The organism is Stenotrophomonas rhizophila, from assembly GCF_001704155.1.
GTDB classification, from domain to species: Bacteria; Pseudomonadota; Gammaproteobacteria; order Xanthomonadales; family Xanthomonadaceae; genus Stenotrophomonas; species Stenotrophomonas rhizophila_A.
The window spans coordinates 1,070,568-1,292,596 of the sequence record NZ_CP016294.1 but is presented as its reverse complement, the minus strand read 5'-3'; the positions used below and the strand labels follow the sequence as shown (position 1 = coordinate 1,292,596).

Here is a 222,029-nt window from a genome sequence, read left to right as displayed (position 1 = left end):
GCACGCGCGGCGCCAACGGTGCGCCGACCGGCAACATCCGCTACACCGACCGCAACAACCTGGATACCTACACCATCGCGCGCAGCCTGCCGACCTTCAAGGACCAGCAGAACACCATCCTCACCGACCAGCTCAACCTGCGCGCGGACGTCAGCACCGGTGCCATCGTGCACAACCTGAGCACCGGCGTGGAGTTCACCCGCGAAGAGCTCAAGAGCTTCGGGCAGGCCGCCACCAACGGCACCACCTGGTCGCCGGCCAACCTGTACAACCCGGACTGGAACGCCACCGGCCTGACCTGGGCACACAACGGCGCCGACAGCCGTGGCAAGACCACCACCTCGTCGGTGTACCTGTTCGATACGCTGAACTTCACCGACAGCTTCCTGGTCACCGCTGGCCTGCGTGCGGACCATTACAAGACCGAGTACCAGAGCGCGGTGGTGTGCGGCGGGCGTGGCCCGGCGTGCGGCAGCAACCCGGTGGGCACGGTGATTCCCAATCCGTCGCTGGAGCATTCCGACACCCTGCTCAACTGGAAGCTGGGCGCCGTGTACAAGGTCGGCGACATCGTCAGCCTGTACGGCAACTACGCGCTGTCCCAGCAGCCCCCGGGCGGCAGCAACTTCCAGCTGAGCAGCTCGGCCAGCAGCGCCGACAACCCCAGCCTGGACCCGCAGAAGGCCAAGACGCTTGAAGTGGGCACCAAGTGGGCCTTCCTCGACGATGCACTGGCCTTCAACGTCGCGCTGTTCAAGACCGAAGTCAGCAACGAGATCAACACCCAGGTGCTCGACGATGCCGGCAACCCGACCCAGACCGGCAAGAAGTCGGTGCAGGGCATCGAGGTGTCCACGGTGGGCCGCATCACCGACAACTGGTCGGTGTCGGCCGGCTACAGCCACCTGGATACCGAAGTCGAGGAAGGCGCCAACGTGGCCGCCGACGGCACCCGTAACCTGACCTACACCCCGGGCGCGACCTTCACCAGCTGGACCAGCTACACCTTCCCGTTCGGCCTGACCGTGGGCGGTGGCGTGCGTTACGCCGGCCGCATGCACCGCGGTACCGATGGCGCGGTGGGCACGCCGGCGTTCACCAAGTCGTACACGGTGTACGACGCAGTGGCTTCGTATGAAATCAACGAGCACCTGGTGCTGCGCTTGAACGCCTACAACCTGTTCGACAAGGACTATGTGGCCGCGATCAACAAGAGCGGCTACCGTTACACCCCGGGCGCCCCGCGCAGCGTGCTGTTCAGCGCGGACTTCCGCTTCTGATCCACCAAGGACCCTGCCATGCTCCTGCACGTTCCCGATGTCCTCACCGCCGACGAACTGGCCCACCTGCAGCGCGCGCTTGCCGCGGCAGACTGGGCCGACGGCCGCGAGACCGTGGGCGTGCAGGGCGCGCAGGTCAAGCGCAACCAGCAGTTGCCTGACGCCTCACCGCTGAAGGCCGAGCTGGGCAGGATCGTGCTGGCGGCGCTGGAACGGCACCCGCTGTTCTTCGCCGCCGCACTGCCGCTGCGCATCCTGCCGCCGCGTTTCAACCGCTACCAGGGCGGTGGCGAATATGGCTTCCATGTGGATGGCGCGGTAATGATCACCGACAGCCAAGGCGTGCGCAGCCACCTGCGCTCGGACGTGTCATGCACGTTGTTCCTCAATGCGCCGGAGGACTACGAAGGGGGCGAACTGGTCATCAGTGATACCTACGGCGAGCATGAGGTGAAACTGCCTGCCGGCGACCTGGTGCTGTACCCGTCCAGCAGCCTGCACAAGGTCAACCCGGTCACGCAGGGAGCACGGCTGGCGTCGTTCTTCTGGGTACAGAGCATGGTCCGCGACGATGGCGCACGGCGGATGCTGCTGGAGATGGATGGCGCGATCGAGACGCTGTGCGTGACCGGCGGCGATCCGGGGGCGGTGCTGCAGTTGACCGGGGTGTATCACAACCTGCTGCGTCGCTGGAGCGAGACCTGACGCTGTAAATCATTCCCATTTGCGTTTGTTACAACCGCTCTCTACAATCCCCGCGGCGCCAGACCTGCTGGCGTGCTCCGACAGGGATATCACCTTGCGCCACCCCCACCGCCATCGCAGCTTTGCCCCCGCCATGCGCGGGCAGCGCCCGGCGTTGGCGACGGTGTTGGCGTGGCTGGCCCTGCTCTCGATGCTGCTGGGCACGCTGCCGCTGCTGGAACAGCGCCTGCCCGGCACCGCCGCGCTGGTGCTGCAGCAGCCCGCCGAAGAACGTCCCGGCGGCGAGAATCGCCTGCAGGAAGAAGCCCCGGCCAAGCCACGCCGGATGGCCAGTGCGCGCCCGGCGGCCACGCCGCCGCGCCTGCCCCAGCCGCCGCTGACCGAGTCGCTGGATGCCCTGATGGCCACCCTGGCCGAGCTGCCGCCGCAGGTCGTCCCCACCATCGATTCCGCCCCGGCAACACCGCTTCCGGCGGCCCCCGGGTTGCGCGTCCAGCGCGGCCAGGCGCCCCCGCAGGGCTGATCCCGCCCGCGTCCGCGTCGCTGCGCCTGCACGACCGCCGCCGAGCGCCGCTGCTGCCTGCACTGCAGGCCCCCTGACGATTTTTCGATTGCGCTGCGGCCGCCGGCCACGGCGTTCCCGCGTTCGCATCCTTTTCGAGGTACTTCCCATGGCCCAGCGCCATCGTCGTCGCACGTCCCTGTCCCGCTGCTCGTTGAGCGTTGCCCTGTTGGGCGCGCTCAGCGCCCCCGCCTTCGCCGCCGGCGATGTCGCGGGCGACCCCAAGACCCTGGACCAGGTGGTGGTTACCGCCTCGGGCTTCGAACAGAAGATCACCGACGCCCCGGCCAGCATCAGCGTGGTCAGCCGCGAGGAACTGGCCAAGCGCCCGTACACCAGCCTGGTGGATGCGCTGCGCGACGTGGAAGGCATCGACGTGGGCATGGAAACCACCGACAAGAACGGCCGCGCCACCATCTCCATGCGCGGCATGCCGTCCGAGTACACGCTGGTGCTGATCGACGGCCGCCGCCAGAGCAATGTGGGCCAGCTGTACCCGAACAACTTCGGCGGCGGCCAGTTCGCCTACCTGCCGCCGCTGGATGCGATCGAGCGCATTGAAGTGGTGCGTGGCCCGATGTCCACGCTGTACGGCTCCGATGCCATGGGCGGCGTCATCAACATCATCACCCGGCGCAACCAGGACAGCTGGCACGGCTCGGTCACCCAGGGCTTCACCGTGCAGCAGGACGACCAGTTCGGCGATGCACGCACCACCGACGTGTACCTGACCGGCCCGCTGGTGAAGGAACGGTTGGACGTAGCCGTGCGCGGGAGTTACTACGATGCCAAGGCCTCCAACCCGGAATGGGAAGCACTGACCCTGCCCGACGGCACGCTGTGGGAACGCAGCATCGGCTTCGGCGGTGGTGGCAAGGCGGTGGCCAACAACAACTGGAACACCGGCGTGCGCCTGAGCTGGTCGATCAACGACGACCACGACCTGTCGCTGGACTACGACGTCTCGCGCCAGAAGTACGACAACAGCGAGGGCCAGACCGGCACCCTGGACAGCTTGGCCAGCCTGTGGCGAGTCGGCAATGCCACCATCCCCAACCCGAACGGCAACGGCACGGTCACCCGCCGCGTGGTGCAACCGCGCGTGGGCTATACCGCCTACCAGCGCTATGAGCGCGACCAGCTGGCACTGACCCACCAGGGCCGCTACGCATTCGGCACCTTGCAGACCACGCTGACCCAGACCAGAAGCAACAACCTGGGGCGTTCGCTGCCGCTGACCCTGGACGAACGCGCCGACCTGCAGACGCTGTGGAACGACGTGTGCCGCCGCACCGGCGCGGCCAACAACTGCGCCGCCGGCGCCCGTAACGGTCTCGCCGCGCTGAACCCCTCCGAGATGGCACGCCTGGAAGCATTCCTGCCACGCCCGCTGCGCACCATGGAGCTGGAAGGCTACGTGCTCGACACCATGCTGGACATGAGTTTCGACGCGCACAAGCTGACCTTGGGCGGCCAGTACACCGACACCGACATGATCGACGGCGTGTTCGGCATGGACGGCGCCGGCTACCGCGACAACGTCAAGCAGAAGCACCGCATGTGGTCGGTGTTCGCCGAGGACAACTGGGCACTCACCGACGCGCTCACCGCCACCTTGGGCGTGCGTTATGACGACCACAACATCTTCGGCAGCCACGTCAGCCCGCGCGCCTACCTGGTGTGGAACGCCAGCGACGCTTGGACCTTCAAGGGTGGCGTGAGCACCGGCTACAAGACCCCGCGCCCGGACCAGCTGTTCCCCGGCGTCACCGGGTTCGGCGGCCAGGGCGTGCTGCCGCTGGTGGGTTCGCCCAACCTGCAGCCCGAAACCAGCACCAACTATGAAATCGCCTCGTACTACGAGGGCGAGCGCTGGGGCTTCAACGTCACCGGTTTCCTCAACAAGTTCGACGACAAGATCGCCAGCGGCGGCACCTTCCCGAACTGCGAAGTGGCACCGGTCGGCGGCGGCTACTGCGTGGACGTGGGCCCGGGCTGGGCGGCGCTGGGCTACAGCACCTTCAGCCAGAGCGTGAACATCGATACGGCTGAAACGCGGGGCATTGAAGCGGCGGCGCACGTGGACCTGCTGCAGAACCTGCAGCTGCGCGGCAACTACACGTATACGAAGTCCGAGCAGACCAGCGGCGCCGCGAACGGCCAACCGATCGCCGGCAATCCCGCCAAGCACATGGCCAATGCCAGCCTGAACTGGCAGGTCAGTGAGGCGGTGAGCCTGTCGCTGATCGGTGAGGGGCGGTATGACCGCTATCGGGACACGCTGGTGAGCAACGTGGGCGGGGTGAGTTCGTCGCAGGTGCGGTACTACGACGATTACACCATCTTCCACCTGGGTGGCAGTTGGAACATCAACGAGTGGCTGACGGTAAACGCGCGGGTGAACAACCTGTTCGACAAGGACTTCGTCTCGCAGTCGTGCGTGCTGATCAGCGACAGTGAGTACAACTGCGTGGATGATTACGCGACGAAGGACCAGCGCCGGAGTTACTGGATTTCGTTGAACGCGAAGTTCTGACCGGTGCGCGCCCGGTCTGAATTCCGGGCGCTTTGGGGGGCATGGCAGCCAATAATTGCGAACCATTCTCATCAATGGTGTAATTCGGTATTCGCCCTCTTCTTTGTGACCGTGGCCGCCTCTTCGCCCCCCTCTGCCGTGCAGCAACAGCAAAGCCGTGGCTTCTGGCTGCGCACCCTGCACCAGTGGCACTGGATCAGCTCGGCGGTGTGCCTGATCGGCATGCTGCTGTTCGCCGCCACGGGAATCACGCTGAACCATGCGGCGAAGATCGAGGCGACGCCGCAGGTGGTGAACCGCCAGCTGGAACTGCCGGCCGAGCTGCTGGGGCAGCTCGGCGACCGCACCGACGGCAACGCCCCGGTGCCGCGCCCGGCCGTGCGCTGGCTGGACCGCGAACTGGGCATTTCCATCGGCCGTCGCCCGGCCGAATGGTCCGCCGAGGAAATCTATCTCTCCATGCCCAGCCCCGGCGGCGACGCCTGGTTGAGCATCGACCGCGAAAGCGGCGCGGTGGAATACGAAGCCACCTCACGCGGCTGGGTGTCCTACTTCAACGACCTGCACAAGGGCCGCAATGCCGGCCCGGCCTGGGGCTGGTTCCTGGATGTGTTCGCCGTGGCCTGCCTGGTGTTCTGCATCACCGGCCTGTTCCTGCTGCACCTGCATGCCCGCCAGCGCCGCATGACCTGGCCGTTGGTCGGCCTGGGCCTGATGGTGCCGCTGCTGATTGCCCTGATCCTGATCCACTGACTTCCTTCGCCCTTCCCCTTCCCGGAGCCGCCCCCATGCGCGTCACCCTCACCATCGCCCTGAGCGGCCTGCTGGCCACCTCGCCGGCCTATGCCACCACCCTGGACATCAACGTCGAGGTGCCCAAGCTCAACGTGGCCGAGTACCACCGCCCGTATGTGGCGGTGTGGCTGGAAGGAGCCGACCAGAAGGTCGCCGCCAACCTGGCGGTCTGGTACCAGCAGACCGGCAACAGCGAAGGCCACGGCACCAAGTGGCTGCCCGACCTGCGCCAGTGGTGGCGCAAGAGCGGCCGCGAGCTGAAGGTGCCGGTGGACGGCGTGACCGGGCCGACCAAGCCGGCCGGCACCCACGCGCTGTCGTTCACCGACAGGCAGCCGGCGCTGAAGGCGCTGGCACCGGGCAACTACACGTTGGTGGTGGAAGCGGTGCGCGAAGTCGGCGGCCGCGAGCTGGTCAAGATTCCCTTCACCTGGCCGGCCACCGCGCCGCAGACCGGCAAAGCCCAGGGCAGCACCGAGCTGGGCCTGGTCACGCTGTCGTCCAAGCCCTGATGTTCCACTGCCCTCCCCGTCGAGGGCACCCTTAACCTGTACATGGAGTTGTTGATGAAGCGCTCGCTCGTCCTAGCCGCCGCCCTGGCCGCCGCCCTTCCGTTCTCCGCCCTGGCCCACAAGGCCTGGCTGCAGCCCTCGCAGACCGTGATCGCCGGTGACCATCCGTGGATCACCGTCGATGCGGCGGTGTCCAACGACCTGTTCTACTTCAACCACGTGCCGCTGCGCCTGGAAAGCCTGGTCATCACCGCACCGGACGGCAGCACCGTGCAGCCGCAGAACGCCTCCACCGGCAAGTTCCGCAGCGTGTTCGATGTCGAGCTGACCCAGCAGGGCACCTACCGCCTGGCCTCGGTCAACAACGGCCTGTCGGCCAGCTGGGAGGAAGACGGCAAGCCCAAGCGCTGGCGCGGCACCGTGGCGACCTTCGCCACTGAAGTGCCGAAGAAGGCCAAGAAGCTGCAGGTAAGCCAGTCGGTCAACCGCATCGAAACCTTCGTCACCAACGGCACCCCGAACAGCACCGCGCTGGCGCCGACCAAGTCGGGCATCGAGCTGGTCGCCGTGGGCCACCCCAACGACCTGGCCGCCGGCGAAGAAGCGAGGTTCCGCGTGCTGGTCGACGGCAAGCCGCGCGCCGGCCTGGCCTTCGAGATCACCCGTGGCGGCACGCGCTACCGCAACGCCCAGGAAGAGATCAAGGTCACCAGCGACAAGAAGGGCGAGTTCTCGGTCACCTGGCCCGAAGCCGGCATGTACTGGCTGGAAACCAGCAGCGAAGACAAGAAGACCACGCTCAAGCAGGCCAAGACCCGCCGCCTGAACTACGTCGCCACGCTGGAAGTGCTGCCGCTGTAATCATGTCCACCCTGCACGACATCGCCAGCCTTGGTGGCCACACCATGGGCACCACCTGGCAGGTCAAACTGACCACCACGCCCGGCCGCGATCTGCACCCGCTGCATGCGGGCATCCAGGCGCAGCTGGATGCGGTGGTCGCGCAGATGAGCACCTGGGAAGCGGCCAGCGACATCGCCGCGTTCAACCGCGCAGCGGCCGGCACGTCGCTGCCGCTGCCCGGCCTGTTCGCCGAGGTGATCGACTGCGCGCTCGATATCGCCCGGCGCAGCGAAGGGGCGTTCGATCCCACCGTCGGCCCGCTGGTCGCGCTGTGGGGGTTCGGTGCGCACGCACACGCCCAACGCGTTCCCGATGCTGCCCGGCTGGCGGCCACGCAGGCACGCTGCGGTTGGCAGCGGCTGCACTGGCAGCATGGCCGCCTGCTGCAGCCGGGTGGACTGGAGCTGGATCTTTCGGCCATCGCCAAGGGCTTTGCAGTGGACCTGGTGAGCCGTTGGCTGCGCGGCGAGGGCATTGCGGCGGCACTGGTGGAAGTGGGCGGCGAGCTGCACGGCTATGGGCGCAAGCCCGATGGGCAGCCGTGGCGGGTCCTGGTCGAAGCAGGTCCCGAAGAAGAAGCAGAACTCGCGCATCCGCCGCGCGTGCTGGCGTTGGACGATCTGGCCGTTGCTACTTCCGGTGATCGCTGGCACCAATTCGTCGAGGATGGCACGCACTACAGCCATACGCTGGATCCACGCGCGGGCGCGCCGGTCAGCCGCACGGCGGCCGCGGTGACCGTGGTCGCCCAGCACGCCATGCACGCCGATGGATGGGCCACCGCGTTGACGGTGATGGGCGCCCAGCAAGGGCTTGCGTTCGCCAATGCCAACGCGCTCGCCGCACGCTTCATCACCCGCACTGCGCAGGGCATCGAAGAACACTTGAGCACGGCGTTCACCGCGCTGCTCACTGAACAGGATGCCGCTGCATGAAAGGCAGCCCGTCGCGCGCGGTAGTGGGCAATGTACTGGTGGTCGCCCTGCTGGCCGTACTGGCGTGGTTGCTGTTGCGCCTGCATCTGCAGGAAGACTGGTGGTTGGCCGCGCCACTGGCCTCGCACTGGCGTTGGGCGGCAGGCACCCTCACAGCCTACGCGGCGCTGTGCGCGCTGCTGTGGTGGCGCGGCCGAGCCCGCGACGATGTTGGCAGCGCCGCCGGCGAAGCACCGACGCTGCTGGTCTGGGCCAGCCAGACCGGGTTCGCCCAGCAGCTATGCGAGCGCAGCGCCGAGGTCCTGCGCGCGGCCGGGGTACCGGTGCGCGTGCGCGGCCTGCACCAGGTGGACGCCGCATTGCTGCAGCAGACCACCCGGGTGCTGCTGATCGCCAGCACCACCGGCGAAGGCGATCCACCCGACCACACCCTGCCCTTCCTGCGCCGCGTGATGCCGCAGGACATGGCACTGCCGCAGTTGCACTACGGTGTGCTGGCACTGGGCGACCGCAGCTACGGGCACTTCTGCGCGTTCGGCCACCAGCTCGATGCGTGGCTGCGCCAGCACGGCGCGCATCCCCTGTTCGACACGGTGGAAGTGGACAACGCCGACCCGGCCGCCCTGCGCCACTGGCAGCAGCTGCTGGGCCAGCTGGGCGGGAACGCCACCGAGCTGCCCGACTGGGCGCCGGCGCAGTACCAGCCCTGGCAGCTGCAGTCGCGCCGCCAGGAAAACCCCGGTAGCCCCGGCGCGGCGACGTGGCGGGTGAGCCTGGTGCCGGCCGCTGGCGTGCTGCCGGCGTGGCAGGCCGGTGATGTGGCGGAGATTGGTCCGCAGCACAGTCCGGTCGAGGTCGATGCCTGGCTGGCCACGCATGCACGCGATGGCGCGGCGATGGTCGAGGGGCAGCCACTGCGCGATTGGCTGGCGCGCTCGCACCTGCCGGTGCTGCCCGATGCGGTGCCGGCCGATGACACGGCACTGGTAGCCACGCTCAAGCCGTTGCCGCACCGCGAATACTCCATTGCCAGCATGCCGGGCGAAGGCCACGTGCTGCTGCTGTTGCGGCGGCTGCTGCGCCCGGATGGCACGCCGGGGCTGGGCAGCGGCTGGCTGTGCGATCACGCGGCGCTGGGTGGGCGCATCAACCTGCGCTTCCGCGGCAACCCGAATTTCCACGCACCCGCGCCGGACACACCGCTGATCCTGATCGGCAACGGCACCGGCATTGCCGGGCTGCGCGCGCACCTGCGTGCACGGGTGGACCTTGGCGCCGGGCGCAACTGGCTGCTGTTCGGCGAGCGTACCGCCGCGCACGATTTCTACTTCAAGGAAGACCTGCAGCGCTGGCAACGTGACGGCATGATCGCGCGGCTGGATACGGTGTTCAGCCGCGACGGCGGCGAGCACCGTTACGTGCAGGACCGCCTGCTCGCGCAGCTGGACACCCTGCGCCAGTGGGTCCGCGACGGCGCCACGATCCTGGTCTGCGGCAGCCTGCAGGGCATGGCCCCGGCAGTGGACGCGGTGATCGAACAGGCGCTGGGCCGCGAAGGCAAGGAAGCCCTGATCGTCGCCGGCCGCTACCGCCGCGACGTTTATTGACCGCGCTGGTCCAGGCGGATGGCGAGCAGCTCACCGCCACCGCACAATGCGTAGCGCCTATGCGGCCCTGCCGCCAGCCACGCGGTGTCGCCCTGCTGCAGCGGCGGCAGTTCCGGCTCGCCCTCGAACTCCGCCTGCCCCGCCAACAGGTGGATCGCCCACGCCGTGCCCGGCTCGGTGAAGAAGAACATGCTGCCCACCAGCGGGCGGTGCAGCAGTTCGGCATCGACCTGGTCACGCCGCCACATCAGGTTGAAATCATGGGTGAGCCCATCCACCAGCTCGCCATGGACCTCCGCTTCGCCGGCAAAGCGCAGGCGATCGTGGGGTGGCAGCAGCGTATGCAGCGCGCCATCGGCAAAGCGCAGGCGCAGCCCTTCGCCGCGCAGCAGGACCAGTTCGCGGTCGATGCCGTGGAACGACGAGAACGCCGCATCCTGTTCGATCTCGGCAATCGACAAACGTACCAGCCACTCTTCGCTATCGGGCACGCGCAGGATTTCACGGGTCCAGCCAAGACCATTCCGCCAGCGTTCGCGGCGGTATTCAAAGCTGGGAATGACGCGCGTGGCAGCGCTCAATGCGGTGGCGGTCGACATGCCGCCATTGTGCCTCAGCCGGGCTTGCCGCCGCAGTCCGCTTCCAGCAGCTGCGAGCGCGCCAGCCACTCCTTGTCCGGGTAGTAGGCGAACACCATCGCCCCACCGCGCAGGCTGTCGATCAGCGGCCGCGCCACGGTCAGGCGTACCGCCGGGCAGCCCAGGCTGCGGCCGAGCCGGCCCTGCAGCCGGGCGATGGTGGGGTTCACGTACGGAGCACCGTGGATGACGATGGCGCGGTCGCGCGCCTTGTCGTTGAAGCCCGGCTCCAGACCTTCCAGGCGCAGCGAATAGCCATTGCCGCCCATGTAGGTTTCCTTGGCGGTGAACGCGCCCAGGCTGGACATGAAACTGCCATCGCGGTTGGAGAAGCGTTCGGTGGCGTTGCCGCCGCTATTGCGGCCATGGGCGACCCACTCCTCGAACAGCAGCTTCTGGTGGGCCAGGTCGAACACCCACATGCGCTGTTCGGTGGACGGGCGCGAGTAATCAATCACGCTCAAGCGGCCCGGATCCACGCCCAGCTCCGGCCGGCGCAGGGCGCAGGTCATCGCGTTGGCGGCCAGCTGCAGCACCTTGCGGTCCGCATTGGGCGCCGCGCGCGCCAGCATGTCGGCCAGCTGGGCCGGCGGCAGCGTGCGGGGCGGGGGCGTGGTCGCCGCACGGGCGCTGCCTGCCGGCGCGGTCAGCGCCAGCCCGCACAGGGCAACGGTGGCAATCAGAACGGGAAAGAAACGCATCGACGCGGTACCGGCGGGGCCTCCCTACAAGGTGGCCCCGCCCGCGTCGGATTCCAAGACCGGCTGCAGGTTCTGTTCATCCGCCACCGGGCGAACGGCCGGCAGGCTGGTCACCAGCAGCGTGGTGCCCGGCACCAGCACCTTGTACAGCTGCGCGGCGAAGGACGGCGGCAACGCCATGGGCAGGCTGGGCGTGGCCAGCAGGTCCGGGCTGGCATTGCCGGCGCTCTGCCCCAGCAGCGGGTAGGCGGTCCACTTGTGCAGCTTCCGGGTTGCATCCAGCGGGCTGGCGGCATCCGAATAGCCGTCCTGCATCACGAACAGGGTGGTGCCCTCGAACGCCGGCAGCGCCTTGGCTTCCAGCCGCGATTCGCCGATCAGCACGCCGTCGCGCAGCACGTACAGGCGCTGGTCGTGCAGGCTGACCAGGATGCCCACCTGGCCCGAGGGTGCGGCGCTGTCATTCCAATACTGGTCCGGCGCACCGGTGGTTTCCAGCAGGTTCTTGCCCACGCTGTTCACCGGGGCCAGCACCGCCGGGTAGGCCAGCGTCATCGGCGCGCTCTTGGCGTCGGCCACCACCACGGTATCGCCACGCTTGGTTTCGCCGAACAGCTTCTGCGCAAAGGCCTGGGGCAGGCGTACGCAGCCGTGCGACGCGGGATGCCCGGGCAGGTTGCCACCGTGCAGCGCGATGCCGTCCCAGGTCAGCCGCTGCATGTAGGGCATGGGCGCGCTGTTGTAGAGGTTGGATTTGTGGTCCTTGTCCTTCTGCAGGATGGTGAACACCCCGGTCGGCGTTTCATGCCCGGCCTTGCCCGAGCTGATCGTGCTCAGGCCGATGGCGATGCCGTTGCGGTACACGTAGGCGCGCTGCTCATCCAGGCTGACCACCAGCACGATCGGCCCCGCCGGCGAGATTTCCGGGTGCCAGAGGAACTGGCCGGGCTTGAGATCGGTGGGGCCCGGCTCCGCCTGGGTTGCTGCGGGTGCAGGTGGAGTGGCGGCCAGCGCAGGAAATACAGCGGTGGCCAGCAGCGAAGCAAGTCCGAAGGTGAGCAGCGTGCGGCGTGGTGCCATGAAAAAGATCCCGGGGATTTGAGGGTGACGCTACACCCCCAGAAAAGAAATTGCCCGGTCACACATCCCTGTGCGGACCGGGCAATCGTCACGTCCTTGTCGGCATCCCGCCTTCCCCCTGTGCGTCCTGCCCAGTGTGGGTGCCGGCCATGCTCCATGCACTCGGCCGTATGTTGTTCCGCCATCCCTCCCCTTCCCGGGTATGGATGCCACCGTCCTGGTGGATCCGCGCCAATCCCTCCGCGCTGCGTCCCTGCGTGCCCCGTCCCTGCGGCTGTCGAGGTGGCCGGCTCCTGCCTGGCTACCGTGACCGGCGTCATGCCGGTCGCGACCCATCCCGTTGTGTCAGCGCCTTGGTACGGGTGCCGGCACTGCCCTCCTGGGCGGTGCCACCGTGGGCGCCGCCATGGCCCCCACCGTCATCCGTCGTCGATTCCGTTCGACCGTTGCTGTCCCTATCCCTTTCACCCGTGCCAGGTCCTCGACCCGGAGGAAAGGTCCGTGTTGTCGCCGGTACGCCACGATCGCCTGGGCCTTTTGGGGCCCCACGTTCGTCAATCCCTGCTGCAGCGTCGACGCATCTGCCGTATTGATGTTGATGCGGTCGGCCGCCGAAGCGGTTCCGGTCAACAGCAGTGCCAGCGCAAGCGCCTTCCACGAAAACCAAGGCCCCACCGTGTAGCTCCCTGTGACGTCGGACCGACCGCTGCCGGCATCCCGTCGGAGCAGTCAGTGTCCCTCGCCACATACACACAGCCTATCGTCCACATCACCTTCACACAGCCAGCTAAATACCTGACGTGGTGTAGGGAAATCCCTACCCCCTGCTCAGGCGTAGAATGGCGGGATCAGCCACATGCATTCGGAGTACCAGATGGACAGCGCCAAGCTCGGCCAATTCGTCAGTGAAAAGTGGGACAGCGAGATCGTTCCGCAATTGGTCGAATACATCCGCATTCCCAACAAATCGCCGATGTTCGACGCCAATTGGGTCGAGAACGGCTACATGGAGCAGGCCGTCACCCTGATGGAAACCTGGGCCAAGGCGCAGAAGCTGCCGGGCCTGAAGGTCGAAGTGGTGCGCCTGGAAGGCCGCACGCCGCTGCTGCTGCTGGAAATTCCCGCCACCGGCGCCGAAACCGGCGACGACACCGTGCTGCTGTACGGCCACCTGGACAAGCAGCCGGAAATGACCGGCTGGGACGACGACCTCGGCCCGTGGGTGCCGGTGCTGCGCGGCGACAAGCTGTACGGCCGCGGCGGCGCCGATGACGGCTACGCCATCTTCGGCTCGCTGGCTGCGGTGCTGGCGCTGCAGGAACAGAACCTGCCGCACGCGCGCTGCGTGGTGCTGATCGAAGCCTGTGAGGAATCGGGCAGCTACGACCTGCCGGCCTACGTGGACCACCTGGCCGACCGCATCGGCAAGCCGTCGCTGGTGGTGTGCCTGGATTCGGGCTGCGCCAACTACGACCAGCTGTGGTGCACCACCTCGCTGCGCGGCCTGACCGGCGGCAACTTCTCGGTGAAGGTGCTCAACGAAGGCGTGCATTCGGGCGATGCCTCCGGCGTGGTGCCGTCCAGCTTCCGCCTGCTGCGCCAGCTGCTGTCGCGCATCGAAGACGAGAAGACCGGCCGCATCCTGCTCGACGGCATGCACGTGGAGATTCCGGAAGAGCGCCAGGCCCAGGCCAAGCGCGCTGCCGAAGTGGTGGATACCGAGATCTTCGAGAAATTCCCGATGGTCGCCGGCCTCAAGCCGATGAACGACGACCTCACCGAACTGGTGCTCAACCGCACCTGGCGCCCGGCGCTGTCGGTGACCGGCGTGGACGGCATGCCGCCGTTGGCCTCGGCCGGCAACGTGCTGCGCCCGCATACCGCGGTGAAGCTGTCGCTGCGCCTGCCGCCGACCGCCGACGGCAAGGCCTGCGGTGAACTGCTGAAGGAAGCCCTGCTGCGCGACCCGCCGAACGGCGCGGAAGTGAAGCTGGACCTGGAAAAGGCTTCCTCGGGCTGGAACGCTCCGGCGATGGCGCCGTGGCTGACCCAGGCGATCGACGAGGCCAGCCAGACCTTCTTCGGCAAGCCGGCGATGTACATGGGCGAAGGCGGCTCGATTCCGTTCATGGGCATGCTGGGCGAGAAGTTCCCCGGCGCGCAGTTCATGATCACCGGCGTGCTCGGCCCGCATTCCAACGCGCACGGCCCGAACGAGTTCCTGCACATCCCGATGGGCAAGCGCGTCACCTCGTGCGTGTCCAAGGTGATCAGCGAGCACTACGCGGCCAGCCTGCGCGGTGAAACCAGCGGTTCGCCGGTGGCCGCCGACAGCGGCACCCGCCACGGCGGCCACGGCTGCTGCTGACAGCGACGATGACGGACGCAGCCTGCCCTTGGTAGGCTGCGTCAATCTTCTGCGGGAAACAGCGCAATGAATGGTCTGTTCGGCAGCACCAGCTGGCTCTACATCATCCTGGTCGGCTTCGTGGTCGGCCTGCTCGGGCGCTTCGTGATGCCCGGCAACAACCGCATGGGCTGCCTGCTGACCATCGTGCTGGGCATCGTCGGCGCACTGGTGGCCGGCTGGTTCGGCCAGTACATGGGCTGGTATGCGCGCGGCGAACCGGCCGGCTTCATCGGCGCGATCCTGGGCGCCATTGCGGTACTGGCCCTGCTCCGCCTGTTCAGCAGCAAGCGCTGAACGCACTCCCCCCTTCTTCCCGAGCGCCGCAGGGCGCCGCTTCGACGTACCTGTCCATGAACGATCCTGCTTCCGACCCGCTGCGCGCCGAGCTTCGCCGGCAGTGGACCTGCGCCGCGCTGGGCGACCCCGACCTGCACCTGGACCGGGCGTCGGTGGACGCCGGCTTCCGCAGCTACTGGCGCGCCACCAGCGTGCACGGCAGCCACGTCGTGATGGATTCGCCGCCCGGGCTGGAGGATGTACGCCCGTGGCTGCGCATGCATGACCTGCTGGAACCCAACGGCGTGCGCGTACCGCGCGTACTGGCCCGCGACGAGGAACAGGGCTTCCTGCTGCTGGAAGACCTCGGCGGCCCGACCCTGGCCCGGCACATCGATGACGCCAATGCCGACGTATGGTTCGATGCCGCCTTCGCGCAGCTGATCCGCCTGCAGCAGATTCCCGTTCCCGAGGGCATGGGGTCGTTCGGCGAGGCCCTGCTGCAGCGCGATGCCGGGCTGTTCGACGAATGGTTCCTGCAGCGCCACCTGGGCCTGCAGCTGGACTGCGGTGAGCTTGAAACGCTGCAACTGGCGCATCGCCGGCTGATGGACAACGCGCTGCAGCAGCCGCAGGTGCTCACCCACCGCGACTTCATGCCGCGCAACCTGATGCCGACCGAACCCGGCCCGGCCGTGCTGGATTTCCAGGACCTGGTACGTGGACCGATTGCCTACGACCCGGTGAGCCTGTTCAAGGATGCGTTTCTGAGCTGGCCGCTGGCGCGCGTGGATGCCTGGCTGGCGCGCTACCACGCGCAGGCGCTGGCGGCAGGCTTGCCAGTGCGGCCGTGGCCGCAGTTCCTGCGCGATGCCGACTGGATGGGCGTGCAGCGCCACCTGAAGATACTGGGCCTGTTCGTACGCCTGCGCGACCGCGACGGCAAGGGCCACTATTTCGCCGACGCGCCGCGTTTCATCCGCTACCTGGATGAAGTGCTGCCGCGCCATCCGGAACTCGCCGGGTTGAACACCCTGCTGCAGGAACGGATCAAGCCGGCGATGGCCGCGCTGGCATTGCCGGTCTCCAGCCGCGCATGAAGGCGATCATCTTCAGCGCCGGCAAGGGCGAGCGCATGCGCCCGCTCACGCTCACCACGCCCAAGCCGTTGCTGGTGGCAGGCGGCAAACCGCTGATCGTGTGGCACCTGGAGCGGTTGGCGGCGGCCGGTTTCAGCGAGGTGGTGATCAACACCTCGTGGCTGGGCGACCAGTTCGAACCCGCGCTGGGCAATGGGGATCGGTGGGGCCTGCGCCTGCATTTCATCGATGAAGGCGCGGTGCCGCTGGAGACCGGTGGCGGCATCCTCAATGCGCTGCCACTGCTGGGCGATGCGCCGTTCCTGGTGATCAACGGCGATGTGTGGACCGATGTGGATGTCGCCACGTTGCCACGGCAACCAAAGGGCGATGCGCACCTGGTGCTGGTCGACAACCCTATGCAACACCCGCGCGGGGATTTCATCCTGCGCGCGGATGGCACGGTCAATGATGAAGGCGATGCACCACGGCTGACGTACGCCGGCGTTGGCGTGTACCGGCCTTCGATTCTCGACGGATGGCGCAAGGTCATCGGCGCGACGGAGGGCTCCTCAGCGAACCCGCCGCAGTTCGGCCTGGCCCCGCTGATGCGCCACGCGATGGCAAACGGCCGGGTAACCGGGCAGCATCATCGCGGAAAATGGACCGACGTAGGCACACCAGAACGCCTGGCAGATCTGGACGCAACCCTGCGGTAGGGTTGGATTCCGATCAACCGCCGATACCGCCCATCGGTGCGACAAACGCATGACCACGGCCGAAGCCGCGCGTCATCACAACCGGTGCGACCCTTCTTCCACCACCTGCCGTAGAAACGGCACGGTAATGCGCCGCTGCGCGGCCAGCGACTCCCGGTCCAGCCAGTCCAACAGGCTCACCAGGCTGCCCAGCTCGCGCCCGGTGCGGGTCAGCAGCCACTCGATGGCCGCCTCATCAATCGACAACCCCCGCCGCGCCGCACGCTCACGCAGCACGGCCGCGCGGCCTTCGTCATCCAGCGGCTGCAGTACCACGCGCACGCACTGCTGCAGGCGCGAGCGCAGGTCCGGCAGCACCAGGCCCAGCTGGTCCGGCGCGTGCTGCGCGGTGTACATCAAGGTGATGCCCGCACTGCGCGCGCGGTTATGGAAATCGAACAGCGCCACTTCGTCGTCGCGGTTGCCGGCCACCGCATCCAGCCCATCCAGCGCCACCAGGTCGCGGCCTTCCAGCGATTCCAGCGCAGCGCGGGTGCGCCCCACCACCGCCTTCAGCGGCAGGTAGGTCGGCTGGCGCCCGGCCTGTTCGGCCAGCGAGCACATCGCAAGCGCCTGGTGGGTCTTGCCGGTGCCCGCCGCCCCTTCCAGGTACACCCAATGCGGGTCGTCGCCCACGGCAATGGCGCGCAGCTGCGCCAGCGCACCATCGGGCGCGCCGATGAAGGTTTCCAGTCGCTCGTCCTGCGGGTAGCGCAGGGCAAGCGGCAGCTGCGGCACTACGCTCACTTCAGGTCCGGGCCCTTCGGCGCATCGACGATCAGGGTCGGCTTGTCGATGTACGAATCAAGCACGATCGCGGTCTTCTCGCCGGCATACAGTTCGCTCTCGCGATAGCGCAGGTGCGCATAGCGCAGCAGCACGTTGCTCACCGCCGCCACCGGCAGCGCCAGCAGCATGCCCAGGAAGCCGAACAGCTGGCCACCGGCCATCACTGCGAAGATCACCGCCACCGGGTGCAGGCCGATCTTGTCGCCCACGATGCGCGGGGTGAGCACGTAGCTTTCCAGCAGCTGGCCCACGGTGAACACCACGCCGACCAGGATCAGCAGCTTCAGGTCGAAGCCCTGCGCCTGGACCAGCGCGGCCAGCACCGCCATGACGATGCCGGTGGTGGCGCCCAGGTACGGAATGAAGCTGATCAGGCCGGCGATCAGGCCGATCAACAGGCCCAGCTTCAGGCCCACCAGCGACAGGCCGATGGCGTAGATCAGACCCAGCGCGACCATCACCAGGAACTGGCCGCGGATGAACGCGCCCAGCACTTCGTTGGATTCACGCGCCAGCTTGCTGATGGTGCCCACATGGTTGCGCGGAATGGTCGAGGCCACCCGCTCGACCAGCTTGTCCCAGTCGCGCAGGAAATAGAACGCCAGGATCGGCAGCAGCAGGATGTTGACCACCCAGGTCACCATCGCAAAGCCGGAGCGCGACACGTAGCCAAAGAAGGTCTTGGCGAAGCCGCCGGCCTGTTCCCAATGGCTGCGCACCCATTCGATCAGCCGGTCCGGTTCCAGCCACGGCATGATTTCCATGCCGGTCTTCTGCTCGAACCACGGAATGCCCTTCTCCATCAGCCACTGCTGGGCCTGCGGAATGGCCGCGATCAGGGTGGAAATCTGGCGTTCGATCATCGGCACCAGGATCAGCAGCGCGGCGGTGATCACCAGCACCATCGCCACGAACACCAGCACCACGCCGGTGTTGCGCGAGCGGCCGTTGGCCTCGATGCGGTCCACCAGCGGGTCGCCCAGCCAGGCCAGCGCCAGGGCAAGCACGAACGGGGTCAGGATCGGGGCCAGCAGCCACACCACCCAACCCACCGCCAGCGCGAACAGGATGTACTTGACGCGGCGCAGGAACTGCGCGATCTCGGCTTCCGGGGTGAGGATCATCGCAGGCGGTACTCGTTGCTGGCGGGCGGCGGCGGGGTGCCCGGGGCCGCGTCTTCATCGATCGGCACGGGCAGCGGGGCCAGCGGCACGATCACGCCGTTCTCGCCCAGCATGCGGTTCAGCCCGGCCAGGCCGGCGGTCATCTCCAGCGACAGCTCCAGGCGGTTGCCCGAGGCGCGCAGCGGGGTGATGTTGCGCACCACCGGGTTCTCGCGCAGGCCGGCAGCCAGGCGCATGTAGTCCTCGGCGCTGTCCACCCCGGTCACGGCGATGGTGTAGGTGCCGGCCGCGCCGGTGGCGGCACCGGCCTTGGCGTAGCGCTTGACCAGCGCGTCAGCCGCGCCGTCGGCGCCGCTGGACATCGCGCGACGGGCGTCGCTGTCCTTGACCGTCCACTTGTTCAGTTCCTTGCCGCCGTCCACGAACACCCAGTCCGCGACCCAACCGCCGGTGCTGTCGCGGTAGAGCTTGCCGACCAGCTGCATCGGCGGGGCGTAGCGCGAGGAGGCACGGGCCACGGCCGCGGTGTCCTGGCGCCAGATCGCGCCGACCACGGCCTGCTCGGCGGCGCTGCCGGTGGGCAGGCCGAGCTTGAAGCCGCGCTCGATGGCCCGGTTCAGCAACGGGCGGGCCGCATTGGCCTGCTGCACCGTGACCAACCGCGGGCCGGAGCCGTCATCGATGGCCAGCCAGATCACCGGCTTGGGCCGCGGCTGCGGCCACAGCGGCAGGCCCAGCGCGGAAATCAGCCCGTCCACGTCGTCCTGGCGGAACCGGGCCACCAGCATGGTGCGGTAGCTGGGGGCGCCGCTGGCCGAGGTGCTCTGGTCCTGGCGGTAGTCATAGCTGGCCACGTAGTTCTTCGCATCGCGCAGGGCCTGCATCACGCCCGGGCGGGAGAGCACGCTGCGGTCGCCCGACAGCTTGGTCAGCACGTTGCCCAGCGCGCGGGCCAGGGCCCCGTTGCGGTCGGACTCGCCTTGGCTGTTGACCGGCACTTCGGCCTCGTAGGCCCCGCTGGCCGTGGCCACGTCGCCTTCGGTACGCAGGCCGCTCTGGGCCATCGTGGCCACCGGCAGGCACAGCGCGAGGAACATCATTACAAAGAGGCTGCGGCGCATCAGGACTTCCATTGAGCGTATCCGGGGGGAATTGTTGCCCGAATAGGGCCTGCGCGCCAACGTGGCCTGTTAAAATCCCGCTTTCACCCCAGCGCAGCGCCGACGCCCGTGACCAATTCCCCGTCCAACCCCTCCCCCCTGACCTACCGCGACGCCGGCGTCGACATCGACGCGGGCAATGAACTGGTCGAGCGCATCAAACCGCTGGTGAAGCGCAGCTTCCGGCCCGAGGTGATGGGTGGCCTGGGCGGGTTCGGGGCGCTGTTCGACCTCTCCAGCAAGTACCGCGAGCCGGTGCTGGTGTCGGGTACGGATGGCGTTGGCACGAAGCTGAAGCTGGCACAACAGCTGGGCCGCCACGACACGATCGGCATCGACCTGGTCGCCATGTGCGTGAACGACGTGCTGGTGCAGGGCGCCGAGCCGCTGTTCTTCCTGGACTACTTCGCCACCGGCAAGCTGGACATCGACACCGCCGCGGCGGTCGTGGGCGGCATCGCCAACGGCTGCACCGAGGCCGGCTGCGCGCTGATCGGCGGCGAAACCGCGGAAATGCCCGACATGTATGCCCCGGGTGAGTACGACCTGGCCGGCTTCACCGTGGCCGGCGTGGAAAAGAGCGAGCTGAAGGACGGCGCCAGCGTCGCTGAGGGCGACGTGCTCATCGGCATCGCCTCGTCCGGCCCGCATTCCAACGGCTACTCGCTGGTGCGCCGCATCTATGACCGTGCCGGCCAGCCGGCCGACCTGGAACTGGAAGGCGGGGTCAAGCTGGTCGATGCGCTGATGGCGCCGACCCGCCTGTACGTGAAGCCGATCCTGGCCCTGCTCAAGACCCATGGCGCGGCCATCCACGGCATGGCCCACATCACCGGTGGCGGGCTGACCGAGAACATCATCCGCGTGGTGCCCGACGGCCTGGGCCTGGACATCGACGCCTCGTCCTGGACCCTGCCGCCGGTGTTCCAGTGGCTGCAGAAGGAAGGCGCGGTGGCCGACAGCGAAATGTGGCGCACCTTCAACTGCGGCATCGGCTTCGTGCTGATCGTCGCCGCGGACCAGGTGGCCAGCGTGACCGCCGCCGTCGAGGCCCAGGGCCTGGCGCAGTGGACCATCGGCAAGGTCACCACGGCCGACGGCGCCGAACGCGTGCGGATCGGCTGACCGGCCAAGGAGACCTGCATGGACGCACCGCTCCCTCCCGCCCCTGCGCTGTCACTGGAAGACGCCTCGCACCTGCGATTGCTGTCGATCTTCCATTACGTCGTGGCCGGCCTGACCGCGCTGTTCTCGCTGTTTCCGCTGATCCATGTGGGCATCGGCATCGCTGCGCTGAGCGGCGCTATGCCCATTGAAAGCAATGGCGGGGCGGCGTCGCCTGATGAGACCCGGCTGTTCGGCTGGCTGTTCATCGTGATCGGCTCGGTGCTGATCCTGTGCGGGCTGACCCTGGCCGGCTTCATGGCGTATGCCGGGCGCTGCCTGGCCCGCCAGCAGCGGCATACGCTGTGCCTGGTCGTGGCCGCCTTGTCGTGCATGTTGATGCCGCTGGGCACGGTGCTGGGCGTGTTCACCCTGATCGTGCTGTTGCGGCCGGCGGTCAAGGCCGCCTTCGACGCTTCCCCCACTGCCCACGCCTGAGGCCTGCCGATGTCTTCCACACCCCCGCCGCTGAACTTCCCGCGCGGCTGGACACCGCATCAGGTCGCCTCGCACCTGCATACCCTGAAGATCCTCTTCTACATCCTGGGCGTGCTGGAACTGCTGCTGGTGCCGATCCTGCTGCTGGGCGCCGCCGGCGGCTACATCAGCGAAAGCAACAGCGCCAACCCCAACGCCCAGCCGGCCCTGCTGGCGGCGATCATGGTCGGCGCCGGCGCGATCTTCGCCGGTCTGGGTACCTTGAACATACTCGGCGCGCGGCGCATGGCCGAACGCCGTTCGCACAAGCTGTGCAAGATCGCCGCCGGCGCGGCCTGCCTGGCCGGCGCGCTCGGCATCGCGCTGGGCGTGTATGCCCTGATCGTACTGATGCGCCCGGAAGTGGTGGCCAGCTTCAGCGCTTCCGACGGTACGGTCGCGGCATGAGCGACCGCAGTGCCCTGCCCGTGTCCGGCGTGACCCGTGCGGACCGCATGGCGCCGGGCAAGAAGGCAGCGTTCGTCGGCGTGCTCGCGGTGTTCGCGCTGACCTGGATCCAGCCGATGTGGCCGGTCGAACAAGGGCTGCACAGCAGCCTCACCGTGATCGGGCTGGTCGCCTTGTGGTGGGTGGACCGGCGCTGGACGCTGGGCAGCGGCGCGTTTGCCGCCATCTGCGGCTTCATCGCCATCCACTGCATCGCCGCGCGCTGGCTGTATTCCAACGTCCCGTACGACGCATGGCTGCAGGCAGTCGTGCACTGGTCGCCGAACACGGCTTTTGGCTGGAAGCGCAACCACTTCGACCGCCTGATCCACCTGCTGTACGGCGTCTGCTTCACCCCGGCGCTGACCCAGCTGGCGCGGCATGCCTGGCCGCAACTGCGTATCGGCCAGGCCTTCGCGCTGGCGGTGATGGCGGTGATGTGTTCGAGCCTGGTCTACGAATGGTTTGAATGGGGCATCGCCCTGTTGTTGTCTCCCGAGGCTGCCGAGTCGTACAACGGCCAGCAGGGCGACCTGTGGGATGCCCATGCGGACATGCTGCTGGCGACGGTGGGCGCGCTGCTCACTTGGCCCCTGCTCAAGCGGAACGTACTGAAATGAGTTCACCCAGCCGCATCGCGGTACTGGCTTCCGGTCGTGGCAGCAACCTGCAGGCCATCATCGACGCCATCGCGGCCGGCACGCTCAACGCCGAAGTCGTTGCGGTGCTGTCGGACAAGCCGGAGGCCTCGGCACTTCAGAAAGTCGCGCCAGAGCGTCGCTGGGCGCGCTCGCCCAAGGACTTCGCCGACCGCGCCGCCTTCGACGCCGCGATGGGCGACGCGCTGGCCGCCTTCGCGCCAGACTGGGTGGTCTGCGCCGGTTACATGCGCATCCTCGGCGAAGCCTTCGTGCAGCGTTTTGCCGGCCGGCTGGTCAACATCCATCCGTCGCTGCTGCCGCTCTACAAGGGCTTGCACACCCACGCCCGCGCGCTGGAGGCCGGCGATGCCGAAGCCGGCGCCAGCGTGCACTTCGTGGTGCCCGAACTGGACGCCGGCACCGTGCTGGCCCAGGCGCGGGTGCCGGTACTGCCCGGCGATACCGCCGAACAGCTGGCCCAGCGCGTGCTGGCGGTGGAGCACCCGTTGCTGATCGCCAGCCTGCAGTGGCTGGTGGCCGGCCGCGTAACTGAACGCGACGGTCAGCTGGAGGTTGACGGCCACCCCCTGTTCAGTCCCCTGCGCCTAGATTGCGCCGGACAGCTGGCCCCCTGACTGCGGCGCACACGCGCCGCTGACCCGGCCGCTGGCATCCTCCCCTATCCCCCGCATCCGCGCGCGCATGAAAACCACTCTGTCCAAACCGCTGGTGCTGCTCGCCTCTCTGCTGTGCACGGTGGCGATCGCGCAGGCGCAGGAACCCACCCCGCCGGAACTGCCGGTGCTGCCGCCACCCAGTACCTGGGAGGCACCGGCGCTGGAGCCGTTTACCGCCACCTACCAGGCCCTGTACAAGGGCAAGGAAGCCGGCGATGCGACCATGCGTGTCACCCACACCGGTGGCGACCAGTGGCGCGTGGACATGCAGGTGGTGGGCCGGCGCGGCTTTGCCAGCGTGCTGGGCCTGAACATTGAACAGAGCACCGTGTTCGAGAAGCACGGCGCCACCTATGTGCCGCTGAGCCAGGCGACCGTGCGCAAGGGCCTGTTCATGGGCAAGAAGGTCACCGGCACCTACGACTGGAAGGCCGGTACCGCACAGTGGGTGGGCGACCTGAAGAAGGAACGCACCCAGCCGGTTCCGCTGCAGCCGGGCGACCAGAGCGCACTGCTGCTGAATCTTGCGATCATGCGCGATGCGCGCCCGGGCGGTCAGATGCATTACCGTTATGCGGATATGGGCCGGGTGCGCCAGCATGACTACCAGGCCGCACCGGACACCGAGAACGTCGAGGTCGGCGAGCTTTCCTACAACGCGCTGCGGGTGTATCGCACCAACGGCGGCAACGATGAAACCATCCTCTGGATCGCCAACGGGGTTCCCACCCCGGTCCGCATCCTGCAACGCGAAGACGGTCAGGATCGGATCGACCTGCGCCTGATCGAATACCAAGGAGTTTGAGCATGAGCATTCCGACCCGCCCGCTGACCTGGATCGCCGCTGGCGCACTGGCCGTCATCAGCCTGCCTGCGTTGGCGATGGAGCCGTTCACCGCGCAGTACCAGGCCAACTACATGGGCGTGCAGGCCCCGGGCACCATGACCCTGGCCAAGGCCGACGGCAACACCTGGACGTACAGCCTGGACGTGCGCAGCCCGATGGCCACGCTCAGCCAGAACACCGTGTTCGAAGAAGCCAACGGCCGCCTGCGCCCGCTCAGCAGCAAGGACAGCTCGGTGCTGCTGGTGAAGAAGCGCAACGTGCAGGCCAATTACGACTGGACGAAGAACCAGGCCACCTGGACCGGCGACATCAAGCCCGACCGTGCCGGCCCGGTGGCGCTGAAGACCGGCGACATGGACGCACTGCTGATCAACCTGGCAATCGCCCGCGACCTGGCCGCCGGCAAGCCGCTGACCTACCGCATGGTCGACGAAGGCCGGGTCAAGCCGATGACCTACAAAGTGGTCGGCAAGGAACAGGTCAACGTGGGCGGCAAAGCCTACGACGCCACCAAGGTTTCGCGCGTGGACGGCAACAAGGAACTGATCGCCTGGGTGGTCAAGGACTTCCCGGTGCCGGCGCGGCTGCTGCAGCGCGAAGGTGGCAAGGACGCGCTGGACCTGACCATCAAATCGTTCAAGTGATTCCACGGGTACCGACCACCGGTCGGTACCTACCGGTGGTACTGGTACCTGCCGGTGGTCGATAAAAAAAAACGCCCGCGACTGCGGGCGTTTTTTTATTTCGCGGGCGTTTCGGCCTGGAACACCGTCTTGCAGTCCACGCGGATCTGCTCGCCGGTCTTGCGCCAGTAGAACGAACGACAATGGCGGTTGCCTTCCACGGTGGTGGTCACCCCGACCGCGTAGAACGCCTGCAGCACCTCGGTGCGGCTGACCGTGCCATCGCCGTTCCAGTCCATGTCCTGCTGTTCCAGGCCCTGGGTGATGGCGATATCGGCATACCAGGCATAGCCCAGCCAGCCCAGCACCACCAGCACGAGGATCAGCAGCGCCTTGCGGCGGCGGGTGAACTGGCCGCGCAGGATCATGCGATGCGCCGGATGGTGGCGCCCAGCGACGACAGCTTCTCTTCGATGTTCTCGTAGCCGCGGTCCAGGTGGTAGATGCGGTCGATGGTGGTGTCACCGTCGGCCATCAGCCCGGCCAGGATCAGCGAGGCCGACGCACGCAGGTCGGTGGCCATCACCGGCGCGCCGCTGAGCTGATCGGCACCGCGCACGATCGCGGTATGGCCTTCAACCTGGATGTCCGCGCCCAGGCGCAGCAGTTCGTTGACGTGCATGAAACGGTTTTCGAAGATCGTTTCGTTGATCACGCCCACGCCATCGGCCACGCAGTTGAGCGCCATGAACTGCGCCTGCATGTCGGTCGGGAACGCCGGGTACGGCGCGGTGGTCAGGTTGACCGCGCGCGGGCGCTTGCCCTGCATGTCCAGGGTGATGCTGTCGTCGGTGGTGTCGATCTTCGCACCGGCTTCGACCAGCTTGGCCAGCACCGCGTCCATCGTGTTCGGGCGGGCACGGTTGACCGTGACCTTGCCGCCGGTCATCGCCGCGGCCACCAGGAAGGTGCCGGTTTCGATGCGGTCGGGCAGCACTTCATGGCGGCCGCCGGACAGGCGCTCGACGCCTTCGATCACCAGCCGGGCGGTGCCCAGGCCTTCGATCTTCGCGCCCAGCGCGATCAGGCAGTGCGCCAGGTCGGTGACTTCCGGCTCCATCGCCGCGTTGTCCAGCACCGTGGTGCCTTCGGCCAGCACGGCGGCCATCAGCACGTTCTCGGTGCCGGTCACGCTGACCATGTCGAAGGTGAAGTGCGCGCCCTTCAGGCGCTTGGCGTGCGCCTTGATGAAGCCGTTCTCGACGACGATCTCCGCACCCAGCGCCTGCAGGCCCTTGATGTGCTGGTCAACCGGGCGCGAGCCGATCGCGCAGCCGCCGGGCAGCGACACTTCGGCCGCGCCGAAGCGGGCCAGCAGCGGGCCCAGCACCAGGATCGAGGCGCGCATGGTGCGCACCAGCTCATACGGGGCCACATGCTGGTTGACCGGGCGCGGGTCGACCACGATCGCGCTGCCGCGCGACAGCGTGCCCTGGTCGATGGTGACCTTGGCCCCCAGCTCGCTGAGCAGCTTCACCGTGGTCACCACGTCATGCAGGTGCGGCACGTTGGTGATTTCCACCGGCGCATCGGCCAGCAGGGTCGCGCACAGGATGGGGAGGACGGCGTTCTTGGCGCCGGAAATGTTCACTTCACCGTGCAGCGGCTTGCCGCCGGTCACTACGATCTTGGCCATGGAGTCTACTTGGGGTGTGGTAGCGCCGACCGTTGGTCGGCTGGATGGTCGAAGGCAACGGGTACTTCGGCGATCAACCGGCCACTTCGGCCGGGGTCACCGTCTTCAGCGCCAGGGCGTGGATCGCCCCGCCCATGAGATCGCCCAGGGTGGCATAGACCATCCGGTGGCGCGCCAGCGGCATTTTGCCGGCAAAGGCGTCGCACACCACGGTGGCCTCGAAATGCACGCCGTCATCGCCCTGCACGTCCGCGCGGGCGCCCGGCAGGCCGTCTTCGATCAATTTGCGGATGGTCTCGGCGTCCAACGGGCTTTCCTAATAAAATGTGCGCTCATTCTACTCTTCCGCGTGGCGCCCGCATGGCTGTATCGCCCCTGCCCCCCTCATCGGCCGACCCGGCCGCGCTGGTTGCCAGCGGCCGCCGCGTGTTCGAGATCGAGCGCGATGCCCTTGCCGCAGTAGCCGAACGCCTGGGCGAGGGGTTCAGCCAGGCCTGCCAGCTGGTGCTGGAAAGTCGCGGCCGGGTGGTCGCCACGGGCATGGGCAAGTCCGGCCACGTGGCCCGCAAGATCGCCGCCACGCTGGCCTCTACCGGCACCCCGGCGTTCTACGTGCACCCCGGTGAGGCCGGCCACGGCGACCTGGGCATGATCACCGAAGCCGATGTGGTGCTGGCCCTGTCCTATTCGGGCGAATCGGACGAAGTGCTGATGCTGCTGCCGGTGCTCAAGCGCCAGGGCAACCGGCTGATCGCCATGACCGGCCGCCCCGGCTCGTCGCTGGCGCTGGCCGCCGACGTGCACCTGGACGTGAGCGTGCCGGCCGAAGCCTGCCCGCTGGCCCTGGCCCCGACCTCCAGCACCACCGCCTCGCTGGCGATGGGCGATGCGCTGGCGGTGGCCCTGCTGGACGCGCGCGGCTTCACCGCCGACGATTTCGCCCGCTCGCACCCGGCCGGCAGCCTGGGCCGGCGCCTGCTGCTGCACATCACCGATGTGATGCACAGCGGCGACGAGCTGCCCCAGGTGGGCGAGAACGCCAGCCTGAGCGAGGCGCTGGTGGAAATGAGCCGCAAGCGGCTCGGCATGACCGCCGTGGTCGATGCCGGCCAGCGCCTGGTGGGCCTGTTCACCGACGGCGACCTGCGCCGCGCCCTGGACAGCGACCTGGATGTGCGCAGCGCGCGCATCGTCGACGTGATGACCCGCACCCCGCGTACCATCGGCGCCGACCAGTTGGCCGTGGAAGCGGCCAGGGTCATGGAAACCCAGCAGATCAACGGCCTGATCGTGGTCGATGGCGAGGGCCGCGCGGTTGGCGCCCTCAATATTCATGACCTGTTGCGGGCCCGGGTGGTTTAAACCACAGTGACACTCCTCCATTCAGCTGACCTGCGCTCCTGATGCCCTACTCCCCGCTGCCCGGTTTCCCGTCCCACCTGCATGCCGTTGCCGGCCGTATCCGGCTGGCCTGTTTCGACGTGGACGGCACACTCACCGACGGTCGGCTCTACTACGACCGTGATGGCAACGAGAGCAAGGCGTATTACGTGCAGGACGGACTTGGCCTGAAACTGCTGCAGCAGCACGGCATCCACCCCGTGTTGATCACCGCGCGCAACAGCCTGTCGGCGCAGAAGCGCGGCGCCGACCTGGGTATCGACACCCAGATCGCGGTCGGCGACAAGCTGGCCAGCGTGCGCACCCTGTGCGACCAGCACGGCATCGGCCTGGACCAGGTGGCCTTCATGGGCGATGACCTGCCCGACCTGGCCCCGCTGTGCGCGGTCGGGCTGGCGGTGGCGCCGGCCAATGCCCATCCCTGGATCGCCGAACGCGTGCACTGGCAGACCCGTCTGGACGGGGGCCGCGGTGCCGCACGCGAGCTGTGCGACGTGCTGCTGGCCGCGCAGGGCCACGTGGATGCGGTCCTGGCGAGGTTCGGCGCATGAACTGGCGTACCGCACTGGGTGGCCTGCTGCTGGTGGCTGCGTTGTTCAGCGGCTGGTCCCTGCTGCGCGATCGCGACAAGGCCGAGATCGTCGCGGGCGACGATGCCAGCAAGGACTATGTGCTGCACGATTTCCAGATCATCGCGCTGGACGAGCAGGGCCGCGAATCGACCACGCTGCGCGCACCGCTGCTGGAACGCACCCGCAGCGACGAGACCATGACCATCCAGACCCCGCTGTTCCTGCTGCCCGACCGCGACGGCAACCACTGGGAACTGCGCAGCGACACCGGCTGGGTCAGCGCCACCGGCGACAAGCTGCGGCTGTCCGGCAACGTCAGCGGCGACAGCCCGCGGGTGCCCAGCATTCCACCGACCACGTTCCGCACCGAGCAGCTGGACGTGTTCCCCAAGGAAAACCGCGCCACCTCCGATGGACTGGTGACCCTGACCCGACCGGGCATGACCCAATCCGGCGTCGGCTTCGCGCTGAACTCCAGCGACAAGACCTACCAGTTCCTGAGCCAGGTCAAGAGCCGTTACACGCCCCGTCAGTGATGCGCCACCACACTTCAACAACGGCCTTGGCCGTTTCCCCGAATCCGGCAGGAAAGCCCCACGTCATGAAAACCCTCCACGCTGTTGCCCTCGCCCTCAGCCTGATGGTGCCCGCCGTCGGCGTGCAGGCCAAGACCTCCGACCGCAACCAGGAAATGACCATCGACGCCGGGGCACAGTCCGGAACGCTGGTCGGCGATGGCGTCACCACCCTGTCGGGCGGCGTCACCATCACCCAGGGCACGCTCGACATCCGCTCCGCCCAGGCCGACATCCACATGAAGGACGGTGAAGCGGTGCGTGCGGTGTTCACCGGCAAGCAGGCCAAGATGAAACAGCAGCTCGATGACGGCACCTGGATGGAAGCCCAGGCCGACAAGATCGACTACGACATCAAGAAGGAAATCATCGTGCTCACCGGCAACTACACGGTCAAGAGCGCGCAGGGCACCAATTCGGGTGGCACGATGACCTACAACACCGCCACTGGCCAGATGAACAGCGGCGGCGACGGACAGCGCGTGCGCACGGTCATCCCGCCCAAGAACAAGGGTGCCGCCCCGGCCGCCAAGCCGGCCGCTGCCCCGGCCAAGACCACCGTCCCCACCGCCGGGAGCAAGAAGTAATGCTCGTCGCCAAAGGTCTGCGCAAGCGCTACAAGCAGCGCGAAGTGGTGAAGGAATTCGGGCTGACCCTGGACGCCGGTGAAGTGGTCGGCCTGCTCGGCCCCAACGGTGCCGGCAAGACCACCTGCTTCTACATGATCGTGGGCCTGGTCGAGGCCGACGCCGGCAGCATCGTGCTGGATGGCAAGGACATCACCGCCGACCCCATGTACACCCGCGCCAAGCAGGGCGTGGGCTATCTGCCCCAGGAACCGTCGGTCTTCCGCAAGCTCACCGTGGCCGACAACCTGCGCCTGGTGCTGGAACTGCGCGAGGACCTGGACAAGGCCGGCCGCGAGAAGGAGCTGAATTCGCTGCTGGACGAGCTGCAGATCAACCACGTGGCCGACCAGCTGGGCGCCAGCCTGTCCGGCGGTGAGCGCCGCCGCTGCGAAATCGCCCGTGCGCTGGCCGCCAAGCCGCGCCTGATCCTGCTCGACGAGCCGTTCGCCGGCGTCGACCCGATCTCGGTCGGCGAGATCCAGCGCATCGTCCTGCACCTCAAACAGCGTGGCATCGGGGTACTGATCACCGACCACAATGTGCGCGAAACCTTGGGAATCTGCGACCGCGCGTATATCCTCAACGAAGGCAGCGTACTGGCGCAGGGGGCACCAGACGCGATCCTGGAAAACGCAGACGTCCGCCGCGTGTACCTTGGAGAGACCTTCAAGCTCTGACCGCCGGCCGCTGCAGCGCCTTCCCTCCGTTCGGCACAGGCATGAAAGCACGGCTGCAGACATCGCTGGGACAACAACTGGTCATGACGCCGCAGCTGCGTCAGGCCATCAAGCTGTTGCAGATGTCCAGCGCCGAACTGGAACTGGAAATCGCCGAGGCGGTGGAAACCAACCCGCTGCTGGACTGGGCCGAAAACGCCGAACCCACCCTGGATGCCGCGCCGGACAGCGATGAGCGACCGCCCGAAGTGGCCGAACGCGACAACGGCGGCGACGGCGATTCGGCCCCCTCCGGCGCCGATGACTGGGCGCCCGGCGAAGGCGACTGGAGCAGCGGCAGCAGCGGCGGCTCGTTCGACGATGACGACAACGGCAGCGCCGCCGAGCGCGTGGCCGAGACCGAAAGCCTGGCCGACCACCTGCTGTGGCAGCTGCACCTGTCGCACCTGTCCCGCCGCGACCGCAGCATCGGCGCCGCGCTGATCGATGCCTTCGAGGACGACGGTTACCTGCGCGAACCGCTGTCGGCCATCGCCGAAACCCTGCTCCCGGCCATTCATGCCGATGAAGCGGAAATCCTCACCGTGCTGCACCAGATCCAGCGCTTCGACCCGATCGGGGTCGGCGCGCGCAGCCTGGGCGAATGCCTGCAGCTGCAGCTGGACGTACTGGACCCGCAGACCCCCGGCCTGGCCCTGGCCCGGCGCATTGCCGACGGCCCGCTGGAGCGCCTCCCGCGCAGCGGCGTGGCCGGCATTGCCCATGAACTGCGCGAGCCGGTGGAGGCGGTGGACACCGCCGTGCAGCTGCTGCGCTCGCTGGACCCGCGCCCGGGCACCCAGATCGGCGAGCTGGCCCACGACAGCTACGTGGTGCCCGACTGCGTGGTCTGGCGCCAGAACGGCAGCTGGCGGGCCGCCCTGGCCGGCCATGCCGGGCCCAAGGTGGTCATCCACCGCGGCTATGAACAGATGATCCGCCGCTGTGGCGAAAGCGACGCCGGCTACCTGCGCAGCCACCTGCAGGAGGCGCGCTGGCTGCTCAAGGGCCTGGAGGCTCGTGGCGAGACCCTGCTGCGGGTGATGCGCTGCCTGCTGCAGCAGCAGGCCGCCTTCCTCGAGTTCGGCGCGCAGGCCCTGCGCCCGCTGACACTGCGCGAGGTGGCCGGGGAGCTGGGCCTGCACGAATCGACCATTTCCCGGGCCATTGCCCGCAAATACGTGCGCACCCCGCGCGGCACCCTGGCGCTGCGCGCCTTCTTCGCCTCGGGGATCGATACCGACAGCGGCGGCGAGGCCTCGAGCACCGCCATCCAGGCCATGATCCGGCGCCTGATCGACGACGAGAACCCGCGCAAGCCGCTTTCTGACGCCAAGCTGGCTGACCTGCTCAAGACCTCGGGAATACCGGTGGCGCGCCGCACCGTGGCGAAGTATCGTGAAGCCATGAACATTTCCGCCTCGCACGAACGAGTACGCATCGCCTGACGCTCACACGCCTGGCGGCAAGGTTCATTGGCTCATCCGAACAAAGGAGAAACCCGATGCGCATCGAAACGTTTGGCAAAGATGTCGAAGTCACCCCGGCCCTGCATTCCTACGTAGAGGAGAAGCTGGCACGGATCGGCAAGCACTTCGATCAGCATTGCGACGCGCGGGTCACACTGAAGCTTCAGAAGCCCGACCACCACGTCGACGCCAGCGTGAACATCCCCGGCCAGACCCTCCACGCCGAAGCCAACGGCCAGACCATGTATGCGGCCATCGATGTGCTCGCCGACAAGCTGGACCGGCTGGTGATCAAGCACAAGGAGAAAAAGCACCAGCACGCCCCGGTTCCGGCTCCCTTGGGCGACAATGACGCCTGACGACCCCGCTCCCCGCTTTCCATGCCTTTGAATGATCTACTGGCGGCCGTGCGCACCCAGGTGCTGCCGGCCGCCGATCGTGACAGTGTGCTCAAGGCAGCCGCCCGGCTGCTGGCCTGCCGCGAAGCCAATGCCGAGCTGCTCTACACGAACCTGCGCGAGCGCGAGACGCTGGGCAGCACCGCCATCGGCCACGGCATCGCCATTCCCCACGGCCGCGCGCCGCTGCTGGAACGCCCCCGCGGGGCGCTGCTGCGGCTGGAGACCCCGGTGGACTTCGGCGGCGATGAACCGGTGGACCTGGTGTTCGCCATCGCCGTGCCCAGCCACTACACCCATCAACACCTGATGCTGCTGTCCGAGCTGGCCGAGCTGTTTTCCGAGCCGGCCATCCGCCAGGCGCTGCGCGAAGCGCGCGATGCGGCGGCACTGCGCCAGGTGATCGAATTTCCCCCGCCGGCGAGCGCCGCATGAATACCAGCATCACCGCGCGTGAACTGTTCGAACAGCAGCGTGACCGCCTGAGCCTGCGCTGGGTGGCCGGGCAGAAGGGCGAGCGGCGCGAGCTGGAGGCCGGCAACACCGTGTCGCGGCGCCCGTCGCTGGCCGGCTACCTCAACGCCATCTACCCCAACAAAGTTCAGATCCTGGGCACCGAAGAGCTGTCCTGGCTGGATTCGCTGGATTCGCGCCAGCGCTGGGAAACCATCGAGCGGATCATGCAATCGCACCCGCTGGCGCTGGTGATCACCCGCAACCAGCCCTGCCCGGAAGACCTGCGTGCGGCGGCCGATGAGTCGCAGACCCCGCTGTGGATCTCGCCCAAGCGCGGCCACGAGCTGCTCAACCACCTCTCCTACCACCTGGCCCGGACCCTGGCGCCGCGGGTGATCCTGCATGGCGTATTCATGGAGATCTACTCCATCGGCGTGCTGATCACCGGCGAAGCCGGTTCGGGCAAGAGCGAACTTGCGCTGGAACTGCTCAGCCGCGGCCACCGCCTGGTGGCCGACGATGCGCCCGAGTTCACCCAGATCGCCCCGGACGTGCTCGACGGCACCTGCCCCGAGCTGCTGCAGGACCTGCTGGAGGTGCGCGGGCTGGGCGTGCTCAACGTGCGCGAGATGTTCGGTGACACGGCGGTAAAGAAGAACAAGTACCTTCGGCTCATCGTGCACCTGACCAAGCCCATGACCGAACCCACCCCCCATGGTTACGAGCGCCTGACCGGCGATTCCGGCACCCGCCACGTGCTGGACCTGGACGTGCCGCTGATCACCCTGCCGGTGATGCCCGGCCGCAACCTGTCGGTGCTGACCGAGGCGGCCACCCGACTGCACATCCTGCGCACCAAGGGCATCGACCCGGCCGCGATGTTCATCGCCCGCCACAGCAACCTGCTGGAACGCCGTACCCCATGAACGCCGCCGTCGAACCCACCGCCGCCACCCTGATCATCGTCAGCGGGCTGTCCGGCTCCGGCAAGACGGTGGCGCTGAAGACCTTCGAAGATCTCGACTACTACTGCTCGGACAACCTGCCGATCAACCTGCTGCCCGACTTCGTGCGCAGCCTGCTGGCCGGCCACGATGCCGACGCCCCGCGCCGCCTGGCCGTGGGCATCGACGTACGCGGCCAGAGCGACCTGAGCCAGCTGTCGCACTGGCGCGAAGACGCCCAGGCGGCCGGGCTGGACGCGCAGCTGCTGTTCTTCGATGCCACCGATGAAGCGCTGCTCAAGCGCTACGCCGACACCCGCCGCCGACACCCGCTGAGCCAGCTGGGCCTGTCGCTGCCCGAAGCGATCGCGCGCGAGCGCGAACTGACCGCCCCGCTGCGCCGCGCCGCCGACGCGGTGATCGACACCACCACCCTCAACGTGCACCAGCTGCGCCGCAAGGTGGTGACCGAGTTCGCGCTCAGCCACGGCAACAAGCTCTCGCTGCTGTTCGAATCGTTCGCCTACAAGCGCGGCGTCCCGGCCGAGGCCGACTTCGTGTTCGACGCCCGGGTACTGCCCAACCCGCACTGGAACCCGGAGCTGCGGCCGATGTCCGGGCGCGAAGCACCGGTGCGCGAGTACCTGGACACCCAGCCGGACGTGCAGAAGTACGTGGACCAGCTGATCGACTTCCTGGATACCTGGCTGCCCCGCCTGGGCAACGACACCCGCAGCTACGTCACCGTGGCCTTCGGCTGCACCGGCGGCAAGCACCGTTCGGTGTACCTGGCCGAACGCCTGGCCCGGCACGCGCGCGACCAGGGCTGGCCAGAAGTGGCTACGTTCCACCGCGAACTGGATTGATCAAAGCCAACGGACCAACGGTCCGTTGCTACCGTGGTGTATCCCCAATTCATGTTGGGATGTTAACGTTCGACAATGACCTGTGGCATTCTCCTTGTAACGCATCCCGGCGTCGGTACGTCCCTGCTGGACGTGGCGACCCGACTCCTGCGGCACCTGCCGCTGAAGACCGAAGCTTTCGAAGTACCGTTCGACGCAGACATGGATGCCCTGCTCCCGCTTGCCTCGGCCGCCCTGCGGCGCGTGGACAGCGGTGAGGGCGTTTTGATCCTGACCGATCTGTATGGCGCCAGCCCGAGCAATCTGGCAGCGCAGCTGGCCCGCCTGGGCACCCCGGCACGCCGGGTCTCGGCGCTGAGCCTGCCGATGTTGTTGCGAGTGATGAATTATCCGGAACAGGGACTGGATCAACTGCCCGCCACTGCGGCGGCGGGCACTCGCAATGGAGCGATTGTCGACGATGCTTGAACGTGAACTCACCGTATCCAACCGCCTGGGCCTGCATGCCCGCGCCACTGCAAAGCTGGTGCAGGTGCTGGCGCCCTTCCGCTGCAACGTGACCATGGCCGCCAAAGGCCGTGAGATCAACGCCAAGAGCATCATGGGCGTGATGCTGCTGGCCGCCGGCCAGGGCACCCCGGTCACCGTGCGCATCGACGGCGAAGACGAAGCGGCTGCCATGGACGAAGTGGTGGCCCTGTTCGAGCGACGCTTCGACGAGGACAGCTGAGCATGCCGGGGCCACCGTCGCGACCGGGTTCCAGCACACCGGCACGGACCGCGTCCGGTGCCCTGCTGCTGGCCGGGCACGGGGCCTCGCGTGGCAATGCCCTCGGCCGCGCCCGGGTGCGCCTGCCGCATGCCCTGGAAGTCGCCGAACAGCGCATCGCCCCGGCCCAAGTGGCAGCCGAACTGCAGCGCCTGCACCTGGCGGTGGACGCAGCCCGCGCCGAAATGCACGACCTGCGCCAGCGCCTGCAGGGTGCGCTGAACCAGGAAGTGGGCGAATTCCTCGACCTGCATGCGCTGCTGCTGGACGACCCCGAACTGCTGTTCGGCCTGGACGAGCTGATCCGCAGCGGCCCGTACAGCGCCGGGTATGCGCTGCGCGTCCAGCGCGACCGCCTGGCCAAGGTCTTCGATGGCATGGACGATGCCTACCTGAAGAGTCGCATGGACGACCTGGACCATGTGATCGGCCGCATCCATGCCTTCCTGCAAAAACGCCCGCCGGACGTGAAGGGGCTGGCCGGTGAAATCCTGGTCTGCGACAACATCGCGCCTTCCGAGCTGGCCCAGCTGCAGGCGCACGGCGTGGTCGGCATCGTCACCGCCGCGGGCAGCGCGCTCTCGCACAGCGCGATCCTGGCCCGCAGCCTGCACCTGCCGCTGATCGTCAACGTCCCCAACCTGCTGCAGAAGATTTCCGATGGCGACGTGCTGGGCATCGACGGCAGCACCGGCCAGATCACCGTCAACCCGCTGCCGCCGGACCTGCGCGATTACCGCGCCCGCCTGCGCGACCAGGCGCGCGAACAGCGCGAGCTGGGCCGCCTGCGCAGCAAGCCCAGCCGCACCCGCGACAAGGTGGAGATCGCGCTGCTGGCCAACGCCGAATCGCGCGAAGACGTCACCGAGGCGCATGCGCTGGGCGCGCACGGGCTCGGCCTGTACCGCACCGAATTCCTGTTCCTGCAGCGCGATGAGCTGCCCGACGAACAGGAGCAGTTCGAAACCTACCGCGATGCGGCGCTCGGCATGAGCGGGCGACCGGTGACCATCCGCACCCTGGACCTGGGCGCGGACAAGGCCGACCGCACCGGCCTGACCCTGAGCAACGAAGAAAACCCCGCACTGGGCCTGCGCGGCGTGCGCCTGTCGCTGGCCCGGCCGAAGGTGGCCGATACCCAGCTGCGTGCGATCCTGCGGGCGTCGGCCTACGGCAAGCTGCGCATCCTGCTGCCGATGGTCAGCACCCGCGAGGAGCTGCTGGCGGTCCGGCGGCGGTTGAACAAGCAGGCCGAGCTGCTGCGCGCCGAGGGCCACGAAGTGGCCGAGCACATCCCGTTCGGGGCGATGATCGAAGTACCGGCTGCGGCGATCGCGCTGGAAAGTTTCATCGACCTGGTCGACTTCCTGTCGATCGGCACCAATGATCTGGTGCAGTACCTGCTCGCCGCCGACCGCAACAATGAAGCGGTGGGCGAGCTGTATTCGCCACTGCACCCGGCGGTGCTGCGCCTGCTGGCGCACATCCTGCGCACCGGCCGCGAACACGAGGTGCCGGTGGCGGTGTGCGGCGAGATTGCCGGCGACCCGCGCATGACCCGTATGCTGCTCGCGCTCGGCCTGACCGAGTTCAGCCTGCACCCCGGCACGCTGCTGGAGGTGCGGCGCGCGGTGCGCGACAGCGATCTGTCCGAACTGCAGGCCGCAGCACCAAAGCTGCTGGCCGCACGCGACCGGCGCAGCATCGAGCGCTGGATCGACACAAACCAATGAACAGCCCGGCAGGTCACGACCGTTGGTCGTGACGCGCTGACCTACCGGTTTGTCATGCATCCAAGCGATAATGACGCGGTGACCACCCCCTCTGCCGCATCCTGTCCGGGATAGCGGCCTTTTTTCTTTTGCCGCGGGAGCTGTGCATGGCCGAAGCCGTACGCCACGACAAGACGGCGCGCCAGTTGCGACTGTTGTCCGATGCACTGGACAGCGGGCGGCTGGGTCCGGTGCGCCGGCTGGTCAATACGCTGGCGCCGGCCGAGATCGGCAACCTGCTGGAATCGCTGCCGCCGGGCAAGCGCGAAGTGGTGTGGGGGCTGGTCGACCCGGAAGACGATGGCGAGGTGCTGGTCCACGTCGGCGAGGAAGTGCGCGAAAGCCTGCTGGCCGACATGGACCCGGACGAAATCATCGCCGCGGTCGAAGACCTGGACATCGATGACCTGGCCGACCTGGTCGAAGACCTGCCCGATACGGTCATCGACGAAGTGCTCAAGTCGATGGACCGCGAGAACCGCGAGCGGCTCGAGCAGGTCCTGTCCTACCCCGAGGACAGCGCCGGCCGCCTGATGAACCCGGACGTGGTGACCGTGCGCGCCGACGTCAACGTGGACGTGGTGCTGCGCTACCTGCGCCTGCGCGGCGAACTGCCCGACCACACCGACCACCTGTTCGTGGTCAGCCGCCGCCACCAGTACCTGGGCCGGCTGTCGCTGGCCTCGCTGGTGACCCACGAGGACAGCACCCCGATCAACCGCTTGATCGACGACGAGCAGCCGGCCATCGACGTCGGCGAAAGCGCGGACGAAGTAGCCCGGCAGTTCTCCGACCATGACTGGGTGTCTGCGCCGGTGGTGGACGACAACAACATCCTGCTCGGCCGCATCACCATCGATGACGTGGTCGACATCATCCGTTCGCAGGCCGAGCACCAGGCCTTGGGCGCGGCCGGCCTGGACGAAGAAGAAGACCTGTTCTCGCCGATCAAGCGCGCCGTGCGCGGCCGCGTGGTGTGGCTGGGCATCAACCTGTGCACCGCCTTCCTGGCGGCCACGGTGATCGGCCAGTTCGAGCTGACCCTGCAGAAGGTGGTTGCGCTGGCGGTGCTGATGCCGATCGTGGCCGGCGTCGGCGGCAACGCGGCGGTGCAGGTGCTGACCCTGATGGTGCGCGGCATCGCGCTGGGCCAGGTGGGCCAGAGCAACGCGCGCATCCTGCTGTGGAAGGAATCGCGGGTGGCGCTGATCAACGGCACCCTGATCGGCACCGTGGTCGGCATCATCGCCTACCTGTGGTTCCACAGCTTCCTGCTGTCGCTGGTGATCACCCTGGCGCTGATCATCAACTTCTGTGCCGCGGCGCTGGCCGGGGTGCTGCTGCCGCTGCTGCTCAAGCGCATGAACGTGGACCCGGCCGTGGCCGGCACCGTGGTCGTCACTGCGGTCACCGACGTCATGGGCTTCTTCAGCTTCCTCGGCCTGGCCACCCTGATCCTGCTGCACTGACCGGTTCACCGACATGGCCCTGACCCTCGACAACTACTTCGCTGCCGGCTGGCGCGACCAGACCCACACCTGCCCCGCCTGCGAATGGCAGGGGACCTCGCGCCAGATGAGCATGGAACTGCACGAGGACGAGGCTGAGTTCGATTGCCCGCAGTGCGAGAACCCCATCCTGCTGGTGGTCCACCCCAGCCTGGCCCAGGTGCAGGCCGCTGCCGCCGAGGGCCACCCCGAGGCGATCGAACAGCTGGAGATCCTGGCTTCGGTGCCGCGCCCGGACTGATGCACTGCAAGATGCCTGCGCCGACGTCCGCGCCTAGACTGAAAACGATTTCAGCCGAGGAAAGACAATGGCACGACAGCGCGCGGCGTGGTGGATGTGGGTGGTGGCGGTGCTCGTCATGAGCGGCTGTGCCACGACCCGCGTTGCGGACAAGGGGCACTTCGTTGAGCGCAGCGTCACCGTGGACGGGCGGGTGTCGCGCTACCAGGTATTCGTGCCGCGCGATGCCAAGGCGCAGCGCAGCGCGTTGCCCGTGGTGTTGTTCCTGCATGGGTCGGGCGAGCGTGGCAGTGACGGCCATCGCCAGACCACCGCCGGGCTGGGCCCGCACCTGCGCGACCACGCGCGCGACTTCCCGGCACTGGTGGTACTGCCACAGGCGCCGGAAGACCAGGAATGGTCGGGCATCAACAACCGCATCGCGCTGGCCGCGCTGGATGCCACCATCGCCGAATTCGGTGCCGATCCTGCGCGGCAGTACCTCACCGGCATGTCGATGGGCGGCTACGGCAGCTGGAACATCGCGCTGGAACACCCCACCCGTTTCGCCGCGATCGTGCCGGTGTGCGGCGCGGTGCTGGCGCCGCGCGCGGTGCGGGCGTCATTGTTCGTGGAGTCCGTGGCGAACGAAGCCGATCCCTATGCCGCCATCGCCGAGCGCCTCAAGGCCACGCCGATCTGGATGTTCCATGGGGCAATGGACGATGTGGTGCTGCCCGCCGACGACAGAAAATTGAAGGCCGCGTTCGATGCGACCGGCGCCGGCGACGTGCGCTACACCGAGTACCCGCAGGGCAACCACAACGCGTGGGATGCAACGTACGCGGACGCGGCGATGTGGGAATGGCTGTTCGCGCAGAAGCGGTAGCGCCGGCCGTTGGCCGGCTGCTTTTCGATCCGGGGTCATGGACGTCTGGTGGGTGGCTTCGGATCGTGTAAACGCCGGATGGATTATCGGTGGCGGTGATGATGCCGCCTTCGGATGCTTGGGCCGCGCTGCGCGCGGTGTCCGGCCAACGGCCGGGGCTACGAATTTTTATGGGCCCATTGGGATTGGGAGCAATCGACCGTGGGCTTCGGATCGTGTAAACGCCGGATGGATTATCGGTGGCGGTGATGATGCCGCCTTCGGATGCTTGGGCCGCGCTGCGCGCGGTGTCCGGCCAACGGCCGGGGCTACGAATTTTTACGGGCCCATTGGGATTGGGGTCAATCAAACGTGGGCTTCGGATCGTTTAAACGCCGGATGGATTATCGGTGGCGGTGATGATGCCGCCTTCGGATGCTTGGGCCGCGCTGCGCGCGGTGTCCGGCCAACGGCCGGGGCTACGAATATTTACGGGCCCATTGGGATTAGGGTCAATCGACCAAAAGCCACAGTCCGGTAGCGCCGGCCGTTGGCCGGCCTTCGTATGGCTACCTACACTCCATGACGGTAACGGCCGATGTGTATGTCGGCATTTCCCTGAATCACCACTACGCCCCATCCGCCGAGGATGGGAGGATGAGCAGCCATCGTCTACGTCTTGGGCGCCGCAGCATTGTCGGGCAGGTTTACGTCATGACGACGCGTTGTGCCGGGCAATCCCGTTGGTTTGATGATCCTGAAGCCGCAGAGATCGTGGTCAATCAGCTTCGACAGATGGACCGGAGCCGATGCACCCACACCCTGGCATGGGTCGTCATGCCCGACCACATTCACTGGATGTTTGAACTGCGCTCGCATTCACTTGCGTACGTCGCGCGGCGCTTCAAATCTTCCAGCGCGCTGTCGCTTAACCGCCTGAAGGGTAGACAGGGCAAGGTGTGGCAACCCGGATTCTTCGATCATGCGGTGCGTGCCGACGAAGCCTTGTTACGCCACGCGCACTACATCGTTGGCAACCCGATACGCGCGGGAATCACCGCGAACATCGGCGACTACAAACATGCATGGTGTCGTTGGCCGCTATAGGCATCGTCCAGCATTGCGTTCCGGCCAACGGCCGGCGCTACCGACAAACGCGTCGATGGCGACGCCACATCCATCCGCAGCCCACGGTTGATTGATCCCAATCCCAATGGGTCCGTAAAAATTCGTAGCCCCGGCCGTTGGCCGGAAACCGCGCGCAGCGCGGCCCAAGCATCCGAAGCCGGAAACACACCGCCCCCGTATTCCGTCCAACGTTCACACGATCCGCAGCCCACGGTTGATTGATCCCAATCCCAATGGGTCCGTAAAAATTCGTAGCCCCGGCCGTTGGCCGGAAACCGCGCGCAGCGCGGCCCAAACATCCGAAGCCGGAAACACACCGCCCCCGTATTCCGTCCAACGTTCACACGATCCGACGCGGCCCCCATCACCCCAACAACGTTTCCAGCACGGCCATGCGCACCGCCACGCCGTTGGCCACCTGGCGCAGCACCCACGACTGCGGGCCGTCGGCCACGTCGTCGGTGACTTCCACGCCACGGTTGATCGGGCCCGGGTGCAGCACGGCCGCGTCCTGGCCGGCGCGCTTCAGGCGCGCGGCGTTCAAACCGTATTCGGCGTGGTACTGCTCGATCGACGGCACCAGGCCTTCTTCCATGCGCTCACGCTGCAGGCGCAGCATCATCAGCGCATCCACGCCTTCCAGCATCTGATCGAAATCCTGGCCGACGATGCAGCCCTTCAGCGTGTCATCGTCCGGCAGCAGCGACTGCGGGCCGCACACGCGGATCTCGCCCACGCCCAGTGTGCGCAGGGCATGCAGGTCGGTGCGGGCCACGCGTGAGTGCTTCACGTCGCCGACGATCACCACCTTCATCTTCGAGAAATCACCGCCCTTGGCCTGGCGCAGGGTCAGCATGTCCAGCAGGCCCTGGGTCGGGTGCGCGCTGCGGCCGTCGCCGGCATTGATCAGCGCGGTGCCCTCGCCCGCCGCGGCGGCCAGCTCGGCCACGGCACCGTCATCCGGGTGACGCACCACGAAGCCACGCACGCCCATCGCTTCCAGGTTCTTCAACGTGTCGCAGGCGGTTTCGCCCTTGCGCGTAGACGAGGTGGAGGCGTCGAAGTTCAGCACGTCCGCGCCCAGCCGCTGCGCCGCCAGCTGGAACGAGCTGCGGGTGCGGGTGGAGGGTTCGAAGAACAGTGTGCACACCGCCGAACCGCCCAGCACGTGGCGCTTGTTGCCGACCCGGCCGACCGCCGCATCGCGGATCTGGCCGGCGCGGTCGAGCAGCTGCAGCAGGGTTTCGCGGGGCAGACCTTCCAGGGTCAGCAGGTGGCGCAGGCGTCCGTCGGAATCGAGTTGCGAGGCGGTCATGGGCAGGGTCTGGGGGTCAGGAAACGGGGGTGGCATCGTCCGGCGAGGACAGCCAGCGTTCGATGATCACCGCGGCGGCCACCGCATCCAGCGTGGCCGCATCGCGGCGCCGCTTGCGGCCTTCGGCGCGCTCGACGGCGAACCGGCGGGCCGCTTCGACCGAGCTGGAACGCTCGTCGATCAGCACCACCGGCAGCTTGAAACGTTCCCGCAGCTGGCGGGCAAAGCCCTGCGCGCGCTTGCGGTTGGGTTGGTCCTGGCCATCCAGGGTGAGCGGGTCGCCCACCACCAGGCCATCGGGCCGCCATTCCTTGATCAGGCGTTCGACCGCGGTCCAGTCCGGGCCGTTGCCGTGCACGTCCACCACGGCGATGGCGCGGGCATGGGTGCCGAAGGAACTGCCGATCGCCACCCCGATCCGGCGCGAGCCGACATCGAAGCCGAGCACGGTGCCGTCGCGGCGGATGGTGGCCGGCTCAGACATTGCCGCTGTAGTCCGTCAGCCGGAACAGGTCCACCCCGATCCGTGCGGCGGCGCCCTGCCAGCGCTGCTCCAGCGGCGTGGCGAACAGCAGTTCGGCATCGGCCGGCACGGTCAGCCAGCTGTTGTCGGCGATCTCGCCTTCCAGCTGGCCCTCGGTCCAGCCGGCACAGCCCAGCGTGACCAGCACATTGCGCGGGCCTTCGCCGCGGGCCATGGCTTCGAGGATGTCGCGCGAGGTGGTCAGGTACACGCCCTCGCCCACCTGCAGGCTCGACTCCCACGCACGAGCATCGTCATGGATGACGAAGCCACGCTCGGGATGCACCGGGCCGCCGTTGAGCACCACCTGGTCGCGCAGGACGAGGTCGTCGGTCTGGATCTCCATCTGCGCCAGCACATCGCCCAGCGTGTACTCGGACGGCTGGTTGACCAGCACGCCCATGGCACCGTTCTCGTCGTGCTGGCAGATCAGGCTTACGGTGCGCGCGAAGGTCGGATCGGTCAGCGACGGCAGCGCAACCAGCAGGTGATCGGCAAGGGAGGTAGGCAACGTGGACATGGGCCCATTCTACCCGCTGCATCCTCACACGGGCGTGAGCCTCGGCTACGATGCGTGCAGTCATGGACGTGTGTACGCAACGGAGAGCACGATGAACCCGCAGCCATCCCTTTCCCCTGCCTCGCGCGCCGCCATCGTGCTGATCGCGCTGTTGCAGGGCCTGATGCTGTACGCGGTGCAGGAAGCGGCCGACCACGGGCCGTTCCAGGCATTCGCCACGCGCCTGTGCTGGTACACCTGGGTGCTGAGCGTCCCCACCGCCGTTGCGCTGACCCTGGTGGACCTGCGCGACCGCCGCCTGTGGCTGCACGCGGCGCTGGCCTCGGCCCTGGTGCTGGCGATGGCCGGATGGATCGGCTGGAACCTGGGCGGAACGCCCGACGACCTGCGCCAGGCACCGCTGCTGCTGCCGTTCTCCGTGTGCGTGGCCGTCGCGGTGTTCGTCGCGCTGCCGTGGTGGCAGTTCCGGCTGCAGCACGGACACTGGCGCGCCACCTACGCAGCCCTGTTCGAGCGCGCCTGGCAGAACGGGCTGACCCTTGCGCTGGCACTGGGCTTCACTGGGCTGACCTGGATGCTGCTGTGGCTGTGGGCGGCGCTGTTCAACCTGGTGGACATCCACTTCTTCCGCGACCTGTTCCGCGAAAAAGCCTTCATCGCGCTGGCCACTGGCATGCTGTTCGGGTTCGGCGTGCTGATCGGGCGCACCCAGGACCGGGCCATCCAGGTCATCCGCCAGGTGCTGTTTGCCGTGGCGCGCGGCCTGCTGCCGCTGCTGGCGTTCATCGCGGTGATCTTCGTGGTCTGCCTGCCCTTCACCGGGCTGGAGCCGCTGTGGCGCACGCGCTCGGCAGCCACGGTACTGCTGACTCTGGTGCTGCTGCTGATCGTCTTCAGCAACGCGGTGTACCAGCATGAAAGCGAGCTGCCGCCCTACCCGGCGTGGCTGCGCCGGCTGGTCGAGGCCAGCCTGCTCACGCTGCCGGTGTATGCGGCGCTGGCGCTGTATGCAATGGGCCTGCGCATCAGCCAGTACGGGGTCACCCTGGAGCGCTTCTGGGCGCTGCTGGCGGCGCTGCTGGTGTGCGGTTACGCGGTGGGTTATGCGCTGGCCGCAGTGCGCAGGCGCGGGCGCTGGCTGCAGCGGATCGAACCGGTCAACCGCTGGATGTGCTGGGTGGTGCTGGGTGCGGCGGTGCTGGCCAATACGCCGGTGCTGGACCCGATCCGGATCAGCCTGGCCAGCCAGATGGCCCGGCTGCAGGCAACCGCGCCGGCAATCAAGGGCGAAGACGCCACCGATCTGCGCTTCGGCTATGGCCGGCGCGGCGCCGAGGTGCTGAAGGAACTGCAGCAGGACCCGCGCTTCCGCGACGATCCGCGTGCAAGCACCCTGATCGCCAATGTCCTGAGCGTGGACGCGCGGCAAGTCCGTTATGGGAACTACAGCGACGCCATCAAAGACCTCAAGGTGCTGCAGCAGCAGCTGAAACTGGCCAAGAGCAGCCCGGCGCCAGACTCGGACTGGTGGCAGGCGTTGCTGGCCGGGACCGTGAACGTCAGCAGCTGCCTGGAAATGGACGAGGTCTGCGTGGCACTGCGCCGCGACCTGGATGGCGATGGCGTGGACGAGATGCTGTTGTGCCACGAGCCCTCGTGGGGTGGCGCGGTATGCCGCCTGCACGCGCGCGATGGCAAGGACTGGACCGATGCCGGCAAGATCGAGTTCCCGATGCCCTCCGAATACCGCGGCGACCCGGCGTACGACCCGCTGCTGCGGGGTAACCTGACGATCCATCCAGCACGCTGGCCGCAACTGTCGCTCGGCGATGGGCCTAGACTGGGCATCGAACAACCTCCCGTTGAAGACGACACCCCATGAGCGGCTACTGCCTCATCGCACCGGGCCATCCGGTGCACGGTCATTACCATGACCACGAATATGGCTTCCCGCAGCGCGACGAACGCGAGCTGTTCGAGCGCCTGCTGCTGGAAATCAACCAGGCCGGGCTGAGCTGGGAAACCATCCTGAAGAAGCGCGAAGGGTTCCGCGCGGCCTACAGCCAGTTCGATGTGGATACCGTGGCCGGCTATGGCGAGCGCGACGTGGAACGCCTGCTCAACGATGCGGGCATCATCCGCAACCGGCTCAAGGTGCACGCGGCGATCCACAACGCCCAGGTGATCCAGCAGCTGCGCGCCAGCCACGGCAGCTTCGCGGCATGGCTGGATGCGCACCACCCGCGCGACAAGGCCGAGTGGGTGAAGCTGTTCAAGAAGACATTCCGCTTCACCGGCGGCGAGATCACCGGCGAATTCCTGATGAGCCTGGGCTACCTGCCCGGCGCGCACAGCCCGGATTGCCCGGTATACAAACGCCTGCAGAAACTCAAGAAAACCGGGTAAACCCTCAGACGCCCATGTAGCGGCCGGGCCGATGGTTGAACATCAGCACCAGGCTCAGCACCACCGCGCCGATCGCCGAATACATCACTTTGTCCGGCGAAAGCACGAAGAACGCCACGCCCATCAGCAGCGTGTCGAACGACATCTGCACCTTGCCCGCGCTCCAGCCACGGGTGCGCTGCAGGTATACCGCCAGGATGCCGATGCCGCCCAGGCTGGCGCGGTGGCGGATGTAGAACAGGATGCCCAGCCCGGCCAGCGCGCCGCCCACCAGCGCCGAATACAGCGAGCTCATGTGGGCGAAATCGGCCCAGCGCGGCAGCAGGTCGGTCAGCACGCCGCAGGCGGTGACCGCCGCGAAGGTCTTCAGGGTGAATTCCCAGCCCATGCGCCGCACCGCCACCCAGTAGAACGGCAGGTTGACCAGCACGAACACCAGGCCGAAATTCCAGCCGAACGCATAGTGGGCCAGGAACGCCAGGCCGGCCATGCCGCCGATCATCAGCCCGCCCTTGGCGAAGATCGCCAGGCCCAGCGAGGCCACCAGGGTGGCCAGGATCATGCCCTGCACGTCCTCGGCCACCGAATGGCGCAGGGCGTTGGCATCGGCCACGGTGCCGGCGCTGTCCGGCGGCGGGGTCAGCGGGCCGGCGGTGACCAGATGGCCGTCAGCATCGTCGCACGGCGCGGGGCCATGGGATTCAAGGGACATGGGGGGTGGGGCCAGACACGTGGGGAGCGGTATTAGACACGATCCGCGTGACAGTTGCAGGTGAAATCGATTCATCCCGCAACGAATGGCCGCTTCACCCGGTCCGGTCCTTCAAATGGTGGGCCACCAAGGCGTTGGCGTGGCCATGGCCCAGGCCATGCTGGCTCTTCAGGAAGGTGACCAGGGCCATGTGCCTGAGCCCGCCCTGGGTGGCCAGCAGGGCAAGCCAGTGTCCCACTGGCTGCCCATAGGTCTTTTCGATGGACGGGAAGTACGACGCGGGACCTTTGACCGGGGCGGTGTCGCTCATGACCTGTTCCTTGCAGAGGGGTTCATCCACTACGACGCTGGCCAAGGCAGGAAATCGACATCCGTCAGCGGGTGACCTGCTTCTGCCGTTCCGCGTTGTAGCGGTCGCCCACGATGGCGATGCCGTCCAGCGCCGCCGCGATCTGCTGCAGGTCGGCCTCGTGCAGGACCAGCTCGGCAGCGGCCAGGTTCTCTTCCAGCCGGTGCAGCTTGGTGGTGCCGGGAATCGGCACGATCCACGGCTTGCGCGCCAGCAGCCAGGCCAGCGCCACCTGCGCCGGGGTGGCCTGGCGGGCGGCGGCGATGGCGCCGATGGCCTCGACCAGCGCCTGGTTGGCGCGGCGTGCCTCCACCGCGAAGCGCGGCAGCGAGCTGCGGAAATCGGTGGGTGCAAACTCGGTATCGGCGGTGATCGCCCCGGTCAGGAAGCCGCGCCCCAGCGGGCTGAACGGCACGAAGCCGATGCCCAGCTCTTCAAGCACCGGCAGCACGCTCTGCTCCGGCTCGCGCCACCACAGGGAGTACTCGCTCTGCAGCGCCGCCACCGGCTGCACCGCATGCGCGCGGCGGATGCTGGTTTCGCCGGCTTCGGACAGCCCGAAGTGCTTCACCTTGCCTTCCGCGATGAGGTCCTTGACCGTGCCGGCGACATCTTCGATGGGCACGTTGGGGTCGACCCGGTGCTGGTAGAACAGGTCGATGCGGTCGGTCCTGAGCCGCTGCAGGCTGGCCTCGCAGACGGCGCGGATGTTCTCCGGGCGGCTGTCCAGCCCCAGATCGGCATTGGCCTCCTTGAAGCCGAACTTGGTCGCAATGACCACCTGGTCGCGGTACGGCGCCAGTGCCTGGCCCAGCAGTTCCTCGTTGCGGAACGGGCCGTAGACCTCGGCGGTGTCGAAGAAGGTCACCCCGCGTTCCACCGCCGCGTGCAGCAGCGCAACGCCATCGCTCACCTGCGGCGCGGTGCCATAGGCATGGCTCAGGCCCATGCAGCCCAGCCCGAGCGCGGAAACGCGCAGGCCGCTGTTGCCAAGGATTCGTGTCTGCATGGGGTGCTCCTTCGAGTGGGGACCCCAACGATACGCCCGCTCACGCCGGCGATTGCACTGCCGGAACCACTGGTGGTCATGAGCGAAGCTCATCAATGGCGCCTGCGGGTGCAGGCGCCATCTACCTGCCTCAGCGTTCGGCCACGGTCCCGATCAGGGCCAGCAGGAGCAGCAGGCCACCGGCGATGATCACCAGGATGTGCCAGACGTTGAGCCGATCCATGCGCTCCATGTCGACCCGTTCATCCTGATGGTAACGGCGCAGCAGGCTGTTGACCGGCAGCAGCGGTACGAATGTGAACAGCGCCAGCAGCCAACCGGCGTTGGGCAGCCGGCTGGCGAAGTTGAGCAGGAAGTAGGTCACCGCCAGCAGTCCTGGCGCGAAGGCCAGTTCGCGACGCCGGCTGCTGGCCGCGTCACTCAGCTCGCGGAAGCAGAAGAACGACCAGATCGGCGAGAACAGCGCGCGCGCCCAGGGCCACTGGTCGCCGCCGGTCTCGCGCTTGATCGCCTGCCAGTTACGCCAGAACCAGTACATCGGGTACAGCCCGAGCGTAGTGGGTGAAAGCAGCACCATTTTCAGCGTGGAAGGCGAGTAGTACTCGGCCGAATCGGAAATCGCCCGTGCCTGGAACTGGGATTCCGGCAGCGTGCCGGGCAAAGCAGGTGGCATCGGAATGGTCGCCGGTGCGCGGTAGGGATCATGCAATTCCATGTGCATTCTCATCATTGGCAGTGTCACCGGCGCGGTGCCGGCCCCTTGAAACACCACTTGCAACAAAGGCGCGCCGGCATTGCACCGTACGCGCCCGGTTTCCGCGCCCGCAGCTTCAGCGGACCTCGGAAATCTCCACGCCGTCCAGGCCCTGCGACAGCGTGCGTGCGTCACCGCCCTGCGAGAGCTTGATGCGCAGGCGCACCTCGTTCTGCGAATCGGCGTAGCGCAGCGCGTCTTCGTAGCTGATCTCGCCGGCCTGGTAGAGCTCGAACAGGCTCTGGTCGAAGGTGCGCATGCCCAGCTGCACCGATTCCTTCATCACTTCCTTGAGCTTGTGGATCTCGCCGTCGCGGATGTAATCCTGCACCAGCGGCGTGCCCAGCATGATTTCCATCGCCACCTTGCGCGACTTGCCATCCGGCGAGGGCACCAGCTGCTGGGCAACCACGCCCTTGAGGTTCAGCGACAGATCCATCAGCAGCTGGCTGCGGCGGTCTTCCGGGAAGAAGTTGATGATGCGGTCCATCGCCTGGTTGGCGTTGTTGGCATGCAGGGTACACAGCACCAGGTGGCCGGTTTCGGCGAACGCGATGGCATGGTCCATGCCTTCGCGGGTACGCACTTCGCCGATCATGATCACGTCCGGCGCCTGGCGCAGGGTGTTCTTCAGCGCCGCTTCCCAGCTGTCGGTATCGATGCCCACTTCGCGCTGGGTGATGATGCAGCCTTCGTGCTTGTGCACGAATTCGATCGGGTCTTCGATGGTGATGATGTGCCCGGTGGAATTCAGGTTGCGGTAACCGATCATCGCCGCCAGCGAGGTGGACTTGCCGGTACCGGTCGCACCCACGAACAGGATGATGCCGCGCTTGGTCATCGCCAGCGTCTTGATGATCGGCGGCAGGCTCAGCTCTTCCACGGTGGGAATTCGGGTTTCAATGCGGCGCAGGACCATGCCGACCTGGTTGCGCTGGTAGAAGCAGCTCACGCGGAACCGGCCCACGCCGGACAGGCCGATGGCGAAGTTGCACTCGTGGGTTTTTTCGAACTCTTCGCGCTGCGCCGGCGTCATCACGTTCAGCACCAGGTCGCGGCTCTGCTGCGGCGTGAGCGGGGTCTGGGTGATGGGCGAGATCTTGCCGTTGACCTTGATCGCAGGCGGCATGCCCGCGGTGATGAAAAGGTCCGACGCCTTCTGGTGCGCCATCAGCTTGAGGAACGAGGTGAAGTCGATGGTGGTGCTGGTGGTATTCATGGCGATGTGCTCCGGAAACCTTGCCGAACGCCGGGCATGGCCCGGCGCTGCCGAATCTGTCGCGCCGGGAAGGCCCGGCGCCACCATCATTCGAAGATGCGCTTGTCCTTGGCGTATTCCTTGGCCTGGTTGCGCGTGATCAGGCTGCGCTTGACCAGGTCCTGCAGGTGCTGGTCGAGCGTCATCATGCCCATCTGCTGGCCGGTCTGGATCGCCGAGTACATCTGCGCCACCTTGTCTTCGCGGATCAGGTTGCGGATGGCCGGGGTGCCGACCATGATTTCCCACGCGGCGGTGCGCCCGCCGCCCACTTTCTTCAGCAGCGCCTGCGAAATCACTGCGCGCAGCGATTCGGACAGCATGGAGCGCACCATCGGCTTTTCGCCGGCGGGGAACACGTCGATGATGCGGTCGATGGTCTTGGCCGCCGAGCTGGTGTGCAGCGTGCCGAACACCAGGTGGCCGGTTTCGGCGGCGGTCAGCGCCAGCCGGATGGTTTCCAGGTCGCGGAGTTCGCCGACCAGGATGATGTCCGGGTCTTCACGCAGTGCCGAACGCAGTGCTTCGTTGAAGCCGTGCGTATCGCGGTGCACTTCGCGCTGGTTGATCAGGCACTTCTGCGAGGTGTGCACGAATTCAATCGGATCCTCGACGGTGAGGATGTGGCCGTATTCGTTCTTGTTGATGTAGTCGATCATCGCCGCCAGCGTGGTCGACTTGCCCGAACCGGTCGGGCCGGTCACCAGGATCAGGCCCTGCGGCTGGTCGATCAGCTCGCGGAAGATCGGCGGCGTGTTCAGGTCTTCCAGGGTCAGCACTTCGGACGGAATGGTACGGAACACCGCACCGGCGCCACGGTTCTGGTTGAACGCGTTGACGCGGAAGCGCGCCAGGCTGGGAATCTCGAACGAGAAGTCGACTTCGAGGAATTCCTCGTAATCGCGGCGCTGCTTGTCCGACATGATGTCGTAAACGAGCGCGTGGACCTGCTTGTGGTCCAAGGCCGGAATGTTGATGCGACGGACATCGCCGTCCACGCGGATCATCGGCGGCAGGCCTGCCGACAGATGAAGGTCCGACGCTTTGTTCTTAACGGAAAACGCCAACAGCTCGGCGATATCCATACGCTGCTACTCCCCATAGACTGCTGCGACTGGAAGGATCTTTCCCCGGTCGGCAGTATAGCCTCCCTGATCCACCGCGAAATCTCTTTGTGTCCTGCCCCGTGAGCGCCCACCCGTGACCGCCCTGCCCCTGCCCACCCTGCTGCTGAACCTGCACAACGCGGCCACGGCCGCCGGGCGGCCATCGCCGCGCCTGCTGGCGGTGTCCAAGACCCAGCCGGCCGAGGCCGTGGCGGCGCTGGCGGCCCAGGGCCAGCGCGCGTTCGGCGAGAACTACGTGCAGGAAGCGGTGGCAAAGATCGATGCGCTGGCGGCCCTGGGGCTGGAGTGGCACCTGATCGGCCACCTGCAGTCCAACAAGGCCGACCTGGCCGCGCAGCGCTTCGACTGGGTGCAGAGCGTGGACCGGGCCAAGCTGGTTACCGCGCTGGCCGCGCACCGCCCGGCCGCGTTGCCGCCGTTGAACGTGCTGGTGCAGGTCAATATCGACGATGAAGGCAGCAAGCACGGCTGCACGCCCGACGCCGTGCCGGCGCTGGCCGCCGCCATCGCCGCCGAACCGCGCCTGTGCCTGCGCGGCCTGATGGCCATCCCGGCGCCGTGGCCGGACCCACACCGCCGCGCCCAGGCCTTTGAACGCATGCACGCGCTGTTTGCCGATCTGGCCACCCGCTACCCGCAGGCCGACACCCTCTCGATGGGCATGAGCGGCGACTACCCCGAAGCGATCGCCCATGGCGCGACCATGGTCCGCGTCGGCACCGCCTTGTTCGGCGCACGGCATTGAGGGGCCCACCCACCCGTAGCGCGGGGCCCTGCCCCGCGGCCCAAATCACATACAAGGATGCCCAATGAGCACTTCGATCACCTTCATCGGCGGCGGCAACATGGCGCGCAGCCTGATCGCCGGCCTGGTCCGCCAGGGCACTGCCCCGGGCAACATCCATGTGGCCGAACCGGTGGCCGGGCTGCGCAGCCAGCTCACCACCGACTTCGGCGTGAAGACCTACGCCAGCGCCAGCGAAGCGGCCGCGCAGGGCGCGGTATGGGTGCTGGCGGTGAAGCCGCAGGTGCTGCGCGATGTCTGTGCGTCGGTGGCGGAGATCGCCCAGGCCCAGGCCCCGCTGGTGGTATCCATCGCCGCCGGCATCACCAGTGCGCAGCTGCTGCGCTGGCTGGGCGGTACCGGCGCGGTGGTACGCGCCATGCCCAATACCCCGGCGCTGCTGGGTGCAGGCGTGACCGGTCTGTTTGCCACCGCCGGGGTCAGCGCCGAACAGCGGGGCCAGGCCGACACCGTGCTGGCCAGCGCCGGGCGCACGGTGTGGATCGAGGATGAAGCACGCATGGATGCGGTCACCGCCGTCTCCGGCAGTGGCCCGGCCTATGTGTTCCTGCTGGCCGAGGCGATGGAAGCGGCCGGCATCGCGCAGGGCCTGCCGGCCGACGCCGCGCGCACGCTGGTGGTGCAGACCCTGCTGGGCGCCAGCCGCATGCTGGACGAATCCGGCGAAGCGCCGGCCGAGCTGCGTCGGCGCGTCACCTCGCCGAACGGCACCACGCAGGCCGCGATCGAGAGCTTCCAGGGCGAGGACTTCGAAGCGATCGTGGCGCGCGCGATCGACGCGGCGACGCGACGGGGACAGGCGTTGTCGGCGGCCAACGACTGATCCGGGTCAGCCCCAGCGCTGCGCGCCATCCCCCTGCTCGCCCAACGCGTCGCCGGGATTGGCCAACCGGCAGCGCTTCAGTGAAAGACACCCACAGCCGATGCAGTCGGTGAGCTGGTCGCGCAGCAACAGCAGTTCCTCGATGCGTTGATCCAGCTCGCCGCGCCACAGCGCCGACATCTTCGCCCACTCGGCGCGGGTCGGCGTCTTGTTTTCCGGCAGCGCCGCAAACGCATTGGCCACCGCTTCCAACGGCATGCCCACCCGCTGTGCGACGCGGATCACCGCCAGCCGGCGCAATACGTCGCGGCTGAAGCGACGCTGGTTGCCGGCCGTGCGCAGGCTGCGGATCAGGCCCTTGCGCTCATAGAAGTGCAGCGCCGATACCGCCACGCCGCTGCGACGTGCCACGTCGCCTACACTCAGCTCCTGCACGATCACTGCTTGACCTCAACCATGGTTAAGGTGTCATCGTGCGGCACCTCGCGGTGTGCCGCAAGCACCGCGCTTCTTCGTTCCTGGAATCCGCATGTCTTCCGATGTCGCTGTACTGCCCGCCGACGCGCCCACGTCGATCCTCTCGCCGCGCTACCGCGCCACCACCATCGGCATGGTCGCGCTGGTGTCGCTGCACGCATTCGAAGCGCTGGCCGTGGCTGCGGCCATGCCCACCGTGGCGCGTGAGCTGGATGGCCTGCGCCTGTATGCGCTGGCGTTCGGCGGCACGCTGGCCACCAGCGTGATCGGCATGACCCTGGCGGGCCGCTGGAGCGACCGGCTCGGCCCGGCCCGGCCGTTGTGGCTGGGCCTGTGCTGCTTCATCGCCGGCCTGCTGGTGGCCGGGCTGGCCCAGCACATGCCGGTGCTGGTGATCGGCCGGCTGCTGCAGGGGCTGGGCGCCGGTGCCATTTCCGTGTCGCTGTACGTGCTGGTCGGGCGCACCTTCCCCGAATCGCTGCGGCCACGCGTCTTTGCCGCGTTCTCGGCAGGTTGGGTGGTGCCCTCGCTGATCGGCCCTGCCATCAGCGGGTTGATCGTGCAGCACGCCGGCTGGCGCTGGGTGTTCCTGGGCGTGCCGCTGCTGGCCATCCCGGCCGCGCTGCTTTTGCGGCCGGCGCTGCGCGCGGTGCCGCCGCTGGCGGCCGCGCCGCGTTCGGAGGGCAGCGTGGTGCGCTGGGCGATCGGTGCATCCGCGGGCGCGCTGCTGCTGTACGTGGGCGGCCAGCAGGTTGGTTGGCCGGCACTGGCCGTGCTGCTGCCGGCGGTGGCGCTGTTGGCGCTGTGCAGCTGGAAGCTGCTGCCGCGCGGCACCTTGCGTCTGCGCCGTGGCCTGCCCAGCGTGATCGCCCTGCGCGGTATTGCGGCGTCGGCGTTCTTTGGCTGCGAAGCGTTCCTGCCGCTGCTGCTGCAGCGTGAGCGTGGCCTGAGCCCGCTGCTGGCCGGGGTGGCGTTGAGCCTGGGCGCGCTGGGCTGGTTCAGCGGGTCGTGGTTCCAGGGCCATGGGGGCCAAGGGCTGTCGCGTCGCCAGCTGCTCACCGCCGGCGCGCTGCTGATGTGCACCGGCATCATCGGCACCGCGCTGGCCATCCAGCCCGGCGTACCGCTGGCCCTGGCGCTGGCCGGGTGGACCTTGACCGGACTCGGCATGGGGCTGATCTACCCGAGCCTGTCGGTGCTGACGTTGTCGTTGTCGCCGCCGGCGCAGCAGGGCGCGAACACCTCTGCGCTGCAGTTGAGCGAGGCGCTGGGCGTGGCCACCACGCTGGCCATTTCCGGCTCGCTGTTCGCGCTGATGCTGTCGGTGGATGTGACCCTGGGTTACCTGCAGACGTTCGCGATCATGTTGCTGCTGGCCGCTGCGAGCGTGGTGGTGGCCCGGCGGGTCTGACCGCTACGGCGCCACCTCTTCCAGGTCTTCGCGCAGGATCCGCCGGATCTCCAGCACCGCCTGCGGGGTTTCCTGCACGCTGTGGCCGGAGATGATCACCTTCTCCGACACCGCGCCGGGCAGGTGCGCGCTCCAGTAGGGCACCAGGCCGTCGTCGGACTGCTCCAGCGGCACCTCGGGTTTGCGCTGGGCGATGATCGAGTGGTACTTCAGGCCCGGCATTATCGGCAGGGCGGCAGCCGCCTTCACGAACGGATCGGTGGCCTTGAGGTTGTCGATGCTGTTGGGAATCTGCAGCTTGGTGGCCTGCGCCGACTGCACTTCGGATTGCTGCAGGGCCTGGAACACATCCTCGAACTTGCCGAGGATGGTGATCGGCAGGCGCACCAGGCGCCCGATGAAGCGTCCGACCCGGTTGCCCGCGATATCGGTGCCCTGGTGGGGTGCGGCGATGAAGATGGCGCGCTCCACGTTCGGTTCGGCATCGAAGTGCAGCAGCGGGCCCAGTTTGGCCTGGACGCGCTTGAGCCGTTCACCCTTCAGGTCGTAGTTGGCCAGCAGCTGGTTCCACAACGTGTCGCCGGAACTGGTGACCAGCAACCGGGCCAGCACGCCCCCCATGCTGTGGCCGATGAACACCATGTCCTTCGACGCACGCGAAGTGCCCTTCGGGTCGAAATGCCGGAGCGTGTTGTCGAACGCCTGGTCGATCTCGAAACGGTTCAGTGCAATCGGCGCGTTGGTCGGGTAGTACACCTGCCACACCTGGAAGTGCCTGCGCAGCTCGGGATCGCCCAGGATCTCGTTGGCCACGTTCACCCAGGCCTCCGGGCTGCTGCCCAGCCCATGCAGCATGAAGATGATGCGGCGGTTCGGATCCCACGGCTGCATCAGGTACATGTGCGGTTCGGCAATGCCTTCGCTCAGGCCGAACAGCGTGCGCAGCGACTGGGTGGCAAAGCCGGACTGGGCCAGCCACATGCCGTAGGCGGCGGTGAAGTTGCCGGCCAGCGGCACCTTCTCGCCATGCAGGTCCACGCTTTCGGTGGATTCAGGCGAATACACGTCGAACAGCACCTGGGTGGTGTCCAGCACCTGCTGCAGCGTATCGCCCTTGAAGCGCAGCAACGCGGTGGCATTGATCGCCGACATCTCGCTGTACTGCGGAATCTCGGCCTTCTCACCGTCCACCGGCGCAATCAGCTTGGGCGGGTCCATCACCACCACCAGCTCGGCCCCAAAGCCGTCGCGGCGATAGGTACTGCGCAGGCCGGCGAAACTCACCGAGGATGCCGACACCATCGTGGTGGGAATGCTGGCCAGGCGCAGCTCGTCGAAGTCCGAGGTCAGCGTCCAGCGCTCGCCCGCCACCGCGGCGTTGTAGTCCTCCCCTTCCAGCGCGCTTTCGCGGCTGCGCTTGAACACCACCGTGGCGGTCTGTTCGGCGGCGTAGTTGTAGTAGTCGCGCACCTGCGTCTGGCGGTCTTCGAACGCGCGGTCCGACGGCGTGCGCCCGCTGAAGAACAGGTAGGCATACGCGTACCGCGCTGCTTCCAGCCACGCATCCAGCGCCGCATCGGACATCGGGGTCCTGTCGCGGTCCTTCGGCTTGGGCGTGAGTGCCAGCGCGTTCTTCACCCACAGCTCGGACAGCGTTGACAGCCGCTGTTCCTCGGGCAGGTCGCGGGTGTCCTTCAGGGTCTTCTCGCAGGCGGCAACATCCTTCTCGCACAGCGCCACGTCCAGACCGATCACGCTCAGCGTTTCCTGCGAGGCCATGCTGAACTTGCCGGAGGTGAGCACATCGCCGCGCTTGTTGGCCAGGTAATCGGTGGGCGAGACCTGCTTCATGGTGACCATGGCGCAGCCGCTGGACAGCAGCAGCGACAGCAGCACCGCCAGCAGGGGCGCGCCACGGCGAAGGAGCCGGCTCATGGCTGCACCTCCGGGTCGATGCCCGGCACGCCGACGCGGATCAGCTGCGAGAAGCGCGGATCATCGCCAGCGGCACGCGCGCGATCGGTGATGCGCCCGCGCGCCTTCAACGTGGCGAAGTCCACGCCGGGCGTGAGCACGCCCAGGTCACGCGCGTATTCGGCGAAATAGCCGGAGGCGAGCAGCCGGTAGTCCAGCGGCAGCCCCGGCGCGATCTGCTTGGCCAGTTCGTACACGATGGTGGTGCAGTTGCTGGTCAGCGTGTTGTAGAACGCCGGTGCGGCATCCAGTCTGCGCGCCTCGCCCAGGTAGGACACGAACAGGCCCTTGAGCTGGTCGCGGGTCATGCCCTTCAGGCGATACAGGTACACATCCTCGCCGCGCACGTTGCTGCGCACCCGCACGATGTCGGTTTCCTCGGCCGCCACCAGGGTCATCTCGAATTTGCGGAAGAACCCGCCCAGCGCCGAGAACGATTCGCCGCGCTCCTTGCGGATCTCCAGCGAGAACACCAGCTGGCGGCCATCGGCGAAGCCGAACGACACCAGCGTGTGCGCGATCATCGGCCCCATCCAGTACGACAGCACCAGGTCGGCCGAACGCAGCTGGTCAAGGTCGTACTCGCGGCGCTCCCAGCGCACGTCGTGGTCGTCATCGGTGCGCCAGGTGAAGTTGCGCACGTTGTCGAGCACCACCCGGGAGCCGTCGAACTCCACCACCTTCAGCCGCTGCGCGACATCATCGGCCCAGACCCGGTCCTGGCGCGGGCTGAGCAGCAGCCACCACACGCCGCAGAGCACCAGCGCGGCCACGAACAGCGGGCCCGGCCAGCGCCCGGCACGGGCGCGCCCAACGGCCACGGCGGTGGAAAGCGCAAAGGCGCCCCACCCCGCCAACAGCACACCCTTCAGCCAACCCGGCCCGGAAAGCTGGTACGCCAGCAGCCCGGCTACCCACAGCGCTGCGACCAGCATCAATACGGCCAGCCCCCATCGTCCTGCTGTCTTCACACATCGTTCCGTCGGTTGGTCGGGGCGCTAGTTAGCCATAACCGCGGTGTGGGGGACATGTTCCCCTGTTCAGGTTCGCTCAGCGACGCGGGGCGCCCACCTTCTGCCACGGCGCCATGCCCTTGCGGGCGCGCGGCAGCGTGCGGCGCAGCGGCAGCCGGCGTGGCATCGGAATACCCACCCCCGGCGCGGCGGTATCGTCACGGCGCAGGTCCTCGGCGCGCTCGCCCACCAACAGGGCCGCCATTTCCTCCAGGCCGTTGCGCATCGCCCGGGCGGCCGTCTGCAGGGTATTCATGGCGTGTCTCCAATGACGAAACGGGGGACGGACTACGTTAAGACCGGCATCGCGTAGGGCTCGTGCAGGGGATGTGGCAGACGGATGAAAACCGCGCCGGATAGGCTTGTATCTGAGATTCATTTGCGTTCGCATCCTCACCTCCCGATAATCCGGGCCCTTGGTACCCGGGATCCCTGTCATGCCTGCCCTGTCGCGCCGTTCACCCTTGCTGATGCTGGTTCCCACCCTGCTGGCGTCGGCCATGGCCCATGCCCAGGACGGCAGCACCGCCCGCACGCTGGACGCGGTCAGCGTGGTCGCCGACCGCGCCAGCACCGCCACCAAGACCGATACCCCGCTCACCCAGACCCCGCAGGCGATCAGCGTGGTGACCCGTGAGCTGTTCACCGACCGCGGCGCCCGCAACCTGCAGGAAACCCTGCGCTACAGCGCCGGCGTGACCGCCGATGCCTACGGCTTGGATACCCGCAGCGACGGCAGCACCGTGCGCGGTCTGGACCCGGTGCAATACCTGGATGGCCTGCGCCGCAGCTACGGCTTCAATCCGCTGGCACGCACCGAGGTGTACGGCCTGGAGCGGGTGGAAGTGCTGCGCGGCCCCTCGTCGGTGCTGTACGGCGCCGGCGCCACCGGCGGCATCATCAATGCCATCACCAAGCGCCCGACCTTCGGCGACCTGGGCGGCGAAGTGGCCCTGCAGCTGGGCAACTTCGACCGCAGACAGTTCCAGGGCGACGTGGCCGGCACCCTGAACGACGCCGGCACCCTGGCCGGTCGCTTCGTCGGCCTGGTGCGCGAATCCGGCATGCAAACCGACACCATCGACGATGACCGCGTGTACCTGGCGCCGTCGATCAGCTGGCAGGGCGAGCGCAGCACCCTCACCGTGCTGGCCAGCTACCAGCACGACAAGACCGCCTCCAGCCAGCAGTTCCTGCCGGTGGTGGCGACCCTGAATGCACCGGCCGGTTCACCGCGCCTGGATCCATCGACGTTCCTGGGCGACCGCGATTTCGACAAACTCGATTCGCGCGTGTACAGCGTGACCGCCCTGTTCGACCACAGCTTCAGCGACAGCATCAGCCTGCGCTCGGCCGTGCGCTACCTGGACGGCAAGACCGAATTCCGCGAACTGTACCCGGATACCTACTCCAATCCGCTGGACCCGTTCATCGATGCCGACAAGCGCGTGCTCAACCGCAACGCCTACGGCGTGCGCCCGGACGTGCGTTCGCTGACCAGCGACAATGCGGTGCAGTTCGACTTCGCCACCGGCGCCTTCCAGCACCTGCTGCTGGCCGGCGTGGACTACAGCGATTACCGCGAGAAGTCCTGGAACCTGGATGCCACCCCGACCCCGATCGACATCTACAACCCGATCTCCACCGGCGTGACCATCAACGGCTGGGACCGCCTGCCCGACCAGCAGACCACCCAGCTGGGGGTATACCTGCAGGACCAGATCCGCTGGGCCGACCGCGTTTCGCTGGTGCTGGGCGCACGCCGCGACCATGCGCGCAGCAAGACCGAAGGCCTGCCCAGCCAGACCGACAACGCCACCACCTACCGCGCCGGCCTGATCGGCGAGATCGGCGCGGGCGTCTCGCCGTACATCAGCTACAGCGAATCGTTCCTGCCGGTGACCGGCCAGGACCTGTACGGCCGTGCATTCAAGCCGATGCAGGGCGACCAGTGGGAAGGCGGCATCAAGTGGCAGCCGGCGTCGAACATGCTGGTCACCCTGGCGGCCTATCGCATCACCGAGACCAACCGCCAGACCAACGATCCGGACAACGTCTTGAACGTGATCCAGACCGGTGAGATCGAATCGAAGGGCGTGGAAGTCGAGGGCCAGTTCCAGTTCGCGCACGACATCACCCTCACCGCGGCGTACTCGCGCAACAAGGCCGAAGTGACCAAGAGCAACTTCGCCATGGAAGTGAACCAGCGCCTCAACGACACCCCGCAGGAGCTGGCCTCGGTATGGCTGGGCAAGGCCTTCCAGCTGGTCGACGACGCGCGCCTGCGACTGGGCGTTGGTGGCCGTTACGTGGGCAACACCCAGTCGCTGGGCTACGGCGGTTTCATCCGCACGCCCAGCTACACGCTGGTGGATGCGCTGGCCGAAGTACAGGTCACCGACTGGACGATGTCGCTGAACATCACCAACCTGGGCGACAAGAAGTACTTCGCCCCGTGCCGCAATTTCGGTGACTGCTTCACCGGCAACCCGCGCACGGTGACCGGAACGATTTCGTACCGGTTCTGACGGTGTGCCGGGCGTGGCCCGGCACTACCGTGTCCGTACCCTCTCCAGCCGCCGCCAGAGAATTCAATGCAACGTTCCACCATCAAAGCCTGGTTCCTGGTCCACAAGTGGACCAGCCTGGTCTGCACCCTGTTCCTGCTGCTGTTGTGCGTGACCGGCCTGCCGCTGGTGTTCGGCGAGGAAATCGCCCACCTCAGCGAGCCGCACGTGGACAACCCGCAGCCGCAGGCCGCGCATCGCAACCTGGATGAACAGGTCCGCACCGCCGTGGCGCAGTACCCGGGCAACGTGCCGCTGTTCGTGGGTTGGGACTGGGAGGGCCACACGGTGTACGTCAACACCGGCACCGAGCCGGCCACGCCGCCGCCGCAGATGAAGACCGCGCTGCTCGATGCCAGCAGCGGTGAGGTGCTGCCCGCGCCGCAGTTCAACGAAGGGGTGATGTACTTCCTGTACCGGCTGCACACCGACCTGTTCCTCGGCCTGCCCGGCATGCTGTTCATGGGCGCGATGGGCCTGCTGTTCGCCGTGGCGATCATCTCCGGCCTGGTCCTGTACGGCCCCTTCATGCGCCGCCAGCGTTTCGGCACCCTGCGCACCGGGCGCAGCCGCCGGCTGGCCTGGCTGGACCTGCACAACGTGATCGGCGTGGTCACCCTGGGTTGGGCGTTGGTGGTGGGCCTCACCGGCGCCATCAACACGATTGCGAAGCCACTGGAAACCGCCTGGCAGAGCCAGCAGCTGGGCGAGTTCGCCGCGCGTTACGCCGGCCAGCCGCGCCCGACCACGCTGGCCTCGCTGCAGGCCGCGGTGGACACCGCACGCGCTGCCGAGCCCGGCATGCGCCCGGCGTTCGTCAGCTTCCCCGGCACCGGCTACAGCGGCGACCACCACTATGGCGTGTTCATGCAGGGCAATACCCCGCTCACCGAACGCCTGTATCGCCCGGTGCTGATCGATGCGGCCAGCGGCGAACTCACCGCCCAGCCGCAGCTGCCCACCTACATGAGCGTGCTGCTGCTCAGCCAGCCGCTGCACTTCGGCGACTACGGCAAGCTGCCGTTGAAGATCCTGTGGGCGCTGCTGGACCTGCTCACCATCGCGGTACTGGTCAGCGGCCTGTACCTGTGGTTCAAGCGCGGCAGCACCGAAGCGCGGGTAACCGAGATCGAGCGCGCTGAAAAAACCGGGGGTGCGGCATGAGCCGGACGCCTGCGCCCAATGGCAGCCCGTTCACGGCGCCAGCGTGGATCGCCGCGGCAAGCCTGCTGGGGCTGGTCAGCGCGCTGGTTGGCGATGGCGTGTTCGACGTCGTGTCGTGGGTCGTCTTCGCCGCATTGATCGGCCTGGTAGTGCGCGCCTGGGTGAAACGCACCCGGTGACGGGGTGATCCGGGCTCGTGGTGCCGACCAACGGTCGGCACTACCGGTCGGCATTGCCCGGTCGGCCCCCGGCCCCGTGGCGGGCGAAGTTGAGTGCCGCCGGCGATGCTTCATCTGCGCGCAGGCACAGCTGCAGCTCGAACGTGGCCTCGCCTCCCGCCAACGGGTGATAGGCGACTTCCGCACTGCGGAACCCGGCCATGCTGGCGGGCACCACCGAGATGCCCGCCTCCACCGCCACCAGTGACAGCACCGCGTGCATGCCGTGCGCTTCCTGCACCACCCGCGGTGTGAATCCTGCGGCCGCGCACAGGCGCACGACCTGCGAATGGAAGCCCCTGCCCTCGCGCGCCGGCCACAGCACGAACGGTTCGTCGGCCAACATCCCGACAGTGAGATGCGCCCGCTCTGCTAGCGGGTGCGCGCGCGGCAGCGCGATGGCCAGGCGGTCGCTGTCGAATGCCTGCAGCCGCATGTCGTCGGCCTCGAACACCGGTGGAATCACCACGCCCACGTCGATCCGCTGTTCGCGCAGCATCTGGATCTGGCGTGCGGAGGTGGCTTCGATCAACTCCAGCCGAACGTCCGGGCTGCTCTGGCGGAAGCTGCGGATCACCCCGGGCAGGCGCCCGTACAGCGCGCTGCCCACATAGCCCAGCCGCACGGTACCGGTGCGCCCTTCAGCTGCATCGCGAGTGGCGACCAGCGCATGGTCGGCCTGCTGCAGCAGCAGGCGTGCCTCGGCCAGCAGCACTGCCCCGGCGGCGGTGAGCCCAAGGGTACGGTTGCCGCGCTGGATCAGCTCGCTGCCGATCTCGTCTTCCAGCTTGCGGATGGCCGCTGTCAGCGGTGGCTGTGACATGTGCAGGCGCGCCGCCGCGCGGTGGAAGTGCAGCTCTTCAGCAACAGCAACGAACTGGCGAAGCAGGCGGAGATCAACCATGGGCATGCATGCGCTGGACGGAAACCCCGCCAGTATGCCGTGCCGTTGACTACCTGCGTGGTTCCACCGTGGGCTGCGCGATGCGCGACCATTGCGCGGCGATGTCTTCGATGCTGTCGGCGGACGTGGCGCGCAGGTCCCGCGGGTAGGCCACGTCGTCGGCCTCCACGCTGCGGGTTGCGTGGAACTGGCCGTTGCTGGCACGCAGGATCCAGCCGCCATCGCGGCAGGCCGTTGATGCCAGGAAGGCAACGCCCGGCGCGACCGCATCCGGGTGCAGCTCATCGGGCTCGCCCTCCACACCCCACATGCGGGTCTTGGCCACCGGCGAGATGGCATTGACCACGATGTTGTGCGGTGCGCCTTCAGCGGCCAGCACGTTGACGATACCCACCGCTGCCATCTTCGCGGCCGCATACGCGGCCAAGCCCTTCTGCACGTACTGCGGATACAGCGCGCGGTCGGAGGTGGTCAGCACGATGCGGCCATGGTGGCGTGCCTGCATCGACGGCCACGCCGCCTCGGCCAGCCACAGCGGCGCCTTGGCCGCAATGGTCATCATGTGGTCGAAGCGGTCTTCCTCCAGCGCATCGATCTGCTGGTACTCCACCCACCCCGCGTTGTGGATGATGAAGTCGATCCGGCCATGGCGGGCGACGATGTCGGCGATCAGCGCGCGGCAGCCGTCGCGCTGGTCGATCGCCGCGTGCGCGGCATGCACTTGCAGCCCGGTACCGCGCAGCAGCGCCACCGTCGCATCGATCCGCGCCGGGTCCTGCCCGCTTCCATCCAGCCCGGCGCCCACGTCATGCATGACAACCCGCGCACCGCGCGAGGCCAGCAGCCTGCTGTAGGCCAGGCCCAGTCCACTGGCTGCACCGGTAACCAGCCCAACCTGCCCTTCAAATGTAACTTCGTCGTGCGTCTGCATCCGCACAGGATCGTGCCGACAGCATGCTCAGCGCCAATACCACCTGCAGCAGTCCACGATACAAACCGCGTATCGCCCTTTAGCGAATCACCGCAACGGCTCCACCACGACGGCAGCGCCATAGCACAGCACCTCGGTCAGCCCGGTCATGATGTCGGTCGCGTCGTAGCGCATGCCGATGATCGCGTTGGCCCCCAGCATCCGTGCATGCTTGGCCATATCGCGATAGGTCTCCTCGCGCGCCTGCTCGCACAGCTCGGTATAGATGGTGATGTTGCCGCCGAACAGCGTCTGGATACCGCCCAGGAAGTTGCCGACGATGGAGCGCGAGCGCACGGTGATGCCGCGTACCACGCCCAGGTTGCGCGTGATCCGGTACCCGGGCAGCTCGAATGCGGTGGTCACCATGGAATCGTCCAGTCGGGTCGCGGTCGACGGGTGTGCGGCGCTGTTGTAAGGATCTGCCATGGTTGCCTCGTTGCCCGGGGATCTGCCCGGATGGTGGGAAGGTCAATGCGCCTGTGGTCGTCGCGGCCTGAGTATCCAGAGTAAGCATGTCTGAACCAATACCGCCAACAAAAGTGCGCAATACACCGCCACTGTAAGAAGCCGCCGCGATCAAGCACCTCGCAACTGTATGGCGCTGTGTGCTCACGCCCGCACCCTGTAACGACCCGTGGTCGCCGGCTTCTCCACCCGCGCGTCGGTGTCGAGTTCCTGGAAACCGGCTGCCAGCAGCCCGGGCATCATTTCCGCCAGCCAGTCGATGAACACCCGCAGGCGGTGGGTCACGTGCCGGTTATGCGGATACACAACGTGGAACGGATACAGCGCCGGCCGCCAGGCCCGCAGCACTTCCACCAGTGCACCGCTGGCCAGTGCAGGCGCGGCGGCATAGCTGAAGGTCTGGACCAGCCCCAAGCCCGCAATCGCCGCGGCCAGGTGGGCGTTGCTTTCATTGATGCCAAGACGGTGCCCGCCCTTGATCTCCACACTTCCCGCATCACCCCGGAAGCGGAACGGCACGGCGCGCCCGGTGGAGCTGAGCACGTAGCTCACCAGCCGGTGCCCGTTGCGAAGTTCTTCGGGGTAGGCGGGCACGCCATGCGCTTTCAGGTAGCCCGGGCTGGCGCAGGTGATCAAGGTGGCATCGCCAACATGGCGCGCAACCAGCGATGAATCGTCCAATGGCCCGCCGCGGATCACGCAGTCGGCGTTCTCACCAATCAGGTTCACCGGCCGGTCGGAGACGCCCAGCTCGATGCGGATATCCGGGTACCGCGCCATGAACGCCGGCAGCGCGGGCACCAGCACGTCGCGTGCGGTCGACCCGCCAACGTCCACGCGCAACAGTCCCCGCGGCGTGCCTCGCGCGGCACTGAACGACGCATCGATATCCTCCAGGTCACGCAGCAGACGACCTGCCTTCTCGTAGTAGTCCTGGCCCTCGGCCGTGACCGATACCCGCCGCGTGGTCCGCTGCAGCAGGCGTACGCCCAGATGCGCTTCCAGCTCGCGCACCAGCTTGCTGAGCGTAGCGGTGGGCATGTCCAGGGACTCGGCGGCGCGGATGAAGCTGCCCGCTTCGACGACCCGGGCAAAGGCACGGATGGCGGAAAGTTGGTTCATGCGCCCATTATGCACTTACATGCATAGTGATTATCATTAATCCATCTTTATCCACCAATCGGCCAAGCCTATCGTTCTCCCAACAGCGGCGGGAATCCTCCCGCTCGTCCAACGGAGAACATCATGAGCACCGCCCTCCTTACCGGTAAGATCGCCCTCGTCACCGGCGGCACCTCGGGCATCGGCCTGGCCAGCGCCCGCCACCTCGCGTCGCTGGGCGCCACTGTCTTCATCACCGGCCGGCGCCAGGCCGAACTGGACGCGGCCGTCGCCGCGATCGGTCCGGCCGCCACCGGGATTCGCGCTGATGCGGCGCTTCCCACCGACCTGGACACGGTCTACGCCCGGATCGCCACGCAGGCTGGCAGACTGGATATCCTGCACGCCAACGCCGGTGGCGGCGACATGCTGCCGCTGGGCGCGATTACCGAAGAGCACTTCGACCGCATCTTCGCCACCAATGTCCGTGGCGTCCTGTTCACCGTGCAGAAGGCGCTGCCACTGCTGGTCGATGGGGCATCGATCATCCTCACCGGCTCTACCGTGTCCATCCAGGGCACGGCCAATTTCAGCGTGTACAGCGCCAGCAAGGCAGCAGTGCGCAACTTCGCCCGTTCCTGGGCGCTGGACCTCAAGGAGCGCGGCATCCGGGTCAACGTTGTCAGCCCGGGGCCGATCCGCACCCCCGGCCTCGGCGATCTGGTGCCCGACGACGCCCGTCAGGGTCTGTTCGACCACCTGGCAGCGCAGGTGCCACTGGGACGACTGGGGGAACCGCAGGAAGTGGCCAACGCCGTGGCATTCCTGGCCTCTGACCAGGCGAGCTTCGTCAACGGCATCGAGCTGTTCGTGGACGGCGGCATGGCGCAGGTCTGATCCTGTGCGGCTGCAAGCTCGGCATCGCGCGCGGTCGGGTCAGCGCTCGCGCAGCGATTCAGTGGTGTGTTGCTGCAACGGGCTGAGCAGGTAATCCCGGCACCCCGGGCACGGATTCGAAACGAAGCGGTTGGCCGCTGCCTATCGCCTCGGCCAGTGCGCGTTGGCCAGCGCCTCGGTGGCTCTACTCCGGTGTCCCACGTTCGACCGCTTCCATTGCATCGGCGAATTTCGCCATCAGCCGCACCAGGTCCGATACCTCCTGCGGCTCCCATGATTCGAAGATGACCCTACCCATCCGCTCGCGCGCGGCGTCCAAGCGGTCAGTCATCTCCTTGCCTTTGGGCGCAATGGTGGCCTCGCGGATCCGGCGGTCCTGCGGATTGCCCTGGCGTGTGATCAGTTCCATGGTTGCCAGCTTGGCCACCTGCCGGCTGATGGTCGTGTAGTCGCGACCCAACCGGTCAGCCAATTCGACCACCCCGATCGGCCCGACCCGCTCGATCACCACCAGCAGCCGGAACAGAGCCTGGTCCAGCTTCACCCCCGCTTCCTGCAGGAGTCGCTCGTCGTTGCGCGGGCGGTTCATCACGCTGACAAGGCTGACCATGGACAGGTGCAGCGACTTCAGCTCGGTCGAAATATGTGTATCTTGCACTCTCTTTTTCGCAGGCATAGCATCCCCTCCAGATACGTGCATATTACACATACCTGGAGAAAACGATGGGTAACACCCCTGATGTTGTGATCTGTGGCGCCGGTGCCGCTGGTTTGACCCTGGCCATCGAGCTGGCCCGGCGTGGCGTGTCCTTCAGGCTGCTGGAGCGGCGCGACCAGCCGTTCCATGGCTCGCGCGGCAAGGGCATCCAGCCCCGCAGCCAGGAGATGTTCGAGGACATGGGCATCCTCAACCGTTTGTTCGCTACCGGCGGGCCGTACCCCCTTTCGCGTACCCACAATACCGATGGCAGCAGCACCGACAGCGCGGTGCTGGAAGCTGCGCTGGCTACCCCGGCCGAGCCTTATCGCCAGCCGCTCATGGTGCCGCAGTTCCTCACCGAAGCCGTCATGCGCGAGCGCTTGGCCGAACTGGGCCATGCCGTGCAATTCAGCCACACGTTGCTCGGCGTCGATCAGGATGGCGAAGGTGTCCACGTCCGCATCGCCACGCCCAGCGGCGAGCAGACGATCAGAACCCGTTACCTGATCGGCGCCGACGGCGGCCGCAGCTTCGTGCGCCAGTCATTGGCGATTCCTTTCCCGGGCCAGACCCTGGGCGTTCGCGCCGTCGTCGCCGATATCGTGCTGCAGGGTCTGTCCCGCGATGCGTGGCACAACTTCAACGAGCACGACATGGCACGCCGCATCTCGCTGTGCCCGCTCATGGGCACGGACCTGTTCCAGTTGCAGGCACCGGTGCCGCTGGAGGGCGAGGTGGACCTGTCCGTTGAGGGCTTGGCCGCAATCGTGTACGCGCGGACAGGGCGCGATGACATCACGGTCGAAGGCGTCTCGTGGGCTTCCGCGTACCAGATGAACGCACGCCTGGCAGATCGGTATCGCGTGGGCCGGGTGTTCCTGGTGGGCGATGCGGCGCATACCCATCCCCCTACCGGCGGCCAGGGACTGAACACCAGCGCGCAGGATGCATACAACCTGGGCTGGAAGCTGGCGTCCGTATTGGAAGGCGCGCCAGAGGTACTGCTCGATACTTACGAAGAAGAACGCAGGCCCGTTGCGGCGGCAATGCTCGGTCTTGCTACCAGGCTTCTCGAGCACGCCCAGCGCGGCGACAACCGGCGTGGTCGTGAGGTGCAGCAGCTCGACCTGGGGTATCGGGCGTCTTCGCTTACGCTGCCGGCCGAATCGCGCGAGGGGCGCATCGAGCCCGGCGACCGCGCGCCTGATGCACCGCTGCAGGGCGCGGGCGGGCAACCCATCCGATTGTTCGAGGTACTCCGCGGTATCCATTGGACGCTGCTGGGCCATGCGGCCGACCGAATCGCTGCGCCGCCGCGCGCCGGCCTGCACGTACACCTCATTGGGCCGAAGGGCGACCTGCGCGACGGCGATGGGCATTTCCAGCGCGCGTACGGACTTGGGCCGGACGAGTGGGTGCTGGTGCGCCCCGACGGCTATGTTGCCGCTGTTGCGGACGGCGGGCGACTTGCCGATCTGGTGTCACATCACGCGGCCTGTTCGCCCTGATTACTTCGCCGCCGGTGCCGTGGAGGCCGCTCTGGGCTTGGAGTACCAGAGCGCATTGACGATGATCCAGCGCTCTCCGAAACGGCCCATGTGGAAGTAGTCCACGAACCAGGGCGTCTCCAGCCGCACCGAGGCCGCGTTGCCGGTAACGTCCAGCACGCGGCAGGTACGGTCCCACTCCGCCTTGGGCGTCTTCAGCGCGCCCTGGCGGGTCAGGCCCACCAGCTCCTCCTTGCTCATGCGGCGCAGGCTAAGCCGCTCGTCCGGGGTTTCGCCCAGCACCATCCGCTTGGCCAGGTCTGGATGCAATGACCGCGCTACCCGCTGGGGATCGGCTTCCAGCTGGCCATCCACATAGTCAAAGCAGGTCGCCTCGATAGCGGCTACGGTGGCGGCATCAGGTGCCGCCGGGGTATTTGCGGTGGCGGCAGCGGCAAACAGCAGGGCAAGTGCGGGCATGAACTACCTCAGGAAGGTATGTAATCGTGCTTCAGCGGATCGCGTTCTCTCCTCCGGAACGCTTCCACCGTGACAAGGGGCAAGAGCCAGCTTGCCCACAGCAGGCACGAGATGAGCGCTCCGCTTGGCGCCAGTCCTGAAGCAATGGCTACCGGCAACATCAAACGAAACAGGACAGGCGCCAAGGTCACCGCGTAGTTGCGGATCATCCACGTCCTGTGCCGCTCCACTCGGCCACGGTGGATCGCGATCATGGCCAGCAGCGCCGTGGTCAACCACGCCAGCGCGGTACCCGCGAAACCAAGCTTGATGGAAAGCGGTGCGGGAGTGGTGGCGATCAATCCAGCCGCCGCCGCGCTGGCCGTGAGGACTCCACCGAAATAGAGGTATCCAACCCGCCGATGCAGTACAGGACGTTCGAACCACCATCGCGCCAACAGCTGGACCGGCCCGGCCACGATGGCCACCACGCCGCCAGCCAGGTGCAGCCACAGCCAGCCATGGCGATCCACGAAGCGGCCGTACGCGGGGCTGTCCAGCAGCCCGTACTTCCCATACGCAGCCAGCAGGAACTCGGCCGACACCAGCACCACAACCAACCAGCCGACGACCCTGGACAGGGTTCTCACCACGTTTTCCCGGCGCGATGGCAGTACACCCACGGCATGGCCTCCTTTCCTGTTGGCGGACTTTACGACGTAATCGCTGCGAAAGTGCGCCATTTCACAATTCATGTGAACATTCCCACCAATGACCAGTCCTGCCCCCCTACCTGCGCTCACCGATCCCGCCCTGCTCCGCGATATCGCCGAGATCGGCCGCATCGCGGCTGTGCCACGCATCCTGGAAACCGTGGCCCACATCACCGGCTGCCGGTTCACGGCCATTGCCCGGGTGACCGATACCACCTGGACGGCGTGCGCCACCCACGACACCCTGGGCTTCGGCCTGGTGGCGGGCGGCCAGCTGGTGCTGGAGACCACCATCTGCGATGAGATCCGGCAGTCGCCCAAGCCGGTGGTGTTCGCCCATGCGAGCCTGCACCCGGTCTACTCCACCCACCATACCCCGCGCATCTATGGGCTGGAGAGCTACGCCTCGGTGCCGATCCACCGTCCGGATGGCAGCTTCTTCGGCACCCTGTGTGCGATCGATTCGGCGCCTGCCACGTTCGATGAGCTGCATATCCAGCGCTCGATGGAACTGCTGGCCGAGCTGGTCGGCAATTACCTCGATACCGAAGAACGCCTTGAACTGGCGTCAGTGGCGCTTTCCGATGCGCAGCAGGTGGCTGAGCTGCGCGACCAGTTCATCGCAGTACTGGGCCACGACCTTCGCAATCCGCTGCAGTCGATCAGCATCGTGACCGAAACACTCGAAGCTGCGCCGCATACGGATTACCAGCAGCGCATGTTCGACCACATCACGGCCAGCGTGAATCGCATGGAGGGGTTGGTAAGCGATGTGCTCGACTTCGCGCGTGGCCGGCTGGGCGGCGGCATTCCCGTGGCATTGCGCAGCGCCGACTGTTTGGCGGCCGATCTGCAGCACGTGGTGGACGAGGTGGCGAACGCTACCGGGCGCTCGGATATCGCGGTGCGGATGGAGATCGATGGCGCGGTGGTGTGTGATCCGAACCGGCTGGGCCAATTGCTGGCCAACCTGCTGACCAATGCCGTGCAGCATGGCGATGCCGCTGCGCCGATCGCGCTGGAGGTACAGGCCGCTTCAAGCGGACTGGTATTGACCGTGTGCAACGGCGGGCATATTCCCGCCGAGCGACTGGCGACAATTTTCAGGCCGTTCTCGCGCGAGCAGGCGGAGCTGCCGCGGCCCGGCCTGGGGCTGGGGCTCTACATCGCCGCGGAGATTGCGCGGTCGCATGGGGGCACGCTGGTGGTGGCCTCGGATGAGGCCACCGGCACAGCATTTACGTTCCGGATGCCGGGTGGCAGCGCCTGATCAGGACTTGATGAAGGCCAGCAGGTCCGGATTGATCACGTCGGCGTGCGTGGTCAGCATGCCGTGCGGGTAGCCCTTGTAGACCTTCAGGGTGCCATTCTTCACCAGCTTCACCGACAGCAGCGCTGCGTCCGCGATCGGCACCACCTGGTCGTCATCGCCGTGCATGACCAGCGTGGGCACGGTGATCGCCTTCAGGTCTTCGGTCTGGTCGGTTTCGGAGAAGGCCTTGATGCCTTCGTAGTGGGCCTTGGCGCTGCCCATCATGCCCTGGCGCCACCAGTTCTGGATCACGCCCTGCGAGATGGTCGCACCGGGGCGGTTGAAGCCATAGAACGGGCCGGTCGGGAAGTCCACGAACAGCTGCGCACGGTTGGCCGCAACACCGGCACGGATGCCGTCGAACACTTCGATCGGCAGGCCACCGGGGTTGGCCGCCGTCTTCAGCATCAGCGGCGGCACGGCGCTGACCAGCACCGCCTTGGCAACGCGCCCCTGCGGCTGGCCATGCCTGGCCACGTAGCGCGCCACTTCGCCCCCCCCGGTGGAATGGCCGATATGCACGGCATTGCGCAGGTCCAGGTGCTCGAACACGGCGGAGGCATCGGCTGCGTAGTGGTCCATGTCATGCCCGTCGCTGACCTGTGCCGAGCGGCCGTGGCCACGGCGGTCATGGGCGATCACGCGGTAGCCCTTCTGCAGGAAGTACAGCATCTGGGTGTCCCAGTCGTCCGACGACAGCGGCCAACCGTGGTGGAAGACGATGGGCTGCGCATCGCGCGGGCCCCAGTCCTTGTAGAAGATGCGGACGCCGTCTTTGGTGGTGACGAAATTCTCGGACATGAAAGTGTTCTCCGGAGCGGGGGAAGGGGTGCGCGCCATCGCAAAACCCGGCAGCGCCATGACGGCCAGCGCCGAGGCACCGGCCTGGAGCGCCTGGCGGCGGGTGAGCATCAGCGTTTCCAACACGTTGGGGGGCATCGGTGAATCCTGCGCAGGGGCGGCGACACACATGGGGCCAGATAACGGCAGGGTGCGGCTTGTACGCCGTTGCTCTTCCAGCCGGTGACGGGACTAGCGGCGCCGGGGTTCCCACGCGAAGGACGCCGGTATCTGCAGGTCGATCTCCGTTCCGCGCCCGGAGCGTCCGCTCAGGATCATCAACGTGCCACCGGCGCGCGCAGCGCGCTCGCGCATGCCTTCCAGGCCCCAGTGCCCTGTCATGGCCTCTGCCCCCTGGGGTAACCCGATCCCGTCGTCGCTGATGCGCAGGTGGAAACCCTGGCGCCCATAGCTGACCAGGATCTGCACCTGCGCGGCGCGGGAATGACGGAATGCATTGAGCAGGGCTTCGCGGCCGATCATGTACGCCTCTTCGGCCGCGCAGGTCTGCATGGCGCGCGGCGTGCCTTCCACCACCAGGCGAACGGCCGGGGTCTCAAGGCCATGCGCCTCCTCCGCCACGCCCATCAGCGCAGCGCCAAGATCGCGCGCACGTTCCACATCGCCACGCAGGCCGCGCACGCGCTCACGGCCATCGGCCGCCACCTGCTCGGCCATGGTCATGGCCGCTTCCAGCTCGGCGCGGACCGGGTCGGTGGGCGGCAGCTTGCGGCTGGACGCATGCAACCGCAGGATCAGTCCCTGCGTGCTCTGCAGCAGGGTGTCGTGCAGCTCGCGTGCGATCCGCTCGCGCTCGCGGTGACGCTCATCCAGGCGTGTACGGATGCGTGCCGCCAGCTGCCGCAGCCGGCCCAGGTACAGCAGCCACAGCAGGGCCGCACCCGCGATCACGCACAGCACGCGGAACCAGGCGGTTTCCCAGTAATGCGGTGCGACGTTGACCACCAGGCGGGCGCCCTGCTCGTTCCAGACCCCATCGTTGTTGCTGGCCGCTACCCGGAACACATACTGCCCCGAGGCAGGCGCGTTGTAGAACGCCGAGCGCGCGGTCGAGGCCTCGAACCATTGCGGATCGAAGCCCTCCAGCTGATAACGGAAACGGACCCGCTCGGGAATTGAAAGACTAAGCGCTGTGAAGCGGATGCGCAGGTTCTTCGTTCCTGCCGGCAGCTCGACGGCGCCTGCATTGATCGGCACGTCGGCCCCATCCACCGCCACCGACAGGATCTCCACTGGCGGTGCCACGGGGTTGCGCACGATCTGCGCCGGATCCATCGACACCAGGCCACTGGTCGTGGAAAACCACAGCCGCCCATCCTGGGTCCGCGCAGCGGTGGGCAGTGGCCGGAACTGGGCGGCGATGCCGGGCAACGCATCCAGCGCATCGAAGCGCTCGTATCGCGGGGTGCCCTGCGCGTTGAACAGCCCGGCAATGTCGCCGGCGCGCACATGCACCACGCCACGTGCACCGTTGAACCACAGGTCGCCTGCAGCATCGGCCACGATGCCGCTGATGCCACGCAGGTCTTCGCGCACCGCCGGCAGCACATTGTGCAACCGGCCTTCGGCCACCCGCGCCAAACCGCGCTCTCCGCCCATCCACATGCCCTGCGCGTCCTCGAACAACGCCGTGATGTTGCCCACGTCCAGCGGTTCGCCCGTCCATGGCGTGGAGAACACCCCGTGGTCGAGCACCGCCACCGCGTTGCGGGCAAAGCCCAGCCACAGCCGCCCGCTGGCATCGGTCTGCATCACCAGCGGCGAACCACCCGTGGGCAATCCAGGCCTGTCCTGGAAGTGTGCCCACTGCCCGTCTTTGAACCGGTACACACCCGGCGTGTTCAAGGACACCCACAGCGCGCCGTCCGGGGTGGTCGCGATGGCCTGCACGCCGGAGCGCGTCGCCACCGGCAGCCCGGAAACCTTCGAGAACCGCTCGCCGTCACGGCGCCACACCCCGTCCGGCCCGGCCAACCACGTGGTGCCGGCGGCATCGCGGTGCATGGCGGTGATTCCCGCCGGCAGCGCCAGCGTCTGGCGTGCGGCCATGTCCACGCGCTGCAACGGGTGGTTGCGGGTGCCCACCAGCAGCGCGTTGCCGTCCGCGGCCATGGCGAACTCCTGCGCACCTTCCGGCATCGGCACCTGCACCATGTTTGCATGGCGGAAGCGATCCAGCCCGCGACTGCCGCCCACCCACACATTGCCCTCGCGATCCTCCAGCAACGGCTGCGCGTAATCGGAGCTGAGCCCGTCCACCCGGCGGAAGCGTTCCACCTCCGCCCGGTTGCGTTGCGGTGAGCGGCGAACCAGCCCGGTCCCCAGCGTGGTCGCCCAGAGCACACCGTCGCGGTCGAACAGCAGCCCGGCCGATTCCACGGCATCGCCCTGGCCGGACAGCGGGCGCACACCGCCGTCCGCTTCGGCCACCCAGATGGCTCCGTCCGGCGCCTGGGCGATCTGGCTTACCCGGCCCACGCGCGCCGGCACCCCTCCGAATGCGCTTGCCCCGCGCCTCAACACCACCATGCCAGCCTCGGTGGCGATCCACAGCGTGCCCTCGCGATCGGTGAACAACGTCCGCGCCTGTCGTCCCGGGTAGCCCATCGCCTGCGTGGGCCGCACCCAGCGCTGGCCCTGCAGGAAGAGCGGGCCGGTAAAGGTGGCGGCCCATAAGCGGCCCTCGCCGTCTTCGGCGAAACGGAACACGGTGCTGGTCGGCAGCCCCGCCGCTGAACCGTAGTGGCGCACGCCCGTGCGCTCGACCCGGCTCACCCCGCCATAGCGGAAGCCCACCCACAACCCGCCATCATGGGCGGCGTACAGGGTCGACACACTGGTCGCGGGAAACGCGTCATCGCCGGGCGGCACGAAGCGCGTGAAGCGCACGCCATCGAAACGGTATAGGCCGATTTCGGTGCCCAGCCAGAGATAGCCATCCACCGTCTGCGCCAGCGCGGTCACCTGCCCCGGTGCGCCCTGGTTGACCGTCCACGCGGTGTGGTGGAACTGCCCCACCGCCCGCGCCGGGTCCAACGCCGCAGCATGGCCGCCCAGCAGCAGCAGGCACGCGCAGGCGATGGCCCGGAATGTGATCGTCATGGTCAGCCCCTGCGCGTCGGGGCCATCATACAAAAACAACTACCGGCAAGGCGCACCGTCGCACGGCTGGCACCCCGACGGGACGGCAGCGCGCACGTAGGCCGTGGGCGTGCAGCCCAGGCTGCGGCGGAACCAGCGCACGAAGTGGCTCTGGTCGTAGAAACCCAGCGCACTGGCAACCTGGCAGACGCGCTGCCCCTCGGTACGCAGCAGGTGCCGGGCGCGCTCGATGCGCCGCATGCGCAGGTATTCCATCGGGCTCAGCCCGGTCTGCTCGCGGAACGTACGGGCAAAGTGGAAACGGCTCATGCACGCCGCCCCGGCAATGGCGCTGAGCTGCAGGGGTTCGGACAGGTTGGCCTCGATGTAGTCGACCGCCCGCCCCACCGCGCGCGAAGGTGCGCCCGGCACGGGTTCCACGGCAGATGCCGGATGGTTGGCATGCATTGGCTCGGACCTCGCGAAATCCACCCGTGCATGCTGTGCCTGCAGCGCGCCCTGCCCAAGCCCCGATTGGCTGGGCGCACGACTACTCTTTCGGGTGAGTGCCCTTGTTGTCGTCGCTGCCGCGCCGCGACGCCGGCCGCTCCAGCACCCGTCGACCGAACAGCACCGCATCCACCGAATACGCGCCCGGACCCAGCAACAGCAACGCCAGCAGCAGTCCGGCCAACGGCCAGCCGTCCAGCGCGGCATCCACCCCGGCCAGGACCAGCGCCACTCCTATCCCCAACGGAAGCAGTCCGCCGAACGCGATCAGGGCGGCGGCGAGCCACGCCCACGCGATCAGGTCGGGCGGGGGCAGCGCCCCGCGCAGGCCCCACGGTCCTACCAGCATCAACGACAGCACCAGGCGAAACAACAGCAGGCCCACGCCGGGCATGCGGTCGGGAAAGGTTGCGTACAACAGCTGCACCGGGGCGCCTCCAGCGTCGATCTGGCTGCCCCCATTGGGGACCCATCGGCGCCGGCGCGCATGCCTCGAAAGAGTAATACGCCCCTCCCCCGCGGGTGGCCCCGGATCACGCTCAGCGCGCGTAGGTCCGCCAGTAGAGAACGCGGTCGCCGTCCCTGTTGGTGGCAATCAATACCGCCTTGTCGTATTCGGTATCGCATTGCAGGAACCGGTAAGAGCGTGCGAGCACGCGATCGCCGGGCCACCACAAGCGGTTGAAGGCTGCGGGCGCCGTCTGCGCATGGGCCACCGGTCGGCAATCCGGCGGGAGATTCAACCCGGTGCCCGGCGGCATGAAGAACGAAAGCTGGCTCGTATTCGAATCGAGGTCGTGCACCTCACGTAGGTTCGTCGCATCGCGGGGAACCCATGCGGGAACCCATCCCTTCCCGATCATCCCGGCCTTATCCGCCTCTTCCAGGGTGTCGTAGGCACTATCGATCACCAGGCTGCAGCCCGCCACCATCAAACAGAGCATCAGCAGCGTGACAAGTCTCACGATATTCCTTCCTTGAATGGATGGCGGGGCGCCGAAGCGGGTTGATCACACCGGCATTTGTTATCTTGCCCGCCGACAACCCTCCTTTCTGGAATCATATGCCCCGCAAGCCATCCGCATCCCTCTCCCCGCAGGCCCTGCTGCGGGCAGCTACCAAGGAGGCGTATGAGCGCGTCACCCTGCTGCTGACCACCAGCTTCGACGATTTCAGCCCGGAACAGCAGCGCCGGCTGCGCGCCCTGCTGGGCAGCGAGGGAGCCGCCAACCCGGCCAAGCGGGCCAAACCCGCCAAGGCAGAACGCAAGGAACTGCCGCCGCGTTACTGGCTGCCGCATACCCAGGAAACCTGGTCCGGTCGCGGGCGCGTGCCGAACACCTTCCTCGCCTGGGAGGGCACCGTGGCCCATACCGAGTGGAAGAAGCACCACCCCGATGAGCGCTTCCCGGCCTATCCGGGCTGAACGCGAAGATGAGCGGCGATCTCAAGATGCGCCGGGCCGTGGGAACGCACGGCACCCTGCATCGCATCGAGGGCCTGCAGAAGCGACACGATACGCAGCAGTCCCTGCCTACCCTGCTTTGCGACAGCGAAGGGTGCGGCGCCCCGGTCAGGTTTGTGGCGGCGGATCCTTCCTATATCGCCCTGGCCAAGGGCGCCGAGCACCAGCCGGGCTGCCGGTACATCGCCCCCGGCCGCTTGCAGGCCATTGTGGCCGCCGGTTCGGATCCTGAGTTCCTGCCTGCGCTGGACGACGAGCGGCACGAGCTGCGCCTGCTGTTGCTGCAGCAGGCGCTCAAGCGCGGCGGCATCGATCAGCGCACCCTCGACGGGTATCTGGGCACCCTTGCCGACCTGCTGGTGCTGCGCGCGATGTGTGAGAGCGATGACCTCGTGGCCTCGCAGATCACCCTGCGCCTGGGCAAGAAACGCGTGGACTGGGAAAATTTCTTCTACGACCAGGAACGCTACGACCAGGCATGGGAGCGTATTGGCGCCGGAACTACCGACCTGCCCATCGCGCTGGTCGGCACGGTCAGGTCGCACCGCTCGCCGCAGCCGGATTCGCTGTTCCTCAACTGCGCGCCGAAGTACCAGCACACCGGCGTGGCCGATCGCCGTGATTTCTACGAAGTCAGCGTCGGGCATGCCGACGCCGCCTGGTTGAAATCCTTCCCGGTGGGCGCGGAGATCGTGATGTTCGGGCTGTGGCGCCAGGGCCGAAGCAGCACGTCGTCCAGGCCACACCCCACCGACCCGCGCCGGACCATCACCAACGTCACCCACAAGCTTGCACTATGGCCAGGCTTCAAGCGGCAACTGGCCCTGGTTGAATGAACTGGAGAACGAACAGCATGCGCCGACCCACCCCGTCATTCCTGCTGTTCACGGCCTTGTCCTGCGCCTCGATCACCGCCTGTGCGGCGCCACCGCCGCCGGCCACCACGCTGTTCACCGACGTCACCGCTACCCACGTTCCTGCGGATGCCGAGCTGCACGCCTTGGATGCGGCGCTGCTGGATGCCGACGGTGACGGCGACCTGGATGTCGCGGTGGCGGTGGAGAACGGCGCCAACCGGCTGTACCTCAACGATGGCACCGGCAAGCTCAGCCATACGCCCGGTGCGTTCGGTTCCATCGCGGGCGACAACGAGCATGTACGCGTGGCCGACTTCAATGGCGACGGCCACCTGGATGTGGTGTTCGTGGCCGAAGATACCGAGCAGCACAACCTGTTCCTGGGCGACGGCAAGGGTGGCTTTACCCGGGCGAGCGAGCGCCTGCCCGCCACCAGCCAGGCCAACGCGGTGGCGGTCGGCGATGTGAACGGCGACGGCCTGCCCGACATCGTGGTGGGCAACACCACCGAAGGAAAGGAGGGCGTGGCGCAGCCCTTCCTGTGGCTCAATGACCGTGCCCGCCCCGGGTGGTTCATCGATGCCAGCACCTCCCACCTGCCCGCCATCGACGTGCAGGCGCAGGGCATCGTGCTGGCCGATCTGGATGGCGATGGCGACCTGGACATGGCCATTGCCAGCCAGGATCCGATCAACCGGCTGCTGTTGAACGATGGCGGCGGACGCTTCACCGATGCCACCGAGCGGCTGGGCGAGCAGATACCTACGGAGACCCGCGAAGTACATGCCCTGGATGCCAACGGCGATGGCCGGCTGGACCTGGTGTTCTTCAACCTCACCAGCAACAACCGGGACTGGGACAAGGACCCGCAGACGCGGTTGCTGATCAACCAGGGCAACGCGCGCTTCAAGGATGAAACCCGTACCCGCCTGCCCACCCACCGCTTCTCAAGCTGGGGCGGCACCGTGGTGGACTTCAACCACGATGGTCATCCCGACCTGGTGGTCAGCGCCATCGACGTGCCCGGTTTCGTGCCGCTCCAAGTACGTGCGTGGCAGAACGATGGGAAGGGCAATTTCAGCGACGTCACCGCGAAGGTGATTCCCGCTGCCACCGTGGGCCGCAGCTGGAGCATGGCGCGTGGAGACCTGGATGGCGATGGCAAGCCGGATCTGTTCATCGGTGGCTGGCAATCGCAGGCGCGGCTGCTGCTCAGCCGCCCATAAGCCCCCCGACGTTCCCACGGCTTTCTTCACAGAACCTGCTCTATATTCCGGACCACGCCGCCGCTCGCTGCGGCTGGAATGGGAGCTTGCTATGAAAGCCGCACATCTGATTGGCATTGCCGCACTTACCGTTGCCGCCTTGGCCGCAGCCCCTGCCTGGGCCGATCCGCCCCACCATGCACGCGGCAACGGCCCGCCCCCGCATGCCGGCGGCCCGGACAAGCGCCACGCACCGCCGCCGGGATGGCAGAAGAAGGCCTGGCACCGCGGCGACCGGCTCAGCTGGTCGGAGGTGGACCGCCGTTACTGGGTTGACGACTACTCGCGTTACGATCTGCGCGAACCTGGCCGCGGCCATCGCTGGGTGCGGCAGTCCGACACCGAGTACCTGCTCGTTGAGATCGCCACCGGCGTGATCATCGACGCCCTGCGCCGCTGACGCGGCGCCCGTCCTACAGGTTGCCGCCCACGCGCGGCACCTTCAGGACATCTTGAAACACGGCATTCGCGGCTGCAGGCGGCAGGCCAACGAATAGCGAAAGAAGCAACGCACCCATTCGACCCAGGAAGGCCGGCATTCCAGTATTCGGTTTCACGCTGCGGCTCACTCCTTGGGTCGATCAATGCGGAATATCAATCAGATCTCTCGGCGGGGACCTACCCAACAGAATCTTGATCTCAATACCGGCCACCGCTTCAAGTTCAGCTTTCGCGGTCAGGTAGCGCTGCTCGTCTGTTCCACTCACCATGACTTCGATCAAGCCAAGTTCCGGACGACCACTCAGGCCGGTCACATCCGGAAAAAACTCCAGAGCCCTGGCGCTTGCCCTGCTCATGATGTCGCTGAATTCCTGCGCCGTGTAGGGGTAGCCTTGCTCGAACTCAACCCTCACATCGGTCCCGCGTACTCTGATGAGCTGGACAGGCTCCGTTGCAGGCCCCTTCAAACCTACCACCAGGTGCTGGTAGGGCGTTGACTCGATCGAAATGAAGGCCATCCTCTCTCGATATCGCTCCCGTAGGTCCTGGACATGTGGCATAAGCTCTGACTCGATCAGCAGCCGCTCCCTGGCAACTTCAAGGGAAACGCCGTTGGCCTCCATGTAAGCGCTTGCCTCAACGTCGGGCACATCGTTACCCAGCACCGGAGCACTGCGCGGCATCCCACCCGGCGCTCTGGAGGGTTCAGCGCTGCTTCGTGCATTGGCCGCTGGGGCCGGATTGCCCTCTTCAACCGGCTGGTCCTGCTTGCCACCACAGGCCGAACCCAGCGCAATCGCCGCGAGAACGAATGCCCGCCGCACGTTCGGTCCGACGCCGTGCCACGCCATCATTCCGCTCCGTCAAGCGCATCCAGTGGGCGCTTATGCGGCTCTTCGATGATCCGCTTGTTGAGAATGCGCACCGTGCCGACCATCAGCAGCCGCATGTCGCGAACGATGTAGTCAGCAAGCGCGTCATCACTGATGTCGTCGCCTTCGATATCCAGCCGGAACTCCTGGCCCTGGATACCACCACCGTTGCTGAACTCGATTTCGAAATCAAAGCAGACACGCTTTTCCATTCAAGCCTTCCGATCCATGCGGCCGAGGTCTGCCGGATTCTCGCACGACACCCCGGCCAGGGCGACCGTCGAATTGCCCACCGCTACGTACTTCTACTGGTCCCCGCCCGCACTCGCACGCAGGTCACTTCGACTTCACCACTGCGCAACGATCCCGGCGGTACGTTTCCTCCGCCTGCACCGCCCCTGGCAGGGCGCAAAACACTTCAGGAATCAACCATGCGTACATGCATCGTTCTGGGTCTGTCGCTGTTGGTCGCTGCGCCTGCATGGGCCGCCGACGTCACCTGTGAATCCAAGGGCCGTGGTCGAACCGAGTGCCCCATGGACACCCAAGGGGATGTGCAGGTCAAGCGGCAGTTGAGCAAATCGCCCTGCACCGAAGGGGTGACCTGGGGCTTGAGCAAGCATGCCGTGTGGGTCGAACAGGGCTGCCGTGCCGTCTTCTCGAATGCATCGGACAGCGCGGCCGCAGCTCCCGCCGCCAGCGGGGGGCTGCCGCTGTTCAACGCTACCTGCCCCGGAGGCTTGGATGTCCATGGCGACCAGGGTGGCCCGGTGTACGTCAACGGCAAGGAGGCCACGCTGAAGAAGTCCAATGACAACTACTACGAAGCCAAGGACGCCGCCACGGGTACGGTCATCTCGCTGAGCAAAAACCCGGACGGATCGCTGTCGGTGTCTTACACCGGCCGCAAGGGTGCCAACGGCATCTGCCAGCTGCGGTGACCCGCGCCCTCATGCTTTGCGGGCGAACAGCACGATGACCCCGAACACCGGCAGTGGCGAGAGCATCATGATGATGCCGAGCCCGATGTTGGCGCCACCGCCGGTATTCATCCATCCATCTGCGTAGTACCAGCTCCATAGCGCAAGCGAAACCATCAGCCCGGCGATGAAGCCTCGGCGCACGCGCGGTGGGCGGCGAACAGCTACCCAGAGAGAGAACAAGGCGAACGGTGCCAGGGCCAGTGCCGTGCGCACCCAGCGTGACTGCAGCTCTGGCCCCATGCCAAACGTACGTGAGCGCAGTGAATCGAGCAGCCACTCAACGCCCCACACAATGGTGAGCGCGTAGATTACGGAAACCAGCAACAGCGCTGCGCCGGAAATCCTTCTGGTATCAGACGGCATGGATGTCTCTCTGGATACATGCGGCAACATGCGATTCCAATGAAAGCACAGGCCGAAGTCGGCTCGCCACCCGCGATGTAACTGGCCCTCGTTCAGCCATCGGTGGAGCGGGTAACGCTCTCCCAGCGCAAGAGGTCATCCAAGGCAGCCATGTGCTTCTCGCGAACCAGGGCCAGGGCATCGCTGCCAAGCAGCAGGTGCGCGGGAGGCGCTTCGCTGTCCATCAGGGCCAACATGGCCTGCGCGGCCTTCCGTGGGTCGCCGAGCTGCTTTCCACTGACCTCCTGCCGACGCTGGCGGATCGGGTCGAACACCGCGTCATAGTCGCTCAGGGCGCGCGGTGAGCGCACCATCGAGCGCCCTGCCCAGTCGGTCCGGAACGAGCCCGGCGCCACCGCCGTCACATGGATCCCCAGGTCACGGACTTCCTTGCCCACCGCTTCGCTGATGCCCTCCAGCGCGAACTTGCTTCCACAGTAATAGGCAATGCCCGGCATGGTGATGATGCCGCCCATCGAGGTAATGTTGAGGATCCGCCCCGCGCGGCGGGCACGCATTCCGGGCAGGACGGCCCGCATCATCGCCACGGCGCCAAACACGTTGACGTCGAACTGCCGGCGCATCTCCGCCAGTGGCGATTCCTCCATTACGCCTTCATGGCCATAGCCGGCATTGTTGACCAGCACATCGATCGGCCCCAGTTCCGCCTCCACCGCGCCGACGACCGCGCCGATGGCCTGCTCGTCGGTAACGTCCAGCAGGCGTGCATGGGCGCGCCCGGGCGCCAGCGCCTCGAACGCCGCGATGCCGTCGGCCTGGCGCAGCGTGCCAACCACCTCGTGGCCAGCGGCCAGGGCTTCGCGGGCGAGCGCAAGGCCGAAGCCGCTGCTCACACCGGTAATCAGAATTCGCTTGGGGTGCGTCATGGGGTGCTCCATCAGGGGATGGGGTGCACAATAGTTTCATCACCCGGTCCCGCTAAGGCGCAATTCGCTCAGCTTATTGCCTGATCCTATGAACACCGCCAACGCCACCGCCCGCTCCCGACCGGCCAGCCCCCTGCCGCTGGCACTGCTCGTGCGCGCGCTGGCACCGGTGGAGGGCTACAACCTGACCGCGCTGCCAAGCGTGCGCGTGCTCCGCTCCGACCGCCCGCTTTCGCGAACCCCGGTGCTGTACGACCCGGGCATCGTGATCGTCTGCCAGGGCTGCAAGCGCGGCTACTTCGGTCAACGCACGTACGTGTACGACGCCAACCAGTACCTGGCCGTCTCCGTGCCGGTGCCGTTCACCATGGAAACGGATGCATCGGCGGAATCCCCGCTGCTGGCGCTGTACCTGCACCTGGATTTTCCGCTCGCCGCCGAGCTGATGCTGGAGATTGACCGCCACGGCATCAGCTCAGACGTGGCACAACCGCAGAGCATGATGTCCAGCCCATTGGATGACGTAATGCAGCTTACCTTGGAGCGTCTGCTCCGCGCGCTTGCCGATCCCGTGGAATCGATCCTGTTCGGCCGCCAGCTGCTCCGTGAGCTGTACTACCGCGTGCTCACCGGCCCGCAAGGGGCCGTGCTGCGCGCGGCACTCTCCCAGCAGGGAAGGTTCGGAAAGATTGCCAAAGCGCTTGAACGCATCCACTCGGACTACGACCAACCGCTGGATATCGCACGGCTGGCCCAGATCGCCGGCATGAGCACGCCCTCGTTCCACAGTCACTTCAAAGCCGTGACCTGTACCTCGCCCATGCAGTACCTGAAATCAACCCGACTGCACCAGGCACGCCTGCTCATGGTGCGCGAGGGCATGACCGCTGCTGCGGCCTGCCATGCGGTGGGTTTCGAAAGCACCTCGCAGTTCAGCCGCGAGTTCAAGCGGCTGTTCGGGCTGACACCTGCGAAGGAAGCACAGCGCATGCGCGAGAGCTTCGCCATTCCGCAGGCATGGCCCGGCGCAAGCTATGTTTCATCCCACTGAGCAGATGCGCTATCGCGCGCCGCCATCCACATACGGCCGCGACTGCAGCATCACGATCTCATCGCCCACCACGGCCCACTCGATATCCTGGTCCACCCCGCCCAATGCCTGCTTGGTGGCCTTGCCCACCTTGGCCAGGCGCGCGATCAGCGCATCGGTAAGCACCTGCCGTGAGCCGGTGATGGGCACTTCGCGCACGCCGCCACCGGCCTTGGCCACCAGCTGGGTATCCTCGGCCGACCGGCTCAGCACCTGCACCGCCTTGGACCAGTCCGAATACATCACCTGTTCGGCCTGGCGCTTGCCCTCCACCACGCGGATGCCCAGTCCGCGCTTGGCTGAAATGTAGGTGGTGTGCTGGTGGGCGCGATCAAACGGATCGCGGGTGATCATCACCCCGGAACTGTCTGAGGGTGCCGCCAGCTGCACCAGCACCGCCATGGCCACCGCATCCTGCTGCAGGCCGGCGGCGGTGCGCGCTTCGTAGGCCTCGAAGTTGTAGACCGAGGCCCACACCGTCTGTACGGCCTTGGCCACGGCATCGGCGCGGGTCACGTTGGGCACCGTGGTGTACAGCCCTGCCCCACTGAAGCCCGGCAGATCCTCCGAGTTGGACGAGCTGCGTACGAATACCCCGCCGGCCTTCAACTGGCCCTGCCACTGTGCATCCAGGGCACGAATGAAGGCAGGGTCCGGCGCGGCATTGGCGATCTCCGCACGGAGCGCGGCCAGCGCCTCCCGGCGGACGTTCGGGTCGGTGTTGAATCCGGGGCGGCGCTGCAGCGCCTGCAGGCGCTCGGGAATGTCCACCCGCTGCATGGTCGCCTGGTAATGCGCGAAGGGAATGCAGAAGCCATCGGGCACGCGCGCCAGCGGTGGCAGCGCCGCTTTCAGCGTGCCCAGGTTGGCCGCCTTCACCCCGCAGTGGCTGCTGTCGCGTGCACGCAGCGCGGCCAACGGCTTAAGCGCGACCACCGCCAGGTCCGGACGCGGCAGGTTGCGCACCGTGGCGCGTGCAGGCGCTGCAGACGGCGTACGCGCCGGGCGTGCCAGCGGCGTGACCCGGTAGTCGGTGTTGCTGACCTCCAGCGCCACCCAGCGGCCGTCGTACTGGCGCAGCGCGTTCTGGGCGTCACGCACGTACACGTTGGGAATGCCCCACCCCTTCGCCAGCAGGTTCACATGCGACAACAGCGTGGACGGCCGCTGCGTGACCAGCCCGGCTACCGGGGCCAGCGCGATCGGCACCTCGTCCAGCACCGGAATATCGCGCGGCGACAGCGTGCGCAGCTGCGCCTCGGTGCGCACGATCCGCAACCTGCCCTCAGCCTTGCCCGTGTTCAGCGGCAGGAAACGCTGCTCACGCAACAAGGCCTCCTGGCTGACAAACGGCAGCTTCATGCCGCTGGCCAGCTGCTCATGCTGGGTGGAGTTGGTCTTGAAGCGGATCGGATCACGGAACGATGCGCGCACCACCTCGTCGGTCTGCCGCAGCAGGGCGGCGGTGAGCTTGTCGCCCTCCCAGAACTCGTACGTGTACCCCGGCAGGTCCTTCTGCCAGCTCACGGTACCGAACAGGAAGCGCCGCTGCGGATCGCGGTACTGCGCATTGAGCGTGGCTTTGTCCAGCGAACGCACCAGCCCCTGGCGGCGCACGAAGTTCTCGTGCAGCTCAAAGCGCGGCGTGTTGATGTAGTACACGCGCGCCGCATTCTGCCGGTCGATTACGAAGATCAGGTGCGGCATCTCCAGCGCAGTGCCCGCGTTGTAGACACGGGCAAGCTGCATGAACTGCTCGCGGCCATCGATCCGCGACAGGTAGTCCGGCCCCACCGCTGGCTGCGCGGCAGCGTCACTGCCCGGGCGGTACTCGTAGGGGGAAGGTTTGCGTGCTGTCTGCGCCAGCACGGGCGCGACAGCACCCAGCACCAGCGCGAGCGTCACTACCCACGCCATCACACGCCTCTGCAACGTCATCAGCGCATTCCGCAGGTCGGCCCCATGCAGCTGCCGGTTTCGATGAAGCGCACCTGCGAATGACCCGGGTCACCCGTGGGTGCTGGCACGCCCGCAGCGACGAAGAACGTGGCCGAATGCGCGCCGTGCAGGCCGGCGGGAATGGCAAAGGCCTTGAGCACGGTGTAGCTGCGGTACGGCACTTCTGTGCCGCGCGAAACGCTGCCACCTTCAATGCGCGGAACATCCGGCGCGCCCTCGCTGCGCTGGCGCGCGGCATTCCAGGCACGCACGTCCGCGGGCGCGGTCGCGCGCAGGGTGCCAGCGCGCATCGCGGCATCGAGCCCGGCCTGGCCTGCGAGCGGCGCATCCTTCAACCGGAACGCCTCGACCGGCGCGGCAGCAGCATCGGTCACCAGCGCTGCACCCGGCGGCAGCTTACCGACCACTGCGTGGCCATCGCGCGCCATGTAGGCCACATCCACCGGGCGGCCGAAGGCTTCGCGCGCCATCGGATTGAGCTTGGCCGCGCCCTCTTCGCTCACGTAGGCATACCCACACGGGCCACGGTTGTCATAGGTACTCACCAGCACCGGCACGCCCGCCGGCAGGCCGGTCAGCTGCTGCCGGTGGTAACCGGTGACCAGCACGGCGGCGATACGGGTGCCACGGGTCCAGCCAACGGTCCACACGGTCGGCTCGTAGGCGCCCAGCAACAACGCCACCGGCGCATCGGGCTCATGCACTGCCACTTGGATGGTGGTCGCCGGGTGGCCGCTCTGGTCGATCTGGAAGTCGCTCTCCTTCCCGGAGTAAGCCCCGGCAGCCAACACCTTGGTGTTGGCCGGCAGCGCAAGGCCTTCGAACCGGCAGGCGGCGGGTGGAGTGTCGGCAGTAGCCGGGGCGTCGAAGGCGAAGGGCTTGGTGGCCTCGTTGCCCGGCTGGGCAACAGCGGCCACCGGGGCGGCTTCTGGCGGCGCCGCCGCCTCGACGTGAGCCTGGGGCGCAGCCGCTTCATCAGGCGCTTTCACGCCCGGCTCGGACAGATTCATGTCGGTGCACCCAGCCAGCAGCACCAGCCCCGCCACCGCGGTGCACACCCTGCCGCGTCCCACGCCCCTGAGCTTCATGCCGTGATCCTTCACCGTTGGAATCCGGATTCTACGGCCAGCCGGGGCGTGGTGCGCGGACGCCTGGTTCAGCCGCTCGGCTTGGTTGCGAACCTCTCTATCACCGACAGACAAGCACGCCTCGCAGTGGGCATTGCCCATGCCACGGCGGCCTGTACGTCAGGCTCGAGCTCGGCCAACGCCGCCTTCGACCAGCGCTGCCGATCATTGCCGATCGGCAGCCCTTCGATCTCGCTGGAGATCATCGAGAAGGTGACAAAGTCGGAATCCCGCTCGTCCACCTCCACTTCCCATCGCAACGACGAGAGCTGATGGCACCCTTCCAGCACGCCGACCGACCCATCCAGAATGCCGGCGCAGGTTCTCACCGCTTCCCCGCGCACCTGGAGCACGTAATCTTCGTGACTCATGTGATCAGTCATCGGTGCATTCCTAGTCTCAGCCCTATCCATTGCTCCGCCACCCGGCAGTCACCATCGCGTTGGCGCCAGCTCCTCCGCAATCATAGCCGCCACCCGTTCTGTGGGCCTCCCACCCCGGTCTTTCAGCCCTCCGCCTCAGCAACCACCCGCCGCACCACCGAATGGCACCCTCGTTCCGTCATGGCCCGTGCCCGAGCGGCTATCTCCCTGCCATTCGGCACCGCCTTGGCCAGCTCTTCTTCCGACCAGTACCTGCGCCCTTCCCAGGCACCCAGGCGGTCGAACTCTTCTGACATGTCAGCGAACACGGCGAAGTCCCTGTCCCATTCGTCAACGCCTGCCGCGCGCCGCAGTAAGGTGAGCCGGTGGCAGCCTTCCACCACATCCACCAACCTGACCAGCATGCCGGCGCAGATGCGCAGTGCCTCCCTTCGCGCCGGCGATACGTACCGTTTCTGACGCTCGTGCTCAGCCATGGGTGTTTCCTCCCGACACGCCACCAAAGACGATGTCTTTCCATTGGCACTGCCGCTGGAACAGCGCTTCGACATCCCGCTCGTCGCGCTGCATGTGCAGCGGCCGCGTCAGCCTCGCCACCGCCTCGGCAGCAACCGGCACAGCGTTGCCAGGCCGCCTTGCCACGGAATCGGCAGGCGCGCCCTGCACCGCCACGTACGCCTGCATCAGTTGCCGCAGCACCGTGGCTGCAGGCAGGAAATTGCGCGCCGCTGCAGCCTGGAAGTTGGCGCGCAAGGTGTCTTCCATCTTCGCCCGCATGAGTACGCGCCTGCTCATGACAACCTCCCTGCGTGGTCCAGCTCCGGCTGCACTTGGCGGGGAACCTTCGGAGCCACCGGCGGCGGCGTTTCGATCACCGTGAGGATGATGGAGCCTTCCTTCACCTCAACCGCCACCCTGGCACCGATCTCGAAGCCGACATCCCGCAACCATCGGCCAGTCAGCTTGAGACAAGGAACGCGTTCGTAGCGCCCCATCCCGCCAGGCAGTTCGTACCAATGCCCACACATCCTATAAGTGCTTGGCGGGCGGGAAAAGGCTTTGCGCTTGGGGCGCAGTTCGTCTTCGTAGGGCGTAGCAGCCCGCGATCTAAACATGTTGGACCTCCGGCACGTGTTGCTCTCGTCGGAGTGACAAGAGCGTCGGGAGGCTAGGAACCGTTAAGCAGAAGAAACGGCGGGCGTATTTCCCCGAGGGTGTTGTATTAGCCACCCTCCCGACAAAGGGACGTCCAACATTCTGCTTGTTTAGAGTTCCTAGGCTCTGCGCAACACCATGCAGGATGATGCGGATGCTGGGAAATCGTTTGTATCTCTTGATCTGGCGATCTTGGTTGACGAAACCTAATTGATGACGCAAGTGACCTTACTTACTCATCAATCAGCGAATTCATTTCACACTTCCGCATGAGAACTGCACATCACCTAACAAGAAGAACATCAAGCACTCTACAGAGAGTGTGTCGGAAACTACCGCTTCGGACGACTCGTCATATCAAGGCCGGCCGCGATCGTGGATGCCTTGCTCCTGGCTGGATCCCTGAGTATTCGGTATGCCGCAGTCTTGGCCGCCGAGAACGTCGGGTAGCAATACCGGGGCTGAGACAAGTACAAACCCGCAGCCACTCTCGCCTTCTTACTGTTCTCCGGATCGTGCAACACCTTGGAGACTGCCATTGCCACCTGACGAGAAGTTATTTCATCTTTCACTTTGCACCTCCTGAGCATGTTTGATCAGTCCAACAGGTGAAGGATCGCGCACCGCAACGAGCACGATCAATACAAGAAGAACTGAAAAAATGGCCGCTCCAACAACGCCGGCTGCCACATTGGCAACAAACTTCGGCCAGAATCTGTTGCTTGACCGGATCTCGGCAACAACGACCCCGTCACGTATCGATGCTCTATAGCTTTCGTCGATGGAGCGCGAAACGTCCTCGGAGTAGCCGTTCAACACGCCTTCCGCAGTGCTACGCGCCCGATTCAACGCCGAAACAGGCTGCTGCTCGTACCAATTGCAGACCTGCTCGCTGGTAGGAAGACATCCCGATCTGGTTTCAACGTGACGCATCCACTCGATCCGCTCCTGCTCAAGGACAGCGAAAGCCAACAGACCTAGCAGCCAGCCCTCGGGAGCGTTATCTACCAGGGCTTTATAGGCATCTTCCGAACCTGAGAGCGTATCCATGCAATTCCTGCTTCGAAGACCGATGCATCACACTGACTCACAACGGCGACGACGGGAAATCGTTTGTTCCTGCTGATACTTGGAAATCCATCAGTTCCATCTACAGACGTGACGCGAACTGCACGCCTTGGCGATCTACTGTTCGGTCAGCTCGCGCGAGGTCGAATGCGTGCGATCAACTGGGCCAGATCGCGGCTGGCTACTTCCAGGTCATAGTTCATCTGCAGGTTCAACCACACCTGAGGGGTCGTGCCGAAATAGCGCGCAAGGCGCAACGCAGTGTCGGCGGTAACCCCACGACGACCGGCGATGATGTCCGAGATGCGGGCTGGAGTGACATCAATTGCCGCAGCCAAAGCCCGCGCAGACATGCCCAAGGGAGAGAGAAATTCCTCGGCCAGGATTTCACCAGGATGGACCGGCGGAAGCACGTGTGCAGTGCTCTTCGCGTTCGTGTTTTTCATCTGTACTGATATCGTTTTGGCTACACGCCCGTATCGTATACCGATACACGATACACACCAAGGAAAACAACTGCGAACGCGGTCACGACCACAACAAAAAAGCCCCCGTTTCCGGAGGCTTTTTTGACTGAATCATGGTGGGCGGTGCAGGGTTCGAACCTGCGACCCTTGCCGTGTGAAGGCAATGCTCTACCGCTGAGCTAACCGCCCGATGCTGCTGAGCCGCTCATTATAGGGCGGCAAAATTTCGCGTCAACGGGTTTGCGTAAATTTCTTCACATCGTGTGCGTGGGCTTGTCCGAGTTCAGGGTGCCGGCCAGCGCGGTCTCGATCTTGTTGCGCACGTTCTCGCCTTCCTGCCCGTCGGCCAGCTGCACGCCAATGCCCGCCGCGCGGTTGCCCTGGGCGCCGGCCGGGGTCACCCAGACCACCTTGCCGGCCACCGGCAGGCGCTCGCTGGAGTCGGGCAGGGTCAGCAGCAGGAACACCTCATCGCCCAGGAAGTAGCGCTTGGGCGTGGGTACGAAGATGCCGCCGTTCTTCACGAACGGCATGTACGCGCTGTACAGCGACGCTTTGTCCTTGACGGCCAGCGACAGGATGCCCTGGCGGGCGTTGGTGGCGCTCATGCTCTATTCCCCTTTGCGTGCCGCTCGTTGACCTTGTTCCAGGCCAACAACAATTCCACCACCGCCAGGTCGGCGCGCACGGTGGTGCGCAACAGATCGCGGGTACGGTTGGCGGCGTCGAACCAGGCGCCCAGCTTGTGCAATCGCTCGGGATCGGTCAAGCCGCCCCCGGTGGCCTGGGCCAACGCCAGATCGGCGGCGTGGCGCAGGCGCAGCGCGGCGTGGTCATCGGCGGTCCAGCGCTGGGCCAGTTCCACCGCGCCGGCGCGCCCGGCCACCAGCGCCTCAAGGTCGCTGGCGACCTGCCGGCGCAGGGCCAGGCCGTCGTTGCGCAACCAGTCGTCGGCCAGGCCGGGGTGGCCCCGCGCGGCATCCAGCGCTTCGCGGGCGCTGGCTTCGCTGTGGCCCTGGGCCTGCAGCCAGGCCAGGCTTTCCTCGCGGGGCGGCAGTCTGAATTCCAGGCGCTGGCAGCGGCTGCGCACGGTGGCCGGCAGGCGCGCCGGGTCGCTGCTGATCAGCCACAGGTAGCGGCCGGGCTGCGGCTCTTCCAGGGTCTTTAGCAGGGCGTTGCAGGCGGCGCGGTTGATGGCGTCGGCCGGGTCCACCACCACCACCTGGGCGATGCCGTACTGCGGGGTGAGCGAGAGCTTCTGGGAGATCTCGCGCACCTGCTCGATCACGATCTCGGTGCGCAGCTTGTCGCCGGATTTGTTCGGAATGAACGACACCAGCTGCAGGTCCGGGTGGGTGCCGGCGGCGATCAGCTGGGCGGCGCGCTGGGCCGCGGCCGGCTCGCCCCGGGTCAGCACGTGGGTGGCCATGCGCAGCGCCACCTCGCGCTTGCCCAGCCCGGCCGGGCCGCAGATCAGCAGGCCATGGCCCAGCCGGCCAGCGTCGAGCGCGGCGATGGTGTGGTCATAGGCGCGCTGCTGCCAGGGGGAAAACTCAGCCATTACCGCCCTCCTTGGTGAGGTATGCGTTGATGGCATCCACGACCTGGGCGGCCACGCCGGCCTGGTCCTGGCTGGCGTCGATCAGGCGGAACCGCGTGGGGTCCTGGGTGGCGCGCTCGCGGAACACCGCGCGCACGCGCTGGAAGAAATCGTCCTGCTCGCTTTCGATGCGGTCCGGCCACAGGTCGCGGCCGTTGGCGCGGGCGCGGCCCACGGCCACGTCCACATCCAGCAGCAGGGTCAGGCCGGGCAGCAGGCCCACCGCGCGGCGTTCGAGCTCGGCGATCCACGCCGGCTCCAGGCCACGGCCACCGCCCTGGTAGGCGTAGCTGGAATCGGTGAAGCGGTCGCTGAGCACGTAGCAGCCCCGGCGCAGGGCCGGTTCGATCACCTGGCGCACGTGCTGGGCACGGGCGGCGAACACCAGCAGCAGCTCGGCTTCGGCGCTGAGCGGCTCGGCGGCGATTTCCGGATCCGGAGTCAGCACCAGTGCGCGGATGCGCTCGGCCAGCGGGGTGCCGCCGGGTTCGCGGGTGAGCACCACCTCACAGCCCTGCGCCTGCAGCGCAGCGCGGATGGCGTTGAGCGCGGTGGTCTTGCCCGCGCCCTCGCCGCCTTCCAGGCTGATGAACCGCGGGTGGCGGCGCAGTGCGGGGCTCATTGCGGTGCCGCCTGCGGCTGGGCGCGCTGCTGGCGCAGCTGCTGCAGGTAACGCGCCACGGCGGCGTTGTGGTCGGTGTAGTTGGCCGAGAACACGTGCGCGCCGCTGCCATCGCCGACAGCCACGAAGTACAGCGCATCGCCCGGGGCCGGGCGTGCGGCGGCCTGCAGGGCGTCGCGGCCCGGCATGGCGATCGGCGTGGGGGTCAGCCCGGCGCGGGTGTAGGTGTTGTACGGCGTATCGGTGGTGAGGTCGCGCTTGCGGATGTTGCCGTCGTAGCTGCTGCCGATGCCGTAGATCACAGTCGGGTCGGTCTGCAGGCGCATGCCCATCTTCAGGCGGCGCACGAACACGCCGGCAATCTGCGGGCGCTCGCTGGGCAGCGCGGTTTCTTTTTCGATGATGGACGCCAGAATCAGCAGCTCATACGGGGAATTCAGCGGCAGGTCGTCGGCGCGGCTTTCCCAGGCGGCGGCCAGTTCCTTTTCCATGGCGGCGTGGGCGCGCTTGAGCACGTCCAGGTCGGTATCGCCGCGCTGGTAGACGTAGGTCTCGGGCAGGAAGCGGCCTTCCGGGTGCTGGCCGGGGAAGCCGAGCGTCTTCATCAGCGCAGCATCGTCCAGTTCGTCGGTTTTGTGGATGAGCGGATCGGCGCGCTTGAGCGCGGCGCGCAGCTGGCGGATGTTCCAGCCTTCCACGATGGTGACGCGGTGCTGCAGGGTGCGGCCCTGGCGCATGCGGGTGAGCAGTTCGCGCGGGGTGAGCTTGGCGTCCAGTGCGTACTCGCCGACCTTGAGCTTGCCGGCCGCGTCCAACTGGCGCGCGAGCAGCTGCCACTGGGTGTCGTTGCCTTCATCCACGCCGGCATCGCGCAGCTTGCGCACGACGGTCTGCAGGCCATCGCCCGGGGCGATGACGACGCTTGGCTGGTCGGGGCTGATGGCGGTGTCGGCGAAGCCGCTCTGGCTGTGCCAGAACCATGCGCCGGCGGCGGCCAAGAGAAGCGCGCCCAGCAGCAATACCGTCAGGACCGTTAGACAACCTCGTTTTACGCCTGCCATGCATTCCTCGGTGGGTGGTGCAGCCACGCAGGGCGTGGCTCTACGGGTTTGTTCGCCCTACAGCATACCTTGGCTCATTCCTGGCGGCCGAGCGCGCGCATCAGGCCGCGGGCCTTGGCGCGGGTTTCGTCCAGCTCCTTTGCCGGATCCGAATCGACCACGATGCCGGCGCCGGTGCGGAAGGCGGCGTGGGTGCCGGCTACTTCGGCAGTGCGGATAAGGATGTTCAGGTCCAGGTCGCCATCGCGGTTCAGCCAGCCGAACGCGCCGGTGTAGGCGCCGCGCGCGGTCTGTTCGAGCTCAGCGATGATCTCCATGCAGCGCACCTTCGGGCAGCCGGTGATGGTGCCGCCGGGGAAGGTGGCGGCAATCACCTGGCCGGGGCTCACGCCCGGTCGCAGGCGGCCGCGCACGTTGCTCACGATGTGGTGCACGTGCGCGTAGCTTTCCACGCTCATCAGCTCATCCACTTCCACGCTGCCAGCGGTGCAGATGCGGCCCAGGTCGTTACGCTCCAGGTCGATCAGCATCACGTGTTCGGCGCGCTCCTTGGGGTGGCCGACCAGTTCGCGGATGCGTTCGGCATCGTCGTCGCCGGCGAAGCGCGGGCGCGTGCCGGCAATCGGGCGGGTCTGCACGTCATCGCCATGCACCGAGACCAGGCGCTCCGGCGAGGAGCTCACCACTGCCCTGCCCTGCGCGATGAACAGGCCGGCGAACGGCGCCGGGTTGGCCACGCGCAGCTGCGCGTACAGCGCCTGCGGTGACAGCGCCTCATCGAAATGCGCGACCCAGCGCCGCGACAGGTTTACCTGGAACACATCACCGGCGCGCAGGTACTCGATGACCCTGCCCACGCCGTCGGTGAAGCGCGTGGGTGCGTCCTCTTCCATCTGCGCCGGTGGCTGCCACTGCGGCAGCGGCGGCAGCGTGGCGGTGGCCGCCAGGTCCTGCAGCAGCGTGTCGAGCTGGGCGGCGTGGTCGGTTTCGCACACGGCGTGGAACTGGCCGAGCACGCGGTCGTGCAGCACGGCGGCCGGACAGCGCAAGGCCAGCGCACTGGGCAGGCCGTCGGCGCGCGCCGGCAGGCTGAGCACGGTTTCGATCTGGCCGGCCAGTTCGTAGTCGAGCATCAGTGCCCAGCCGCCCCGGAACGGGAGGGTGGTTTCTTCGCGCGGCAATCGCAGCGTTTGCCAATGCGCGTCAAGCACGTCCAGGAAATGACCTGCATGCACAGCACCGTCGTGGTCGCGCACCACCCCATCGGCATGCAACGCCAGCGATTCACCGTTGCCCATCAGCAGCAGGTCCCAGCGGCCCTGCGCGGTACCCGAGGCGGTGGATTCCATCAGCAGCGGGTAACGCTCCGGCGCCAGCCGCTGCAGCGCAAGCAGGTCGGTGGTGTCGGGCAGCAGGCGGGTCTGGAACATGGCAGGGCAACCAAAGTAAGTGCGGGGGCCAGATACACCAAGGCCGCCAAGATGGCGGCCCGGTGCGGTGACGTTGGGTGGCGCGCTCAGACGCGCTTGAACACCAGCGTGCCGTTGGTGCCGCCAAAGCCGAAGCCGTTGGACATCACCACATCCACCTTGGCCTCGCGTGCGGTATTGGGCACGTAATCCAGGTCGCAGCCCTCGCCCGCTTCGTGCAGGTTGATGGTGGGCGGAATGATGTTGTCGCGCAGCGCCAGCACCGAGAAGATGGCTTCCACGCCGCCGGCGGCGCCGAGCAGGTGGCCGGTCATCGACTTGGTGGAGCTGACCATCATCTTGTAGGCGTGGTCGCCGAAGGCGGTCTTCATGGCCATGGTTTCGCCCAGGTCGCCCAGCGGCGTGGAGGTGCCGTGCGCGTTGAGGTAGCCCACCTGGTCCGGGGTAACGCCAGCATCCTTGAGGGCCATGGTCATGCAGCGTGCGGCGCCTTCGCCGTTCTCGCTCGGGGCGGTCATGTGGTACGCATCGGAGCTGGCGCCGAAACCGGCCAGCTCGGCATAGATGCGCGCGCCACGCGCCTTGGCGTGTTCGTACTCTTCCAGGATCAGGATGCCGGCGCCGTCGCCGAGCACGAAGCCGTCGCGTTCCTTGTCCCACGGGCGCGATGCTTCGGCCGGGGCGTCGTTGCGGGTGCTCATCGCCTTCATGGCGCAGAAGCCGCCCAGCGCGGTCGGCGAGGAGCCGCGCTCGGCGCCGCCCACCACCATCACGTCCGCATCGCCGTACTGGATCATGCGCATGGCGGTGCCGATGGAATGATTCGAGGTGGCGCAGGCCGACACCGCCGAGAACGACGGGCCCTTCAAACCGGTGATGATGCTCAGCTGCCCGGGCAGCATGTTGATGATGGTCTTGGGCACGTAGAAGGGCGAGATCTTCTTGCCCTCGTGGAACTCGATGGTCTGTTCCTCGATGCCCAGCAGGCCGCCGATGCCCGCACCGACGATGGCGCCGATGCGTTCGGCATTGCCGTCGGTGATCTCCAGGCCCGAATCGTTCAAGGCCATGAAGGCGGCACCGAGGCCGTAATGGATGAACGGGTCCATCTTCTTGGCATCCTTGCCACTGACCCGGAACTTGCCGAACTGTTCGTTGTCGGCGGTGATGTCGAAGTCCCTGACCTCACCTGCAATCTTGGTGGTGAAACGGTCCAGGTAAGCCTGCGAAACGTTGGTCAGCGGGCCGATGCCGGAACGGCCTTCGGTGATGCCCTTCCAACTGGTGGCCAGATCATTGCCCAACGGCGAGACCATGCCCATGCCGGTAACGACGACGCGACGCTTCATTGCAGATTCTCCTGACCCGGGTAGTGCGGGGTTGACGCGGTGTAACGCTCAAAAGCACAGGGCCGCAAGCGCGGCCCCATGGGTTTGCTGCACGCGGTGGCGGTAAGCACCACTACCGCGCGCAAGCCGCCCGACATCACGCCTTGACGTGAGCCTTGACGTAGTCGATCGCAGCCTGGACGGTGCTGATCTTCTCGGCTTCTTCGTCCGGGATCTCGCACTCGAATTCTTCTTCCAGCGCCATCACCAGTTCAACGGTGTCCAGGGAGTCGGCACCCAGGTCATCGACGAACGATGCGGTGGTGACAACTTCTTCTTCCTTGACGCCAAGCTGTTCGACGACGATTTTCTTGACGCGTTCTTCGATGGTGCTCATTGGATATCGCTCCAGATGGAGTAGTGGTTCAAAAAGTGACGCCATCAAATGGCGATGGCCGTGGGATAGTGTAGTGGAAACCGCAGGGGCCTTGCATGGCTGCAAAACTCCATTTGGATCAACCACTTGCGGTGCAGTCCCTGCACCACATGCTTACGGCATGTACATGCCGCCGTTCACATGGAGGGTTTCGCCGGTGATGTAGCTGGCCGAGGGACCGGCCAGGAACGCCACCGCATTGGCGATGTCGGACGGCTCGCCCAGGCGTTCCAGGGCGATCGACTTGACCAGGCCGGTGCGCTGTTCTTCCGGCAACGCCTTGGTCATGTCGGTATCGATGAAGCCTGGGGCCACCACGTTGACCGTGATGCCGCGCGAGCCGATTTCCTTGGCCAGCGACTTGGAGAAGGCGATGATGCCGGCCTTGGCCGCGGCGTAATTGGCCTGGCCGGCATTGCCGGTCACGCCGATCACCGAGGCGATGTTGATGATGCGGCCCTTGCGCGCCTTCATCATGCCGCGGATGACGGCCTTGGAAGTGCGGTAGACGCTGGTCAGGTTGGTGTCGAGGATGGCCTGCCAGTCCTCGTCCTTCATGCGCAGCAGCAGGTTGTCGCGGGTGATGCCGGCGTTGTTGACCAGGATGGTGATGGCACCGAATTCCTTGGCAATGCCGTCCAGCACGGACTCGAGCGCGGCCGGGTCGGTCACGTTCAGCGCGCGGCCGTGGCCGCCTGCGGCAGCCAGGCGCTCGCCGATGGCGGCAGCACCGGATTCGGTGGTGGCGGTACCGATCACGGTCGCGCCCTGCGCGGCCAGTGCATCGGCGATCGCCGCGCCGATGCCACGGCTGGCGCCGGTCACCAGTGCGATTTCACCCTGAAGGGGCTTGCTCATGCTCAGTTTCCTCGAACGGGACCGGTCCGCAGCGCCGGCCCGGGGGCTGGCACGTGGCGAACGCGGTCGAAAGTCATCAGGCGGCCCAGGTCTCGCGGGCCGTCTCGAAGTCGGCGGGCGTGGACAGTGTGCGCGCATCCAGGCCCTTGTCGATGCGCTTGATCAAGCCGCTGAGCACCTTGCCGGGGCCGCATTCGGCCACGCGGGTCACGCCGCGCGCGGCCAGGGCTTCGACGCAGCCGGTCCACTGCACCGGCAGGTACAACTGCTGGACCAGGGCGGTGCGGATGGCATCGATGCCGTCGTGCACGCGGGCATCCACGTTCTGCACCACCGGCAAGGCCGGCACGCGCCAGTCCAGGCCAGCCATGGTTTCCTGCAGGCGGTTGGCGGCTTCGCGCATGAGCGGGGTGTGCGAGGGCACGCTGACGGCCAGCTTCACGGCCTTGCGCACGCCCTTTTCGGCCAGCAGCGCCAAGGCGCGGTCGACGGCAGCGGCATCGCCGCCGATGACGATCTGGCCGGGCGAGTTGTAGTTGGCCGGCACCACCACCTGGCTGCCGGAGGCCTGTTCACAGACTTCCTTGACGAGGGCGTCTTCGGCGCCGAGCACGGCGGCCATGGCGCCCACGCCGGTCGGGGCGGCGTCCTGCATCAGCTGGCCGCGCAGGCGCACCAGGTGCGCGCCGTCACGCAGCGACAGTGCGCCGGCGGCCACCAGGGCGGTGTACTCGCCCAAGCTGTGCCCGGCCAGCACGGCCGGCTGGGCACCGCCGACGGCCTGCCATGCGCGCCACACGCCGATGCTGGCGGCCAGCAGGGCCGGCTGGGTGTACTCGGTGCGGTTGAGCATCTCTTCCGGGCCGCCCTGCGACAGCGCCCACAGGTCCACGCCGGCGCCATCGGAGGCTTCGGTGAACGCTTCACGCACCTGCGGGTGCAGTTCAGCCAGTTCAGCCAGCATGCCCAACGACTGCGAGCCCTGGCCGGGGAACACGAAAGCGAGATTGGAATCGGTCACGCGGAGTTCCGCCTGCAAAAATCGAACGGCGAATGATAAGGGGGAATACCGCGCTTCGTCTGTACTGGCGCGTATTGACCAGCCCCCGGCAGGTGCCGACCGTTGGTCGGCAGGCCCTCAAACAAACAGCTGCAGAATGTCCAGGTCGCCATCGCTGAAGAAATCAAAACAGATTGCCACCAACATCAACATGCCCAGCGTGGTCGCCCCGTGCACGATCACGATGGCGTGCGCCAGCGTGCGCGCCGAGCGCCCCATCTTCATGCTGTAGCGGGCCAGGCGCTGCAGCCGGCCGGAAACCTCGTGCGCATGCGCCAGCACCGGGGCGTCTTCGCCATCCATGGCTGCCGCCATCAGCGCCTGCAGCTGCTCGGGGCGGTGTTCGTAGTACTTGGCCACGCCATAGCCGAACATCAGCCAGTCGCGGGCCTGGGCCTGGGCCAGGTCCATCACTTCCAGCGGATCTTCCTCGAAATCGATGAAGCCGATGGCCCGGCCATCCCAGGTCAGGTTGCGCGGCAGTGGCTGGCCGAAATAGGCGCCCTTGGCATGGGCGGCCACGATGGCCTCCATCGCCGCCGACACCAATGCGTCGCGGCCGGCATCGTCGGCCTGGCGCAGGCAGGTGTTGAAGGAGCTGCCGTTGTCGCCCAGCACCAGCGAGGCATGGCCGCTGCCGATCACGTGCGGCACGTTCACCCCCTGCGCCTGCAGTTCGGCCAGGCGCCGCGCCTCGGTTTCCCGGGCGGCGTCACCGCCGCGGTGCGGCGGTGGGCGCAGCGCGTCCAGCTGGAAGCGGTTGGCCACGAAATTGAGCAGGCCCAGCGCGACCGCGCGGCTGCTTTCACCGTACTGCTTCAGCCAGGCGCGCTGGCCCTCGATGACAATGGGTTCGACCATGACACACCTCCAGAAATGCAAAACGGCCCCATCGGGGCCGTTTCGTGTGAACCGATTAACGTATTAATAACGCAGCAGCGCCGAACCCCAGGTGAAGCCGCCGCCGAAGGCTTCCAGCAGCAGCAGCTGGCCGCGCTGTACCTTGCCCGAGCGCACCGCCACGTCCAGCGCCATCGGCACCGAAGCGGAGGAGGTGTTGCCGTGCCTGTCCACGGTGACCACGACCTGGTCCATCGACATGTCCAGCCGCTTGGCGGTGGCTTCGATGATGCGCAGGTTGGCCTGGTGCGGAATCAGCCAGTCCAGGTCGGCCTTGGTCATGCCATTGGCGTCGAGGGTTTCGTCCACGACCGAGTCCAGCGCCTTGACGGCGTACTTGAACACGTCGTTGCCCTTCATCAGGATCGCGCCGCGGGCCTGCTCGCCTTCGCCGAAGCCGGCCGAGACGCCCACCGGGTTCCACAGCAGCTCTTTCTTGCTGCCATCCGAATGCAGGTGGGTGCTCAGGATGCCGGTGTCTTCGTCGGCCTTGAGCACCACCGCGCCCGCACCATCGCCGAACAGCACGCAGGTGGTGCGGTCGTTCCAGTCGACGATACGGGTCAGGGTTTCCGCACCGATGACCAGCACGTGGCGTGCATCACCGGAACGAATGAATTTGTCGGCCACGCCCAGCGCGAACACGAAGCCCGAACAGGCGGCGTTGACGTCGAAGGCAGGGCAGCCGCTCGCACCGAGCTTGGCCTGGATCAGGCACGCGGTGGACGGGAAGATCAGATCGGGGGTGGTGGTTCCCACCACGATCATGTCCAGCTGGGAAGCGTCGATACCGGCCGCTTCCAGCGCACGTACCGCGGCGTGGTAGCCGAGGTCGCTGGTGGTTTCCGTGTCGGCGGCGATGTGCCGCTCGCGGATACCGGTGCGCGTCTGGATCCACTCATCGCTGGTGTCGACCATTTTCTCCAGATCCTGGTTGGTCAACACTTTTTCGGGCAAGTAACTACCAGTGCCCGCGATCCTCGAGTAGATCCGCTTGCTCATTGCATTTCCTGTAACGGAAGAAAGGGTAAAGGCCGCTGCCCGACCGGGCAGCGGCCCTCACACAGATCAATCTTCTTCGACGGCCGAGTTCGACTTGGTCGTGATCACCTTCTTGCCGCGGTAGAAACCGTCAGCAGTGATGTGGTGACGCAGATGCACTTCGCCGGTGGTCGGGTCGGTGGACAGCTGCTTGGCGCTCAGGGCGTCATGCGAACGGCGCTGGCCGCGGCGGGACGGGGTAACACGGGATTTCTGCACAGCCATGGGATTGCTCCAAACTCGGTTCGTTTTTGCTTCGTCGTATCGTCGCGCAGGACGCCAGCGCCCAGCACAGTCTTCGCTTTCGCCGCAGCCGCCGACGACAATCCGGCTGCTATTGTTTCTTCAGCGCCGCCAATGCCGCGAACGGATTGGCCTTGCTCTGTTCTTCTTCGGTCGGTGCCCAGTCCCGGTCCACCGCTTCACCCTCGGGCGACAGCGGCACCACCGGCACGGCCAGGACCAGTTCGTCCTCGACCAGGTCCAGCGGACGCAGGCTGCCGTCTTCGGGCACCAGCATCGCCTCGTACTCTTCCGGCAGCGACGACTCTTCGTCTTCGCTGCGGATCAGGCCGAGCCGCTGCTTGACCGACACCGGCAGCAGGAAGCGCTGCAGGCTGCGCTGACAGATCAGCGGCAGCGCGGTATCGATGGTCAGGTCCACATAGGATACCCGCAGGATGTCGTCGTGGCCGAATTCAAGCGCAAACGTGCACTTGCCCTCGGTATCGGCAACAAGGCCTTGCAGGCGGGTCATTTCTGCCAGTTCTACCTGACCGTCGAAGCACCTTCGTGCTGCGACCATCCGCCAGGCATCCAGCAATTCGGGCACGTTCGCGGACATAAGCCGCTGAATGTTAAGGATGCCGCCGGCGGTTGTCAATTACCCGCGACACGAGGGCGTGCGGTAGAGTGCCGCCCACCCCTGTCACCCCGGTATTGTCGCATGCTTCCCCTGCTGCTGGCCTCCACCTCCCGTTACCGCCGTGAACTGCTGGAACGGCTGGGCCTGCCGCTGGAGACGGCGCGGCCGGCGGTGGACGAGTCCCCGGCGCCGGGCGAAGCGCCGCGTGCGCTGGCCGTCCGGCTGGCACGGGCCAAGGCCGCCGAGGTGGCCGCCCGCCACCCGGGGCGGTGGGTGATCGGCTCGGACCAGGTCGCGGACCTGAACGGGGCCCCGCTGGGCAAGCCCGGCGATGTGCCCGGGGCGCACGCGCAGCTGGCGGCGATGTCCGGGCAGACGGTGGCCTTCCATACCGCGATCTGCCTGGTCCGCGATGACCAGATGCTGGCGGCCTGCGACCTGACCGAAGTCCGCTTCCGGACACTGGGCGCGGACGAGATAGCCCGCTACGTGGCGGCCGAGCAGCCGCTGGACTGCGCCGGCAGCTTCAAGTGCGAGGGACTGGGCATCACGTTGTTCGAGGCGATCGACAACCGCGACCCGACCGCGTTGATCGGCCTGCCGCTGATCGCCCTCGGCGGGCTGCTGCGGCAGGCTGGCTACACCCTGCCCTGACGCCGACCCAGGCGATCAGCGGGCCGGAACGATGAAAGATTGTTCCTGCCACTGCTCCACGCTGCCATCGTTGCCATACAGCGTCATGCCCAGCCAATGCTTGCCCGGCGCGAGCTGGCGGGTATCAAGCGTGGCATCGAAGGCCACGTGCGGGTGTTGGGGATCGGTGGAGATCTTCCACGCGGCCGTGATGTCACGCGCGCGGCCGTACACCGCATCGCCTACCGGCTGGCCATCGATCGACAGCGCCACGCGCGACAGCCCGACCCCGTCCTTGAACGCCCACCCGCGCACGTCCATGCGCTCGGCCACCTTCTCATCCTGCAGGGGCGCATCCACCCAGGCCATGGCCGGGGTCACGCAGGGGCCATCGATGCGCTGCGCAGGCAGCTTGAACAGCAGGAAGCGCTGGTAGCCATGGTCCTGGCTGACCACGCGCGGCGGCGGCAACGGCCCCACCTGCGCGCAGATGTCGTGGTAGCGCTCCAGCAGGTCGCGGTAACGCTGGTCACTGGGCGACAGCACCAGCAGCATCGGCGCATCGCGCTGGCCATCGTGCAGCAGGCCCCACAGGCCGAGCTGCGCGGTGCGGCCGTGCTTGTCGTTGAGCGGGTGGCGCAGCACTTCGATGCGTGGATCGCGCAGCTGGAAGCCCAGCTCGGCCCCTACCTTGAAGTTGCCGGCCAGTACGCGCGTGCCCGGCGGCATGCCCGCCAGCTCCTTGCGCACCTCATCGGCCAACGGCGCCCAGCCGGCGAAATTGCGCGGGTAATACTTGTCGCCGGCCAGCTGCTCGCGAAGGCCCGGACTGGAGGCCACCAGGTAATAGGAGAACGCCAGTGCCAGCCCTGCGCCGGCCAGCCACCAGCCGGTGCGGCGGAGCCAGCGCGGCCAGCCATTGAGCACCACCGGCACCGCCACCAGCAGCGCCAGGTAGCCAGGCAACGGCCAATGGAAGCTGATGCGCTCCACGTCGGTGAAGAAACCCAGCGCAAAAATTGCCAGCGTGGAAACCGCCCCCACCAGGCCGAAGTAGCGCCACTGCGCGCGCGCGCCACCGCCGGAACGGGTGCCGGCCAGCGCCACCTTCCACATCGCGATGCACAGGATCGGCGTGACCAGCATCGGCTGGATCACCAGGAACCACAGGCCACTCCACTGGAATGCCCACGGGTGGCGTTCGACCACCTGGAACTTCAGGCCGGCATCCTGGTTGTCGGCATTCCACGCCAGCAGCGGCAGCCAGGCCATCACGCCCACCGCCAGCGCGACCCACACGCGCGGATCACGCAGCGTGCGCCGCCCTTGCGGCAACAGCAGCAGGGCAATGAAACCGACCACGATCACGCCGATGAAGCGGTAATGGCTCAGCGCGCCGATCACCAGCCCCAACGACAGCTTCACCGCCGCCGCCGCATCGACGTTGCGCAGCAGGCGCGCGCCGGCATCCAGGCACAGCACCGCCGCCAGCGCCATCGGCACATCGGGCACGGCCAGCATGCCCAGCGTGGCCGACAGGGGCATCAACACGGTCAGGCTGCCTGCCTGCCAGCCCGCCACCGCGCCAAACCAGCGGGTAGCGATGCGTGAGACCAGCCACGGCAGCATCGCGCCGATCGCCAGGAACGGCAGGCGCAGCGCCAGCACGTGGTTGCCGCCCAGCTCCACGCCCAGGCGTGCCAGCCAGGCGGTCAGCCCGGGCAGATCGGAATAGGCGGCGGCCAGGTGCTGGCCTTCCTGCCAATAGAACGCTTCGTCCACGAACAAGGGCAGACGCGCGGCCACCACGAGCTTGACGGCCGTGATGAGCGTCCACAACACCAAAAAAATTGTGCGTGCGCGTTGTTCGCCCTGCATTGCTCTATAGAATCGAAGGAATCATCGACACGAGACGGACATGGATACTTCGCCCCGCGTGCCCGCCATGCTACCCGAAGAACTGCGACAGTCCCTGCGCAACGCGCAGGACCAGGTCAATGGGCTGGTGCTGGGCAAGGCCCATGAAGTCCGCCTGGCATTCGTCGCGCTGCTCTCCGGTGGGCACCTGCTGATCGAGGACCTGCCCGGCCTGGGCAAGACCACGCTGGCCCACGCGCTGGCCTCCAGCCTGGGATTGGGCTTCCAGCGCGTGCAGTTCACCTCGGACCTGCTGCCCGCCGATGTGCTCGGCGTCTCGGTTTACGAGGCCGCCAGTCGCCAGTTCCAGTTCCATCCCGGCCCGGTCTTCACGCATGTGCTGCTGGCCGATGAAATCAACCGCGCGCCGCCACGTACGCAGAGCGCGCTGCTCGAAGCGATGGCCGAGCAGCAGGTGACCCTTGATGGCGTGACCCATCCACTGCCCGATCCCTTCTTCGTGATCGCCACCCAGAACCCGGTAGATCTTTCGGGCACGTTCCCGCTGCCCGATTCGCAGCTGGACCGCTTCCTGCTGCGGCTTGCATTGGGCTATCCCAACCCCGAATCCGAACGCGAGCTGCTGCGCGGCACCGACCGCCGCCACCTGATCGCACAGGCCACCGCCTGCCTGGATGACAACCAGGTGCGTGCCCTGCGCGATGCGGTCAGCCAGGTGCATGCCAGCGAAGCGCTGATCCAATACGTACAGGCACTGCTGGCGCGCAGCCGCCAGCACGCCGGCGTGCGGGTCGGCCTGTCGCCGCGCGCGGGGCTGGCGCTGCTGCGTGCGGCCAAAGCGCATGCCCTGCTGCTGGGCCGCACCCACGTGGTGCCCGAAGACGTGCAGACGCTGTTCATCGCGGTGGCCGGACATCGGCTGGTGCCCGAAGCCGAGGCCAGCACCGGACCGGCGCTGGCCCGCGCCATCCTCCAGACCGTTCCGGTGGACTGAGTGCGCAGCGGCTGGGGAGACCGCTGGCGCAGGCTGGTACTGATGGCCCGGCCACGGCAGCCGGAGAGCCTGCCGCGCCGCATGGACCGCCGCCGCATCTACGTGCTGCCGACCCGCTTCGGCCTGTTCGTGGCCCTGTTGCTGGGGACGATGCTGCTGGGCGCGCTGAACTACAACAACAACCCGGCGTTGCTGCTGGCGCTGCTGCTGGCCACGGTGGCGGTTGCCAGCGCGCTCAGCGCGCACCTGCAGTTGTCGGGCCTGCAGATCGATGCGGTGTCGGCCGAACCGGTGGTGGCCGGCGCCACGCTGCGCCTGCGCATCAACCTGTCGCGTGCCGATACGCGCGTGCGCCGCGGCCTGGTGCTGGCGCTTGGCGACAGCCAGGGTTACGGGCACCTGGTGGATACCGACCAGATCGAAGTGGACCTGTTGCTGCCCACCACGCGTCGCGGCTGGCTGGACGTGGACCGCATCCGCATTTCCACCACCCAGCCGCTGGGGCTGGTGCGGGCATGGTCATGGGTGTGGCCGGACACGCCGTTGCTGGTCTACGCCGCGCCCGAGCAGCAGCCACCGCCGCTGCCCGAGGGCGATGGCGACCCGCTGCACACCCGCGTGCATGCCAGTGGCGATGAACTGCACCAGCTGCGCCCCTACCGGCCGGGCGACCCGCAGCGAAGCATTTCCTGGAAACACTCCGCACGCCGCGACACGCTGCTGGTACGCGAGTACGAGAGGCCGCTGGGCGTGGATGTGCTACTGGACTGGCGGCAGATGGGTCCGCTGCCGCTGGAAATGAAGATCTCGCGGCTGGCGCGCTGGGTCGACCTGGCCGAACGCGAGGGCCGCCGTTACACGCTGCAGCTCCCCGGCCAACCGGCGCTGGGTCCTAGCCAGGGCAGCAGCCACCACCACCTCTGCCAACGCGCACTGGCGCTGATGCCGCATGGCTGACCCTTCCGCCCCGCTGCTGTCCCCCGCCGCCCGCCGCTGGACCCTGGCCAGCGCGGCGCTGGCCCTGGTGCCACTGCTGCTGCAGCTGACGCCGCTGCTGGCCAGCGTGTTCGCCGTAGCGGCGGTGCTCACCGCACTGGCGTCCGGGCAACGCGTGCTGCCCGGTCCGGTCCGCGTGCTGCTGGTGCTGGGCATGCTGGCCGCGATCTACTGGCAGATGGGCGCCCGCCCGGGCCGCGATACCGGCTGTGCGCTGCTGGCGGCGATGCTGGCACTGAAATCCAGCGAGCTGCGCAGCCTGCGCGATGCGCGCAGCCTGCTGGGCTTTGCGCTGTTCGCCCCGTTCGCTGCGTTCCTGCTCGACCAGGGCCCGCTGACAATGGGCCTGGCGGTACTGGCGGCGCTGGCCACGCTGCTCACCCTGCAGCGCCTGGCGCGCGCGGAAGGGCATGCGCCCGGCGCCGCGTTGGCCGAACAGATGCGCGGGGTGGGCAAGCTGGTGGCGCTGGGCCTGCCGCTGGCGCTGGCCGCGTTCTGGCTGTTCCCGCGGCTGAGCGAGCCGCTGTGGGGGCTGCCGGACCGCGCGGTGGGCAAGCCTGGCCTGTCCGACCACATGGAACCTTCCGAGTGGCTGGACCTGATGGCCGATGATGCCACCGCGCTGCGGGTGAGCTTCACCGGCGCCGCGCCCCCGCCTGAGCAGCGCTACTGGCGCGGCCCGGTGATGACCCGCTTCGACGGTCGGCGCTGGGACCGCGATCCCTACAGCGAGCGACGCCCGCCACCGCCGGTGACCCGCGGCGCGGCGCGCTGGGACTACCAGATCGATTACGAGCCCACCGATCGCCGACAGCTGGTGGCGCTGGACCTGCCCCTGCAGGCACCGGCCGGCACCACGCTGGATGGCACCTACAGCCTGCGCAGCGATCGCAACCTGTCGGCACTCACCCGTTGGCGCCTGCAGTCGGCACCGGCGGCGGCGTACACCGAGCCGCTCAGCGCGTTCCAGCGCCAGCTGGCGCTGCAGCTGCCGCCCGACCTCAATCCGCGCACGGCGGCATTGGGCCGGCAGTGGCGGCAGGAGGCGGGCAGCAACGATGCCGCCATCGTGGCGCGGGCGCTGGACTGGATCCGCTCGCGCTTCGCCTACACGCTTTCAACGCCGGCACCGGGCCGGCACAGCGTGGACGAGTTCCTGTTCGACCAGCAGGCCGGCTTCTGCCAGCACTTCAGCTCTTCGTTCGTGGTGCTGATGCGCAGTGCCGGCATCCCCGCACGGGTGGTCACCGGCTTTGCCGGCGGCCAGCGCAATCCCTACGGCAACTACTACGTGGTGCGTCGGATGGACGCGCATGCCTGGGCCGAGGTGTGGCTGCCGCAGCGCGGCTGGGTACGGGTGGATCCGACCGCGGCGGTCGCGCCCGAGCGCATCTATGACACGCTGGAAGACCGCCTGGGCGACGGCGCCGGCACCACCCTGGAAGGCCGCTGGCTGCAGCTGGGCCAGGTGGGCGACTTCCTGCGCCGCGGCTGGAACGACCTGGTGCTGTCCTTCGACGCCAACCGCCAGCAGCAGCTGCTGCGTCCCCTTGGCATCGACAAGCTGGAGCCGGCGCAGCTGGTTGGCATTTTCATCGCCTTCGCAGGCGGCGCGCTAGGCTGGATGGCATGGCTGCTGGCCCGCGGGGAGCGCGAACGCGATCCCCTGCTGCGGGCCTGGCACCGGCTGGGGCGGCGTTACGCGCGGCATGGCCTGGCCCGGGAACCTGCGGAAACCGCCACGGAGTGGGCGCAGCGCGTCCACCGGCAACGTCCCGACCCGGCGTTGATTCCGCTCAGCCAGCGTTTCGTTCACGCGCGCTACGCTGGCGCTGAGCTCGACCCTTCACTCGTGCGTGACCTGCACAGGCATCGCCCGTCCACCGGAGCAACCTCATGAACGTCAAGATCCTGCTTCCCCTTGCCGCGTCGCTGGCGCTGGCCGCCTGTGCCACGGCCCCCAAACCGCTGCAGGGGCAGTTCAGCGTGGTCAGCCCACGCGATTCGGTCGCCACCCAGCAGGTGGGCACGCCGGTCCGCTGGGGCGGCCGCATCATCGAAACCACCCCGGGCCAGGGCCAGACCTGCTTCCAGCTGCTGTCGCGCCCGCTCAATGGCAGCGGCCGCCCGAACACCAGCTCCAATGACGCCAGCGATGGCCGCTTCGTGGCCTGCCGTGCCGGCTTCTACGATCCGGCCGTGTTCGAGGAAGGCCGCGACGTGACCTTCATCGGCAAGATCGCCGGCTACGAGAACACCCGCATCGGCGATTACGAGTACCGCCTGCCCAAGCTGGAGGCCGACGTGATCTACCTGTGGCCGGAACAGCGCCAGGTGGATGTGGTGCCGGTCTACCCGTATGGCCCGTGGGGCCCGGGTTGGGGTCCCGGCTGGGGCTACCGCGGTTGGGGTTGGTGGTAAAAAAAAATCGCCCTTCGGGGCGATTTTTTTTCATGCACTCGGCGTACCGAAGTGCCCCAACGGCGCGCCGGCCAACAGGTGCAGATGGATATGGAACACCGTCTGCCCTGCGTGCTCGCGGCAGTTCATGACGATGCGGTAGCCATCCTGCGCGAAGCCCTCGCGGCGCGCGTACTCTGCCGCCGCCAGCGCCAGCTTGCCGATCAGGTGCGCCTGCGAGGGCTGCACGTCATCCAGCGTGGGAATGGCTTCGTTTTTGGGAATGAACAGCACGTGCACCGGCGCCTGCGGCGCGATGTCCTTGAACGCCAGCACCTCGTCATCTTCGTAGACGATGGTGGCCGGAATTTCGCGGCGGATGATCTTTCCGAACAGGGTGTCTTCAGACATGGGGTCACCTTGAGGGTTGCCGGCAACGCCGGTGGTCAGGTTGCTTCGGTACGGGTGCCGAACGCGTGCGACAGCGTGCCGCGGTCCACGTATTCCAGCTCGCCACCCAGCGGCAGGCCCTGCGCCAGCCGGCTGGGCCGCACCTTGTGGGCGCGCGCCAGCTGCGCCAGGTAATGCGCGGTGGCCTCGCCTTCGACGGTGGCGCTGGTGGCGATGATCAGCTCCTGCACCTCGCCCTGCCCCAGCCGTGCTTCCAGCTGGTCCAGGCCGAGTTCGCGCGGGCCGACGCCGTCCAGCGGCGACAGCCGCCCCTGCAGCACGAAGTACACGCCGCGGAACCCGGTGGCGGTTTCAATGGCCAGCCGGTCGGCCGGCGATTCCACTGCACACAGCTGCTGGCGTTCGCGGCTGCCATTGGCGCACACCGCGCAGATTTCGGTTTCGCTGAAATCGCGGCACTGCGCGCAATGGCCGATGCGTTCGATCGCCTTGGCCAGGACCTCGGCCAGCTTTCTGCCGCCCTCGCGCTCGCGCTCCAGCACGTGGTAGGCCATGCGCTGGGCGGTCTTCTGACCCACCCCGGGCAGTACCCGGAAGGCCTCGATCAGCTGTTCGAGCAGGGGCAGGCTCACGCTTAGAACGGCAGCTTCATGCCGGGCGGCAGCTGCATGCCGGCCGTGGCCGAGCCCATGCGGTTCTTGGATTCGGCATCGATCTTGTTCGAGGCGTCGTTGAAGGCGGCCGCGACCAGGTCTTCGGTCATTTCCGCATCGGACAGGATCGACGGATCGATGCGCACCTTGCGGCACTCCTTGGCGCCGGTCAGGGTCACGCTGACCATGCCGCCGCCGGCAGTGCCGGTGACTTCCAGCTTGGCGAGTTCTTCCTGGGCCTTCTGCAGGTTTTCCTGCATCTTCTGGGCCTGCTGCATCAGTTGGGCGATGTTGCCGCGCATGTCGTGTTACTCATCAAAAGGACGGATGGAATCGGTCACGACCCGGGCGCCATGCTGCTGGATCAGCAGCTGCACCGACGGGTCGGCCATGAAGGCGGTTTCGGCCGCCTGCTGTCGCTCGCCACGCTGGCGGTCGGAACGCTGGTGCAGCGTTTCGGCCTCGGCGTTGCCATGTTCGATCACGATCTTCGGGGTCATCCCGAGCGGGCCCGACAGGGCCTCGGTCAGGGCCGCCAGCGAACGGTCCGAACACAGGTACTCAAATCCGGGCGATACGGCCAGTTTCAAGACGCCGTGCTGGAACCCGATGAAGGCCGCATGCGCGGCCAGCTGCCGCGACGGACCATTCAGCTGGCTCTGGGCAACCAGTTCCAGCCAGGTTTCAGCCGAGGCCAGCGCGACCGGGCCGGCATTGCCGGCCGCAGGCGACGGGCTGATGGCGATGCCCTGCGGGCGCGGCGCGGGTGCCACCGCCTGGACGGGCGCGGGCGCGCGTACCGGCGGGGCTTCCCACGGCGCGGCCATGGCGGCGTCGGGGCTGGCCAGTTCCACCGCCAACGCTTCATCACGCTCGTCGCTGCCGGCCTGGTGCCACGGCGGCAGATCGTCTTCGGCGGCGGGTTCTGCTGCCGGTGCAGGTGTCGGTTTCGGCGCGGCCGGGGCGACCACGGGCGCAGCAGGGGCCACCGGTGCCGAAGCGGCCACAGGCGCGGCCAAGGCGGCGGCGACGGGAGCGGCCACGGCCGCCGGCGCGGCGGCCATGCCACCCTGCCCGGCACCGCGCGAACCACTTCCCACCTCGGTCCCTGTGCCTGGGTCACGCGGCACCGGCGGCACCGCAGCGGCCGGGCGGAACGCCAACATGCGCAGCACGGCCATTTCAAAGCCGGCGCGCGGGCTGGGAGCCAGGTGCAGGTCGCGGCGGCCACTGAGTGCCATCTGGTACCAGAGCTGCACCACTTCCGGGCGCAGGCGCTGGGCGAAGGCGGCGGCATCGATGCCTTCGCCGTCGGCCTGGGCGCCGGGCACCAGCTGCTGCACCTGGATGCGGTGCAGGGCTTCGGCCAGCGCTTCCAGCACGCCGCTCCAGTCGGGCGAGAATTCGGCCAGCGCGGCCACCACCTGCAGCAGGCGCACGCCATCGCCGTCGGCCAGGGCCTCAAGCATGGCCGCCACCTGGGTGCGGTCCACGGTGCCCAGCATGGTGCGCACCACGTCTTCGCGGAGCGCGCCACCGGCATAGGCGATGGCCTGGTCGAGCAGCGACAGGCCATCACGCAGGCTGCCGTCGGCGGCCTTGCCCAGCTGCACGATCGCGGTCGGGTCCGATTCGATTTCTTCGGCGGCCAGGATCCGGGTCATCTGGCCCTGAATCTGGTCCTCGTCAAGCCGCTTGAGGTTGAACTGCAGGCAGCGCGACAGCACCGTGACCGGCAGCTTCTGCGGGTCGGTGGTGGCCAGCAGGAACTTCACGTGTTCCGGCGGTTCTTCCAGAGTCTTCAGCAGCGCATTGAACGCCGCCTTGGACAGCATGTGCACTTCGTCGATCAGGTAGACCTTGTACTTGCCGCGCGAAGGCATGTACTGGGCGTTCTCGATCACCTCGCGGACATCATCCACGCCGGTGTTGGACGCGGCATCGATCTCCAGCAGGTCGATGTAACGCCCGGAATCGATATCCAGGCAGGCCGGGCACTGGCCACAGGGATCGGCGCTGGTGCCCTGCTCGCAATTCAGCGATTTGGCGAAAATGCGCGCGATGGTGGTCTTGCCGACCCCTCGGGTGCCGGTAAACAGGAATGCATGGTGCACCCGGCCGCTGTCCAGCGCATTGCTGAGCGCACGGACCACGTGTTCCTGGCCTACCAGCTCGGCAAAACGCTTCGGACGCCACTTGCGGGCAAGGACGAGATAGGACATCAGGCCACCGTCTTCATCGGGACGTCCATTGTGCCACGCCTGTCCAGCCCCCCAGCCGGGTGATCGTGGTGCTTGTGCCAATCGCATTCCCCGGCTAGAATCTGCGCCCCTGCAGCGTCAATGCAGCAGGTCCGGAGAGGTGTCCGAGTGGTTGAAGGAGCACGCCTGGAAAGTGTGTAAGCGTCTAAACCGCGCTTCGGGGGTTCGAATCCCCCTCTCTCCGCCAGATCAATGAAGAAGCCGCCCACTGGGCGGCTTTTTTATTGGTCTGGCGGAGAGACGGGTTGATCGAAGCCACGTCGCTGCCCTCCGTTCAGCACCGCGAAGACAAGCCGGGGCGTGCCCCTACGATCTTCATGAATGCAGCTCACTTCTGCATTCTCATGCATTGCCATGGCGCCGAGCACGAGATAGCATCTCGTTGCAGTCAGTGCCGCCGGCGGTTGTTGTTATCCGGGGACTGATTGCCCATGCACCTGCCGCCGGCCGTTTTTGTTATCCGGGGAGGTGTGTACAAGCCAAAGCCCCGATCAGGGGCTTTGTTGCTTTTTGGGCCGGATGAAATCTCTCTTCGGAACCACAGAGTAGACCTCAGCTCTCGGCTTTCGCGCCTGCAGCTCCAGGATCGCCCTGTCGCGGACCTTGTTTCCATGGCCATCATCCCGATCGCTCGTGCTCACCACGGCCGTCATGTGCCGGTGCGTCTCAATCACTGACGTGCTGGCGAGCGCAGCCTCCAACTGGCGCACGAGATCGCACGGAAGGTAGCCGTCCTTGCGCACCCGACTGTCGTAATGGTGCCTGCCAAGGTAGACCAGCATTCTGCTTGCAGGTGGCTCGTGCCCCATTTCCCGCTTTTGTCGCACCAGTTCAGCGAACTGACTGACCGTGAGCTCGCCGATTTCAACGATGCCGACCCGCTCACCGTCTGCGATTCTGCGCAGTTGATCCAGAATGAGGGTCGGCGCGTTGTCATAGAGGGGCATCACCCTTCCCTGGGTCATAAACCCATGATCCTGCCCGGAAGCGCCGTGACAGGCCATTTGATTTGTCCAATCGGTTGGGAGGTGTCGAGCGACCTGCGTCTATCGCTCGTCGTGACAAGCAGCACCTCGCTCCCGCAGCCTGGACAACCTTGGTGACGCACTGACCTACGCGATCAGTCTGGCCGTAGTCGGCGCATGGCAAGAGATGCGGGTTCTGGGCTGAACCCGCCGTCTCCTTCCGCCGTCACGCGCTCGACACCTTCATCAGCACCAGCCCGCTCACGATCAGCACCGCCGCAGCAATGCGCATCGCGCTCACCTGCTCGCCCAGGAACCCGATGCCGACGATGAACGCACCGACCGCGCCAATGCCGGTCCAGATCGTGTAGGCGGTGCCCAGCGGCAGCGTGCGCATGGCCAGGGCGAGCAGCCAGAAGCTGGCAGCCATGGCGGCGAAGGTGATGAGCGACGGGGTGAGTCGGGTGAAGCCCTCGGATTGCTTCATCGAGAACGCCCAGACGATTTCCAGAACACCAGCAACAAGCAGATAGATCCAGGCCATGTGGCCCTCCTTATGGGGCCAGGTCGTCCTGGTCATTGTTGCCCGGTATGGGGGAGGCCGTTCCTCCTGGGGTGCGTGCAGCGGGGAAGCGCCCCGCTCTACGGTGAGGGCGATTCTAGGGGATGGGGCACAGGATGGGGGCCGAAGGCGTGTTGGGGGTTACGAGGTGGTCAGGGTGGGTCGAGGACGCGCGCGGCGTGTCGCTAGTCGGGAGGTTCTGCGCCAAGTGCCGAATCCGACTAACAGTCGGATCTACCGCACTTGCGGATCTACCGCACTTGCGGATCTACCGCGCTTGCGGATCTACCGCGCTTGGCTACGCCGCGCTATACTGGGTGACTGGACTTCGGTGCAACGTCTCTATGGCGGCCCCGTCGGCCCCTCGCGACGCTAGGTCGAAAATCCCGCCAGGGCCGGAAGGCAGCAACGGTATCGATCGACGCGGGCGCCGAGGTCAGCCGGCGGGGCCGTCACCCGTTTGGGCGGTCCATTCCACGTCTGGGTGATCAGGCCGTGGGCCTGGGAGCCGTTGGCTCGGCCAACGCCACGCACTCGCCCGGCATCGCGACCCGATGCCCCCGCTGGCGCAGCGCTTCGCCGTCGGCCTCGCTCGCATAGTGGTAAAGCATCATCCGCGCCTGCAGTTCGGCGCTGTACTCGCGTTCGAGATCGTCCACGCCGGTGTGCGATGGGTTGCCGTGAAGGCCGCAGTCGTGCGCGATCAGTTCGTTGTCGCCGGCGTAGCGCGCCAGCATTTCCGGAATCGGGCGGGTATCGCCGCTCCACACCAGCGCGCCCTGCAGGCGCAGGCCGTAGGCGGTTTCGGGCCAGTGGTGGCGGACCGGGAACACTTCCAGGCGCACGCCGTCATGCCAGAACGCCTCGCCCACCACGATCAGCTGGAAGGCATCCCAGAAGTTGGCGCCACCTTCGGCCAGCACGTTGGGGTAATCGGCCACGCGCCGGTGCAGCAGCGGCACCACGGTGGCGGGTACGTACAGCCGGATGCGGCCGCGCCGCTGCGGCGAGAAGTAGGCATCCACGAACAGCCGCTCGAATCCGGCCACGTGGTCCAGGTGCACGTGGGTGACGAACAGTGCCTCGGGCATGCGTCCGTATTGGGCGAGGAAGGCGGTGAGCCCCTCGCCGCCGCAGTCGATGGTCAGCCACGGCTCGCCACCGCGCTCGATCACCGCCATCGGCGAACCCAGCTGCACGGCCGACGCGTTGCCGACCCCCATGAAACGCAGTGCCCAGTCCATCAGTAGCCCCGGTTCCAGGCCAGGTCGTAGGCCCGGCGCAGGCGCGCGAAGTCCTTCTCGACTTCGTCGTGGCTGCGCTCGCCGCGCAGCTTCACCAGCGAACGGTGCAGGCGCTTGAGGTTGCGCTCGCGCCAAGCGGTGGCCGGGATCCGCTGCACGCCACGGTCGAAATCGATCAGCCAGCCGTGGCCGTTGGCATCAAACAGGATGTTGTGGGCGTTGAGATCGGCATGGTCCAGCCCGGCGCGGTGGAAACGCGCGATCAGCCGGCCGGTCTCTTCCCAGGGCGCGCCCCGCCCCGCCACCAGCGCGCGGTCGGCCAGCGAACGCACGCCTTCCAGGCGTTCCATCAGGATCGCCGCGCGGTAGCGCATGCCTTCGCGCATGTAGAACGCGGCGATCGGGCGCGGCACCGGCAACTTCAACGCGCGCAGGGCGCGCATCAGCCGGAACTCGGCGAAGCTGCGGGTGCGGTTGGCGCCCCGCCACAGGTACTGGTCGTGGCTCAGCTTGGCCGCCATGCCGCCGCGCAGGTACTGGCGCAGCACGCAATGGCCGAACGGCGCATCGACGAACCAGGCCCCGCCCCGTCCACCATCGCCGACCGGGCGCGCCCGGTCGCCCCAGTGGCCCGGGGAGAACAGGCTCATCTCGGCTTGCCGCAGCCGTTCGCGGTCGAACAGAATGGCACCCATGCCGCGTCCATCGCGGCAGGGCGTCAGCGCTTCAGTGGCGTCGAATGCGACCATTCCTTCGAGTCTAACAACACCATGGCATCAGCGTCCTCTTCCTTGTGTCTTTTGCGTTTGTCCGCGCTGGGCGATGTCACCCACGTGGTGCCGCTGGTGCGCACCCTGCAGCAGGCACGGCCGGGGACCGAGCTGCACTGGATCATCGACAAGGCCGGGCACAAGCTGCTGGACGGCCTGCCGGGCGTGGTGTTCCATGCCTACGACAAGAAGACCGGCCTGGCCGGCATGCGCGCCCTGCGCGCGTCGCTGCCGCCCGGCCGCTTCGAGGCGCTGCTGCAGATGCAGGTGGCCTTCCGCGCCAATGTGCTGTCGGCGTTTGTCCCGGCGGTGCGCCGGATCGGCTACGACAAGGCGCGTTCCAAGGACCTGCACGGTCTTTTCATCAACGAACGCATCCCCGACCGCCCCGGCATCCACGTGCTGGATGCGATCGGCAGCTTCTGCGAACCGTTGGGGATCCGCCAGACCGAGGTCAGCTGGGACCTGGCGATCCCGCCGGCGGCGGTGGAATGGGCGCAGGCGCAATGGCAGGACGATGGCCGGCCGGTGCTGATGATCTCGCCCTGCTCCAGCCACGTACGCCGCAACTGGTATGCCGACCGCTACGCGGCGGTGGCCAACCACGCGGTTGCACGCGGCTGGCGGGTGGTGCTGTGCGGCGGCCGCAGCGAACTGGAGCGCGGCATGGCCGACGCCATCCAGGCCCAGCTCACCACCCCGGCGCTGGACCTGGTGGGCAAGGACACCCTCAAGCAGCTGCCGGCCCTGCTGGCCCGCGCGGCGCTGGTGATGACCCCGGATTCGGGCCCGATGCACATCGCCAACGCGATGGGCACCAAGGTGCTGGGCCTGCACGCGGCCAGCAACCCGCACCGCAGCGGCCCCTATTCGGACCGCCGCTACTGCGTGGACCGCTATGACGACGCGGCGCGGAAGTTCCTGGGCAAGCCGGCCAGCGAACTCAACTGGGGCACCAAGATCGAGTTCGATGACGTGATGCAGCTGATCACGGTCGACGACGGCATTGCCGCCTTCGAACGCTACGTGGCCGATCAGCCGCGCCCGCTGTAATCCTTGTAGGACTTCTCTTCGACGTAGACCGAGCCCAGCGCCAGGTTGATGTCCTTCTTGATCCGGGCACGGGTGTCGTTCTTCTGGTAGACGCTGCGCGCCAGGGCGACGAACGCCTCATCGAACTCAGCGGCCTGGTCCTTCAGCCGGATGTTGTCCTCGATATCCCAGAGCTGCTCATTGATGTCCTTCAGCTCCATGCGCAGCTTGGCGATATCCGTGCCGCCGGCCGGATGCGCCATCCAGGTCTTCTCCAGTGCACTCAGCTCGGCCCGGATGTTGGCCAGCTTGCCCGGATCACTGATCCGCTCGGACTTGATCTGCAGGATCGAGATCTTGTCCAGCAGCTCGCCAAACGAGACGGGAACCTGGATTTCTGCGCTCATGGGGTCTCACCACTATTCTGTTGACCCCAGTTTAGCCGCAGAGCCACCACCTGCGTGTCTGCCGTCGATCCGGACCGCGCCCAGCCACGCATGGCGTGGCTCTACACAGCGTCCGACGCCTTGGCAGATGTCTTCGTTCCCTCATCCAATCGAAGAGGCAAGCCCCTCTGTTGAGGGGCTGCCCCGACAGGGGCGGGGAGAGGAAGCAAACGCCGCCCCGAGGGCAGCCCATCGACTGATTCCTTTCATGAATCACCTTTGTTCACAGGTTTCGTTGATACCGGTGCGTTCGCAAGCGAGGCACCGGCGCTTGATTTATCTAGACTCTATCTCCTAGATAGAGTCTGCCACACCAATAGAGGTTTCGTCATGATTCGAGCCATCCACGCATTCCGGTTGCCCTGTGTCCGCTTCCTCGCCACGCGCCTTGTTCGCCGCCCGCCTGATCCAGGCGCGGCTGCTGCGTGGTCTGAGTCAGCGCACGCTGGGGGATCGCATGGGCTTGGGTAAGGAAAAGGGCTCCTCGCGGATCAACCGCTACGAGCACCAAGTCACCGCGATCGGCTTCGACAACCTGGGCCTTCTGGCGCAGCTATTGGACGTGCCCGTGGCGTACTTGCTGGCCGACGATGCGTCGATGGCCGATGCCATCCTGGCCCTCTCCCAGGCCGACGACGCGCAGCGGGAAGCAGTGGGCAAGCTGCTCCCCGCACTAGCCCAGGATCCGGCCCTATTGCCCAAGTTGGTGAAGCTGATGGAATTGCCCAAGGCGGAGCGCCCCAAGGCGTTGCGGGCTCTATCCGGAGAAAACTGAGTCGCACCCGGCCCCTGCGCATCTCACATCGCCCGGGCCAGTTGGCCGGGCTTATCCAGCCGCTTGTCGCATTTGAGCGTTGGATGACATGCAGCCGTGCGCCGTCCTCGAAACTACCTCGGGCTCTTCCCACGAGTCTCGGACAGCGGAAGACACTTGAAAACGCCACCGGTCGAGCATTAGGCCACTTCGTCCCACGCCCGCTGCTTGATCTGGGCCCCCGGCCCGAACCATGCCGCATTCCAACAGTGGTCGTCGCTACGAGACCGACGATGATGGTCGACGAATACGGTCACGCTACTGAATAGGCGCCAGGGCCGTACCGCGGCTGGAAGCCCGCAGCGCACCGCGGCCACCATGTTAGGACAGCGACCGCACCTTGGCAAAAGGCCTGCTCATTGACCACCGCTGCCATGCCGTCCGTCCCGGCACAGTTCGATATCTTACTAAGCAGGCCCTCTACCGAATCCGGATCCACCGGCCGTTCCATCAAGGCCTTCATCAGCACCGCGAAGCCATCCCAGGATGACACTGTGATGCCCAGTTCCGCTTGACCAAGTCCTGTTCGAACGGGTTTGAACGAAGACCTATGTACTGTCGGATTCACCCGACAGGATGCAGTTGGCGACCGCCGTGGCAATGGAGGCAATGACAACAAAAATGCAATAAAGACAATCGGATCTTTCGCTCATCAACATACACCCAAATCAGAGTGCCTCATAGCGGAGCACCCACACGCAAAGCCAGAACACACTGACTTCAAATGAGTAGTATGTATTTGAATTTGTTTAACGCACACTTTGGACTACCAGGCCCCTGCCAACATCAACCGAACGCTGTATTGAATCCCAGAATATTCATCTGGTCACGCCGATGCTCCTGTTTGTGAGGGCGTGTTTGGCGACATCGCAACAGGGTGGTAGGTCGAGTCGAACACCATATCGGTCAGCCAGCGTTTAAAGCTGGGGTTGTCGCTGAACTGCTTGAACAGCTCGGTGTGGTCGGATATCAGCTCCAGCACCACGCGATTGAGCGCCTTGTCGTGTTCAAGCTTGGCGTTCTGCTTGTCGGAGTTTGCCTGCGCATTTTGGTAGGCCCTGTCCTGCGCCACGCGTGCAGGAATCTCCTCGGTGATGACCTTGCGAATCTTGTCTCCGTCCTTCCACTCGATGTTGCCGAACATATCGTTGAAGGCCCTGATGATATTCGACAGCTTGTCGATGTCAGGCTCGCCCCTTCCGCCACCTAGTCCTGCTGGGGGCGGCTCGATAGCGGCGTCCGCATCGTCCATCGCCATCTTCAGTGACACCTGCGCTTCCACCCGATAGCTATCCATGTCGATGGCTTCAAGTACGCCCGTGGAGAGGTCTTCCTCCTTCGGCGCGGGGAGCTTTGGGATCAGGAAGTTCAGGAAGATCGCTAGTGTTTCCCAAGCAGGGTGGCCGTAGGTCAGAATCGCAGCGAGAAAACCGTAACTGCGCACGAACGCCTTGGCATTGCCCTTGAACTCGACTTGACCGTCCTCGTCCAGCTTGTCGATGTACTCGGCCACGCAGGCATCGAGGATGGGGTCGAGCTTGTCGCGGTCTGCGCCGGTGACGTAGAGCGCCACCAGGTCCTCAACCTGCTGCCAGCTGTACACCTGCTTCGCATCGAGGTCGCTTTTAAGGTCGTGCAGCTTGTTGGCGTCGGTTTCGCCGGTCTGGATCGTGGCGCGGTAGTAGTCCTGGAAGGCCACTTTCACTGCCTCGGCGTTGTCGGCGAAATCCAGCACGAAGGTATCGCGCTTCTGCGGGTGGGCGCGGTTGAGGCGCGACAGCGTTTGCACCGCCAGTACGCCAGCCAGCGGCTTGTCCACATACATCGTGTGCAGCAGCGGCTCGTCAAAGCCGGTAACGAACTTGTTAGCGACGATCAGGAAGCGATATGGGTCTTGTTTGAGCTTGGACGGAATGTCCTTGCTCGGGAATCCGTTGAGGTCGGATTCGGTTCTCCTGACGCCGCCGATTTCGAAGTCGCCCGAGTACGCCACGATGGCCCTAAACGGGCTCTTTATCGTGGTGAGGTAGTCCGAAACTTCGCGGTAGTAATCGATGGCCCGTGCGATGCCGTTACAAACGATCATTGCGCGCGCCTTGCCGCCGATCTTCTGCTTACCCGCTACCTGCGCCACGAAGTGGTCGACCATGATCTCGGCCTTCTTGCGGATGGCCTTGTCGTGGGATTCGACGTAGTGGCGAATCTTCTTCAGCGCGCGCACTTTGTCGAAGTCCGGGTCGCCCTCCACCGTCTTGGCGACGTGGTAGAAGCTGTCCACCGACGTGTAGTTCGCAATCACGTCGAGGATGAAGCCCTCTTGGATTGCCTGCTTGGTGGTGTAGGTCAGCTCCTCCGGCGACCGATAGCGAACTTCGCCACCTTCCATGTAGCGCTCCCCGAACAACTCCAGCGTCCGGTTTTTCGGCGTGGCCGTGAACGCGAAGTAGCTGGCGTTAGCCAGCATCTTGCGCGACTCGATCAGCCTGTTGACGGCGTCCTGGACCGAGTCGTCGCTATCCTCATCGTCTCCCGCCGCGCCCGACAGGGCCATGTGCATCTTGGCCGTGGTCTTGCCGCCCTGGCTGGAATGCGCTTCGTCGATCAGCAGGGCGAACTTCTTGTCCCCGAGGTCGCCCAGCTCATCGAGGATAAAGGGGAATTTCTGCACCGTCGTCACGATGATCTTCTTGCCCCTTCGCAGGAAGGTACGCAGCTCGGCGGCATCCTCGGAATGGCCAAAGATCGACGCCACGTGGTCGTAGCTCTTGATGGTGCGGGCGATCTGGGTGTCCAGCGCACGGCGGTCGGTGATGACGATGACCGAATCGAACTGGGCCAGCATCGCATCGGCGGATGTCTTGAGCTCGACCAGTTGGTGGGCCAGCCACGCGATGGTGTTGCTCTTGCCGCTGCCCGCCGAGTGCTGGATCAGGTAGCGTTTTCCGACGCCGTCCTCGCGGGAGCGGCGCAGCAAGGCGCGGACGGTACGCAGCTGGTGAAAACGCGGGAATACCTGTTTCCGCCGTTTCTTGCCTTTCTCTTCTTCCTCCTCCACCACCTGCGTGAAGCTTTCGATAATGTTGGCCAGCGAGTCCTTCTGCAGCACCTGCTTCCAAAGGTAGTCGGTCTTCAAGCCTTGCGGGTTGGGCGGGTTGCCAGCGCCGCTGTTCCAGCCTTGGTTGAATGGCAGGAACCACGAGGTCTTACCGGTGAGGTGCGGGCAAAACCGCACCTCGGCATCGTCCAACGCCATATGCGCCACGCAGCGCCCGAGCTGGAAAAGCAACTCGTTCGGGTTCCGGTCGGTCTGGTACTGCGTGATGGCATCAGCCACGGTTTGCTTGGTCAACGAGTTCTTCAACTCGAAAGTCAGCACCGGCAGGCCGTTGATGAAGATCACCATGTCCAGCGAACGCTGCGACTCGTCGTTGCTGTAGCGCAGCTGCCGGGTGACGCTGAAGATATTCTTGCCGAATTTTTCGGCAGCGCTGACATTGCCTGGAGTTGGCAGCAGCTTGTACAGATCGACATTTGCCGGGCCGTGGTTCACCCCCTTACGCAGAACGTCCACCACACCGCGTTTGGCAATCTCGCCCTGGATGCGGTGCAGGAACTGCGTTCGCTTTATGCCTTCGTTTGCCAGTTCCAGCGCGGTGGCGACCGCGGGCTGCGTGGCCTGCAGAAACGCGAGCAACTGCACCACGTCCACCGCCACGTCGCGGTTATAGTCGGTAGCTTGGCCCTGCACGTAGCTACCGGCGGTGCAGAGGTCGCGGACGATCAGGGCTTCCAAACCCTTCTCGGTGGTGTCAGTCGTCGCCATCGTCTTCCTCCCCATCGGTATCGATTTCCTCGTCGCCGCCCAATGCCGCCAGGTCTTCCTCGGCCACCACGTCGTCCGGGCCTGGCACCCAGCAGCGAACGTCAACTTGACCGGTGACGACGTCGGCAATCTGCCGTTCGCGGTACTCGCGGATGAGGGCGATTTCCTTCTCGATCTCACGGCGTACCGATTGTTCTTGGTAGAAAAAATCGGTGACTTCGCGTTGCAGATGCAGCGGCGGAACCGCAATCTTCTCTTTCAACAATGAGCGCGGGTTCAACGGACGATTGCGTCCCGCTGCGCCTCGCGAGTGGTGGTTCAGTAGCAGGTCGCCTGCCTTGCTCAAGAAGAATGTGTAGAGATACTCCGGCGTGACGGCATCAAGCATGCACTTGGCAATTGGATAGCGATGGGATGCGATACACCCATCATCCTCAGCATTGGCAACGGCGACCGCACCTTCCCAAGCGAACTGCCCGCTAAAAACCAGGTCACCTTTTTCGATCTGGAAGAATGTCGAATCACCAAGGTGCCTTCCTTCAGTCAGCGGCTTATGGAAGATGCCGCGACCACGGTTAAACATGCCAATCGGCGTGTATGTCCTCTCCGGCTCTCTGGTGATTGGCTTCGCCAGAAGCGTGACGACACGGTCGAATCGAAGGTACTGCGTTTCTGCCGATGCAATCGCGTGTTCTGCGAGAACCCCCCGCTGCTCTGCCATCAGCGCAATGAGATCGCGTTTGGCCTTGATGAAGCGGGTGATGTGGGCATCCTCCGCCCGCAGGTAGTTGACGATCTGGTCTTGCTCGGCACGCGGCGGTTGCAGCAGCGCAATATCAAGAAACTGGTTCGGATATAGGCGAAGACGGGAGGATCGGATGCCGGTCGAGCGCCCGATGTACTCGGCAACGTAGGCGCGGGTGCGCAGCAGATAGTCGAGATACGCAGGGTTGAAGCTTTCGGCGTGGTGTGGGCGGTAAACGCCGTAGGCCGGACTGACGATACCCTCGTGCCTGCTCGCGCCAAGCGCCGCCATCCACGCCCACAGCGTGTTGACCACGATATCGCCGGGACGGCACAGCTTGGAGCCGACATAGCTCGCAGCCTTGAACATGGTGACGTTCTTCTGGCTGCGCGGCGTTACGCCCGTCAGGTGCGACACCGAAAGCAGCTCCTCCTGTCCGCTCTTAGAGCGCTCGTCCACCTCGCGGAAAAAGGTCTTTGCGCGCTGCTCGTTCCAATGTTCGGGCACGGGTGGCAGCCAGGGCATTTGCGCTGTGCGGTAGCTGGGGTACACGTTCGCCTCTGACATCACGCCGCGCCCACGATCTTGTATAGCAGTCCGTCGGTTTGCGCTTCCAGCTTGAGAATGTCGGCGCGAATCTGTTCCAGTGTGCGCAGCGGGGTCGGCTTGTAGAAGTAGCGCGCAAACGAAATCTCGTAGCCGATCTTGGTGGCGTCCATCGCAATCCAGGCATCCGGCGCGTGAGGCAGCACCTCGCAGGTGAAGAAGGCTTCGATGCCGCCAGGCTCCTTGAGCGGCACCTGCTCGGTATCGCGCAGGTCGGCATCGGCCTCGTACTGGACAATGAAGCGATCCTTGCCGACGGTTTCCAGGTACGCGCCGTCGTAGCCGGGTTCGAAATGGTCTGCTGCCTTGAGCTTGCTGCGCTTGGCGATAACGGGAGGTGCCGTCTCATCGCGCCAGCTGACCGCCTTGTAGATGGCCTTTTTCTCGGGCGCACCCAGCTTTTCGTTGCGGGCCTTCATCAAGGCTTCGAAGCGCGCACGGAACTCGTTGTGGTTGTCGAAAACCCCTTCACCAAGTTCCTGCTGCGCCAGCTTGGCCAGTTCAATCAGGGTCTTGTCGCGCAGCCAGGTCGCAGGGTCGAGCAGCCTCTTGCGCCGCTTTTCCGGGACGGCCTTCTTGGTGGTGTCGGCGTCTTCGTCGTCGGACTCGTCGTCGGTATCCTCGTCGCCATCGTCGCCCTTCAACCACGCTTCTATCTCGGGTTTGAGCTTGGCGAATTCCGTGTACAGCTTGTCGCCGTGCTTGGTGTAGATATCGCTGCGCAGCGCCTCATCGCCTGTGGCAAAGCGCAGGCCTTCGATGGCGCTGCGCTTGAGCTGGCTCTTGAGGCGCAGCGGGCGCTCGACCGTGATCTTCCAGTAGCCGAAGTCGGCGTTGTCGAACCACTTGCATTCGGGCACGGCCTTGGCTGCTTCCGCATTGGCGGGCGGCTGATCGAGGTAATGCTTGAGGATGCGCTCAATGTCCGCGTCGGCCAGTTCGCAGTTCTTCTTGCCAAGGTTGCGCCGCATAGGTAGGAACCACTGCGAGGCGTCGATGAGCTGTACCTTGCCGCGCCGGTGCGCAGGCTTTTTGTTGGCCAGTACCCAGATGTAGGTGGCAATGCCGGTGTTATAGAAGATGTTGAGCGGCAGGGCAATGATGGCTTCGAGCCAGTCGTTTTCCAGCACCCAGCGGCGGACGTTGCTCTCACCCTGGGCAGCGTCGCCGGTAAAAAGCGCGGAGCCGTTATGCACCAGCGCGATGCGGCTGCCCAGCGGCGTGTTGTGCTTCATCTTCTGCAGCTTGTTCACAAGGAACATCAGCTGCCCGTCGCTGGAGCGGGTGATGAGCTTGAACTCGGCTTCGCCGCCGTGATTGACGATGAAGCGCGGGTCGCTGAATTCCTTCTTGCCGCCCATCCGGTCGAGGTCGGTCTTCCAACTCTTGCCGTACGGCGGGTTGGAGATCATGAAGTCGAACTCGCGCGACCGGAACTGATCTGCCGACAGCGTGGACTTGTCCGCGCCGCCCACGATGTTCTCGGCCTCGTCGCCTTCACCCTTGAGCAAGAGGTCGGCCTTGCAGATGGCGTAGGTTTCCGGGTTGATCTCCTGCCCGAACAGGTGGATCGACACTTCCTTGTCATGGCTCGCCGCCAACTCGTGCAGGGCATCTTCGGCCACGGTCAGCATGCCCCCCGTCCCGCAACTGCCGTCGTACAGCAGGTAGGTGCCAGACTGGATTTGGTCGGCCACCGGCAGGAACAGCAACTTGGCCATCAGCTTGACCACGTCACGCGGCGTGAAGTGTTCGCCAGCTTCTTCGTTGTTCTCTTCGTTGAAGCGGCGGATCAGTTCCTCGAACACCGTGCCCATGCCGTGGTTGTCAAGCGCTGGCAGCTTGATCCGGCCTTCCGCATCCTTAACCGGCATCGGGGAGAGGTTGACCTCGGGGTCGAGGAAGTCATTGATCAGGTGACCGAGGATGTCAGCCTCGACCATCGTCTGAATCTGGTCGCGAAACTTGAATTTCGCCAGGATGTCCCGAACGTTCGGCGAAAAGCCGTCAAGGTAATCAACGAAGTTGTCGCGTAGGCGCTGCCCCTGTCCACTGGCGGTGAGCGTGGCGAGGGTGAATTCCGAGGTGTTGTAGAACGCCTGCCCGGATGCCATCCGCAATGCGCCATCCTGCTCGGCCACGTTGTGCGTGTCGAGAAACTTCTTGCGCTCCAGCACCGCCTGCTTGGTCGACTGCAGCACGGCATCGAGCCGCCGCAGCACAGTGAACGGCAGGATGACGTCACGATACTTGCCGCGCACGTAGACGTCGCGCAGGCGGTCGTCGGCAATGTTCCAGATGAAGTCGGCAATCCACTTCAGGTTGCTTTGGTCTTGCTGTTTTACGGGTTTCATCAAGCCTGCCCTTGCATAGCTGTTGTGGTGTCAGGCGCTTTACTGACAGACTCGGTTGACGGCACTTCAAGAGCCCAGTGCTTTTTGAGAACGCCGACGAGGCGGCTCTGCCGATCAATCAGCATCGCCGGTGTCCATATTTCTTCCGAGCGTACTTCCTGCGTCAGGACGAAGGGTGACGCGGTGCCCTTGCCTTTGAAGTACACATTCTTCTTCTTGGCGAAGTCGTAGTTGCTGGCTGACGAATTCTTGTTCCGGTCAAGCGGAACCAAGTTGGCCAGGCGGTGTGTCCATGCTTCCCGCTCGTTCGCATCTGGGAACCACTGGAGCCAGTCCGAGTCAGCCGGCGGTGTTTGCGGTAGCACGTGCTCTAACGACACGGCGTTCTGCAGTTGCACTCCCGGGGCCCGCACCAATGATTCAAGGCGCAAGACCAGCGCCATCCTTGCCTTGGGTAGATCGTCGTAAACGTCGCCATCGAGTGCCGCGACGAACTTGCGCTTTTGCGCGTCAGGCAGTGTCAGCGTGGTGAGCTCGGCCAGCTCGCCCTTGATAGTCTCCTGTTCGATTTCCTTGGTGAGCGCGGCGTAGGTTTCGATGCGCTCGTTGATGCCCACCTTGGTGACCAGCAGGAAATAGGTAAGCCGTTCCAACGAATGGAAAAATTCTGCGAGCAGCTTAGGCCTTTGCCGGAAGCGCTTGAAATACACCAGTGCCGGTGGCACCCAGTCCTTAAAGTCCACGCGGTTGAGCCAGGACAGGTGCTCATTGATCGTCCCGGCGTGCTCAGTGGCCTCGAAGTCGGCGGCGCGCACAAAGTCCCACACTTCGGCGTAGGGCTTGATCACCTTGTCGATCAGGTCGATGGGTTCCTTGTACTCGGTGACGTGCTCCTGGAATTCCTTGACCAGCGTGGCCCGCTGCTTCTGCTTGGCGTAGATGGTGCGGATGTGGCCAAACAGATCGCCGAAAGCGTCGCGGCCCAGCGCGTTCTCGATCCGGCTCCACTCTTTGGCATACGCGCGGCTCTTGACGTCGCCTGCCGTGGTGCGGATCAGGCCCAGCACCTGCGCCTTGATGATGTCGATAGGCGCGAGGTCGAGCCCCCGGTTATTGAGCACGGAGAAGATGCGATACGCGGCTTCAAGATCGGGCGTGGAGATGACAACCAGCGAGCAGTCGTTGGCGAGGAACTGCCACAGCGCGATCAGGTCGGCGGGCGGTAGCGCCTTGGCCTTCCCCAGCAGCAGAGTGGCGTTTTCGCGGTAGCGTAGACGGCTGTCTTCCAGCTTGTCGGTGCTGGCGACCAACTGCGCGATGCCGCCAGGCTCCTGAATGTTGGTGCGGAAGAAGTCGGCATCTTCCTCGCGGGCGGTCAGGCGGTATTCGTTTTTCTCGCCGAGGCTGACCTTGCCCTTTTTGTAGAGGAAATCGGTGATGTCGTCTGCGGCATGCGGCATGGCCTCGCGCAGTACCGCGAAGAGCATCGTCAGCGTGGACAGCCGCTGCTGGCCATCGACCACCGACGATTTCGGCTCCCTGTCGTTCTTGATTAGCACGATGCTGCCGAGGAAGTATTGACTGGTCGCGCCGGAGACACGGGCGTCCTGCATGGCCGAGATCAGATCGTCGAACAACTCACCCGCCTGCTCGGTCGTCCAGGCATAAGGGCGCTGGTAGTCCGGAATCTCAAACTGGTAGCTGCCTTCGAAGATCTCCCGGATCAGCTTGTCGTGGGCTTCAAGTGTCTTGGCCATTGTTACGCTTCCGCTCTCTCTTCATCGATGCCGTCGCACTCCCGCTCAGTGCGGCCGCTGGAGATAGAGTGGTACTCGATGCCGAGCGGACACTCCTGGTGAATCCCCCGGGTCACGCTCGCCATCAAGTTCAGATCCGGATGCGTGAGCCGTGACGGGCTCTCGCTGGCCACCCACGCCTTGAGCCGCATCGGCTCACCATAGCCAAAGCCTTGGGTTAGCCACGACAGCAGCCGATCCGGCGGGAAGTCGAATACAGGCAGGAAGTGCGGCCCCAGGATGTAGGAGATGTTGCCCGGGGCCAACTCTTTGTAACGCGCCAGGTCCCTGGATGCGGCGGCGGACTGTATGCCAAACCGCGTAACCAGGTCCTGACGGCGCATCTCCCCAATGAAGCGCACGCGAAACTCCATGAACGCGAGGCGGTCGCGCTGTGGCTGGGTTAGATCTGTAATTTGTTCGCACGTCATCCGTGTACTACCAGGACAGATCGCTCATCCGGGTCAGCAATTCCTTGTATAGGCTGCAGAAGAAAGCCTGCTATCCATCGGCAGGCTCACTGACAACAACATGATCCCACAAGGGTTGCATTTTGATAACCATCCTGGTTCCAGGCAGCGGCTCAGCCCACAGAGCCATGACAAACAGTCATCAGCTCACTGCAAAGGCCAGATCATCCCGTTAGACGACTGCTCGTGATGATCTTCATCGCAACGGGGAGCCTTGAGGCTGTGGGAATCGATGCGATCGTTCAAGACGCTTTGCGGCGTCGTTCAGTGCAACTTGCACGCCGTCGACGTGAGTATCGAGATGTCCATGCACTGCCCGCCTGTCCCCCATGGCATGCAAACGCCTGACCAGGAACGACGAATGCGTCCCGCCGGCAGGCGCACCTATGTCCAGAGTAGTCCAGCAGCAGCCAGCTCTCTATGGCATACCGGATGGCATGCCAGTCAGGCTGGAAATGAAAAAAGCCCTTGAAATTCAAGGGCTTAATTCAAGTATCTGGCGGAGAGGGGGGGATTCGAACCCCCGAGGCGCTATAAACGCCTGCCTGATTTCGAGTCAGGTACATTCAACCGCTCTGCCACCTCTCCAGATGGTCCCCGGCGAACCGGGGAGCGAATAATACGGTCAGGAGCCGCCGACGGCAAGCCATTCCCGCGCTTCCGATGAATTTCTTCTGTATCGATGCCTTGCCGGATGTCCGCAGGGCCGCGATCATGCCGTTATCCCTCAGCAATGACACTCCTGGCCTGCGCACCTCCATGATCGAATTCGGACACCTGACCCACCCTGGCCTGCGCCGTGATCTCAATGAGGACACCTACTACGGGGACGGGGAGCTGGCACTGTGGCTGGTGGCCGATGGCATGGGCGGGCACGCCTGTGGCGAAGTGGCCAGCGCGCTGGCGCGCGAGACCATCGTGCGCGAGATCCGCCAGGGCGCCACGCTGGCGCACGCGATCCGGGTGGCCGATGAGGAAATCATCCGCACCTCGCGCCGCCGCAACGACAGCCTGCCGATGGGCACCACCGTGGTGGCCGCCCGGGTCCAGGGCAACCGCTATGAAGTGGCCTGGGTCGGCGACAGCCGCGCCTACCTGTGGCGCGACGGCAAGCTGGCACAGCTCAGCCAGGACCACAGCGTGGTGCAGGAAATGGTGGCGCAGGGCAACCTGACGGCCGAAGAGGCGCGCGCGCACCCGCACCGCAACGTGGTGACCCAGGCACTGGGGGTGACCGATCCGGCCCACCTGAACGTGGCCACCACCGCCGGCGAGCTGCGCCCGGGCATGCAGCTGCTGCTGTGCAGCGACGGGCTGACCGAGGAAGTGGAAGACACCGGGATCGCCCGCACCCTGGCCTACGACGATGCGAGTGCGCAGGAGTGCGTGGATACGTTGGTGGCCGCCGCGCTGGATGGGGGCGGGTCGGACAACATCACGGTGATTCTGGTGCGTTGCCATTGATTTAACCGGTTGCCTGCCAACGGCAGGGGCTACCGAATCGACGGCATTACGCCGCCGATTCTTCCACCTTAGGGCCATCCCAGATGGCATGCCCGGCCTTCTTGCGCAGCTTGGCCAGGCGCGCTTCGTGCGCCTCCCGCTCCGAGGCCGTTGCCACCACGCGCGGGCGCGGCAACAGGCGGCTGGTATCGAAGGCCTGCGCGTGTGCCGTACCCGGGCGGACGTCATCGGCCGAACCAAAGCCGATTTCCTCCTGGCCGGAGGTCAGTGCGATGTACACATCGCCCAGGATCTGCGCATCGAGCAGGCCGCCGTGGAGCTGGCGGTGCGCGTTGTCCACGCCCAGCCGCTTGCAAAGCGCATCCAGCGAGTTGCGCTGGCCCGGATAGCGCTCGCGCGCCATCTTCAGCGTATCGATCACCGTGCAGCGGTCGGTGATCTTCCCGTACTGGTCGCCCAGCAACGACAGCTCGTAATCCAGGAAGCCCAGGTCGAACGCGGCGTTGTGGATGATCAGCTCGGCGCCGTCGATGTAGGCCAGGAATTCTTCGGCCACCTGCGCGAACACCGGCTTGTCGGCCAGGAACTCCAGGGTCAGCCCGGTGACTTCCTGCGCGCCCTGTTCGAACTCGCAGTCCGGCTTGAGGTACTGGTGGAAATTGTTGCCGCTCGGGCGGCGTTCCAGCAGTTCCACGCAGCCGATTTCGACGATGCGGTTGCCCTTGCGCCATTCCAGGCCGGTGGTTTCGGTATCGAGGATGATCTGACGCATGGGCTTAGTGTACCGGGCCGGCGGCACGGATCCGGATCGCGGCGTCGCGCGCCAGCGTATCCACCCGCTCGTTGTCCGGGTCACCGGAATGGCCCTTCACCCAGCGCCAGTCGATGCTGTGCTTCTGCGTGGCCGCATGCAGCCGCTCCCACAGGTCGCGGTTCTTGACCGGGTCGCCACCGGCGGTCTTCCAGTTCTTGCGGATCCAGCCCGGCAGCCACTGGGTCAGGCCCTGGCGCACGTACTGCGAATCGGTGAACAGCACGATCTCGCAGGGTTCGGTCAGTGCTTCCAAGCCGGAGATGGCGGCCATCAGCTCCATCCGGTTGTTGGTGGTGTGCGCTTCGCCACCGCTCAGCTCGCGCTCGTGGCCCTTGTAGCGCATCAACGCGGCCCAGCCGCCGGGGCCGGGATTGCCGAGGCAGGAACCGTCGGTGTGGATTTCAATGGTTTTCAATACAACTCCAGATCAGGTCGCCACGGTGCCGTGCCAACGGCGTACCGGCAGTGGCGTAGGTCCTGGCAGGGCCAGGGTGCGTTTTTCGGCAGTGAACAGGCAGGCCGCGCGCAGGGCGGCGATGCTGCCGCGCTCGGGCGCGCGGGTGTGCCACATCGGGCCCAGCCAGGCCAGGTCGTCGCAGGCCAGCCCGGCCCGCTCCAGGGTGTGGCGCAGCCGCTGCGGGGTGCGCACCACCAACCCGTGCCGGCGCCATTGGCTGCGGAATGGGCTGAACGGATTGAGCGTGGACAGCCACAGCCGCCCGCCGGGCATCAGGACCCGCTCGCATTCGGCGATCAGCTGTTCGGCGTCGCGGGCGGTCACGTGCTGCAGCACGATGGCGTTGAGGCTCTCGGTCTGGAACGGCAGCGGCAGCGCGCAGGTAACGTCGCCGGTGTAGCCGCCGGCGCTGCGGTGCAGGCGCACGCCCTGCCCCGGCAGCGCGGCATCTTCCAGCCAGGCCGGGGTCGGCGCGATCCACAACCAGGGGTTCAGCGGGTGCGAGGCCAGCACCGGCTCCAAAGCCTTGCGCTCCAGCTCACGCAGCGCCTGCGCCGGTTCAGTATCAAACCAGGATGCGACGGAAGCTTGACGGGGGCTCGGCGCGGCGGGCATGGTCCAATTCTATGCGACTGACTGCCCTACCCGCATTCGCGGACAACTACATCTGGGCGCTGGTCGCCGACGACGGCCGCGCGATCGTGGTCGACCCCGGCCAGGCGGCCCCCGTGGTGGCCGCCGCAGCGCAGCAGAACTGGCGCCCGCACACGATCCTGCTCACTCACCACCACGACGACCACATCGGCGGCGTGGCGGAGCTGCAGGCCCGGTTTGCGGGGCTGGAGGTGATCGCCCCACACGATCCGCGCATTCCCGGCGCCACCCGCCGGGTAGGGGAAGGTGAACGCATTCAGGCACTGGGGCTCGAGATCGACGTAGTATCCGTGCCCGGACACACCCGGACGCACATCGCATTTCACAGCGCTGAACATCTTTTCAGCGGAGATGCGTTGTTCAGCCTGGGCTGTGGCCGGATGTTCGAAGGTACGCCACCCCAGCTTCTGGCTTCCCTGCACAAGCTGGCGTCCCTGCCGCCGCACCTGTTGTTGTGCTGCGGCCATGAATACACCGTGTCAAATGCCGTCTTCGCGCGGCATGTCGACCCCGCCAACGCCGCGCTCGCGCGACGCCATGAGGAGGCACTGGCCATGCGCCGCGATGAACGCCCTACGCTGCCCGTTACGTTGGCAAGCGAGCTGGAATGCAACCCGTTCCTGCGAACCGATACCCCCGCTGTCCGCGCTGCCGTCAGCCAGCACCTCGGTCGTCCCGTCACCGATGAAGTCGATGTCCTGGCAGGTCTGCGGGGCTGGAAAGACGGATTCCGAACATGAGTCGGCGATGGTTGCCGCTCGCGGCAGGCCTGGCGATCGCCATCGCCGGCACCGCGGGCGCCCAGTCGTTGAGTGCGGGGATGTCGCAAAACGTGGCCGGTTTGTCGCAGTTGCCGCTGGACGGTACTGCCCTGCCCCCCGCTTCGGTCCGCAATGGCCAGGACATCTTCGCCAGTTTCCGCGATGGCCTGGCCGAACCGACCTGCGACGTCGAGGCCACCAGCCCACGCTGGCAGAAGCAGTTCGCCCATGCGCCCTCGCGCCTGGCCAACCAGGATGACGATGCACTGGTGCTGTTCGGCTATGTGGTCGAAGAGCTGCGCGCTGCCAACCTGCCCACTGAGTTCGCGCTGATTCCGTTCGTGGAAAGCGGCTACCGGCCCAACGCGCGCAATGGGGCCGGCCCGGCTGGCCTGTGGCAGTTCATCGCCTCCACCGCCAGGAACCACCGCGTGCAGATGACCAGCGGCTACGACGGCCGGCTCTCGGCGGCCGATTCCACCCAGGCCGCAGTGCGCTACCTCAAGACCCTGCACGGGATGTTCGGCGGCGACTGGCGCCTGGCCACCATGGCCTACAACGCTGGCGAGTACCGCGTGCTGCAGTCGCTGCGCAAGGCCGGCATGAACGCGCAGAACGCGCGCCCTGCCGAGCTGCCGGGGCTGTCGCCGGTGACCTATGCCTACGTGGAGAAGCTGCACGCGCTGGCCTGTGTGCTGGAAAACGCTGAAACCACGCCGGCGGTGATGGCATCGCTTGACCGCACCGTGCCGGTGCTGAAGGGCCACACCCTGCCAGCCGGCACCAGCGTGCAGCAGTGGGCCGTACAGCGCTCGCTGGACCCGGCGCGCATCGCCCGGCTCAATCCGGCCCTGGCCAGCGGCAAGGGCCGCCCCAGCGGCCAGGTGACCGTGCTGGCCCCGGCCACCCACGCGCCGGTGGACCCTTCGGTGATGCTGGCCCAGGCTGAGGCGCCCGTGTCGGACACGGTCAGCCCGCGTACGCAGACCCAGGTCGCCAGCCGCGCCGTTGCCAGCGCGGACCGCCCCAAGGCGCGCCGCCACACTGTACGCAACGGCGAGTCTGCGTGGACGATTGCCAAGCGCTACGGGATGCCACTCAAGGCGCTGCTGTCGCTGAACAACCTCAGCGGCAGCAGCGTGCTCAAGCCCGGTGCGGTGTTGCGCGTCGAGGATTGAGGCGGACAAGGCGCAACAAAAAAAAGGCCCGGCATTGCCGGGCCTTTTTCGTAAGCGGACGCCAGCCAACCCTTACAGGTTGGCTTCTTCGACCTGCACCTTGTAGTGCTTGCGCATGGCCTGGATGAAGGCCTTGGCCGAGGCCATGCCGTCTACCTGGTCCAGCTGGTCCTTGAACTGCTGCTTCTGCTCGGCCGGGACATCAGCCAGGTTCGGCGGGGTCACCTTGTTGACCGCGAACACCACGTAGCGGTCCTGCACGGCGACCTTGCCATAGCTCGGCTTGCCTTCGGCCGGGGCCGGGGCGGCGAACACGGCGCGGTTGATCTCCGGGGTCGGCACCGGCTGGGTGCGCGGCAGGCCCGGCAGCGGGCTGAGCTGCAGCTTCTCTTCGGCGGCCAGCGCCTGCAGGGTCTGCCCGGCGTTGAGCTTGGCCAGCAGCGCATCAGCGGCCTTGGCCGAGACCTGGCGGTTGCGGTCGGCGCGGATCGCGGCGATCACGCCGTCGCGGGCCTTGTCCAGCGGCAATGCCTGTTCCGGGCTGTGGTCGGTCACGCGGATCATCACGCTGTGGTCGGGCGTGATCGCGATCGGGTCGCTCACGGTGCCGTCCTGCACCAGCACATCGGAGAACGCCGCGCGCAGCACTGCCGGGTTGGCGGCAATGCCACTGGCGGTGTCGCGGGTGAACGGGCCGAGGGTCTGCACCTTCAGCTTCAGCGCATCGGCCGCGCCCTGCAGCGAGGTCGGGTTCTTGTAGACCTGGTCGACCAGGCGGCCGCTCAGTTCGGAGAACGCGCCTTCGTTGTCGGCCTTGAGCTGTTCGGCGGCGAGCTGGTCGCGGACCTCCTCGAACGGACGCTGCTGGCCACCACGGACCTCGCGCAGCTGCAGCACGTGGTAGCCGAACTCGGTCTTGACCGGTGCGCTCACCTCGCCTGCCTTCATGCCAAACAGCGCGTCTTCGAACGGCTTGACCATGGAATCGCGTTCCACCCAGCCCAGGTCACCACCGGTGGCCTTGGAGCCGGTGTCGTCCGAGTTGGCCTTGGCCAGCGCGGCGAAATCCGCACCCGGCGCCTTGGCCTGCGTTGCCAGTGCGGCGGCCTTTTGTTCAGCGGCCTTGAGCTTGGCCGGTTCGCTGCCATCGGCGGCGATCAGGATGTGCGATGCAAGACGGGCTTCGGGCGTGGAGAAGCGCGCCTTCTCGTCGGCGTAGCGCTTGCGCAGGGTGGCTTCATCGGCGGCGGCCGCCGGCGGCAGCGCGGCCGCGTTGATTTCCACGAACTCCAGCGACACGGTTTCCGGCTGACGGAAATCCTTCGGGTGGCTGTCGTACCACTGCTTGATCTGTGCGTCGGTCACTTCTGCCGTATCGGCCGGCAGCTCCGGCAGCGCGGCGATTTCCACGTCACGCGTTTCGCCCAGCAGCTTCATCAGCCGCTCGGCCTCCACGCTGGTGACAAAACCCGATTCCTGCAGCGCCTGCGGAATGATCGACTGCTGCAGGCTCTCGCGCACCAGCGTTTCGAACTGCGCCGGGGTGCGCGGTGGGTTGCCGGTGGTCAGCGCCAGGCGGTACTGGTCCTGGTTGAACTTGCCATCGGGGCCGATGAAGCCCGGGATGGAGGCGATGGTTTCGCGCACGGCGGCGTCGCCGATGACGATGCCGGACTGTTCGCCGGCCAGGCGCACGACCTTCTCATCGATCATCTGGTCGAGCACGGCGCGCTTGTTCTCGGCGCTTTCGAATTGGCGCGGGTCGAAGTTCTCGCCCTGCTGCTGGCGGGCCTGCTGGCGCGCCTGCTCGAAACGGGTACGGAATTCTTCCGCACTGATTTCATGGTGCTGCCAGAGGAAGGACATCGGCCACCACGACGGCGCCGAGCGCCACCAGGTCGGCGGCGCTGCCACCTTGGCCACGTTCTGCGCGCCGACACCACCCAGGTAGCTGGAGTCGATCACGAACAGGAACGGAATCATCAGCAGCCCCAGGATCACGGTAACGATCCAGCCCGAGGTCTTGTCGCGAAGTTTCTGCAGCATGGGAGAAATCAAGGCCCGATTGGCGAATCCGGCAGTGTACCCCGCTTCGCGCCACTCCCCAACAGGGGCGCCCGGCACCCGGGCATCGCAGCAAAAAGAAAAGCCCCTGGTTTGCACCAGGGGCCTTCAAGAATTGGCGGAGCGGACGGGACTCGAACCCGCGACCTCCGGCGTGACAGGCCAGCATTCTAACCAGCTGAACTACCGCTCCGCGCTTGAAACTTTGCAGGCGCTCATTATATCCGAAGATATTCAGAAAACCCACCCCGAAGTACTGCTTTTCGAGGATTTTTTGTAACTGGCGGAGCGGACGGGACTCGAACCCGCGACCTCCGGCGTGACAGGCCAGCATTCTAACCAGCTGAACTACCGCTCCGCGTTTATTTTTTCGAAGTCGGCCGACAGTCGACTAACAGTCGACTCTACAAACGACTCTACAACTTCATTACAGAAAACAAGGCCCCCGATTGCTCAGGGGCCTCGTTGAAACTGGCGGAGCGGACGGGACTCGAACCCGCGACCTCCGGCGTGACAGGCCAGCATTCTAACCAGCTGAACTACCGCTCCACATTTCAAACTTTTACTGGCGGTGCATGGTGGGTGCTGAGGGTTTCGAACCCCCGACCCTCTCCGTGTAAAGGAGACGCTCTACCGCTGAGCTAAGCACCCCAGCAAGCCGCTTAGTTTACGGCATCCTTCAGGGCTTTGCCAGCCTTGAACGACGGATTCTTCGACGCAGCGATCTTGATGGTGTCGCCGGTCTTCGGGTTGCGGCCGGTACGGGCGGCGCGGTCGCGCACCTGGAACGTACCGAAGCCCACCAGGGTCACCGCATCACCGCCCTTCAGGGCCTTGGTGACAGCAGCGATGACGGCATCGACAGCGCGTTGCGACTCGGCCTTGGTCAGGTCAGCGGATTCGGCAACGGCGTCGATCAATTCGGTCTTGTTCATTCTGTACAGCTCCTTTGGCGGGGATTCCGCATGTTCGACAGTGAAGCATCCGGCCCGCTACGTGGCCGGACGCCAGTGAAGTTCTCGATTCGCACCCGTCAGCGTCTGCTGACTTGCGAGTGGTGCTTTTATACCAGCGCACCCCTACCCGCGCAAGCTGAAAAGCCAATAACGACGCGGGTTTCGGGCATTTCCCATGCGCGCGTCAGTGCTTGACGCGCGTTGTGGATGCTGTCTTGCTCTTGCCCCGCACTGTGACGCGTTGCCCATCCTTCTTTGGCTTGGGCGCGGTCAGCGGCGTTTCCAGGGCCAGGTCCAGCACCTCTTCAATCCACTTCACCGGAATGATCTTCAGGTCGCGGGTGACGTTGGCCGGAATGTCAGCCAGGTCCTTGCGGTTCTCTTCGGGGATGATCACGGTGGTGATGCCACCGCGCAGCGCCGCCAGCAGTTTTTCCTTCAGGCCACCGATGGCGGTGACGCGACCACGCAGGGTGATCTCGCCGGTCATCGCCACTTCGGCGCGGATCGGCACCTTGGTCAGCATCGACACCAACGAGGTGACCATCGCGATGCCGGCGCTGGGGCCGTCCTTCGGGGTGGCGCCATCGGGCACGTGCACGTGCACGTCATGCTTCTGCAGGAACTCGGCATCGATGCCCAGCCGCTCGGCGCGCGAACGCACCACCGACAGCGCGGCCGAGGCCGATTCCTTCATCACGTTGCCCAACTGGCCGGTCAGGATCAGCGCGCCCTTGCCCGGGACCAGGGTGGATTCGATCTGCAGCAGGTCGCCGCCCACTTCGGTCCAGGCCAGGCCGGTGACCAGGCCGATCTCGTTCTGCTCCTCGGCGCGGCCGAAGTCGAAGCGGCGCACGCCCAGGTACTTCTCCAGGTTCCGGCCGTTGACCACCACCAGTGCCTTCTTCTTCGCCGCGGCCTTCTTGCCGGCCTTGGCCGGCTTGGCCAGCACCGCCGGACCGCCCAGCGCGATTTCCTTCACCACCTTGCGGCAGATCTTGGCGACTTCGCGCTCGAGGTTGCGCACGCCCGATTCGCGGGTGTAGTAACGCACCACGTCCTGGATGGCGTCGGCCTCGATTTCCAGCTCCTCCGGCTTCAGGCCGTTGGCCTTGAGCTGCTTGGGCACCAGGTAGCGCATGGCGATGTTGAGCTTCTCATCCTCGGTGTAGCCGGGGATGCGGATCACTTCCATGCGGTCCAGCAGCGGGCCGGGGATGTTGAGCGAGTTCGAGGTCGCCACGAACATCACTTCGGACAGGTCCAGGTCCACTTCCAGGTAGTGGTCGTTGAAGGCGTTGTTCTGTTCCGGGTCGAGCACTTCCAGCAGCGCCGAAGACGGGTCGCCACGGAAGTCCATCGACATCTTGTCGATCTCGTCCAGCACGAACAGCGCGTTCCTGCTGCCCACCTTGTTGAGGTTCTGCACGATGCGGCCCGGCATGGAGCCGACGTAGGTGCGACGGTGGCCACGGATCTCGGCCTCGTCGCGCACGCCGCCCAGGCTCATGCGCACGAACTTGCGGTTGGTGGCCTTGGCGATGGACTGCCCCAGCGAGGTCTTGCCCACGCCCGGCGGCCCCACCAGGCACAGGATCGGGCCCTTCATCTGCTTCACGCGCGACTGCACCGCCAGGTATTCCAGGATGCGGTCCTTGACCTTGTCCAGGCCGAAGTGGTCGGCATCCAGGGTGTCCTGGGCAACCTTGAGGTCCTTGCGCACCTTGGTGCGCTTCTTCCACGGCACGCCCAGCAGCCAATCCAGGTAATTGCGCACCACGGCCGCTTCGGCCGACATCGGCGACATCTGCTTGAGCTTGTTGAGCTCGGCCTTGGCCTTGGCTTCCACCGGCTTGGGCATGCCCGCTTCGGCGATCTTGCGCGCCAGCTCTTCCAGCTCGCCCGGCGCATCGTCGAGGTCGCCCAGTTCCTTCTGGATGGCCTTCATCTGCTCGTTGAGGTAGTACTCGCGCTGGCTCTTTTCCATCTGCGACTTGACCCGGCCGCGGATGCGCTTCTCCATCTGCTGCACGTCGATCTCGCCGTCGACCAGGCCCACCAGCATTTCCAGGCGGTCACCGACCTGCAGGGTTTCCAGCAGGCGCTGCTTGTCGGCCAGGCGCACGCTGATGTGCGCGGCGATGGTATCGGCCAGGCGCGCCGGTTCATCGATGCCGGCCAGGGTCTGCAGCAGCTCCGGCGGCAGCTTGCGGTTGGTCTTGACGTACTGTTCGAACAGCGACATCAGCGAACGGGCGATGGCCTCGACCTCACGCGGCTCGCGCGCGTCGTCCGATTCGATTTCCTCGGCCACGCCGTGCAGCGAACCGTCGCGCTCGGTGACCTGGGTGACGTTGACGCGCGACAGGCCTTCCACCAGCACCTTGATGGTGCCGTCGGGCAGCTTCAGCAGCTGCAGCACCTGGGCCAGGGTGCCGACCTGGTAGAGATCGGCGGCGGTGGGGTCGTCGGTCTCGGCCGACTTCTGCGCCAGCAGCAGGATGCGCTTGTCCGCCTCCATCGCCTGCTCCAGCGCATGCATGGATTTGTCGCGGCCGACGAACAGCGGAATGACCATGTGCGGGAACACCACCACGTCGCGCAGCGGCAGTACCGGCAGGTCGAGAGTCTCAGTTGGGGAACGGGCCATGTGGGCTCCAGTTGAGCAGTGGGGATGGCCTCCGGGCAGCGTCACCCGGATACAAAAAAGCCGATGGCCCCGTTATGGGGCCATCGGCGTCCAGATGCAAGATGCTCTGAAAAAGGTCCATCAATTCAAATGCTTGATGGATTATTCAGCGCCAGCGGCCTTCTGTTCAGGAGCCGGCGGGGTCTGGTAGATCAGGTACGGCTCGGACTTGTGTTCGATCACCGATTCGTCCACCACCACCTTGCTGACGTTTTCTGCCGAAGGCAGGTCGTACATGGTGTCCAGCAGGACCGATTCGACGATGGTACGCAGGCCACGGGCACCGGTCTTGCGCTTGAGCGCCTTGCGGGCAATGGCCGACAGGGCGTCCGGCCGGAACTCCAGCTCCACGTGCTCCATCTCGAACAGCTTCTTGAACTGCTTGGTGATGGCGTTCTTCGGCTCGGTCAGGATCCTGACCAGGGCCGCTTCGTCCAGCTCTTCCAGGGTCGCCACGACCGGCAGGCGGCCGACGAATTCCGGGATCAGGCCGAACTTGATCAGGTCTTCCGGCTCGACTTCGGCCAGCACCTTGCCCACTTCCTGCTTGCGCTCGGAGCTCTTGACCTTGGCACCGAACCCGATGCCGCCCGAATCGTTGGAGCGGGCCTGGATCACCTTGTCCAGCCCGGCGAACGCGCCGCCGCAGATGAACAGGATGTTCTTGGTGTCCACCTGCAGGAATTCCTGCTGCGGGTGCTTGCGACCGCCCTGCGGCGGAACGCTGGCCACGGTGCCTTCGATCAGCTTCAGCAGCGCCTGCTGCACGCCTTCGCCGGACACGTCACGGGTGATCGACGGGTTCTCGCTCTTGCGCGAGATCTTGTCGATTTCATCGATGTAGACGATGCCCTGCTGCGCCTTTTCGACGTCGTAATCGCACTTCTGCAGCAGCTTCTGGATGATGTTTTCCACGTCCTCGCCCACGTAACCGGCTTCGGTCAGCGTGGTGGCGTCGGCCATGGTGAACGGCACGTTGAGCAGGCGGGCCAGGGTTTCGGCCAGCAGGGTCTTGCCCGAACCGGTCGGACCGACCAGCAGGATGTTGGACTTGGCCAGTTCGACTTCGTCGTTCTTCTGGCGACTCTCGATGCGCTTGTAATGGTTGTACACGGCCACGGCCAGCGTGCGCTTGGCCCGGTTCTGGCCAATCACGTACTGATCCAGGACTTCGAGGATCTCGCGCGGCTTGGGCAGCGAACTGCGCGCCGACTGCGCCTTTTCCTCGAGCTCTTCACGGATGATGTCGTTGCACAGCTCCACGCATTCATCGCAGATGAACACGCTCGGCCCAGCAATCAGCTTGCGCACCTCGTGCTGGCTCTTTCCGCAGAAGGAGCAGTAGAGGATCTTGCCGGTTTCCGTGGAACGACCTTGGCGGTCTTCGCTCATGCTTCGCTTACCCAGTTACCCCACCCGCTGAACGGGGGTTCGATTCGAGAATAGCACAGGGTCGGGAGGACGCCAGTCCAGCCCGACCCTGCGGAAACAGGCCGGTTTCCCGGCCTGGCGGCACATCAGGCCGGGGTGATCGACTCTTCCGGACGGCGCTCGAGCACCTGGTCGACCAGGCCGTAAGCCACCGCATCGGCCGCGCTCTTGAAGTTGTCGCGCTCGGTATCGCGCGCGATGGTCTCCAGCGACTGGCCGGTGTGCTTGGCCAGCACTTCGTTCAGGCGCGAACGCAGGGTCAGGATCTCACGGGCGTGGATGTCGATATCCGTGGCCTGGCCCTGGAAACCGCCCAGCGGCTGGTGGATCATCACGCGCGAATTCGGCAGCGCGTAACGCTTGCCGGCGGCGCCGGAGGCCAGCAGCAGCGCGCCCATCGAGGCGGCCTGGCCGACGCAGATGGTGCTCACGTCCGGCTTGATGTACTGCATGGTGTCGTAGATCGCCATTCCGGCGGTGACCACGCCACCGGGCGAGTTGATGTAGATGCTGATGTCCTTTTCCGGATTGTCCGCTTCCAGGAACAGCAGCTGCGCCACCACCACGTTGGCCATGTGATCGTCGATCGGGCCCACGAGGAAGATCAGGCGCTCCTTCAACAGGCGCGAATAGATGTCATAGGCGCGCTCGCCGCGGCTGGTCTGTTCGACCACCATCGGAACCATGTTCAGGGCTGTGGTTCGGTTGTCCATTGTGAGGCACCTATTTTGGGGGGAACGACCCCGCGCCGGGGCGCGGGGCGTAAAACGCGGGCCGCTTACTGGCGGATCGCGTCCTGGAACGACAACTGCTCTTCCGTGTGCTGGGCGCGCTCGGCGATCCAGTCGATCACCTGCTCTTCCATCACGCGGTTCTGCAGCCCACTCATCAGCTGGGGGTCGTTGCGGTACATCTCAATGACCTGCTCCGGCTCTTCATAGGTCGAGGCGATCAGGCGCATGGTTTCGTTCAGGCGCTTGGGGTCCAGGCGCAGGTCGTTGCGGCGGGCCACTTCACCGACCAGCAGGCCAACCAGCACGCGCTTGGCGGCCGCGTCCTTGAAGCCTTCATGGGCGTCGGCCGGGATTTCGCCCGGGTTGCGGCCGCTGCGGCGGATCTGCTCGACCTGCTGGGCCAGCATGGCGCGGGCTTCGTTGTCGACCAGGCGCGGCGGCATTTCGACCGAGGCGTAGGCGGCAATCAGCTGCTCGCCCACTTCACGGCGCAGGCGGTTCATCAGGGCGCCCTTGAGCTCGCGCTCCAGGTTGGCGCGGATGTCCTTGCGGAACTGCTCCACGTCGCCGCCCTTCACGCCGAAGCTCTTGATGAACTCGGCATCCACCTCCGGCAGCACCGGCGCGGACACGTCCACCGCCTTGACGGTGACCTTGACCTGCTTGCCAGCCAGCGCCGGCACGCGCCAGTCGGCCGGGAACTCGACGTCCAGGGTCTTTTCTTCACCCTTGGCCAGGCCGACCAGGCCCTGTTCGATCTGCTCGAACATCATGCCCTGGCCCACCACCACGCTGCCCTTTTCGGTGCCTTCTGCCGGCAGGCGCTCATCGCCGGCCTGCGACCAGGTTTCCAGCGCCACCAGGTCGCCCTCCTGGGCGCCACGATCCACCGGGCTCCAGCTGCGGCGCTGTTCGCGCAGGTTGGTGATCATCTGGTCGATGTCGGCGTCGTTGATCTCGGCGGTGTGGCGCACGACGGTCAGCTTGCTGACGTCGACGTCGCCGAAGTCCGGCACCAGCTCGACGGTGGCCACGAAGGAGAACTCACCTGCGTCGCCCTTGTCGATGCGCGGCGCGCCGGCAATGCGCAGTTCGTGCTCGCGGATGGCGGCATCGAAGGTCTCACGCAGCAGGCCGTCAACGGCTTCGCTGCGAACCTGCTGGCCGAAGCGCTGCTCGATCACCTTGGCCGGCACCTTGCCCGGGCGGAAGCCCTTGATGCGCGCGGTGCGGGCGATTTCGCCCAGGCGGCCGCTGATGTGGGTCTGCAGGCGGTCTTCCGGCAGCGAGAAGGTCAGGCGGCGTTCCAGATTGCCGGTGGATTCGATCGAAGCTTGCATGTTGACTCCTGCCAACCGGTGGCGACGCCCCCGGCACGATGTGATTGGATGAAACGGGTTGAGAACGCGGGGTCGTGGACGCGCCTGCCCGCCGCAGCCCTGTAGTTTGGCCGATAACGGCCAGCGCCGCCAGCAGGGTGCCGGGAACGTCATTCCGGGGCGTGTTCAGGGGAGTCCCCTGCCCTGTCAGCTGGTGCGAAAGGGGGGACTCGAACCCCCACGCCTTGCGGCACTGGAACCTAAATCCAGGGCGTCTACCAATTCCGCCACTTTCGCGCTGGTGCGCATTGTACGTGAAGACCGGAAGCAGGTCGCCGGTAGGGACACGCCATGCGTGTTCGCGCGATACCGGATCGCGCGCAAGAAAAAAGCCACCCGGCGGACCGGATGGCTTTCGTCTTGGTGGGCTGTCAAGGATTCGAACCTTGGACCTATTGATTAAGAGTCAACTGCTCTACCAACTGAGCTAACAGCCCGAAAATCGGGAGGCGAATTATGACGCAATGCCGCACGGGGGTGCAAGGGGTTTTTGCAGGCAATGTTCAGGCGCGGGCGATGGGGCGGGCGCCGCGTAGCGACACGCCGTGCGTGTCCGCGCCATACCGGATCGCAGGCAAGAAAAAAGCCGCCTGGCAAACCAGGCGGCTTCTGTCTTGGTGGGCTGTCAAGGATTCGAACCTTGGACCTATTGATTAAGAGTCAACTGCTCTACCAACTGAGCTAACAGCCCTGAAATCCCAGGCGCATAGTGTAGCGTTTGCGCCTTTTTTTGCAACCCCGATCCACTTCCGGTGAAACGGGCACTTCAAATCAGTGGGGTGGCTGAGGGGATTCGAACCCCCGACCACCGGAATCACAATCCGGTACTCTAACCAACTGAGCTACAGCCACCACTGAAACCTGTTTATTCGTTTGAAACATCCTGACGCTTGCACCGATGGTGCGCCCGACAGGAATCGAACCTGTAACCGCCGGCTTAGAAGGCCGGTGCTCTATCCAGTTGAGCTACGGGCGCCCGGACCGGATTGTCGCATTCCCATCCCGTTTTGAGCAGCGGGATGTGGTCGGGGTAGAGGGATTCGAACCCCCGACATCCTGCTCCCAAAGCAGGCGCGCTACCAGACTGCGCTATACCCCGGTGGTTTGATCCCTCGAGGTTCCCCCCGAAAGAGTCGGCTATTGTGGGAATCGGCGAGGCATCTGTCAACGGTTTTCACAAGGTTTTTCACATTCGTGATCGGGCGCTATGCTTTCTGCAGCGGCCGGACGGCCCTACCCCTACCCTTCAAGGAGATTGGCAATGCGCAGCGGCAATCCCGCACTTTCGGAGTCGACGTTCCTCGACCTGGCCAGCGGCTCGGTGGTGACCTCGCCCGACCAGGTGATGACCATCAACGGCACGGTCAACAAGACCGGCATCCTGCTGTTGCTGACCGTGCTCACTGCTGCCTTCGCCTGGAGCCAGACCATCGGCGCCGACGGCCAGATCGCCCCGGGCGCGATGATCTATGCCATCGGCGGCGCCATCGGCGGGCTGGTCCTGGCCCTGGTGACGGTGTTCAAGAAGGAATGGTCACCGGTCACCGCGCCGATGTACGCGCTGGTGGAAGGTTTCTTCCTGGGCGCGATCTCGGCGGTGTTCGAAGCGCGCTTCCCGGGCATCGTGTTCCAGGCCGTGCTGCTCACCTTCGGCACCCTGTTCGCCCTGCTGGCGGCCTACCGCAGCGGCCTGATCAAGGTCACTGAGAACTTCAAGCTGGGCGTGGTGGCAGCCACTGGCGGCATCGCGCTGCTGTACCTGGCCTCGTTCGTGCTCAGCTTCTTCAACATCAACGTGCCGGTGATCCATGAAGCCAGCTGGCTCGGCATCGCCTTCAGCCTGTTCGTGGTGGTGGTGGCCGCGCTGAACCTGGTGCTGGACTTCGACTTCATCGAAACCGGCGCCGCCGCGCGCGCACCGAAGTACATGGAGTGGTACGGCGCGTTCGGCCTGATGGTCACCCTGGTGTGGCTGTATGTGGAATTCCTGCGGCTGCTGTCGAAGTTGCAGCAGCGTTGAGGCGTAGCATCAACGCGGGTAGAGCCGACTGTTAGTCGGCTGCTGTTCGACCGCACGTAAACGCAACGAAAAAGGGCACCCGATGGGGTGCCCTTTTTCTGTGGAGCAGCCGACTGACAGTCGGCTCTACAGCGCCCGGTTACAGGCGGCTGGCGATGGCCTGGGCGAAGCCCATGGTGTTGCCGGTGCCGCCGAGGTCGCCGGTCAGCGAGTCCTTGGCTTCCAGGGTGGCCACGATGGCCTTGCGCAGGCGCTCGGCGTTTTCAGTCTGGCCGACATGGTCCAGCATCTGCGCGGCCGCCAGCAGCAGCGCGCACGGATTGGCCTTGCCCTGGCCGGCGATGTCCGGGGCGGTGCCGTGCACGGCTTCGAAGATCGCCGCGTTCTCACCGATGTTGGCACCCGGGGCCAGGCCCAGGCCGCCGACGAGGCCGGCGCACAGGTCGGAGATGATGTCGCCGAACAGGTTGGTGGTGACGATCACGTCGAACTGCTCCGGACGCATCACCAGCTGCATGCAGCAGTTGTCGACGATCATTTCCTGGAACTCGATGTCCGGGTACTTGGCCGCCACTTCGCGCGCCACGGCCAGGAACAGGCCCGAGGTCGACTTGATGATGTTGGCCTTGTGCACGGCGGTGACCTTCTTGCGGCCGGTGCTGCGGGCCAGCTCGAAGGCGTAGCGCACGATGCGCTCGGAGCCCTTGCGGGTGATGCGGGTGCCGGAGAACGCGGTTTCACCGTCGGCCGACACTTCCTGGCCTTCGGCCAGGTAGGCGCCTTCGGTGTTCTCACGCACGGTGACCAGGTCCACGCCGTCGCCGAAGCGCGACTTGGTGTTCGGGAACGACACCGCCGGACGCACGTTGGCGTACAGGTCGAAGTGGCGACGCAGGCTGACGTTGATCGAGGTGAATCCACCACCGACCGGCGTGGTCAGCGGGCTCTTCAGGGCGATCTTGTTGCGTGCGATCGATTCCAGGGTGGAGGCCGGCATCAGGTCGCCGTGCTTTTCCAGGGCGACCAGGCCAGCGTCGGCATCTTCGTATTCAAAGCCGGTGTCCAGCTTGCCGAGCACGAACAGCGTAGCGTCCATGATCTCCGGGCCGATGCCGTCACCGCGGATGACCGTGATTTTCTGCGTCATTTGATCTGTTTCCGAACCGAGGGGGAGCGCCGTGGGTCCGGGGTCCGGAGCGTCGGCGCAAGGGAAGTTTCACCCGCAATTATGCCCCAGCCAGCCCCCGGACCCCAAATAGACCAAGGTAGCGCCGGCCGTTGGCCGGCCTACGGCGCGCCCGGGTAGCGCCCGACCGTTGGTCGGGCGGCGCCATGCATCAATGTTCGTGGACGGCCGGGGCTTCAGCGCCGCCTTCCAGCTGGTCCAGGAAGTCCACGGCCCGGCGCAGATGCGGGATCACGATCGAACCACCCACCACCAAACCGACCGAGAAGGTCTCGAAGAACTCCTCGCGGGTCACCCCGGCGTCCTTGCACTGGGCCACGTGGTAGCTGATGCAGTCGTCGCAGCGCAGCACCATCGAGGCGACCAGGCCCAGCAGCTCCTTGGTCTTCACATCCAGTGCGCCGGCCTGGTAGGTCTGGGTGTCGAGCGCGAAGAAGCGCCGCACCACCTGATTGGGCTCACCCAGGATGCGCTGGTTCATGCGCTGGCGGAACTCGGTGAACTCGGCGATCCGGTCCTTGCCGGCGTCGTCCGCAGCGCTCATGCGCCTTCCCCGTTCAGCAGCGGCTCAAGCTTTCCTTCGCGGTGCAGGGCCATCATGTCGTCGTACCCGCCCACATGGACTTCACCGACGAAGATCTGCGGCACGCTGGTGCGGCGGGTCTTGGCCATCATCTTCTCGCGCTCGACCGGGTCCAGGTCAATGCGGACCTCGGTCCAGCTCTGGCCCTTGCTCTTCAGGAAGTTCTTGGCCGCCACGCAGTACGGACAGACGGCAGTCGAATAGATGGTGATGGGCGGCGTCCCACCCGGGTTGGAAGCGACATCTTGGCTCACGGGAAACTCCACGGCAGAACGAGTGTCTGTATATGGTAGCCCTGCGCTGGATTTTCCATGTCATCACCGCAACACTGCGGATCACCCGCAGCCCCAGGAGTTCCTGTTTGCGCACTTTGCTGCTCTCTGCCGCGTTGACCCTGGCCCTGGCCGCCCCATTGGCGTCGGCCCAGGACAGCAAGCTGCCGGACATCGGCTCGTCGGCCGGTGAACTGCTGACCCCGGCGCGCCAGGCCGAGTACGGCGGGATGATGCTGCGCGAGCTGCGCAACTACGGCTTCCTGCTGGATGACCCGCTGGTGGACGACTGGCTGCAGACCATGGGCGCGCGGCTGGGCTCCAACAGCGCCCAGCCGCGCCAGTCCTATACGTTCTTCATGCTCCGGGACCGGCAGATCAACGCCTTCGCCACCCTTGGCGGCTACGTGGGGGTCAACGCCGGGCTGGTGCTGACCGCAGAACGCGAGGACGAGGTGGCCGCGGTGCTCTCCCACGAAATCGCCCACGTCACCCAGCAGCACGTGCTGCGCGGGGTGGAACGGGCACAGCGCGACCAGATCCCGATCCTGCTGGGCATGCTGGCGGCGGTGGTGGCCGCGCAGCAGGCTGGCGGCAACTCCTCCGGCGATGCCACCATGGCCGCGATCACCTCCGGCATGGGGCTGATGCAGCAACGCCAGATCAACTACACCCGCAGCAACGAATCGGAGGCCGACCGCCTGGGCATCCGCACCCTGGCCCGCAGCGGCTACGACGTGGATGCGATGGCCGGCTTCTTCGAACGCATGTCCGCCTCGATGCGCGGCAATGCCGGCGGCTATTCGGTACCGGATTTCCTGCAGACCCACCCGGTCAACACCACCCGCATCAGCGAAGCCAAGGCCCGCGCCGAGCAGATGAAGAAGGACACCGTGCTGCTCACCACCGAAGTGCCCGGCGGGGTGCGCCAGGAACGGGTGGACCCGGCCGACCCGGCGCTGTCCGACCCGCTGGTCCGGCGCACCAACCCGCTGCTGCCTTCCTCGATGCAGATCTCGGTGAATTCGCTGAGCCGGGGCGGCACTGGCCAGTTCGAGTGGGCGCGCGAGCGCCTGCGCGTGCTCAGCGCCGATACCCCGGGCGAGCTGGCCACCGAGTACCAGAACCTGCAGCGCGCACAGAAGAGCGGCCTCAACGACGCCCAGCGCTATGGGCTGGCCCTGGCACGCCTGCGCAACAGCGGTGCGGCCGAGGCCCGGCGCGACCTCACCGAACTGCTCAAGGACCACCCGGACAACCTGTGGGTGGCGTTGGCGCTGGCCGAGTCCGAGTCGCGCTCGGGCCAGCCGGCCCAGGCCAACGCCCGCTTCGACGCGCTGCTGCGCCAGCACCCCGGCAGCCGCCCGGTGGCGCTGACCTACGCCGAGATCCTGAACGAACAGGGCGGGCGCGAAGCCGGCCAGCGCGCGCAGGCGATGCTGCGCCCGCTGCTGTCGCAAAGCGGCAATGATCCGGTGTTCCAGCAGCGCTATGCCCGCGCCAGCGAGCTCGCCGGCGACACCCTGCGCGCCAGCGAGGCCTACGCCGAGGCCGCGTTCCTGAACGGGCGGCCGGAGCAGGCGTTGATGCAGCTGCAGGCGCTCAAGAAGCAGCCCGCGCTGGATTACGTGGGCCGGGCCCGGGTGGATGCGCGGATCGAGAGCATCACCCCCACCGTGCTGGAGATGCGCCGGCAGGGCATCAACGACCCGGAGCTGGAACGGCGCTGAACCGCGCCCGGATGACCGTGGGATGGCAATGCCCTCATGGCCGTCACAAACATGTCATGAAACCGTAGTCTACTGGGCTCAATCCCGGTCTGATGAGCAATACGGTGGGCACGTGCAGAAACGCATCCTGATCGTCGATGACGAACCCGCGATCCGCGAAATGGTCGCCTTTGCCCTGCGCAAGGGTGATTACGACCCGATCCACGCCGGTGACGCCCGCGAAGCGCAGACGGCCATCGCCGACCGCGTGCCGGACCTGATCCTGCTGGATTGGATGTTGCCGGGCACCAGCGGGCTGGACCTGGCCCGGCGCTGGCGCAAGGAGGCCCTCACCCGCGAGGTGCCGATCATCATGCTCACCGCGCGCGGCGAAGAGAACGACCGCGTCGGCGGGCTCGAAGCCGGGGTGGATGACTACGTGGTCAAACCGTTCTCGGCCCGAGAGCTGCTGGCCCGCATCCGCGCCGTGATGCGGCGGGCGCGCGACGACGACGAGGACGGCAGCGTGGCGGTGGGCAGCATCCGCATCGACGGTGCCGCGCACCGGGTGTTCGCCGGCGACCAGCCGGTGCCGATCGGCCCGACCGAGTACCGCCTGCTGCACTTCTTCATGACCCACCCCGAGCGCGTATACACCCGTGCCCAGTTGCTGGACCATGTGTGGGGCGGCAGCGTATATGTGGAGGAGCGCACCATCGACGTGCACATCCGCCGGCTGCGCAAGACGCTGGAACCGTTCGGCGCTGAAAACATGGTGCAGACCGTGCGCGGTGCAGGCTACCGGTTCTCGACCTCGACCTGATTTTTTCCTGGGACCGCAATGCCGCGCCACATCCGCTCCGCCTGGTTGAAAACCCTTGCCACCCTCGCCGTGCTGCTGCTTGCCGCCGGCCTGGTGGGCCTCGCCACCGGGCATGTGTGGATGTGCATCGCACTGGCCTCCATTGGTGCGCTGGCCTGGCACTACTGGCGGCTGCGCAAGGTGCTGCGCCGGCTCACCGCGCGCCAGCGCTGGGACATGAGCGGCGGCAACGGGGTCTGGAACGAACTGGACCGGCTGCTGTACCGCAACCAGCTGGAAATGCGCACGCGCAAGCGGCGCCTGCTGGACATGCTGCGCAGCTACCGCGCTGCTGCCGCCGCGTTGCCGGATGCGGTGGTGGTGGTGGACCGCAACAGCCAGCGCGTGCAGTGGTTCAACGAATCGGCCACCACGCTGCTCGGCCTGCACCATCCCGGCGACCTGGGCGAGGCCCTGGTCGCGCGCCTGCAGCCGATGCCGCTGGCGCACTGGCTGGCCGGCGGCCGCAATGCCGAACCGATCCTGGACGTGCCCTCCCCGGTCGATCCGGCGATCCGGCTCAACCTGCGCCTGATTCCCTATTCGCCCGACTACTGGCTGCTGATCGCGCGCGATGTGAGCAAGCTGCTGCGGCTGGAGCAGGTGCGCCGCGATTTCGTCGCCAACGTCTCGCATGAGCTGCGCACGCCGCTGACGGTGGTGCACGGCTACCTGGACATGATGGAGCCGGAGGATTTCCCCGGCACCGGGCCGATGCTGGAGGAAATGCGCAGGCAGTCGCAGCGCATGGCCCAGCTCGTCGAAGACCTGCTGACCCTGTCGCGACTGGAATCGCAGGAACACACCGAAGAAGAAACCGTCGCGATGGCGCCGATGCTGGCCACGCTGCGCCGCGAAGCCGAGGCGCACAGCCAGGGCCGCCACCAGATCAGCGTGATCGACAGCGCCGGGGTGGACCTGCAGGGCTCCAACAAGGAACTGCACAGCGCCTTCTCCAACCTGGTCACCAACGCGGTGCGCTACACCCCGGCCGGCGGCCGGGTCGAGGTGGAGCTGGCCCGCGAAGGCCACGGCGTCGTGCTGGCGGTACGCGATACCGGCTATGGTATTCCCGCCACCCACCTGCCGCGCCTGACCGAGCGTTTCTACCGCGTGTCCAGCAGCCGCTCGCGCGAAAGCGGTGGCACCGGGCTGGGCCTGTCGATCGTCAAGCACATCCTGGGCCTGCACCACGCGCGCCTGGAGATCCAGAGCGAGGTCGGCAAGGGCAGCGTGTTCTCGTGCCACTTCGATGCCGACCACGTGCGCGAGCGCACGGACGTGGCCACCCTTTCCTCTGCAGAAGACTCCTCCGCATGAGCACCCTCGTTCCCATCGCCATGCCGGCCGAAACCGATCCACTGCGCGACCCGGCCCTGTACATCAACCGCGAGCTGTCGCAGCTGGATTTCAACTTCCGCGTGCTGGCCCAGGCGATGGACCCGCAGGTGCCGGTACTGGAGCGGCTGCGCTTCATGTGCATCTCCTGCACCAACCTGGACGAGTTCTTCGAGATCCGCGCCGCCGCAGTCCGCCACGCGCAGGAATTCGGCCTGCCGCCGGCACCGGATGGCATGACGCCGCAGGCCATCCTCAACGCCATCCATGACCGCGCCGCGGAGCTGGTGGACCAGCAGTACCGCTGCTGGAACGACACGCTGCGCCCGGCGCTGCACGAGGCCGGCATCGACGTGCTGGGCCGGCACTCCTGGAACCACCGCCAGAAGCGCTGGCTGCGCGCCTACTTCCGCAACGAGATCATGCCGGTGCTGTCGCCGCTGGGCCTGGATCCGTCGCATCCGTTCCCGAAGATCCTCAACAAATCGCTGAACATCGTGGTGGTGCTCAAGGGCACCGATGCGTTCGGCCGCGCCGGCCACCTGGCCATCGTGCGCGCGCCGCGCTCGCTGCCGCGCATCATCCAGCTGCCGCAGACCCTCGGCGGCCCGCAGACCTTCGTGTTCCTGTCCTCGGTGCTGTCCACCTTCGTCGGCGAGCTGTTCCCGGGCATGGAAGTCCAGGGTGCGTACCAGTTCCGGGTGACCCGTAATTCCGAGCTGGTGGTGGACGAGGAAGAAGTGGAGAACCTGGCGCTGGCGCTGCGCGACGAGCTGGTCGATCGCGGCTACCGGCCGGCGGTGCGGCTGGAAATCGCCCAGGACTGTCCGCGCGACATCGTGCGTACGCTGCTGCAGAACTTCGGCCTGACCGAGAACGCGGTGTACCGCATCGACGGCCCGGTCAACCTCAACCGTGTCATCCAGCTGTACGACCTGCTGGCCCGACCGGAACTCAAGTACCCGCCGATGAGCCCGCGCACGCTGCGCGACAGCGACGGCATCTTCGAGGTGGTGGCACGCAAGGACGTGCTGCTGCACCACCCCTTCGACGCCTTCACCGCCGTGCTCGACCTGATCAAGCAGGCCGCGGTGGACCCGAACGTGCTGGCGATCAAGCAGACGCTGTACCGCACCGGCAAGGATTCGCTGATCGTCGATGCGCTGATCCAGGCCGCACGCAACGGCAAGGACGTCACCGTGGTGGTGGAGTTGCGCGCGCGCTTCGACGAGGAAGCCAACCTGGGCCTGGCCGACCGCCTGCAGGAAGCCGGCGTGCAGGTGGTGTACGGCGTGGTGGGCTACAAGACCCACGCCAAGATGCTGCTGATCGTGCGCCGCGAGGGCCGCAAGCTGCGCCGTTACGTGCACCTGGGCACCGGCAACTACCACAGCGGCACCGCGCGGGCGTACACCGACCTGAGCCTGATCACCGCCGATGCCGATATCGGCAACGACGTGCACCTGCTGTTCCAGCAGCTGTCCGGGCTGGCCCCGCGCACCCGCCTGAAGCGCCTGCTGCAGTCGCCGTTCACCCTGCACGACGGGCTGCTGCAGCGGATCGAGCGCGAGATGCACCTGGCCCAGAACGGCCGCCCGGGGCGGATCATCGCCAAGATGAATGCCCTCAACGAACCGCAGGTGGTGCGCGCGCTGTATGCCGCATCGCAGGCCGGGGTACAGATCGACCTGATCGTGCGCGGGGCGTGCACGCTGCGCCCGGGCGTACCGGGGGTCTCGGACAACATCCGGGTGCGTTCCATCGTGGGCCGTTTCCTGGAACACAGCCGCGTCTACTGGTTCGGCAACGACGGCGCGTCCGAGCTGTACTGCGCCAGCGCCGACTGGCTGGAGCGCAACCTGCTGCGCCGGGTGGAGACCTGCTTCCCGATCCTGGACCCGGAGCTGGCCCGCAAGGTCTACCGCGACGTGCTGCAGAACTACCTGGACGACAACCTCAACGCCTGGGAACTGCACGCCGACGGCGAGTACCGCAAATGCAGCCCCGGCCCCGACCAGCCCCCGCACTCGGCGCAGATGGCGTTGATGCAGGGCCTGTAAGGGCCTGCATCAACGCCATCTGTAGATCCCGACCGTTGGTCGGGATTCCTTCTGCCGGCCGGCGGCCGGCACCACGGTGAAGCCCGCATCACCGCCATCGGCTACCATTCGCAAATGCCGCATACCTCCACGACTCCGCCCGCCCTGCAGGATGGCGACCTGCTCGCCGCCGTCGACCTCGGTTCGAACAGTTTCCACATGGTCATCGCGCGCTACACGCTCGGGCAGCTACGCGTGGTCGACCGGTTGCGCGAGACCGTGCGCATGGCCGATGGCCTGGATGGCAAGGGCGGCCTGTCGGCCGATGCGCGCCAGCGCGCGCTGGAGTGCCTGGCCCGGTTCGGCCAGCGCATCCGTGGCATTCCTTCGGTACGCGTGCGCGCGTTGGCCACCAACACCGTGCGCCAGCTGCGCTCGCCGCAGGCGTTCCTGATGCCGGCCGAAACCGCGCTGGGGCATGCCATCGAAGTGGTCAGCGGGCGCGAAGAGGCCCGCCTGATCTACCTGGGCGTGGCCCATGCGCAGCCGCCCAAGCCGGACCAGCGCCGGCTGGTGATCGACATCGGCGGCGGCTCCACGGAATTCATCATCGGCCAGGGCATGCAGACCCTGGAGCGCGAAAGCCTGCAGGCCGGCTGCATCGCCAGCACCCGGCGCTTCTTCCCGGGCGGCAAGCTGAGCAAACGACGCTGGAAGGATGCGCTGACCGAGATCGGCGCCGAGTTCCAGCAGTTCGCCACCAAGTACCGCGCGCTGGGCTGGCACGAAGCGCTGGGCTCGTCGGGCACGCACAAGGCGATCAGCGAAATCTGCGCCACCATGAAGCTGAGCAAGGGCGCGATCACCGCCGAAGCGCTGCCGCAGCTGCGCGATGAGCTGCTCAAGGCCAAGCGCATCGAGGACATCAACCTGCCCGGGCTGTCGCCCGACCGCCGGCCGATCATCGCCGGCGGCATCCTGGTGCTGGAAGCCGCGTTCCAGGCGCTGGGCCTGCAGAAGCTGCTGGTCAGCAAGGCGGCGATGCGCGAAGGCATCCTGTACGACATCCTCGGCCGCGCCAGCGAGAACGACCTGCGCGACGAATCGGTGGACGCGCTGACCCTGCGCTACGGCATCGATACCGTGCAGGCCGATCGCGTGCAGCGCACCGCGCTGGACCTGTTCGCCCAGGTCGAAGGCAGCTGGAACCTGGACCCGGACGACGCGCGCATGCTCGGCTGGGCAGCGCGCCTGCACGAGCTGGGCCTGATGATCGCCCACAGCGGCTACCACGTGCATGGCAGCTACGTGCTGGAGAACTCGGACATCGCCGGCTTCTCGCGCCAGGAACAGCAGCTGTTGGCCGCGCTGGTGCGCAGCCACCGCCGCAACGTCTCCAAATCCGCGTTCGATGCCCTGCCCGAACGCCTGCTGCTGCCGGCCCGGCGCATGACCGCCCTGCTCCGGCTGGCGGTGCTGCTCAACCGTGCCCATGAAGACACCCCGGTGCCGGCGCTGGAGCTCAGCGCGGACGACAGCCGGATGTCGCTGATCCTGCCGCAGGCCTACATCGATGCCCGCCCACTGCTGCGCGCCGACCTGATCGGCGAAACCGACGGCATGGCCGGGCTCGGCGTCCAGTTCCGCCCGTTCGTGGCCTGAGCCGCGTCCGCGGCACCCGACTCGCTGCCGCTACAGACACTGCGCCACCCTACGTGACGGTGTGCGCAGATCCATGTGCTGCGTCGCAGCATCCGGATACATTGCGACATATCCAGATACATCGGACAGATTCAGCAAAACTCCACAATCCATTGATGCATAAGGAAATTTGTCTCTTTGGTTACGAAGAGGTGAATTTTTCTTGGCAAAAAGCTTTACACCGGCTTAACGACTGGGACTAAGATCGAATCACCGGCCCATTTGGGCTGGTTTTCGAGGGACGCGGGGGCACTTGGGACCCCGCCGACCTCTTTTGATTCAGTTCTGAACCAGAGAGAGAGCCAAATGACTTCACGCATCAACGTACTCGGGCAGGCGATCCGCTATGCCCTGGTCGCCGGTACCGCTGGCCTGGTGGCCGCCCCGGCCATGGCACAGGACGCGCCGAACCCCACCAACCTGGATCGCATCGAGATCACCGGTTCGCGCATCCGTACGGTGGACGTGGAAACCGCGCAGCCGGTGTTTGCGATCAGCCGCACCGACATCGAGCGCCAGGGCTTCAGCTCGGTGGCCGACATCCTGCAGAACGTGACCGCCATGGGCAGCCCGACGATCAGCCGCGCCAACGCGCTGACCGCCGGTGAGAACGCCGGCGGCACCTATATCGACATGCGCAACCTGGGCACCCAGCGCACGCTGGTGCTGGTCAATGGCAAGCGGCTTGGCATCAGCACCTCCGGCTACCAGGACGTGTCGACCCTGCCCGTCTCCGCCGTCGAGCGCATCGAAGTGCTGAAGGACGGCGCCTCGGCCATCTATGGTTCCGACGCGATGGCCGGCGTGGTCAACATCATCACCCGCGGCAATGTCACCGGCGTTACCGCCAACGTCTACCACGGGCAGTACAGCGAAGGCGACGGCGCCCGCGACCGCTTCGACGTGGTGGCCGGCTGGAGCAATGACCGCATCTCGCTGACCCTGTCGGCCGAACACGCTGAAGAGAAGGGCGTGTGGGCGCGCGACCGTGGCTTCAGCCAGTACGGCATGACCGATCGCCACCCGCTGGATTCCAGCAACTGGACCACCATCAGCCAGTACGGCCAGATCACCGGCCTGCGCGGCCCGGGCTGCACCGCCACTGCCGGCTGCGGCTACTCGCTCAACCGCGGTTCGGACCCGACTCTGCCGGGCAACTACCACCGCACCGACACGACCCCGTTCACCGGTGATGTGAGCAACGCCAACGACCAGATGCACGTGATGTATCCGCTCAAGCGCGATTCGGTGTACTTCGATGGGCGCTTTGCGATCACCGACAGCATCAACTTCCGAACCGAGCTGGGTTACAACGAGCGTGAGTCGACCCGCCAGATCGCCGGTTACCCGCTGCAGTCCAGCACCGCCGGGGTCGGCTCGATGTCGATCAACAGCTACTTCAATCCGTTCGGCAACCAGCACGGCTATGCCACGCCGACCGCGGTGGCCTGGAACCGTCGTACCTGGGAAATTCCGCGCGTTACCACCAGCAACCTGAAGACCTACCGCGCGGTGGCCTCGTTCGACGGTTCGTTCGACATCGGCGAGCGCTACTTCGACTGGGAAGCGGGCTACCAGTACAACCGCAATGAACTGGAATCGGTGGCCACCGGCAACCTGCACAAGGCGCGCGTCGCCGGCGGCGTCGGCCCGTCGTTCCTCAACGCGCAGGGCCAGGTGCAGTGCGGTACCGCCGCCGCCCCGATCTCGTTCGACGTGTGCAAGCCGTGGAACCCGCTGGTGGCGTACGGCGTGACCGCGCCGAACGGCCTGTATGGCAATGACGAGCTGCAGGCCTGGCTGTTCCCGGAAGAAACCACCAAGGGCCGCACCACCTCGAAGAACTTCTTCGCCAACATCGCCGGTTCCATCTTCACCCTGCCGGCCGGCGACCTGGGCTTCGCCTTCGGCGTTGAAAGCCGCAAGGAAGAAGGCAAGTACACCCCCGATGCGCTGGCCCAGACCGGTGCCACCACCAACCTGGCCGCCGGCCCGACCGGTGGCGACTACACCGTCAACGAAGCCTACCTGGAGCTCAACATCCCGGTGCTGGCCGACCTGCCCGGTGCGAAGGAACTGACCTTCAACGGCGCCACCCGCTTCTCGGACTACGACACCTTCGGCAACACGCTCAACAGCAAGTTCGGTTTCAAGTGGAAGCCGATCGACTCGCTGATGGTGCGCGGTACCTGGGCCGAAGGCTTCCGTTCGCCCACCATCAACGACCTGTTCGGTGGCGGTTCGGAAACCTTCGCGCAGTTCAGCGATCCGTGCGACACCGTGTTCGGCTCCTCGCGCACCAGCGCCGAAGTGCGCGCCCGCTGCTCGCGTGACATCGCCAGCGCCGCCACGTTCCGCCAGCTGCGCCAGGGCGGCACGCCGGTGACCGTGGCCACCGATGCCACCCCGGTGCCGTTCACCTCCGGCTCCAACCCGACGCTGACCCCGGAAACCTCCAAGAGCAAGACGCTGGGCCTGGTGTGGAGCCCCGGCTTCATCCAGAACTTCAACGCCTCGCTGGACTGGTGGAAGATCCGCATCGACAACACCATCATTGCCGACACCCCCACCCAGATCCTGATCGACTGCTATGAGCAGGGCATCGACGCGCGCTGCTCGCGCTTCGAACGCGATCCGGTCACCGGCATCGTGACCAACCTGAAGTTCGGCAACCGCAACGCCGGTTTCCTCGAAACCGAAGGCTACGACCTGGACCTGAACTACCGGATGGACACCGACTTCGGCAAGTTCTCGCTGAACTCGGCCACCACCTACGTGTCGAGCAACATCTACCGTTCGACCAATGACGCCAGCGTCGTGCCGACCCCCACCAACGGCATCGGCAGCGGCTTCCGCGTCCGCTCCAACCTGGTGCTGGGTTGGGACCTGGAAAACTTCGGCATGAGCTGGACCGCCCGCTACTACTCCGGGGTGAAGGAACAGTGCGCCAACATCGCGCTGTACCCGGAAGAGTGCTCGGATCCGAACCAGTACGCACCGTGGTACAAGGGCTCGCGCAACTACAACGAGCGTGGTTCGGTCACCTTCCACGACCTGCAGTTCCGCTACAACCTGCCGTGGGAAGCCACCGTGTCGGTCGGCGCCAACAACGTCTTCGACAAGCTGGGCCCGATCATGTACAGCAAGCCGAACTCGGCCTTCTCGTACTACGGCGGTTACGACATCGGTCGCTTCATCTACATGAAGTACCAGCAGCGTTTCTGATCGCCCCGCGCGGTTGATGCACGATGACCACGGCCCTTCGGGGCCGTGGTTTTTTGTGCCCGGCGCGGCGTCATGTGCCGGTCATGTCGATGTCATGTCGGCTACATCGCCAGCCCCGAGCATGCCTTCAAACCGGAGGCCCGCCATGCGCTATGCCATCGTCACTGAAACGTACCCCCCCGAAGTCAACGGCGTTGCCCTGACCGTGCAGGGGCTGGAACAGGGACTGCGCGCGGCCGGGCATGAGGTGGACCTGGTGCGCCCGCGCCAGGCCGACGACACCGATGCCGGCGGTGCGCTGCTGGTGCAGGGCGCCGGGCTGCCCCGCTACCCCGGCCTGCGCTTCGGACTGCCGGCCCCCAAGCGGCTCGCCCGGCAGTGGCAGCAGCAGCGGCCGGATGCCATCTACATCGCCACCGAGGGCCCGCTGGGCTGGTCGGCACTGCGCACCGCGCGGCGCCTGGGCATTCCGGTCGCTACCGGCTTCCACACCCGCTTCGACGAATACCTGCCCGACTACGGCGTGGCCTGGTTGCAGGCCGCCGCCCTGCGCTGGATGCGGCGCTTCCACAACCAGGCCGATGCCACCCTGGTGCCCACCCAGGAACTGCAGCAGTTCCTCGGCGACCAGGGCTTCGACCGGGTGCGCCTGCTGGCCCGCGCGGTGGACAGCAGCCAGTTCGAGCCGACGCGGCGCGACCCGGCACTGCGCGAGGAATGGGGCATCGACGGCAGCGGCTTCGCGGCGATCTACGTGGGGCGCATCGCTGCGGAAAAGAACCTGGCGCTGGCGGTGAAAGCGTTCCGCCGGCTGCAGCAGGTGCGGCCCAAGGCCCGCTTCGTGTGGGTGGGCGATGGCCCGGCCCGCGAGAAACTGGCCCATGAAAACCCGGACTTCATCTTCTGTGGGGTGCAGCGCGGCGATGCGCTGGCGCGCCATTTCGCCAGCGGCGACCTGTTCCTGTTCCCCAGCCGCAGCGAGACCTTCGGCAATGTCACGCTGGAAGCGATGGCCAGTGGCGTGACTACGGTGGCATTCGACTACGGCGCGGCCCGCGAGCACCTGCGCACCGATGAGAACGGGGTAGCGGTGGACGATGACAACGCCTTCGTCGATGCGGCCGTGCGCCTGGCCGGCAATGACGCCGAGCGCGACCGGTTGGGCCGCAATGCGGCCGCGGCGATGACGCGGCTGCATCCGCAGCAGGTCGTGGCCGAGTTCGAGGCCCTGCTTGCCGAACTGGCCAGTGCCCGGAGGTCGCATGCGGACCACGCCGCTTGATGCCCTGCGCGGGCGCGAAACCCGCTGGTGCCGGCGCGCCAACCACTATTGCCGGCACCGCCGCGTGCGCCGCGCGTTCTCGGTGGTCAGCCGCCTCGGCGACGGGGTGTTCTGGTACGCGCTGATGGGCGCACTGGTGCTGCTGGACGGCTTCGATGGCCTGCGCGCGTCGCTGCACATGGCCGCTACCGGCCTGATGGCGTTGCTGCTGTACAAAAGCCTGAAGCGCTGGACCCGGCGTCCCCGCCCCTATGCGGCCGACCTGCGCATCCGTGCCTGGGTGGCGCCGCTGGACGAATTCAGTTTCCCGTCCGGGCACACCCTGCATGCGGTGTCGTTCACGATCGTGGCGCTGGCCTATTACCCGTGGCTGGCGCCGGTGCTGGTGCCGTTCACGGCGGCGGTGGGGGTGTCGCGGGTGGTGCTGGGGCTGCATTACCCCAGCGACGTACTGGCCGCCACGGCGATTGCCACGGCGTTGGCAGGCGCCAGCCTGCAATGGTTGCCGTTGCCGGTGTGAGGGATGTCAGATTCCGCGCAGCCACCCCGGGCGTGGCTCTACGGACCTGACGATCTACAATACGGGCATGACTACGCTGTTCATCTCCGATCTGCATCTGGACCCGAGCCGTCCAGCCATCACCGACCTGTTCCTGGACTTCCTCCGCCGCGAGGCGATGCAGGCCGATGCCCTGTACATCCTGGGCGACCTGTTCGAGGCCTGGATCGGCGATGACACCCCCTCCCCCGCCGCCGATGCGGTGGCCGACGCCCTCAAGGCGGTCGCAGACGCCGGGGTGCCGGTGTACTTCATCCGCGGCAACCGCGATTTCCTGGTGGGCGAAGACTACGCCCGTCGCGCCGGCTTCCGTATCCTGCCCGACCCGAGCGTGATCGACCTGTACGGCACCCCGGTGCTGCTGCAGCACGGCGACCTGCTGTGCACCGATGACGTGGCCTACCAGCAGTTTCGCGCACAGACCCGCGACCCGGTGTTCCAGGCCCAGTTCCTGGCCCAGCCGCTGGCCGCCCGCATCGCCTTCGCGCAGAAAGCGCGCAATGCCAGCCAGGCGCGCCAGTCGGAAATGAAACAGGGCGACCGCGCCACCTTCGAGACCGTCACCGACGTGGCGCCCGATGAGGTCACCGCCACGTTCGTGCGCCACGGCGTGGACACCATGATCCATGGCCATACCCACCGCCCTGCCATCCACAGCCTGCAGGCCGGCGGCCGCGCGTGCGCGCGCATCGTGCTGGGCGACTGGTACGAACAGGGCTCGGTGCTGCGCGTCACCCCGCAGGGGTGGACGCTGGATTCATTGGCGTAAGAGCGTATCGACCAACGGTCGATACCTACCCGGTAGCACACGCAAGGAAGGGCACAGCCCTTCCCGTCGTGTGCTCCGGAATCCATCAGCGGAACGCAGCCACCGCCGCCTTGGTGTTGACCAGCACGCGCTGGTTGTCGGCACTTGAAGCGATGCCCATCGGAATCCCGTTGTAGCTGATGTTGGGATTGGACCAGAAGTTCAGGCGCGGGCAGCCGGAGGTGCAGTCGTAGGCCATGATCGTGCGCCAGCGCGCGCCGGTGGCCGGCTGGTAGCGATACCCGTGGCCGTACGCATACGGCGAGGTGCTGGAGTCGGTGGCGATATCGTGCCGCGCGCTCTGCAGGTGGCCGATCTCATGCGCGAACGAGTAGTAGCCGGTAGCGCAGTCCCAATACACGGCCGCGAAGGCGCTCGATGCCGTCGAGCCGATCCCGGATGCCAGCCCGCAGTAGCTGCTGTTGTTGATGATCAGCACGGCCACGTCGGCTGCGGTGCTGTTGCGGGTGGTGTGGATCGCATCCATGTAGCCATCGTTGGTCGAGCGGAAGCGTGCCAGGTCGGTGCTGAAGTTCCCCGTCTCGGTGTACGCCACGGCCTGGTACCCGGCCAGCTGCATGGTGATGCCGACGTTGCTGTTGGTGTAACCCTGGTTCGACTCGGCCACCGCCAGCTGCACCAATGACTGCATGTTGCCGCCATAGGCGTTCACCGCCGCGTTGGTGGCCACCACCAGCACCCGGATGGTGGCCGGCGTGCCCGACGAGGCCGCCGCAATGCCGGCGCGATCACTGGCCGGCATCTCGATCTTCGGCAGCGTGTTGTAATCGGCCGGGTGTTCGGCCGGCATGCGCGACTCATCCACCTGCACCAGCACATGGCGGCCATCGCTGAGCGGGCGCAGCCGGTACAGCGTGCCGTCCTTGCGGATTGAACCGGTGACGGTGTCGCCATTGCGCACCAGGATCACCGAGTTGCCCGGATCCTGCGTACCGGCCTGGCGGGTCAGTTTCGACCCCGCGTTCTGCAGGCTGCCGTACCAGATGCTGCCACCATCGGGCAGGTTCTCCACCCGCTGCTGCAGCGCCTGCACGGGCGTGCCGAGCAGCTCGAACTCCAGCTGCCGTTGCGCCGCCACCACCGCGCCGGCCTCAACGCGGACTTCCTGCACGGCGGCGCTGGAGGGCGCCGACAACACCGCCTGCGCGGCCGGCTGGCTGGCCGCAGCGGCCCGGCTCAACACCGTCACCGGCTGGAACAGGGGAGCCGCCGCCGCCGTACCCACGGCGGCCAGGAACAACGTGATCGCACCTGCGGTCTTTCTCATCGAACTGGACATCATGTCGCCTCTCTCGTTGAGTGAACTTCGGAAGTGAACGTGTTCGCGCCACCGCCCCTGTCGGCAGCCACACCATCTGGCGCCAATCGATCACGTGAATTCAATAGAGCGCACCGATGGGATTTCCGAACTGTGACCGGCGGCCACAGCGGTTCAGTTACGTCGCGCCTGTGTCGCTTTCGCGCTACCTTAAACGCGCATCGACAGGGGAACCGAGGCCATGGCAGGGCAGCCCACTACGACCACCACCGTGCCGGTCACGCTGCAGATCGGCCTGTTCTTCGACGGCACCCGCAACAACGCCGACAACCTGCTGCACGCCTCGCGCCCCCCCGGCAGCACCACCCCCGCACCGCGCCCGCCCGCCCCCGCCGTCCTGGCCGACGACGCGTCGCCCTACCAGAGCCGCCTGACCAGCAGTTTCAGCAACGGACTGACCAACATCGCGCGACTGCACGCGCTCTACCCCGACCACCGGCGGACTACACCCACGTTGCCGGGAACGCTGTCCCTGGCGATCTACATCGAAGGCGCCGGCACCCGCACCGGCAAGGACGACGACCTGATGGGGCTGGCGTTCGGCATCGGCCCCAGCGGCGTAATCGCCAAGGTCCACCGCGCACTCGACGTACGCCTGCCCGAAGCACTACGCGCCTTGGCCAGCACCCTGCCGCCCCACGCATTGACCGCGGTCCGCCTGGACCTGTTCGGCTTCTCGCGCGGCGCCGCCTCCGCGCGCGACGCGATCAACCGTCTCAACGCCCCCGACGGCCGCCTCTGGCTGCAGGAACAGCTGCGCCGCACCGGCTGGACACTGCCATCGGCCCCTGCCATCCGCCCGGTGCGCTTCGTCGGCCTGTTCGACACCGTGGTCGCGATCGACGCGCGCCAGCGCGACGAACTGCCCCACGTCACCCTGCCCGCCGGCTGCGCCGACCAAGTGGTCCAGGTCACGGCGCGCGACGAGCACCGCCACTACTTCGCACTGACCTCCGTCGCGCCCGAACACGAAGAGATCGCGTTGCCCGGCGTGCACGCCAACATCGGCGGCGGCTACGACCAGCGCGTCGAAGGGCCCAAACTACTCACCCGCCCGCAGGGCCAGCGCATCCGCACCCACGACGTACCCGACACCACCACCCCGCCGCTGGCCCTGCTGCGCAGCACCCAGGTCTACGCAGGCGCGCAGGCCGCCTGCCGGCGATGGCAGGCCGCACTGGGCCTGGGCGAAGACAACGTCTGGGTCGACGTATGGCATCGCTGGCAGCAGATGCGCGTGGCCGGCAGCGACAGCGTGCTGCCGCAATGGGTGCTGTTCGCGCATGCCGCAGTAGTGCTCAAACGCGAGATCGACTGGCGCTACCAGCTGGTCGCCCTAAGGCTGATCCACCAGCGCGCGGCAGCCGCCGGCGTGATGTGGGCACGCACGCCGGATGCGGATCCGGCGATGGCGCTGCCGGATGAGCTGAAGCCCATTGCCGCGCGTCTGGTGGCAGGCCAAGCGCTGGATGCAGCGCAGGAACGGCTGTTGCGACAGCGTTACCTGATGCAATCAGCGCATTGGAATTTCGACGCGCTCGGCGACACCGCGTTGTTGTATGCCGCCGACGATGCAACGCGCGAATTGCCGTATCGGCCCGGGCCGGGATTGTTTTACATCAACCGACCTACGGAAGACGGAAAGCGGGTGGTATTGCGGAACGTTTAGTGCGGTTTTGAGTTCCGTGGACGTCGATTGTTTTCATGCACCACTGAACGTTTCAGCGTTATCGGCAGTCGATTGGGATTCGACCCTACCGCAACGCGGCCCGCTGTTTCCGCGACGACCGATACACCGTCGAAGGTGGGTCGGGGCGGGTTTGCGGGGGTGTGAGCCGCATGGATGCGGCGACCAAGCCTACAGGGACGTACTTGCGGCGTCCCCCGCAAACCCGCACCGACCCGCCAAACCGCAGAACCGATGGCCACCGGCTGTTCGCCCAGATGCATGAAGCCGGGCAACGCCCGGCACAACGGCACGGTTATCCCGCCGATTGCGATGCGGGGCCGGTACGACCCGCCTGCTCGATCAGGTCCGCCAGCTCATCCTGCTCGAACCCAGCCAACAACCGCGCCTCAAGATTGAACGGGCCATATAGAAAACCGTTGGCATATTCCTTCAACAGCGCGATGAAACGCGCCCGGGGCTCCACACCGGCACGCTCGCAATACCAGCGATACCAGCGCGTCCCCGCCGCCACATGCGCCACTTCCTCGCGCAGGATGATCTCCAGCACATCGGCAGTAGCATGGTCATTGGCCGAACGCAGCTTGGTGATCATCCCCGGCGTGACATCCAGCCCGCGCGCCTCCAGCACCCGCGGCACCAGCGCCATCCGCGACAGGCCATCGTGCGCCGTCTTCTCGCACATCTCCCACAGCCCGTTGTGCGCGGCGAAATCGCCGTAATCGTGGCCGTGCGCCTGCAACCGCCCATGCAACAGCAGGAAGTGCCGCGACTCATCGTCGGCCACCCCCACCCAGTCCGCATGGAACGACCCCGGCAGCCCGCGGAAGCGATACACCGCATCCCACGCCAGATCGATGGCATTGAGCTCGATATGCGCGATCGCATGGATGAACGCCGCCCGCCCCTCCGCGTTGCCCAAGCCCCGCCGCGGTACATCGCGCGGATGCACCAGCTGCAACTGCGATGGCCGCCCCGGCATCCGGATCGGCTCCGGCGGCGGCGCATCCGCGCGCACCTTCAACTGCCCCGCGCGGAACCGCGCCGCGTACTGCTGGGTCAGCGCCACCTTGCGCAGCGGGTCCGCCTCGGCCATGCACTGCTGCGCCGCGCGCAGCAGATCACCGGCCGCCTCGTCCCGCGGCAACGTCGCGCTCACCGCCAGGCCTCAGGCGCGGCGCTTGTGCTTGGCATCGTCCGAACGCAACTGCTGGATGCGCTCGAAATAGCCCGGCTCGATACCGGTCGGGTACACGCCGTTGAAGCACGACGAATCGAACGACTTCAGCTCCGGGTTGCCTTCGCGCACCGCCGCTTCCATGTCCTCGATGTCCTGGTAGATCAACCAGTCGCAGCCCAGGTGCGCCTCGATTTCCTCTACGCTGCGGTTGTGCGCCACCAGCTCTTCGGCCGCCGGCATGTCGATGCCGTAGATGTTCGGATAGCGCACCGGCGGTGCCGCGCTGGCCAGGTAGACCTTGCGCGCACCGGCGTCGCGCGCCATCTGCACGATCTGCTGGCTGGTGGTGCCGCGCACGATCGAATCGTCCACCAGCAGCACCACCCGGTTGCGGAACTCCAGGTGGATCGGGTTGAGCTTGCGGCGCACCGACTTCACCCGCTCACCCTGCCCCGGCATGATGAACGTGCGGCCGATGTAACGGTTCTTGATGAAGCCCTCGCGGTACTTCACCCCGAGCACATTGGAGATTTCCAGCGCGGCATCGCGCGAGGTATCCGGGATCGGGATGATGGTGTCGATATCGTGGTCCGGGCGCAGGCGCAGGATCTTCTCGCCCAGCTTGATGCCCATGCGCATGCGCGCCTTGTGCACCGACACGTTGTCGATCATCGAATCGGGGCGCGCGAAATACACGTATTCGAAGATGCACGGGCTGTGCTCGGCCGGCTCGGCACACACTTCCGAGAACAGCTCGCCACGCGCGGTGATCACCAGCGCCTCGCCCGGGCGCACATCGCGCACGCGCTGGAAGCCCAGCACGTCCAGCGCCGACGATTCGGAGGCCACGATGTACTCATCACCTTCGGCGTGGGCGCGCTTGCCCAGCACCAGCGGGCGGATCCCGTGCGGGTCGCGGAACGCGACCAGGCCCAGGCCCAGCACCACGCTGATCACCGCATAGCCACCCTTGCAGCGGCGGTGCACGCCAGCCACCGCACGGATCGCCGCTTCCGGGGTCAGCTGGCGCTGCGCGTCCAGCTCGAATGCGAACACGTTCAACAGCACTTCGCTGTCCGAATCGGTGTTCACGTTGCGGCGGTCCTGTTCGAACACCTGCTGGCGCAGCGCCTCGGTGTTGATCAGGTTGCCGTTGTGGGCCAGCGCGATGCCGTACGGCGAATTGACGTAGAACGGCTGCGCCTCGTCCATGCCTTCCGAACCGGCGGTCGGGTAGCGCACATGGGCGATACCGACGCGGCCTTCCAGGGTGGACATGGTCTTGGCGTCGAACACATCGCGCACCAGGCCGTTGGCCTTCTGCACGCGCAGGCGGGTGCCATCGGCAGTGGCGATGCCTGCCGCGTCCTGGCCGCGATGCTGGAGGACGGTCAGGCCGTCATACAACTGCCCGGCGACGTTCTGGTTGCCGACAATACCGACGATGCCACACATGGTGCGAATCTCCGCTGGGCTGGGCCCATCTACTGTGAAGGTGGCCGTGCCTGGCCTGGGGAACCGTTCCGTGCCGGAGCGGTGTCGTCCGGGCGCACAAGCGCCGGGTCGATGTTCTGGGGGGAGCCTGGCCGTGCCTGGTTGGCCCACACATCGGCGGGGTCCACCGCCTGCTGCGGGGTCTCATCCAGCGGTCGCGGCCATCCGCGCCCACCCAGCAACTGGCCAAGGACGCCATTATCGCCTGTCGCGCCCGGCTTGCCCAACTCCCCGATGGGCAGTTGCGCCATGTTCACCTCCGGCAGCGCCGTCGGCAGGCCCTGCAGGCCCTGCATGTCCTTCAGGTTGGGCATCTGCGGCAGGTCCGGCATGCGCGGCATCTTGGCCTGCATCCAGCCCACCCCGGGGTCGAGCATTGCGCGCAGGTGCGAGTCGCGCCAGGTCGCTTCACGGGTCAGCGGGGTGTACGAACCCAGCAGCAGCAGCGCGCAGGCGATCAGGCCGCCCCGGGCCAGGCCCAGGCCGCCACCCATCATGCGATCGGCGCCGTTCAGGCTGGTCGAGCGCACCGCCTGGCGGATCACCAGGCCGATCGCCCAGACCGAGACCATGACCAGCAGGAACACGGTGAGGTAGCCGGCGAAATAGTGGCCGGTGCCCGGCGCGGCCGGGGCCGACCACCACGCGGCGGCGCTGCGCCCGAACATCAGCGCGGCCCAGCCGCCCAGCAGCCACGAGAACGTGCTGATGACGATGCTGACGAATCCGCGCATGACCCCGAGCAGGGTCGAGATACCGATCACCGCCAGCAGCACGAAATCAATCATGTGCGGGGGGCCGCATCAGGGATGCGGCCGGACCATGCCGGCCACGCCGACCTTCGACGCAACCTGGGCCTTGAGGTTCTCCGCCTCGGCACGGTTGGCGACCGGGCCGACGCGCACGCGGTTGAGCGTGCCCTTGTCGGTACGTACCTGCTCCACGAAGGCGCTGAAGCCGGCCGCGCGCACTTTGTCGCGCAGCGCGTTGGCTTCGGTCGCCTGGCCGAACGCGCCCAGCTGTACGGCGAAGCCGACGCTGCTGGCCGCCGGTGCGGTCGGCACGGCCACGGGCTTGGCGGCCGCGGTGGCGGGTTCGGGCTTGGCCGCCGCCGGCTTCGGCTCCGGCTTGGGGGCCTCCGGCTTCGGCGCCGGCTTGGCGGCCGCCACCGGTTCCGGTGGCAGCGTTTCGGTCTTCACGGTCGCGGTGGCCGGCGCGGCAGCGGCGCTGGATGCAGCCGGTGCCGTCGCGGTGGCCGGCGTCGGCGTCGGTGCCGGGGCCGCAGCCACGGCGGTATCGGCGCGCGCGTCCAGCGTCACCACTTCGGCCTTGACGTCATTGCGCACCTTGACCGCTTCCAGGCGCGCCGCTTCGGCCTGCGCGCGATCGGGATACGGCCCCACGCGCACCCGCCAGGCCTGGCGGCCGTTGATCGTGGCCGGTTCGCTGAAGCCCGGCAGCTGGGCCTTCTTGAGGAACGCGATCACCGCGTTGGCGTCGGCCTGGCTGCCGTAGGCGCCAAAGCTGACCGCATAGTTGCCTGCGGCCACCGCCGGCGAGGTATCGGCGGCCGCCGGCTCGGCCGGTGCGGTTGCATCGGGCTGCAGCGGCTGGGTGGTGGAGACCCCGCTCTGCAGGCCGGTGGCGCCACCGGTGGGGGCCACCAGCGGCAGTTCGCGGGTCTGGAACTGGCCATCGGCCGGCGCGTCCGGCGCGGTGATCGGCACGTTGGCCACGCCACTGTCAGGGGCAGGCCCCTTGACCAGCATGGGCAGGAAAATCACGGCCAACGCCACCAGGACGATGGCACCAATCAGTCGCTGTTTCAGAGGAGTATCCACGGAAGGCTGGCAGGGCGGCGCGGCGGAATGCCACGGCGATTATACGGGCGCGCGCGTGTGCGGCGTCGAAGACGGCTGAACGTTGTCGCTCGCTGCCCGCCTCAGCGGGCGTTTTCGAGCCACAGCAAGGCCTGCGCGGCAGTGTGGAAGGAACCGAAGACCAGCACGCGGTCGCCGGCCTTGGCCGCCGACAGCGCCTGCTGCAACGCAGTGTCCACATCGTCATGGGTGGCAGCCGCAGCGGCGGCGGTGCCCGCCAGGCGGGCAAGCAATGCCGGCGCACTCTGGGCGCGCGCCCCTTCCAGCCCGGCCAGGTGCCAGCCATCGACGCGGTCGGCCAGTGCCTCGACCACACCGACGGCATCCTTGTCCTGCAATGCGGCGAACACGGCCACGGTACGCCCGGTGATCGTCGCGGCCTTCAGGGCAGCCGCCAGCTCGCGCGCGGCCTGCGGGTTGTGGCCGACATCGACCAGCACCTCCACGCCATCACGCTCGAACGCCTGCAGGCGGCCACGGATGCGGGCCTGGGCCACGCCCTCGACGATGGCCGCACGCGGCAGGGGTTTGTCCAGCGCGCGCAGCGCGGCGATGGCCGAGGCGGCATTGCGCAGCTGGATCGGGCCGCGCAGCGCCGGCATCGGCAGTTCGATGCGGAAGCCCACGTCACGCCAGGACCAATGCTGGGCGTCGATGGTATCGGCGAAGAAATCGCTGCCACCGCGGATCGCGTTGGCGCCCAGCAGGTAGGCGCGCGCCAGCACGCTGGAGGGCGGATCGGTCTCGCCCAGGATCAACGGCTTCCAGCCGCGGATGATGCCGGCCTTTTCCACACCGATCGCTTCGCGGTCCTCGCCCAGCCAGTCGGCATGGTCGATGTCCACGGTGGTGATCACCGCAACGTCGGCATCGACGATGTTGACCGCATCCAGGCGCCCGCCCAGCCCCACTTCCAGCACGGCCAGGTCGAGCCCGGCCTGCGCGAACAGGTGCAATGCGGCCAGCGTGCCGTACTCGAAGTAGGTCAGCGTGGTATTGCCGCGCGCGTCTTCGATGGCATTGAAGGCGGCAATGAGCGCCGCGTCGGAGGCGTCTTCGCCATCGACGCGCACGCGCTCGTTGTAGCGCAGCAGGTGTGGCGAGGTGTAGGCGCCCACCTTCCAGCCCGCCGCCCGCGCGATCGCCTCGATGAAGGCCACGGTAGAGCCCTTGCCGTTGGTGCCGCCCACCACGATGGTGTGCGGCGCCGGCTGGCCCAGGCCCATGGCGGTGGCCACTGCACGCACGCGCTCCAGCCCCATGTCGATGGTGGCCGGGTGCTGCTGCTCGATGTAGCTGAGCCATTCGGCGAGGGAATGCGGGCGGGTACTGGTCATGGCAATAAATCGCGGTATCGACAAATGTAGTGACGACTGTCAGTCGGCAAATGTAGCGCCGACTGTTAGTCGGCAACTCAAAGAACTCACAACGCCCGATGCTTCGCCTCACCAAAGAACGGCGTGTGGTGCGCGCAGTCGTTCAGGCGCACGACTTCCAGGCTGTCCAGGTCGGCGCCTTCGAGCAGGTTAAGCGTGGTCGGCGCCTGGCGGAAGGTCCACAGCCGCGACAACGGCAGGCCCAGGATCCGGCACAGGATCACCCGGTTGACCGCGTCGTGGGCTACTACCAACAGCGTGTCGTGCTCGCCCAGCCCTTCGGCGGCGCGGGCCAGGCCGCGCCAGCTGCGGTCCAGCACCAGCCGCAGCGATTCGCCGCCTGGCATGAGCACCGTATCGGGCTCGTCGCGCCAGGCCTGCAGGCGCGAGGGGTCTTTTTCATTGATTTCGCTGGCCAGCAGGCCTTCCCACTCACCGTGGGCGATTTCCTGCAGTTCCGGCTCGGTCAGCAGCATGCCGGCTCGCTCGGCACCGAGGGCCAGCTGCGCGGTGCGCTGCGCCCGCGACAGCGGCGAGGCGACGGCACGGGTGATGTCCACCGACTTCAGGCGTTCACCCAGGGCCTGGGCCTGGGCTTCGCCGATCGGCGACAACGGAATATCGATCTGGCCCTGGTAACGGCCTTCGGCATTCCAGGGGGTTTCGCCGTGGCGGGCAAGCAGGATGCGCATGCGAACTAGAGGTCCTTGGGGGAGAGGAGAACAGTCGCAATCTTTCACGTGATGTGAATGATCGGGGGAGCGGCCATCATACCTTGCCGAGCAAACGGTTCTTCTCCCTTCTTCGATCAGGTTCATCGCGAGCGTGTGGGGCCCCGCCGCGACCGGTAGGCCCCTGTGCAAATGTCCCCCGGCGGTCGCCCTGCGGCGACGGCCTCCTCCTTTAATTTGCCAGGGACCTACCGGCCGCGACGGGGCTCGGCTTGCGGTTGGCAGGGAAAAGCGGACGTCACGGTGCAACGCCGGTGGATCGAGTGCCGGGGCGGCATACCCTTGGAGGCGAATTAAAGGAGGAGGTGTCGGCCTCTGGCCGACGCCGGGGGACATTCGCCGGAAAGGGTATGCCGCCCCGGCGCTCGATTCACCGGCAGCCGCGTTTGATCCAGCACGAAAGAAACCCCGCGGCATTGCCGCGGGGTTTCTTTAACCGGTGTAACGACCAACGGTATGCCCACCGGGATGGGCACCCTTCGGGCCGTCGACAAGCGACGTCAGGGCCGGCTGCGCCGTCCCTTGCGTTACCTGGCCGTGAGGTTCAGTTCTTTGAGCAGCTGCGGGGCCGGAGCCACTTCCTGCATGATCCACTGCATGTAGCGGCTGTCTACCGCGATCATGCGGGTCATGACCGGGTCGAACACCCAGTTGGAGCTGACCGATTCCCAGTTGCCGTCGAAGGCCAGGCCGACCAGCTTGCCGTGCGCGTCCAGCACCGGCGAACCGGAATTGCCGCCGGTGATGTCCAGGTTGGAGAGGAAATTGACCGGCACCGAGCCGATCCGCTTGTCTTCCAGCCCGCCGTAGCGCTTGGCCTTGACCGCATCCAGCAGGGCCTTGGGCGAATCGAACGGATCTTCGCCCGTTTCCTTGGCCGCCACGCCTTCCAGGGTGGTGAACGGCGTGTAGTTCACCCCGTCCTTGCCGTAGCCCATGACGTTGCCGAAGGTGATGCGCAGCGACAGGTTGGCGTCCGGGTAGACGAATTCGCCCTTGCTCTTCTTGTAGTCGGCCACGGCCTGCAGGTAGGCCGGGCGGGCCAGCAGCGATTCGCCTTCGCGGGTCTTCTTCTGCTCTTCCTGCTTCAGCAGGGCCGGCATGGTCGCCACGGCGTACTGGATGACCGGGTCGGTGCTGGCTTCGAAGGCAGCGCGGTCGGCCTTGAACCAGGTCAGGCGCTCGTCCAGGCTGCCCAGCTTCGTGCCGGACAGTTTCCTGACCAGACCGTCGACGGCTGCGGCGTCACTGCCGGCCAGCCACTGGTTCAACACCTCATTGGTGCGCTGCGCCGGCGGCAGGGCCACGTACTGGTTCAGCCAGTACTGCTGCAGCTGCTGGTCCATGCCCGCCACGTAACGGCGGTCCATCTGGCGCAGGCTGCCTTCGATGGTCGGCAGGTCGCGTTCCTGGTAACCGGCTTCGCGCTGTGCGTCGGGCTTGGCGCGCTCGATCGACAGGCGGTACAGGGCGAGCGCGGCGCCGACGGCGGAGGTGTTGTTGAACTGACCCACGAACAGATCGCGCTCGCGGGTGCTCTTGCTGGTATCGAGGTGCTTGACCAGCTGCGCGTGCGCGGCCAGCGCCGGCTTGCCGGCAGCGCCCTGCTTCTTCAGCCAGGCCAGCACCGCAGCCTCTTCGGCCTGCTTCTGGCCCGCCGCGTCGATGCGCTTGAAGCCTTCCAGCTGGCCCACGTAGTTCTTGGCCACGTTGTTCATGCTGGCGGCGGTGGCGGCGTATTTCACCTTCACGTCCGGATCGGCCTTGCCGGCCTTGGCGATCAGGTCCAGCACCGCGTTGTAGTGGCGGGCGATGGTCGGGTAGGTGAAGCTGGCGGTTTCGTTGAATTCCGCAGCCAGTGCGTAGCGGTTGGTGCGGCCCGGGTAGCCGGCCACCATCACGAAGTCGTCGGCGCCCAGCGGCTGGTCGGCGAACTTCAGGAAGTGCTTGGGCTGGTACGGCACGTTGTCGGCCGAGAATGCGGCCGGCTTGCCGTCCTTGCCCACGTAGGCGCGGTAGAAGGAGAAGTCACCGGTGTGGCGCGGCCACATCCAGTTGTCGACGTCGCCGCCGAACTTGCCGACGCTGCCCGGGGGCGCGTAGACCAGGCGCACGTCCTTGATTTCCATGTTGCGGAACAGGCGGTAGGTGTTGCCGCCGGAGAAGCTGTACAGGCGGCAGCGGAAGCCGGCGTCGGCCTCGCACGCGGCGGTCTGCGCCTTGTCGAAAGCTTCCAGCGCGCGGGTGCGGGCCAGCGGGTCCTTGCCGGCGGCGGCGATGGCGGCCTTGGCCTGGTCGGTGACATCGGTGATCTGGTCGAGCACGAACACGCGCGCGTTCGGGCCGGCGCTCAGCTCATCCTTCAGGGTCGGCGCGTTGAAGCCGTCCTTGATCAGGTTCTTTTCGGCGGTGGAATTGAGCTGGATCGCACCGTAGGCGCAATGGTGGTTGGTCACCACCAGGCCCTGCGGGGACACGAAGCTGGCGGTGCAGCCGCCCAGCGCGACCACCGCGCCCATCGGGTCGCCAGTCAGGTCGGAAATCTGTTCCGGGGACAGCTTCAGGCCCGCCTGCTTGAGCGGACCGGCGATCTCCGGCAGCTGTTGCGGCACCCACATGCCCTCAGCGGCATGGGCGGCCTGGACCAGCGCAAGGCTGGCGACGACGGAGAAGGCAAGCAGGTTCGAGCGCATGGGCGGCCCCTGGTGAAAGAACCGCCGATTGTAGCCGGGCCAATGGTTGATTTATCTGGATCCCGGTGTGCCCGTAACATTTCGTAGGTCCGGCCGTTGGCCGGACACCGCGCGCAGCGCGGCGCAAGCGTCCGGAACCGGTTGCCCACCTGATCAATGCCATCCGTCCGACGTTTAGACCCACCGAAGCCACCCGTCAGGCGTTCATGGCGCCTGAATGAAGAGCAGCCGGCCAACGGCCGGCGCTACCGGCAGGTACGGCAGCGCAACATATGAATCCCCCGCCCCGCCCTATAATTCCTCCTTTCCCCCCCAGACGAGTTCCACCCCGATGGCGCAGCAAACAATGAAGGCCCTGGTCAAGCGTGAAGCCGCCAAGGGCATCTGGCTCGAAGAAGTGCCGGTGCCGGTGCCGGGCCCAAACGAGGTCCTGATCAAGCTGGAGAAGACCGCCATCTGCGGTACCGACCTGCACATCTACCTGTGGGACGAGTGGAGCCAGCGCACGATCAAGCCAGGCCTGACCATCGGCCATGAGTTCGTCGGCCGCATCGCCGAGATCGGCCCGGGGGTGACCGGCTACGAGATCGGCCAGCGCGTGTCGGCCGAAGGCCACATCGTGTGCGGCCACTGCCGCAACTGCCGCGGCGGCCGCCCGCACCTCTGCCCGAATACCGTGGGCATCGGCGTGAACGTCAACGGCGCCTTTGCCGAATACATGGTGATGCCGGCCAGCAACCTGTGGCCGATCCCCGACCAGATCCCGTCCGAGCTGGCCGCCTTCTTCGACCCGTACGGCAATGCCGCGCACTGCGCGCTGGAATTCGACGTGATCGGCGAAGACGTGCTGATCACCGGTGCCGGCCCGATCGGGATCATCGCCGCCGGCATCTGCAAGCACATCGGTGCCCGCAACGTGGTGGTGACCGACGTCAACGACTTCCGCCTGAAGCTGGCCGCCGACATGGGCGCCACCCGCGTGGTCAACGTGGCCAACACCTCGTTGAAGGAAGTGATGAAGGAACTGCACATGGAGGGCTTCGACGTGGGCCTGGAAATGAGCGGCAACCCGCGCGCGTTCAATGACATGCTCGACTGCATGTACCACGGCGGCAAGATCGCCATGCTCGGCATCATGCCCAAGGGCGCCGGCTGCGACTGGGACAAGATCATCTTCAAGGGCCTGACCGTGCAGGGCATCTACGGCCGCAAGATGTACGAGACCTGGTACAAGATGACCCAGCTGGTGCTGTCCGGCTTCCCGCTCGGCAAGGTGATGACCCACCAGCTGCCGATCGACGAATTCCAGAAGGGCTTCGACCTGATGGAACAGGGCAAGGCCGGCAAGGTGGTCCTGAGCTGGAACTGACGCACAGGCCGTCGGTACGAAAAAGGCACCCATCGGGTGCCTTTTTCTTTGCCGGCCAAACGCGCGTTATTGCCCGACGGCGACCGTGAACACCACGCGGTTGTCGGCGAGCTTGCCGGAATTGTCGCGGCCGTTGCCGTCCGTGCCGTAGTAGCCCAGGCCCAGGGTGAACAGGCCCCAGGTGCGGTTCACGCCGATGTTCCAGTCGGTGTAGTCCTTGGCAACACCGTCTTCGAACGTGCTGCGGCCGACGTTGGCGGTCAGGTTGAACTCATTGGGCAGCGCCCATTCGGTGCCTGCGGCGAAGTACCAGCCATCGGTGTCGGTGTTCCAGACATCGTTGGTGTAGGCCACGGTCACGTTGTAGTGCTCGGCGAAGCTGGTCTTGGTGATCAGCTCGGTGTACGCCAGTTCGCTGGAGCCGGGGTAGCTGTAGTGGTTGAGCATCACGTCGAAGTTGACGCTGTCGGTGACGTCCACGCCGTAGCCGATGAAGTAATCGACTTCGGCATCCGGGCCGCCGTCGCCGAAGTCCACGCCCGAACCCCACACACCGGCGTACAGGCCGACCGGCGAGGTGTAGGTGAAGCCGGCCTGCACGGTCGGGTCTTCGTCGGTCTGGGAGACACCGCGGAACACGTAATCGGACACGCCGGTCACGTTCCAGCTGAACGGCGATTCGGCCTCGTCCTGGGCACTGGCGGCAAACGGGGCAAGCAAGGCGGCGCAGAGCACAGCGGCGGCAGTACAGCGCGTGGTGTGGTTCATGCGGGGTCTCTCCGGGACGTGGGGTGGATGCAGCGCGTGTTTACGGATTCTTAACCTGATTGATATTGCGATGCAACAATCCCATCTGCAACCGTTTCCTGCGGTGGGCTGTAAAATCCCGGTTTTCCCCGTGCCGATGACCGCCTGCCATGACCGACGCCCCGACCGCCCCGCTCACCCAGCACTATGTTGAAGAACTGGAGGCGATCCGCGCCCAGGGCCTGTTCAAGTCCGAGCGCGTCATCACCAGCCCCCAGTCGGCCGAGATCACCCTGGACGACGGCCGCACGGTGCTGAACTTCTGCGCCAACAACTATCTGGGCCTGGCCGACCACCCGGACCTGATCCAGGCGGCCAAGGACGCGCTGGACAGCCACGGCTTCGGCATGGCCTCGGTGCGCTTCATCTGCGGCACCCAGGACCTGCACAAGCAACTGGAGCAGCAGATCGCCGGCTTCTTCGGCAAGCAGGACACCATCCTGTACGCGGCCTGCTTCGACGCCAACGGCGGCCTGTTCGAGCCGCTGCTGGGCGAGAATGACGCGATCATCTCCGACGCGCTCAACCATGCCTCGATCATCGACGGCGTGCGCCTGTGCAAGGCCAAGCGCTTCCGCTACGCCAACTGCGACATGGCCGACCTGGAAGCCCAGCTGCAGGCGGCCGATGCGGCTGGCTGCCGCACCAAGCTGATCACCACCGACGGCGTGTTCTCGATGGACGGCTTCATTGCCCCGCTGGATGAGATCACCGCGCTGGCGAAGAAGTACAACGCGCTGGTGCACATCGACGAGTGCCACGCCACCGGCTTCCTGGGCGCCACCGGCCGCGGCTCGGCCGAGGTCAAGGGCGTGCTGGAGAAGATCGACATCATCACCGGCACCCTGGGCAAGGCCATGGGCGGCGCGCTGGGCGGCTTCACCACCGCCAGCGCCGAAGTGATCGAGCTCCTGCGCCAGCGTTCGCGCCCGTACCTGTTCTCCAACTCGCTGCCGCCGCACGTGGTCGCCGCCGGGATCAAGGCGTTCGACATGCTGGCCGCTGCCGACGACCTGCGCACCACGCTGGCCGACAACACCGCCTACTTCCGCCAGAAGATGACCGCCGCCGGCTTCGACGTGAAGCCCGGCGTGCACCCGATCAGCCCGGTGATGCTGTATGACGCGCCGTTGGCGCAGAAGTTCGCCGAGCGCCTGCTCGAGGAAGGCATCTATGCGATCGGTTTCTTCTTCCCGGTCGTGCCCAAGGGCCAGGCCCGCATCCGCACCCAGATCAGCGCCGCGCACACCCGTGCACACCTGGACCGGGCGATTGATGCGTTCACCCGGATCGGCCTGGAGCTGGGCGTGATCAAGGGCTGACGCGCATCGCGCGTCATTTCTTTTTCTTCTTGCCCTTCGCGTCTTCCTTGCTGGCCACCACTACCGGCTTGGCCGCCGGCGTTGCATTCGGGTTGCCCTTGGCGACCCGGATGCCGTTGGCCTTCATCCACGCATCGAACTCGTCGGCGCTCATGCGCTTTTCGCCGTCGCTCATGTGGAAGCGGTAGGCGCCGCGCCCATCGCGTTGGGTGGGCTGGATCTCCACGATCTTGTCGGTCACCGGCGGCGGCGAGGCCTTGGCTACCTCCTTATGGCCACCGCAGGCGCTGAGCAGTGCGGCAGGCAGCAGCAGCCAGGCGCTGCGCAGCAGGGAACGGGTCAGGGGGTGGGCGTACATGGCATTCTCCCGGTAGGTGACGAAATCTCGGTCGCAGGCCATCCCTTGCCCAATCTCAGGTATCGGCCACGGCGACATCGGCCGTGGCGGTCAGCAGGTCCAGCTCGTGCGGCTCCAGTTCGCGCCAGGCACCCTTGGCCAGCGTGCCCAGCGGCAGCCGGCCAATGCCCACGCGCACCAGCCGCAGCACGTTGATGTCGAAGGCCGCCAGCAGGCGGCGGATATGGCGGTTGCGGCCTTCTTCCAGCACCACTTCCAGCCAGGCGGTCTTGTCGCCACTGCGCAGCAGGCGTGCCTGGCGAGCGCGCAGGAATTCGCCGTCGTCGTCCACGCCGCTGCACAGCGCAGCCAGCTGCGCGGCATCGGGAATGGCATCGATCTGGACGTGGTAGGTCTTGTCCGGCCCGGTGCCGGGGTCGGTCAGCCGCGCAGCCCACTGCGGGTCGTTGCTGAACAGCAGCAGGCCTTCACTGGCCTTGTCCAGCCGCCCGACCGGCGCCAGCCACGGCAGCCCCGCCCCGTCGAAGCAGCGGTACACGGTGTCGCGGCCCTGCTCGTCCTGCGCGGTGGTGACCAGGCCGCGCGGCTTGTTGAGCGCGATGTGCAGGCGGCGCGGTGCATCCAACGGCTGGCCATCGACACGCACCACGTGACGGCCGTCGATGATCGGGAATTCGGGGTTGTTGATGGTGCGCCCATCGACCGTCACCCGACCCTCGCCGATCCAGCGCGCCGCTTCGGTGCGCGAGCACAGCCCGGCCTTGGACAGCACGCGCGCCAACCCGTGGCGTGGCGCATCGCTGGGCTGGGCTGCAGGTCTGGCCGGGGCGGACGCACGCCGCGGATCGCGGCGTGGTCGAGCGGTGGGCGCGGCGGGGGGGCGACGGTTACGCATCGGGCGCCGCGCGCGTTGCTTACTTCTTGCCGCCCGGCTTGGTCTCAGCCGGTGCTTCGGCGGCCGGTGCGGGTGCGGGTGCAGCGGCGGCGGCCGCACGCGGCTTGACCACGCGCACGCCGCGCGACTTCATCCAGGCGTCGAACTCATCGGCGGTCATGCGCTTGCCGTTCTGGCTCATGTCGAAGCGCCACGGGGTGTTGTCGAACTCGGTCTGCGGCTTGTAGGCAGCCGGATCGTTCGGCTTGATCGCAGGCGCACCCGGCATCGCCTTGGCGATGTTCTGGCAGCCATCGATGCGCAGGCGCTGCAGCACGCGGTCGAGCGACTGCTGCTGGTCGAAGTTGGAGGTCAGCACGCCGGCGGGCATGCCCAGCTGCACGTTGCGGATGTACAGCTCGGACGCCACCGGGGCGATCGCGGTGGCCGGCAACGGCAGCGGCTTGACGCTGGTGGCCGAAGCGGAGCAATCCACGGCTGCGTAAGCGGTGGGAACCAGGGCCAGGCCGAGTGCGGCGGCCAGTGCGATACGCAGCATGGGATGCATCCAGGTAAGAGGGTGACGCACCGAGTTTAACAGCGCCACAACGCCTTTCAAGATCCCACATTCAATGAATACGGCAACTTGTTGGATTTATTGTTGATTCCTGGCGAACAGGGCAAAAAAAAGGGCCCGGCAATGCCGGGCCCTTTCCTGAAACTGATGTTCCGGAACGATTAGTTCTGAACGTTCAGCTCGGTACGACGGTTCTTCTCGCTCTTGCAGGCCGGGAAGGTCTGCGGGGTCTGCTCCAGCGGACGGCTCTCGCCATAACCGATCGGACCGGCCAGACGGCTGGCAGCCACGCCGTTCTGGGTCAGATAGTTGTACACGGCGGTCGCACGACGCTCGGACAGCTTCTGGTTGTAGTCATCCTTGCCGCACAGGTCGGTGTGGCCAGCCACTTCGACGCGGATGTCCGGGTAACGCACCAGGATCTGGGTAGCTTCGGACAGGATCGCCACGGCGTCCGGACGCAGGTTCGACTTGTCGAAGTCGAAGTTGACGCCCTTCAGGTCGATGGAGACCGGCACCGGGCAACCGTCCGGACCGATGGTCTGACCCGGCTGCGAGTTCGGGCACTTGTCGTCGCAGTTGTTGACGCCGTCACCGTCGTCATCCAGGTCTGCGCAGCTCGGGGCAACCGGCGGCGGGGCAACAACGGCAGCAACCGGCGGCGGGCCCAGCGGGATCACGACGCCGACCGAGGCCAGCACGTCGCCGAACCAGCTTTCGTCCGCAGCGGCAATGCTCTTGTCGTCGAAGTCACCGCGGTAGGCCACTTCGGCGCGGACTGCAACGCGCTTTTCGAAGGTGGTCTGCAGGCCGACGCCGACCTTGGCGGCGAAGTTGCCGTCCTTGCGGTCACCCGGACGATCGTTCAGGCGCGAGAACTCTTCTTCCGACTTCTGGTAGCCCAGACCCATCAGCAGGTACGGGTTCCAGCCACGGCCTTCGGAGATGAAGTGGCGGCGCAGGTCGACCGAGGCGCCGTACTGGCTCCAGTTCAGGTCCTGGTTGTCGTCGAAGTTCGGGTTCTGGTAGTTCAGCTCGCCGTCCAGCGACCAGTTGGGGCTGATGAACTTGCCGAGACCCAGGGTAACGAACGGAGCGTCGTTGGTCGTACGGTCGCTATCCTGGAAGTTGAAGCCGGCCGAACCGGTCAGGTACCAGCGGTCATCAAAATCCTGCGCGGAGGCTGCCTGGGCAAACGCCAGGCCGCCCAGCAGCGCGGCAGTGAGGATCTTCTTGTTCATGTAATACAGCTCCTATTTCGGGGGTATGAAACCGGTAGAGGCATGGGCCAGCACTACTGCGTCGTTTAAGACTGCCGATTCAGCACGCCACCGCCGCGAACATTATGCTCAGGGGAGTGAAGGCGATGTTAACGGTCACGTAACATGTGAAATCAGCGACCAGACCTCCTCCGGGTCCAGCTGGTGGCACCCTATACAGGTTGGTGAACTTCCGCAAGACCCAACAATGGCAAGGCTTTTCAGGACTTTCCCAGAGTTTTCAAAGGCTCGCCACAGTATTTGATGCAGTTTGTCGCAGGCCGGCGATTCAGCTCGCAAACAGGTTCAAAAGCGACCTTATGATGACGTTGTTCATCTCCACAGGAGCTGCCATGAAAGCCGTCGGCCTCTCTCGGTACCTGCCCATCGACCACGTCGATTCGCTTCTTGACCTCGCGTTACCTGAACCCGGCGCGCCCCAGGGGCATGACGTTCTGGTGCGCGTTCATGCCGTCTCAGTGAATCCGGTCGACACCAAGCAGCGCGCGCCGCGCGCCGGTGAGGTGTCGCCCCCGCGCGTCCTGGGATTTGACGCTTCAGGCACCGTTGAAGCCGTGGGTGCGCACGTGACCGCGTTCGCTCCGGGCGACGAGGTGTATTACGCCGGCGACGTAACGCGACCCGGCAGCAATGCGCAGTGGCAGTGGGTGGATGAGCGCCTGGTGGGACGCAAGCCGACCACGCTGGATTTCGCTGAAGCCGCAGCGCTGCCACTGACTGTATTGACCGCATGGGAACTGCTGTTCGAGCGCATGCCGCTGCATTTCGATGATCGCCGCCACATTGGCCAGACCCTGCTGGTCATCGGCGGTGCAGGCGGTGTCGGTTCCATCGCGATTCAACTGGCACGCCATGCCGGCTTCACCGTGGTAGCCACCGCATCGCGTGACGACTCGGCCGAATGGTGTCGCCGGATGGGCGCCGACCATGTGGTCGATCACCGCCAGCCGCTGCCGGCGCAGCTGCAGGCGCTGGGCATTGCGCAGGTGGAGGTGGCGCTGAACCTGGCCGACACCGACCACTACTGGGAGGTGCTGGGCGAGCTGCTGGCACCGCAGGGGCATGTCGGCCTCATCGTGGAACCGCGTGGCCCGCTCCGCATCGGCGATCCCTACAAGGCCAAGTGCATCGGCATCCATTGGGAATTCATGTTCGCCCGATCGCGATTCCAGACCGCCGACATGGTGGAACAGCACCGCATCCTCAGCCGGGTGGCCAGCCTGGTTGATGCCGGTGAACTGCGCAGCACCGCGCATACCTCGTTGGGCAGCATCAATGCGGCCAACCTGCGCGAAGCCCATCGCCTGCTGGAAGGCGGCGGGGTCACCGGCAAGCTGGTGCTGTCCGGCTGGGAGTGAGCGTCGGCGCGCGCGGTGTGTGCGCGCTTTCGCCTGCATCTGTATCTGTCGGCGCGGCAGCGCGCGCCCTACAGTCAAACGCCCTGTCGATGACGCCGCCATGCCCACCTCACTGCCCCTGCGCCTGCTGCAACTGCTGATCGGCCTGTTCCTGTACGGGATGGGCGCGGCGGTGATGATCCGCGCCGCAATCGGCGTGGCGCCCTGGGATGTGCTCTCCCAGGGCATCGCGCTGCAGACGCCGCTGTCGTTCGGCGTAGCCACCAACGTGATCGGAGCGCTGGTGCTGCTGCTGTGGTGGCCGATCCGGCAGAAGCCGGGACTGGGCACGGTGCTGAACGTGCTGCTGATCGGCCCCAGCGCGCAGTTCGGCCTGTGGCTGCTGCCGGAAGTGCACGGGCTGGTGTGGCAGGTGCCGATGTTTGCCCTGGGGCTGCTGCTGGTGGCAGTCGCCACCGGTCTCTACATCGGTGCCCGTTTCGGACCGGGCCCGCGCGATGGCCTGATGACCGGCCTGCATGCCCGCACCGGCTGGCCGATCTGGCTGGTGCGCAGCCTGATCGAGGGCACCGTGCTGGTCATCGGCTGGTACCTGGGCGGCAACGTCGGCCTGGGCACCCTCGCCTTCGCGCTGCTGATCGGCCCCCTGTGCGGCTACACGCTGCCCCTGTTTGGCGTGCGCAGACCGGAGCCGGCGCCCGCCCTGCGCTGACCCTTGCGTGCAATGGCGATACGCGGCACCCTTCGCACCTACCGTACGCAAGCGTATCTTCATGTCGCCAGCCGCCGAAACTCCCGCCTACCCCCACCTGTTCGCCCCACTCGACCTGGGCTTCACCACCCTGCGCAACCGCATCCTGATGGGGTCCATGCACACCGGGCTGGAGGACCGCGCGCGCGACTTTCCGCGGCTGGCCGCGTACTTCGCCGAGCGCGCGGCGGGTGGGGTCGGGCTGATCGTCACCGGCGGCTATGCGCCCAACGTGGTGGGCTGGCTCAAGCCGTTCGGCGGCAAGCTGTCCTGGCCGTGGGAAGTGGGTCCACACCGCCAGCTCACCGCGGCGGTGCACGACCATGACGGCAAGATCTGCCTGCAGCTGCTGCACGCCGGCCGTTACGCCTACCACCCCCTGTCGGTGGCGCCGTCGAAGAAGAAGGCGCCGATCAATCCGTTCACCCCGCGCGCGCTGTCGGCACGTGGCGTGGAACGGCATATCGCCGATTACGCGCGCAGCGCGCGGCTGGCCCGCGAAGCCGGCTACGACGGCGTGGAGGTGATGGGCTCGGAGGGCTACCTGATCAACGAGTTCATCGCCCCGCGCACCAACCTGCGCGGCGATCGCTGGGGCGGCGACGCTACCCGGCGCATGCAGTTCGCGGTGGAGATCGTGCGCCGCATCCGCGAAGCATGCGGCCCGGATTTCATCATCATCTACCGGTTGTCACTGGTCGACCTGGTGGAGGACGGCAGCAACTGGGATGAGATCGTGCAGCAGGCCAAGGCCATTGAAGCGGCCGGCGCCACCCTGATCAACTCCGGCATCGGCTGGCATGAAGCACGCGTGCCCACCATCGCTACCTCGGTGCCGCGCGCGGCGTTTGCCGGGGTCACCGCCAAGCTCAAGCCGCATGTGCGCGTGCCGGTGATCGCCACCAACCGCATCAACATGCCCGACGTGGCCGAACACATCCTGGCCGGCGGCGGCGCGGACATGGTGTCGCTGGCACGGCCGCTGCTGGCCGACCCGGAATGGGCCAACAAGGCGCGCGCCGGCCGCGCACACGCGATCAATACCTGCATTGCCTGCAACCAGGCGTGCCTGGACCACGTGTTCGAGAACAAGACCGCCAGCTGCCTGGTCAACCCGCGCGCGGTGCATGAAACCGAACTGGTCTACCGCCCCACCACGGCCCCGAAGAAGGTCGCGGTGGTCGGTGCCGGTCCGGCCGGCCTTGCCTGCGCCACGGTGGCCGCCGAACGCGGGCATGCGGTCACCCTGTTCGACGCCGGCAGCGAGATCGGCGGCCAGTTCAACGTGGCCAAGCGCATTCCCGGCAAGGAAGAATTCCACGAAACGCTGCGCTACTTCCGCCACAAACTGGACGAAACTGGCGTGAGCGTGAAGCTCGATACCGTGGCCGACGTCGCCACGCTGGCCGGCTTCGATGCGGTGGTGGTCGCCACCGGCATCACCCCGCGCCAGGTCGACTTCCCCGGCGCCGACCATCCCAAGGTGGTCAGCTATCTCGATGTGCTGCTGGGCCGGGTGGAGGTTGGCGCGGAAGCGGCGATCATCGGTGCCGGTGGCATCGGCTTCGACGTGGGCGAGTTCCTGGTGCACGAGGGCCCCTCCCCCGCGCTGGACCCGGCCCGCTGGATGGCCGAATGGGGCGTTGACCCGAACTTCGAGGCACGTGGCGCGCTGGCCCGGCCGCAGCCCGAGCCCCCCGCCCGCAAGGTCTGGCTGCTGCAGCGCAGCCCGGGCAAGCCCGGCGCACGGCTGGGCAAGACCACCGGCTGGATCCACCGCGCCACGCTCAAGGCCAAGGGCGTGAAGATGCTGGGCGGCGTGGAATACCTGGGCGTGGACGACGACGGCCTGCGCATCCGCATCGATGGCCAGGAACAGACCCTGCCGGTGAGCCACGTGGTGGTCTGCGCCGGCCAGGAACCGCGCCGCGACCTGCATGCCGCACTGCTGGCCGCAGGCGTGGATGCGCACCTGATCGGCGGTGCCGATGTGGCCGCGGAACTGGATGCAAAGCGCGCGATCAACCAGGGCAGCCGCCTGGCGGCAGCGCTGTAACCGGAGTGCCGGCCGCCGGCCGGCACTCCCTGAATGGGCGAAAACGGCCCCCTTCCGAACCTGAATGTCAAGCCTTTCGGTTCAGGATGCGTTGCGAAATCCCCCCCTATCGTGCGCCAACTTTCCCGCTCACCACCCAGTTCGAGTGAGCGCGCGGCCCCCACGTCTTTCGGGTGCCGCTCCCGGGCGGCCCCGATGGCCGCCTCCCCATGACGCCAAGTCGTACACCCCGCCCCATCCCGTTGATCGGATGGACAGCCAGGTGCGGCCCATACGGAGCAAGGAGATTTATGAAACTGGCCTGGATTCTCTGGCTGTCGCAGTTGTTGCCCCAGCCGGCCGCCGATTCGCTGTGCTTGAGCACGACCGTCTACCTCGAAGCGCGTGACCAGACCCTGCGCGGCCAGCAAGCCGTTGCGGAAGTGGCGCTGCGCCGGCTGGACAGCGGGCTGTGGGGCGATTCGATGTGCAAGGTGGTCACCGCACGCAAGCAGTTCGCACCGACCATCGTGGCGCCGGGCACCCAGCTGGGCAACACCGATGCATGGGAAGAAGCCATGACCGTGGCCTTTGATGCCGAGCGCAACTGGGCGCTGCCGGAAGGCGAGCGCAAGGAAATCGTGCCCGGTGCCAGCCACTTCGCCGCGCTGTCCATCGCCAGCCCCAGCTGGCGCAATGCCTACCAGGTGGCCACCATCGGCGACCACACGTTCTATCGCGTGCAGAAACTCAAGCCACGCGCGTCGTAACGATCTGTTACGGCCATACCGTTGAGGATGCGGGGCCGGCTCTGGAATAGTGGGCCGCTTACCTTTCCTGCATCCCGACGGAGTTCCCCATGAAGCTGTACAGCAAGCCCGGTGCCTGCTCCACCGCCGACCACATCGCCCTGCAGTGGACCGGCCAGCCGTTCGAGGTGGAACTGCTCGACAAGGACACCCTGAAGGCCCCGGCCTATCTTGCGATCAATCCGGCCGGCTCGGTGCCGACCATCGTCGACGGCAGCTTCGTGCTGACCCAGAACGCGGCCATCATGGGCTACATCGCCGACAGCTACCCGCAGGCCGGCCTGGGCGGCGACGGCAGCCCGCAGCAGCGCGCTGAAGCCAACCGCTGGCTGGCCTTCGTCAACTCGGACGTGCACCCGGCGTTCTCCCCGCTGTTCGCACCGGCCAAGTTCATCGCCGATGACAGCCAGTACGACGCGATCCGCGACGCCGCCCGCAAGCGCCTGCGCGGCCTGTTCGAGACCGCCAACCGCCAGCTGGCTGACAAGCCCTGGCTGGCCGGCTTCCGCAGCTACGCCGACGCATACTTCTACATCACCCTGCGCTGGGCAGCCGGTGCCAAGGTCGACCTGGCCGGCCTGGACAACCTGGCTGCGTTCAAGACCCGGATGGAAGCCGACACCGGCGTGCAGGCCGCGCTGAAGGCCGAAGGCCTGCAATAAACGAATGTGGTGCGCGCGATCAGCCGATCTCGCGCACCACATTGCCATGCGCATCGCGCAGTGCGGTCGGCACTACTTCCACCACCAGCCCCGTGCCCGGTACGGGATAGCGCCCGCGCCCAGCCTGCACCTGCTGCTCCAGCGCATCCAGGCCCTGCGCAGTCAGCGTGCAGCGCATGCCCTCCCCGTCCTTGGCGACAGCATCGCGGTCACCGGGGGCGAACACCCACTCGTGTTCGCGGCTGACGATGGTCAACGGATTGCCATGGCGCAGGCGCAGCGGCAGCAGTTCAAGCACATTGGGCACCTGCCCCGCCCCCAGCACCAGCACGACCTGGTTGCCTTCTTCGCGCCACGCCAGGGTCTCCACGAACAGGACCGCGGTACTGGACCCTTCGCGTTCGCTGCCTTCCTGCAGTTGCCTTACCAGCGCCGGGTCATCCAGCAGGCTGGCACGGTGCAGGTCGGTGATCCACAGCGGCATGCGCGGCGCCAATGCCTGCAGCACCCCGTCGGTCGACCAGCGCTTGATCGCCGCCATCTCGTCGTCGCTCAGCCCGATCACCTGCAGGAACGCCAGTTCACCATTGGGCGTGGCCCGCGCCGGCAGCTGCGGATCGGGCATGAAGGCCAGGTGGCGCAGGCAGGTGTCGGTATCCAGCGCGATCGGACCGTTGGCATTCATGTGGTGCCCGGCCTCGAACACGTTGCCGCTGCCGAACACGTAGCGCGCCAGGTTCTGCAGCAGGTTCATCGGCCATGCCGGCGGGGTGTCCTCGCCGCTGTCGATGGCCAGGCGGAAGGTGAGCTCGAAGCCGAAGCCGCTGCTGTCAGCGTCATCGCTCTGCTTGTCGTACAGCTCGGAGAAACCGTAGGTGACGTAATGCCAGTGCGGGCGCGGCAGCTCGGCACGGTACACGCTGATGCCATCGAGCGGATCGCGCCCACCCAGCGTGTACGGCAGCGCGGTGCCGTAATGGCGCGGCTCCTGGCCGGGGTACAGCGCGGCCAGGGCCGCGTTGATGGCGTCCCAGCCCGGGGTGCCGTCGTCGTTGCCGGCGTCGAGGCTGTTGTCGATGTGTTGTTCGTCCACGCGCTGCTCCTGGCGCCCCGCAAGGACGCCAATGTACGCCATCATCGCTGCGCCGTGCCGCTCTCCTCAGGCGGGCTGCGCATCGCTGTGCAGCAGCGCGCGGGTTTCCTCCAGCCAGCGGTTGGCCAACGCGGGACTCTTCGCCTTGGACACGGCGGCGGCCATCTCCGGCCACAGTTTTTCCAGGCTGGCCGCATCGGTACAGCGCTCGATCTTGAGCTGCATGAAGTAGCCCTTCAGGCCGAGATGCCTGCGGACCGATTCGCTCATCCAGTCATACAGCTGCTTGTACAGCACCGGGTCCTGTTCGCGACCGGAGGTCAGCGCCCGTGGCGCGGCTGGCGCCAGCGCACCACCGACCACTTCGATCAGGCCCATCTCCGCCAGCTGGGCCAGCGCGTCGTCCGGCGCGCGCAGCCCGGGCAACATCGCGGTCAATTCGTTGTCATCGCGCTGACCATCAACCATCAGCAGAATGGAGCGCAACCCCGGCACCAGCCGGCGCGCGCGGTCTTCGATTTCCTGACGGCCAGCGGCCGTCTTGGCATGGATGTACGCCATGTGTTCCCCCTGTTACCTGGTCCCCCTGCACGCACGCTCCCCGGCGGTCACCGGAACCCGTACGCCCCCTTGCGGTCGTCCAGACAGCAGCCCGGGCCGCGCACGCCATCCCCGGCGTGTCGCGCATCGGACCCACAACGATCACCCCCGCAGCTTAACCGAGGTCCCGCGCGGCGGATAATGCACCGCAGCACGGGACACGGTCGCCGGGCGTCGGAGGGAGTTACCGCCCCAGCGCCCTGCGGATCTCGTCCAGCGCGCCGGGGTCGTCCAGGGTGGACAGGTCGCCCGGGTCGCGATGCTCGGCCAGGGCCTGCAGTGAACGGCGCAGCAGCTTGCCCGAGCGGGTCTTGGGCAGGGCGTTGACCAGGTGGATGTGCGCCGGGCGCGCGACCGCGCCCAAGGTATCGGTCACGCGCTTCATCATCTCGGCCACCACCGCGCTGCCATCGCCGTCGACCGCCTGCTTGAGGGTGACGAAGACCAGCGGCACCTGGCCCTTGAGCTCGTCCTTGACCCCGATCACCGCCGCCTCGGCCACCAGCGGGTGCCCGGAGATGCATTCCTCGATCTCCCGCGTGCCCAGCCGGTGCCCGGCTACGTTGATCACATCGTCGGTGCGGCCAAGGATGAAGGTGTAGCCGTCTTCGTCGCGGATCGCCCAGTCCAGCGAGCTGTACAGCAGTTCCTTGAAGTGGCTGAAATAGCTCTGGATGAAACGGTCGTCGTCGTTCCAGACCGTGCTCATGCAGCCCGGCGGCAGCGGCGGCACCATCACCAGCACGCCCTTCTGCCCGGCCTGCACTTCGGCGCCGGTGTTCTCATCGATCACCTTCATGCGGTAACCGAGGTTGGGGAAGCCCGGCGAACCGAAACGCACCGGCTTGAGGTCCACGCCCGGCAGCAGGGTCAGCGCCGGCCAGCCGGTTTCGGTCTGCCAGTAGTTGTCGATGATCGGCTTGCCCAGCGCATCGTTGATCCAGTGCGCGGTCGGCTCGTCCAGTGGCTCGCCGGCAAGGAACACGTACCTGAGTGCATCGAGGTCATGGCGTCGGATGAAGTCGGCATCGTGCTTCTTCAGCACACGGATCGCGGTCGGCGACGAGAACAACGTGCGAACGCCGTACTGCTCGCACAGCGCCCACCAGATGCCCGGATCCGGGTTGGTGGGCAGCCCTTCGTACAACAGCGAGGTGCAGCCGCCGATCAGAGGGCCGTAGACGTTATAGGAATGCCCCACCGCCCAGCCGACGTCCGAGGTGGAGAACATCACCTGGCCCGGCTTGCAGTCGAACACGGTTTCCATGGACTGCGCCATCGCCACCGCATAGCCGCCCACGTCGCGCTGCACACCCTTGGGCTTGCCGGTGGTGCCGGAGGTGTACAGCAGGTAGCTGGGTTCGCTTGATTCCAGCCACACCACCGGCACGTCCTGGTCGCCGACTTCGTCGCGCAGGGTCGCGTAGTCGACGTCACGGCCCGGCACCTTCGGCTCGGCCGGGTCCAGCCCGCGCGAGACGATCAGCACGTGCGGCGGCGGCGACTGCGCTTCGGCGCAGGCCGCATCCACCATCGCCTTGTATGGAATCACCTTGCCGCCGCGCTTGCCGGCATCGGCGGCGATCAGCAGCTTGGGCGCGGCATCGTCGATGCGCAGCGCCAGGTTGTGCGCGGCAAACCCACCGAACACCACCGAGTGGATGGCGCCGATGCGGGCGCAGGCCAGCATGGCGAAGACCGCCTCGGCCATGTTCGGCATGTAGATCACCACGCGGTCGCCGCGCTGCACATCCAGCCGCTGCAGCACGGCGGCGAACGCATTCACTTCGCGGTACAGCTCGCGGTAGGTGATTTCGCGGGTGACGTTGGTCTCGGTGGAAATGGCCACCAGCGCCAGCTGGTCGGGGCGCTCGGCCAGGTGCCGGTCCACCGCGTTGTAGCAGAGGTTGGTCTGGCCCCCCACGTACCAGCGCCGGAATGGCGGGTTGCTGTAATCCAGGACCTGCTGCGGCGGTACATGCCAGTAGATCCGGTGCGCTTCCTCGGCCCAGAACGCTTCGGGTTCCTCCACCGACCGACGGTAAACCTCTTCATAACGCATGACAGCCCTCCCAGACAAAGTCATGGGATCGAGCATAGTCCGATGGCGATGGACCGGCCGTCCGACCTTGGTCGTAGGAGGGCCCGGTGCTACCGGCTCCGGATCCGGCTTCCACCACTGATCAGCTGCTGCGCCATCGGCCGTGCGATGAAACGCGCGGGGAAGATCGGTGCCGGCGCGCTCGCCGCGTCCAGGCGTTGCAGCTGCGCATCACTGAACACGATGTCCAGCGCACCGATATTGTCCTGGAACTGCGCCAGGGTGCGCGCGCCCATGACCGGCGAGACCACGGCCGGATGCCGCAGCGTCCAGGCCAGGGCGACCTGCGAACGGCTGGCACCCAGCTCCCCGGCGATAACACCGACCACGTCGGCGATATCCAGGGCGCGCCCGGTTAGGTGCCCGGTGGACGCGATCACGCCCTTGCGCGTGGGCGATACGTCGGCGGCATTGTCGTCGGTCAGATCCGCGCGGCTGTACTTGCCGGTGAGCACCCCGCCGCCCAGCGGCGACCAGGGCAGCACGCCGAGACCGAGCGCTTCGGCCATCGGCATCAACTCGTGCTCCACGGTACGCTCGAGCAGGCTGTACTCGATCTGCAGCGCGACGAACGGCGACCAGCCGCGCAGGTCGGCCAGGGTCTGCATCTGCGCCACGCGCCATGCCGGCGTGTTGCAGATGCCCAGGTAAAGCACCTTGCCCGCGCGGACCAGATCGTCGAGCGCACGCATCACCTCCTGCGGCGATGTCGTGAAGTCCCACGCGTGCAGGTACAGCAGGTCGACACGATCGGTATCGAGCTGGCGCAGGCTGGTTTCCACGGAGCGCACCAGGTTGAGGCGGTGGTTGCCACCGGCATTGGGATTGCCCGCCTCGCGCGCCATGGTGAACTTGGTGGCGAGCACGATGCGTTCGCGCATGGCCTTGATCAGCCTGCCGAGGATGCGTTCGGCGCTGCCGTTGGTGTAGTTCACGGCGGTGTCGATGAAGTTGCCGCCACGCTCGACATACGCATCGAAGATGCGCGCGGCCTCGGCGTCGTCGGCGCCCCAGCCCCAGTCGGCACCGAAGGTCATGGTGCCCAACGAGAGCGGCGACACGCGCAGGCCGGATCGTCCGAGCAGGCGGTAGTGATTGAGGGCGGTGGTGGTCATCGGCAGGGCCTCGCGCCAGGGAAGTGCCGGGAATCTTCCGGCGGCGGCTCCGCGAGGCGATAGCCTGTGCGTCCGGCAGGCTTGCACGATCGTCCATCTCCCACGCGCCCCGCGCCGGTCGGCCTGTACCATCCAACGGCATGGACCGACTCGCTGCCTTCGTTGCCCTGCTGGACCGCCACGCGCCGTCCGACGGCATGCATGCCGTCGCACTGCCGGGGGTCACGCTGATCCGCGCCGCATCGCCGACGCTGCCCATGCCGGTGATCTACGAACCCACCGTGTGCCTGGTCGGCCAAGGCGTCAAACAGGCGCACCTGGGCGCGACCTCGTACCGCTATGACCCGCAGCATTACCTGATCGCCTCGGTGGATCTGCCGGTGATGGGCTCGGTGATCCAGGCCAGTCCCGAACGGCCCTATCTGTGCCTGCAGCTGGATCTGGACATGGCCACGTTGTCCGAACTCGCCCTCGCCCACCCGGCCGCGCCGGCGCCGGCGCCCGCCAGCGGGCTGTCGCTCAACCGCACCAGCCCGGAACTGCTGGATGCTGCGGTTCGCCTGCTGGCGCTGCTGGACGCACCGTCTGATATCGACGCGCTGGCGCCCCTGACCGTGCGCGAACTGCTGTACCGGCTGCTGCAGGGGCCCGGTGGCGGGATCCTGCGCCACATCGCGCAGGCCGACAGCCGGCTCAACCAGATCGCCCGCGCCATCGCGTGGATCAAGACGAACTTCCACCAGCCGTGCCGGATCGAACAGGTCGCCGAGGTGGCCGGCATGAGCCGCTCCAGTTTCCACCAGCACTTCAAGGCGATCACCACGCTGAGCCCGCTGGAGTTCCGCACCCGCCTGCGCCTGCAGGAGGCGCGCCGGTTGATGGTGGGCGATGCACTGGACGCGGCCAGCGCCGGCTTCCGCGTCGGCTACGAAAGCCCCTCGCAGTTCAGCCGCGACTACCTCCGCGTATTCGGCGCGCCGCCGGCGAAAGATGCAGGGCGGTTGCGCGCCGGGTAGCGGCACAAAAAAAACGCCGGGCAAGCCCGGCGTTTTTCAATGCGTACCGACCAAGGAATCAACCCAGCAGGTGGGCCACGCCGCTGCGCTCTTCTTCCAGCTCGGCCAGGGTCTTGTCGATGTACTTCTGGCTGAAGTCGTCGACCGGCAGATCCTTGACCAGGGTGTACTCACCGTTTTCGGTGGTCACCGCGAAGCCGAAGATCACGCCTTCCGGGATGCCATAGGAGCCGTCGGACGGCACGCCCATGGTGACCCACTTGCCGTTGCTGCCCAGCACCCAGTCGCGCACGTGGTCGATGGCGGCATTGGCGGCCGACGCAGCCGAGGACGAGCCACGGGCTTCGATGATCGCCGCGCCGCGCTTGCCCACGGTCGGAATGAAGGTACCGGCATTCCATTCCTGGTCGTTGATCGCATCGGCGACGGAGGCACCGTCGGCGGTGGCGAAACGGTAGTCCGGGTACATGGTCGGGCTGTGGTTGCCCCACACGACCAGCTTCTCGATGCCACCCACCGACTTGCCCAGCTTGGACGACAGCTGGCTCAGCGCACGGTTGTGGTCCAGGCGCAGCATGGCGGTGAAGTTGCGCGGGTTCAGGTCCGGCGCCGACTTCATGGCGATGTAGGCATTGGTGTTGGCCGGGTTGCCGACGACCAGCACCTTCACGTTGCGGCTGGCGACCTTGTTCAGCGCCGCGCCCTGCGCGGTGAAGATCTTGGCGTTTTCCAGCAGCAGGTCCTTGCGCTCCATGCCCGGGCCGCGCGGACGCGCGCCGACCAGCAGGGCGATGTCGGCGTCCTTGAACGCCACTTCGGCGTCATCGGTGCCGACCATGCCGGCCAGCAGCGGGAACGCGCAGTCTTCCAGTTCCATCATCACGCCGCGCAGGGCGGCCTGGGCCTTGTCGACCGGCAGCTCGAGCAGCTGCAGGATGACCGGCTGGTCCTTGCCCAGCATTTCGCCGGAGGCGATGCGGAACAGCAGGGCGTAGCCGATCTGGCCGGCGGCGCCGGTCACGGCAACACGAACAGGTGCTTTCATGGGGATTTCCTCTGCTAAGAAGCTGTGTGGGAGTGGCCACCGGGCGGGGAGAAACCTGGCGGGGCGGCCGGAAATGCGCAACGGCCTCCCGCGAGGGAGGCCGTTGAAAGGGAATTACTTGGCCGGGATCAGCTTGTTCCACTCGGCCACGCGGTCGGCCTGGGCGGCCAGGACGGCGTCGGTGTCACCTTCCAGGGTGATCGAATGGATCACGTCGCCCTGCTTGACCGAGTCCACGATGGCCTGGCCATCCAGCACCTGGCCGAACACGGTGTGCTTGCCGTCCAGCCAGTCGGTCTTGATGTGGGTGATGAAGAACTGGCTGCCGTTGGTGTTCGGGCCGGCATTGGCCATGGACAGCGAACCAATCTGGTGCTTCACGCCGTTCTTCTCGTCTTCGAACTTGTAGCCCGGGCCGCCGGTGCCCTGGCCCTTGGGGCAACCGCCCTGGATCATGAAATCGGGGATCACGCGGTGGAAGATCAGGCCGTCATAGAAGCCCTTCTGGACCAGGTTCACGAAGTTGGCGACGGTCAGCGGCGCCTTGTCGGCGAACAGCTCGACCTTGATCGGGCCTTGGGTGGTGTCGAAAGTGGCGATGAGGGACATGAGGATCCTTGATATTCGGGGGTTGTCGTCAGCCCGTAAGGATACACCGGAGGGGCGCGCGGAGCCCGCCTGACCATGGTCGAACCCACCCGGTAGCGCCGGCCGTTGGCCGGCCCTCAGGTACCCGTGTGCCCGCCAACGGCGGGCGCTACCTGAATGCGCCAAAGGTTGTTTTCGCGTTTGGCCATCAAAGCCGTATAATGATGGACTTCTTTTTCCAAATCCGGCGCCGACTGGCCCCCTTTCGCATGTCTATCGAAAATCTTCGCAACATCGCCATCGTCGCCCACGTCGACCACGGTAAGACCACCCTTGTGGACCAGCTGCTGAAGCAGTCCGGCACCCTCTCCGAGCGCACCGTGCTCGCCGAGCGCGTGATGGACAGCAACGACCAGGAAAAGGAGCGTGGCATCACGATCCTGGCCAAGAACACGGCCATCACCTGGGAAGACAAGCGCACCGGCGTCAAGAACCGCATCAACATCGTCGACACCCCCGGACACGCCGACTTCGGCGGTGAAGTGGAGCGCGTGCTGTCGATGGTGGACACCGTGCTGATCCTGGTCGACGCCATGGACGGCCCGATGCCGCAGACCCGCTTCGTCACCCAGAAGGCCTTCGCGATGGGCTTCAAGCCGATCGTGGTGGTCAACAAGGTCGACCGCCCGGGCTCGCGTCCGGATTGGGTGATCGACCAGGTCTTCGACCTGTTCGACAAGCTCGGCGCCACCAATGAACAGCTCGACTTCCCGATCGTCTACGCCTCGGCCCTGAACGGCTACGCCGGCCTGGAAGACAGCGTGCGCGATGGCGACATGACCCCGCTGTACGAAGCGATCATGCAGCACGCGCCGAAGCCGGAAGTGGACCCGGAAGGTCCGTTCCAGATGCGCATCAGCCAGCTGGACTACAACAACTTCGTGGGCGTGATCGGCATCGGCCGCATCCAGCGCGGCACCCTGAAGAAGAACATGCAGGTCGCGGTGATCGACCGTGAAGGCAAGAAGCGCAACGGCAAGGTCGCCCAGGTGCTGGGCTTCCTGGGCCTGGAGCGCATCGAGCAGGACACCGCCGAAGCCGGTGACATCGTCGCCATCTCGGGCATCCCGGAGCTGACCATCTCCGACACCCTGTGCCACCCGGACACCCCGGAAGCACTGCCGGCGCTGACCGTCGACGAGCCGACCATCTCGATGACCTTCCAGGTCAACAACTCGCCGTTCGCCGGCAACAAGGACCTGTCCGGTGGCAAGTTCCTGACCAGCCGCCAGATCAAGGACCGCCTGGACCGCGAACAGGTCCACAACGTGGCCCTGAAGGTGGAACAGCTGGAAGACGCCGACAAGTTCCTGGTCTCCGGCCGTGGCGAACTGCACCTGTCGGTGCTGATCGAAAACATGCGCCGCGAAGGCTACGAGCTGGCCGTGTCGCGCCCGGAAGTGATCATCAAGCAGATCGACGGCCAGGCCATGGAGCCGATCGAACAGCTGGTGGTGGACATCGAAGAACAGCACCAGGGCGGCGTCATGGAAAAGCTGGGCACCCGCAAGGGCCAGCTGAAGAACATGGAACCGGACGGCAAGGGCCGTGTGCGCCTGGAATACCAGATCCCGGCCCGTGGCCTGATCGGCTTCCAGAACGAGTTCAAGACCCTGACCCAGGGTTCGGGCCTGCTGTTCCACGTGTTCGACCATTACGGCCCGAAGGAACAGGGCGCCATCGCAAAGCGCCAGAACGGCGTGATGATCGCCAACGCGCCGGGCGCCACCCCCGCCTACTCGCTGGGGCCGCTGCAGGAGCGTGGCAAGCTGTTCGCTGCTGAAGGCGACAACGTGTATGAAGGCCAGCTGGTCGGTATCCACTCCAAGGACAACGACCTGACCGTCAACGCGATCAAGACCAAGCCGCTGACCAACATGCGCGCTTCGGGCAAGGACGATGCGATCCAGCTGACCCCGGCCATCAAGTACTCGCTGGAACAGGCCCTGGACTTCATCGAAGACGACGAGCTGGTCGAGATCACCCCGAAGGAAATCCGCCTTCGCAAGAAGGGGCTGACCGAAAGCGAGCGCAAGAAGGCCTCGCGCGGCGGCTGATCGGACCCTCGTGACCGACACGGCCTACAACCCGGATCCTCACAAGCATCCGGGGCTTCACCTGATCGCCTTGCTGGAAGCCAGCAAGGCGGTCCTCGCGCTGTTGGCGGCGACCGGGCTGGAAGTGCTCGGCCCGCAGCCACTGCGTGATGGGGTCAATGCCCTGATCCGGCGTTTCAGCCTGGACCCGGATCACGGCACCCTGCCCTCGCTGCTCAACATGATCAGCCCCGATGCCGTCCACCTGGCCGCTGCGGCCATGGTTGCCTACGGCATCCTGCATCTCTTCGAGGCCTGGGGCCTCTGGCGTGCCAAAGCCTGGGCATCCTGGCTGGGCTGCGTCACCGCCGGCATCTACCTGCCGTTCGACATATTCGCGATCATCCGCCACCCGGGCTGGGCCTCGTGGTCGGTGCTGGTGATCAACCTCATCGTGGTCGGCGTCCTCGCCCGCGACATCCGCAAGCGTCACGGCCAGGCCCAACCGCCGGCGTGAGTTGCCAAGCGTGCGGAGCGCTGGTTAGCCTGAGCGCTGGTTCCGGGGATACACAGATGCGCGCGCCACTGACATCGCTCGTGTTGGCCATCGCACTGCTGGCAGGCTGCTCGCCCTCGCCCGTGCCCTTGTTCAACCAGGCCCATGCCGCCGCGCCCGCGGCCCCACGCGATACGCCGTTCGCCTACGCCGAAACCGATATCACCCAGTTGCAGGCGGCGATGGCCGCTGGCGAGCTGGACAGCGTCACCCTGACCCGCGCCTACCTGGAACGGATCGCCCGGCTCGACCGCGCCGGCCCGCGCCTCAACGCCGTGCTGGAGCTCAATCCGGATGCCCTGAAGGAAGCGGCGGCACTGGATGCCGAACGCCGCCGCGGGCAGCTGCGCGGCCCCCTGCACGGCATTCCGCTGCTGCTCAAGGACAACATCGGGGCACGCCCGATGGGCACCAGCGCCGGCTCGCTGGCACTGGCCGGGTTCCGCCCCGACGATGCGTTCCTGGTCACCCGGCTGCGCGCGGCCGGCGCGCTGATCCTGGGCAAGACCAATCTCAGCGAATGGGCGAACTTCCGTTCCAGCCAGTCGATTTCCGGCTGGAGCGCGCGTGGCGGCCAGACCCGGAATCCCTACCGGCTCAGCCACAACCCGTGCGGCTCCAGCAGCGGCAGCGCGGTGGCGGTGGCGGCCAACCTGGCGGCCGCCGCGGTGGGTACCGAGACCGACGGCAGCATCGTCTGCCCGGCTGCGGTGAACGGCGTGGTCGGGCTCAAGCCCACGGTCGGGCTGGTCAGCCGCGATGGCATCGTGCCGATTTCCTTCAGCCAGGACACCGCCGGCCCGATCACCCGCAGCGTGGCCGATGCCGCCGCCCTGTTGACGGCGATGGCCGGCCGCGACGACGCCGACCCGGCCACGGCGACCATGCCCGGGCGGGCGGTGTATGACTACACCGCGCGACTGAATCCGGACGGCCTGCGCGGCGCCCGGATCGGCGTCCTGCATGGCCCGCTGGACCAGCAGCCCGGGGTCGCTCCCGCCCTTCAGCACGCGATCGGCGTGCTGCGCGATGCCGGCGCCGTGGTGGTACCGGTGCAGCTGCCTACCGACGGGCAGTGGGAAGACGCCGAACGCCTGGTGCTGCTGCACGAGTTCAAAGCCGGCATGCAGCGCTACCTGACCCGCCATCAGGCCCCCGTGCGCGACCTGGATGCGATCATCGCCTTCAACCGCACCCATGCCGACAAGGAGCTGGTGCTGTTCGGGCAGGACCTGATGGAGACGGCCGCGCAGGCCGGCGGCCTGGGCAGCCCCGAGTACATCGCTGCACGCACCCAGGCGCGCCGCCTGGCCGGTCCCGAGGGCATCGACGCGGTGCTCAAGGCCGAGCGCCTGGACGCCCTGGTGGCGCCCACCACGGGCACCGCATGGCCGATCCGTACCGGCCACGGCGATGACTTCCCGGGCGGCAGCTACAGCGCCGCCGCCGTGGCCGGCTACCCGAGCCTGACCGTGCCGATGGCGCACGTGAACGGGCTACCGTTGGGGCTGTTGTTCATGGGCACGGCCTGGAGCGAGCCGAAACTGATCGAGCTGGCGTACGACTACGAGCAGCGCACCCGGGCCCGGCGTCCACCGCGGTTCGGGACACAGGCGTTGTTGCCGTAGGTTGGCTGCGGTCCGGCCAACGGCCGGGGCTACGAATATTTACGGGCGCATTGGGATCGGGATCAACCCACCATTGGCTCCGGATAGCCTGGCGGTAGCGCCGGCCGTTGGCCGGCCCATGCACTACTGTGATTGCGCGGGTTCCTCGACCGGCACCACTGCCGGCGGACCATCTTCGGCACCCGGCGAACGCACGTCGTCGGCCGGCTGCGAACGCGGACCGCGGGTGGCCGGATCGGGGCGGTCCAGGATCTCCGCGCGCGTGCGTGGCAGCGCCTGCGGATGTTCACGGGCGAGGAAGTCGAGCATGCGTTCGCGCACGATGCAGCGCAGGTCGAAGGCATCGCCGGAATTGCGCGCACTGACCAGCAGGCGCACCTGCAGGGTGTGATCGGTGGTTTCAGTCACCTGGGTCACGCAGACTCGGCCATCCCATAGCGCTTCACCCTTGCAGATGCGCTCGAGCTCGGTGCGGATCGCCGCGATCGGCGCCCGATAGTCCAGCCACAGGAATGCGGTGCCCAGCAGGTCGGCGCTGCGCCGGGTCCAGTTCTGGAATGGATTCTCGATGAACCAGGTCAACGGCACCACCATGCGCCGCTCGTCCCAGATCCGCACCACCACGTAGCTGCTGCCGATCTCTTCCACCCGGCCCCATTCGCCTTCGACGATCACCACGTCATCGAGGCGGATCGGCTGGGTCAGCGCGATCTGCAGGCCGGCGATCAGGTTGCCGAACACCGGCTTGGCGGCGATGCCGGCGACCAGGCCGATGATGCCGGCCGAGGCCAGCAGCGCGGTGCCGATCTGGCGCACCATCGGGAAGGTCAGCAGCACCATCGAGGCGCCGACCAGGATGATGGCGCCCATCAGCACGCGGCTGAGCACGCGGGTCTGGGTCTGGATGCGGCGGGCGGCCAGGTTGTCGGCCACTTCCATCGGGTGGTCACGCAGGATCGCCTGCTCGCCGGCAGCCACCGCGCGCACCAGCAGCCAGATGAAGCAGGCCGTCAACCCGATATGCAGCAGCCGCAGCGACTGGTCCAGCCAGCGCCCGTCCAGCGGGGTGGCTTCCAGTGCGGGAATCAGCACCAGCATCGGCAGCGCGAACGCCAGCGGCCGGCTGATCACGCGCGCGATGCGCGCACGGCGGTAGTCGCGCCCCTTGAGGCGGCGAGTCAGCAACATCAGTGCCCACCATCCGGTGAGACCGATCGCCAGCGCGATCCCGATCGGCCAGAGATAAGCGGCGGCCGTCTGCCAATCCACGTGCATGCACGCTCCCGTGTTGATCACAAAGGAGCCTTAGCGTGCCAAACACGACATGACCGTAGCGTAGAGCTACGCCCGAAATTGTTACGCGGTCAGCCGCCCTGCTTGCGCACGATGGCCATGGCGATCTCGAGCGACTGTTCGTAGTTCAGGCGCGGATCCACCGAGGACCGGTAGGCACGCTCCAGGTCGCGCTCGGTGAGCTCGCGCGCGCCCCCGGTGCACTCGGTGACATCCTCCCCGGTCAGCTCCAGGTGCACGCCGCCCAGCCGCGTACCGGCGGCTGCGTGCAGGTCGAAGGACAGCTCCACTTCACTGCGCACGTTGTCGAAGCGACGGGTCTTGTAGCCGTTGCTGGTGCTTTCGGTGTTGCCATGCATGGCATCGCACACCCACAGCACGCGGCGACCATCGCGCTTGACCGCCTCCAGCAGCGGCGGCAGCTTCCCGGCGATCTGGGCCGCACCCATGCGATGGATGAAACTCAGGCGGCCGGGTTCGTCTTCAGGATTGAGCACGTCGATCAGGCGCAGCAGCTGGTCGGGCTGCACGGACGGGCCGACCTTGATGGCAATGGGGTTGCGCACGCCGCGCAGGTATTCCACGTGGGCGCCATCGAGGGCGGCGGTGCGCATGCCGATCCACGGGTAATGCGTGCTCAGGTTGAGCCAGCCATGCTGGCGCGGCACCTGGCGGGTGAGCGCCTGCTCATACGGCAGCAGCAGCGCTTCGTGCGAGGTATAGAAGTCGATCCGGTTGAGGTTGTACACCTGGGCGCCGGACAGGGTTTCCATGAAGCGCACGGCATCGCCGATGGAGGAGACCATCTTCTGGTAGTCGGTGGCCAGCGGCGAATGCCGCACCCACTCCAGGTTCCAGTACTCGGGATGGTGCAGGTCGGCGAAGCCACCATCGATCAGCGCACGCACGAAGTTCATGGTCATGGCCGAATGCGCGTGGGCCTGCAGCATCCTGCGCGGATCGGGCAGGCGCGCGGCTTCGGTGAACTCGGGCGCGTTGATCACGTCGCCACGGTAGCTGGGCAGGGTCACGCCATCGCGGGTTTCGGTATCGGCCGAACGCGGCTTGGCATATTGCCCGGCGAACCGGCCGACGCGGATCACCGGCTTGCGCATGCCGTGCACGAGCACCAGGCTCATCTGCAGGAGCACCTTGAGCCGGTTGGAGATGGTAGTGGACTCGCAGTCGCTGAAGTTCTCCGCGCAGTCGCCGCCCTGCAGCAGGAAACGCTTGCCTTCCTGCGCCTCGGCGAGCTGCTGCTTGAGCGAGAGGATCTCCCAGGAGGTCACCAGCGGCGGCAGCCGCTTGAGCTCGTGCAAGGACGCATCCAGCGCCACCGGATCGGGATACGTCGGCATCTGCAGCGCGGGCCGGCCGCGCCAGCTCTCCGGCGACCAGTCGGTCGGCAGCGAAGCGGAAGGGGTGGCACGGTCGGAGGCAGTCATCGGAATATCCAGTAAACCAGCAGAAGAAAGATCAGTAGCGACGGGCAGGACGGCGGAACGACACCACCAGCGCCCACAGGCCCAGCACGGTGAACCACACCAGGCTCCACATGGGCATGGTCAGCCCCAGGAACTGCCAGTCGATGTTGCCGCAGTTGCCGGTACCGGTAAGCACGGTACGGAACACTTCAAACGGCCCCATGGTCTCGCTCAGGAACGACAGCGGCGGCCCACAGCTCGAGCCCATGTCCTGGGGCAGCAGCTGCACGTACACATGGCGCCCGGCAATGCCGATGCCCACGGCGGCGGCAATGAAGGCCAGCACGCCATAGGTGATGCGCCCGGGCCGATCCCGCGGGCCATGCAGCGCGCCGATCAGGAACAACAACCCAAGCGCGGCGAAGGCGATGCGCTGGAAGATGCACAGCGGGCACGGCTCCAGCCCCATCTTCAGCTGCAGGAAGATCGCATAGCCCAGCAGGCCAGCACACACCAGGAACCCCAGCAGGAACTGGGCGCGGTAATTCCAGCGCAATGGATTCATTGCCAACACTCTTGTTAGTCCAGGCGCCAAGATTAACAGGGAGCTGTGCGGTGTAGGCTGCGGCCGTTTGCCGTACATCGGCTTAGTTGGCCATATGGTGTGTTTCAGGGTTTGCGCCAACAGCTGCACGGCTGAGAGGTCCACTGCCCGGCCGCGCCGGGTGCGGGTTTGCGGGGGGCGCCGTGAATACGTCCGTGTAGGCTCTTGCGAAACATCCATGTTTCGCAAAGCCCCCGCAAACCCGCCCCCGTCGCGACCCCGACGGTGGGTCGGTGCGCATGGGAAGGCCAACAGCAGCCGGGCAAGGCCCGGCTCTACGGTTGGCGAAGATGTGCCGGGCTTGGCCCGGCCGGTCCCAGATCGCGGCCTCCCACGCCCGGCCGATGGGCCCTTTGGCCACCGACCACGTGTCGGGGGTCCCGGCCGGGGTGGGTTTGCGGGGGCTTTACCAGACATGGATGTTTGGTAAGAGCCCCCATGGGTGAAGGCGCACTGCTTGCGAGGCACTGCCTCGCGTGCGACTGAACGCACAGCCGCTGGCGGCTGGGCCGGACCCCGGAGGGGGGTTCACGGCGCCCCCCGCAAACCCACACCGGCCGGGGCCCCGCAGTGACCAGCGAGCAACCAGCGCCCTTGACGTTGAAGTTGCTCTTGATCTACAGCCAACAAAAAACCCGGCACAAGGCCGGGTTCTTTGAAGAATCTTTGGTAAAGCGAGTCGATTATTCTTCGACGGCTTCAGCCACGGCGGCCGGACGGTCGACCAGTTCGACGTAGGCCATCGGCGCGTTGTCGCCAGCGCGGAAGCCGCACTTCAGCAGACGCAGGTAGCCGCCCGGACGGTTCGCGTAACGCGGGCCCAGGGTGGTGAACAGGTTGCCCACGGCTTCGTTGTCACGCAGGCGGGCGAAAGCCAGACGGCGGTTGGCAACGGAGTCGACCTTGGCCAGGGTGATCAGCGGCTCGGCGACGCGGCGCAGTTCCTTGGCCTTCGGCAGGGTGGTCTTGATCAGCTCGTGCTTGAACAGCGACGCGGCCATGTTCTTGAACATTGCTTCGCGGTGGGCGCTGGTACGGCTGAACTTACGGCCGGATTTCATGTGACGCATGACGGATGTTCCTTGAAAGAATGTTGGATCGGTTGGGTATCGCTGTCGCCTTCCCGGCGTTGTTGCTTGGACTGCGGATGGTCCGGTGCCGGCCCTCCTGGCCGACCGTCACCGCAGGCTGGCGCCTGTCGATGCGAGGTACTGCGGGTAAAGCCCCCGCACCCGAAGGTGCGGGGTAAAGCATTTACTGCGCTGGATCAGCCGAGCATGCCGTGCTGGGCGACACCGGCCGGCGGCCAGTTCTCCAGCTTCATGCCGAGCGAAAGGCCGCGCTGGGCGAGGACTTCCTTGATCTCGGTCAGCGACTTCTTGCCGAGGTTCGGGGTCTTGAGCAGTTCCACTTCGGTCTTCTGGATCAGATCGCCGATGTAGTAGATGCTCTCGGCCTTGAGGCAGTTGGCCGAACGCACGGTCAGTTCCAGGTCGTCGATCGGGCGCAGCAGCACCGGATCCACGCCGTTGTTGGCCGGCTTGGCTGCACCGCGGTCGCGGTGGGTGAAGTCACCGAAGACCGACAGCTGATCGCTGAGGATGTCGGCGGCGGTGCGCACGGCTTCCTCGGCATCGATCGTGCCGTTGGTTTCGATGTCCAGCACCAGCTTGTCCAGGTCGGTACGCTGTTCGACGCGGGCCGCTTCCACCGAATAGGCGACGCGACGGACCGGCGAGAACGAGGCGTCCAGGACCAGACGACCGATGGCACGGGTTTCTTCGTCCGGACGACGACGCGCGGCGGCCGGCTGGTAGCCGAAACCACGCTCGATCTTCAGGCGCATGTTGACTGCCGTGTCCTTGGTCAGGTGGCAGATGACATGATCCGTGTTGAGGATCTCGACGTTGTGGTCGACCTTGATATCGGCAGCAGTCACGACACCCGGACCCTGCTTGGACAGCGACAGGGTTGCGCTGTCGCCGGTGTGCATACGGATCGCCACGTCCTTCAGGTTGAGCAGGACTTCGAGAACGTCCTCCTGCAGTCCTTCGAGCGTGGTGTACTCGTGCAGTACGCCGTCGATCTCAACTTCCGTGATGGCGAAGCCCGGGATGGACGACAGCAGCACGCGACGCAGGGCATTGCCCAGCGTATGCCCGTAACCACGCTCCAAGGGTTCGATAACGACCTTGGCGCGGGTGTCGGTAAGGCGTTCGATCTGCGGACCACGAGGACGCAGAACCTGGTTGGCGGTAACCGTCATGTTGCGGGTTCTCCTAGTGAACCCCCGGCCGTCGCCGGGGGCTCTCCAATGTGAATTACTTCGAATACAACTCGACGATCAGCGCTTCGTTGATATCCGCAGGCAGGTCCGAACGATCCGGCACGGCCTTGAAGATGCCGGCGAACTTGTCGGCGTCCACTTCGATCCACGTCGGGCGCAGGTCGTGCGTCTTGGACACGGTCAGGGCTTCCTGAACGCGCAGCTGCTTGGCAGCCTTCTCGGACAGCGCGACAGCGTCGCCAGCCTTGACCTGGTAAGAAGCCAGGTTGACCGACTTGCCGTTCACGGTGACGCCGCGGTGCGAGACCAGCTGACGGGCAGCCGGACGGGTCACTGCGAAGCCCATGCGATAGACGACGTTGTCCAGGCGGGTTTCCAACAGCTGCAGCAGGTTCTCGCCGGTGTTGCCCTTCTTGGTCGAGGCCTTCTTGTAGTAGTTGCGGAACTGACGCTCCAGCAGACCGTAGATACGCTTGACCTTCTGCTTTTCACGCAGCTGGGTAGCGTAGTCGGACAGCTTGCCCTTGCGGGCGGTCGCGCCGTGCTGGCCGGGCTTCTGCTCCAGCTTGCACTTGGAGTCCAGCGCACGGGCCGGGCTCTTGAGGGAAAGGTCGGCGCCTTCGCGGCGGGCGAGCTTACAGGTAGGACCGATATAACGAGCCATTTCTTATCGCTCCTTTAGACGCGACGCTTCTTCGGCGGACGGCACCCGTTGTGCGGGATTGGCGTCACGTCGATGATGTTGGTGATCTTGTAGCCCACGTTGTTCAGCGAGCGCACGGCCGACTCACGACCCGGACCCGGGCCCTTGATGCGGACTTCCAGGGACTTGACGCCGTAATCCAGCGCGGCACGGCCGGCTTTCTCGGCAGCCACCTGGGCAGCGAACGGGGTGGACTTACGCGAACCGCGGAAGCCAGCGCCACCGGACGTCGCCCACGACAGAGCATTGCCCTGGCGGTCGGTGATGGTCACGATGGTGTTGTTGAAAGAAGCGTGGACGTGGGCAACGCCGTCAGTGACGACGCGCTTGATCTTCTTCTTGGTCTTAGCGACGGGCTTAGCCATTTCTTAGGTCCCTTACTTCCTGATCGCCTTGCGCGGGCCCTTGCGGGTGCGGGCGTTGGTACGGGTGCGCTGACCACGCAGCGGCAGGCCGCGGCGGTGACGCAGACCGCGGTAGCAGCCCAGGTCCATCAGGCGCTTGATCGCGATACCGATTTCACGGCGCAGATCGCCTTCCACGATGTACTTGGCCACTTCCGAGCGCAGACGCTCGATTTCCGGCTCCGACAGATCGCGGATCTTGGTGGTCGAGGTAACGCCTGCGGCGTCGCAGACCTTCTTCGAACGGGTACGGCCGATGCCGTAAATGCTTTGCAACCCGACCCAGACGTGCTTCTGGGCTGGCAGGTTGACGCCTGCAATACGCGCCATGACGCGGTTCTCCAGCTGAGTGATGGCCGACAGCGCACCCGAGGCGCGCCGATCCGGCAGGATGGATCAAAAAGTGAACTAGCGATACTAACAAGGTTCCGGTTTACATGGAAGCCCGTGAAACCTGAAAGGTTTCATGGACCCGGCCCAGGGAGTGTGCCCAGGCTCCGGCGCCGGATCAGGTTGACTCCGGAAGCGACCCTTTCGGGCCCTCTTCCGGCGCCGCCCGCGCTACTCCCGCGCGGGACGACCCGATCTCACCCCCACCCGGAACCGCTGCGGGGGCCGCCCTTCGTTTGTGTGGCCAGGTCCGCGAAGCGGAGGACCATCACGTCAGGAAGACGATAGTGTAGCAGGCCAATCAGCCGCGGGCAAAACCGCCGCGGTTGCCGCCCTTCAGGTTGGCCTTCTTCAACAGGCTCTCGTACTGGTGCGACATCAGGTGCGCCTGGATCTGCGCAATGAAGTCCATCACCACCACCACCACGATCAGCAGCGAGGTGCCGCCGAAGTAGAACGAGGCATTCAGCTGCGTGCGCATGATTTCCGGCAGCAGGCAGACGATCACCAGGTAGGCCGAGCCGGCCGCGGTCAGGCGGGTCAGCACCCCGTCGATGTAGTCGGCGGTGGCCTTGCCCGGACGGATGCCCGGAATCAGCGCGCCCGACTTCTTCAGGTTGTCGGCGGTTTCCTGCGAGTTGAACACCAGCGCGGTATAGAAGAACGCGAAACCGGTGATCAGCGCAGCGAACACGATCATGTGCAGCGGCTCGCCCGGACCCAGGGCGTTGGCGACCTTCTGCAGCCAGGTCGCCGAGCTGGCCTGGCCGGACCACATGGCCAGGGTGGTCGGGAATGCCAGGATGCTGGAGGCGAAGATGGCCGGGATCACGCCCGCCATGTTCAGCTTCAGCGGCAGGAACGAGGTCTGGTTCATGTACGCGTTGCGGCCACCCTGGCGACGTGCGTAGTTCACCGTGATGCGGCGCTGGCCGCGTTCGACGAACACCACGAAGAAGGTGAAGGCCAGCACCACCAGCGCGATCAGCAGCAGCTGGATGAACTGCAGGTTGCCTTCGCGGAAGGCGTCGAAGGTGTGGATGACCGCACCCGGGAGGCCGGCCACGATGCCGGCGAAGATGATCAGCGACACACCGTTGCCGATGCCGCGCTCGGTGACCTGCTCGCCGACCCACATCAGGAAGATGGTACCGGCGGTCAGCGCGACCACGGCGGTGAGCACGAAGCCCATGCCCGGCGCGTACACGACCGGCGCACCGGACGGGGACAGCTGGTTCTGCAGCGCCAGCGCGATGCTGCCGCCCTGCACCACGGCCAGCAACACGGCGCCGATGCGGGAATATTGGGTGATCTTGCGGCGACCGGACTCACCTTCCTTCTGCATCGCCTTGAGCGCGGGGAAGATGTGGACGGCCAGCTGCATCACGATGGATGCCGAGATGTACGGCATCACGTTCAGCGCGAAAATGCTGAAACGGTGCAGGGCGCCGCCCGAGAACATGTTGAACATGTCCACGATGCCGCCGCCCTGCGCCTGCATGAGCGCAAGCATGGCATCGGGATTGACGCCCGGCACCGGCACATAACAGCCGATGCGGTAGACGATCAAAGCCCCGACGACGAACAGCAGACGCTGGCGAAGTTCCGTGAACTTGCCGAGCCCGCCGCCCAGGTTACCAATGCCAGCTTGCGCCATGTCTTACTCCTGTACGCTGCCGCCGGCAGCTTCGATCGCGGCCTTCGCACCGGCCGTTGCTGCGATGCCCTTCAGGGTGAAGGCCTTGGTCAGGCCGCCCTTCATGACGATCTTGGCCTGCTTGGCAGTGCTCGGGACCAGCTTCGCAGCGCGCAGCGCGGCGAAATCGATCTCGCCAGCTTCCAGGCGGTCCAGGTGGTACGACAGCACTTCGGCGGTGTCCTTGGCGATCTTGGAACGGAAACCGACCTTCGGCAGACGACGCTGCATGGGGGTCTGGCCGCCTTCGAAGCCCGCCTTGATCTTGCCGCCACCCTTACGGGCGAACGAACCCTTGTGGCCGCGGCCGCAGGTCTTGCCCAGGCCGGAGCCGATACCACGGCCGACGCGGGTGCGCTCTTTGCGCGCGCCCGGTGCCGGGCTCAGTTCATTGAGATGCAGGGTCATTGGATTATTCCTCAACCTTGACGAGGTAGTGGACCTTGTTGATCAGACCGCGAACCTGCGGGCTGTCCTTCAGGACACGCACATCGTTGAGCTTGTTCAGGCCCAGGGCACGCACCGACAGGCGGTGACGCGACTGGGTGCCACGCAGGCCGCCAACCAGACGGACCTTGACGGTCTTGACGGTGTCATTAGCCATGGTTGAGATCCTCCACCTTCTTGCCGCGCTTGGCCGCGATGCGGGCCGGCGACTGCATTTCGGACAGACCCTTCAGCGTGGCGCGAACCAGGTTGATCGGGTTGCGCGAACCGACGGCCTTGGCCAGCACGTTCTTGACGCCCACCGCTTCCAGCACGGCGCGCATGGCACCGCCGGCGATGACGCCCGTACCTTCCGAAGCCGGCATCATGAACACGCGGGCTGCGCCGTGGCCGGACTTCACCGGGTGCCACAGGGTGCCGTTGTTCAGATCGACGTCGGCCAGGTTCTTGCGAGCCTGCTCCATCGACTTCTGGATCGCGACCGGCACTTCACGCGCCTTGCCGTAGCCGAAGCCAACCTTGCCTGCGCCGTCACCGACCACGGTCAGTGCGGTGAAGGTGAACTGACGACCGCCCTTGACGGTCTTGCTGACGCGGTTGACCGCGACCAGCTTCTCGATCATGCCGTCGTCGACTTTCTCTTCGCGGTTACGGTCGCGATCGCGACCCCGCTGCTGACGTTCTTCTGCCATGTTGATTCCTTGATTGATTGGGTATGTACGGCTCAGGGCCGCTTATAGCTGTGGAATGACGCGGTGGATCGAACGCCCCTGCAGAAGAAGGACGCCGCCCGGCACAACCCGTGCCGGCAGGCAGGCGGAAGCGGGGACCAGCCCCGCTTCCTTATCCCTTAGAACTGCAGGCCGCCTTCGCGGGCTGCATCGGCCAGTGCCTTGATGCGGCCGTGGTAGCGGTAGCCCGAGCGGTCGAAAGCGACCTTCTCGATGCCCGCAGCCTTGGCGCGCTCGGCAACCAGCTTGCCGACCTTGGCGGCGGCGTCGCTGTTCTTGCCGTTCTTCAGGCCTTCCTTGACGTCGGCCTGGGTGGTGTTGGCAGCAGCCAGCACCTTGGAGCCGTCGGCGGTGAAGACCTGGGCGTACAGGTGCTGACCGGTGCGCAGCACCGACAGACGCGGCACGCCGAGGACACGGATGTGTGCGCGGGTGGACTTGGCGCGACGCAGGCGAGCAATGTTCTTGTTCATGATCTTTTTCCTTGAAAGCTGAAGACAGGATTCCTCCCCGGAACGGGGACTCGCCCTTACGCCTTCTTGGCTTCCTTACGAATGATGACTTCGCCGGCGTACTTCACACCCTTGCCCTTGTAGGGCTCCGGCTTGCGGTAAGCGCGGATCTTGGCGGCAACTTCGCCCACCAGCTGCTTGTCGGTGCCCTGGACCAGGATTTCGGTCTGGGTCGGGGTCGACAGCGTGATGCCTTCCGGCGCCACGTACACAACCGGGTGCGAGAAACCGAGCGCCAGGCTCAGGTCCTTGCCCTGCATGGTGGCGCGGTAACCCACGCCGACCAGCTCAAGCTTGCGCTCGAAGCCATCGGTGACACCCTTGACCATGTTGGCCAGGATCGCGCGGACGGTGCCGGTGAGGGCGACCAGCTCGTCATTGCTGGCGGCCAGGGTGGCAACGCCGTCGTTGACGGAAATTTCAACGCCAGCAACCTTGGCCAGGCTCAGGGTGCCCTTCGGGCCCTTCACGCTGACGGATTCCGGCTGGATGTTCAGTTCAACGCCCTTGGGCAGGTTGACCGGCTTCTTGGCTACGCGGGACATAGTGGTTTCCTTCTCGCCTTAGGCCACGAAGCACAGGACTTCGCCGCCGACGCCCAACTGGCGCGCCTGCGCATCAGTCATGATGCCCTTGGAGGTGGAGATGATGGAGATGCCCAGGCCGTTCAGGACCTTCGGCAGCTCGGACTTGCCACGGTACTGGCGCAGACCCGAACGCGAGAAGCGCTTCAGGGTCTCGATGACCGGCTTGCCCTCGAAATACTTCAGGACGATTTCAAGCTCGGCCTTGTTGTTCTCGGTCTTGGTCACGCGCAGGTCGGTGATGTAGCCTTCGGCCTTCAACACTTCTGCGATTGCAACCTTGATCTTGGAGGACGGTGCTTTCACCGTCTGCTTGCCAACCGCGGCCGCATTCTTGATGCGTACCAGCAGGTCGGCGATGGGATCAGTCATGCTCATAGTCGATACCTTTGAGTGCACCGATATCCGCTTTCGCGAAAATCTTGCTATTTGGAATGGGCCTGGCGGCCCGTCGTTCGGGTGTTGCGCCCTACCCCACCCCATGCCGCCGGGTGAGACGCGGGAGTATACGACAAAAAGAGCCCGACCGGGGTCGGACTCTTCAAGTCGGGGTGAACCTGAACAGGCCCACCCCGTACTGCAGGGACGGATCCCTTACCAGCTGGCCTTGCGCAGGCCCGGCACGTCACCACGCATGGTGGCTTCGCGCAGCTTGTTGCGGCCGAGGCCGAACTTGCTGTACACGCCACGCGGGCGGCCCGACAGTTCGCAACGGTTGCGGTGGCGGCTCGGCGACGAATCGCGCGGCAGCTTCTGCAACTTGATCACGGCCTGTTCCTTCTCTTCGTACGAAGCGGTCGTGCTGGAGATGATCTTCTTCAGCTCTTCACGCTTGCCGGCGTACTTGACGGCCAGCTTCGCACGCTTCAGGTCGCGGTTGACCATGGAGGTCTTTGCCATTTCGGATTCCTCGACGTATCAGTTACGGAACGGGAACTTGAACGCTGCGAGCAGCGCCTTCGCTTCCGCATCGGTCTTGGCGGTGGTGGTGATGGCGATATCCATGCCGCGGATCGCGTCGACAGCGTCGAAGTCGATTTCCGGGAAGATGATCTGTTCCTTCACACCCATGTTGAAGTTGCCGCGACCGTCGAAGGAACGACCCGAGACACCACGGAAGTCGCGCACGCGCGGCAGCGAGATGTTGATCAGGCGATCCAGGAACTCATACATCTTGGCACGACGCAGCGTGGTCTTGCAGCCGATCGGCCAACCATCGCGGATCTTGAACGAAGCCACCGAGACGCGGGACTTGGTCACGATCGGCTTCTGGCCGGAGACCTTGGCCATGTCGGCGACGGCATTTTCCAGGATCTTCTTGTTGGTCGCCGCTTCGCCGACACCCATGTTCAGGGTGACCTTGACCAGGCGGGGAACCTGCATCGGATTGGTGTAGCCGAACTGCTTCATCAGCGCCGGCACCACTTCTTCCTGGTAGAACTTTTCGAGACGGGAACTCATCTTCTCATTCCTCAGGCGTCAAGCGCCTCACCGCTGGAGCGGAACACACGCAGTTTGCGTCCATCCTCCAGCACCTTGAAGCCAACGCGCTCGCCCTTGCCCGAAGCCGGGTTGAGCACATTCACGTTGGAGATATGGATCGACGCTTCACGCTCGACCACTCCGCCGGCAACGCCTGCCTGCGGGTTCGGCTTGGTGTGGCGCTTGACGATGTTCACGTTGGCGACGATCACACGATCGCCGTCGACGCGGACGACTTCGCCCTGCTTGCCCTTGTCCTTGCCGGTGTTGACGACGACCTGGTCGCCCTTCTTGATACGGTTAGCCATGATTATCTCCTGTCGCTCACAGCACTTCGGGAGCGAGCGAGACGATCTTCATGAACTTCTCGGAACGAAGTTCACGGGTCACCGGCCCGAAGATGCGGGTGCCGATCGGCTCTTGCTTGTTGTTGAGCAGGACCGCGGCATTGGTGTCGAAACGGATCAGCGAGCCATCGGCGCGACGCACACCCTTGCGGGTACGCACCACGACGGCGTCGAACACTTCACCCTTCTTGACCTTGCCGCGCGGAATTGCATCCTTCACGGTGACCTTGATGATGTCACCGATGTGTGCGTAGCGACGCTTGGAGCCGCCCAGCACCTTGATGCACATCACTTCCTTGGCACCGGAATTGTCCGCGACCTCGAGGTAGCTCTGCATCTGGATCATGAGTCAGATCTCCTTATTGAGCCGCACGGGTGACAATTTCCACCACGCGCCAGTTCTTGGTCTTGGACATCGGAGCAATTTCGGTCACGCGGACGACATCGCCTTCATTGCAGGCGTTGTCGGCGTCGTGCGCGTGGAGCTTGGTCGAACGACGCAGGTACTTGCCGTACAGCGCGTGCTTGACCTGGCGCTCCACCAACACGGTGACCGTCTTGTCCATCTTGTTGCTGACGACACGGCCTTCGACCGTGCGCAGCTGCTTGTTTTCAGTATTGTCGCTCATCGCGGCCATCCTTACTTGTTGCTGCCGAGCAGGGTCTTGACGCGAGCAATCTCGCGGCGGACCCGGCGGGTTTCGTGAGTCTTCGGCAGCTGCCCGGTGACCTGCTGCATGCGGAGCGAGAACTGCTCCTTACGCAGGTCAACCAAATGGGACTTCAGGTCGTCAGCCGACTTTTCGCGAAGCTGTTTGATATCCATCACATCACCGTCCGGGTCACGAAAGTGGTGGTCACGGAGAGCTTGGCAGCTGCCAGGCGGAACGCCTCGCGTGCCACGTCTTCACCCACACCTTCAATTTCATAGATCATGCGGCCGGGCTGGATCTGGGCTACCCAGTACTCCACGTTGCCCTTACCAGAACCCATTCGGACTTCGATGGGCTTCTTGGTGATCGGCTTGTCGGGGAACACTCGGATCCACATCTTGCCACCGCGCTTGACGTAGCGGCTGATCGAGCGGCGGGCCGCTTCGATCTGGCGCGCGGTCAGCTGACCGTGGGCGGTTGCCTTCAGGCCGTATTCGCCGAAGCTGACAGCGTTGGCGCTCCAGCTCAGGCCATCGTTACGGCCCTTGTGTACCTTGCGGTACTTGGTTCGCTTGGGTTGCAACATTGTCGTTACCTCGCTTCACGGGCCGGGCGCTGACGGTCACCGCGGTCACCGCGATCGTTACGATCGTTGCGCGACGGGGTGTCGTCCTGCTTTTCCTGGCCAACCTGGGAGAAATCGAAAACCTCGCCCTTGTAGATCCAGACCTTGATGCCGATGATGCCGTAGGTCGTCTTGGCTTCAGCGAAGCCATAGTCGATGTCGGCACGCAGCGTGTGCAGCGGCACGCGGCCTTCGCGGTACCACTCCGAACGGGCGATTTCAGCACCGTTCAAGCGGCCACCGACGTTGACCTTGATGCCCAGGGCACCGAGGCGCATCGCGTTGCCGACCGAGCGCTTCATTGCGCGGCGGAACATGATGCGACGCTCCAGCTGCTGCGCGATCGACTCGGCAACCAGCTGTGCGTCCAGCTCGGGCTTGCGCACTTCGGTGACGTTGATGTGCGCCGGAACGCCCATCATTTCGCTCACTTCCTTGCGCAGCTTCTCGATGTCCTCACCACGCTTGCCGATCACCACGCCCGGACGGGCGGTGTGGATCGTCACGCGGGCGGTCTTCGCCGGACGTTCGATGAGGATCTTGCTGATGCCGGCCTGCGCGAGCTTCTTGCGCAGCATGTCCCGCACCTTCAGGTCGGCTGCCAGATAACCAGCAAACTCGGCCTTGTTGGCGTACCACTTGGAGTTCCAGTCCTTGGAGATGCCGAGGCGGATACCAATCGGATGAACTTTATGACCCATGGTGTTTTCCTTTCCGCTTACTTGCCGGCGCCCACAACCACAGTGATGTGGCTGGTGCGCTTGAGGATGCGGGTGCCGCGGCCTTTCGCCCGCGCCATGAAACGCTTCAGGGTCGGACCTTCATCAACCATGATGGTCTGAACCTTCAGCTCGTCGACGTCGGCGCCCTGGTTGTTCTCGGCATTGGCAATAGCCGACTCCACCACCTTCTTGATCAGGTGGGCAGCCTTCTTGTCCGAGAACTTCAGCAGGTTGACCGCACGCTCGGCCGGCAGGCCGCGCACCTGGTCAGCGACCAGGCGTGCTTTCTGCGCAGAGATGCGCGCGGAGCGCAGGATTGCTTTCGCTTCCATTGTCATCTCTCCTTACTTGCCCGACTTCTTGTCACCACCGTGACCCTTGAAGGTCCGGGTGATGGCAAATTCGCCGAGCTTGTGGCCGACCATGTTCTCGTTGACGAGCACCGGAACGTGGTTCTTACCGTTATGAACGGCGATGGTGATGCCTACCATTTCCGGCAGGATCATCGAACGGCGCGACCAGGTCTTGATCGGCTTCTTGCTACCCGCAGCGGCCTCCACCTTCTTGACGAGGTGGTGATCGACGAACGGGCCCTTCTTGAGTGAACGTGCCATGGTCGATTAGCCCCTACGATCGCGGACGATGAATTGCTGGGTGCGCTTGTTCTTGCGCGTCTTGTAACCCTTGGTCGGAACACCCCACGGGGTGACCGGATGCGGATTACCCTGGCCGGCCTTCGCCTCACCACCACCGTGCGGGTGGTCAACCGGGTTCATGGCAGCACCACGAACGGTCGGGCGGACACCGCGCCAGCGCTTGGCGCCAGCCTTGCCCAGCTTTTCCAGGTTGTGTTCGTCGTTGCCGACTTCACCGATCGTTGCGCGGCACTCGACCGGCACCTTGCGCATTTCACCCGAGCGCAGGCGCAGGGTGGCGAAGACGCCTTCACGAGCGACGAGCTGCACGGCAGCGCCGGCGGCACGCGCGATCTGGGCACCCTTGCCCGGCTTCAGTTCGATGCCGTGGACAGTGGTACCAACCGGGATGTTGCGCAGCGGCAGGGTGTTGCCGGTCTTGATCGGCGCATCCGAACCCGCGATCACCTGGTCACCGGCCTTCAGGCCCTTCGGTGCGATGATGTAGCGGCGCTCGCCGTCGACGTAGCACAGCAGGGCGATATGGGCGGTGCGGTTCGGATCGTATTCGATGCGTTCCACGCGCGCCGGAATGCCTTCCTTGTTGCGCTTGAAGTCAATCAGACGGTAATGCTGCTTGTGACCACCGCCCACGTGACGGGTGGTGATGCGACCGTGGTGGTTACGACCACCGGTATTGCTCTTCGGCTCCAGCAACGCTGCGTGCGGTGCGCCCTTGTGCAGATCGGGCGTAACCACGCGCACGGCCGAACGGCGGCCGGGGGAAGTGGGCTTGAATTTCATCAATGGCATGGGATGTACCTCAGGCCTTGGCCGTTACATCGATGGACTGGCCATCGGCGAGACGCACGTACGCCTTGCGCCAATCGCCGCGGCGGCCGGTGCGGTTACGGAAGGACTTGTTCTTGCCCTTCACGTTCAGCACGTTGACCGCTTCGACCTTGACGTCGAACAACTGCTCTACCGCGGCCTTCACGTCGGCCTTGGTCGCTTCGTTCGAGATCTCGAAGACATACTGGTTGGAATGTTCCTGCAGGCGCGCGGTCTTTTCGGAGACTCGCGGAGCACGCAGCACGCTGAAGATTTTTTCGTTGCTGTTCATGCCAGCCACTCCTCGACCTTCTTGACCGCATCAGCGGTGATGACGACCGTGTCGGCACCGACCAGCGACACCGGATCCAGGCCCTGCACGTCACGCACTTCCACGTAGGGAATGTTGCGGGCCGACAGGTACAGGTGCTCGGTGGCTTCCTCGGTGACGATCAGCGGGCGCTTGCCCACTTCCAGGCCGGCCAGCTTGGCGATCAGAGCCTTCGTGCTGGTCGCTTCGACATCGAAGGACTCCACGATGGTCAGACGGCCCTGGCGGTTCAGCTCGGACAGGATCGCGCACATGGCGGCACGGTACTGCTTGCGGTTGACCTTCTGCTCGAAGCTGCGCGGCTTGGCCGCGAAGGTGACACCGCCGCCGACGAAGATCGGAGCCGTCAGCGCGCCATGACGCGCACCGCCGCCCTTCTGCTTCTTCGACTTCTTGGTGGTACCAGCCACTTCAGAACGAGTCTTCTGTGCCTTGGTGCCGGCGCGACCGGCATTGCGATAGGCAACGACGACCTGGTGGACCAGATCTTCGCTGAAATCGCGACCGAACACGGCATCGGAGACCGAGACCTTGTTGTTGCTACCCGTGATAACGAGTTCCATCGTCATCTCTCCTTATGCCTTGCTAGCCGGACGCACGATCACGTCACCACCCGCAGCGCCAGGCACGGCGCCACGAATCGCGATCAGACCGCGCTCGACGTCGACCTTGACAACTTCCAGGTTCTGCGTGCTCTGCTGCACGGCACCCATGTGGCCCGACATCTTCTTGCCCGGGAAAACGCGACCCGGGGTCTGGCGCTGGCCCAGCGAACCCGGCGCGCGATGCGACAGCGAGTTACCGTGGGTTGCATCGCCCATACGGAAGTTGTAGCGCTTGATGGTGCCCTGGAAGCCCTTACCCTTGGTGACACCCTGGACGTCGACCTTCTGGCCAACTTCAAAGATGTCCGCCTTGACTTCGCCGCCAACGGCGAAATCGCCGAGCTGCGCGTCTTCAACGCGGAATTCCCACAGGCCACGACCGGCTTCCACCTTCGCCTTGGCGAAGTGGCCGGCTTCCGGCTTGTTGACCAGGGCAGCGCGACGCGCGCCGACGGTCACCTGCACGGCGCTGTAGCCGTCAGCCTCGACGGTCTTGATCTGCGCGATGCGGTTCGGGGTAGCTTCAATCAGGGTCACCGGGATGGCCTGGCCATCTTCGGTGAACACGCGGCTCATGCCAGCCTTGCGGCCCACGAAGCCCAACGAATATTTCTTCGTCATGGTCGTAGTCCTCAGGTCAGCTTGATCTGAACGTCGACGCCGGCAGCCAGTTCGAGCTTCATCAGCGCGTCCACGGTCTTGTCGTTGGGGTCGACGATGTCGAGCACGCGCTTGTGCGTGCGGGTCTCGTACTGGTCACGCGCGTCCTTGTCGACGTGCGGCGAGACGAGAATGGTGTAACGCTCGATCTTGGTCGGCAGCGGGATCGGGCCACGCACTTGCGCGCCGGTCCGCTTTGCCGTTTCAACGATCTCGCTGGCCGAACGGTCGATCAAACGATGATCGAACGCCTTCAACCGAATCCGGATCTTTTGGTCCGCCATGGCGGTAGGTTCCTTCGTTAAAAGAGCGACGGACAAGGCCTCTGGGTTGCCTTGTCCCATGAATATCCTGAATGCGGACGCCGCACATTCCTGCGCGGCGACAAGATCTTTCCGTAGACCTCAAAAATCGAGGCAGACCGGTCTCCCGATCTGCCCAGACAAAAAGTATAGCGCGCATACAACGCGGCGGTCAACAGGGGGTCCTGTTGACACTGCCTGAATGGCGCGACCCTTCCTGGTCTGGGGAACACGAGGTGCGTCCTGCGCCTCTTTTCCCGTTTGTGTTGCAACCCCGATGCCCTACCCAGGCAACATCGGGGCGCAGAGTCTAGCAGATTACTTGATGATCTTGGAGACCACGCCGGCGCCGACGGTACGGCCGCCTTCACGAATCGCGAAGCGCAGGCCTTCGTCCATGGCGACCGGGTTGATCAGGGTCACGACCATCTTCACGTTGTCACCCGGCATCACCATCTCGACGCCTTCCGGCAGCTTGGCGGCGCCAGTGATGTCGGTGGTACGGAAGTAGAACTGCGGGCGGTAGCCGTTGAAGAACGGGGTGTGACGGCCGCCTTCGTCCTTCGACAGCACGTAGACTTCGCCTTCGAACTCGGTGTGCGGCTTGATCGAACCCGGCTTGCACAGCACCTGGCCGCGCTGGACGTCGTCACGCTTGGTGCCGCGCAGCAGCAGACCGGCGTTGTCGCCTGCCTGGCCCTGGTCCAGCAGCTTGCGGAACATTTCCACACCGGTCACGGTGGTCTTCTGGGTGTCGCGGATACCGACGATTTCGATTTCTTCGCCGACCTTGATCACACCGCGCTCGATACGACCGGTCACCACGGTGCCGCGGCCCGAGATCGAGAACACGTCTTCCACCGGCATCAGGAAGGTCTTGTCCACGTCACGTTCCGGCAGCGGGATCCAGGTGTCCAGCGCCTCGACCAGCTTGATGATGGCCGGCACGCCGATCTCGCTCTGGTCGCCTTCCAGCGCCAGACGGGCCGAGCCCGAGATGATCGGGGTGTCGTCGCCCGGGAAGTCGTACTTGCTCAGCAGCTCGCGGACTTCCATTTCGACCAGTTCCAGCAGCTCGGCGTCGTCCACCATGTCGGCCTTGTTCAGGAACACGACGATGTACGGCACGCCGACCTGACGCGACAGCAGGATGTGCTCGCGGGTCTGCGGCATCGGGCCGTCAGCAGCCGAACAGACCAGGATCGCGCCGTCCATCTGGGCAGCACCGGTGATCATGTTCTTGACGTAGTCAGCATGGCCCGGGCAATCGACGTGGGCGTAGTGACGCTCGGTGGATTCGTATTCGACGTGTGCGGTCGAGATCGTGATGCCACGCGCCTTTTCTTCCGGCGCGGCGTCGATCGCGGAGTAATCCTTGAATTCGCCACCGAAGCGCTCTGCGCCGATCTTGGTCAGCGCAGCAGTCAGCGTGGTCTTGCCATGATCGACGTGACCGATGGTGCCGACGTTGACGTGCGGCTTGGTGCGCTCGAACTTACCCTTTGCCATTGTTGTATACCTTGGATATCAGAAAGAGGGAGATGAAGGCCTGAGCTTATGCTCAGGACTTCTTGATCACGGTTTCGGCGATGTTGTTCGGCGCCGGCTCGTAGTGGTCGAATTCCATCGTGAACGTCGCGCGACCCTGGGTCTGCGAACGCAGCGAGGTGGCGTAACCGAACATTTCACCCAGCGGGATCATCGCGTTGATGATGCTGGCCGAACCGTCACCGGTGGTGCTCGAACCCTGCAGCACGCCACGACGGCGGCTCACGTCGCCCATCACGTCACCCTGGTAATCCTCCGGGGTCACGATCTCGACCTTCATGATCGGCTCGAGCAGGACCGGCTTGGCCTTGGCGAAGCCCTGCTTGAAGGCCATCGACGAAGCCAGCTTGAACGCCATTTCCGAGGAGTCGACGTCATGGTAGGAGCCGAACACCAGCTTCACCTTCACGTCCACGACCGGGAAGCCAGCCAGCGGACCGCTGGTGATGGTTTCGCGCAGGCCCTTTTCGATCGACGGAATGAATTCCTTCGGAATCACGCCACCGGTGATGTCGTTGACGAACAGGAAATCGTCCTTGATGTTCGGCGCGATCTTCGGATCGGCACGGTCTTCAGCGGTGATCGGCGACAGCTCGATCACGACGTGACCGTACTGACCCTTACCACCGGACTGCTTGGCGTGCTTGTAATCCGACTTCACGTCGGCCAGCTGGATGGTTTCGCGGTAGGCCACCTGCGGCTTGCCGACGTTGGCTTCAACGTTGAACTCGCGCTTCATGCGGTCAACGATGATGTCCAGGTGCAGCTCGCCCATGCCCGAGATGATGGTCTGGCCGGATTCTTCGTCGGTCTTGACGCGGAACGACGGATCTTCCTGTGCCAGACGGCCCAGGGCCAGGCCCATCTTTTCCTGGTCCGACTTGGTCTTCGGTTCGACGGCCATCGAGATGACCGGCTCCGGGAACACCATGCGCTCCAGGATGATCGGGTGCTCCTGCGAGCACAGGGTGTCACCGGTGGTGGTGTCCTTCAGGCCCACGGCGGCGGCGATGTCACCGGCCAGCACTTCCTTGATCTCTTCGCGATCGTTGGAGTGCATCTGCAGGATGCGGCCGATGCGCTCCTTCTTGCCCTTCACCGAGTTCAGCAGCTGGTCGCCGGCGTTCAGCGTGCCCGAGTAGACACGGAAGAAGGTCAGCGCGCCCACGAACGGGTCGGTGATGATCTTGAAGGCCAGCGCCGAGAACGGTGCCTTGTCGTCGGACTTGCGGCTCAGCGCAACGGTTTCGTCATCGACGTCGGTACCGGTCACGTCCGGCACGTCGATCGGCGACGGCAGCAGCTGCACCACGCCGTCCAGCATGGCCTGCACGCCCTTGTTCTTGAACGCCGAACCGCAGTACATCGGCACGATGTCGGTAGCCAGGGTGCGCACGCGCAGGGCTTCGATGATCTCGGCCTCGGTCAGCTCGTCGCCGCCCAGGTACTTTTCCATCAGCTCTTCGCTGGCTTCAGCCGCAGCTTCGATCATGAAGGTGCGCGCCTCGTCGGCGGCGTCCTTCATGTCGGCCGGGATTTCCAGGTACTCGAACTTCATGCCCTGCGAGGCTTCATCCCAGTGGATGGCCTTCATCTTGATCAGGTCGACGACGCCCTTGAAGCCTTCTTCAGCGCCGATCGGCAGCTGCATCGGCACGGCGGTGGCGCCGAGCTTGGCCTTCAGCTGGCCAACGACCTTGGTGAAGTTGGCGCCGGTGCGGTCCATCTTGTTGACGAACGCAATGCGCGGCACCTTGTACCGGTTGGCCTGGCGCCACACGGTTTCGGACTGCGGCTGCACGCCACCAACGGCGCACAGCACGAACACCGCACCGTCGAGCACGCGCAGCGAGCGCTCCACTTCGATGGTGAAGTCGACGTGCCCGGGGGTGTCGATGATGTTGAAGCGGTGCTCCGGCAGGGACTTGTCCATGCCCTTCCAGAACGCGGTGGTGGCAGCGGACTGGATCGTGATGCCACGCTCCTGCTCCTGCTCCATCCAGTCCATGGTGGCGGCGCCGTCGTGCACTTCACCGATCTTGTGGCTCTTGCCGGTGTAGAACAGGATGCGCTCGGACGTGGTGGTCTTGCCGGCATCGATGTGGGCCATGATGCCGAAATTGCGGTAACGCTCGATGGGAGTGGTGCGGGCCACGGGAGCCTCTCAATTTCTTGGAATTCGGATGGCCGAACGCCGCCTTTCGGCGGCCTTCGGATTGGCGCAGCCCTTCTGGGGCCGCGAGGCAGCACCTTAATGGTGCTGCCGTGCCTGTTTTACAAGGCCGTCAAACTCACCAGCGGTAGTGGGCGAAGGCCTTGTTGGCTTCGGCCATGCGGTGGGTTTCTTCGCGCTTCTTGATGGCGCCACCACGGTTTTCCGAGGCATCCAGCAGTTCTGCAGCCAGCTTCTTCGGCATGGTGTTTTCACCACGCTTACGGGCGGAGTCGATCAGCCAGCGCATGGCCAGGGCCATCTTGCGCGACGAACGCACTTCGACCGGCACCTGGTAGGTCGCACCGCCGACGCGGCGGGACTTCACTTCGACCGACGGAGCCACGTTGTCCAGAGCCTTCTGCACCAGCTCGATGGAGTTCGGGTTCTTTTCGCTGATCACGTCCATGGCGCCATAGACGATCTTTTCAGCGACCGACTTCTTGCCGCTCAGCATCACCATGTTGATGAAGCGCGCGATGGTTTCACTTCCGTGCTTCGGATCCGGCAGGACAGAGCGCTGCGGCGTATTACCTTTACGAGACATGTGTACTTTCCCTTAGCTCTTCGGACGCTTGGCGCCGTACTTGGAACGGCCCTGGCGACGCTTGGCAACGCCCGAGGCGTCCAGCGAGCCACGCACGGTGTGGTAACGCACACCCGGCAGGTCCTTGACGCGACCGCCACGGATGAGGACCACGGAGTGCTCCTGCAGGTTGTGGCCTTCGCCACCGATGTAGCTGATGACCTCTTCCTGGTTGGTCAGGCGGACCTTGGCAACCTTGCGGAGCGCCGAGTTCGGCTTCTTCGGGGTGGTGGTGTACACGCGCGTGCAGACGCCACGGCGCTGGGGGCACTTTTCAAGAGCCGGGGAGGCGCTCTTGTAAGTGGTTGCCTGCCGCGGCTTGCGGACAAGCTGATTGATCGTCGCCATCAGTAAGTTCTTCTGAGAGAGGCCCGATGAAAAACAGGCCATGAATGCGGATATGTGCGAGCAGGCGAGAAACCGGCCTGCTGAGACAGACGATTGTAGCAACCCGGCGAAAACGCAGTCAACCGCGCGCACGCCAAGCCGACCCTGATCCCGGGCCGTTACAGGGGAGCCTTTTCCATGCCCCCCGTTCAGGTTGTCAAACCGGCCCCCTTTCGAGGACCGGCCGGCATCCTACCCCATCGGTGGCGATTGCGCCACCGCCGAGGGTGGTCCGGCCAGGCGGCCGGACCGGATCCATCACTCGTCCGCGGCCGATTCGGCTTCGGTCGATTCCACCGCCACCGGGGCTGCCGGCGCCACTTCAGCCACCGCCGGCGCGCCGCCGGACAGGGTCTGCATTTCCGACTCGGTCAGCCCGGAGGCGTTGCGACGACGGTTGGCGTGGTACGCCAGGCCGGTACCGGCCGGGATCAGGCGGCCGACGATGACGTTTTCCTTCAGGCCGCGCAGGTTGTCCGAGGTGCCGCGGACGGCAGCTTCGGTCAGCACGCGGGTGGTTTCCTGGAACGAGGCCGCCGAGATGAACGATTCGGTGGCCAGCGATGCCTTGGTGATGCCCAGCAGGACCGGGTCGAAACGGGCGATCAGCTCGTTGCGGGTGGTCAGGCGTGCATTTTCCTCGATGACGCGCTGGCGCTCGGCCTGCTCGCCATTCAGGAACTTGCTGCTGCCCTGGTCGGTGATCTCGACCTTGCGCAGCATCTGGCGGGTGATCACTTCAATGTGCTTGTCGTTGATCTTCACGCCCTGCAGGCGGTACACGTCCTGGATTTCCTTGACCAGGTACGCGGCCAGCGGCTCGACACCCAGCAGGCGCAGGATGTCCTGCGGGCTCGGCTCGCCGTCCACGATGGTTTCGCCCTTGGTCACGTGCTCGCCTTCGAACACGATCACCTGGCGGTACTTCGGGATCAGCTCTTCGTGTTCCGAACCATCGGTGTCCTTGATGATCAGGCGCTGCTTGCCCTTGGTGTCCTTGCCGAAGCTGATGATGCCCGAACGCTCGGCCAGGATCGCCGGATCCTTCGGCTTGCGCGCTTCGAACAGATCGGCCACGCGCGGCAGACCACCGGTGATGTCGCGGGTCTTGGACGCTTCCTGCGGGATCTTGGCGACCACGTCGCCCACGCCGACGGCGGCGCCGTCCTGCAGGTTGACGATGGAACGCGGCGGCAGCAGGTACTGGGCCGGCAGATCGGTGTTCGGGATGGTCAGGTCATTGCCCTTGGCATCCACGATGCGCACGATCGGGCGCAGCTCCTTGGCCTGCGAACCACGACGCTTCGGGTCGGTGATTTCGCGCGAAGCCAGGCCGGTCAGTTCGTCGGTCTTCTCGATGACGGTGACGCCGTCGATGAAGTCGATGAAGCGGATGAAACCGGCCACTTCGGACACGATCGGGTGGTTATGCGGATCCCAGTTGGCCACGGTCTGGCCAGCCTTCACTGCATCGCCATCCTTGGACGCGATCATCGAGCCGTACGGCAGCTTGTAACGCTCACGCTCACGGCCGTGGGCATCGAGCACCGAGATTTCACCCGAGCGCGAGACCGCCACCAGCGAACCGCTGGCGTGTTCGACGGACTTGAGGTTGTTGAACTTCACCGAACCGGTGGTCTTGACCGTGATGTTGTCCACGGCTGCCGCACGCGATGCCGCACCACCGATGTGGAACGTACGCATGGTCAGCTGGGTACCCGGCTCACCGATCGACTGCGCGGCGATGACGCCCACCGCTTCACCGATGTTGACCAGGTGGCCACGGGCCAGGTCGCGACCGTAGCAGTGGCCGCACACGCCGAACGCCGATTCGCAGCTGATCGTGGAGCGCACCTTGATGCTCTGCACGCCGGCGTCTTCCAGCTTGGCCACCCAGGCTTCGTCGAGCAGGGTGTTGCGGGTCACGATCGGATCTTCGTCGTTGCCCGGCAGGAACACGTCCTCGGCCACGACACGACCCAGCACCCGGTCCTTCAACGGCTCCACGACGTCGCCGCCTTCCACGATCGGGGTCATGGTCAGGCCTTCGGAGGTACCGCAATCCACCTCGGTGATGACCACGTCCTGCGCCACGTCCACCAGACGACGGGTCAGGTAACCCGAGTTGGCGGTCTTCAGCGCGGTATCGGCCAGACCCTTACGGGCACCGTGGGTGGAGTTGAAGTACTCCTGCACGTTCAGGCCTTCACGGAAGTTCGCCTTGATGGGCGTTTCGATGATCGAGCCATCCGGACGGGCCATCAGGCCACGCATGCCGGCCAGCTGGCGGATCTGCGCCTGCGAACCACGGGCACCGGAGTCGGCCATGATGTACAGCGAGTTCATCGACTTCTGGTCGATGGTCTCGCCCTTGGCGTTGACCACCTTCTCGGTACCAATGGTGTCCATCATCGCCTTGGCGATGCGTTCATTGGTACGCGACCAGATGTCGACCACCTTGTTGTAGCGCTCGCCGGCGGTGACCAGGCCCGACTGGTACTGTTCCTGGATTTCCAGCACTTCGGCTTCGGCCTCGGTGAGGATGCCGCGCTTCTCGTCCGGGATCAGCATGTCGTCGATACCGATCGACACGCCCGCACGGGTTGCGTAGGCAAAGCCGGTGTACATCAGCTTGTCGGCGAACACGACCGTGTCCTTCAAGCCCAGCTGGCGATAGCTGGAGTTGATCAGGCGGCTGATGTTCTTCTTGGTCAGCTCGGTGTTGGCCAGCGCGAACGGCAGGCCTTCCGGCAGGATTTCGGCCAGCAGGGCGCGACCGATCGTGGTGTCCACGATCGAGGTCTTGTTCTGCTTGTCACCGTTCTCGTCGGTCACCACTTCGGTGATGCGGACCTTGACCTTGGCGTGCAGTTCCACCACGCGGTTGTCATAGGCACGCTTCACTTCGGCGATGTTGGCGAAGGCCATGCCCTCGCCCTTCTTGTTTTCCAGGGCGCGGGTCATGTAGTACAGACCCAGCACCACGTCCTGCGACGGCACGATGATCGGCTCGCCGTTGGCCGGCGACAGGATGTTGTTGGTGGACATCATCAGCGCACGCGCTTCCAGCTGGGCTTCCAGCGAGAGCGGCACGTGGACGGCCATCTGGTCACCGTCGAAGTCGGCGTTGAACGCGGTGCAGACCAGCGGGTGCAGCTGGATGGCCTTGCCTTCGATCAGCACCGGCTCGAACGCCTGGATGCCCAGGCGGTGCAGGGTCGGCGCACGGTTCAGCATCACCGGGTGTTCGCGGATGACCTCTTCCAGGATGTCCCAGACTTCGGCTTCTTCGCGCTCGACCAGCTTCTTGGCGGCCTTGATGGTGGTGGCCAGGCCACGACGCTGCAGCTTGGCGAACACGAACGGCTTGAACAGCTCGAGCGCCATCTTCTTCGGCAGGCCGCACTGGTGCAGGCGCAGGTACGGACCGACCACGATGACCGAACGGCCCGAGTAGTCGACGCGCTTGCCCAGCAGGTTCTGGCGGAAGCGGCCCTGCTTGCCCTTGATCATGTCGGCCAGCGACTTCAGCGGGCGCTTGTTGGTGCCGGTGATGGCACGGCCGCGGCGGCCGTTGTCCAGCAGCGCATCGACCGATTCCTGCAGCATGCGCTTTTCATTGCGCACGATGATGTCCGGCGCGTTCAGCTCGAGCAGGCGGCGCAGGCGGTTGTTGCGGTTGATGACGCGGCGGTACAGGTCGTTCAGGTCGGAGGTCGCGAAGCGGCCACCGTCCAGCGGCACCAGCGGACGCAGGTCCGGCGGCAGCACCGGCAGCACGGTCATGACCATCCATTCCGGGCGGTTGCCCGACTCCAGGAAGGCTTCGACCAGCTTGATGCGCTTGGTGAGGCGCTTGAGCTTGGTTTCCGAACCGGTGCTGGCGATTTCCTCGCGCAGGCGGGTCATCTCCGACTGCAGGTCGATGGTGCGCAGCAGTTCGTACACGGCCTCGGCGCCCATGGCGGCGTCGAAGTCGTCGCCGTGTTCCTGGCGTGCCTGCAGGTACTGTTCTTCGGTCAGCAGCTGGCGGCGCTCCAGGGCGGTCAGGCCCGGCTCGGTCACCACGTAGGCTTCGAAGTACAGCACGCGCTCGATGTCACGCAGGGTCATGTCCAGCATCAGGCCGATGCGCGACGGCAGCGACTTGAGGAACCAGATGTGCGCGACCGGCGAGGCCAGGTCGATGTGGCCCATGCGCTCGCGGCGCACCTTGGCCAGGGTCACTTCGGTGCCGCACTTTTCGCAGACCACGCCACGGTGCTTCATGCGCTTGTACTTGCCGCACAGGCACTCGTAGTCCTTGACCGGCCCGAAGATGGCGGCGCAGAACAGGCCGTCACGCTCCGGCTTGAAGGTACGGTAGT

General features: G+C 66.2%; 227 protein-coding genes, 13 tRNA genes and 1 other RNA gene (2 of these 241 cut by a window edge). 88 read left to right on the top strand and 153 right to left on the bottom strand.

Annotated features, from left to right (window positions below):
• The 9 genes from BAY15_RS05900 to BAY15_RS05860 all read left to right on the top strand — a co-directional run.
• On the top strand, nt 1–1,280 hold the 3' portion of the coding sequence (locus tag BAY15_RS05900) for a catecholate siderophore receptor Fiu (RefSeq protein ID WP_083214256.1). The gene continues 1,051 nt to the left of window position 1, outside the view; only the last 1,280 of its 2,331 coding nucleotides appear in the window; its start codon lies off the left edge, out of view; it ends in the stop codon at nt 1,278–1,280.
• Between the two features lie 18 nt (nt 1,281–1,298).
• Complete coding sequence (locus tag BAY15_RS05895) at nt 1,299–1,985, top strand: Fe2+-dependent dioxygenase (protein WP_068849884.1); 687 nt, start codon at nt 1,299–1,301, stop codon at nt 1,983–1,985.
• A gap of 94 nt (nt 1,986–2,079) precedes the next feature.
• On the top strand, nt 2,080–2,508 hold the full coding sequence (locus BAY15_RS05890; protein WP_335743686.1) for a hypothetical protein: 429 nt from the start codon (nt 2,080–2,082) through the stop codon (nt 2,506–2,508).
• Between the two features lie 148 nt (nt 2,509–2,656).
• Nucleotides 2,657–5,083, top strand: coding sequence for a TonB-dependent receptor domain-containing protein (locus tag BAY15_RS05885; protein ID WP_068849878.1), 2,427 nt, complete (start codon nt 2,657–2,659; stop codon nt 5,081–5,083).
• A gap of 138 nt (nt 5,084–5,221) precedes the next feature.
• On the top strand, nt 5,222–5,836 hold the full coding sequence (locus tag BAY15_RS05880) for a PepSY-associated TM helix domain-containing protein (RefSeq protein WP_099047384.1): 615 nt from the start codon (nt 5,222–5,224) through the stop codon (nt 5,834–5,836).
• 35 nt (nt 5,837–5,871) lie between these two features.
• Entirely contained in the window at nt 5,872–6,390 is a 519-nt protein-coding gene (locus tag BAY15_RS05875) for a DUF2271 domain-containing protein (RefSeq protein WP_068849877.1), read from the top strand.
• Between the two features lie 54 nt (nt 6,391–6,444).
• The gene (locus BAY15_RS05870) at nt 6,445–7,251 is read left to right on the top strand and encodes a DUF4198 domain-containing protein (protein WP_068849875.1); all 807 of its coding nucleotides are present in this window, start codon (nt 6,445–6,447) and stop codon (nt 7,249–7,251) included.
• Complete coding sequence (locus tag BAY15_RS05865; RefSeq protein ID WP_428999296.1) at nt 7,251–8,228, top strand: FAD:protein FMN transferase; 978 nt, start codon at nt 7,251–7,253, stop codon at nt 8,226–8,228. Before BAY15_RS05870 ends, BAY15_RS05865 begins: the two co-directional genes overlap by 1 nt.
• Nucleotides 8,225–9,835 (top strand): sulfite reductase subunit alpha, encoded by a 1,611-nt coding sequence (locus BAY15_RS05860; protein ID WP_068849869.1) that lies wholly within the window; start codon nt 8,225–8,227, stop codon nt 9,833–9,835. The genes BAY15_RS05865 and BAY15_RS05860 overlap by 4 nt, the downstream gene beginning before the upstream one ends.
• Here the strand turns inward: BAY15_RS05860 and BAY15_RS05855 are convergent.
• The 4 genes from BAY15_RS05855 to BAY15_RS18800 form a co-directional block, all read right to left on the bottom strand.
• Entirely contained in the window at nt 9,829–10,434 is a 606-nt protein-coding gene (locus BAY15_RS05855; protein WP_068849866.1) for a HutD/Ves family protein, read from the bottom strand. The genes BAY15_RS05860 and BAY15_RS05855 overlap by 7 nt on opposite strands.
• Before the next feature lie 14 nt (nt 10,435–10,448).
• The gene (locus BAY15_RS05850) at nt 10,449–11,174 is read right to left on the bottom strand and encodes a murein L,D-transpeptidase catalytic domain family protein (RefSeq protein ID WP_068849863.1); all 726 of its coding nucleotides are present in this window, start codon (nt 11,172–11,174) and stop codon (nt 10,449–10,451) included.
• Between the two features lie 24 nt (nt 11,175–11,198).
• Nucleotides 11,199–12,254: a L,D-transpeptidase gene (locus BAY15_RS05845; protein WP_068849861.1), complete on the bottom strand. Its 1,056-nt coding sequence runs from the start codon at nt 12,252–12,254 to the stop codon at nt 11,199–11,201.
• A 345-nt stretch (nt 12,255–12,599) separates the two neighbouring features.
• On the bottom strand, nt 12,600–12,803 hold the full coding sequence (locus BAY15_RS18800) for a ComEA family DNA-binding protein (protein WP_428999295.1): 204 nt from the start codon (nt 12,801–12,803) through the stop codon (nt 12,600–12,602).
• A 325-nt stretch (nt 12,804–13,128) separates the two neighbouring features.
• Between BAY15_RS18800 and BAY15_RS05840 the strand changes: the two genes are divergently transcribed.
• The 4 genes from BAY15_RS05840 (at nt 13,129) to murU (ending at nt 16,738) form a co-directional block, all read left to right on the top strand.
• The gene (locus BAY15_RS05840; RefSeq protein ID WP_068854570.1) at nt 13,129–14,622 is read left to right on the top strand and encodes a M20 family metallopeptidase; all 1,494 of its coding nucleotides are present in this window, start codon (nt 13,129–13,131) and stop codon (nt 14,620–14,622) included.
• Nucleotides 14,623–14,688: 66 nt separating this feature from the next.
• The gene (locus BAY15_RS05835) at nt 14,689–14,958 is read left to right on the top strand and encodes a GlsB/YeaQ/YmgE family stress response membrane protein (RefSeq protein WP_068849858.1); all 270 of its coding nucleotides are present in this window, start codon (nt 14,689–14,691) and stop codon (nt 14,956–14,958) included.
• Nucleotides 14,959–15,014: 56 nt separating this feature from the next.
• Nucleotides 15,015–16,040: an aminoglycoside phosphotransferase family protein gene (locus BAY15_RS05830; RefSeq protein WP_068849855.1), complete on the top strand. Its 1,026-nt coding sequence runs from the start codon at nt 15,015–15,017 to the stop codon at nt 16,038–16,040.
• Complete coding sequence (murU, locus tag BAY15_RS05825; protein ID WP_068849852.1) at nt 16,037–16,738, top strand: N-acetylmuramate alpha-1-phosphate uridylyltransferase MurU; 702 nt, start codon at nt 16,037–16,039, stop codon at nt 16,736–16,738. The genes BAY15_RS05830 and murU overlap by 4 nt, the downstream gene beginning before the upstream one ends.
• A gap of 75 nt (nt 16,739–16,813) precedes the next feature.
• On the opposite strand, the gene hda is transcribed toward murU, so the two are convergent.
• Genes hda through BAY15_RS05810 form a run of 3 tightly spaced genes read right to left on the bottom strand, consistent with a single transcriptional unit; the run spans nt 16,814 to nt 19,811 of the window.
• Nucleotides 16,814–17,524: a DnaA regulatory inactivator Hda gene (gene hda / locus BAY15_RS05820; RefSeq protein ID WP_068849849.1), complete on the bottom strand. Its 711-nt coding sequence runs from the start codon at nt 17,522–17,524 to the stop codon at nt 16,814–16,816.
• The gene (locus BAY15_RS05815) at nt 17,521–18,690 is read right to left on the bottom strand and encodes an AI-2E family transporter (protein ID WP_068849846.1); all 1,170 of its coding nucleotides are present in this window, start codon (nt 18,688–18,690) and stop codon (nt 17,521–17,523) included. Before BAY15_RS05815 ends, hda begins: the two co-directional genes overlap by 4 nt.
• The gene (locus BAY15_RS05810; protein WP_083214254.1) at nt 18,687–19,811 is read right to left on the bottom strand and encodes a DUF2066 domain-containing protein; all 1,125 of its coding nucleotides are present in this window, start codon (nt 19,809–19,811) and stop codon (nt 18,687–18,689) included. The genes BAY15_RS05815 and BAY15_RS05810 overlap by 4 nt, the downstream gene beginning before the upstream one ends.
• A 138-nt stretch (nt 19,812–19,949) precedes the next feature.
• On the opposite strand from BAY15_RS05810, the gene purM reads away from it, so the two are divergent.
• The 7 genes from purM to BAY15_RS05775 all read left to right on the top strand — a co-directional run bounded on the left by purM (nt 19,950) and on the right by BAY15_RS05775 (nt 24,747).
• On the top strand, nt 19,950–20,975 hold the full coding sequence (gene purM / locus BAY15_RS05805) for a phosphoribosylformylglycinamidine cyclo-ligase (RefSeq protein ID WP_208856136.1): 1,026 nt from the start codon (nt 19,950–19,952) through the stop codon (nt 20,973–20,975).
• Nucleotides 20,976–20,993: 18 nt separating this feature from the next.
• The gene (locus BAY15_RS05800; protein WP_068849838.1) at nt 20,994–21,452 is read left to right on the top strand and encodes a hypothetical protein; all 459 of its coding nucleotides are present in this window, start codon (nt 20,994–20,996) and stop codon (nt 21,450–21,452) included.
• A gap of 9 nt (nt 21,453–21,461) precedes the next feature.
• The gene (locus BAY15_RS05795; RefSeq protein WP_068849836.1) at nt 21,462–21,899 is read left to right on the top strand and encodes a hypothetical protein; all 438 of its coding nucleotides are present in this window, start codon (nt 21,462–21,464) and stop codon (nt 21,897–21,899) included.
• 47 nt (nt 21,900–21,946) lie between these two features.
• Entirely contained in the window at nt 21,947–22,558 is a 612-nt protein-coding gene (locus BAY15_RS05790) for a DUF2238 domain-containing protein (protein ID WP_068854568.1), read from the top strand.
• A complete protein-coding gene (gene purN / locus BAY15_RS05785; RefSeq protein WP_068849833.1) occupies nt 22,555–23,214 on the top strand; it encodes a phosphoribosylglycinamide formyltransferase in 660 nt (219 codons plus the stop codon). The genes BAY15_RS05790 and purN overlap by 4 nt, the downstream gene beginning before the upstream one ends.
• A 67-nt stretch (nt 23,215–23,281) precedes the next feature.
• Entirely contained in the window at nt 23,282–24,061 is a 780-nt protein-coding gene (locus tag BAY15_RS05780; protein WP_068849830.1) for a DUF3108 domain-containing protein, read from the top strand.
• A gap of 2 nt (nt 24,062–24,063) precedes the next feature.
• Complete coding sequence (locus BAY15_RS05775) at nt 24,064–24,747, top strand: DUF3108 domain-containing protein (protein ID WP_068849828.1); 684 nt, start codon at nt 24,064–24,066, stop codon at nt 24,745–24,747.
• A 95-nt stretch (nt 24,748–24,842) separates the two neighbouring features.
• Here BAY15_RS05775 and BAY15_RS05770 read toward each other — a convergent pair whose 3' ends face one another.
• The 3 genes from BAY15_RS05770 to BAY15_RS05760 form a co-directional block, all read right to left on the bottom strand.
• Nucleotides 24,843–25,154, bottom strand: coding sequence for a hypothetical protein (locus BAY15_RS05770; RefSeq protein ID WP_068849825.1), 312 nt, complete (start codon nt 25,152–25,154; stop codon nt 24,843–24,845).
• Nucleotides 25,151–26,422 (bottom strand): UDP-N-acetylglucosamine 1-carboxyvinyltransferase, encoded by a 1,272-nt coding sequence (murA, locus tag BAY15_RS05765; RefSeq protein ID WP_068849822.1) that lies wholly within the window; start codon nt 26,420–26,422, stop codon nt 25,151–25,153. The genes BAY15_RS05770 and murA overlap by 4 nt, the downstream gene beginning before the upstream one ends.
• A 73-nt stretch (nt 26,423–26,495) precedes the next feature.
• A complete protein-coding gene (locus BAY15_RS05760) occupies nt 26,496–26,729 on the bottom strand; it encodes a BolA family protein (RefSeq protein WP_068849819.1) in 234 nt (77 codons plus the stop codon).
• Between the two features lie 53 nt (nt 26,730–26,782).
• Here BAY15_RS05760 and BAY15_RS05755 point away from each other — a divergent pair, with 53 nt between their 5' ends.
• The 17 genes from BAY15_RS05755 to BAY15_RS05675 all read left to right on the top strand — a co-directional run bounded on the left by BAY15_RS05755 (nt 26,783) and on the right by BAY15_RS05675 (nt 40,692).
• Entirely contained in the window at nt 26,783–27,784 is a 1,002-nt protein-coding gene (locus tag BAY15_RS05755; RefSeq protein WP_068849816.1) for a KpsF/GutQ family sugar-phosphate isomerase, read from the top strand.
• Between the two features lie 41 nt (nt 27,785–27,825).
• Entirely contained in the window at nt 27,826–28,374 is a 549-nt protein-coding gene (locus BAY15_RS05750) for a KdsC family phosphatase (RefSeq protein WP_068849813.1), read from the top strand.
• Nucleotides 28,371–28,931 (top strand): LPS export ABC transporter periplasmic protein LptC, encoded by a 561-nt coding sequence (gene lptC, locus BAY15_RS05745; RefSeq protein ID WP_068849811.1) that lies wholly within the window; start codon nt 28,371–28,373, stop codon nt 28,929–28,931. Before BAY15_RS05750 ends, lptC begins: the two co-directional genes overlap by 4 nt.
• Nucleotides 28,932–28,996: 65 nt before the next feature.
• The gene (gene lptA, locus BAY15_RS05740) at nt 28,997–29,557 is read left to right on the top strand and encodes a lipopolysaccharide transport periplasmic protein LptA (RefSeq protein ID WP_068849808.1); all 561 of its coding nucleotides are present in this window, start codon (nt 28,997–28,999) and stop codon (nt 29,555–29,557) included.
• Nucleotides 29,557–30,276 (top strand): LPS export ABC transporter ATP-binding protein, encoded by a 720-nt coding sequence (gene lptB / locus BAY15_RS05735; protein WP_068849805.1) that lies wholly within the window; start codon nt 29,557–29,559, stop codon nt 30,274–30,276. The genes lptA and lptB overlap by 1 nt, the downstream gene beginning before the upstream one ends.
• Nucleotides 30,277–30,317: 41 nt before the next feature.
• Complete coding sequence (locus BAY15_RS05730; protein WP_068849802.1) at nt 30,318–31,763, top strand: RNA polymerase factor sigma-54; 1,446 nt, start codon at nt 30,318–30,320, stop codon at nt 31,761–31,763.
• Nucleotides 31,764–31,819: 56 nt separating this feature from the next.
• Nucleotides 31,820–32,143, top strand: a complete 324-nt coding sequence (hpf, locus tag BAY15_RS05725) for a ribosome hibernation-promoting factor, HPF/YfiA family (RefSeq protein ID WP_068849799.1) — start codon at nt 31,820–31,822, stop codon at nt 32,141–32,143.
• Between the two features lie 21 nt (nt 32,144–32,164).
• On the top strand, nt 32,165–32,617 hold the full coding sequence (locus BAY15_RS05720; protein WP_068849797.1) for a PTS sugar transporter subunit IIA: 453 nt from the start codon (nt 32,165–32,167) through the stop codon (nt 32,615–32,617).
• Nucleotides 32,614–33,564 (top strand): HPr(Ser) kinase/phosphatase, encoded by a 951-nt coding sequence (gene hprK, locus BAY15_RS05715; RefSeq protein WP_068849794.1) that lies wholly within the window; start codon nt 32,614–32,616, stop codon nt 33,562–33,564. Before BAY15_RS05720 ends, hprK begins: the two co-directional genes overlap by 4 nt.
• On the top strand, nt 33,561–34,448 hold the full coding sequence (gene rapZ / locus BAY15_RS05710; RefSeq protein WP_068849791.1) for an RNase adapter RapZ: 888 nt from the start codon (nt 33,561–33,563) through the stop codon (nt 34,446–34,448). Before hprK ends, rapZ begins: the two co-directional genes overlap by 4 nt.
• Nucleotides 34,449–34,523: 75 nt before the next feature.
• Complete coding sequence (locus BAY15_RS05705) at nt 34,524–34,916, top strand: PTS sugar transporter subunit IIA (protein WP_068849788.1); 393 nt, start codon at nt 34,524–34,526, stop codon at nt 34,914–34,916.
• The gene (locus tag BAY15_RS05700; protein WP_068849785.1) at nt 34,909–35,178 is read left to right on the top strand and encodes an HPr family phosphocarrier protein; all 270 of its coding nucleotides are present in this window, start codon (nt 34,909–34,911) and stop codon (nt 35,176–35,178) included. The genes BAY15_RS05705 and BAY15_RS05700 overlap by 8 nt, the downstream gene beginning before the upstream one ends.
• Nucleotides 35,179–35,180: 2 nt before the next feature.
• Nucleotides 35,181–36,950, top strand: a complete 1,770-nt coding sequence (ptsP, locus tag BAY15_RS05695) for a phosphoenolpyruvate--protein phosphotransferase (RefSeq protein ID WP_083214075.1) — start codon at nt 35,181–35,183, stop codon at nt 36,948–36,950.
• 146 nt (nt 36,951–37,096) lie between these two features.
• A complete protein-coding gene (mgtE, locus tag BAY15_RS05690; protein WP_068849782.1) occupies nt 37,097–38,458 on the top strand; it encodes a magnesium transporter in 1,362 nt (453 codons plus the stop codon).
• A gap of 13 nt (nt 38,459–38,471) precedes the next feature.
• Entirely contained in the window at nt 38,472–38,738 is a 267-nt protein-coding gene (locus BAY15_RS05685) for a hypothetical protein (RefSeq protein WP_068849780.1), read from the top strand.
• Nucleotides 38,739–38,805: 67 nt separating this feature from the next.
• Nucleotides 38,806–39,606, top strand: a complete 801-nt coding sequence (locus BAY15_RS05680; protein WP_068849777.1) for a prolyl oligopeptidase family serine peptidase — start codon at nt 38,806–38,808, stop codon at nt 39,604–39,606.
• Between the two features lie 636 nt (nt 39,607–40,242).
• Nucleotides 40,243–40,692 (top strand): REP-associated tyrosine transposase, encoded by a 450-nt coding sequence (locus BAY15_RS05675; protein ID WP_068854566.1) that lies wholly within the window; start codon nt 40,243–40,245, stop codon nt 40,690–40,692.
• Nucleotides 40,693–41,077: 385 nt separating this feature from the next.
• On the opposite strand, the gene BAY15_RS05670 is transcribed toward BAY15_RS05675, so the two are convergent.
• The 3 genes from BAY15_RS05670 to BAY15_RS05660 are packed head-to-tail and all read right to left on the bottom strand — an operon-like array spanning nt 41,078 to nt 43,071.
• Nucleotides 41,078–42,028, bottom strand: a complete 951-nt coding sequence (locus BAY15_RS05670) for an aspartate carbamoyltransferase catalytic subunit (protein ID WP_068849774.1) — start codon at nt 42,026–42,028, stop codon at nt 41,078–41,080.
• 16 nt (nt 42,029–42,044) lie between these two features.
• Entirely contained in the window at nt 42,045–42,512 is a 468-nt protein-coding gene (gene ruvX / locus BAY15_RS05665; RefSeq protein ID WP_068849771.1) for a Holliday junction resolvase RuvX, read from the bottom strand.
• On the bottom strand, nt 42,505–43,071 hold the full coding sequence (locus BAY15_RS05660) for a YqgE/AlgH family protein (RefSeq protein WP_068849768.1): 567 nt from the start codon (nt 43,069–43,071) through the stop codon (nt 42,505–42,507). Before BAY15_RS05660 ends, ruvX begins: the two co-directional genes overlap by 8 nt.
• Before the next feature lie 91 nt (nt 43,072–43,162).
• Here BAY15_RS05660 and BAY15_RS05655 point away from each other — a divergent pair, with 91 nt between their 5' ends.
• Complete coding sequence (locus BAY15_RS05655; protein WP_068849765.1) at nt 43,163–44,953, top strand: DUF4153 domain-containing protein; 1,791 nt, start codon at nt 43,163–43,165, stop codon at nt 44,951–44,953.
• Nucleotides 44,950–45,477 carry a DNA-3-methyladenine glycosylase I gene (locus BAY15_RS05650; RefSeq protein WP_068849753.1) on the top strand — a complete coding sequence of 176 codons (528 nt, stop codon included), beginning with the start codon at nt 44,950–44,952 and terminating at the stop codon, nt 45,475–45,477. Before BAY15_RS05655 ends, BAY15_RS05650 begins: the two co-directional genes overlap by 4 nt.
• Nucleotides 45,478–45,481: 4 nt before the next feature.
• Here BAY15_RS05650 and BAY15_RS05645 read toward each other — a convergent pair whose 3' ends face one another.
• The 6 genes from BAY15_RS05645 to BAY15_RS05620 all read right to left on the bottom strand — a co-directional run bounded on the left by BAY15_RS05645 (nt 45,482) and on the right by BAY15_RS05620 (nt 50,644).
• Nucleotides 45,482–46,189 (bottom strand): YitT family protein, encoded by a 708-nt coding sequence (locus BAY15_RS05645; RefSeq protein ID WP_068849751.1) that lies wholly within the window; start codon nt 46,187–46,189, stop codon nt 45,482–45,484.
• A gap of 94 nt (nt 46,190–46,283) precedes the next feature.
• Complete coding sequence (locus BAY15_RS05640; RefSeq protein ID WP_068854565.1) at nt 46,284–46,499, bottom strand: DUF4287 domain-containing protein; 216 nt, start codon at nt 46,497–46,499, stop codon at nt 46,284–46,286.
• 64 nt (nt 46,500–46,563) lie between these two features.
• Nucleotides 46,564–47,547: an aldo/keto reductase gene (locus BAY15_RS05635; RefSeq protein ID WP_068849749.1), complete on the bottom strand. Its 984-nt coding sequence runs from the start codon at nt 47,545–47,547 to the stop codon at nt 46,564–46,566.
• A gap of 130 nt (nt 47,548–47,677) precedes the next feature.
• Entirely contained in the window at nt 47,678–48,262 is a 585-nt protein-coding gene (locus BAY15_RS05630; RefSeq protein WP_068849747.1) for a hypothetical protein, read from the bottom strand.
• Between the two features lie 115 nt (nt 48,263–48,377).
• Nucleotides 48,378–49,520: a PilT/PilU family type 4a pilus ATPase gene (locus BAY15_RS05625; protein ID WP_068849744.1), complete on the bottom strand. Its 1,143-nt coding sequence runs from the start codon at nt 49,518–49,520 to the stop codon at nt 48,378–48,380.
• An 86-nt stretch (nt 49,521–49,606) separates the two neighbouring features.
• Nucleotides 49,607–50,644, bottom strand: coding sequence for a type IV pilus twitching motility protein PilT (locus tag BAY15_RS05620; RefSeq protein WP_068849741.1), 1,038 nt, complete (start codon nt 50,642–50,644; stop codon nt 49,607–49,609).
• A 115-nt stretch (nt 50,645–50,759) separates the two neighbouring features.
• On the opposite strand from BAY15_RS05620, the gene BAY15_RS05615 reads away from it, so the two are divergent.
• On the top strand, nt 50,760–51,431 hold the full coding sequence (locus tag BAY15_RS05615) for a YggS family pyridoxal phosphate-dependent enzyme (RefSeq protein ID WP_068849739.1): 672 nt from the start codon (nt 50,760–50,762) through the stop codon (nt 51,429–51,431).
• 64 nt (nt 51,432–51,495) lie between these two features.
• Entirely contained in the window at nt 51,496–52,314 is an 819-nt protein-coding gene (proC, locus tag BAY15_RS05610) for a pyrroline-5-carboxylate reductase (protein WP_068849736.1), read from the top strand.
• Between the two features lie 6 nt (nt 52,315–52,320).
• Here proC and soxR read toward each other — a convergent pair whose 3' ends face one another.
• Nucleotides 52,321–52,752, bottom strand: coding sequence for a redox-sensitive transcriptional activator SoxR (soxR, locus tag BAY15_RS05605; protein ID WP_083214253.1), 432 nt, complete (start codon nt 52,750–52,752; stop codon nt 52,321–52,323).
• A 91-nt stretch (nt 52,753–52,843) separates the two neighbouring features.
• Here soxR and BAY15_RS05600 point away from each other — a divergent pair, with 91 nt between their 5' ends.
• A complete protein-coding gene (locus BAY15_RS05600) occupies nt 52,844–54,202 on the top strand; it encodes an MFS transporter (protein ID WP_083214074.1) in 1,359 nt (452 codons plus the stop codon).
• Nucleotides 54,203–54,205: 3 nt separating this feature from the next.
• On the opposite strand, the gene BAY15_RS05595 is transcribed toward BAY15_RS05600, so the two are convergent.
• The 3 genes from BAY15_RS05595 to BAY15_RS05585 all read right to left on the bottom strand — a co-directional run bounded on the left by BAY15_RS05595 (nt 54,206) and on the right by BAY15_RS05585 (nt 57,445).
• Entirely contained in the window at nt 54,206–56,137 is a 1,932-nt protein-coding gene (locus tag BAY15_RS05595; protein WP_068849728.1) for an esterase/lipase family protein, read from the bottom strand.
• On the bottom strand, nt 56,134–57,111 hold the full coding sequence (locus BAY15_RS05590) for a DUF4105 domain-containing protein (protein WP_068849725.1): 978 nt from the start codon (nt 57,109–57,111) through the stop codon (nt 56,134–56,136). Before BAY15_RS05590 ends, BAY15_RS05595 begins: the two co-directional genes overlap by 4 nt.
• A 115-nt stretch (nt 57,112–57,226) precedes the next feature.
• Entirely contained in the window at nt 57,227–57,445 is a 219-nt protein-coding gene (locus BAY15_RS05585; protein WP_237334322.1) for a hypothetical protein, read from the bottom strand.
• Nucleotides 57,446–57,626: 181 nt separating this feature from the next.
• On the opposite strand from BAY15_RS05585, the gene BAY15_RS05580 reads away from it, so the two are divergent.
• The 3 genes from BAY15_RS05580 (at nt 57,627) to BAY15_RS05570 (ending at nt 61,099) form a co-directional block, all read left to right on the top strand.
• Entirely contained in the window at nt 57,627–59,717 is a 2,091-nt protein-coding gene (locus BAY15_RS05580; protein ID WP_068849723.1) for a TonB-dependent siderophore receptor, read from the top strand.
• A 66-nt stretch (nt 59,718–59,783) separates the two neighbouring features.
• Complete coding sequence (locus BAY15_RS05575) at nt 59,784–60,920, top strand: PepSY-associated TM helix domain-containing protein (RefSeq protein ID WP_068849720.1); 1,137 nt, start codon at nt 59,784–59,786, stop codon at nt 60,918–60,920.
• Complete coding sequence (locus tag BAY15_RS05570; protein ID WP_068849717.1) at nt 60,917–61,099, top strand: hypothetical protein; 183 nt, start codon at nt 60,917–60,919, stop codon at nt 61,097–61,099. The genes BAY15_RS05575 and BAY15_RS05570 overlap by 4 nt, the downstream gene beginning before the upstream one ends.
• Nucleotides 61,100–61,139: 40 nt before the next feature.
• Here the strand turns inward: BAY15_RS05570 and BAY15_RS05565 are convergent, their stop codons facing one another.
• The 4 genes from BAY15_RS05565 to BAY15_RS05550 all read right to left on the bottom strand — a co-directional run bounded on the left by BAY15_RS05565 (nt 61,140) and on the right by BAY15_RS05550 (nt 64,602).
• Entirely contained in the window at nt 61,140–62,042 is a 903-nt protein-coding gene (locus tag BAY15_RS05565; protein ID WP_068849714.1) for a LysR family transcriptional regulator, read from the bottom strand.
• Between the two features lie 49 nt (nt 62,043–62,091).
• Nucleotides 62,092–62,973, bottom strand: a complete 882-nt coding sequence (locus BAY15_RS05560) for an SDR family NAD(P)-dependent oxidoreductase (protein WP_068849709.1) — start codon at nt 62,971–62,973, stop codon at nt 62,092–62,094.
• A gap of 87 nt (nt 62,974–63,060) precedes the next feature.
• Nucleotides 63,061–63,441 carry a YbjQ family protein gene (locus tag BAY15_RS05555; protein ID WP_068849706.1) on the bottom strand — a complete coding sequence of 127 codons (381 nt, stop codon included), beginning with the start codon at nt 63,439–63,441 and terminating at the stop codon, nt 63,061–63,063.
• A gap of 183 nt (nt 63,442–63,624) precedes the next feature.
• Nucleotides 63,625–64,602, bottom strand: a complete 978-nt coding sequence (locus BAY15_RS05550) for a LysR family transcriptional regulator (RefSeq protein WP_083214073.1) — start codon at nt 64,600–64,602, stop codon at nt 63,625–63,627.
• A 123-nt stretch (nt 64,603–64,725) separates the two neighbouring features.
• Here BAY15_RS05550 and BAY15_RS05545 point away from each other — a divergent pair, with 123 nt between their 5' ends.
• Nucleotides 64,726–65,478, top strand: a complete 753-nt coding sequence (locus tag BAY15_RS05545; protein ID WP_068849703.1) for an SDR family NAD(P)-dependent oxidoreductase — start codon at nt 64,726–64,728, stop codon at nt 65,476–65,478.
• 184 nt (nt 65,479–65,662) lie between these two features.
• Here BAY15_RS05545 and BAY15_RS05540 read toward each other — a convergent pair whose 3' ends face one another.
• A complete protein-coding gene (locus BAY15_RS05540) occupies nt 65,663–66,154 on the bottom strand; it encodes a MarR family winged helix-turn-helix transcriptional regulator (RefSeq protein WP_068849701.1) in 492 nt (163 codons plus the stop codon).
• Nucleotides 66,155–66,201: 47 nt separating this feature from the next.
• Here BAY15_RS05540 and BAY15_RS05535 point away from each other — a divergent pair, with 47 nt between their 5' ends.
• Nucleotides 66,202–67,686, top strand: coding sequence for an FAD-dependent oxidoreductase (locus tag BAY15_RS05535; protein ID WP_068849698.1), 1,485 nt, complete (start codon nt 66,202–66,204; stop codon nt 67,684–67,686).
• Here BAY15_RS05535 and BAY15_RS05530 read toward each other — a convergent pair whose 3' ends face one another.
• Nucleotides 67,687–68,145: a nuclear transport factor 2 family protein gene (locus tag BAY15_RS05530; protein WP_068849695.1), complete on the bottom strand. Its 459-nt coding sequence runs from the start codon at nt 68,143–68,145 to the stop codon at nt 67,687–67,689.
• Nucleotides 68,146–68,153: 8 nt separating this feature from the next.
• Nucleotides 68,154–68,867 carry a DUF2306 domain-containing protein gene (locus BAY15_RS05525; protein ID WP_068849692.1) on the bottom strand — a complete coding sequence of 238 codons (714 nt, stop codon included), beginning with the start codon at nt 68,865–68,867 and terminating at the stop codon, nt 68,154–68,156.
• A 28-nt stretch (nt 68,868–68,895) separates the two neighbouring features.
• Here BAY15_RS05525 and BAY15_RS05520 point away from each other — a divergent pair, with 28 nt between their 5' ends.
• Nucleotides 68,896–70,107, top strand: a complete 1,212-nt coding sequence (locus BAY15_RS05520) for a GAF domain-containing sensor histidine kinase (protein ID WP_068849690.1) — start codon at nt 68,896–68,898, stop codon at nt 70,105–70,107.
• Here the strand turns inward: BAY15_RS05520 and BAY15_RS05515 are convergent, their stop codons facing one another.
• The 5 genes from BAY15_RS05515 to BAY15_RS05495 all read right to left on the bottom strand — a co-directional run bounded on the left by BAY15_RS05515 (nt 70,108) and on the right by BAY15_RS05495 (nt 75,566).
• Nucleotides 70,108–70,950 (bottom strand): alpha/beta fold hydrolase, encoded by an 843-nt coding sequence (locus tag BAY15_RS05515; protein WP_237334343.1) that lies wholly within the window; start codon nt 70,948–70,950, stop codon nt 70,108–70,110.
• A gap of 231 nt (nt 70,951–71,181) precedes the next feature.
• Nucleotides 71,182–74,112: a sensor histidine kinase gene (locus BAY15_RS05510; protein WP_068854563.1), complete on the bottom strand. Its 2,931-nt coding sequence runs from the start codon at nt 74,110–74,112 to the stop codon at nt 71,182–71,184.
• A 39-nt stretch (nt 74,113–74,151) separates the two neighbouring features.
• Complete coding sequence (locus tag BAY15_RS05505; protein ID WP_237334321.1) at nt 74,152–74,532, bottom strand: helix-turn-helix domain-containing protein; 381 nt, start codon at nt 74,530–74,532, stop codon at nt 74,152–74,154.
• 109 nt (nt 74,533–74,641) lie between these two features.
• Nucleotides 74,642–75,028, bottom strand: coding sequence for a hypothetical protein (locus BAY15_RS05500; protein ID WP_068849684.1), 387 nt, complete (start codon nt 75,026–75,028; stop codon nt 74,642–74,644).
• Between the two features lie 112 nt (nt 75,029–75,140).
• Complete coding sequence (locus tag BAY15_RS05495) at nt 75,141–75,566, bottom strand: hypothetical protein (protein WP_237334320.1); 426 nt, start codon at nt 75,564–75,566, stop codon at nt 75,141–75,143.
• 98 nt (nt 75,567–75,664) lie between these two features.
• Between BAY15_RS05495 and BAY15_RS05490 the strand changes: the two genes are divergently transcribed.
• The 4 genes from BAY15_RS05490 (at nt 75,665) to BAY15_RS05475 (ending at nt 78,588) form a co-directional block, all read left to right on the top strand.
• Complete coding sequence (locus BAY15_RS05490; protein ID WP_068849679.1) at nt 75,665–76,027, top strand: H-NS family nucleoid-associated regulatory protein; 363 nt, start codon at nt 75,665–75,667, stop codon at nt 76,025–76,027.
• A gap of 8 nt (nt 76,028–76,035) precedes the next feature.
• A complete protein-coding gene (locus tag BAY15_RS05485) occupies nt 76,036–76,902 on the top strand; it encodes a hypothetical protein (protein ID WP_068849677.1) in 867 nt (288 codons plus the stop codon).
• Between the two features lie 17 nt (nt 76,903–76,919).
• Nucleotides 76,920–78,149 carry an FG-GAP repeat domain-containing protein gene (locus tag BAY15_RS05480; protein ID WP_068849675.1) on the top strand — a complete coding sequence of 410 codons (1,230 nt, stop codon included), beginning with the start codon at nt 76,920–76,922 and terminating at the stop codon, nt 78,147–78,149.
• Nucleotides 78,150–78,240: 91 nt separating this feature from the next.
• Complete coding sequence (locus BAY15_RS05475; RefSeq protein ID WP_068849673.1) at nt 78,241–78,588, top strand: RcnB family protein; 348 nt, start codon at nt 78,241–78,243, stop codon at nt 78,586–78,588.
• Between the two features lie 181 nt (nt 78,589–78,769).
• Here BAY15_RS05475 and BAY15_RS05470 read toward each other — a convergent pair whose 3' ends face one another.
• Both BAY15_RS05470 and BAY15_RS05465 read right to left on the bottom strand, forming a co-directional pair.
• Entirely contained in the window at nt 78,770–79,480 is a 711-nt protein-coding gene (locus BAY15_RS05470) for a hypothetical protein (RefSeq protein ID WP_157771698.1), read from the bottom strand.
• On the bottom strand, nt 79,480–79,713 hold the full coding sequence (locus BAY15_RS05465; RefSeq protein ID WP_068849669.1) for a cyclase: 234 nt from the start codon (nt 79,711–79,713) through the stop codon (nt 79,480–79,482). Before BAY15_RS05465 ends, BAY15_RS05470 begins: the two co-directional genes overlap by 1 nt.
• A gap of 324 nt (nt 79,714–80,037) precedes the next feature.
• Between BAY15_RS05465 and BAY15_RS19525 the strand changes: the two genes are divergently transcribed.
• A complete protein-coding gene (locus tag BAY15_RS19525) occupies nt 80,038–80,442 on the top strand; it encodes a DUF3011 domain-containing protein (RefSeq protein WP_237334319.1) in 405 nt (134 codons plus the stop codon).
• A gap of 9 nt (nt 80,443–80,451) precedes the next feature.
• Here the strand turns inward: BAY15_RS19525 and BAY15_RS05455 are convergent, their stop codons facing one another.
• Nucleotides 80,452–80,847 (bottom strand): hypothetical protein, encoded by a 396-nt coding sequence (locus BAY15_RS05455; RefSeq protein WP_157771697.1) that lies wholly within the window; start codon nt 80,845–80,847, stop codon nt 80,452–80,454.
• Nucleotides 80,848–80,939: 92 nt separating this feature from the next.
• Nucleotides 80,940–81,773, bottom strand: coding sequence for an oxidoreductase (locus BAY15_RS05450; protein ID WP_068854560.1), 834 nt, complete (start codon nt 81,771–81,773; stop codon nt 80,940–80,942).
• 88 nt (nt 81,774–81,861) lie between these two features.
• On the opposite strand from BAY15_RS05450, the gene BAY15_RS05445 reads away from it, so the two are divergent.
• Nucleotides 81,862–82,824: an AraC family transcriptional regulator gene (locus BAY15_RS05445; RefSeq protein ID WP_068849664.1), complete on the top strand. Its 963-nt coding sequence runs from the start codon at nt 81,862–81,864 to the stop codon at nt 82,822–82,824.
• 9 nt (nt 82,825–82,833) lie between these two features.
• On the opposite strand, the gene BAY15_RS05440 is transcribed toward BAY15_RS05445, so the two are convergent.
• The 22 genes from BAY15_RS05440 to BAY15_RS05340 all read right to left on the bottom strand — a co-directional run bounded on the left by BAY15_RS05440 (nt 82,834) and on the right by BAY15_RS05340 (nt 100,202).
• Nucleotides 82,834–84,801 (bottom strand): PEP/pyruvate-binding domain-containing protein, encoded by a 1,968-nt coding sequence (locus tag BAY15_RS05440; protein WP_068849662.1) that lies wholly within the window; start codon nt 84,799–84,801, stop codon nt 82,834–82,836.
• Entirely contained in the window at nt 84,801–85,910 is a 1,110-nt protein-coding gene (locus tag BAY15_RS05435) for a hypothetical protein (protein WP_157771696.1), read from the bottom strand. The genes BAY15_RS05440 and BAY15_RS05435 overlap by 1 nt, the downstream gene beginning before the upstream one ends.
• Before the next feature lie 68 nt (nt 85,911–85,978).
• Nucleotides 85,979–86,320: a DUF2489 domain-containing protein gene (locus tag BAY15_RS05430; protein WP_157771695.1), complete on the bottom strand. Its 342-nt coding sequence runs from the start codon at nt 86,318–86,320 to the stop codon at nt 85,979–85,981.
• Nucleotides 86,321–86,454: 134 nt separating this feature from the next.
• Nucleotides 86,455–86,808, bottom strand: a complete 354-nt coding sequence (locus BAY15_RS05425; RefSeq protein WP_068849656.1) for a hypothetical protein — start codon at nt 86,806–86,808, stop codon at nt 86,455–86,457.
• The gene (locus BAY15_RS05420) at nt 86,801–87,127 is read right to left on the bottom strand and encodes a hypothetical protein (protein WP_157771694.1); all 327 of its coding nucleotides are present in this window, start codon (nt 87,125–87,127) and stop codon (nt 86,801–86,803) included. Before BAY15_RS05420 ends, BAY15_RS05425 begins: the two co-directional genes overlap by 8 nt.
• Nucleotides 87,124–87,327, bottom strand: coding sequence for a SymE family type I addiction module toxin (locus BAY15_RS19695; protein WP_068849652.1), 204 nt, complete (start codon nt 87,325–87,327; stop codon nt 87,124–87,126). Before BAY15_RS19695 ends, BAY15_RS05420 begins: the two co-directional genes overlap by 4 nt.
• Before the next feature lie 721 nt (nt 87,328–88,048).
• Nucleotides 88,049–88,537: a hypothetical protein gene (locus tag BAY15_RS19120; RefSeq protein WP_157771693.1), complete on the bottom strand. Its 489-nt coding sequence runs from the start codon at nt 88,535–88,537 to the stop codon at nt 88,049–88,051.
• Nucleotides 88,538–88,683: 146 nt separating this feature from the next.
• The gene (locus tag BAY15_RS05410) at nt 88,684–89,001 is read right to left on the bottom strand and encodes a HigA family addiction module antitoxin (RefSeq protein ID WP_068849650.1); all 318 of its coding nucleotides are present in this window, start codon (nt 88,999–89,001) and stop codon (nt 88,684–88,686) included.
• A 135-nt stretch (nt 89,002–89,136) separates the two neighbouring features.
• Nucleotides 89,137–89,211, bottom strand: a tRNA-Val gene (locus BAY15_RS05405).
• A 65-nt stretch (nt 89,212–89,276) separates the two neighbouring features.
• On the bottom strand, nt 89,277–89,630 hold the full coding sequence (locus BAY15_RS05400) for a PilZ domain-containing protein (protein WP_068849648.1): 354 nt from the start codon (nt 89,628–89,630) through the stop codon (nt 89,277–89,279).
• Entirely contained in the window at nt 89,627–90,583 is a 957-nt protein-coding gene (locus BAY15_RS05395) for a DNA polymerase III subunit delta' (protein WP_068849647.1), read from the bottom strand. The genes BAY15_RS05400 and BAY15_RS05395 overlap by 4 nt, the downstream gene beginning before the upstream one ends.
• Nucleotides 90,576–91,244, bottom strand: a complete 669-nt coding sequence (gene tmk, locus BAY15_RS05390; protein WP_068849645.1) for a dTMP kinase — start codon at nt 91,242–91,244, stop codon at nt 90,576–90,578. Before tmk ends, BAY15_RS05395 begins: the two co-directional genes overlap by 8 nt.
• Nucleotides 91,241–92,305, bottom strand: a complete 1,065-nt coding sequence (mltG, locus tag BAY15_RS05385) for an endolytic transglycosylase MltG (RefSeq protein ID WP_068849643.1) — start codon at nt 92,303–92,305, stop codon at nt 91,241–91,243. The genes tmk and mltG overlap by 4 nt, the downstream gene beginning before the upstream one ends.
• 74 nt (nt 92,306–92,379) lie before the next feature.
• A complete protein-coding gene (locus BAY15_RS05380; RefSeq protein ID WP_068849641.1) occupies nt 92,380–93,735 on the bottom strand; it encodes an aminodeoxychorismate synthase component I in 1,356 nt (451 codons plus the stop codon).
• Between the two features lie 86 nt (nt 93,736–93,821).
• Nucleotides 93,822–95,084, bottom strand: coding sequence for a beta-ketoacyl-ACP synthase II (fabF, locus tag BAY15_RS05375; protein WP_068849639.1), 1,263 nt, complete (start codon nt 95,082–95,084; stop codon nt 93,822–93,824).
• Nucleotides 95,085–95,220: 136 nt separating this feature from the next.
• Nucleotides 95,221–95,460 carry an acyl carrier protein gene (acpP, locus tag BAY15_RS05370; RefSeq protein ID WP_068849637.1) on the bottom strand — a complete coding sequence of 80 codons (240 nt, stop codon included), beginning with the start codon at nt 95,458–95,460 and terminating at the stop codon, nt 95,221–95,223.
• Nucleotides 95,461–95,613: 153 nt separating this feature from the next.
• Nucleotides 95,614–96,357: a 3-oxoacyl-ACP reductase FabG gene (gene fabG, locus BAY15_RS05365; protein WP_068849635.1), complete on the bottom strand. Its 744-nt coding sequence runs from the start codon at nt 96,355–96,357 to the stop codon at nt 95,614–95,616.
• A 76-nt stretch (nt 96,358–96,433) separates the two neighbouring features.
• On the bottom strand, nt 96,434–97,378 hold the full coding sequence (gene fabD / locus BAY15_RS05360; protein ID WP_068854559.1) for an ACP S-malonyltransferase: 945 nt from the start codon (nt 97,376–97,378) through the stop codon (nt 96,434–96,436).
• Nucleotides 97,379–97,495: 117 nt separating this feature from the next.
• Complete coding sequence (locus BAY15_RS05355; RefSeq protein ID WP_068849633.1) at nt 97,496–98,278, bottom strand: serine/threonine protein phosphatase; 783 nt, start codon at nt 98,276–98,278, stop codon at nt 97,496–97,498.
• A 63-nt stretch (nt 98,279–98,341) separates the two neighbouring features.
• Nucleotides 98,342–99,319: a beta-ketoacyl-ACP synthase III gene (locus BAY15_RS05350; RefSeq protein WP_068849631.1), complete on the bottom strand. Its 978-nt coding sequence runs from the start codon at nt 99,317–99,319 to the stop codon at nt 98,342–98,344.
• A 66-nt stretch (nt 99,320–99,385) separates the two neighbouring features.
• Nucleotides 99,386–99,583: a 50S ribosomal protein L32 gene (rpmF, locus tag BAY15_RS05345; RefSeq protein WP_068849629.1), complete on the bottom strand. Its 198-nt coding sequence runs from the start codon at nt 99,581–99,583 to the stop codon at nt 99,386–99,388.
• Between the two features lie 109 nt (nt 99,584–99,692).
• Complete coding sequence (locus BAY15_RS05340; protein ID WP_068849627.1) at nt 99,693–100,202, bottom strand: YceD family protein; 510 nt, start codon at nt 100,200–100,202, stop codon at nt 99,693–99,695.
• 102 nt (nt 100,203–100,304) lie between these two features.
• Here BAY15_RS05340 and BAY15_RS05335 point away from each other — a divergent pair, with 102 nt between their 5' ends.
• The gene (locus BAY15_RS05335; protein WP_068849625.1) at nt 100,305–100,877 is read left to right on the top strand and encodes a Maf family protein; all 573 of its coding nucleotides are present in this window, start codon (nt 100,305–100,307) and stop codon (nt 100,875–100,877) included.
• A gap of 15 nt (nt 100,878–100,892) precedes the next feature.
• Here BAY15_RS05335 and BAY15_RS05330 read toward each other — a convergent pair whose 3' ends face one another.
• Entirely contained in the window at nt 100,893–102,734 is a 1,842-nt protein-coding gene (locus BAY15_RS05330; RefSeq protein WP_068849623.1) for an ArnT family glycosyltransferase, read from the bottom strand.
• Between the two features lie 40 nt (nt 102,735–102,774).
• Here BAY15_RS05330 and BAY15_RS05325 point away from each other — a divergent pair, with 40 nt between their 5' ends.
• From BAY15_RS05325 to BAY15_RS05310, 4 genes are read left to right on the top strand one after another with little or no spacing between them, the layout of a single operon-like run.
• Nucleotides 102,775–103,728, top strand: a complete 954-nt coding sequence (locus BAY15_RS05325) for an AAA family ATPase (RefSeq protein WP_068849621.1) — start codon at nt 102,775–102,777, stop codon at nt 103,726–103,728.
• A 42-nt stretch (nt 103,729–103,770) separates the two neighbouring features.
• Entirely contained in the window at nt 103,771–104,685 is a 915-nt protein-coding gene (locus BAY15_RS05320; RefSeq protein ID WP_068854558.1) for a DUF58 domain-containing protein, read from the top strand.
• Nucleotides 104,678–106,624 (top strand): transglutaminase TgpA family protein, encoded by a 1,947-nt coding sequence (locus tag BAY15_RS05315; protein WP_068849619.1) that lies wholly within the window; start codon nt 104,678–104,680, stop codon nt 106,622–106,624. Before BAY15_RS05320 ends, BAY15_RS05315 begins: the two co-directional genes overlap by 8 nt.
• Complete coding sequence (locus tag BAY15_RS05310) at nt 106,621–107,145, top strand: Slp family lipoprotein (protein WP_068849617.1); 525 nt, start codon at nt 106,621–106,623, stop codon at nt 107,143–107,145. The genes BAY15_RS05315 and BAY15_RS05310 overlap by 4 nt, the downstream gene beginning before the upstream one ends.
• Nucleotides 107,146–107,175: 30 nt before the next feature.
• Here BAY15_RS05310 and BAY15_RS05305 read toward each other — a convergent pair whose 3' ends face one another.
• The 4 genes from BAY15_RS05305 to dnaX are packed head-to-tail and all read right to left on the bottom strand — an operon-like array spanning nt 107,176 to nt 110,410.
• On the bottom strand, nt 107,176–107,535 hold the full coding sequence (locus BAY15_RS05305) for a histidine triad nucleotide-binding protein (RefSeq protein ID WP_068849615.1): 360 nt from the start codon (nt 107,533–107,535) through the stop codon (nt 107,176–107,178).
• A 35-nt stretch (nt 107,536–107,570) separates the two neighbouring features.
• Nucleotides 107,571–108,167: a recombination mediator RecR gene (gene recR, locus BAY15_RS05300; RefSeq protein WP_068849613.1), complete on the bottom strand. Its 597-nt coding sequence runs from the start codon at nt 108,165–108,167 to the stop codon at nt 107,571–107,573.
• Between the two features lie 2 nt (nt 108,168–108,169).
• Nucleotides 108,170–108,490, bottom strand: a complete 321-nt coding sequence (locus BAY15_RS05295) for a YbaB/EbfC family nucleoid-associated protein (protein ID WP_068849611.1) — start codon at nt 108,488–108,490, stop codon at nt 108,170–108,172.
• Nucleotides 108,491–108,496: 6 nt separating this feature from the next.
• Nucleotides 108,497–110,410 (bottom strand): DNA polymerase III subunit gamma/tau, encoded by a 1,914-nt coding sequence (gene dnaX / locus BAY15_RS05290; RefSeq protein ID WP_068849609.1) that lies wholly within the window; start codon nt 110,408–110,410, stop codon nt 108,497–108,499.
• Nucleotides 110,411–110,543: 133 nt separating this feature from the next.
• Here dnaX and BAY15_RS05285 point away from each other — a divergent pair.
• A tRNA-Ser gene (locus BAY15_RS05285) sits at nt 110,544–110,636 on the top strand.
• A gap of 304 nt (nt 110,637–110,940) precedes the next feature.
• On the opposite strand, the gene BAY15_RS05280 is transcribed toward BAY15_RS05285, so the two are convergent.
• Complete coding sequence (locus BAY15_RS05280; RefSeq protein WP_068854557.1) at nt 110,941–111,396, bottom strand: hypothetical protein; 456 nt, start codon at nt 111,394–111,396, stop codon at nt 110,941–110,943.
• A gap of 244 nt (nt 111,397–111,640) precedes the next feature.
• Nucleotides 111,641–111,958, bottom strand: a complete 318-nt coding sequence (locus BAY15_RS05275; RefSeq protein WP_068849608.1) for a DMT family transporter — start codon at nt 111,956–111,958, stop codon at nt 111,641–111,643.
• Nucleotides 111,959–112,329: 371 nt separating this feature from the next.
• On the opposite strand from BAY15_RS05275, the gene ffs reads away from it, so the two are divergent.
• Nucleotides 112,330–112,426: signal recognition particle sRNA small type (gene ffs / locus BAY15_RS05270), an RNA gene on the top strand.
• 38 nt (nt 112,427–112,464) lie between these two features.
• On the opposite strand, the gene BAY15_RS05265 is transcribed toward ffs, so the two are convergent.
• Together BAY15_RS05265 and BAY15_RS05260 are read right to left on the bottom strand one after the other, a co-directional pair.
• Nucleotides 112,465–113,220, bottom strand: coding sequence for an MBL fold metallo-hydrolase (locus BAY15_RS05265; RefSeq protein WP_068849606.1), 756 nt, complete (start codon nt 113,218–113,220; stop codon nt 112,465–112,467).
• Nucleotides 113,220–113,969 (bottom strand): 3-deoxy-D-manno-octulosonic acid kinase, encoded by a 750-nt coding sequence (locus BAY15_RS05260; RefSeq protein WP_068849604.1) that lies wholly within the window; start codon nt 113,967–113,969, stop codon nt 113,220–113,222. The genes BAY15_RS05265 and BAY15_RS05260 overlap by 1 nt, the downstream gene beginning before the upstream one ends.
• 21 nt (nt 113,970–113,990) lie before the next feature.
• Between BAY15_RS05260 and BAY15_RS05255 the strand changes: the two genes are divergently transcribed.
• Entirely contained in the window at nt 113,991–115,043 is a 1,053-nt protein-coding gene (locus BAY15_RS05255; RefSeq protein WP_068849602.1) for a glycosyltransferase family 9 protein, read from the top strand.
• On the opposite strand, the gene BAY15_RS05250 is transcribed toward BAY15_RS05255, so the two are convergent.
• Nucleotides 115,025–115,429, bottom strand: coding sequence for a DUF6165 family protein (locus tag BAY15_RS05250; protein WP_068849600.1), 405 nt, complete (start codon nt 115,427–115,429; stop codon nt 115,025–115,027). The two genes, BAY15_RS05255 and BAY15_RS05250, sit on opposite strands and share 19 nt — an antisense overlap.
• A 403-nt stretch (nt 115,430–115,832) precedes the next feature.
• On the opposite strand from BAY15_RS05250, the gene BAY15_RS05245 reads away from it, so the two are divergent.
• A complete protein-coding gene (locus BAY15_RS05245; RefSeq protein ID WP_068849598.1) occupies nt 115,833–116,243 on the top strand; it encodes a helix-turn-helix domain-containing protein in 411 nt (136 codons plus the stop codon).
• Nucleotides 116,244–117,108: 865 nt separating this feature from the next.
• On the opposite strand, the gene BAY15_RS05240 is transcribed toward BAY15_RS05245, so the two are convergent.
• The 6 genes from BAY15_RS05240 to BAY15_RS05215 all read right to left on the bottom strand — a co-directional run bounded on the left by BAY15_RS05240 (nt 117,109) and on the right by BAY15_RS05215 (nt 126,664).
• Nucleotides 117,109–120,105: a type I restriction endonuclease subunit R gene (locus tag BAY15_RS05240; RefSeq protein ID WP_068849597.1), complete on the bottom strand. Its 2,997-nt coding sequence runs from the start codon at nt 120,103–120,105 to the stop codon at nt 117,109–117,111.
• Complete coding sequence (locus tag BAY15_RS05235; protein WP_237334318.1) at nt 120,092–121,402, bottom strand: restriction endonuclease subunit S; 1,311 nt, start codon at nt 121,400–121,402, stop codon at nt 120,092–120,094. The genes BAY15_RS05240 and BAY15_RS05235 overlap by 14 nt, the downstream gene beginning before the upstream one ends.
• A gap of 14 nt (nt 121,403–121,416) precedes the next feature.
• Nucleotides 121,417–123,810: a type I restriction-modification system subunit M gene (locus tag BAY15_RS05230; protein ID WP_068849593.1), complete on the bottom strand. Its 2,394-nt coding sequence runs from the start codon at nt 123,808–123,810 to the stop codon at nt 121,417–121,419.
• Nucleotides 123,810–125,567, bottom strand: coding sequence for a DUF262 domain-containing protein (locus BAY15_RS05225; protein WP_068849591.1), 1,758 nt, complete (start codon nt 125,565–125,567; stop codon nt 123,810–123,812). Before BAY15_RS05225 ends, BAY15_RS05230 begins: the two co-directional genes overlap by 1 nt.
• Before the next feature lie 2 nt (nt 125,568–125,569).
• Entirely contained in the window at nt 125,570–126,037 is a 468-nt protein-coding gene (locus BAY15_RS05220; RefSeq protein ID WP_237334317.1) for a hypothetical protein, read from the bottom strand.
• A 536-nt stretch (nt 126,038–126,573) separates the two neighbouring features.
• Nucleotides 126,574–126,664, bottom strand: a tRNA-Ser gene (locus tag BAY15_RS05215).
• Between the two features lie 171 nt (nt 126,665–126,835).
• On the opposite strand from BAY15_RS05215, the gene BAY15_RS05210 reads away from it, so the two are divergent.
• Entirely contained in the window at nt 126,836–127,540 is a 705-nt protein-coding gene (locus BAY15_RS05210; protein WP_068854556.1) for a PP2C family protein-serine/threonine phosphatase, read from the top strand.
• 46 nt (nt 127,541–127,586) lie between these two features.
• On the opposite strand, the gene dnaQ is transcribed toward BAY15_RS05210, so the two are convergent.
• The 3 genes from dnaQ to BAY15_RS05195 are packed head-to-tail and all read right to left on the bottom strand — an operon-like array spanning nt 127,587 to nt 129,426.
• On the bottom strand, nt 127,587–128,312 hold the full coding sequence (gene dnaQ, locus BAY15_RS05205; RefSeq protein WP_068849589.1) for a DNA polymerase III subunit epsilon: 726 nt from the start codon (nt 128,310–128,312) through the stop codon (nt 127,587–127,589).
• Between the two features lie 4 nt (nt 128,313–128,316).
• Nucleotides 128,317–128,769: a ribonuclease HI gene (gene rnhA, locus BAY15_RS05200; protein ID WP_068849587.1), complete on the bottom strand. Its 453-nt coding sequence runs from the start codon at nt 128,767–128,769 to the stop codon at nt 128,317–128,319.
• 12 nt (nt 128,770–128,781) lie between these two features.
• Nucleotides 128,782–129,426, bottom strand: a complete 645-nt coding sequence (locus tag BAY15_RS05195) for a methyltransferase domain-containing protein (RefSeq protein ID WP_068849585.1) — start codon at nt 129,424–129,426, stop codon at nt 128,782–128,784.
• 11 nt (nt 129,427–129,437) lie between these two features.
• Between BAY15_RS05195 and gloB the strand changes: the two genes are divergently transcribed.
• The gene (gloB, locus tag BAY15_RS05190; RefSeq protein WP_068849584.1) at nt 129,438–130,205 is read left to right on the top strand and encodes a hydroxyacylglutathione hydrolase; all 768 of its coding nucleotides are present in this window, start codon (nt 129,438–129,440) and stop codon (nt 130,203–130,205) included.
• Nucleotides 130,202–131,404 carry a lytic transglycosylase domain-containing protein gene (locus BAY15_RS05185; RefSeq protein ID WP_068849582.1) on the top strand — a complete coding sequence of 401 codons (1,203 nt, stop codon included), beginning with the start codon at nt 130,202–130,204 and terminating at the stop codon, nt 131,402–131,404. The genes gloB and BAY15_RS05185 overlap by 4 nt, the downstream gene beginning before the upstream one ends.
• 72 nt (nt 131,405–131,476) lie before the next feature.
• Here BAY15_RS05185 and BAY15_RS05180 read toward each other — a convergent pair whose 3' ends face one another.
• The 16 genes from BAY15_RS05180 to BAY15_RS05105 all read right to left on the bottom strand — a co-directional run bounded on the left by BAY15_RS05180 (nt 131,477) and on the right by BAY15_RS05105 (nt 141,756).
• Nucleotides 131,477–133,450, bottom strand: a complete 1,974-nt coding sequence (locus BAY15_RS05180) for a peptidyl-prolyl cis-trans isomerase (protein WP_068849580.1) — start codon at nt 133,448–133,450, stop codon at nt 131,477–131,479.
• A gap of 134 nt (nt 133,451–133,584) precedes the next feature.
• Nucleotides 133,585–133,661 (bottom strand) — tRNA-Asp (locus BAY15_RS05175).
• 88 nt (nt 133,662–133,749) lie between these two features.
• Nucleotides 133,750–133,826: transfer RNA gene (locus BAY15_RS05170), tRNA-Asp, on the bottom strand.
• 114 nt (nt 133,827–133,940) lie between these two features.
• Nucleotides 133,941–134,017 (bottom strand) — tRNA-Asp (locus tag BAY15_RS05165).
• A gap of 27 nt (nt 134,018–134,044) precedes the next feature.
• Nucleotides 134,045–134,119, bottom strand: a tRNA-Val gene (locus BAY15_RS05160).
• Between the two features lie 11 nt (nt 134,120–134,130).
• Nucleotides 134,131–134,403, bottom strand: coding sequence for an HU family DNA-binding protein (locus BAY15_RS05155; protein ID WP_068849578.1), 273 nt, complete (start codon nt 134,401–134,403; stop codon nt 134,131–134,133).
• 205 nt (nt 134,404–134,608) lie between these two features.
• Entirely contained in the window at nt 134,609–137,074 is a 2,466-nt protein-coding gene (gene lon, locus BAY15_RS05150) for an endopeptidase La (protein ID WP_068849576.1), read from the bottom strand.
• Between the two features lie 141 nt (nt 137,075–137,215).
• Complete coding sequence (clpX, locus tag BAY15_RS05145; protein WP_068849575.1) at nt 137,216–138,505, bottom strand: ATP-dependent Clp protease ATP-binding subunit ClpX; 1,290 nt, start codon at nt 138,503–138,505, stop codon at nt 137,216–137,218.
• 125 nt (nt 138,506–138,630) lie between these two features.
• Nucleotides 138,631–139,257 (bottom strand): ATP-dependent Clp endopeptidase proteolytic subunit ClpP, encoded by a 627-nt coding sequence (gene clpP, locus BAY15_RS05140; protein ID WP_038690153.1) that lies wholly within the window; start codon nt 139,255–139,257, stop codon nt 138,631–138,633.
• A 65-nt stretch (nt 139,258–139,322) separates the two neighbouring features.
• Nucleotides 139,323–140,618 carry a trigger factor gene (gene tig / locus BAY15_RS05135; protein WP_068849573.1) on the bottom strand — a complete coding sequence of 432 codons (1,296 nt, stop codon included), beginning with the start codon at nt 140,616–140,618 and terminating at the stop codon, nt 139,323–139,325.
• A 191-nt stretch (nt 140,619–140,809) separates the two neighbouring features.
• Nucleotides 140,810–140,894: transfer RNA gene (locus BAY15_RS05130), tRNA-Leu, on the bottom strand.
• Between the two features lie 124 nt (nt 140,895–141,018).
• Nucleotides 141,019–141,094, bottom strand: a tRNA-Lys gene (locus tag BAY15_RS05125).
• A 178-nt stretch (nt 141,095–141,272) separates the two neighbouring features.
• Nucleotides 141,273–141,348: transfer RNA gene (locus BAY15_RS05120), tRNA-Lys, on the bottom strand.
• Between the two features lie 84 nt (nt 141,349–141,432).
• Nucleotides 141,433–141,509 (bottom strand) — tRNA-His (locus BAY15_RS05115).
• A 47-nt stretch (nt 141,510–141,556) separates the two neighbouring features.
• Nucleotides 141,557–141,633 (bottom strand) — tRNA-Arg (locus BAY15_RS05110).
• Between the two features lie 46 nt (nt 141,634–141,679).
• Nucleotides 141,680–141,756: transfer RNA gene (locus BAY15_RS05105), tRNA-Pro, on the bottom strand.
• Nucleotides 141,757–141,918: 162 nt separating this feature from the next.
• Here BAY15_RS05105 and BAY15_RS05100 point away from each other — a divergent pair.
• Entirely contained in the window at nt 141,919–142,677 is a 759-nt protein-coding gene (locus BAY15_RS05100; RefSeq protein ID WP_068849571.1) for a Bax inhibitor-1/YccA family protein, read from the top strand.
• A gap of 139 nt (nt 142,678–142,816) precedes the next feature.
• On the opposite strand, the gene BAY15_RS05095 is transcribed toward BAY15_RS05100, so the two are convergent.
• The 3 genes from BAY15_RS05095 to grxC all read right to left on the bottom strand — a co-directional run bounded on the left by BAY15_RS05095 (nt 142,817) and on the right by grxC (nt 144,700).
• Nucleotides 142,817–143,824, bottom strand: coding sequence for an isocitrate dehydrogenase (locus BAY15_RS05095; protein WP_068849569.1), 1,008 nt, complete (start codon nt 143,822–143,824; stop codon nt 142,817–142,819).
• A gap of 190 nt (nt 143,825–144,014) precedes the next feature.
• Complete coding sequence (locus BAY15_RS05090; RefSeq protein WP_068849566.1) at nt 144,015–144,407, bottom strand: carboxymuconolactone decarboxylase family protein; 393 nt, start codon at nt 144,405–144,407, stop codon at nt 144,015–144,017.
• A complete protein-coding gene (gene grxC, locus BAY15_RS05085) occupies nt 144,404–144,700 on the bottom strand; it encodes a glutaredoxin 3 (RefSeq protein ID WP_068849564.1) in 297 nt (98 codons plus the stop codon). The genes BAY15_RS05090 and grxC overlap by 4 nt, the downstream gene beginning before the upstream one ends.
• Nucleotides 144,701–144,807: 107 nt before the next feature.
• On the opposite strand from grxC, the gene BAY15_RS05080 reads away from it, so the two are divergent.
• The 9 genes from BAY15_RS05080 to lpxH all read left to right on the top strand — a co-directional run bounded on the left by BAY15_RS05080 (nt 144,808) and on the right by lpxH (nt 158,202).
• The gene (locus BAY15_RS05080) at nt 144,808–146,448 is read left to right on the top strand and encodes a M48 family metalloprotease (RefSeq protein ID WP_068849563.1); all 1,641 of its coding nucleotides are present in this window, start codon (nt 144,808–144,810) and stop codon (nt 146,446–146,448) included.
• 112 nt (nt 146,449–146,560) lie between these two features.
• A complete protein-coding gene (gene phoB / locus BAY15_RS05075) occupies nt 146,561–147,250 on the top strand; it encodes a phosphate regulon transcriptional regulator PhoB (RefSeq protein ID WP_068849561.1) in 690 nt (229 codons plus the stop codon).
• A gap of 18 nt (nt 147,251–147,268) precedes the next feature.
• Entirely contained in the window at nt 147,269–148,609 is a 1,341-nt protein-coding gene (gene phoR / locus BAY15_RS05070) for a phosphate regulon sensor histidine kinase PhoR (RefSeq protein ID WP_068849559.1), read from the top strand.
• A 20-nt stretch (nt 148,610–148,629) separates the two neighbouring features.
• Nucleotides 148,630–150,687: a polyphosphate kinase 1 gene (ppk1, locus tag BAY15_RS05065; protein WP_428999294.1), complete on the top strand. Its 2,058-nt coding sequence runs from the start codon at nt 148,630–148,632 to the stop codon at nt 150,685–150,687.
• A gap of 114 nt (nt 150,688–150,801) precedes the next feature.
• Nucleotides 150,802–152,328, top strand: a complete 1,527-nt coding sequence (gene ppx, locus BAY15_RS05060; protein ID WP_068849555.1) for an exopolyphosphatase — start codon at nt 150,802–150,804, stop codon at nt 152,326–152,328.
• Between the two features lie 345 nt (nt 152,329–152,673).
• Nucleotides 152,674–155,592 (top strand): TonB-dependent receptor domain-containing protein, encoded by a 2,919-nt coding sequence (locus BAY15_RS05055; protein ID WP_068849554.1) that lies wholly within the window; start codon nt 152,674–152,676, stop codon nt 155,590–155,592.
• Between the two features lie 145 nt (nt 155,593–155,737).
• Nucleotides 155,738–156,874, top strand: coding sequence for a glycosyltransferase family 4 protein (locus BAY15_RS05050; protein WP_068849552.1), 1,137 nt, complete (start codon nt 155,738–155,740; stop codon nt 156,872–156,874).
• Nucleotides 156,855–157,394 carry a phosphatase PAP2 family protein gene (locus tag BAY15_RS05045; protein ID WP_068849550.1) on the top strand — a complete coding sequence of 180 codons (540 nt, stop codon included), beginning with the start codon at nt 156,855–156,857 and terminating at the stop codon, nt 157,392–157,394. The genes BAY15_RS05050 and BAY15_RS05045 overlap by 20 nt, the downstream gene beginning before the upstream one ends.
• A gap of 67 nt (nt 157,395–157,461) precedes the next feature.
• Nucleotides 157,462–158,202: a UDP-2,3-diacylglucosamine diphosphatase gene (lpxH, locus tag BAY15_RS05040; RefSeq protein WP_068849548.1), complete on the top strand. Its 741-nt coding sequence runs from the start codon at nt 157,462–157,464 to the stop codon at nt 158,200–158,202.
• A gap of 85 nt (nt 158,203–158,287) precedes the next feature.
• Here the strand turns inward: lpxH and BAY15_RS05035 are convergent, their stop codons facing one another.
• Nucleotides 158,288–159,544 (bottom strand): zinc-dependent metalloprotease, encoded by a 1,257-nt coding sequence (locus tag BAY15_RS05035; protein WP_068849546.1) that lies wholly within the window; start codon nt 159,542–159,544, stop codon nt 158,288–158,290.
• A 217-nt stretch (nt 159,545–159,761) separates the two neighbouring features.
• Between BAY15_RS05035 and BAY15_RS05030 the strand changes: the two genes are divergently transcribed.
• On the top strand, nt 159,762–161,249 hold the full coding sequence (locus tag BAY15_RS05030) for a phospholipase effector Tle1 domain-containing protein (RefSeq protein ID WP_068849544.1): 1,488 nt from the start codon (nt 159,762–159,764) through the stop codon (nt 161,247–161,249).
• A 313-nt stretch (nt 161,250–161,562) separates the two neighbouring features.
• Here BAY15_RS05030 and BAY15_RS05025 read toward each other — a convergent pair whose 3' ends face one another.
• From BAY15_RS05025 to BAY15_RS04995, 7 genes are all read right to left on the bottom strand, one after another.
• Nucleotides 161,563–162,363, bottom strand: a complete 801-nt coding sequence (locus BAY15_RS05025; protein WP_068854555.1) for a ferritin-like domain-containing protein — start codon at nt 162,361–162,363, stop codon at nt 161,563–161,565.
• A gap of 72 nt (nt 162,364–162,435) precedes the next feature.
• Nucleotides 162,436–163,902 (bottom strand): amidophosphoribosyltransferase, encoded by a 1,467-nt coding sequence (purF, locus tag BAY15_RS05020; protein ID WP_068849542.1) that lies wholly within the window; start codon nt 163,900–163,902, stop codon nt 162,436–162,438.
• 29 nt (nt 163,903–163,931) lie between these two features.
• Complete coding sequence (locus BAY15_RS05015) at nt 163,932–164,729, bottom strand: CvpA family protein (protein ID WP_068849540.1); 798 nt, start codon at nt 164,727–164,729, stop codon at nt 163,932–163,934.
• Nucleotides 164,730–164,744: 15 nt separating this feature from the next.
• Entirely contained in the window at nt 164,745–165,782 is a 1,038-nt protein-coding gene (locus BAY15_RS05010) for an SPOR domain-containing protein (RefSeq protein ID WP_068849538.1), read from the bottom strand.
• Nucleotides 165,783–165,883: 101 nt separating this feature from the next.
• Complete coding sequence (gene folC / locus BAY15_RS05005; RefSeq protein ID WP_068849536.1) at nt 165,884–167,158, bottom strand: bifunctional tetrahydrofolate synthase/dihydrofolate synthase; 1,275 nt, start codon at nt 167,156–167,158, stop codon at nt 165,884–165,886.
• A gap of 86 nt (nt 167,159–167,244) precedes the next feature.
• Nucleotides 167,245–167,889: a histidine phosphatase family protein gene (locus tag BAY15_RS05000; RefSeq protein ID WP_068849534.1), complete on the bottom strand. Its 645-nt coding sequence runs from the start codon at nt 167,887–167,889 to the stop codon at nt 167,245–167,247.
• Nucleotides 167,890–168,455: 566 nt separating this feature from the next.
• A complete protein-coding gene (locus tag BAY15_RS04995; protein ID WP_068849532.1) occupies nt 168,456–170,621 on the bottom strand; it encodes a S46 family peptidase in 2,166 nt (721 codons plus the stop codon).
• A gap of 346 nt (nt 170,622–170,967) precedes the next feature.
• On the opposite strand from BAY15_RS04995, the gene tdh reads away from it, so the two are divergent.
• The gene (tdh, locus tag BAY15_RS04990) at nt 170,968–171,990 is read left to right on the top strand and encodes an L-threonine 3-dehydrogenase (protein ID WP_068849530.1); all 1,023 of its coding nucleotides are present in this window, start codon (nt 170,968–170,970) and stop codon (nt 171,988–171,990) included.
• A 66-nt stretch (nt 171,991–172,056) separates the two neighbouring features.
• Here the strand turns inward: tdh and BAY15_RS04985 are convergent, their stop codons facing one another.
• Nucleotides 172,057–172,758: a TorF family putative porin gene (locus BAY15_RS04985; protein WP_068849528.1), complete on the bottom strand. Its 702-nt coding sequence runs from the start codon at nt 172,756–172,758 to the stop codon at nt 172,057–172,059.
• Between the two features lie 149 nt (nt 172,759–172,907).
• Here BAY15_RS04985 and kbl point away from each other — a divergent pair, with 149 nt between their 5' ends.
• Complete coding sequence (gene kbl, locus BAY15_RS04980) at nt 172,908–174,119, top strand: glycine C-acetyltransferase (protein ID WP_068849526.1); 1,212 nt, start codon at nt 172,908–172,910, stop codon at nt 174,117–174,119.
• A 13-nt stretch (nt 174,120–174,132) separates the two neighbouring features.
• On the opposite strand, the gene BAY15_RS04975 is transcribed toward kbl, so the two are convergent.
• From BAY15_RS04975 to BAY15_RS04960, 4 genes are all read right to left on the bottom strand, one after another.
• The gene (locus BAY15_RS04975) at nt 174,133–174,477 is read right to left on the bottom strand and encodes a hypothetical protein (RefSeq protein ID WP_068849524.1); all 345 of its coding nucleotides are present in this window, start codon (nt 174,475–174,477) and stop codon (nt 174,133–174,135) included.
• Nucleotides 174,478–174,532: 55 nt separating this feature from the next.
• The gene (locus tag BAY15_RS04970; RefSeq protein ID WP_068849522.1) at nt 174,533–175,372 is read right to left on the bottom strand and encodes a pseudouridine synthase; all 840 of its coding nucleotides are present in this window, start codon (nt 175,370–175,372) and stop codon (nt 174,533–174,535) included.
• Between the two features lie 19 nt (nt 175,373–175,391).
• Entirely contained in the window at nt 175,392–175,910 is a 519-nt protein-coding gene (locus BAY15_RS04965) for a hypothetical protein (RefSeq protein WP_068849519.1), read from the bottom strand.
• Nucleotides 175,911–176,089: 179 nt separating this feature from the next.
• Nucleotides 176,090–177,169 (bottom strand): OmpA family protein, encoded by a 1,080-nt coding sequence (locus BAY15_RS04960; RefSeq protein ID WP_068849517.1) that lies wholly within the window; start codon nt 177,167–177,169, stop codon nt 176,090–176,092.
• A 371-nt stretch (nt 177,170–177,540) separates the two neighbouring features.
• Here BAY15_RS04960 and BAY15_RS04955 point away from each other — a divergent pair, with 371 nt between their 5' ends.
• The 5 genes from BAY15_RS04955 to BAY15_RS04935 all read left to right on the top strand — a co-directional run bounded on the left by BAY15_RS04955 (nt 177,541) and on the right by BAY15_RS04935 (nt 182,823).
• A complete protein-coding gene (locus BAY15_RS04955) occupies nt 177,541–178,566 on the top strand; it encodes a zinc-binding alcohol dehydrogenase family protein (RefSeq protein WP_068849515.1) in 1,026 nt (341 codons plus the stop codon).
• A 100-nt stretch (nt 178,567–178,666) separates the two neighbouring features.
• Nucleotides 178,667–179,278: a YczE/YyaS/YitT family protein gene (locus BAY15_RS04950; RefSeq protein WP_068849513.1), complete on the top strand. Its 612-nt coding sequence runs from the start codon at nt 178,667–178,669 to the stop codon at nt 179,276–179,278.
• Between the two features lie 61 nt (nt 179,279–179,339).
• Nucleotides 179,340–181,373, top strand: a complete 2,034-nt coding sequence (locus tag BAY15_RS04945; RefSeq protein ID WP_068849511.1) for an NADPH-dependent 2,4-dienoyl-CoA reductase — start codon at nt 179,340–179,342, stop codon at nt 181,371–181,373.
• Between the two features lie 290 nt (nt 181,374–181,663).
• Complete coding sequence (locus BAY15_RS04940; RefSeq protein ID WP_068849509.1) at nt 181,664–182,122, top strand: cell wall hydrolase; 459 nt, start codon at nt 181,664–181,666, stop codon at nt 182,120–182,122.
• 89 nt (nt 182,123–182,211) lie between these two features.
• Nucleotides 182,212–182,823, top strand: a complete 612-nt coding sequence (locus tag BAY15_RS04935) for a glutathione S-transferase N-terminal domain-containing protein (protein ID WP_068849507.1) — start codon at nt 182,212–182,214, stop codon at nt 182,821–182,823.
• A 19-nt stretch (nt 182,824–182,842) separates the two neighbouring features.
• On the opposite strand, the gene BAY15_RS04930 is transcribed toward BAY15_RS04935, so the two are convergent.
• From BAY15_RS04930 to BAY15_RS04915, 4 genes are all read right to left on the bottom strand, one after another.
• Entirely contained in the window at nt 182,843–183,916 is a 1,074-nt protein-coding gene (locus BAY15_RS04930; protein ID WP_237334316.1) for a suppressor of fused domain protein, read from the bottom strand.
• A 66-nt stretch (nt 183,917–183,982) separates the two neighbouring features.
• Complete coding sequence (locus tag BAY15_RS04925; protein WP_068849505.1) at nt 183,983–184,477, bottom strand: hypothetical protein; 495 nt, start codon at nt 184,475–184,477, stop codon at nt 183,983–183,985.
• Nucleotides 184,478–184,700: 223 nt separating this feature from the next.
• Nucleotides 184,701–186,578: a propionate--CoA ligase gene (prpE, locus tag BAY15_RS04920; protein ID WP_068849503.1), complete on the bottom strand. Its 1,878-nt coding sequence runs from the start codon at nt 186,576–186,578 to the stop codon at nt 184,701–184,703.
• A gap of 89 nt (nt 186,579–186,667) precedes the next feature.
• On the bottom strand, nt 186,668–187,732 hold the full coding sequence (locus tag BAY15_RS04915) for an aldo/keto reductase (protein ID WP_068849501.1): 1,065 nt from the start codon (nt 187,730–187,732) through the stop codon (nt 186,668–186,670).
• Nucleotides 187,733–187,872: 140 nt separating this feature from the next.
• On the opposite strand from BAY15_RS04915, the gene BAY15_RS04910 reads away from it, so the two are divergent.
• Nucleotides 187,873–188,748, top strand: a complete 876-nt coding sequence (locus BAY15_RS04910; protein ID WP_068849499.1) for an AraC family transcriptional regulator — start codon at nt 187,873–187,875, stop codon at nt 188,746–188,748.
• A 58-nt stretch (nt 188,749–188,806) separates the two neighbouring features.
• On the opposite strand, the gene BAY15_RS04905 is transcribed toward BAY15_RS04910, so the two are convergent.
• Together BAY15_RS04905 and BAY15_RS04900 are read right to left on the bottom strand one after the other, a co-directional pair.
• Nucleotides 188,807–189,793 (bottom strand): malate dehydrogenase, encoded by a 987-nt coding sequence (locus tag BAY15_RS04905; RefSeq protein WP_038690241.1) that lies wholly within the window; start codon nt 189,791–189,793, stop codon nt 188,807–188,809.
• 114 nt (nt 189,794–189,907) lie between these two features.
• Nucleotides 189,908–190,402, bottom strand: a complete 495-nt coding sequence (locus BAY15_RS04900; RefSeq protein ID WP_068849497.1) for a peptidylprolyl isomerase — start codon at nt 190,400–190,402, stop codon at nt 189,908–189,910.
• A gap of 248 nt (nt 190,403–190,650) precedes the next feature.
• Between BAY15_RS04900 and typA the strand changes: the two genes are divergently transcribed.
• Genes typA through BAY15_RS04885 form a run of 3 tightly spaced genes read left to right on the top strand, consistent with a single transcriptional unit; the run spans nt 190,651 to nt 194,661 of the window.
• Complete coding sequence (typA, locus tag BAY15_RS04895; RefSeq protein WP_068849495.1) at nt 190,651–192,498, top strand: translational GTPase TypA; 1,848 nt, start codon at nt 190,651–190,653, stop codon at nt 192,496–192,498.
• A 10-nt stretch (nt 192,499–192,508) separates the two neighbouring features.
• The gene (locus BAY15_RS04890; RefSeq protein ID WP_068849493.1) at nt 192,509–192,994 is read left to right on the top strand and encodes a DUF2127 domain-containing protein; all 486 of its coding nucleotides are present in this window, start codon (nt 192,509–192,511) and stop codon (nt 192,992–192,994) included.
• Between the two features lie 56 nt (nt 192,995–193,050).
• The gene (locus BAY15_RS04885; RefSeq protein WP_068849491.1) at nt 193,051–194,661 is read left to right on the top strand and encodes an amidase; all 1,611 of its coding nucleotides are present in this window, start codon (nt 193,051–193,053) and stop codon (nt 194,659–194,661) included.
• Between the two features lie 123 nt (nt 194,662–194,784).
• Here BAY15_RS04885 and BAY15_RS04880 read toward each other — a convergent pair whose 3' ends face one another.
• The 35 genes from BAY15_RS04880 to rpoC form a co-directional block, all read right to left on the bottom strand.
• Nucleotides 194,785–195,936 (bottom strand): mechanosensitive ion channel family protein, encoded by a 1,152-nt coding sequence (locus BAY15_RS04880; RefSeq protein ID WP_068849489.1) that lies wholly within the window; start codon nt 195,934–195,936, stop codon nt 194,785–194,787.
• Between the two features lie 89 nt (nt 195,937–196,025).
• Nucleotides 196,026–197,399: a class II 3-deoxy-7-phosphoheptulonate synthase gene (locus tag BAY15_RS04875; protein WP_068849487.1), complete on the bottom strand. Its 1,374-nt coding sequence runs from the start codon at nt 197,397–197,399 to the stop codon at nt 196,026–196,028.
• Nucleotides 197,400–197,430: 31 nt separating this feature from the next.
• Nucleotides 197,431–197,943, bottom strand: a complete 513-nt coding sequence (locus tag BAY15_RS04870) for a disulfide bond formation protein B (protein ID WP_068849485.1) — start codon at nt 197,941–197,943, stop codon at nt 197,431–197,433.
• 722 nt (nt 197,944–198,665) lie between these two features.
• Nucleotides 198,666–199,052: a 50S ribosomal protein L17 gene (gene rplQ, locus BAY15_RS04865; RefSeq protein ID WP_068849483.1), complete on the bottom strand. Its 387-nt coding sequence runs from the start codon at nt 199,050–199,052 to the stop codon at nt 198,666–198,668.
• 197 nt (nt 199,053–199,249) lie between these two features.
• Entirely contained in the window at nt 199,250–200,248 is a 999-nt protein-coding gene (locus tag BAY15_RS04860) for a DNA-directed RNA polymerase subunit alpha (protein WP_068849481.1), read from the bottom strand.
• A gap of 55 nt (nt 200,249–200,303) precedes the next feature.
• On the bottom strand, nt 200,304–200,933 hold the full coding sequence (rpsD, locus tag BAY15_RS04855) for a 30S ribosomal protein S4 (protein WP_068849480.1): 630 nt from the start codon (nt 200,931–200,933) through the stop codon (nt 200,304–200,306).
• Between the two features lie 14 nt (nt 200,934–200,947).
• The gene (gene rpsK / locus BAY15_RS04850) at nt 200,948–201,337 is read right to left on the bottom strand and encodes a 30S ribosomal protein S11 (protein ID WP_017355427.1); all 390 of its coding nucleotides are present in this window, start codon (nt 201,335–201,337) and stop codon (nt 200,948–200,950) included.
• Between the two features lie 12 nt (nt 201,338–201,349).
• Nucleotides 201,350–201,706 (bottom strand): 30S ribosomal protein S13, encoded by a 357-nt coding sequence (gene rpsM, locus BAY15_RS04845; protein WP_017355426.1) that lies wholly within the window; start codon nt 201,704–201,706, stop codon nt 201,350–201,352.
• Nucleotides 201,707–202,067: 361 nt separating this feature from the next.
• Nucleotides 202,068–203,423 (bottom strand): preprotein translocase subunit SecY, encoded by a 1,356-nt coding sequence (gene secY, locus BAY15_RS04840; RefSeq protein ID WP_068849478.1) that lies wholly within the window; start codon nt 203,421–203,423, stop codon nt 202,068–202,070.
• A 3-nt stretch (nt 203,424–203,426) separates the two neighbouring features.
• Nucleotides 203,427–203,870 (bottom strand): 50S ribosomal protein L15, encoded by a 444-nt coding sequence (gene rplO, locus BAY15_RS04835; RefSeq protein ID WP_068849476.1) that lies wholly within the window; start codon nt 203,868–203,870, stop codon nt 203,427–203,429.
• Between the two features lie 4 nt (nt 203,871–203,874).
• On the bottom strand, nt 203,875–204,066 hold the full coding sequence (gene rpmD / locus BAY15_RS04830) for a 50S ribosomal protein L30 (protein WP_068849475.1): 192 nt from the start codon (nt 204,064–204,066) through the stop codon (nt 203,875–203,877).
• Nucleotides 204,059–204,601, bottom strand: a complete 543-nt coding sequence (gene rpsE / locus BAY15_RS04825; RefSeq protein ID WP_038690276.1) for a 30S ribosomal protein S5 — start codon at nt 204,599–204,601, stop codon at nt 204,059–204,061. Before rpsE ends, rpmD begins: the two co-directional genes overlap by 8 nt.
• Before the next feature lie 158 nt (nt 204,602–204,759).
• On the bottom strand, nt 204,760–205,113 hold the full coding sequence (gene rplR, locus BAY15_RS04820; RefSeq protein ID WP_019186158.1) for a 50S ribosomal protein L18: 354 nt from the start codon (nt 205,111–205,113) through the stop codon (nt 204,760–204,762).
• A 56-nt stretch (nt 205,114–205,169) separates the two neighbouring features.
• Nucleotides 205,170–205,697, bottom strand: a complete 528-nt coding sequence (gene rplF, locus BAY15_RS04815) for a 50S ribosomal protein L6 (protein WP_068849473.1) — start codon at nt 205,695–205,697, stop codon at nt 205,170–205,172.
• An 18-nt stretch (nt 205,698–205,715) separates the two neighbouring features.
• Nucleotides 205,716–206,114, bottom strand: a complete 399-nt coding sequence (rpsH, locus tag BAY15_RS04810) for a 30S ribosomal protein S8 (protein ID WP_017355419.1) — start codon at nt 206,112–206,114, stop codon at nt 205,716–205,718.
• Nucleotides 206,115–206,330: 216 nt separating this feature from the next.
• A complete protein-coding gene (rpsN, locus tag BAY15_RS04805) occupies nt 206,331–206,636 on the bottom strand; it encodes a 30S ribosomal protein S14 (protein WP_068849472.1) in 306 nt (101 codons plus the stop codon).
• An 18-nt stretch (nt 206,637–206,654) separates the two neighbouring features.
• Nucleotides 206,655–207,197 carry a 50S ribosomal protein L5 gene (rplE, locus tag BAY15_RS04800; protein ID WP_068849470.1) on the bottom strand — a complete coding sequence of 181 codons (543 nt, stop codon included), beginning with the start codon at nt 207,195–207,197 and terminating at the stop codon, nt 206,655–206,657.
• An 11-nt stretch (nt 207,198–207,208) separates the two neighbouring features.
• The gene (gene rplX, locus BAY15_RS04795; RefSeq protein ID WP_017355416.1) at nt 207,209–207,526 is read right to left on the bottom strand and encodes a 50S ribosomal protein L24; all 318 of its coding nucleotides are present in this window, start codon (nt 207,524–207,526) and stop codon (nt 207,209–207,211) included.
• Between the two features lie 16 nt (nt 207,527–207,542).
• Complete coding sequence (gene rplN, locus BAY15_RS04790) at nt 207,543–207,911, bottom strand: 50S ribosomal protein L14 (RefSeq protein ID WP_068849469.1); 369 nt, start codon at nt 207,909–207,911, stop codon at nt 207,543–207,545.
• Nucleotides 207,912–207,924: 13 nt separating this feature from the next.
• Nucleotides 207,925–208,194, bottom strand: coding sequence for a 30S ribosomal protein S17 (rpsQ, locus tag BAY15_RS04785; protein ID WP_068849467.1), 270 nt, complete (start codon nt 208,192–208,194; stop codon nt 207,925–207,927).
• Nucleotides 208,195–208,205: 11 nt separating this feature from the next.
• Complete coding sequence (gene rpmC / locus BAY15_RS04780; RefSeq protein ID WP_068849465.1) at nt 208,206–208,391, bottom strand: 50S ribosomal protein L29; 186 nt, start codon at nt 208,389–208,391, stop codon at nt 208,206–208,208.
• Nucleotides 208,391–208,804 (bottom strand): 50S ribosomal protein L16, encoded by a 414-nt coding sequence (gene rplP / locus BAY15_RS04775; protein ID WP_068849463.1) that lies wholly within the window; start codon nt 208,802–208,804, stop codon nt 208,391–208,393. The genes rpmC and rplP overlap by 1 nt, the downstream gene beginning before the upstream one ends.
• Before the next feature lie 5 nt (nt 208,805–208,809).
• Nucleotides 208,810–209,544 carry a 30S ribosomal protein S3 gene (gene rpsC / locus BAY15_RS04770; RefSeq protein ID WP_068849461.1) on the bottom strand — a complete coding sequence of 245 codons (735 nt, stop codon included), beginning with the start codon at nt 209,542–209,544 and terminating at the stop codon, nt 208,810–208,812.
• A gap of 17 nt (nt 209,545–209,561) precedes the next feature.
• A complete protein-coding gene (gene rplV, locus BAY15_RS04765; protein ID WP_017355410.1) occupies nt 209,562–209,897 on the bottom strand; it encodes a 50S ribosomal protein L22 in 336 nt (111 codons plus the stop codon).
• Nucleotides 209,898–209,909: 12 nt separating this feature from the next.
• Complete coding sequence (gene rpsS / locus BAY15_RS04760) at nt 209,910–210,179, bottom strand: 30S ribosomal protein S19 (protein ID WP_017355409.1); 270 nt, start codon at nt 210,177–210,179, stop codon at nt 209,910–209,912.
• Between the two features lie 6 nt (nt 210,180–210,185).
• On the bottom strand, nt 210,186–211,013 hold the full coding sequence (gene rplB / locus BAY15_RS04755; protein ID WP_068849460.1) for a 50S ribosomal protein L2: 828 nt from the start codon (nt 211,011–211,013) through the stop codon (nt 210,186–210,188).
• A 10-nt stretch (nt 211,014–211,023) separates the two neighbouring features.
• On the bottom strand, nt 211,024–211,323 hold the full coding sequence (gene rplW / locus BAY15_RS04750; RefSeq protein ID WP_068854553.1) for a 50S ribosomal protein L23: 300 nt from the start codon (nt 211,321–211,323) through the stop codon (nt 211,024–211,026).
• Entirely contained in the window at nt 211,320–211,925 is a 606-nt protein-coding gene (gene rplD / locus BAY15_RS04745; protein ID WP_068849458.1) for a 50S ribosomal protein L4, read from the bottom strand. The genes rplW and rplD overlap by 4 nt, the downstream gene beginning before the upstream one ends.
• Nucleotides 211,926–211,937: 12 nt before the next feature.
• On the bottom strand, nt 211,938–212,588 hold the full coding sequence (gene rplC / locus BAY15_RS04740; RefSeq protein WP_068849456.1) for a 50S ribosomal protein L3: 651 nt from the start codon (nt 212,586–212,588) through the stop codon (nt 211,938–211,940).
• Between the two features lie 11 nt (nt 212,589–212,599).
• Nucleotides 212,600–212,911, bottom strand: coding sequence for a 30S ribosomal protein S10 (gene rpsJ, locus BAY15_RS04735; protein ID WP_010341589.1), 312 nt, complete (start codon nt 212,909–212,911; stop codon nt 212,600–212,602).
• 336 nt (nt 212,912–213,247) lie between these two features.
• Nucleotides 213,248–214,438 (bottom strand): elongation factor Tu, encoded by a 1,191-nt coding sequence (tuf, locus tag BAY15_RS04730; RefSeq protein WP_068849454.1) that lies wholly within the window; start codon nt 214,436–214,438, stop codon nt 213,248–213,250.
• Nucleotides 214,439–214,490: 52 nt separating this feature from the next.
• On the bottom strand, nt 214,491–216,632 hold the full coding sequence (gene fusA / locus BAY15_RS04725) for an elongation factor G (protein ID WP_068849452.1): 2,142 nt from the start codon (nt 216,630–216,632) through the stop codon (nt 214,491–214,493).
• A 136-nt stretch (nt 216,633–216,768) separates the two neighbouring features.
• A complete protein-coding gene (rpsG, locus tag BAY15_RS04720; protein ID WP_068849450.1) occupies nt 216,769–217,236 on the bottom strand; it encodes a 30S ribosomal protein S7 in 468 nt (155 codons plus the stop codon).
• A gap of 12 nt (nt 217,237–217,248) precedes the next feature.
• Entirely contained in the window at nt 217,249–217,623 is a 375-nt protein-coding gene (gene rpsL / locus BAY15_RS04715; protein ID WP_025879344.1) for a 30S ribosomal protein S12, read from the bottom strand.
• A 297-nt stretch (nt 217,624–217,920) separates the two neighbouring features.
• Nucleotides 217,921–222,029, bottom strand: the 3' portion of a protein-coding gene (gene rpoC / locus BAY15_RS04710) for a DNA-directed RNA polymerase subunit beta' (protein ID WP_068849448.1). The gene runs 133 nt beyond the window's last position; 4,109 of the gene's 4,242 nt are visible here — the last part of the coding sequence; its start codon lies off the right edge, out of view; it ends in the stop codon at nt 217,921–217,923.

Excerpts from the sequence above, each read along its gene's own strand:
- BAY15_RS05895 (WP_068849884.1), top strand. The coding sequence starts at position 1,299 with ATGCTCCTGCACGTTCCCGATGTCCTCACCGCCGACGAACTGGCCCAC.
- BAY15_RS05885 (WP_068849878.1), top strand. The coding sequence starts at position 2,657 with ATGGCCCAGCGCCATCGTCGTCGCACGTCCCTGTCCCGCTGCTCGTTG.
- BAY15_RS05875 (WP_068849877.1), top strand. The coding sequence starts at position 5,872 with ATGCGCGTCACCCTCACCATCGCCCTGAGCGGCCTGCTGGCCACCTCG.
- BAY15_RS05870 (WP_068849875.1), top strand. The coding sequence starts at position 6,445 with ATGAAGCGCTCGCTCGTCCTAGCCGCCGCCCTGGCCGCCGCCCTTCCG.
- BAY15_RS05860 (WP_068849869.1), top strand. The coding sequence starts at position 8,225 with ATGAAAGGCAGCCCGTCGCGCGCGGTAGTGGGCAATGTACTGGTGGTC.
- BAY15_RS05855 (WP_068849866.1), bottom strand. The coding sequence starts at position 10,434 with ATGTCGACCGCCACCGCATTGAGCGCTGCCACGCGCGTCATTCCCAGC.
- BAY15_RS05850 (WP_068849863.1), bottom strand. The coding sequence starts at position 11,174 with ATGCGTTTCTTTCCCGTTCTGATTGCCACCGTTGCCCTGTGCGGGCTG.
- BAY15_RS05845 (WP_068849861.1), bottom strand. The coding sequence starts at position 12,254 with ATGGCACCACGCCGCACGCTGCTCACCTTCGGACTTGCTTCGCTGCTG.
- BAY15_RS05840 (WP_068854570.1), top strand. The coding sequence starts at position 13,129 with ATGGACAGCGCCAAGCTCGGCCAATTCGTCAGTGAAAAGTGGGACAGC.
- BAY15_RS05835 (WP_068849858.1), top strand. The coding sequence starts at position 14,689 with ATGAATGGTCTGTTCGGCAGCACCAGCTGGCTCTACATCATCCTGGTC.
- BAY15_RS05830 (WP_068849855.1), top strand. The coding sequence starts at position 15,015 with ATGAACGATCCTGCTTCCGACCCGCTGCGCGCCGAGCTTCGCCGGCAG.
- murU (WP_068849852.1), top strand. The coding sequence starts at position 16,037 with ATGAAGGCGATCATCTTCAGCGCCGGCAAGGGCGAGCGCATGCGCCCG.
- BAY15_RS05815 (WP_068849846.1), bottom strand. The coding sequence starts at position 18,690 with ATGATCCTCACCCCGGAAGCCGAGATCGCGCAGTTCCTGCGCCGCGTC.
- BAY15_RS05810 (WP_083214254.1), bottom strand. The coding sequence starts at position 19,811 with ATGCGCCGCAGCCTCTTTGTAATGATGTTCCTCGCGCTGTGCCTGCCG.
- BAY15_RS05800 (WP_068849838.1), top strand. The coding sequence starts at position 20,994 with ATGGACGCACCGCTCCCTCCCGCCCCTGCGCTGTCACTGGAAGACGCC.
- BAY15_RS05795 (WP_068849836.1), top strand. The coding sequence starts at position 21,462 with ATGTCTTCCACACCCCCGCCGCTGAACTTCCCGCGCGGCTGGACACCG.
- BAY15_RS05790 (WP_068854568.1), top strand. The coding sequence starts at position 21,947 with ATGGCGCCGGGCAAGAAGGCAGCGTTCGTCGGCGTGCTCGCGGTGTTC.
- purN (WP_068849833.1), top strand. The coding sequence starts at position 22,555 with ATGAGTTCACCCAGCCGCATCGCGGTACTGGCTTCCGGTCGTGGCAGC.
- BAY15_RS05780 (WP_068849830.1), top strand. The coding sequence starts at position 23,282 with ATGAAAACCACTCTGTCCAAACCGCTGGTGCTGCTCGCCTCTCTGCTG.
- BAY15_RS05775 (WP_068849828.1), top strand. The coding sequence starts at position 24,064 with ATGAGCATTCCGACCCGCCCGCTGACCTGGATCGCCGCTGGCGCACTG.
- BAY15_RS05770 (WP_068849825.1), bottom strand. The coding sequence starts at position 25,154 with ATGATCCTGCGCGGCCAGTTCACCCGCCGCCGCAAGGCGCTGCTGATC.
- murA (WP_068849822.1), bottom strand. The coding sequence starts at position 26,422 with ATGGCCAAGATCGTAGTGACCGGCGGCAAGCCGCTGCACGGTGAAGTG.
- BAY15_RS05755 (WP_068849816.1), top strand. The coding sequence starts at position 26,783 with ATGGCTGTATCGCCCCTGCCCCCCTCATCGGCCGACCCGGCCGCGCTG.
- BAY15_RS05750 (WP_068849813.1), top strand. The coding sequence starts at position 27,826 with ATGCCCTACTCCCCGCTGCCCGGTTTCCCGTCCCACCTGCATGCCGTT.
- lptC (WP_068849811.1), top strand. The coding sequence starts at position 28,371 with ATGAACTGGCGTACCGCACTGGGTGGCCTGCTGCTGGTGGCTGCGTTG.
- lptA (WP_068849808.1), top strand. The coding sequence starts at position 28,997 with ATGAAAACCCTCCACGCTGTTGCCCTCGCCCTCAGCCTGATGGTGCCC.
- lptB (WP_068849805.1), top strand. The coding sequence starts at position 29,557 with ATGCTCGTCGCCAAAGGTCTGCGCAAGCGCTACAAGCAGCGCGAAGTG.
- BAY15_RS05730 (WP_068849802.1), top strand. The coding sequence starts at position 30,318 with ATGAAAGCACGGCTGCAGACATCGCTGGGACAACAACTGGTCATGACG.
- hpf (WP_068849799.1), top strand. The coding sequence starts at position 31,820 with ATGCGCATCGAAACGTTTGGCAAAGATGTCGAAGTCACCCCGGCCCTG.
- BAY15_RS05720 (WP_068849797.1), top strand. The coding sequence starts at position 32,165 with ATGCCTTTGAATGATCTACTGGCGGCCGTGCGCACCCAGGTGCTGCCG.
- hprK (WP_068849794.1), top strand. The coding sequence starts at position 32,614 with ATGAATACCAGCATCACCGCGCGTGAACTGTTCGAACAGCAGCGTGAC.
- rapZ (WP_068849791.1), top strand. The coding sequence starts at position 33,561 with ATGAACGCCGCCGTCGAACCCACCGCCGCCACCCTGATCATCGTCAGC.
- BAY15_RS05705 (WP_068849788.1), top strand. The coding sequence starts at position 34,524 with ATGACCTGTGGCATTCTCCTTGTAACGCATCCCGGCGTCGGTACGTCC.
- BAY15_RS05700 (WP_068849785.1), top strand. The coding sequence starts at position 34,909 with ATGCTTGAACGTGAACTCACCGTATCCAACCGCCTGGGCCTGCATGCC.
- ptsP (WP_083214075.1), top strand. The coding sequence starts at position 35,181 with ATGCCGGGGCCACCGTCGCGACCGGGTTCCAGCACACCGGCACGGACC.
- mgtE (WP_068849782.1), top strand. The coding sequence starts at position 37,097 with ATGGCCGAAGCCGTACGCCACGACAAGACGGCGCGCCAGTTGCGACTG.
- BAY15_RS05685 (WP_068849780.1), top strand. The coding sequence starts at position 38,472 with ATGGCCCTGACCCTCGACAACTACTTCGCTGCCGGCTGGCGCGACCAG.
- BAY15_RS05680 (WP_068849777.1), top strand. The coding sequence starts at position 38,806 with ATGGCACGACAGCGCGCGGCGTGGTGGATGTGGGTGGTGGCGGTGCTC.
- BAY15_RS05675 (WP_068854566.1), top strand. The coding sequence starts at position 40,243 with ATGAGCAGCCATCGTCTACGTCTTGGGCGCCGCAGCATTGTCGGGCAG.
- BAY15_RS05670 (WP_068849774.1), bottom strand. The coding sequence starts at position 42,028 with ATGACCGCCTCGCAACTCGATTCCGACGGACGCCTGCGCCACCTGCTG.
- ruvX (WP_068849771.1), bottom strand. The coding sequence starts at position 42,512 with ATGTCTGAGCCGGCCACCATCCGCCGCGACGGCACCGTGCTCGGCTTC.
- BAY15_RS05660 (WP_068849768.1), bottom strand. The coding sequence starts at position 43,071 with ATGTCCACGTTGCCTACCTCCCTTGCCGATCACCTGCTGGTTGCGCTG.
- BAY15_RS05655 (WP_068849765.1), top strand. The coding sequence starts at position 43,163 with ATGAACCCGCAGCCATCCCTTTCCCCTGCCTCGCGCGCCGCCATCGTG.
- BAY15_RS05650 (WP_068849753.1), top strand. The coding sequence starts at position 44,950 with ATGAGCGGCTACTGCCTCATCGCACCGGGCCATCCGGTGCACGGTCAT.
- BAY15_RS05645 (WP_068849751.1), bottom strand. The coding sequence starts at position 46,189 with ATGTCCCTTGAATCCCATGGCCCCGCGCCGTGCGACGATGCTGACGGC.
- BAY15_RS05640 (WP_068854565.1), bottom strand. The coding sequence starts at position 46,499 with ATGAGCGACACCGCCCCGGTCAAAGGTCCCGCGTCGTACTTCCCGTCC.
- BAY15_RS05635 (WP_068849749.1), bottom strand. The coding sequence starts at position 47,547 with ATGCAGACACGAATCCTTGGCAACAGCGGCCTGCGCGTTTCCGCGCTC.
- BAY15_RS05630 (WP_068849747.1), bottom strand. The coding sequence starts at position 48,262 with ATGGAATTGCATGATCCCTACCGCGCACCGGCGACCATTCCGATGCCA.
- BAY15_RS05625 (WP_068849744.1), bottom strand. The coding sequence starts at position 49,520 with ATGAATACCACCAGCACCACCATCGACTTCACCTCGTTCCTCAAGCTG.
- BAY15_RS05620 (WP_068849741.1), bottom strand. The coding sequence starts at position 50,644 with ATGGATATCGCCGAGCTGTTGGCGTTTTCCGTTAAGAACAAAGCGTCG.
- proC (WP_068849736.1), top strand. The coding sequence starts at position 51,496 with ATGAGCACTTCGATCACCTTCATCGGCGGCGGCAACATGGCGCGCAGC.
- BAY15_RS05600 (WP_083214074.1), top strand. The coding sequence starts at position 52,844 with ATGTCTTCCGATGTCGCTGTACTGCCCGCCGACGCGCCCACGTCGATC.
- BAY15_RS05595 (WP_068849728.1), bottom strand. The coding sequence starts at position 56,137 with ATGAGCCGGCTCCTTCGCCGTGGCGCGCCCCTGCTGGCGGTGCTGCTG.
- BAY15_RS05590 (WP_068849725.1), bottom strand. The coding sequence starts at position 57,111 with ATGCTGGTCGCAGCGCTGTGGGTAGCCGGGCTGCTGGCGTACCAGCTT.
- BAY15_RS05585 (WP_237334322.1), bottom strand. The coding sequence starts at position 57,445 with ATGAATACCCTGCAGACGGCCGCCCGGGCGATGCGCAACGGCCTGGAG.
- BAY15_RS05580 (WP_068849723.1), top strand. The coding sequence starts at position 57,627 with ATGCCTGCCCTGTCGCGCCGTTCACCCTTGCTGATGCTGGTTCCCACC.
- BAY15_RS05575 (WP_068849720.1), top strand. The coding sequence starts at position 59,784 with ATGCAACGTTCCACCATCAAAGCCTGGTTCCTGGTCCACAAGTGGACC.
- BAY15_RS05570 (WP_068849717.1), top strand. The coding sequence starts at position 60,917 with ATGAGCCGGACGCCTGCGCCCAATGGCAGCCCGTTCACGGCGCCAGCG.
- BAY15_RS05565 (WP_068849714.1), bottom strand. The coding sequence starts at position 62,042 with ATGGTTGATCTCCGCCTGCTTCGCCAGTTCGTTGCTGTTGCTGAAGAG.
- BAY15_RS05560 (WP_068849709.1), bottom strand. The coding sequence starts at position 62,973 with ATGCAGACGCACGACGAAGTTACATTTGAAGGGCAGGTTGGGCTGGTT.
- BAY15_RS05555 (WP_068849706.1), bottom strand. The coding sequence starts at position 63,441 with ATGGCAGATCCTTACAACAGCGCCGCACACCCGTCGACCGCGACCCGA.
- BAY15_RS05550 (WP_083214073.1), bottom strand. The coding sequence starts at position 64,602 with ATGAACCAACTTTCCGCCATCCGTGCCTTTGCCCGGGTCGTCGAAGCG.
- BAY15_RS05545 (WP_068849703.1), top strand. The coding sequence starts at position 64,726 with ATGAGCACCGCCCTCCTTACCGGTAAGATCGCCCTCGTCACCGGCGGC.
- BAY15_RS05540 (WP_068849701.1), bottom strand. The coding sequence starts at position 66,154 with ATGCCTGCGAAAAAGAGAGTGCAAGATACACATATTTCGACCGAGCTG.
- BAY15_RS05535 (WP_068849698.1), top strand. The coding sequence starts at position 66,202 with ATGGGTAACACCCCTGATGTTGTGATCTGTGGCGCCGGTGCCGCTGGT.
- BAY15_RS05530 (WP_068849695.1), bottom strand. The coding sequence starts at position 68,145 with ATGCCCGCACTTGCCCTGCTGTTTGCCGCTGCCGCCACCGCAAATACC.
- BAY15_RS05525 (WP_068849692.1), bottom strand. The coding sequence starts at position 68,867 with ATGGCGCACTTTCGCAGCGATTACGTCGTAAAGTCCGCCAACAGGAAA.
- BAY15_RS05520 (WP_068849690.1), top strand. The coding sequence starts at position 68,896 with ATGACCAGTCCTGCCCCCCTACCTGCGCTCACCGATCCCGCCCTGCTC.
- BAY15_RS05515 (WP_237334343.1), bottom strand. The coding sequence starts at position 70,950 with ATGTCCGAGAATTTCGTCACCACCAAAGACGGCGTCCGCATCTTCTAC.
- BAY15_RS05510 (WP_068854563.1), bottom strand. The coding sequence starts at position 74,112 with ATGACGATCACATTCCGGGCCATCGCCTGCGCGTGCCTGCTGCTGCTG.
- BAY15_RS05490 (WP_068849679.1), top strand. The coding sequence starts at position 75,665 with ATGCCCCGCAAGCCATCCGCATCCCTCTCCCCGCAGGCCCTGCTGCGG.
- BAY15_RS05485 (WP_068849677.1), top strand. The coding sequence starts at position 76,036 with ATGAGCGGCGATCTCAAGATGCGCCGGGCCGTGGGAACGCACGGCACC.
- BAY15_RS05480 (WP_068849675.1), top strand. The coding sequence starts at position 76,920 with ATGCGCCGACCCACCCCGTCATTCCTGCTGTTCACGGCCTTGTCCTGC.
- BAY15_RS05475 (WP_068849673.1), top strand. The coding sequence starts at position 78,241 with ATGAAAGCCGCACATCTGATTGGCATTGCCGCACTTACCGTTGCCGCC.
- BAY15_RS05470 (WP_157771698.1), bottom strand. The coding sequence starts at position 79,480 with ATGGCGTGGCACGGCGTCGGACCGAACGTGCGGCGGGCATTCGTTCTC.
- BAY15_RS05465 (WP_068849669.1), bottom strand. The coding sequence starts at position 79,713 with ATGGAAAAGCGTGTCTGCTTTGATTTCGAAATCGAGTTCAGCAACGGT.
- BAY15_RS19525 (WP_237334319.1), top strand. The coding sequence starts at position 80,038 with ATGGACACCCAAGGGGATGTGCAGGTCAAGCGGCAGTTGAGCAAATCG.
- BAY15_RS05455 (WP_157771697.1), bottom strand. The coding sequence starts at position 80,847 with ATGCCGTCTGATACCAGAAGGATTTCCGGCGCAGCGCTGTTGCTGGTT.
- BAY15_RS05450 (WP_068854560.1), bottom strand. The coding sequence starts at position 81,773 with ATGACGCACCCCAAGCGAATTCTGATTACCGGTGTGAGCAGCGGCTTC.
- BAY15_RS05445 (WP_068849664.1), top strand. The coding sequence starts at position 81,862 with ATGAACACCGCCAACGCCACCGCCCGCTCCCGACCGGCCAGCCCCCTG.
- BAY15_RS05440 (WP_068849662.1), bottom strand. The coding sequence starts at position 84,801 with ATGACGTTGCAGAGGCGTGTGATGGCGTGGGTAGTGACGCTCGCGCTG.
- BAY15_RS05435 (WP_157771696.1), bottom strand. The coding sequence starts at position 85,910 with ATGAAGCTCAGGGGCGTGGGACGCGGCAGGGTGTGCACCGCGGTGGCG.
- BAY15_RS05430 (WP_157771695.1), bottom strand. The coding sequence starts at position 86,320 with ATGAGTCACGAAGATTACGTGCTCCAGGTGCGCGGGGAAGCGGTGAGA.
- BAY15_RS05425 (WP_068849656.1), bottom strand. The coding sequence starts at position 86,808 with ATGGCTGAGCACGAGCGTCAGAAACGGTACGTATCGCCGGCGCGAAGG.
- BAY15_RS05420 (WP_157771694.1), bottom strand. The coding sequence starts at position 87,127 with ATGAGCAGGCGCGTACTCATGCGGGCGAAGATGGAAGACACCTTGCGC.
- BAY15_RS19695 (WP_068849652.1), bottom strand. The coding sequence starts at position 87,327 with ATGGGGCGCTACGAACGCGTTCCTTGTCTCAAGCTGACTGGCCGATGG.
- BAY15_RS19120 (WP_157771693.1), bottom strand. The coding sequence starts at position 88,537 with ATGGATACGCTCTCAGGTTCGGAAGATGCCTATAAAGCCCTGGTAGAT.
- BAY15_RS05410 (WP_068849650.1), bottom strand. The coding sequence starts at position 89,001 with ATGAAAAACACGAACGCGAAGAGCACTGCACACGTGCTTCCGCCGGTC.
- BAY15_RS05400 (WP_068849648.1), bottom strand. The coding sequence starts at position 89,630 with ATGAGCGCCACCAACGCCCGCCAGGGCATCCTGTCGCTGGCCGTCAAG.
- BAY15_RS05395 (WP_068849647.1), bottom strand. The coding sequence starts at position 90,583 with ATGGCTGAGTTTTCCCCCTGGCAGCAGCGCGCCTATGACCACACCATC.
- tmk (WP_068849645.1), bottom strand. The coding sequence starts at position 91,244 with ATGAGCCCCGCACTGCGCCGCCACCCGCGGTTCATCAGCCTGGAAGGC.
- mltG (WP_068849643.1), bottom strand. The coding sequence starts at position 92,305 with ATGGCAGGCGTAAAACGAGGTTGTCTAACGGTCCTGACGGTATTGCTG.
- BAY15_RS05380 (WP_068849641.1), bottom strand. The coding sequence starts at position 93,735 with ATGTTCCAGACCCGCCTGCTGCCCGACACCACCGACCTGCTTGCGCTG.
- fabF (WP_068849639.1), bottom strand. The coding sequence starts at position 95,084 with ATGAAGCGTCGCGTCGTCGTTACCGGCATGGGCATGGTCTCGCCGTTG.
- acpP (WP_068849637.1), bottom strand. The coding sequence starts at position 95,460 with ATGAGCACCATCGAAGAACGCGTCAAGAAAATCGTCGTCGAACAGCTT.
- fabG (WP_068849635.1), bottom strand. The coding sequence starts at position 96,357 with ATGAGCAAGCCCCTTCAGGGTGAAATCGCACTGGTGACCGGCGCCAGC.
- BAY15_RS05355 (WP_068849633.1), bottom strand. The coding sequence starts at position 98,278 with ATGGTCGAACCCATTGTCATCGAGGGCCAGCGCGCCTGGCTGAAGCAG.
- BAY15_RS05350 (WP_068849631.1), bottom strand. The coding sequence starts at position 99,319 with ATGAGCAAGCGGATCTACTCGAGGATCGCGGGCACTGGTAGTTACTTG.
- rpmF (WP_068849629.1), bottom strand. The coding sequence starts at position 99,583 with ATGGCTGTGCAGAAATCCCGTGTTACCCCGTCCCGCCGCGGCCAGCGC.
- BAY15_RS05340 (WP_068849627.1), bottom strand. The coding sequence starts at position 100,202 with ATGTCCGCGAACGTGCCCGAATTGCTGGATGCCTGGCGGATGGTCGCA.
- BAY15_RS05335 (WP_068849625.1), top strand. The coding sequence starts at position 100,305 with ATGCTTCCCCTGCTGCTGGCCTCCACCTCCCGTTACCGCCGTGAACTG.
- BAY15_RS05330 (WP_068849623.1), bottom strand. The coding sequence starts at position 102,734 with ATGCAGGGCGAACAACGCGCACGCACAATTTTTTTGGTGTTGTGGACG.
- BAY15_RS05325 (WP_068849621.1), top strand. The coding sequence starts at position 102,775 with ATGGATACTTCGCCCCGCGTGCCCGCCATGCTACCCGAAGAACTGCGA.
- BAY15_RS05320 (WP_068854558.1), top strand. The coding sequence starts at position 103,771 with ATGGCCCGGCCACGGCAGCCGGAGAGCCTGCCGCGCCGCATGGACCGC.
- BAY15_RS05315 (WP_068849619.1), top strand. The coding sequence starts at position 104,678 with ATGGCTGACCCTTCCGCCCCGCTGCTGTCCCCCGCCGCCCGCCGCTGG.
- BAY15_RS05310 (WP_068849617.1), top strand. The coding sequence starts at position 106,621 with ATGAACGTCAAGATCCTGCTTCCCCTTGCCGCGTCGCTGGCGCTGGCC.
- BAY15_RS05305 (WP_068849615.1), bottom strand. The coding sequence starts at position 107,535 with ATGTCTGAAGACACCCTGTTCGGAAAGATCATCCGCCGCGAAATTCCG.
- BAY15_RS05295 (WP_068849611.1), bottom strand. The coding sequence starts at position 108,490 with ATGCGCGGCAACATCGCCCAACTGATGCAGCAGGCCCAGAAGATGCAG.
- dnaX (WP_068849609.1), bottom strand. The coding sequence starts at position 110,410 with ATGTCCTATCTCGTCCTTGCCCGCAAGTGGCGTCCGAAGCGTTTTGCC.
- BAY15_RS05280 (WP_068854557.1), bottom strand. The coding sequence starts at position 111,396 with ATGCCCCTCTATGACAACGCGCCGACCCTCATTCTGGATCAACTGCGC.
- BAY15_RS05275 (WP_068849608.1), bottom strand. The coding sequence starts at position 111,958 with ATGGCCTGGATCTATCTGCTTGTTGCTGGTGTTCTGGAAATCGTCTGG.
- BAY15_RS05265 (WP_068849606.1), bottom strand. The coding sequence starts at position 113,220 with ATGGACTGGGCACTGCGTTTCATGGGGGTCGGCAACGCGTCGGCCGTG.
- BAY15_RS05260 (WP_068849604.1), bottom strand. The coding sequence starts at position 113,969 with ATGGTCGCATTCGACGCCACTGAAGCGCTGACGCCCTGCCGCGATGGA.
- BAY15_RS05255 (WP_068849602.1), top strand. The coding sequence starts at position 113,991 with ATGGCATCAGCGTCCTCTTCCTTGTGTCTTTTGCGTTTGTCCGCGCTG.
- BAY15_RS05250 (WP_068849600.1), bottom strand. The coding sequence starts at position 115,429 with ATGAGCGCAGAAATCCAGGTTCCCGTCTCGTTTGGCGAGCTGCTGGAC.
- BAY15_RS05240 (WP_068849597.1), bottom strand. The coding sequence starts at position 120,105 with ATGGCGACGACTGACACCACCGAGAAGGGTTTGGAAGCCCTGATCGTC.
- BAY15_RS05230 (WP_068849593.1), bottom strand. The coding sequence starts at position 123,810 with ATGAAACCCGTAAAACAGCAAGACCAAAGCAACCTGAAGTGGATTGCC.
- BAY15_RS05225 (WP_068849591.1), bottom strand. The coding sequence starts at position 125,567 with ATGGCCAAGACACTTGAAGCCCACGACAAGCTGATCCGGGAGATCTTC.
- BAY15_RS05220 (WP_237334317.1), bottom strand. The coding sequence starts at position 126,037 with ATGACGTGCGAACAAATTACAGATCTAACCCAGCCACAGCGCGACCGC.
- BAY15_RS05210 (WP_068854556.1), top strand. The coding sequence starts at position 126,836 with ATGATCGAATTCGGACACCTGACCCACCCTGGCCTGCGCCGTGATCTC.
- dnaQ (WP_068849589.1), bottom strand. The coding sequence starts at position 128,312 with ATGCGTCAGATCATCCTCGATACCGAAACCACCGGCCTGGAATGGCGC.
- BAY15_RS05195 (WP_068849585.1), bottom strand. The coding sequence starts at position 129,426 with ATGCCCGCCGCGCCGAGCCCCCGTCAAGCTTCCGTCGCATCCTGGTTT.
- gloB (WP_068849584.1), top strand. The coding sequence starts at position 129,438 with ATGCGACTGACTGCCCTACCCGCATTCGCGGACAACTACATCTGGGCG.
- BAY15_RS05185 (WP_068849582.1), top strand. The coding sequence starts at position 130,202 with ATGAGTCGGCGATGGTTGCCGCTCGCGGCAGGCCTGGCGATCGCCATC.
- BAY15_RS05180 (WP_068849580.1), bottom strand. The coding sequence starts at position 133,450 with ATGCTGCAGAAACTTCGCGACAAGACCTCGGGCTGGATCGTTACCGTG.
- BAY15_RS05155 (WP_068849578.1), bottom strand. The coding sequence starts at position 134,403 with ATGAACAAGACCGAATTGATCGACGCCGTTGCCGAATCCGCTGACCTG.
- lon (WP_068849576.1), bottom strand. The coding sequence starts at position 137,074 with ATGGCCCGTTCCCCAACTGAGACTCTCGACCTGCCGGTACTGCCGCTG.
- clpX (WP_068849575.1), bottom strand. The coding sequence starts at position 138,505 with ATGAGCGAAGACCGCCAAGGTCGTTCCACGGAAACCGGCAAGATCCTC.
- clpP (WP_038690153.1), bottom strand. The coding sequence starts at position 139,257 with ATGGACAACCGAACCACAGCCCTGAACATGGTTCCGATGGTGGTCGAA.
- tig (WP_068849573.1), bottom strand. The coding sequence starts at position 140,618 with ATGCAAGCTTCGATCGAATCCACCGGCAATCTGGAACGCCGCCTGACC.
- BAY15_RS05100 (WP_068849571.1), top strand. The coding sequence starts at position 141,919 with ATGCGCAGCGGCAATCCCGCACTTTCGGAGTCGACGTTCCTCGACCTG.
- BAY15_RS05095 (WP_068849569.1), bottom strand. The coding sequence starts at position 143,824 with ATGACGCAGAAAATCACGGTCATCCGCGGTGACGGCATCGGCCCGGAG.
- BAY15_RS05090 (WP_068849566.1), bottom strand. The coding sequence starts at position 144,407 with ATGAGCGCTGCGGACGACGCCGGCAAGGACCGGATCGCCGAGTTCACC.
- phoR (WP_068849559.1), top strand. The coding sequence starts at position 147,269 with ATGCCGCGCCACATCCGCTCCGCCTGGTTGAAAACCCTTGCCACCCTC.
- ppk1 (WP_428999294.1), top strand. The coding sequence starts at position 148,630 with ATGCCGGCCGAAACCGATCCACTGCGCGACCCGGCCCTGTACATCAAC.
- ppx (WP_068849555.1), top strand. The coding sequence starts at position 150,802 with ATGCCGCATACCTCCACGACTCCGCCCGCCCTGCAGGATGGCGACCTG.
- BAY15_RS05055 (WP_068849554.1), top strand. The coding sequence starts at position 152,674 with ATGACTTCACGCATCAACGTACTCGGGCAGGCGATCCGCTATGCCCTG.
- BAY15_RS05050 (WP_068849552.1), top strand. The coding sequence starts at position 155,738 with ATGCGCTATGCCATCGTCACTGAAACGTACCCCCCCGAAGTCAACGGC.
- BAY15_RS05045 (WP_068849550.1), top strand. The coding sequence starts at position 156,855 with ATGCGGACCACGCCGCTTGATGCCCTGCGCGGGCGCGAAACCCGCTGG.
- lpxH (WP_068849548.1), top strand. The coding sequence starts at position 157,462 with ATGACTACGCTGTTCATCTCCGATCTGCATCTGGACCCGAGCCGTCCA.
- BAY15_RS05035 (WP_068849546.1), bottom strand. The coding sequence starts at position 159,544 with ATGATGTCCAGTTCGATGAGAAAGACCGCAGGTGCGATCACGTTGTTC.
- BAY15_RS05030 (WP_068849544.1), top strand. The coding sequence starts at position 159,762 with ATGGCAGGGCAGCCCACTACGACCACCACCGTGCCGGTCACGCTGCAG.
- BAY15_RS05025 (WP_068854555.1), bottom strand. The coding sequence starts at position 162,363 with ATGGCCGAGGCGGACCCGCTGCGCAAGGTGGCGCTGACCCAGCAGTAC.
- purF (WP_068849542.1), bottom strand. The coding sequence starts at position 163,902 with ATGTGTGGCATCGTCGGTATTGTCGGCAACCAGAACGTCGCCGGGCAG.
- BAY15_RS05015 (WP_068849540.1), bottom strand. The coding sequence starts at position 164,729 with ATGATTGATTTCGTGCTGCTGGCGGTGATCGGTATCTCGACCCTGCTC.
- folC (WP_068849536.1), bottom strand. The coding sequence starts at position 167,158 with ATGACCAGTACCCGCCCGCATTCCCTCGCCGAATGGCTCAGCTACATC.
- BAY15_RS05000 (WP_068849534.1), bottom strand. The coding sequence starts at position 167,889 with ATGCGCATCCTGCTTGCCCGCCACGGCGAAACCCCCTGGAATGCCGAA.
- BAY15_RS04995 (WP_068849532.1), bottom strand. The coding sequence starts at position 170,621 with ATGCGCTCGAACCTGCTTGCCTTCTCCGTCGTCGCCAGCCTTGCGCTG.
- tdh (WP_068849530.1), top strand. The coding sequence starts at position 170,968 with ATGAAGGCCCTGGTCAAGCGTGAAGCCGCCAAGGGCATCTGGCTCGAA.
- BAY15_RS04985 (WP_068849528.1), bottom strand. The coding sequence starts at position 172,758 with ATGAACCACACCACGCGCTGTACTGCCGCCGCTGTGCTCTGCGCCGCC.
- kbl (WP_068849526.1), top strand. The coding sequence starts at position 172,908 with ATGACCGACGCCCCGACCGCCCCGCTCACCCAGCACTATGTTGAAGAA.
- BAY15_RS04975 (WP_068849524.1), bottom strand. The coding sequence starts at position 174,477 with ATGTACGCCCACCCCCTGACCCGTTCCCTGCTGCGCAGCGCCTGGCTG.
- BAY15_RS04970 (WP_068849522.1), bottom strand. The coding sequence starts at position 175,372 with ATGCGTAACCGTCGCCCCCCCGCCGCGCCCACCGCTCGACCACGCCGC.
- BAY15_RS04965 (WP_068849519.1), bottom strand. The coding sequence starts at position 175,910 with ATGCTGCGTATCGCACTGGCCGCCGCACTCGGCCTGGCCCTGGTTCCC.
- BAY15_RS04960 (WP_068849517.1), bottom strand. The coding sequence starts at position 177,169 with ATGAACAAGAAGATCCTCACTGCCGCGCTGCTGGGCGGCCTGGCGTTT.
- BAY15_RS04955 (WP_068849515.1), top strand. The coding sequence starts at position 177,541 with ATGAAAGCCGTCGGCCTCTCTCGGTACCTGCCCATCGACCACGTCGAT.
- BAY15_RS04950 (WP_068849513.1), top strand. The coding sequence starts at position 178,667 with ATGCCCACCTCACTGCCCCTGCGCCTGCTGCAACTGCTGATCGGCCTG.
- BAY15_RS04945 (WP_068849511.1), top strand. The coding sequence starts at position 179,340 with ATGTCGCCAGCCGCCGAAACTCCCGCCTACCCCCACCTGTTCGCCCCA.
- BAY15_RS04940 (WP_068849509.1), top strand. The coding sequence starts at position 181,664 with ATGAAACTGGCCTGGATTCTCTGGCTGTCGCAGTTGTTGCCCCAGCCG.
- BAY15_RS04935 (WP_068849507.1), top strand. The coding sequence starts at position 182,212 with ATGAAGCTGTACAGCAAGCCCGGTGCCTGCTCCACCGCCGACCACATC.
- BAY15_RS04925 (WP_068849505.1), bottom strand. The coding sequence starts at position 184,477 with ATGGCGTACATCCATGCCAAGACGGCCGCTGGCCGTCAGGAAATCGAA.
- prpE (WP_068849503.1), bottom strand. The coding sequence starts at position 186,578 with ATGCGTTATGAAGAGGTTTACCGTCGGTCGGTGGAGGAACCCGAAGCG.
- BAY15_RS04915 (WP_068849501.1), bottom strand. The coding sequence starts at position 187,732 with ATGACCACCACCGCCCTCAATCACTACCGCCTGCTCGGACGATCCGGC.
- BAY15_RS04910 (WP_068849499.1), top strand. The coding sequence starts at position 187,873 with ATGGACCGACTCGCTGCCTTCGTTGCCCTGCTGGACCGCCACGCGCCG.
- BAY15_RS04905 (WP_038690241.1), bottom strand. The coding sequence starts at position 189,793 with ATGAAAGCACCTGTTCGTGTTGCCGTGACCGGCGCCGCCGGCCAGATC.
- BAY15_RS04900 (WP_068849497.1), bottom strand. The coding sequence starts at position 190,402 with ATGTCCCTCATCGCCACTTTCGACACCACCCAAGGCCCGATCAAGGTC.
- typA (WP_068849495.1), top strand. The coding sequence starts at position 190,651 with ATGTCTATCGAAAATCTTCGCAACATCGCCATCGTCGCCCACGTCGAC.
- BAY15_RS04885 (WP_068849491.1), top strand. The coding sequence starts at position 193,051 with ATGCGCGCGCCACTGACATCGCTCGTGTTGGCCATCGCACTGCTGGCA.
- BAY15_RS04880 (WP_068849489.1), bottom strand. The coding sequence starts at position 195,936 with ATGCACGTGGATTGGCAGACGGCCGCCGCTTATCTCTGGCCGATCGGG.
- BAY15_RS04875 (WP_068849487.1), bottom strand. The coding sequence starts at position 197,399 with ATGACTGCCTCCGACCGTGCCACCCCTTCCGCTTCGCTGCCGACCGAC.
- BAY15_RS04870 (WP_068849485.1), bottom strand. The coding sequence starts at position 197,943 with ATGAATCCATTGCGCTGGAATTACCGCGCCCAGTTCCTGCTGGGGTTC.
- rplQ (WP_068849483.1), bottom strand. The coding sequence starts at position 199,052 with ATGCGTCACATGAAATCCGGCCGTAAGTTCAGCCGTACCAGCGCCCAC.
- BAY15_RS04860 (WP_068849481.1), bottom strand. The coding sequence starts at position 200,248 with ATGACGGTTACCGCCAACCAGGTTCTGCGTCCTCGTGGTCCGCAGATC.
- rpsD (WP_068849480.1), bottom strand. The coding sequence starts at position 200,933 with ATGGCTCGTTATATCGGTCCTACCTGTAAGCTCGCCCGCCGCGAAGGC.
- rpsK (WP_017355427.1), bottom strand. The coding sequence starts at position 201,337 with ATGGCTAAGCCCGTCGCTAAGACCAAGAAGAAGATCAAGCGCGTCGTC.
- rpsM (WP_017355426.1), bottom strand. The coding sequence starts at position 201,706 with ATGGCGCGTATTGCAGGCGTCAACCTGCCAGCCCAGAAGCACGTCTGG.
- secY (WP_068849478.1), bottom strand. The coding sequence starts at position 203,423 with ATGGCGCAAGCTGGCATTGGTAACCTGGGCGGCGGGCTCGGCAAGTTC.
- rplO (WP_068849476.1), bottom strand. The coding sequence starts at position 203,870 with ATGACCCTGCATCTCAATGAACTGAGCCCGGCACCGGGCGCGCGCAAA.
- rpmD (WP_068849475.1), bottom strand. The coding sequence starts at position 204,066 with ATGGCTAATGACACCGTCAAGACCGTCAAGGTCCGTCTGGTTGGCGGC.
- rpsE (WP_038690276.1), bottom strand. The coding sequence starts at position 204,601 with ATGGCAGAAGAACGTCAGCAGCGGGGTCGCGATCGCGACCGTAACCGC.
- rplR (WP_019186158.1), bottom strand. The coding sequence starts at position 205,113 with ATGAACAAGAACATTGCTCGCCTGCGTCGCGCCAAGTCCACCCGCGCA.
- rplF (WP_068849473.1), bottom strand. The coding sequence starts at position 205,697 with ATGTCCCGCGTAGCCAAGAAGCCGGTCAACCTGCCCAAGGGCGTTGAA.
- rpsH (WP_017355419.1), bottom strand. The coding sequence starts at position 206,114 with ATGAGCATGACTGATCCCATCGCCGACCTGCTGGTACGCATCAAGAAT.
- rpsN (WP_068849472.1), bottom strand. The coding sequence starts at position 206,636 with ATGGCAAAGACCTCCATGGTCAACCGCGACCTGAAGCGTGCGAAGCTG.
- rplE (WP_068849470.1), bottom strand. The coding sequence starts at position 207,197 with ATGAGTTCCCGTCTCGAAAAGTTCTACCAGGAAGAAGTGGTGCCGGCG.
- rplX (WP_017355416.1), bottom strand. The coding sequence starts at position 207,526 with ATGGCTAACCGTATCAAGAAGGGCGACCAGGTCGTCGTCAACACCGGC.
- rplN (WP_068849469.1), bottom strand. The coding sequence starts at position 207,911 with ATGATCCAGATGCAGAGCTACCTCGAGGTCGCGGACAATTCCGGTGCC.
- rpsQ (WP_068849467.1), bottom strand. The coding sequence starts at position 208,194 with ATGAGCGACAATACTGAAAACAAGCAGCTGCGCACGGTCGAAGGCCGT.
- rpmC (WP_068849465.1), bottom strand. The coding sequence starts at position 208,391 with ATGGATATCAAACAGCTTCGCGAAAAGTCGGCTGACGACCTGAAGTCC.
- rplP (WP_068849463.1), bottom strand. The coding sequence starts at position 208,804 with ATGTTGCAACCCAAGCGAACCAAGTACCGCAAGGTACACAAGGGCCGT.
- rpsC (WP_068849461.1), bottom strand. The coding sequence starts at position 209,544 with ATGGGTCATAAAGTTCATCCGATTGGTATCCGCCTCGGCATCTCCAAG.
- rplV (WP_017355410.1), bottom strand. The coding sequence starts at position 209,897 with ATGGAAGCGAAAGCAATCCTGCGCTCCGCGCGCATCTCTGCGCAGAAA.
- rpsS (WP_017355409.1), bottom strand. The coding sequence starts at position 210,179 with ATGGCACGTTCACTCAAGAAGGGCCCGTTCGTCGATCACCACCTCGTC.
- rplB (WP_068849460.1), bottom strand. The coding sequence starts at position 211,013 with ATGCCATTGATGAAATTCAAGCCCACTTCCCCCGGCCGCCGTTCGGCC.
- rplW (WP_068854553.1), bottom strand. The coding sequence starts at position 211,323 with ATGAACAGCAACGAAAAAATCTTCAGCGTGCTGCGTGCTCCGCGAGTC.
- rplD (WP_068849458.1), bottom strand. The coding sequence starts at position 211,925 with ATGGAACTCGTTATCACGGGTAGCAACAACAAGGTCTCGGTCTCCGAT.
- rplC (WP_068849456.1), bottom strand. The coding sequence starts at position 212,588 with ATGACGAAGAAATATTCGTTGGGCTTCGTGGGCCGCAAGGCTGGCATG.
- rpsJ (WP_010341589.1), bottom strand. The coding sequence starts at position 212,911 with ATGGCGGACCAAAAGATCCGGATTCGGTTGAAGGCGTTCGATCATCGT.
- tuf (WP_068849454.1), bottom strand. The coding sequence starts at position 214,438 with ATGGCAAAGGGTAAGTTCGAGCGCACCAAGCCGCACGTCAACGTCGGC.
- rpsG (WP_068849450.1), bottom strand. The coding sequence starts at position 217,236 with ATGTCTCGTAAAGGTAATACGCCGCAGCGCTCTGTCCTGCCGGATCCG.
- rpsL (WP_025879344.1), bottom strand. The coding sequence starts at position 217,623 with ATGGCGACGATCAATCAGCTTGTCCGCAAGCCGCGGCAGGCAACCACT.